General features: G+C 46.3%; 156 protein-coding genes and 1 other annotated feature (1 of these 157 running past the window's edge). Of the genes, 38 read left to right on the forward strand and 118 right to left on the reverse strand.

Annotated features, from left to right (window positions below):
- From PAEAM_RS30790 to PAEAM_RS30820, 7 genes are all read right to left on the reverse strand, one after another.
- Positions 1 to 34, reverse strand: partial view of a Tex family protein gene (locus PAEAM_RS30790; protein WP_036611182.1) — the 5' portion only. The gene continues 2,189 nt to the left of window position 1, outside the view; only the first 34 of its 2,223 coding nucleotides appear in the window; its start codon is at positions 32 to 34; the stop codon falls past the left edge of the window.
- A gap of 278 nt (positions 35 to 312) precedes the next feature.
- Positions 313 to 2,502, reverse strand: coding sequence for an alpha-galactosidase (locus tag PAEAM_RS30795; RefSeq protein ID WP_100529949.1), 2,190 nt, complete (start codon positions 2,500 to 2,502; stop codon positions 313 to 315).
- A 234-nt stretch (positions 2,503 to 2,736) separates the two neighbouring features.
- Positions 2,737 to 3,087, reverse strand: a complete 351-nt coding sequence (locus tag PAEAM_RS30800) for a type II toxin-antitoxin system PemK/MazF family toxin (protein WP_024630714.1) — start codon at positions 3,085 to 3,087, stop codon at positions 2,737 to 2,739.
- A 3-nt stretch (positions 3,088 to 3,090) separates the two neighbouring features.
- Complete coding sequence (locus PAEAM_RS30805; RefSeq protein WP_017690037.1) at positions 3,091 to 3,372, reverse strand: CopG family ribbon-helix-helix protein; 282 nt, start codon at positions 3,370 to 3,372, stop codon at positions 3,091 to 3,093.
- Positions 3,373 to 3,632: 260 nt separating this feature from the next.
- Positions 3,633 to 4,820: an alanine racemase gene (gene alr / locus PAEAM_RS30810; protein ID WP_100529950.1), complete on the reverse strand. Its 1,188-nt coding sequence runs from the start codon at positions 4,818 to 4,820 to the stop codon at positions 3,633 to 3,635.
- 394 nt (positions 4,821 to 5,214) lie between these two features.
- Complete coding sequence (locus PAEAM_RS30815; RefSeq protein ID WP_100529951.1) at positions 5,215 to 6,414, reverse strand: outer membrane lipoprotein-sorting protein; 1,200 nt, start codon at positions 6,412 to 6,414, stop codon at positions 5,215 to 5,217.
- Positions 6,415 to 6,578: 164 nt separating this feature from the next.
- A complete protein-coding gene (locus PAEAM_RS30820; protein ID WP_100529952.1) occupies positions 6,579 to 8,462 on the reverse strand; it encodes an ABC transporter substrate-binding protein in 1,884 nt (627 codons plus the stop codon).
- A gap of 93 nt (positions 8,463 to 8,555) precedes the next feature.
- Here PAEAM_RS30820 and PAEAM_RS30825 point away from each other — a divergent pair, with 93 nt between their 5' ends.
- The 4 genes from PAEAM_RS30825 (at position 8,556) to PAEAM_RS30840 (ending at position 13,250) form a co-directional block, all read left to right on the forward strand.
- On the forward strand, positions 8,556 to 9,836 hold the full coding sequence (locus tag PAEAM_RS30825) for an MDR family MFS transporter (RefSeq protein ID WP_165790117.1): 1,281 nt from the start codon (positions 8,556 to 8,558) through the stop codon (positions 9,834 to 9,836).
- Positions 9,837 to 10,010: 174 nt separating this feature from the next.
- Positions 10,011 to 10,220 (forward strand): helix-turn-helix transcriptional regulator, encoded by a 210-nt coding sequence (locus tag PAEAM_RS30830; RefSeq protein ID WP_017690042.1) that lies wholly within the window; start codon positions 10,011 to 10,013, stop codon positions 10,218 to 10,220.
- 1 nt (position 10,221) lies between these two features.
- Positions 10,222 to 10,992 (forward strand): DUF3169 family protein, encoded by a 771-nt coding sequence (locus PAEAM_RS30835; protein WP_100529954.1) that lies wholly within the window; start codon positions 10,222 to 10,224, stop codon positions 10,990 to 10,992.
- A 50-nt stretch (positions 10,993 to 11,042) separates the two neighbouring features.
- Positions 11,043 to 13,250, forward strand: a complete 2,208-nt coding sequence (locus PAEAM_RS30840) for a serine hydrolase domain-containing protein (RefSeq protein WP_100529955.1) — start codon at positions 11,043 to 11,045, stop codon at positions 13,248 to 13,250.
- A gap of 153 nt (positions 13,251 to 13,403) precedes the next feature.
- On the opposite strand, the gene PAEAM_RS30845 is transcribed toward PAEAM_RS30840, so the two are convergent.
- Positions 13,404 to 14,453: a hypothetical protein gene (locus PAEAM_RS30845; RefSeq protein WP_076327271.1), complete on the reverse strand. Its 1,050-nt coding sequence runs from the start codon at positions 14,451 to 14,453 to the stop codon at positions 13,404 to 13,406.
- Positions 14,453 to 16,288 carry an HSP90 family protein gene (locus PAEAM_RS30850; protein WP_100529956.1) on the reverse strand — a complete coding sequence of 612 codons (1,836 nt, stop codon included), beginning with the start codon at positions 16,286 to 16,288 and terminating at the stop codon, positions 14,453 to 14,455. The genes PAEAM_RS30845 and PAEAM_RS30850 overlap by 1 nt, the downstream gene beginning before the upstream one ends.
- Positions 16,289 to 16,733: 445 nt before the next feature.
- On the opposite strand from PAEAM_RS30850, the gene PAEAM_RS30855 reads away from it, so the two are divergent.
- The 3 genes from PAEAM_RS30855 to PAEAM_RS30865 all read left to right on the forward strand — a co-directional run bounded on the left by PAEAM_RS30855 (position 16,734) and on the right by PAEAM_RS30865 (position 19,397).
- Positions 16,734 to 17,639 (forward strand): ABC transporter ATP-binding protein, encoded by a 906-nt coding sequence (locus PAEAM_RS30855; RefSeq protein WP_100529957.1) that lies wholly within the window; start codon positions 16,734 to 16,736, stop codon positions 17,637 to 17,639.
- The gene (locus tag PAEAM_RS30860; protein WP_100529958.1) at positions 17,632 to 18,465 is read left to right on the forward strand and encodes an ABC transporter permease subunit; all 834 of its coding nucleotides are present in this window, start codon (positions 17,632 to 17,634) and stop codon (positions 18,463 to 18,465) included. Before PAEAM_RS30855 ends, PAEAM_RS30860 begins: the two co-directional genes overlap by 8 nt.
- A gap of 107 nt (positions 18,466 to 18,572) precedes the next feature.
- The gene (locus tag PAEAM_RS30865) at positions 18,573 to 19,397 is read left to right on the forward strand and encodes a MurR/RpiR family transcriptional regulator (protein WP_100529959.1); all 825 of its coding nucleotides are present in this window, start codon (positions 18,573 to 18,575) and stop codon (positions 19,395 to 19,397) included.
- A gap of 3 nt (positions 19,398 to 19,400) precedes the next feature.
- Here PAEAM_RS30865 and PAEAM_RS30870 read toward each other — a convergent pair whose 3' ends face one another.
- Positions 19,401 to 20,387 carry a Gfo/Idh/MocA family protein gene (locus PAEAM_RS30870; protein ID WP_100530032.1) on the reverse strand — a complete coding sequence of 329 codons (987 nt, stop codon included), beginning with the start codon at positions 20,385 to 20,387 and terminating at the stop codon, positions 19,401 to 19,403.
- Between the two features lie 278 nt (positions 20,388 to 20,665).
- Here PAEAM_RS30870 and PAEAM_RS30875 point away from each other — a divergent pair, with 278 nt between their 5' ends.
- Entirely contained in the window at positions 20,666 to 21,952 is a 1,287-nt protein-coding gene (locus PAEAM_RS30875; RefSeq protein WP_100529960.1) for a DUF5050 domain-containing protein, read from the forward strand.
- A 187-nt stretch (positions 21,953 to 22,139) separates the two neighbouring features.
- Positions 22,140 to 23,771: a helix-turn-helix domain-containing protein gene (locus PAEAM_RS30880; RefSeq protein WP_165790118.1), complete on the forward strand. Its 1,632-nt coding sequence runs from the start codon at positions 22,140 to 22,142 to the stop codon at positions 23,769 to 23,771.
- Positions 23,772 to 23,898: 127 nt separating this feature from the next.
- Here PAEAM_RS30880 and PAEAM_RS30885 read toward each other — a convergent pair whose 3' ends face one another.
- The gene (locus tag PAEAM_RS30885) at positions 23,899 to 24,474 is read right to left on the reverse strand and encodes a GbsR/MarR family transcriptional regulator (RefSeq protein ID WP_100529962.1); all 576 of its coding nucleotides are present in this window, start codon (positions 24,472 to 24,474) and stop codon (positions 23,899 to 23,901) included.
- Between the two features lie 501 nt (positions 24,475 to 24,975).
- On the opposite strand from PAEAM_RS30885, the gene PAEAM_RS30890 reads away from it, so the two are divergent.
- A complete protein-coding gene (locus tag PAEAM_RS30890; RefSeq protein WP_100529963.1) occupies positions 24,976 to 26,205 on the forward strand; it encodes a quaternary amine ABC transporter ATP-binding protein in 1,230 nt (409 codons plus the stop codon).
- A complete protein-coding gene (locus tag PAEAM_RS30895) occupies positions 26,171 to 28,759 on the forward strand; it encodes a glycine betaine ABC transporter substrate-binding protein (RefSeq protein WP_100529964.1) in 2,589 nt (862 codons plus the stop codon). Before PAEAM_RS30890 ends, PAEAM_RS30895 begins: the two co-directional genes overlap by 35 nt.
- A gap of 630 nt (positions 28,760 to 29,389) precedes the next feature.
- Here the strand turns inward: PAEAM_RS30895 and PAEAM_RS30900 are convergent.
- The 8 genes from PAEAM_RS30900 to rhaD form a co-directional block, all read right to left on the reverse strand.
- Positions 29,390 to 29,608, reverse strand: coding sequence for an immunity 17 family protein (locus PAEAM_RS30900; protein ID WP_100529965.1), 219 nt, complete (start codon positions 29,606 to 29,608; stop codon positions 29,390 to 29,392).
- Positions 29,609 to 29,903: 295 nt separating this feature from the next.
- Complete coding sequence (locus PAEAM_RS30905) at positions 29,904 to 35,069, reverse strand: S-layer homology domain-containing protein (RefSeq protein WP_165790119.1); 5,166 nt, start codon at positions 35,067 to 35,069, stop codon at positions 29,904 to 29,906.
- A gap of 571 nt (positions 35,070 to 35,640) precedes the next feature.
- Positions 35,641 to 36,795 carry a copper amine oxidase N-terminal domain-containing protein gene (locus tag PAEAM_RS30910; protein WP_100529967.1) on the reverse strand — a complete coding sequence of 385 codons (1,155 nt, stop codon included), beginning with the start codon at positions 36,793 to 36,795 and terminating at the stop codon, positions 35,641 to 35,643.
- Between the two features lie 186 nt (positions 36,796 to 36,981).
- Positions 36,982 to 38,340 carry an ABC transporter substrate-binding protein gene (locus PAEAM_RS30915; protein WP_100529968.1) on the reverse strand — a complete coding sequence of 453 codons (1,359 nt, stop codon included), beginning with the start codon at positions 38,338 to 38,340 and terminating at the stop codon, positions 36,982 to 36,984.
- 378 nt (positions 38,341 to 38,718) lie between these two features.
- Positions 38,719 to 39,540, reverse strand: a complete 822-nt coding sequence (locus tag PAEAM_RS30920; protein WP_036669010.1) for a carbohydrate ABC transporter permease — start codon at positions 39,538 to 39,540, stop codon at positions 38,719 to 38,721.
- Entirely contained in the window at positions 39,537 to 40,403 is an 867-nt protein-coding gene (locus PAEAM_RS30925) for a carbohydrate ABC transporter permease (RefSeq protein ID WP_481856156.1), read from the reverse strand. The genes PAEAM_RS30920 and PAEAM_RS30925 overlap by 4 nt, the downstream gene beginning before the upstream one ends.
- A 439-nt stretch (positions 40,404 to 40,842) precedes the next feature.
- Positions 40,843 to 42,660 carry an APC family permease gene (locus PAEAM_RS30930; protein WP_076216918.1) on the reverse strand — a complete coding sequence of 606 codons (1,818 nt, stop codon included), beginning with the start codon at positions 42,658 to 42,660 and terminating at the stop codon, positions 40,843 to 40,845.
- 278 nt (positions 42,661 to 42,938) lie between these two features.
- Positions 42,939 to 43,784 (reverse strand): rhamnulose-1-phosphate aldolase, encoded by an 846-nt coding sequence (gene rhaD / locus PAEAM_RS30935; protein ID WP_100529970.1) that lies wholly within the window; start codon positions 43,782 to 43,784, stop codon positions 42,939 to 42,941.
- A gap of 437 nt (positions 43,785 to 44,221) precedes the next feature.
- Between rhaD and PAEAM_RS30940 the strand changes: the two genes are divergently transcribed.
- Complete coding sequence (locus tag PAEAM_RS30940) at positions 44,222 to 44,572, forward strand: hypothetical protein (RefSeq protein ID WP_076251498.1); 351 nt, start codon at positions 44,222 to 44,224, stop codon at positions 44,570 to 44,572.
- Positions 44,573 to 44,625: 53 nt separating this feature from the next.
- On the opposite strand, the gene PAEAM_RS30945 is transcribed toward PAEAM_RS30940, so the two are convergent.
- The 6 genes from PAEAM_RS30945 to PAEAM_RS30970 all read right to left on the reverse strand — a co-directional run bounded on the left by PAEAM_RS30945 (position 44,626) and on the right by PAEAM_RS30970 (position 49,951).
- A complete protein-coding gene (locus PAEAM_RS30945; RefSeq protein WP_083684475.1) occupies positions 44,626 to 45,147 on the reverse strand; it encodes a GNAT family N-acetyltransferase in 522 nt (173 codons plus the stop codon).
- A gap of 183 nt (positions 45,148 to 45,330) precedes the next feature.
- Positions 45,331 to 45,618 (reverse strand): hypothetical protein, encoded by a 288-nt coding sequence (locus PAEAM_RS30950; protein WP_036611237.1) that lies wholly within the window; start codon positions 45,616 to 45,618, stop codon positions 45,331 to 45,333.
- A gap of 180 nt (positions 45,619 to 45,798) precedes the next feature.
- On the reverse strand, positions 45,799 to 46,287 hold the full coding sequence (locus PAEAM_RS30955) for a DinB family protein (RefSeq protein WP_100529971.1): 489 nt from the start codon (positions 46,285 to 46,287) through the stop codon (positions 45,799 to 45,801).
- 27 nt (positions 46,288 to 46,314) lie between these two features.
- On the reverse strand, positions 46,315 to 47,250 hold the full coding sequence (locus PAEAM_RS30960; protein WP_100529972.1) for a helix-turn-helix domain-containing protein: 936 nt from the start codon (positions 47,248 to 47,250) through the stop codon (positions 46,315 to 46,317).
- Positions 47,251 to 47,507: 257 nt separating this feature from the next.
- The gene (locus tag PAEAM_RS30965) at positions 47,508 to 48,674 is read right to left on the reverse strand and encodes a hypothetical protein (RefSeq protein ID WP_036668987.1); all 1,167 of its coding nucleotides are present in this window, start codon (positions 48,672 to 48,674) and stop codon (positions 47,508 to 47,510) included.
- A gap of 56 nt (positions 48,675 to 48,730) precedes the next feature.
- Positions 48,731 to 49,951, reverse strand: a complete 1,221-nt coding sequence (locus PAEAM_RS30970) for a metal-dependent hydrolase family protein (protein ID WP_076327284.1) — start codon at positions 49,949 to 49,951, stop codon at positions 48,731 to 48,733.
- 496 nt (positions 49,952 to 50,447) lie between these two features.
- On the opposite strand from PAEAM_RS30970, the gene PAEAM_RS30975 reads away from it, so the two are divergent.
- On the forward strand, positions 50,448 to 52,502 hold the full coding sequence (locus PAEAM_RS30975) for a helix-turn-helix domain-containing protein (protein WP_100529973.1): 2,055 nt from the start codon (positions 50,448 to 50,450) through the stop codon (positions 52,500 to 52,502).
- Positions 52,503 to 52,507: 5 nt separating this feature from the next.
- On the opposite strand, the gene PAEAM_RS30980 is transcribed toward PAEAM_RS30975, so the two are convergent.
- Entirely contained in the window at positions 52,508 to 53,374 is an 867-nt protein-coding gene (locus PAEAM_RS30980) for a helix-turn-helix transcriptional regulator (protein WP_243391512.1), read from the reverse strand.
- Positions 53,375 to 53,467: 93 nt separating this feature from the next.
- Here PAEAM_RS30980 and lacZ point away from each other — a divergent pair, with 93 nt between their 5' ends.
- Together lacZ and PAEAM_RS30990 are read left to right on the forward strand one after the other, a co-directional pair.
- A complete protein-coding gene (gene lacZ / locus PAEAM_RS30985; RefSeq protein ID WP_100529975.1) occupies positions 53,468 to 56,587 on the forward strand; it encodes a beta-galactosidase, LacZ type in 3,120 nt (1,039 codons plus the stop codon).
- A 94-nt stretch (positions 56,588 to 56,681) separates the two neighbouring features.
- Positions 56,682 to 57,425 carry a hypothetical protein gene (locus PAEAM_RS30990; RefSeq protein WP_100529976.1) on the forward strand — a complete coding sequence of 248 codons (744 nt, stop codon included), beginning with the start codon at positions 56,682 to 56,684 and terminating at the stop codon, positions 57,423 to 57,425.
- A gap of 117 nt (positions 57,426 to 57,542) precedes the next feature.
- On the opposite strand, the gene PAEAM_RS30995 is transcribed toward PAEAM_RS30990, so the two are convergent.
- From PAEAM_RS30995 to PAEAM_RS31045, 11 genes are all read right to left on the reverse strand, one after another.
- The gene (locus PAEAM_RS30995; RefSeq protein WP_100529977.1) at positions 57,543 to 57,890 is read right to left on the reverse strand and encodes a hypothetical protein; all 348 of its coding nucleotides are present in this window, start codon (positions 57,888 to 57,890) and stop codon (positions 57,543 to 57,545) included.
- 187 nt (positions 57,891 to 58,077) lie between these two features.
- Entirely contained in the window at positions 58,078 to 59,130 is a 1,053-nt protein-coding gene (locus PAEAM_RS31000; RefSeq protein ID WP_100529978.1) for a flavin-containing monooxygenase, read from the reverse strand.
- Positions 59,131 to 59,347: 217 nt separating this feature from the next.
- Entirely contained in the window at positions 59,348 to 59,584 is a 237-nt protein-coding gene (locus PAEAM_RS31005) for a hypothetical protein (RefSeq protein WP_100529979.1), read from the reverse strand.
- Between the two features lie 122 nt (positions 59,585 to 59,706).
- A complete protein-coding gene (locus tag PAEAM_RS31010) occupies positions 59,707 to 60,147 on the reverse strand; it encodes a hypothetical protein (protein WP_100529980.1) in 441 nt (146 codons plus the stop codon).
- Positions 60,148 to 60,351: 204 nt separating this feature from the next.
- The gene (groL, locus tag PAEAM_RS31015; RefSeq protein WP_017690076.1) at positions 60,352 to 61,986 is read right to left on the reverse strand and encodes a chaperonin GroEL; all 1,635 of its coding nucleotides are present in this window, start codon (positions 61,984 to 61,986) and stop codon (positions 60,352 to 60,354) included.
- A 73-nt stretch (positions 61,987 to 62,059) separates the two neighbouring features.
- Positions 62,060 to 62,341, reverse strand: coding sequence for a co-chaperone GroES (gene groES, locus PAEAM_RS31020; protein WP_017690077.1), 282 nt, complete (start codon positions 62,339 to 62,341; stop codon positions 62,060 to 62,062).
- 400 nt (positions 62,342 to 62,741) lie between these two features.
- Positions 62,742 to 63,524, reverse strand: coding sequence for a twin-arginine translocase subunit TatC (gene tatC / locus PAEAM_RS31025; protein WP_017690078.1), 783 nt, complete (start codon positions 63,522 to 63,524; stop codon positions 62,742 to 62,744).
- 78 nt (positions 63,525 to 63,602) lie between these two features.
- Positions 63,603 to 63,851 carry a twin-arginine translocase TatA/TatE family subunit gene (tatA, locus tag PAEAM_RS31030; RefSeq protein WP_036611264.1) on the reverse strand — a complete coding sequence of 83 codons (249 nt, stop codon included), beginning with the start codon at positions 63,849 to 63,851 and terminating at the stop codon, positions 63,603 to 63,605.
- Positions 63,852 to 64,059: 208 nt separating this feature from the next.
- Entirely contained in the window at positions 64,060 to 64,545 is a 486-nt protein-coding gene (locus tag PAEAM_RS31035; protein WP_017690080.1) for a MogA/MoaB family molybdenum cofactor biosynthesis protein, read from the reverse strand.
- Between the two features lie 37 nt (positions 64,546 to 64,582).
- A complete protein-coding gene (moaC, locus tag PAEAM_RS31040; RefSeq protein ID WP_279303110.1) occupies positions 64,583 to 65,086 on the reverse strand; it encodes a cyclic pyranopterin monophosphate synthase MoaC in 504 nt (167 codons plus the stop codon).
- Positions 65,087 to 65,101: 15 nt separating this feature from the next.
- Positions 65,102 to 65,740 carry a 5-formyltetrahydrofolate cyclo-ligase gene (locus tag PAEAM_RS31045; RefSeq protein ID WP_100529981.1) on the reverse strand — a complete coding sequence of 213 codons (639 nt, stop codon included), beginning with the start codon at positions 65,738 to 65,740 and terminating at the stop codon, positions 65,102 to 65,104.
- 279 nt (positions 65,741 to 66,019) lie between these two features.
- Between PAEAM_RS31045 and PAEAM_RS31050 the strand changes: the two genes are divergently transcribed.
- Positions 66,020 to 67,978: an ABC-F family ATP-binding cassette domain-containing protein gene (locus tag PAEAM_RS31050; protein WP_036611268.1), complete on the forward strand. Its 1,959-nt coding sequence runs from the start codon at positions 66,020 to 66,022 to the stop codon at positions 67,976 to 67,978.
- A 652-nt stretch (positions 67,979 to 68,630) separates the two neighbouring features.
- Here PAEAM_RS31050 and PAEAM_RS31055 read toward each other — a convergent pair.
- The 7 genes from PAEAM_RS31055 to PAEAM_RS31085 form a co-directional block, all read right to left on the reverse strand.
- Positions 68,631 to 70,190, reverse strand: a complete 1,560-nt coding sequence (locus PAEAM_RS31055; RefSeq protein ID WP_036668956.1) for a 2-isopropylmalate synthase — start codon at positions 70,188 to 70,190, stop codon at positions 68,631 to 68,633.
- A 334-nt stretch (positions 70,191 to 70,524) separates the two neighbouring features.
- Positions 70,525 to 70,863 (reverse strand) — a binding site (T-box leader).
- A gap of 516 nt (positions 70,864 to 71,379) precedes the next feature.
- The gene (gene tsaD / locus PAEAM_RS31060) at positions 71,380 to 72,435 is read right to left on the reverse strand and encodes a tRNA (adenosine(37)-N6)-threonylcarbamoyltransferase complex transferase subunit TsaD (RefSeq protein WP_017690086.1); all 1,056 of its coding nucleotides are present in this window, start codon (positions 72,433 to 72,435) and stop codon (positions 71,380 to 71,382) included.
- Positions 72,432 to 72,953 (reverse strand): ribosomal protein S18-alanine N-acetyltransferase, encoded by a 522-nt coding sequence (rimI, locus tag PAEAM_RS31065; protein WP_036668955.1) that lies wholly within the window; start codon positions 72,951 to 72,953, stop codon positions 72,432 to 72,434. The genes tsaD and rimI overlap by 4 nt, the downstream gene beginning before the upstream one ends.
- A gap of 17 nt (positions 72,954 to 72,970) precedes the next feature.
- Positions 72,971 to 73,819: a tRNA (adenosine(37)-N6)-threonylcarbamoyltransferase complex dimerization subunit type 1 TsaB gene (gene tsaB, locus PAEAM_RS31070; RefSeq protein WP_036611559.1), complete on the reverse strand. Its 849-nt coding sequence runs from the start codon at positions 73,817 to 73,819 to the stop codon at positions 72,971 to 72,973.
- Positions 73,820 to 73,821: 2 nt separating this feature from the next.
- Entirely contained in the window at positions 73,822 to 74,304 is a 483-nt protein-coding gene (gene tsaE, locus PAEAM_RS31075) for a tRNA (adenosine(37)-N6)-threonylcarbamoyltransferase complex ATPase subunit type 1 TsaE (protein WP_076319083.1), read from the reverse strand.
- 266 nt (positions 74,305 to 74,570) lie between these two features.
- Positions 74,571 to 74,747 carry an H-type small acid-soluble spore protein gene (locus tag PAEAM_RS31080; RefSeq protein ID WP_026081228.1) on the reverse strand — a complete coding sequence of 59 codons (177 nt, stop codon included), beginning with the start codon at positions 74,745 to 74,747 and terminating at the stop codon, positions 74,571 to 74,573.
- Positions 74,748 to 74,751: 4 nt separating this feature from the next.
- Positions 74,752 to 75,048, reverse strand: coding sequence for a hypothetical protein (locus PAEAM_RS31085; RefSeq protein WP_076209630.1), 297 nt, complete (start codon positions 75,046 to 75,048; stop codon positions 74,752 to 74,754).
- A gap of 256 nt (positions 75,049 to 75,304) precedes the next feature.
- On the opposite strand from PAEAM_RS31085, the gene ku reads away from it, so the two are divergent.
- The 5 genes from ku to ligD all read left to right on the forward strand — a co-directional run bounded on the left by ku (position 75,305) and on the right by ligD (position 80,612).
- Entirely contained in the window at positions 75,305 to 76,219 is a 915-nt protein-coding gene (gene ku / locus PAEAM_RS31090) for a non-homologous end joining protein Ku (protein ID WP_100529982.1), read from the forward strand.
- Positions 76,220 to 76,535: 316 nt separating this feature from the next.
- Positions 76,536 to 77,405 (forward strand): VOC family protein, encoded by an 870-nt coding sequence (locus PAEAM_RS31095; protein WP_100529983.1) that lies wholly within the window; start codon positions 76,536 to 76,538, stop codon positions 77,403 to 77,405.
- Between the two features lie 176 nt (positions 77,406 to 77,581).
- Positions 77,582 to 78,694, forward strand: a complete 1,113-nt coding sequence (locus tag PAEAM_RS31100) for a GerAB/ArcD/ProY family transporter (protein ID WP_165790120.1) — start codon at positions 77,582 to 77,584, stop codon at positions 78,692 to 78,694.
- 37 nt (positions 78,695 to 78,731) lie between these two features.
- Positions 78,732 to 79,682 carry an ATP-dependent DNA ligase gene (locus PAEAM_RS31105; protein WP_100529985.1) on the forward strand — a complete coding sequence of 317 codons (951 nt, stop codon included), beginning with the start codon at positions 78,732 to 78,734 and terminating at the stop codon, positions 79,680 to 79,682.
- 39 nt (positions 79,683 to 79,721) lie between these two features.
- Positions 79,722 to 80,612, forward strand: coding sequence for a non-homologous end-joining DNA ligase (ligD, locus tag PAEAM_RS31110; protein ID WP_100529986.1), 891 nt, complete (start codon positions 79,722 to 79,724; stop codon positions 80,610 to 80,612).
- 55 nt (positions 80,613 to 80,667) lie between these two features.
- Here the strand turns inward: ligD and PAEAM_RS31115 are convergent, their stop codons facing one another.
- Positions 80,668 to 81,579 (reverse strand): YitT family protein, encoded by a 912-nt coding sequence (locus tag PAEAM_RS31115; RefSeq protein ID WP_036668942.1) that lies wholly within the window; start codon positions 81,577 to 81,579, stop codon positions 80,668 to 80,670.
- 348 nt (positions 81,580 to 81,927) lie between these two features.
- Entirely contained in the window at positions 81,928 to 83,367 is a 1,440-nt protein-coding gene (gene cls, locus PAEAM_RS31120) for a cardiolipin synthase (RefSeq protein WP_036668941.1), read from the reverse strand.
- Between the two features lie 376 nt (positions 83,368 to 83,743).
- On the opposite strand from cls, the gene PAEAM_RS31125 reads away from it, so the two are divergent.
- Positions 83,744 to 85,102 carry a hemolysin family protein gene (locus tag PAEAM_RS31125; RefSeq protein WP_076209623.1) on the forward strand — a complete coding sequence of 453 codons (1,359 nt, stop codon included), beginning with the start codon at positions 83,744 to 83,746 and terminating at the stop codon, positions 85,100 to 85,102.
- 120 nt (positions 85,103 to 85,222) lie between these two features.
- Here PAEAM_RS31125 and PAEAM_RS31130 read toward each other — a convergent pair whose 3' ends face one another.
- From PAEAM_RS31130 to PAEAM_RS31265, 28 genes are all read right to left on the reverse strand, one after another.
- Positions 85,223 to 86,812, reverse strand: a complete 1,590-nt coding sequence (locus tag PAEAM_RS31130) for an alpha/beta hydrolase family protein (protein WP_100529987.1) — start codon at positions 86,810 to 86,812, stop codon at positions 85,223 to 85,225.
- Positions 86,813 to 86,870: 58 nt separating this feature from the next.
- Positions 86,871 to 87,653 (reverse strand): DUF1648 domain-containing protein, encoded by a 783-nt coding sequence (locus tag PAEAM_RS31135; RefSeq protein WP_165790121.1) that lies wholly within the window; start codon positions 87,651 to 87,653, stop codon positions 86,871 to 86,873.
- 341 nt (positions 87,654 to 87,994) lie between these two features.
- Positions 87,995 to 88,390, reverse strand: coding sequence for a GntR family transcriptional regulator (locus PAEAM_RS31140; protein ID WP_076319076.1), 396 nt, complete (start codon positions 88,388 to 88,390; stop codon positions 87,995 to 87,997).
- Between the two features lie 216 nt (positions 88,391 to 88,606).
- Entirely contained in the window at positions 88,607 to 89,680 is a 1,074-nt protein-coding gene (locus PAEAM_RS31145; protein ID WP_081745953.1) for an AI-2E family transporter, read from the reverse strand.
- Positions 89,681 to 89,857: 177 nt separating this feature from the next.
- On the reverse strand, positions 89,858 to 90,649 hold the full coding sequence (locus tag PAEAM_RS31150; protein ID WP_036611300.1) for an ABC transporter permease: 792 nt from the start codon (positions 90,647 to 90,649) through the stop codon (positions 89,858 to 89,860).
- Positions 90,642 to 91,550, reverse strand: a complete 909-nt coding sequence (locus PAEAM_RS31155) for an ABC transporter ATP-binding protein (protein ID WP_036668930.1) — start codon at positions 91,548 to 91,550, stop codon at positions 90,642 to 90,644. The genes PAEAM_RS31150 and PAEAM_RS31155 overlap by 8 nt, the downstream gene beginning before the upstream one ends.
- Before the next feature lie 32 nt (positions 91,551 to 91,582).
- Positions 91,583 to 91,834, reverse strand: a complete 252-nt coding sequence (locus tag PAEAM_RS31160; RefSeq protein ID WP_127551208.1) for a hypothetical protein — start codon at positions 91,832 to 91,834, stop codon at positions 91,583 to 91,585.
- A 251-nt stretch (positions 91,835 to 92,085) separates the two neighbouring features.
- Positions 92,086 to 92,607: a hypothetical protein gene (locus tag PAEAM_RS31165; protein WP_036668926.1), complete on the reverse strand. Its 522-nt coding sequence runs from the start codon at positions 92,605 to 92,607 to the stop codon at positions 92,086 to 92,088.
- An 82-nt stretch (positions 92,608 to 92,689) separates the two neighbouring features.
- Positions 92,690 to 93,274, reverse strand: a complete 585-nt coding sequence (locus tag PAEAM_RS31170) for a VanZ family protein (protein ID WP_047841975.1) — start codon at positions 93,272 to 93,274, stop codon at positions 92,690 to 92,692.
- 10 nt (positions 93,275 to 93,284) lie between these two features.
- Positions 93,285 to 95,426 (reverse strand): WD40/YVTN/BNR-like repeat-containing protein, encoded by a 2,142-nt coding sequence (locus PAEAM_RS31175; RefSeq protein ID WP_165790122.1) that lies wholly within the window; start codon positions 95,424 to 95,426, stop codon positions 93,285 to 93,287.
- Between the two features lie 39 nt (positions 95,427 to 95,465).
- Complete coding sequence (locus PAEAM_RS31180; RefSeq protein WP_047841973.1) at positions 95,466 to 96,386, reverse strand: LCP family glycopolymer transferase; 921 nt, start codon at positions 96,384 to 96,386, stop codon at positions 95,466 to 95,468.
- A 13-nt stretch (positions 96,387 to 96,399) separates the two neighbouring features.
- Complete coding sequence (locus PAEAM_RS31185) at positions 96,400 to 97,731, reverse strand: UDP-glucose dehydrogenase family protein (RefSeq protein WP_036611311.1); 1,332 nt, start codon at positions 97,729 to 97,731, stop codon at positions 96,400 to 96,402.
- A 32-nt stretch (positions 97,732 to 97,763) separates the two neighbouring features.
- Positions 97,764 to 99,146, reverse strand: coding sequence for a sugar phosphate nucleotidyltransferase (locus tag PAEAM_RS31190; protein ID WP_100529990.1), 1,383 nt, complete (start codon positions 99,144 to 99,146; stop codon positions 97,764 to 97,766).
- Positions 99,143 to 100,171: a polysaccharide pyruvyl transferase family protein gene (locus PAEAM_RS31195; RefSeq protein ID WP_036668919.1), complete on the reverse strand. Its 1,029-nt coding sequence runs from the start codon at positions 100,169 to 100,171 to the stop codon at positions 99,143 to 99,145. Before PAEAM_RS31195 ends, PAEAM_RS31190 begins: the two co-directional genes overlap by 4 nt.
- Positions 100,158 to 101,534: a lipopolysaccharide biosynthesis protein gene (locus tag PAEAM_RS31200; RefSeq protein WP_076251440.1), complete on the reverse strand. Its 1,377-nt coding sequence runs from the start codon at positions 101,532 to 101,534 to the stop codon at positions 100,158 to 100,160. Before PAEAM_RS31200 ends, PAEAM_RS31195 begins: the two co-directional genes overlap by 14 nt.
- A gap of 8 nt (positions 101,535 to 101,542) precedes the next feature.
- On the reverse strand, positions 101,543 to 102,448 hold the full coding sequence (locus tag PAEAM_RS31205; RefSeq protein WP_235431526.1) for a glycosyltransferase: 906 nt from the start codon (positions 102,446 to 102,448) through the stop codon (positions 101,543 to 101,545).
- A 43-nt stretch (positions 102,449 to 102,491) separates the two neighbouring features.
- Entirely contained in the window at positions 102,492 to 103,514 is a 1,023-nt protein-coding gene (locus PAEAM_RS31210; protein ID WP_076209611.1) for a glycosyltransferase, read from the reverse strand.
- A gap of 11 nt (positions 103,515 to 103,525) precedes the next feature.
- The gene (locus PAEAM_RS31215) at positions 103,526 to 104,470 is read right to left on the reverse strand and encodes a glycosyltransferase family 2 protein (RefSeq protein ID WP_100529991.1); all 945 of its coding nucleotides are present in this window, start codon (positions 104,468 to 104,470) and stop codon (positions 103,526 to 103,528) included.
- 21 nt (positions 104,471 to 104,491) lie between these two features.
- Positions 104,492 to 105,559 (reverse strand): glycosyltransferase family 4 protein, encoded by a 1,068-nt coding sequence (locus PAEAM_RS31220; RefSeq protein WP_100529992.1) that lies wholly within the window; start codon positions 105,557 to 105,559, stop codon positions 104,492 to 104,494.
- A gap of 38 nt (positions 105,560 to 105,597) precedes the next feature.
- Positions 105,598 to 106,077, reverse strand: a complete 480-nt coding sequence (gene pssE, locus PAEAM_RS31225; protein ID WP_100529993.1) for a PssE/Cps14G family polysaccharide biosynthesis glycosyltransferase — start codon at positions 106,075 to 106,077, stop codon at positions 105,598 to 105,600.
- Positions 106,074 to 106,532: a PssD/Cps14F family polysaccharide biosynthesis glycosyltransferase gene (gene pssD / locus PAEAM_RS31230; protein WP_036611329.1), complete on the reverse strand. Its 459-nt coding sequence runs from the start codon at positions 106,530 to 106,532 to the stop codon at positions 106,074 to 106,076. The genes pssE and pssD overlap by 4 nt, the downstream gene beginning before the upstream one ends.
- A complete protein-coding gene (locus tag PAEAM_RS31235) occupies positions 106,529 to 107,905 on the reverse strand; it encodes an O-antigen ligase family protein (RefSeq protein ID WP_100529994.1) in 1,377 nt (458 codons plus the stop codon). The genes pssD and PAEAM_RS31235 overlap by 4 nt, the downstream gene beginning before the upstream one ends.
- 34 nt (positions 107,906 to 107,939) lie before the next feature.
- Entirely contained in the window at positions 107,940 to 108,638 is a 699-nt protein-coding gene (locus PAEAM_RS31240; RefSeq protein WP_076319064.1) for a sugar transferase, read from the reverse strand.
- The gene (gene galU, locus PAEAM_RS31245) at positions 108,635 to 109,537 is read right to left on the reverse strand and encodes a UTP--glucose-1-phosphate uridylyltransferase GalU (protein ID WP_036611572.1); all 903 of its coding nucleotides are present in this window, start codon (positions 109,535 to 109,537) and stop codon (positions 108,635 to 108,637) included. The genes PAEAM_RS31240 and galU overlap by 4 nt, the downstream gene beginning before the upstream one ends.
- Before the next feature lie 187 nt (positions 109,538 to 109,724).
- A complete protein-coding gene (locus tag PAEAM_RS31250) occupies positions 109,725 to 110,402 on the reverse strand; it encodes a CpsD/CapB family tyrosine-protein kinase (RefSeq protein ID WP_036611333.1) in 678 nt (225 codons plus the stop codon).
- Positions 110,383 to 111,132, reverse strand: coding sequence for a YveK family protein (locus tag PAEAM_RS31255; RefSeq protein WP_036611336.1), 750 nt, complete (start codon positions 111,130 to 111,132; stop codon positions 110,383 to 110,385). The genes PAEAM_RS31250 and PAEAM_RS31255 overlap by 20 nt, the downstream gene beginning before the upstream one ends.
- Before the next feature lie 38 nt (positions 111,133 to 111,170).
- Complete coding sequence (locus PAEAM_RS31260; protein WP_036611338.1) at positions 111,171 to 111,929, reverse strand: tyrosine-protein phosphatase; 759 nt, start codon at positions 111,927 to 111,929, stop codon at positions 111,171 to 111,173.
- A 155-nt stretch (positions 111,930 to 112,084) separates the two neighbouring features.
- Entirely contained in the window at positions 112,085 to 112,489 is a 405-nt protein-coding gene (locus PAEAM_RS31265) for a hypothetical protein (protein ID WP_133120505.1), read from the reverse strand.
- A 378-nt stretch (positions 112,490 to 112,867) separates the two neighbouring features.
- Here PAEAM_RS31265 and PAEAM_RS31270 point away from each other — a divergent pair, with 378 nt between their 5' ends.
- Positions 112,868 to 113,236 carry a helix-turn-helix domain-containing protein gene (locus PAEAM_RS31270; protein WP_047841965.1) on the forward strand — a complete coding sequence of 123 codons (369 nt, stop codon included), beginning with the start codon at positions 112,868 to 112,870 and terminating at the stop codon, positions 113,234 to 113,236.
- 97 nt (positions 113,237 to 113,333) lie between these two features.
- On the opposite strand, the gene PAEAM_RS32080 is transcribed toward PAEAM_RS31270, so the two are convergent.
- From PAEAM_RS32080 to PAEAM_RS31290, 4 genes are all read right to left on the reverse strand, one after another.
- Positions 113,334 to 113,489 carry a hypothetical protein gene (locus tag PAEAM_RS32080; protein ID WP_017690128.1) on the reverse strand — a complete coding sequence of 52 codons (156 nt, stop codon included), beginning with the start codon at positions 113,487 to 113,489 and terminating at the stop codon, positions 113,334 to 113,336.
- Positions 113,490 to 113,719: 230 nt separating this feature from the next.
- Complete coding sequence (gltB, locus tag PAEAM_RS31280) at positions 113,720 to 118,318, reverse strand: glutamate synthase large subunit (protein WP_100529995.1); 4,599 nt, start codon at positions 118,316 to 118,318, stop codon at positions 113,720 to 113,722.
- A 671-nt stretch (positions 118,319 to 118,989) separates the two neighbouring features.
- Positions 118,990 to 121,272 (reverse strand): YhgE/Pip domain-containing protein, encoded by a 2,283-nt coding sequence (locus PAEAM_RS31285; RefSeq protein ID WP_100530033.1) that lies wholly within the window; start codon positions 121,270 to 121,272, stop codon positions 118,990 to 118,992.
- Between the two features lie 206 nt (positions 121,273 to 121,478).
- Positions 121,479 to 122,060, reverse strand: a complete 582-nt coding sequence (locus PAEAM_RS31290) for a TetR/AcrR family transcriptional regulator (protein ID WP_036611349.1) — start codon at positions 122,058 to 122,060, stop codon at positions 121,479 to 121,481.
- Positions 122,061 to 122,442: 382 nt separating this feature from the next.
- On the opposite strand from PAEAM_RS31290, the gene PAEAM_RS31295 reads away from it, so the two are divergent.
- Positions 122,443 to 123,657 (forward strand): UDP-N-acetylglucosamine--LPS N-acetylglucosamine transferase, encoded by a 1,215-nt coding sequence (locus tag PAEAM_RS31295; RefSeq protein ID WP_047841963.1) that lies wholly within the window; start codon positions 122,443 to 122,445, stop codon positions 123,655 to 123,657.
- 275 nt (positions 123,658 to 123,932) lie between these two features.
- On the opposite strand, the gene PAEAM_RS31300 is transcribed toward PAEAM_RS31295, so the two are convergent.
- Positions 123,933 to 124,790, reverse strand: coding sequence for a cell wall hydrolase (locus tag PAEAM_RS31300; RefSeq protein ID WP_091015454.1), 858 nt, complete (start codon positions 124,788 to 124,790; stop codon positions 123,933 to 123,935).
- Between the two features lie 130 nt (positions 124,791 to 124,920).
- Positions 124,921 to 125,523, reverse strand: a complete 603-nt coding sequence (gene thpR / locus PAEAM_RS31305; protein ID WP_100529996.1) for an RNA 2',3'-cyclic phosphodiesterase — start codon at positions 125,521 to 125,523, stop codon at positions 124,921 to 124,923.
- Positions 125,524 to 125,730: 207 nt separating this feature from the next.
- Between thpR and PAEAM_RS31310 the strand changes: the two genes are divergently transcribed.
- Complete coding sequence (locus tag PAEAM_RS31310) at positions 125,731 to 126,687, forward strand: D-2-hydroxyacid dehydrogenase (RefSeq protein ID WP_100529997.1); 957 nt, start codon at positions 125,731 to 125,733, stop codon at positions 126,685 to 126,687.
- A gap of 130 nt (positions 126,688 to 126,817) precedes the next feature.
- Here PAEAM_RS31310 and PAEAM_RS31315 read toward each other — a convergent pair whose 3' ends face one another.
- The 5 genes from PAEAM_RS31315 to htpG form a co-directional block, all read right to left on the reverse strand.
- Positions 126,818 to 127,795, reverse strand: coding sequence for a TRM11 family SAM-dependent methyltransferase (locus PAEAM_RS31315; protein WP_243391513.1), 978 nt, complete (start codon positions 127,793 to 127,795; stop codon positions 126,818 to 126,820).
- A 340-nt stretch (positions 127,796 to 128,135) separates the two neighbouring features.
- Positions 128,136 to 129,848, reverse strand: coding sequence for a methyl-accepting chemotaxis protein (locus PAEAM_RS31320; protein ID WP_100529998.1), 1,713 nt, complete (start codon positions 129,846 to 129,848; stop codon positions 128,136 to 128,138).
- 284 nt (positions 129,849 to 130,132) lie between these two features.
- Positions 130,133 to 131,158 (reverse strand): MsnO8 family LLM class oxidoreductase, encoded by a 1,026-nt coding sequence (locus tag PAEAM_RS31325; RefSeq protein ID WP_207765613.1) that lies wholly within the window; start codon positions 131,156 to 131,158, stop codon positions 130,133 to 130,135.
- 21 nt (positions 131,159 to 131,179) lie between these two features.
- Complete coding sequence (locus PAEAM_RS31330) at positions 131,180 to 132,595, reverse strand: deoxyguanosinetriphosphate triphosphohydrolase family protein (protein WP_036668883.1); 1,416 nt, start codon at positions 132,593 to 132,595, stop codon at positions 131,180 to 131,182.
- 665 nt (positions 132,596 to 133,260) lie between these two features.
- Positions 133,261 to 135,141 (reverse strand): molecular chaperone HtpG, encoded by a 1,881-nt coding sequence (gene htpG / locus PAEAM_RS31335; protein WP_100529999.1) that lies wholly within the window; start codon positions 135,139 to 135,141, stop codon positions 133,261 to 133,263.
- A 162-nt stretch (positions 135,142 to 135,303) separates the two neighbouring features.
- Here htpG and PAEAM_RS32085 point away from each other — a divergent pair, with 162 nt between their 5' ends.
- Positions 135,304 to 135,477 (forward strand): hypothetical protein, encoded by a 174-nt coding sequence (locus PAEAM_RS32085; protein ID WP_165790124.1) that lies wholly within the window; start codon positions 135,304 to 135,306, stop codon positions 135,475 to 135,477.
- Positions 135,478 to 136,474: 997 nt separating this feature from the next.
- On the opposite strand, the gene nikC is transcribed toward PAEAM_RS32085, so the two are convergent.
- The 19 genes from nikC to PAEAM_RS31425 form a co-directional block, all read right to left on the reverse strand.
- Positions 136,475 to 137,374 (reverse strand): nickel transporter permease, encoded by a 900-nt coding sequence (gene nikC, locus PAEAM_RS31340; protein WP_100530000.1) that lies wholly within the window; start codon positions 137,372 to 137,374, stop codon positions 136,475 to 136,477.
- A gap of 230 nt (positions 137,375 to 137,604) precedes the next feature.
- A complete protein-coding gene (locus PAEAM_RS31345) occupies positions 137,605 to 138,609 on the reverse strand; it encodes an ABC transporter permease (RefSeq protein ID WP_017690144.1) in 1,005 nt (334 codons plus the stop codon).
- A gap of 206 nt (positions 138,610 to 138,815) precedes the next feature.
- Entirely contained in the window at positions 138,816 to 140,462 is a 1,647-nt protein-coding gene (locus PAEAM_RS31350) for an ABC transporter substrate-binding protein (protein ID WP_100530036.1), read from the reverse strand.
- 934 nt (positions 140,463 to 141,396) lie between these two features.
- Entirely contained in the window at positions 141,397 to 142,344 is a 948-nt protein-coding gene (locus tag PAEAM_RS31355; protein WP_100530001.1) for a glycoside hydrolase family 25 protein, read from the reverse strand.
- A 372-nt stretch (positions 142,345 to 142,716) separates the two neighbouring features.
- Positions 142,717 to 143,214: a phage holin family protein gene (locus PAEAM_RS31360; protein ID WP_100530002.1), complete on the reverse strand. Its 498-nt coding sequence runs from the start codon at positions 143,212 to 143,214 to the stop codon at positions 142,717 to 142,719.
- Positions 143,215 to 143,647: 433 nt separating this feature from the next.
- Positions 143,648 to 145,084: a tail fiber protein gene (locus PAEAM_RS32140; RefSeq protein ID WP_100530003.1), complete on the reverse strand. Its 1,437-nt coding sequence runs from the start codon at positions 145,082 to 145,084 to the stop codon at positions 143,648 to 143,650.
- Complete coding sequence (locus tag PAEAM_RS31370) at positions 145,084 to 145,674, reverse strand: YmfQ family protein (protein WP_100530004.1); 591 nt, start codon at positions 145,672 to 145,674, stop codon at positions 145,084 to 145,086. The genes PAEAM_RS32140 and PAEAM_RS31370 overlap by 1 nt, the downstream gene beginning before the upstream one ends.
- Positions 145,675 to 145,811: 137 nt before the next feature.
- Positions 145,812 to 146,951, reverse strand: coding sequence for a baseplate J/gp47 family protein (locus PAEAM_RS31375; RefSeq protein ID WP_100530005.1), 1,140 nt, complete (start codon positions 146,949 to 146,951; stop codon positions 145,812 to 145,814).
- 4 nt (positions 146,952 to 146,955) lie between these two features.
- The gene (locus PAEAM_RS31380) at positions 146,956 to 147,411 is read right to left on the reverse strand and encodes a DUF2634 domain-containing protein (protein ID WP_100530006.1); all 456 of its coding nucleotides are present in this window, start codon (positions 147,409 to 147,411) and stop codon (positions 146,956 to 146,958) included.
- On the reverse strand, positions 147,404 to 147,814 hold the full coding sequence (locus tag PAEAM_RS31385) for a hypothetical protein (RefSeq protein WP_100530007.1): 411 nt from the start codon (positions 147,812 to 147,814) through the stop codon (positions 147,404 to 147,406). Before PAEAM_RS31385 ends, PAEAM_RS31380 begins: the two co-directional genes overlap by 8 nt.
- On the reverse strand, positions 147,807 to 148,793 hold the full coding sequence (locus tag PAEAM_RS31390; RefSeq protein WP_047841938.1) for an XkdQ/YqbQ family protein: 987 nt from the start codon (positions 148,791 to 148,793) through the stop codon (positions 147,807 to 147,809). The genes PAEAM_RS31385 and PAEAM_RS31390 overlap by 8 nt, the downstream gene beginning before the upstream one ends.
- Complete coding sequence (locus PAEAM_RS31395; RefSeq protein ID WP_100530037.1) at positions 148,790 to 149,422, reverse strand: LysM peptidoglycan-binding domain-containing protein; 633 nt, start codon at positions 149,420 to 149,422, stop codon at positions 148,790 to 148,792. The genes PAEAM_RS31390 and PAEAM_RS31395 overlap by 4 nt, the downstream gene beginning before the upstream one ends.
- A gap of 56 nt (positions 149,423 to 149,478) precedes the next feature.
- Positions 149,479 to 151,155, reverse strand: a complete 1,677-nt coding sequence (locus tag PAEAM_RS31400) for a hypothetical protein (RefSeq protein ID WP_100530008.1) — start codon at positions 151,153 to 151,155, stop codon at positions 149,479 to 149,481.
- A 24-nt stretch (positions 151,156 to 151,179) separates the two neighbouring features.
- Positions 151,180 to 151,302, reverse strand: a complete 123-nt coding sequence (locus PAEAM_RS32585) for a hypothetical protein (protein WP_255319811.1) — start codon at positions 151,300 to 151,302, stop codon at positions 151,180 to 151,182.
- A gap of 35 nt (positions 151,303 to 151,337) precedes the next feature.
- Positions 151,338 to 151,772 (reverse strand): phage tail assembly chaperone, encoded by a 435-nt coding sequence (locus tag PAEAM_RS31405; protein WP_100530009.1) that lies wholly within the window; start codon positions 151,770 to 151,772, stop codon positions 151,338 to 151,340.
- Between the two features lie 176 nt (positions 151,773 to 151,948).
- Entirely contained in the window at positions 151,949 to 152,356 is a 408-nt protein-coding gene (locus tag PAEAM_RS31410) for a phage tail tube protein (RefSeq protein ID WP_036611426.1), read from the reverse strand.
- 150 nt (positions 152,357 to 152,506) lie between these two features.
- Positions 152,507 to 153,964 (reverse strand): phage tail sheath subtilisin-like domain-containing protein, encoded by a 1,458-nt coding sequence (locus PAEAM_RS31415; RefSeq protein ID WP_100530010.1) that lies wholly within the window; start codon positions 153,962 to 153,964, stop codon positions 152,507 to 152,509.
- Positions 153,964 to 154,164, reverse strand: a complete 201-nt coding sequence (locus PAEAM_RS31420) for a YqzN/YkzM domain-containing protein (protein ID WP_017690177.1) — start codon at positions 154,162 to 154,164, stop codon at positions 153,964 to 153,966. Before PAEAM_RS31420 ends, PAEAM_RS31415 begins: the two co-directional genes overlap by 1 nt.
- Before the next feature lie 393 nt (positions 154,165 to 154,557).
- Positions 154,558 to 155,481, reverse strand: a complete 924-nt coding sequence (locus tag PAEAM_RS31425; RefSeq protein WP_133120506.1) for a hypothetical protein — start codon at positions 155,479 to 155,481, stop codon at positions 154,558 to 154,560.
- Positions 155,482 to 155,982: 501 nt separating this feature from the next.
- On the opposite strand from PAEAM_RS31425, the gene PAEAM_RS31430 reads away from it, so the two are divergent.
- Positions 155,983 to 157,005 (forward strand): hypothetical protein, encoded by a 1,023-nt coding sequence (locus tag PAEAM_RS31430; protein ID WP_100530012.1) that lies wholly within the window; start codon positions 155,983 to 155,985, stop codon positions 157,003 to 157,005.
- 165 nt (positions 157,006 to 157,170) lie between these two features.
- Here PAEAM_RS31430 and PAEAM_RS31435 read toward each other — a convergent pair whose 3' ends face one another.
- The 8 genes from PAEAM_RS31435 to PAEAM_RS31470 form a co-directional block, all read right to left on the reverse strand.
- Positions 157,171 to 159,027: a DUF4127 family protein gene (locus tag PAEAM_RS31435; RefSeq protein ID WP_100530013.1), complete on the reverse strand. Its 1,857-nt coding sequence runs from the start codon at positions 159,025 to 159,027 to the stop codon at positions 157,171 to 157,173.
- A 909-nt stretch (positions 159,028 to 159,936) separates the two neighbouring features.
- Entirely contained in the window at positions 159,937 to 160,887 is a 951-nt protein-coding gene (locus PAEAM_RS31440; RefSeq protein ID WP_100530014.1) for a hypothetical protein, read from the reverse strand.
- A gap of 302 nt (positions 160,888 to 161,189) precedes the next feature.
- Positions 161,190 to 161,825 (reverse strand): VOC family protein, encoded by a 636-nt coding sequence (locus PAEAM_RS31445; protein WP_100530015.1) that lies wholly within the window; start codon positions 161,823 to 161,825, stop codon positions 161,190 to 161,192.
- The gene (locus PAEAM_RS31450; protein WP_100530016.1) at positions 161,822 to 162,280 is read right to left on the reverse strand and encodes a VOC family protein; all 459 of its coding nucleotides are present in this window, start codon (positions 162,278 to 162,280) and stop codon (positions 161,822 to 161,824) included. The genes PAEAM_RS31445 and PAEAM_RS31450 overlap by 4 nt, the downstream gene beginning before the upstream one ends.
- Positions 162,281 to 162,327: 47 nt before the next feature.
- Complete coding sequence (locus tag PAEAM_RS31455; RefSeq protein WP_036611439.1) at positions 162,328 to 162,903, reverse strand: NADPH-dependent FMN reductase; 576 nt, start codon at positions 162,901 to 162,903, stop codon at positions 162,328 to 162,330.
- 187 nt (positions 162,904 to 163,090) lie between these two features.
- Complete coding sequence (locus tag PAEAM_RS31460; RefSeq protein ID WP_100530017.1) at positions 163,091 to 163,825, reverse strand: response regulator; 735 nt, start codon at positions 163,823 to 163,825, stop codon at positions 163,091 to 163,093.
- Positions 163,826 to 163,843: 18 nt separating this feature from the next.
- Complete coding sequence (locus tag PAEAM_RS31465) at positions 163,844 to 165,568, reverse strand: GAF domain-containing sensor histidine kinase (RefSeq protein WP_243391514.1); 1,725 nt, start codon at positions 165,566 to 165,568, stop codon at positions 163,844 to 163,846.
- Positions 165,569 to 165,610: 42 nt separating this feature from the next.
- Complete coding sequence (locus PAEAM_RS31470; RefSeq protein WP_100530019.1) at positions 165,611 to 166,093, reverse strand: ArpU family phage packaging/lysis transcriptional regulator; 483 nt, start codon at positions 166,091 to 166,093, stop codon at positions 165,611 to 165,613.
- 887 nt (positions 166,094 to 166,980) lie between these two features.
- Between PAEAM_RS31470 and PAEAM_RS31475 the strand changes: the two genes are divergently transcribed.
- The 3 genes from PAEAM_RS31475 to PAEAM_RS31485 all read left to right on the forward strand — a co-directional run bounded on the left by PAEAM_RS31475 (position 166,981) and on the right by PAEAM_RS31485 (position 169,855).
- A complete protein-coding gene (locus PAEAM_RS31475; RefSeq protein ID WP_082219000.1) occupies positions 166,981 to 167,424 on the forward strand; it encodes a helix-turn-helix domain-containing protein in 444 nt (147 codons plus the stop codon).
- Positions 167,425 to 167,466: 42 nt separating this feature from the next.
- The gene (locus PAEAM_RS31480) at positions 167,467 to 167,883 is read left to right on the forward strand and encodes an ImmA/IrrE family metallo-endopeptidase (RefSeq protein ID WP_036668810.1); all 417 of its coding nucleotides are present in this window, start codon (positions 167,467 to 167,469) and stop codon (positions 167,881 to 167,883) included.
- Between the two features lie 172 nt (positions 167,884 to 168,055).
- On the forward strand, positions 168,056 to 169,855 hold the full coding sequence (locus PAEAM_RS31485; protein WP_100530020.1) for a 5'-nucleotidase C-terminal domain-containing protein: 1,800 nt from the start codon (positions 168,056 to 168,058) through the stop codon (positions 169,853 to 169,855).
- Positions 169,856 to 170,456: 601 nt separating this feature from the next.
- Here PAEAM_RS31485 and PAEAM_RS31490 read toward each other — a convergent pair.
- The gene (locus PAEAM_RS31490; RefSeq protein ID WP_100530021.1) at positions 170,457 to 172,241 is read right to left on the reverse strand and encodes a proline--tRNA ligase; all 1,785 of its coding nucleotides are present in this window, start codon (positions 172,239 to 172,241) and stop codon (positions 170,457 to 170,459) included.
- 370 nt (positions 172,242 to 172,611) lie between these two features.
- Entirely contained in the window at positions 172,612 to 174,558 is a 1,947-nt protein-coding gene (locus tag PAEAM_RS31495; RefSeq protein ID WP_243391515.1) for an FAD-dependent oxidoreductase, read from the reverse strand.
- Between the two features lie 435 nt (positions 174,559 to 174,993).
- Here PAEAM_RS31495 and PAEAM_RS31500 point away from each other — a divergent pair, with 435 nt between their 5' ends.
- Positions 174,994 to 175,665 carry a 3'-5' exonuclease gene (locus PAEAM_RS31500; RefSeq protein WP_100530022.1) on the forward strand — a complete coding sequence of 224 codons (672 nt, stop codon included), beginning with the start codon at positions 174,994 to 174,996 and terminating at the stop codon, positions 175,663 to 175,665.
- A gap of 57 nt (positions 175,666 to 175,722) precedes the next feature.
- Here PAEAM_RS31500 and PAEAM_RS31505 read toward each other — a convergent pair whose 3' ends face one another.
- From PAEAM_RS31505 to PAEAM_RS32095, 3 genes are all read right to left on the reverse strand, one after another.
- Positions 175,723 to 176,694 carry a helix-turn-helix transcriptional regulator gene (locus PAEAM_RS31505; protein ID WP_165790125.1) on the reverse strand — a complete coding sequence of 324 codons (972 nt, stop codon included), beginning with the start codon at positions 176,692 to 176,694 and terminating at the stop codon, positions 175,723 to 175,725.
- Between the two features lie 151 nt (positions 176,695 to 176,845).
- Complete coding sequence (locus PAEAM_RS31510) at positions 176,846 to 177,550, reverse strand: hypothetical protein (RefSeq protein WP_017690195.1); 705 nt, start codon at positions 177,548 to 177,550, stop codon at positions 176,846 to 176,848.
- A gap of 207 nt (positions 177,551 to 177,757) precedes the next feature.
- Positions 177,758 to 177,925 (reverse strand): hypothetical protein, encoded by a 168-nt coding sequence (locus tag PAEAM_RS32095; RefSeq protein ID WP_165790126.1) that lies wholly within the window; start codon positions 177,923 to 177,925, stop codon positions 177,758 to 177,760.
- A gap of 330 nt (positions 177,926 to 178,255) precedes the next feature.
- On the opposite strand from PAEAM_RS32095, the gene PAEAM_RS31515 reads away from it, so the two are divergent.
- The 6 genes from PAEAM_RS31515 (at position 178,256) to queF (ending at position 182,383) form a co-directional block, all read left to right on the forward strand.
- Complete coding sequence (locus tag PAEAM_RS31515) at positions 178,256 to 178,711, forward strand: hypothetical protein (protein ID WP_100530024.1); 456 nt, start codon at positions 178,256 to 178,258, stop codon at positions 178,709 to 178,711.
- Positions 178,712 to 178,729: 18 nt separating this feature from the next.
- The gene (locus PAEAM_RS31520; protein ID WP_036611462.1) at positions 178,730 to 179,434 is read left to right on the forward strand and encodes an AIM24 family protein; all 705 of its coding nucleotides are present in this window, start codon (positions 178,730 to 178,732) and stop codon (positions 179,432 to 179,434) included.
- A 373-nt stretch (positions 179,435 to 179,807) separates the two neighbouring features.
- Positions 179,808 to 180,488: a 7-cyano-7-deazaguanine synthase QueC gene (gene queC / locus PAEAM_RS31525; RefSeq protein ID WP_100530039.1), complete on the forward strand. Its 681-nt coding sequence runs from the start codon at positions 179,808 to 179,810 to the stop codon at positions 180,486 to 180,488.
- Positions 180,485 to 180,976, forward strand: coding sequence for a 6-carboxytetrahydropterin synthase QueD (gene queD / locus PAEAM_RS31530; protein WP_100530025.1), 492 nt, complete (start codon positions 180,485 to 180,487; stop codon positions 180,974 to 180,976). The genes queC and queD overlap by 4 nt, the downstream gene beginning before the upstream one ends.
- A complete protein-coding gene (queE, locus tag PAEAM_RS31535; RefSeq protein ID WP_100530026.1) occupies positions 180,969 to 181,742 on the forward strand; it encodes a 7-carboxy-7-deazaguanine synthase QueE in 774 nt (257 codons plus the stop codon). Before queD ends, queE begins: the two co-directional genes overlap by 8 nt.
- A gap of 149 nt (positions 181,743 to 181,891) precedes the next feature.
- Positions 181,892 to 182,383, forward strand: coding sequence for a preQ(1) synthase (gene queF, locus PAEAM_RS31540; protein ID WP_076319044.1), 492 nt, complete (start codon positions 181,892 to 181,894; stop codon positions 182,381 to 182,383).
- Between the two features lie 153 nt (positions 182,384 to 182,536).
- Here queF and PAEAM_RS31545 read toward each other — a convergent pair whose 3' ends face one another.
- Positions 182,537 to 182,749: a hypothetical protein gene (locus PAEAM_RS31545; protein WP_100530027.1), complete on the reverse strand. Its 213-nt coding sequence runs from the start codon at positions 182,747 to 182,749 to the stop codon at positions 182,537 to 182,539.
- Positions 182,750 to 183,002: 253 nt separating this feature from the next.
- Here PAEAM_RS31545 and PAEAM_RS31550 point away from each other — a divergent pair, with 253 nt between their 5' ends.
- Positions 183,003 to 184,277, forward strand: coding sequence for an MFS transporter (locus tag PAEAM_RS31550; protein ID WP_047841924.1), 1,275 nt, complete (start codon positions 183,003 to 183,005; stop codon positions 184,275 to 184,277).
- Positions 184,278 to 184,490 lie beyond the last annotated feature (213 nt).

Raw genomic sequence — 184,490 nt, forward strand, 5'->3', positions numbered from 1 at the left:
CATTGGGTTCCAGAACCGTTTCCTGTTCAGACAAAATAAATCCCTCTTTCCTTCCTGAATCGTTCGTTACAATCATTTCAGGGCAGCTTTGCTGCTGTAATTACAGTATAGTTGAACCATTTGTTTCTTCCACTCTACCCTATATTATCACAGAATCACGTCCAGAATTCCATCAATCCGCAAGCATACAAGTTCTGACAGAATGATGTCATCCTCCAGCCTTCCCCATTACATCAAAAAAAGACCGAAAAACGTCATCACGACGCTCCCCGGTCCTTCCTTTTTTTTAAAAGCTTTAAATAAAATAGCAATCTAGACGCGCTCGAACCGGAACATTTCGCTCAGATAGTCTCCTGATGTGCTGCCTACCGAAATACCGCCATACATGAGGGCATCGCCGGTAAAGGTCTCCGATCCGCCTTTCAGACGGTAATCCGCATTAGGGTCCAATCCTTTCAGCTTCAGGCGCTGAAGTGGCGCATTGGGCTCAGAGAGCACACGGAAGTAGAATACAACAGCTTCGCTTCCGTCCGGTGCAATAAACATCCACGCCGTCTCATTGCCTTCAAACGGACTGAGCAAACGGCGGAATGTTCCATATTGAACCGTTCCACGAATCTCCTTGTACAGCTCAACCTGGGCTTTCACGATGTCGTTCTCTTCCTCCGTGAATTTTGTCAGGTCCAGCTCGTACCCGAAGTTGCCCGACATCGCAACATGTCCCCGAATCTCAAGAGAAGTGATCCGGTTGACCTGATGATTCGGTACCGCTGAGATATGCGATCCCATCGAACTTACCGGGTACACAAGACTCGTACCGTATTGAATCCGCAAGCGGGATATGGCATCCGTGTTATCACTTGTCCACGTCTGTGGCATGTAATACAGCATACCTGGATCGAAGCGGCCACCACCACCTGAACAGCTTTCGAACAGAATGTTCGGGAACGCCGAAGTGATTCGTTCCATAACATCATACAGTCCGAGCATGTAACGATGCGCTGTCTCACGCTGTCTATCTGCCGGAAGCAATGCAGAACCCACTTCCGTCATATTGCGGTTCATGTCCCATTTCACATAAGTGATTGGTGCAGAACCAAGTACGTCTGTTAACATGCGCACAATCTCATCACGTACATCCTGACGAGAGAAGTCGAGTACCAGTTGTTGACGTCCTTCTGTCCGGCGACGATCAGGCACATGCAGACACCAGTCCGGGTGCGCTCGGTACAGCTCACTGTCTGGTGAGATCATCTCAGGCTCAAACCACAATCCGAACTGCATATCCAGACCTGTTACGCGGTTAGCCAGATCATCCAATCCCTGTGGCAATTTCTTCTTATCTACAATCCAGTCGCCCAGCGAGGAGTTGTCACTGTCCCGATGTCCAAACCAGCCATCATCCAAGACAAACAGCTCAATACCCAGCTTCTGTCCGGCGCGAGCGATCTGCTCAATCTTGTCTGCATTGAATCCAAAGTAGGTTGCTTCCCAGTTATTGACCAGAACCGGACGTTCCGCATTACGGAACTTACCACGCGCAAGACGCTCCCGATACAATTCGTGGTAGGACTGTGACATGCCGTCCAAACCTGCAGCCGAGTAAACCATAACCGTCTCAGGTGTCTGGAACGTTTCTTGCGGCTCCAGCTTCCAGCTGAACTCGAACGGATTGATTCCGAGTGACACACGGGTGGTGTGGAACTGATCCACTTCAGCCTGTGCAGTGAAGCTGCCACTATAGACGAGACTGAATCCATAAACTTCACCTTGGTCTTCATCCGTGCCTGGTGTCATCAGTGCAATAAAAGGATTCTGCTGGTGACTGCTTGAACCGCGACGGCTCTCAATCCCTTGCAGGCCTGACGCAAGCGGTCTGCGAACAATATCACGTTCCCGTGTCCATGCACCTGACAACTGCAACAATTCATAATCCGCATGCGGGAAATCAACAGAAGAACTGAGCGCACGCACCACATTCACTGAGGTAGCGCTCTCATTAACGATACGCATCGAGCGTGTAATTGCATTAAATGCCGTAAAGGCTGTATAAGAAAGCTCGATTTTGATGCCTGCAACGCGGTCTTCCAACTCAATAACCAGCGTCTCTGCTTCTTCATCGGATTCAACATACGTCGCTGGCAGGCCGGTAAGCGCTGCCTTTCCTTTGATCAATCGATGACCTGTATACGTAAACTCCGAAACCGTCGAGCCATTCTCAAGTTCCAATTGGATAGCCGGATTACGGAAATCACTTGTGCCATACACGGGTAGTTCCACTGCCAATGTATCAAATGAAATTGTACGGTCCTCTGGTACCGGGTTCGGACTGAAAGATGCTCGTTCTGTCCGTACATGCAACCAGCTCAGATCGGTGTCGCGTAATTTTTTGCCATAATACAAATGCACCAAATATCCTGAAGGCAGTACCTGAAATACGTAACTGGCCTCGCGGGTCTGTAAATGAAATTGAAGTTTCTCTTGATTGATGTAAATGCTCATATGTCTCCTCCACCTCTATATATAGGTCTTTCGGTAAACGGTTTCTCAGGTTTCATTATAGCGAAAAGATCACCAATGTTCTACGCTTTCATCAAGCTTTAATCAAAAGAGCGCATAACAGCCCGAAGGATGTCATACGCTCTTTTGGTTACAGTCTGAATTCAGTGTGTTCCCTTACGGGAACATCCATTGCCAACGGACGGCAGGGCAGCGTACAAGACGCTGGTTGCTGCCTTAAAAATCGATTAAACCAAGGCTGATCTGTAAGGCTTCGTTGACCAATTTCATGGTCTCCTCGTCCAGATGGGTAATCTTGTCAGTCAGCCTCTGTTTATCAATCGTCCGTATTTGTTCGAGCAAAATAACCGAGTCCCGGTCAAAGCCGTGTGCCGCCGCGTCAATTTCAACATGCGTTGGCAGCTTTGCCTTCTGGATTTGGGCGGTGATAGCCGCCACAATACAAGTTGGACTAAACCGGTTGCCGATATCATTCTGGATCACCAGAACCGGCCTGACTCCACCTTGCTCGGAACCGACAACGGGAGAAAGATCCGCAAAAAAAACGTCACCACGTTTTACGATCAATGTCTACACCCCGCTAACTAAGCGGTCCAGAGTGCTGTCCGCATCTTCCTCCGCATGAAAGGCTTCGGATGCCATGGTCAGATTAATTTTTGCCATCTCCATGTACCCTCGCTGCATCGTTTCACGGATGTAACGTTTCTTACGCTCCGTTAAATACAGCTTCATAGCCTGCCTAATCAATTCGCTGCGGTTGGAATTCTCCAGCGCTACGATGCCATCCACTTCCTGCAAAAGATAATCAGGTAAACTGATCATGATCCGCTTGGTGTTCTGCAAGTTGGCCACCTTTCTTCCACCCCCACAAACCTTTCGCCATTGTGAACCAGTATTACGTTTTTCCAGAACTTTTATACAAAGGAATATATATGCCCCGAGTATATCAAGTATGCTGTACTCCATTATAAACACGGGGAACAATATTCGTACAGACCAAACATCTCAATTCAGGAATTAAATCCTTACCGTCATACATAATTCGAGATGCTCCGACAGTTTTCCTTCTGTTCTGAAAAAAAGTTTATTGGGAATGACGTCCAGTTTACCTGTCAGGATGTCAAAAGTGGATTGATTCTGGCGACTACTGCTCCCCCGCGGGTATATACCCGCGGAATGCGGTACGCCATCATGCAGATCACTTCATAAGCAATCGTACCGAGCTGGGATGCCACCTCGTCTGCGGTTATAACGCCACCAGACTGATGACCGATGAGGACAACCTCTTCGCCGACTTGAATTTCTTCCGCCTCTTCCGCGAAAGATTGTAACGACACCATACACTGATCCATGCAGATTGTACCGACGACAGGGACGCGGCGTCCGCGTACAAGCACTTCTGCTTTACCTGTCAGCATTCTGGAGAATCCGTCTGCATATCCGATCGGCAGGGTCGCTATTCGTTCGTAACCTTGCGTAAAATAACGGGTTCCGTAACTGATCCCCCAATGGGGTGGCAGTGTTTTGACCAGAACCGCTTTTGTCTTCAGCGTCAATACCGGGGACAGCTTCACCACCTGATGATTCACCTCAGCCGAAGGATACAGTCCGTACAGGCTTATTCCCACACGTACCATGTCATAGGACAATTCCGGTGTATCAATGGCAGCGGCGCTGTTCGCCGTATGTATAATCGGGATGGAACATCCCTGATCCCTGAGCGCATGAACTACGCTTTGGAACCGTCTATACTGCTCCAGTGTATAGGTTTTGTCTTCTTCATCTGCTCTGGCAAAATGGGTAAACATACCTTCCAGCATCACCTGATTGAGCGAAGCTACTTCCTGAATGAAAGCCAATGCCTCATCGCCAGGCAACAGACCTAATCGGCCCATGCCGCTGTCGATTTTAATATGAACCTTCAGTTGGTTAGCGAATGTGCTCGCATCCAGATGTCGAATGGCGTCAAGCACTTCCCTGCTGAACAGTGTGACGGTCACATCATGTTGCCATGCAACAGCGATCCCTTCAGGCGGCGTATAACCCAGTACCAGGATTGGAATCGTAATCCCATGTTGTCGCAGTTCTAGAGCTTCGTCAAGAAAAGCCACACTTAAGTAATCCACACCCACTCGTTCCAGTTCCCTAGCCGTCTCCACCGCTCCGTGTCCATAGGCATTGGCCTTCACACAGGCGAGGAATTTCATGCCCTGAGGCAATGCCTCGCGGAAAGCTTCTACGTTAGTACACAAATGATCCAAATTGATCTCCGCTTGGGTCGGCCGATATTGTCCTTGCACGTTAAGTCACCTTCTCTAATCATCTTAATCCGGCTCACGTCAGACTCCATCGTAATGCTCCAGCATGTGACTGTCAAATGAACCGAAGTTTCGCATCCAAAAACAGATGTAAGGTGCGCCTTTTGAAGAACAAATGCGAATACAGAAGAAGACCGATAAGCGAGATTAGCAGGGCAAAATTCCACTTTTCACCCAAGCAAAATCTGCTTATATCGATTATTTACCCGGTTCCCTCTGCGTAGAAGCGCAATTTGCTTTATTGAGTGTATCGGGTAAGAAAAACAACGCTAAATGAACACCTTTCTTACATCAAAGCAAAGCACCGGAGAACGGGTCTCCGATGCTTCTTAGCATTCCTTATGTTTATGCTACTATTCGTTCATTTGTTCAAAAATCATTTGCCTGACTCTTCCTGCATGGATGTTGCAATGCGTACCATTTCGTTATCAGGCAGATCGGCACTGGTGATCCGATATTCTATGCCATCTGTCGTCCATGTCAGTGTCTGCAGTGCATCTCCGCTGACCATGCCCAGTGTGAATCCCAGATCCAGTACACGGGATGGGGCAAGCGATACGGCTCGATCCTGCGGTCTGGCTTCGAATATCGTGTAATTATATGTTCCTTCATAACGAAGCATAACCGAATAGTCCCCCGCCTCTTCCAGAATCTGATCATCCTTGAGCTGCACACCTTCCGGCGCATAGGTCGGCTGAATTACTCCGAAGCTGTCTGCACCTTCCGGTTCTGCGAGTGTTGGCTCTTCGCCTTCCTGACCTGTTGCAGCACCTTCTGTACCTTGCTGCTCTGTGTCCCCACCTACACCCGACTGTCCATCAGTAACGGCTCCATCAGGTTCAGGCGCAGTCTGAGGATTGGCAGGTTCTTTACCGCCCTCATTACCGGTTTGTTCCACAGGAGTCACACCGGAGTCCGTTCCTGTTTTGCCGCCTTCTTCTGTAGCGGCTGTCATGTTACGTTGCATGTCAAAGGCATCTTTCTCAAACTCAGTCCCGAATTTGAAGGAGTCAAATTTCACATCGACTACAACATTGGCATTGGAGTCGGATACCTCCACCTGTTTAGGTGCGTAATCGCTTTTGTTCAGCCAGATCTTCTGTCTGACGAGTGCATGTGTATTATAATTGGCAGCTACATCAAATACATAGCTCTCCTTCTCATCCGCAAACTGACGGGTTGTATCCCCCGTAATGCTCCGAATCAATGTTTCATAGAGATATACCTGTCCTTGATTATCTGGCCAGTTGCTCTGAAAACGGAAGCTTTTGTTCTGGCTCGGTGTCAAAACAAACACACCTTCATCGTTACGCAGCACAATCTGTGTTACATCCTTTTTGGCATTCGTTAACGCAATACGATAATAGGAAGGCTTCTGATGCCATACCTCGACCTTGTACTGCTGCGGCGTATCTCCGGTATGCAGCGTCATCACGCCTGCCCCCTGGTAACTTTCCATCTCTCCTACGACTTCGTTCAGATCTTTGACCACAGCTGCCGCATCCTTCTTCCCGCAGGCGGCAAGCAAGACCGATAAGACCAATACCATGGCAAGCATCCATGATATTCGGCGCATGACATCATCCCCTTTAGCACATGTTTTCACTTCAGGATTGTGCTTGCAGCAGAACCCCTACTTGATTAGTACATGTTATGAGGGACTTGTTCGATATATGCGGACTAGTTTGACAAGCAATCGGTGAAGTCCGTTAATACGGCATTACTACGCTTGCATAAGTCCTACCACAACGGAATATACACCGGATAACTCGTATCCTCTTCAGCGGCCCCAGGGCTTCTCTTCACCCACAATCTGCGCAGATCAGGCAGACCATACCCCGCAAGACGATAATCTCTCAGCGAATCATGATGGGCGTGTTCTTCCTTGAAGCTGTATGTGGGCAGAAGCAATGCCTCCTGAATCAGTCGATCTTCTAGCCGAATCAATCTATTCAACCGCTCCGCAGGTTCCTGGATCATGACCACTCGTCCACATTCCTGCTCCAGTTCATGTCTCCAGTAATCATTCATCGCAATCAGGAATAACGTGTTCTGGAAGGTGTACATCGTCACGAGACTCAGCAAGACATTATCATTGAAGATTACTCCTGTATAGATCAGATCACAATCCCCAAACCCCTCTTGATAGACTGCGTGGACCGGATCTCCCGGCATAATGTTGATATGTAGGCCAATCTGTTTACATCTCTCTGCAAACCAGACCATATCCGTCTCCATCTTCTCTCCTTCTTCCACCCACAGACTTAAACTCTGCCCTTGATAAGAGCTATGACGCAATAATGCTGAGGCCCGCACCAGTGAGGTCTCCACGGAAAGGTCAGGTACAGGTGTGACCGAACCATCCGGTTGTTCCGATTGCTGTTTCCCTGGCTCCCCTTGATCTGAACCCACCTTTAAAGGTTGCTGTACTCGTCCTCGAATCAGACTATAAGCAGCCTGCGTGTTCGTGCTTCCGAGCGCTTGCGACAACTCCTGCGCATTCAATAGCTGTTGAACAGCCCGGCGAAAATTCACCTCATGCTGCGGCCCTTCCTTCTGCATATTAAACGTCATATACATGCCACCCTGCATCTCATGCTGCACGGCACGAGGCTCCGCATCCGGAAATATATTATGCTTGATGACGGACTCCACCCTCCCAGAATGGGGAAGTTGCCATATTTCAACGCGGTCAATATAGGCTCGGCCTCGGAAGTAGGAAGGGAATACTTCCAACACAAGCAGCTTGGAATCATGACGCGTCAACCGATAAGGTCCTGTTCCAATCGGATGGAGCGGATTCATCTCCACATCTCTCGGCAAGATCGATGCAGACATACTACTCATCAGATCCGGGAACATGAAGTTAGGCTTGTTTAACACAAAACGTACAGTCAATTCGTCCAACGTCTCTATGCGCTCAATAGATCCAAACAGAGGCCTGCACGGGTTACTATTGTCAGAGATAATACGATCAAAGGTAAACTTCACGTCCTCTGAATCCAATATTCTGCCATGATGAAAGGGTATACCTTTGTGCAGATAAAAGGTCCATTCGCTCCCCTCTGAATGACTCTCCCATGCCACAGCCAGACTCGGTTCACAGACCTGGTGTTCAGCATTATAACGAACCAAACGATCAAAAACCTCCGCAACAATAAAAACTTCTCCCCACATGGCCGTCTGCGTGGGATCCAATGTCTTAAAAGGGATATTCCGTGGAATCCGCAATGTATCCACTCGTCCTCTGTCCCCTCCATTCGAACGCAGACCAAATTGATGCTGCATTTGCTGCATAAGATGTTCTCTCATCGTAATTGGTAAGGTGGCGGCCAGTTCATAGGCGTCCTCCATCCTGTTCCCATCCAGGAGATGGTCAAATCGTTCACGCGCCACTTCAAGCAACGGGACACAAAATACCAGCATCGATTTTTTGCCTCTTCCGCGCTGCGGGTTCCACCTGACCCATCCGTTCTCCTTGAATTTGTTCATAATGAGGTTCATATTGCGCATGGTACAACATAAAAGATCGGCAAGTTCACCTACCGTTGTAAGTACTTCTTGTTCATCATGTACATGTGGAAAGTTTAATCGCAGTTGAATGTAATGTTCTGATACGTCCATATATACCCTACCTTCTGCTAAAATACGAAATCCATCAGGATGCTTCTACAGTTTTTCTTCAGGTTTTCCTCCATTATACTCAGTAACATCAACATGACCAGTGGGAAGGAAGAACAACGATTTATGAAATACGCCGATCTGCACCCGAACATCAGGATACGTATCATTACTGATTTTTTCACCGATCTGACCCAAAAGTCCATCATTCCATTCATGGCGATCTATCTGAGTATTCAGATTGGCGCAGGTTTGGCGGGGTTATTGCTGACGGTCAATATTGTGGCTTCCATGATTGTGGGATTGTGGGCAGGATATTGGTCTGACCGAATTGGACGAAAAAAATTAATGGTGATCGCACAAAGTCTCCAAGTCATGGCTCTACTCGGCTTGGCCATCGCCAATTCGCCGTGGATGGATTCAATCATCGTCACTTGCCTCATGTTTCTGCTCAGCAGTCTCAGTTCAGGGATCACCGTGCCGATTGCTAATGCTATGATTGTCGACGTGAGCAGTGAACATGAACGTCATTATGTATATGGGTTGCAATATTGGACAACAAACGTTGCTGTAACTTTTGGTGCACTGATGGGCGGGCTATTTTTCGAATCATTTCGTTTCCTATTGTTCAGTCTGGTATGCCTTGAAAGCCTAGCTACCCTGTTTATTTTGATCTTTATGATTCGTGAAACAATGGATAAACGTGCATTAGATTATGGCGATGCTCCCATCCAGAGGAACATATTGAAAACGTACGGGGCGGTCTTTCAGGACAAACGTTTCATGATATTTTTCACGGCTACTGTACTTGCAGTCTCCCTGGAATTTCAATTGGATAAATACATCGCTGTTCGTCTAAAAAATGAATTCACCGCCCAACTGCTCGGCTCAGATATCTCAGGTCTGCATATGTTCAGCCTGATCATGGTCATCAACACCGTAATGGTTTCCTTGGTTGCCATTCCATTCACCAGATGGATAGGTCGCTTCCAGTCCCGATCTATTATGACTGTTGGTATGCTCCTCTATACCGCAGGTTTCACCGTACTTGCTTTCAGCAACTGGGCCTGGTTACTCATCTCATCCGCTATATTGCTAACCATTGGAGAATTGATGTACGCCCCTGTTCGTCAGGTCATGCTCGCGGGCATGATTCCAGATTCGGACCGTGCTGCCTATATGGCTGCTGACGGGTTGAGTTACAACGCTGCTGCCCTTCTCGGCAGTCTCGGGTTAACCATTGGAGCCTTTCTGCCCTCCTATGCGATGGCTGGTCTGTATATCCTGATGGGGCTTGGAGCGCTAATCTTTTTCCGAATGTTACTTCGGAGGGCAGAGGAACAAAATCAACATCTGCCGTGTGCAGATGCATCTTGATTTCACTTTTCTGGCAACTTTTCCGACAACAAAATAATCATCCTAGGGAGCCCAACTGGCTCTCTTTTTCATGTCCATGATCAACGTTTAGAAGTAAATTATCTTTAACATTTTGTATATTATAGTTTACATTTAGTCAAATATCATGTACATTAGGTTCATGGAGGTGAGCAAGTGGAAGAATTACACAATCACGTTCGGGAGTTACGAGCCAGAGACCGGCTATCCCAAGCAGAACTGGCCAAACTCATTGGTGCATCCCGTCAAACCATTGCCCTGATTGAGCGTGGAGATTACTCTCCGTCGGTCGTTCTGGCACTAAAAATAGCACATGTATTTCGTGAACCTGTCGAAAAAATCTTTGAACTGAAAGGTGGAGATTAACATGAAAAATTCATCATCCTCGTCCATTAAAAAGCGGTTGCGTCTTCCCTTGTATGCAGCAGGTGGCGCTGTAGTTGGTTTTTTCGGATCTAGCGGAATCAGTAAACTCCCTTCTGACTTGAACTGGACGCTGTCCGTGTACTATGACTATGATCTTTTATTTGCAATCCTGGCGGCTCTTGTGGTAGTTATGACGGTGTGGAACATCTTCAGTCTCTCCCGCACGCCATCTGTCCCTCCCATGGAAGATGATGCTTATGGAGATTCCGATTCACTCATCTCTCCCGCAGAGCGCTTCCTTGGAAAAGCGATGATCCTCAGCGGATTCAGCGTTATTCTTACGTTTACCTGGGCAGCACTTGCCTTGTCCTTGTATGCATCCAACCGAACCATGCCGAATTCTCCAGAACTGTTCAACCTCTTGAATTTTGTTGCTTCATGTATCTCTATTATCATCGTTGTGGTCGTGCAAACTCTGACTGTAAAGCGATACAACCGTTATTATCCTGAGCGCACTCTGGATCTGAACTCGCGCAACATGAAGAAGGATCATTTTGAGAAGCTCGATGAAGGCGAGAAATGGATTGTCTATCGCGCAGCCTATCGTTCTTTTCAGATGATGAATGTAATTCTTGGTGTTGGAATGGTTTCTATGGTTCTATATTCGATGCTCTTTACCTTTGCTCCATTCCCGATTGTAATGCTCTCTGTGATCTGGATTGCCAACATTGGAATCTATTATCGTGAAACCTATCGTGCAAGTAATCAGTAATACATGAGTAGGTAACTATTTTGTAAATATTTTCATAAAGGAGTGTTTGCATGCATTTATCCAAACGAAAGACCCGTTTCAGGTTCACCTCCCTAACAGGAGCTTTTATGGCTGCGGTTCTGTCTCTCAGTCTGTGGGTACCCGCAGTCCAGGCGGAGACCGCGACTCCAGTAGCTGCTGAACAAGGAAAGACGAAAGCGCTGACAACCGAATCGGCTACAGCTTTTCTGGATTCTTTCTTCGATTCACCTGAGGCAAAACCCCATTATGTGGGAGCCTCCGTTGTTGTTGTGAAGGATGGCAAAGTTCTGGCGGAAAAAGGATATGGCTTCTCCGATGTGGAGAGTAAAACAGCGATCGATCCGAAAAATACGGCCTTCCGTGTAGCCTCTGTATCCAAAACGTTCACGTCAGCTGCTGTAATGCAGCTAGTGGAGCAAGGCAAGGTTGATCTGCAAGCTGATTTTCAGACCTATGTGAAAGGGCTCGAATTCGATAATCCTTTTGACAAACCTGTAACTGTGGAGAACCTGCTCACACACACGACCGGATTCGAGATTCGTGATCCGCAGCAGGAAGACATCCATACTGATTTCGACAAGTACATAGCGATGGAGGATTACGCTAAGCAACACATGCCTCCTGTCGTTCGCGAGCCTGGTAGCGCCTATATGTACGATAATTTCTCGTTTTTGCTGCTTGGCATGATTGTTGAGAATGTAAGCGGCGAGCCCTTTGAATCCTACATGCAACAACATATCTTCAAACCGCTAGGAATGGATAATAGCAGTTTCATGCTGGACAAAAAGTTCCAAAAGCAGCTGGCCACGGGCTATGATGCGGCACACAATCCGCTTGATCTTTACACCATCTCTCCAACACCAATGCCTCAAGGTGGCATGTTGTCTACCGCTGAGGACATCGGGAAGTTCATGATTGCGTTCCTGAATGATGGCGTGAAGGACAACAAGCGAATTTTCAAGGAATCCACGGTGAAAAGCATGGAACAGTACCGTTCTTCCATTCATCCACTGTTACCAAACACGACGTATGGATTCGAAGCTGCATTTCAGCTTCCCGGAGCAGGAAGTAGTCCAAAAGTTATTACAAAAGGAGGCGACCTGACCGGATTCAGCTCTTATCTCTTCCTTATTCCCGAGCAAAATACAGGCGTTTTCCTGACGTATAATCAAAATGGAGCACTTCGTAACCTGTTCTACCCTGCATTCATCCAGAGCTTCTTCCCGGAATATGCAGAGCCTGTACAGTTCAAGGAATACACGCCGCAATCCGCAGCTGAGCTGCAACGCTTCACCGGATTGTACGCAGATCTTCGACTTAGCACGATTGTAAGTTCCTTGAAAGGTGGCGGGGATAAGCCAGGACAACTGAGCATTAACGATGTATTCCTGGGTCAACGCAACCTGATTCAGGTGGAAGATAATCTCTTCAAAGATGAATTGACTGGTCAATTCACAGCATTCAAAGAATATGCAGATGGAACCACATACATGAAAGAACCTTACCTCAACCCTATGGGTTATGAGAAAAAAGGTCAAAAGCCTATGGGCTTCCGGGATGTTCGTGAGAACAGTCCTTATGCCGAAGCCATCTATGCCATACAATCTCTTGGATATTATGAGAATGATGGCAACAAGTCTTTCCAACCAAAAACAGGTGTGACACGAGCTGAATTTATTGAGAACACCCTTAAACTGAGTGGATTGAAGCCCAGCAAAACTACGCCTCCTGCTGGCACCGACTGGGCAGATCATGCAGCAGCCGGATATATTCAACTCGGATATGAGTTGGGTATGATTACTGGCACGGACGAACAGCAATTTAAGCCGGATCAAGTGATTATCCGACAGGAAGCCATGGTCATGATGTGGAGAATTATGCAACTGCAATATCCTAGCGAACTGTTCAATGATGTGAAACTTGCGGGGCACACAGATGCATGGGCTGTACCAGCCATTCAGATGATGGCGAAGCTTGGTATCCATGGACCCGAGGTGAAGGTAATGGAGGATGGTTCTGTTGATTTCCTTTCCCGCAAACCTCTGATTCGTCAGGAAGAGGCTGCGATCATGTATGCGCTGCTTACTCAACCAACAGATCAAATCGTCGCTGAACTGATGGCTGCTCAGCAGCCGCAAGCAGAACCTGCTGAAGAAGCCGAAGCTCCAGCGGAGGCATCTGAAACTGCACCGGTTCCAGTACCAGCGCCGGTCCCTTCTGTGACTTCAGCACAATAAAAATAAAATATCTTCATACCGATTAGATTGATCATGCTTATGATGCAAGAAAAAAACAGGCTTGTTCAGAAGGATACGATCCTTCTCGAACAAGCCTGTTTCGTTACTTTTCATAACTTATTATAGCGATCGGTTAATGAGTTATATCCGTCTCTATTCGATCAACGAAGATACATGGTGGTTCCCGTTGCGCTGATCAAACTTAGCTGCAGCGGTCTGAGCATGCTCCGCAAAGTAATCGGCCAGCTTGAGCAGGTCGCCTGGATCGCCTTCATATGGGAAGGATGCTGGCAGACGCAATCGGTATTCTGGAGATTCTTCCACCCAGCGGCGAAGCAACAATGCTGCTCTGGCATAAAACAACATTTTGGCGTAAGGATCTTCATGATCAGCAGCAAACACCAGTGTTTCCTCCAGCACATCAATACCTTTTGCCGGATTTGTACGTGTGAGATAATCCATCTGCTCCGCAAAACTCTGCACAAAATCGTTCTGGCCTTTAATCAGCCGATATCCCTTGGTCTGATGTTTATCTGCTTCCGCAGTCCGTCCCAACCGATATAGCGGCATCAAAATTTCAGACAAAGTCAGATGCGGAATCTCCGCACAGCTCATACGCCCTTTCAGGATAGGCTGTGCCGCCTCCAACACCTTCTCATCGTCTCCTTTTAACAAGAAATATCGCATAATCTCATCCTGCTCACAGGCTTCGCAGTCACTCATAAAGTCACGATCCATCGTTCTGAATCGATCATAACTACGTCCCGCTTCCTCCAGCTCCCCAAAATCCATAAAGATCCGGAACCGATAATACCAGTAGGAGCGTTCGCTGTAACCGTAGGACTTGAAGCGCCGTCCGAAATCCTCCAACAGCTCTAGGATCTTCTCGCGTGATATTTCCGGGAAGTCGGGCATTTTGCCCAATATCCATTTGTACGACCACATTAACGTTTCTTCATCATATTCTTCGGGCTGTTGGTCGAACTTGCCCAGTTGCCAGGAAAAAGCAATCAGTGCTTTCATCGGATAACCGCAGAATGTTGCTGTCTCCACAATCTCCGATCTTGCTTCATATGCCTCTTCCTCCATGCCGTTCACATCGGCAACTCTTGCCGCTTCCTCCAGCATACCAAGCTTAGCCGGACCATTGGGCAAACCATAGGCCTCGTCCATCAGTTCTTCAAAATCCATCTCTGTCTTCATCAGGCTTCCCCCTTACGGTCTGTATTTGCACGCAAACCCCAATCAATAAAACGAACAATGCCCTGATTTAACACTTCAAGCTCCTGCTTGCTCATGGCATAATGCCCCATCATCAGTGCATTGACGTATAACATTTCGATGGCAATCGGTGTCATCTGGTCATCCGGTGATGTCAGTACCCGCTGAATGATCGGATTACTCACGTTCAAATACAAAGTTGAGTACCCTGCTGAACTCATGCCAGAAGACAATGAACCCAGAACAGACGAGAACAATTCCGTGCTCTCCTCACTTGCTTTTTCAAGCGCACGAAGTGTTGAGGATTCCTGAGACAGCGTGAACAACACCGGCAGATCCGAAGGTTTAAACCCTTTCACCTCAGCCCGACAACGGAAGCGCTGTAAGGCAGAATCGGCCAGTCGCAACGCATCATAATACTGATTACGCTCAGCGGGTGGCACATCGGTGAAACTCATCGAGACCTGATCCGGCTGTAGCCGCTCCGTGTGTACGTTGTGCACGGTCATCGGCAGTGTCGCCATCAAATCGCTGTCATAAATATAACCACCGTTAATTACCAGCATCGATTGTGCGGAAGCTACATGATGAATCTGACGGTACTCATCAACAGAGGACGTGAAATACAATGTCTCTCCTTCATCAATTAACTCACCCAATTCACGGTGACCCCTCGTACTCTCAAATGGCAACCAGCGATGAATCATCGCGTAGAATGCTTGATCCTGCACAGCCAATGCCTTCATGGACAGAGCATGCAGACGAATCAGCTTCTGAAGCCGTTCCGTCTGGCTCTCAGCCATGTCGGCCAGTCCCTTGCGAAGTGCGTCTCCGAGTTCGGAGCGAACTTCCTCCAGCTTCTCATTTTCATAGAAATGTTCCCGTGATGCTGTCGGTTGAAGCTCATCTGTCCAGATCAGACATTTCACGAAGAAAGCCCACTCTGGCAAAATGTTCTCAGCCTTCTCCGAAATCAGCATTCGCTTCAGGTAAACCCGGTGAGAACGCTTGGCATTCAGATTAACTGCGTGTGGCAGTACAAAAGCAATACCTCCGGTACGGCCTGAAGCTGTCGTCAACGGAATGAAGTCTTGGAACTGCTCACCAAGCAGACGTTCACCAAATGCCAATACCTCCGATCTGCGTGAACGTGCGAGTGCAGGGTCCATCAACCAGATCGGGGTCTCGCTATTCACCACATGTTGCACGCCGCCATGATACAGCGTGACCGGATACGGCAATAATGCTCCGTAATAGAACAGAGCTTCTTTCACATAATCCGGTTCAAAGTAGTGCGCCGCGTCCGGTGTGCAACGCAGATATACTTTGGTCCCCGGGGACAGCTGTGTGTCCAATTGTCGAATCGTATAGGTGCCATCCGGCTTGCCCCGCCACTCCATCGAAGGGCCGCCCTTCGCGGATTGCGTCAGCATGACAATTTCGTGACTCACCATGAAACAGGATAACAACCCAATCCCGAAACGCCCGATAAACGAAGTCTCTCCATCCAGCAGCGCTTGCTGCCCCCTCTTCGAGGATTGTCCAATCATCGCTAGGAATTCATGGATGTCAGCTTCGGTCAAGCCGATTCCGTTGTCCTCCACCATCATGGTCAATTGCTCACCTGTTCCCGTCAGTTCAACACGAACTTCACCCTGATACCCTGGCTCCGCCTCCGTTCGTGCGGTAATCGCATCCGTCGCATTCTGCATCAGTTCGCGCAAGAACACTTTAGGACTGCTATATAGATGGTTGGATAAAATCTGGATCATCCCGCTCAGGTTCACTTGAAAACGATATTCATTGGATGCTGTCATGACTCACTCACCTTCCTCTACGTCCAAACACAATATGTACCCATACGATGTATTCATATGGATGTGTTAGACGAATTCATTATGTAATCGTTAGAAACAGACGTTCCCCGTGACAGGCACGCCAAAACATCACGTCAAGCCGGCCCTGGATAACCAAGACCGGCGTTATATGCATATTTCAGGCATTCATGAGACGTAAGGCCTTATCTTCCATTACCACGTTATGAATAGCAATGAAACGGATGTTCTACCCTAAAATAAGGATACATGTTACAAGGCAGAGTGAAAACAAACCTGAGACCCGATTTCAGACAGACTTCAGGGTAAATGTGCATCTTACATTCGGGACTATTGAAGGAGGAATAGATCTTTTTTGTCGTCCATTTGAACGATATCAGCCTACCACACGTATAATCTCCAAACTCAGATCGGACGGTGAATATACATGATCGAAGTACGCAACATATCCAAGCAATTCAAAGTGCATCAAGCACTGCATGATGTCAGTTTTACAGTTAAACAAGGCAGTGTCACCGGGTTGATTGGACCCAACGGTTCGGGCAAAACCACACTGATCCGTATCATGAATGGAGTCTTGGGCGCTTCCAGTGGACAGGTAACCATTAACGGATTGGACGCCGCTTGTGAGGCAGAGAAAGTACTGGCCATGTGTGGCACTCTTACCGAGCAAAGTGGATTATATGAAAATATGAGCGGGCGTGACAATCTGACTTTCTTCGCAGATGTTTTTGGCCTGAAGCATGCCAAGAAACGAATCGACGAGCTTGTAAATCTGTTCGAGTTGCAGGATTATCAGCATCGAAAAGTCGGCACCTATAGCACAGGCATGAAGAAACGCTTGGGCCTTGCACGAGTACTCTTGCACCGTCCTTCCATCCTGTTTCTGGATGAGCCCACCAATGGCCTGGATCCGGATGGAATTCAGATGGTGCTACGCATTATCCGTCAGTTAAATAAGGAAGAAAAGATGACAATCCTGGTCTCATCCCATGTGCTGTCCCAACTGTCAGCCGTCTGTGATCATTATATTTTCATGGAAAAGGGGCGCATCGTGGAGGAAGGCACGGAACAGGAGATTGTTAGCCGGTACCTGTCCACTCCGAAGCTCGAAGTAGAAGCCGACATGCCAGAAGGATGGCACACGGCAACCGACTTTACACCTGAAATAATCTCCGCACATCAAGCAGTATTTCAGCTTACATCGCGTGAAGATATTCCATTACTGCTAAGGCAATTAACGGAGCATGGTCAAGTCTATCAGGCCCGCATCACGGGCAGTGATCTGGAAAGTATCTATTTTGCCATAAGGGAGGCACACCACCATGAATAACCGCCAAGCCATACGTGCACTGGTACGTAAAGATATCCGGTCCGTCACAGCCAGCATTCAGCTCTGGTTGCCCATGTTGATCGTTCCACTGATTATTGGAATCATCATGCCCTCCGCCCTTCTGTGGGCGGCCTCCAGAATGGAACTTCGTTCTCTGGGCAACATCAGCTTTCTACTCGAATCATTGGATGCGTTAACCCATGGTGGACAGATTCCTCAGCTTGCTTCCATGCCTACAGATAATCATCGTATTGTCTATTACTTGGCCATGTATATGTTCGCTCCCTTGTTTCTCATCATTCCGGTAATGGCCTCCAGTATTCTGACGGCCAATAGTTTCGCTGGTGAGAAGGAACGTAAGACGCTGGAAGGATTGTTGTTCACACCGATAAGTATGGACACTCTTTTTAAAGGTAAAGTGCTAGCTGCCCTGATCCCTTCCATTCTATTATCCTGGGTTACTTTCCTGATCTATGGAATCATTGCCAATATTCTGATGTACCCCATGTTTGGAACGTTGATGTTTCCCAATCTGAACTGGATCATACTTGTCGTGTGGGTTGTTCCCGCTTGCAGTCTTATGGTCATTTTATTAAACGTCCTGATCTCGGCCAAGGTCCGTGGGTTCCAGGAAGCCTATCAGCTCGGCGGATTAATTGTCCTTCCCCTCATCGCCTTAGTCGCTGGACAAGCCAGTGGCATGCTGCTGATTGGTCCTTGGATGTTACTTATGATTGGAGCAGTGCTCCTGCTCATAAGTGTGGGTCTTCTTCGTCTGGTCACGTCGTGGAATAGTCGTCAGCAACTGGCGGAAAGTCAGATCTGAATGATGTGGAGTGTAGCGACGAAAATCAACAAACTACACTGTCGCTCCGCTATACAGATTGAGAAATAAATAAGTGCAGGTTATGATGTGGAGATATATGCTATGGGATGATTTATAGAGAGGAATGGAACAACTGTATGGAATCCAAACTACTTCAAAAATTAAAATATGCTTCACAATTAACGGCACAGGAGAAGCATATTGTGGACTATATCCTAAGCAATCCCGAAGTTGTATTTGATTCTACAGCCCATGAACTGGCTCAGCAGACCTATACAAGCTCATCCACCATTGTTCGCTTATGCAAAAAGCTGGGTACCAAGGGGTACCCAGACTTTCAGCTCAAGCTTGCTCTTGAATATCAACAGATACCTTCCGTGTTGCAGACGCAGGATCATGCAGTTGCAGAACAAGGCAACGTGCTGGCTGCCATCGACTCAGTTCCTTACCTGTATCAGCAGGCGCTAGATGATACGCGCAGGATGTTAAATGCTCCTGTTTTGCTACGAATCGCGAACTGGGTCAAAGAATCCGTACGCATTGATGTCTATGGCAGTGATATGAATTATTATCTGGCTCAACAGGCTTGTGCCAAGTGGAATGAACTCGGCATATCTGCGATTGCTCATAATAGTCCGAACATGCATTATTTGAACACGATGAATCCCAATAGCCTGACGCTGTCTTTTGTTATCTCACACACAGGTGAGAACCAATCCATGATTGAAGCCGCCAAAGTGCTCAGCGACAAACAGATGAAAGTCATCGCGGTCACGGGCAACAACCATTCAACTCTGTCCAGACATTGTGATGAAACGCTGCTGGCTTATGGATACAATGAACAATTACGACTGTCCAAAATGTCTGCGATGGTCTCTGTACTCTACATTTTCGACATGTTGTACATGGGAAGCATTAGCGACACGTATTAACGATTACCGTTGATCCGCTGCAAATACAATCCCGGCATCCTTACGTGCACTCATAAGTACACTCATTACAGACTGGCTGTGTTCGAGTAGTTCGTAACACCGTTTGTGATCACCACTTGCATGGATGTCCCTGAACGCTTCCCACTCATAGCACAGCCAATTCAATTTGGTCTGCGCATTATACGCCACAGCAGGCTCATTCCCGATCTGAAGCTTGATCTCCCGGCAACCGTTAGCTCCTCCTACAACCTGAAGATAACCTTTCTCGCCCTGAATAAGCACAAAGTTCATGCTGTTTGTGTCTTTGGCACCTACACATTCCGCAATAAACTCCGGATAGTGGAGAACCACTACACCTGACGTATCAATGCCGTTTGCATGCTTGTTCGCGGTATACGATACGGTAGTCGGACTGCCAAACAGATTCATGACCAGATGCAGATTATAAATATTGATATCCATCAGCGCACCACCAGAGAAATGTGGATTGAATACGTTCGGCGTTTCCCCTGCAAGCAGATCATTGTATTTGCGCGAGTATTGACTGTAGTTACACTGGATGAGTTTGATCGGACCAAGCTTTGGTAGTTGCTCCTGTATGACTTTAATATTGGGCAGATGAATGTTGGAGATGGCTTCAAACAGCAACAGATTCTTTTCTTTTGCAAGTGCAATCAGCGTTTCTGCTTCGTGAAGCGTGGACGTGAACGGTTTTTCGCAGACGACATGTTTGCCATGTTGAAGTGCCTGATAGGCCTGTTCGTAATGCATGCTGTTTGGTGAAGCAATATATACGAGATCTACATTTGTATCTGAAAATAGGGATTCCAGGTCCGTATAGATGGTATCGACCCCATACTTACCCGCAAGCTCCTGTGCTGTCTCTCTCTTCCGGGAGTACATCGCTGTACACGTAACATCTTCCAGTTCATTGATCGCAGATAAAATCGCATCCACAATGGACCCTGTACCAATCGTTGCTATATTCATCATATCGTTTCGCTCCTGTCGTTGGTTGTTTGTCAGTTGGCTCTCTTCGCTGCTCTGGTTGAGTGTTATGTTATCACGATCAAGTCAGGCGGAGAATGCTTTGGGACGGGATTGGCAGCATCATGCGCAATTCGATTTCAGGTTTGAATGACTATGAAATTCAATTTCATTCTCTTCTTTTTTTCATGTTTGAGATCTAACATATCTTCCATAGTTTACCGATATAACATAAGGAATTAACGACATACATATAGAAGAACGAAGGGGACGATGAACGAATGAAAACAGGGTATACATACGTACAACGCACCATCAGTACATTGCTGTTATTTACACTCATTGCAGCAGTGACATTGGGAGGCGGAACCGCAGCCCAGGCAGCTTCACTCAGCCAATCCACAGTGTATTATGAGTCCGACGGAGTTTTGTACAAAGTATCCGCGGATGGCAGCAATACAACAGAAGTATTAATTGATTTCCAAGGTGTGGACTTGCACGCGGCAGGCTCTTATCTCTACTACACACAGACTGCTTCTTCCACAACCTTGCTTCGGGTTCCGAATGACGGGTCCAGCGATGCGGCAGAGACATTTGCTACAGATGTACTCAGCTATTATACGGATAACGGATTCATCTATTATCTGGATGCTACAGGTACCATTTATCGCGCGAATGGCAATAGTGACGCTTCAGCTGTCACCAAGATTGCTGACAAAGCAGATACTGATTTTCCATTTCTCCTGGTAGCCAAAGGGCGTGCCTACTATAATGCGTTGGTTAATGGAAACACGTGGATCGTGTCCAAAACGTCCAACGGTGCTGGAGCTGTGCAGCGGATTGCCGCAGGCGCAGTGGAAGGACGTTATTTTACGAATCAAGCCAAAAACGAACTGCAACTGATGGTAAATACAGACCCCTACGAGGAGTTTTACTCCACCAATGCTGTTGTCCTGTATAAGGTGAACTACAATACTGGCAAAGCAACTGCGGTTAATCCCAAAGCCAAACTGGATGTGAATGCTGTATATTCCGGTGGTTGGGGAAACAATCTTTACGTGTATAACAAAGGAATCGTTCTCGACAGCAATAAGGATTACAATTATGCCAAAGGCAAAGCGTTTGCGTTAACAACTTCAGCCAAAACACTTCAGCTTCATAACAAAAGCGTTCGTGAAGTAAGTGCCTTAGGTACAGACAAGGTTGTCCTTATTGATGCAGACAAAAAGGCTTATGCCAAAACGGTCTCTGGCAACAAAGTGACCAAGTCTGCCAACCTGAACCTGAACAATGTAACGTATGTTGCGAATCAATTAACCAACGGCACATCTACGGCTGCATACATCTCGGGCAACAATGGACTCTATTCGGTTAATACAGCTCTCAAGGTAACGAAACTTACCGGGGACGAATGGGATGCATTCCATATCAGAGATGATGTTGCGGGCCTCTTCTACATCAATGCCAAAGATCAATATCGCTTGTATCACGTGCAAACGGGTGGAACAGGGAAAAAAGTTATGAGTGACGTTTTCCTCGACAATATTCTATTGGTGACACCGTACTAACATATCATGTTGATTCAGGCGTATAGCCCATTCAACGGACATGTCCATAACAAAAAGGATTACCATGCAGCCATAACGGCTCTTGGTAATCCTTTTTTGGTTGTCGAAAACTATTTTTCAAAAACATCTTCCATATGAGAATGATAATTGTTATCATTAAGAAAAATAAGACAAAAGGATGGTCCGTATGACTGAACAGTTTCCCTTCATTGCTGAAACCTCATCTCTACCGCTCCTCTCCTCCATGTGCCGTGTGCGTCGTGGGGAGAATTTCCGTGTGCAAGGCAAGACGGTGTCACGGCCCATGCTCTGTCTTATTTTGCAAGGAGACGGTGTTCTGGTCCTGAATGATACAGTCTACACGGCGCAAGCGGGCAGCTTGTTTGTACTGAAGCCAGGAACAACCATTGAGGCCGCTGCACGCTCGAATGTGACCGAATGTATATTACTAAGCATGGATACGGTTTGTTTGCAGCAAGTGCGCGGTGAATGGAAAATGACCTCATCACCCGCCTTCCCGCTGGATTGGGAGACAGGCAGGTTGCTGGTTCGTCATGAGCAGCAGGCTGTATTACGTTTGGAACAACTGTATGAAACCTATCGCGGTCTTCAACCGGATCACTTTATCAGCATACATAGCCAGCTGCATGAGCTGTTGCAATTTCTCTCAGAGAACAGGCTGGAAGCCAATCATGAGAAAGTGGACCCTGCCTTGGAACGCAGTATTATGTATATGCGACGTTACATGAGTGAAGGAATCAGCATGGATCAGCTTGCCAAGATTGCTGGACTCACACCCAGCTCCTATTCACGCAGTTTCAAGAAGGCCAAAGGCATGTCACCAACCGATTACCTGAATCGTTTACGTATAAACGAAGCCAAAAAACAGCTGACAGAGGAATCCTGTGTCCTCAAAGACGTCGCGGTATCTGTCGGGTATGGCAATGAATATTATTTTAGCCGCAAATTCAAACAAACCTTGGGGATTGCTCCCAGCGTATATATGAAAAGAGATCAACTTCGCGTAGCTACGGCATCCATTATGGGATTCCATGAGAACTTGGCCTCGCTTGGACTTCGCCCGGTAGCTGTGCTGGAAGGTGAAGGTGTGTTTGACCGAGAATCGGATGAATATGAACAAGAACGCCGATTAACCAGACAATTCGATCAACTTCGGCAGGCGAAGCCAGACTTGATCATCGGTGACTTTTACCACAAGCCCTATTACGATCGCCTGAAAAGTATTGCACCCACCATCATCTTGGAGTCCACTGATGACTGGAAAGAGAACCATATTCGCATAGCCGAACTAGTCGGACGTGAGAAACAAGCGTTGCTGAATTTCAAAGAACTTGAGTTTCGCAAGCTTGAAGCAAGCCTGAACCTGCAACCCTATTTCGGACAAAAACGGTTGGCTATGATGGAGGTTACGAATCAGTTCATTCGCTTACAAGGGACTGGTGAGCATCCGTTAAATCACTTGTTGTATGCTGAATTGGGACTCCAGCCTGCTCAGCTTGTATCTCCCGAAAGTTCCAGAAATGGATATGCAGCGGATAGTATCCCCGTGCTAGACACGGATTACCTGTTAATCCATCGTGCTTCGCTCCAGCCTGCCAGTGAAAAGCTGTTCCGACGCATGAAACAAACGGCATCGTGGAATCGATCCCCTGCTGTATTGTATGGTAACGTTCACGATATTTCGAACTGGCAACGGTTATGCTGGACCCCGGGTGGCCGGTTGCAGATTCTGAACGAACTGGAACAGATAACTCAGCAATCTGTAGTCTTTCCTCAGGCAGGTCTGATCGGGCATTAGATGTGAACATAGGTTGATACGATGGGCAAGATTATCTTTTACAGCGTGTTCTTTCATTATAATTCAGTAAGATATTGCACAGGCCAAAGGGCCCTCTCCTATAACGGAAAGGGCCCTTTGCATGTAATTATGAATGTTCCTTAATCTCTTCCTTCGGAACCAGCTTGTATATCTCTTCATTTTCCATGGTATCAATCAACCGATCCAACCATTTGTAATATGCTTCCGCTTGCAAAACTTTGTGTTTGTCTTCCATCAGAATGTGGATAAGTTCAGCGTCTGCCTGCTCATCCAGACCTTCGAATAACCGATTCAGTTCTTCAATTGATTTGCGTAGAATCTGAAGGTTACTCTCCACGGCTTTTCTCCATTTAATTGCAAAATAATCCGTAAACGTCTGATGCCAGTCATATTCCACTTCATATAGGTCTTTTCTGGAGCCCTTGCTCCACACTTTATTTACCATTTTCAAATCCAGCAGTGTTCGTACACCTGTACTCATACTCGTTTTGCTCATTTCCATTTCCCGTCCCATATCGTCAAGGGTCATTGGTTTGTCTGCAAAAAATAGCAATCCATATAAGTGTCCCGTCGACAGCGTAACGCCGTAAAGATCCATATTACGTCCAATGGCTTCAATGACGCGCTTACGAATCTTCAGCACGGTTGCCTGCTGTTCCTCTTGTAAATGGTCCAAGCCCATGCTTGCAACCTCCATTCTGAACATTCCACAGTCTTTGGCGAAATAATTGCAACACTTTAAAAGTCCTGCTTACATGGGAAAGCACTCGGCCGGACATCATATATGCCAGAGGGCTTTCATTCACCCAATGTATGAAAATGGGAACTTTACCAGGCTACAATTGCCTATGACTATCTTTTAACCAAAAAATTCAGCTTCAATTCAGCTCATTTTCTATTGTAGGAAAAGCAATGTCAAATGTAAAGCTGCCTTATTAGCCAGAATAAGGAGAATGACGGAGTATTTGGACGAAAAACTTTGTACAGTTTTTACTGTACAAACATTATGTACTGTTTATTCGGTTGATATACTGGTTAAGTATTGTTAGACTTAAAAACGTTACCCAGAAAGACGGGAAGCGAAGCAACAATTACCGGATTTCGTGGCTGGGCGCATAAGTGTATGGGCTTATGGATGCTGAAAGCCGTTCGAAGTGCACAACACATCAGAAGGGGTGAAAACATGACCATACTTGAAGTGAAAAACGTAAGTAAATTGTTTGGACCCCAAACCGAGCAAGGTCTGCAATTACTGGAGCAAGGTTGGGGTAAAGAAAAGTTGGCCAAAGAAAAACAGATAACGGTTGGTGTCAACCGGGTCAACATGGACATTAAGGAAGGCGAGATTTTCGTTATTATGGGACTGTCCGGGAGTGGTAAATCCACACTGGTTCGGATGTTCAATCGTCTGATTGAACCAACATCCGGAGAAATTCTGGTCCATGGTAAGGATCTACGCAAGATGAACAAAGAACAATTGCGCGAAGTGCGCCGGAAAACGATTAGCATGGTCTTCCAGAAGTTTGCGTTGTTCCCGCACCGTACCGTTCTTGATAATGTGGAGTATGGATTGGAAATACAAAAAGTAGATAAGGAAGTACGCCGGGAGAAGGCAAAAACCTCACTTGAGCTGGTTGGCCTTAAGGGCTGGGAAGACAAAATGCCAGATGAACTCAGTGGCGGGATGCAGCAACGTGTCGGCTTGGCGCGTGCACTTGCCAATGACCCGGAAGTACTACTGATGGATGAAGCCTTCAGTGCACTTGATCCATTGATTCGCCGTGATATGCAAGACGAGTTGATCGAGCTTCAGGATAAAATGAAAAAGACCATCATTTTCATTACCCATGACTTGGACGAAGCGCTGCGCATCGGCGATCGTATTGCCCTCATGAAAGACGGCGCAGTTGTGCAGATCGGTACACCGGAAGAAATCATGATTCAACCGGCCAACTCATATGTGGCCCGCTTCGTCGAAGACGTGGATCTGTCCAAGGTCCTCACTGCCGCTCACGTCATGCGTCGCCCTGAGACAATCACACTTGACCGCGGTCCTCGGGTAGCCCTCGAACTCATGCGCGAAAATGGTGTCTCTAATCTGTTTGTCATTGACCGTTCGAAGAAGCTACTTGGTGTCATTACTGCAGAAGATGCAACCCGTGCAATGCGCGAAAATAAAGTATTAAATGACATTCTGATCACGGACGGGCCGACAGTGTCGCCTGAGACCCTGATTCATGAATTGTTTGAGATTGTAAGTTCTGCCCATGTGCCGCTCGCTGTTGTTAGTGAGAATGGCCGTCTGCAAGGTGTTATCGTCCGCGGTGCCCTGCTGGGTGCACTTAGCGGTGAAGTTGCAGTAAAGGAGGAACTTGAGAATGATTCCCAAAATACCACTAGCATCGTGGATTGAATCCATCGTTGACTGGATGAGCTCCTCGCTCTCCGGATTGTTTAATGTAATCTCTATTGTTATTCAGGCAGTAGTTGGATTCTTCTCCGGGCTGTTCATGCTGCCCCATCCACTCCTGTTCATTGCCATATTGGGTGTTCTTGCGTTCCTCGTAGGACGACTCCCACTGACACTATTTACGGTTATCGGGTTCTTGCTCGTAGATAACTTGGGATACTGGTCCCAATCGATGGACACACTCGGCCTGGTTATCACTTCAGGATTGGTTTCGATCCTGCTTGGTGTACCTGTCGGAATCTGGCTCGCATACAGTAAAACTGCGGCGCGTATCATTACACCGCTGCTTGACTTCATGCAGACGATGCCTGCATTTGTCTACTTGCTGCCTGCAGTTACATTCTTTAGTCTAGGTGTCGTTCCAGGTGTTATCGCTTCTGTTATATTTGCGATTCCGCCAACGATTCGTCTGACTCACTTGGGGATCAGACAGGTATCTAGTGAATTGGTTGAAGCAGCTGATGCATTCGGCTCAACTTCCATGCAAAAGTTGTTCAAAGTACAGCTTCCACTCGCTTTGCCTACCGTGATGTCCGGTATTAACCAGACCATCATGCTGTCACTGTCCATGGTTGTTATTGCATCCATGATTGGTGCACAAGGTATTGGTGCGGAAGTCTATCGTGCTGTAACACAGCTTCAAATCGGTAAAGGTTTCGAAGCCGGTCTGGCCGTTGTTGTACTCGCGATTGTACTGGACCGTTTTACACAAAATGTATTTATGCCAGGTCGCAAAAAGACCTCACGCATTACAGCCAAGCAAAAAGCATGGATCACTGCTGCGGCAACATTCCTTGTGCTTGTAGCTGGTTTCTCACAATACTTCGTTGGTGGCACAACTTCGGCTGGCGGCAACAACTCAGCTGCCAATGCTGTAGGTCAAGAAGTGAACTATCAGATTATTGGTATCGATCCAGGGGCTGGTATCATGAAGTCTGCTGCAAAAGCGATCGAAGACTATAAATTGACTGACTGGACTCTGATTGAAGGCTCTGGTGCAGCCATGACGGCCACACTGGACAAAGCCATCAAAAATGAAGATCCAATCATTATTACAGGTTGGACTCCGCACTGGATGTTCAACAAATATGATCTGAAATATCTGGAAGATCCAGAAAAATCTTTCGGTGATGCTGAAGAAATTCACACCATCGCCCGTAAAGGTCTGAAAGAAGATCACCCTGTTGCGTTTGAATTCCTGTCCCGTTTCCAATGGACATCGGATGACATGGGTGAAATGATGACTGCTATCCAGGATGGCACATCCGCAGAAGAAGCTGCTAAAGCTTATGCTGAGAAACATGCCGATCAGATTGCTGAGTGGACCAAAGGTCTGACTCCAGTGAACGGTGATGCATTCAAACTCAGCTATGTGGCTTGGGATTCCGAAATCGCAAGTACAAACTTGCTGAAATATGTGATGGAAAACGAATTGGGTTATAAAGTTAACGCTCTGCAAGTCGAAGCCGGACCAATGTGGACGGGTGTTGCCTCAGGCGACGTAGATGCCTCTCCAGCAGCTTGGCTGCCATTGACACACGCAGACTACTGGGAACGTTACAAAGACCAGGTGGACGATCTGGGGGCTAATATGACAGGTGTACGTACAGGCCTCGTGGTTCCTAAGTACATGACTGAAGTAAACTCGATTGCAGATCTAGAGACCGGTGCCGCTTCTTCCACTCCATCGGCAAGTGCTAATGTGGGCGAAGAGGTTAATCACCAGATTGTTGGTATTGATCCAGGTGCAGGTCTGATGAAGGCCACAGCAAACGCCATTAAGCATTATGATTTGTCTAACTGGAATCTGATTGAAGGTTCTGGAGCAGCAATGACTGCATCATTGGACAAAGCTTATAAAAATGAAGAACCAATCATCGTTACGGGTTGGACTCCGCACTGGATGTTCAATCAGTATGATCTGAAGTATTTGGACGATCCCGACTTGATTTTTGGCGATGCAGAGGAAGTTCACACGGTTGGACGTAAGGGAATCAAAGAAGATCATCCCGTTGCCTATGAGTTCTTCTCTCGTTTTAATTGGACTGCGGATCAAATGAGTGAAATCATGGTAGACATTCAAAAGGGCGTTTCGCCTGAAGAAGCTGCCAAGACTTATGCAGAAAAACATCCGGACCAAATTGAAGAGTGGACCAAAGGGTTAACCCCTGTTAAAGGTGACAATTTACGTCTCGGTTATGTTGCATGGGACTCTGAAATTGCGAGTACCAACCTGATGAAGTATGTGCTGGAGACAGATCTCGGTTACACCGTCAAAGCACTACAAGTTGAAGCTGGCCCCATGTGGGCAGGCTTGGCAGCAGGTGATATCGATGCTTCTCCAGCCGTATGGCTCCCGCTTACACATGGGGACTACTGGAAGACATATGGAGACAAGATTGAAGATATCGCTGTCAGCATGACAGGAGTTAAACAAGGTTTGGTTGTTCCAACGTACATGGATATCAACTCTGTTGAAGACTTAAAAGATAATTAAACCAGATTGAGTTGTATAAACCTGAATTTGGTAAAAAGACCACCGAAATTTTTCGGTGGTCTTTTTGAGTGTAACTTTACTTAGGAACGGGAATGCCTTCTAGCCTAATGAAAGCCTGAATGTACCTGAAGTGCCGTTAAAGTGGATTTTTTCCCTTTCAATGAAAAGCTTCGCTCTGGATGGGATCAGGAGTCAGCTACTCACACACACGGTTGGAGCAGAGCAAATACAAGCGCTAACGAATCAGAGACGTCTTATTCAAGGATATGAAGCGATTCCAGAAATCTAAAGAACCTGAGACACGCTATATCAGAATAAAACAGTCGTTTGCAGTGTTTTTGTCAGAGATTCCAGTAAATAACGTGTCTGATGTTCCTTACTTTGTAAAAAGAAGAGCTGAAGGCGAAATAAGGCGTCCTGAGTTCCTTAGAAAATGGTCTCCCTTTCCCCAGGGTATAAAGGCTTGGGCTCAAGACATTTTAAAATGCTAATCTCCACACCCTAACTAACTTCGAAAATCTCAAGCATAAAGCTAAACGTACTAATCGTTACCTTCTACATTAAAGGTTGTGAAATTGAATTATGTACTCAAGCTCTGCAAATTCTTCTCTTTTCTTTTCTTTTCTATTCCTACACTTTACCAATCAGCAACAATAGTACACCAATGGCAATCATGACAACACCGAGAATACCATACACCACTCTTGCACCCTGCCGTCCAATGGTTTTCACAAAAATACCTGCTCTAAAACTCTTCATAAACCAGTCCCAATTGTTGATACCACCGAGCAAACTAAAAATTCCTGCCGCTATGGCAAATAGTGCGATTAAAACAGGTTGTTCTTGCATGTCGTCAACACTCCTTCAATATAATCCTGTCTACTATACCTTCGCTTGGTGAAAATTAACAGGCATTAATTGGGCGTATCTCAAAACTCGCTGAAGTGCATCTTTCACCGCCTTTTCGCCCCCTGCTGCGTCACTTTCCCTTGACGTGCCCCAGCACGCCTGCAGAAAACTTCCTTGCTTGGAACAAATATTCGGCAAAATCTACTTCCTTCGGAGTTTTCAGACACGCCCTAGTAAAAAAACAGCTTGCAGATGGAAGTCTGCAAGCTGTTCTAAACCGTCTGTATCATGCGTTTTATTGCTTTTGCAACTCGCTTGCTGACAATAACAAGGTTACCACTTCAGCACGTGTTGCTTCAGCGAGGGGGTTAAACTTATTTTTTCCTGTTCCCTTCACCAGTCCTGCATCATATGCAGCAGCGATATATGGAACGGCCCATGCAGGTACTTTATCTGCATCCGCGAAACTCAGTGCCGGATCGGACTCCACTGGAAGGCCGAGTGCTCTGACGAGCATAACCGTCATCTCTACCCGCGATACTTTACCCGATGAACGGAACGTATCATCCGTGTACCCACTAATGATGCCTTGATCCACTGCCTGAGCAATAAAGGATTGTGCCCATGCAGGTATCCCAGCAGCATCCTTAAACGTCAATGACTTGTTGCTGGCTGGAAGTTCAAATGCTCTTCCCAACATCACAATGAATTCGGCGCGTGTCGCTGGTGCATTCGGACGGAAATTACCATCCTGATATCCGTTCACAATTCCCCGGGAAATGGCCTGTCCAACGGCAGCAGTCGCCCAGTGATTTCCGATGTCCTTCAGGTCCACAACCGGTGTGGTTGGATTAGGACTTCCTCCATTACCCGGAACGGTTGGCGTAGTTGGGTCTGTAGGATTGGTTGGTGTAGTCGGTGTGGTTGGAGTTACAGGCGGGGTAGGTGTTGTAGAACCTCCACCACTGTTACCACTGCCCGGATTACTTCCATTATTGCCGCCACCATTACCAGGATTGCTTCCATTTCCTTCCCCCGGAAGTGGCGCTCCCTTCAAATCCATACTGCGTCCTTCCGTCTTTTGATCGACTGTACCTACACGGTCCAGATGTTCATGGAAGATTTCATAATCGACCAGATTCAATTCGTAGAATCGATTATCATCTTTCGCTATTCTCATAGCACGATAGAAGTCTCCACCATTAGCCATGAACGAATTGGTAGCGACGATATAATACCCGTTCGGATCGATATCCGAGTAGGTACCATCTGTATTCTTAATCTGAACTTTGATCACACGTTGACCGACTTGGGTCACGGTATTGGTCGTTGCATCAATTTTCTCGCCTGGTTTCGTGGAATCGTAGTAGAAACGCATACCCGCTACTTGCGGAAAACGCCCTTCTCCCGTTTCCACACCACTAACGCCATTTTCCAACGCGGCTGTGATTTCTTTGCCTGTCATTTTCAACGCAGACAGATTATTAGCGAACGGCATCACAGTCAGGAGATTGCCCAGCGTAATATCACCTGTCTGGAATGAAGCACGAATGCCACCACCGTTCTGGATCGCGACGTATCCTTTGACGTCGTTTTCCTGCACAATGGATTTCACTTTCTCCAGCATACCGTCTGTCATCAGGTTTCCTAAATTGGTTTCCTGTTTCCGCACAGTGCCACGTTCTCCATCCAGGAAGACATTTGTTTTACCGATAATCGTTTTCTTGAATTGTTCCAACTGAGGGGCATATTCTTTCAACTTGTTTGCAGCTTCCACATCATCAGCATAAATGAATTGGTTGACAGCATCTTTCGCATCCAGACTCAACAATTTGCCGTTCCACTTCTTCAATATACCCGCTTCATCAAACGTAACATCCAATTGACCAAGAGAAACGTCATATTCCCCGGTTTGCACAACCAATGTTGGCTCATCCAGGCTACCCACAACAATCGGTTCCTTCAGAATGGTGTGTGAATGACCACCTACCACAATATCTATCCCTTCTACGGCTTCAGCCAATTTGAGATCCTCTGAATAGCCAAGGTGAGTCAAAGCAATGATTTTATTGATACCTTCATTTTGCAGCATCTCTACAGTTGCTTGTGCACTTGCCTTATAATCTACAAACTTCAAGTCATCTCCCGGTGAAGAAAGAGATACTGTGTCCGGTGTCGTCAGTCCGAAAATACCGACCCGCTCACCATTCACTTCCGTAATAATCGCCGGATAAATCTCAGCTTTCTCACCCGGATCACCGATGTTATTGTTGTAAAAGCCACTCAAGCTCGCATCCTTTGAATAATCAATGTTGGCACTCACGAACGGGAACTCCGCTTTTTCAATAAATGCTTTCAGTACGCTTGGGCCTTTATCAAACTCATGGTTACCAAAGGTCATGGCATCATATCCGATCATGTTCATGAACTCCAGATCAGCCAGACCATTAAACAGATTAAAGTACAATGTACCAGAGAATACGTCCCCTGCATCCAGCACCAATGTATTATCATTGCGCGCTTCCTTAATTGCCGTTACTCGGCGCGGGATGTTATCCAGATGCGCATGCGTATCATTCGTGTGCAGTACGCGCAGGTTGAAGTCCCCTTCTTCCACTGGATCTCCAATACTCAATTGTGCAAGCAGTGGATCATGGTCGCTCACTCGTCCATCTGCTGTCTCAAAATCGGCATTCACATGTACCACTTCAATGGCTGCCGTCTCAGTCAGGTTTTTACTCACCAAAATGTGATCCAGTGTCTGAGAGTTTCCATCATAGATGTAGGAATATCGTTGATTTTCTGGCAGTTCGTTTACCAGATTGTCCAGTTCATTACCTTCGACAATGCTCAGGGTATTCGAGAATTGGAAGTCATTAAAATCACCGAGAACAGCGACATTGACCTCAGGGTCTTTGTTCAGTAACTCTTTCACAAACCCATTCACCAACGCAGCTTGCTTCGCACGTTGAACTTCACTGCTTCGAGTTGCAGGCTGTATACTTCCAAATGGTTTCAGGTCTCCACCTTTGGAATTGAAGTGGTTGGCAATCACCACTACACGTTCACCATTGAATTCGAATTCAGCGGCGAGTGGTTTGCGGGAGCTGGCGAACGCCTCGTCCCCTGGTGCAATACGACCCGGATTATTGGAGAGACTGCCGTCAGCTTTGACTGTGATCGCTGTCGTAGCATTTCCTTTTCCGATACCATTAGCCAACGATACACGGTTCGGCTGATAAAGGAACCCTACACGAATATTGGCACCAGGTGCCCCGCCATCCTTGTTATTTTCCGGAGAAATCTCACTATATCGATATGTTGGTCCGTTGTTCGTTTTGATTGCATCAATTAGCGTCTGAAAACTCTCATTGGACGCTGTTGTGCCCGTGTCGGCATCGCCATCGTTATCCTGAACTTCCATGATGCCAATGATGTCTGGCGTGTTCAGATTATCCACGATGATTTTACCGATTTTATTGGCTCGTGTTAAATCTTTTTTGCTGAAGTTCTCCACATTAAACGTAGCAATGGTCAGTTTATCTGCCGCTTGTTCAATGGAAGTAGTCGCTTGTTTCGTTTCTCCCGGGATAACTGCTGGTAAATTCCCTTCAGGACTCACCTTGAAATTTCCACTAGAGTAGGTCATTACTCCGACTACATTACCATCCAACTTATCGCCTGTTTTTACTGCTTTGGAAGGTTTCTTGCCGATAAATAGACGCTGCGGATTGAGATCACTCTCATTCATATCTTTCTTGTTATCGGTCAGAATAACACCACCGTTAGGTGTGCGAAGTGGATTATTCTCACCATTATCCACAACAACGGCCAGACCCGGTTGACTGGAGTAAGGACCTATAATTTCAGGCTTTTCCAGTTCAACACGCATGCCTTCCAAACTTTCAAAAAAGTCTATAGCATCCGTCTCGGGATTAAATTCTGCAAAAGAGTCTGAGTCAATGACGGTTGGAATTACACGTCCATTGACACCCAACTTCACAGGTGCAGGTAGATCTACCTTATCTATTACTTTTACAATGGCACTCGCCGTAATCTGCGTGGTGGTTAATTCGTTAACCGCCCCATATTCCGTAACTTTCCCAGATACCTTCACCTGATTGCCAACGATAACTCCATGACTTGGTTTATAAACCTGAATGGCTTCGGATGTCCGGTTATCATCGTCCATCTCGCCCGGAAGCTCTTGCATGTAAAAACTGCTTGTACTGACAGAGGTAACAATACCTTCAATATCCTTAACATCGTATCCGTTAAAAACAGAGGTATGTCCTGCGCCCTGAATATCATGGATACGCACGTTTTCTTTATCAGGAAGTATTTGATACGTAAAGGTGTACACTGCACTGGATTGTCCATTAAGAATGGCAACAGCCTTGATTACGATGTCTTGATCAATCACTATTGGACTACTATACACGGCGGAAGAAGAAGTAGGCTCTGTATTATCCGTCGTGTAATGTACAACTGCACTCTTGGCTGGAGAGGTTAATGTGACTTCATTGTTCCGGGGAATCCCGCCAGATGGAACACTTGCCATCACAGACAGGCTATTTTCTACAACATCTGCGGCTGTTCTAGGCAAAATCTCTAATCCGTAATTACTGTTGAATGTCAGAACACCCTGCACATATTCGTAGGTTTTGCCAACAGTTAGCGCGGTAGGAGAGTTTTTGGCATAAATCGTCATCTCAGCACCATGACTATCCGTAGCGTAAAACGTCGAACTACTGCCCCGTGTTACCTGAATATCTCTTACTTCGACAAACATTCCCTCATACTTTTCGCCCGGACCTTTGTTACTTTGGTCTGCTGGTCTGACAAAGTCTGTGGACACCATATTTTTGGGTCCGGGGAGTGTTACATTTTGCTCAGTGACCTTCATGTATCCTTCGGTAAAACCTGACTTATCCTTCTCGATCTGGACGAGTCCGCTGTAGTGGGTAATTGGACCATACACTTCAATGCGATCCCCCACATCAACCTGATTCTTCGCTCGGACTACAATGCCAGCTTCTTCGTCTTGAATATAATAATTCGTGAATTCTCCGGAGAGTTCACTGTACGTTACGACACCTGAAACGGCTACATTTGTATTTGGTGCAAGGACTCTCGCATCAGCAATGGATATGATTCCAGTCTCGTCTGCTTCCTGTAATTCTGAGTTATCCGTCTCAGCTGGTTCTTCACTTTCAGTTCCATCAAAATCACCATCTTCGTTAGTTGGTGACTCTGTCCCCTCCAGGTCTGACGATTCTTCAGTTGGGACAGTATTCGGTATGGAGGTCTCCTGATCACTTGTGTGCTGCTCTTCCGCTACTACACTTTCCTCATCAGCATATGCGGTGCTACTTAATCCACCTATTGGTGCCGCACCTGTAACGACAAGAACGAAAACCAGAAACCCTTGTGCCCAACGTTTCACTTGCTTGTTGTTCATTCGTCCTACCCCCATGTTTTCAACTTGGCAATCATTTGTTCAGCCAGCTTGTACATTAGTTCAAATATAAGATAACTGAATAACAGACTTGTGTAAACAATATTTCTTCGTTATGAAAGAAAATAGAACACTCATATCACATTTTCTAAACTAACCTCTATAATAATGAATAAATAGTACTAACTTTTAACTAAAAACACGTTATTAAGCCTATTAAAGTTATATAAATGTTAGATATACGATTACTTAACGTCAATTAAATTGACATTTATACTGAATATATATACGAATTCGACATTTAGTGACAGTACTCATTTCTTTAAATCCACTAAAACCTGAGTCTTGAGACATGCATTTTCACATGATAAAACGATATGTACGGATCACTTTAGTTCACCACATTAACTGAGTATAAAAGAGAACTGTTAAGCGCAAAATCAGTATGAGTTAATAGAATGTTAAAAAAAACCACAAGAACATCTCCATTTACTCTCAGAGACTTTCTTGTGGGATAATACAAAATATGAAAAATGATACTAATTTCACTTTTTCGAAATGTTACAGACGGTTTTCAATACACTTCTGTGTCTGGTGTCAAAGTAATATTACTTCCATAGGGTTCAATTAATCCTTGTTGCTCCAAGTATTGGTCAACGTATCGATCTGCATTCAGTGAAGTTGACCCGATCCAGTCTGAATATGTTTTTCCAAACATTTTATATAGTATGTCACTAGTATATTCATTACTTAATTCCCCAAAAACAGTATATAACTGTTTTACCGTATTTGTGTGTTTTTTCCCCTCTAAATCGGTCCATGTTACTTTTTTATTCAGATCTACCTTCCTTATATCCTTAGTATATATTTGTACATTTGACCCATTGATTTTGAAGTACACACGGATGCTTTTTTCGTAAGGATGACCCTTGAGAATGCTCCACCCTTTCATATCTCCAGTAGCTGGCACAGCATAAAGTTTCCCTTTTGTTGGAGTTGTTCCTGTTACACTGTTTTGTTTTTGAGGTTGTTCAATATTAATAGTCATTTTACCTTTACCAATGGATACTTGCATCTGCTTAGCTTTAGAGTTATAAGTCACAGTTCCATCCAGAGCATCTGAGAGAACTGAAGCAGGAAACAAAGTTACGCCATTTTGAACAAGCAGCGGGGACTTGAGAGTTAATGGCTCTCCATTTAACGTTGCTTTTGTTCCCGTTTTCGGGAGAGTTAGTTTGGTAGAACCAACTTTAATCTCGAAGGCGTCCTGTTGAGCAATGTAACTAACACTCCCTCCCAGTGCCTTGAATACCTCTTTCATCGGAACAAGAGTCACACCATTTTTTATGTATCCTCCATCAATTGCTTCATCCAAACTACCTGAAATAGTAACTGATCTTTCAACATTTTCGACTTTAACAGTAATTGTTGAAGAACCTACACCTATTACCTTTACCATCCCAGTGCTCAGCACTTGAAGTATATGAGGTTCACTGATCGTATAATCTGTTTTTGTAAGACCTGTATTTCTTCTGTAGTATGGATCGTTATCGCTATGTATTGAATTTTCGTCATCATACACAACAACTATATTAAGATTAATCTTAGAACCGACCGAAACTGTAGTATTAGGGATGAGTTCAATATTTTTAACTTTAAGTTCCTCTCCATAAACACTTGAGACAAACAACAACATAAATACCATCATTAGAAGCGTTACTCTTTTCATTCACTTGTACTCCTTCTTATTTTTAATATTGTCCATTACTTTTCATGAATCCATGTATTGGGATACCCCTTTCAGCTTCCTATTCTATTTCGGAATCATTAACAAAAAATGTTAGTCTTTCTTTTTAGTAAAACAAAAAAATTGAATGCAGCTTAATCACTGCATTCAACATGGATATGAATTAAATTATTTCTTCACCGTGCTGTTATATTGCGCAATCTTGTCTGTAATTTGTTTAGCTGCTGCATCCAATGCTTCCTGTGGTGTACCTTGTCCATTCAGGACCGTTTCAATCGCTCCTTCGACAAGTTGTCTGGCTTCAGGAAATACACCCATTAATGCCCCGGATGTTGCTGTCGAATCGGCGGAAGCGTGCAATTGATCGACTGCTGTCTGGAATTGCGGGTACTTCGCCATATTATCCTTTAATACTTGCTCATTGTAGGCTGCTGTCGTAATAGGGAAGTATCCTGTCGCAACACTCCAGTTCGCTTGTACCTCTGGTGTAGCCAAGTACTTGATGAATTCCCACGCCGCTTGCTGTTGCGCTTCCGATTTGTTATTCATGATGTACAAGCTCGCTCCACCCACTACAACGCCGCCTTCTTTGGCATCCGCTGGACGAGGCAGGAAGCCTGTTCCCAGTTCAAACTTGCCACCTGAACCTTCTACGATTTTACGCAGGCCAGCTGTGGAATCAAGAGTCATACCGATTTGCTGAGCGGTAAATGCTGCTGTTGTATCGTCTGTGCTACGTCCCAGATTGGAGAGGGTCTTCTCATCAATCATCTTTTTCCACCACGTTAAAGTCTTCACTCCAGCTTCGGAGTTCAGCAGAGACTCTGTAGCTGCTTCATTTCTTCCGTTTCCATTGTTTACATAATCTGCATTCTGGTTTGCAAAGAACTGTTCCATAAACCAGCCGTAGATCGCCATGGATGCACCTGGCTTACCGTCTTTCGCCAATGCTTTCGCCGCTTGCTCAAACTCTTCATACGTCTTCGGCGGGTTCTCCGGGTCCAGACCTGCTACTTTGAACATATCCTTGTTGTAGTACAGGATCGGGTTGGATGTGTTAAACGGCATGGCGTTCAATTTGCCATCGATGGTGTAGTATCTGATAATGTTTGGCTCCAGTTGGGACAGGTCGAACTGATCCTTGTCGATGAACTGCTGTACTGGCGTAATCATGCCCGAATCAATCATGAACTTGCTACCAATCTCATAGACCTGTATAATGTCTGGACCGCTGTCTGAGCCCATGGATGCTTTGAGTTTGTTCAGACTTTCATCGTACTTCCCTTGATAGATGGGCTTCACCTGAATGTCCGGATGGCTAGCGTTAAAATCGGAAGCGAGTTGGTTAATGGCTTTCTCCCCAGCGCCAGACATGGAATGCCACCACGTCAATTGTGTCCTTTCAGCTGCGGCAGTTTCTGCTTGAGCTCCACTTGCCGGGCTGCTTGTTTCAGCTTTTGTTCCGCAAGCGGAGATGACCAACATGAGTGCAGCCAGCATTAATGCAAATGTTCCTCTTTTTTTCAAACGAAATCGCTCTCCTTTTATATGGCTCGCTTACAATAAAATCTTGGGGATGAGGCGGTGTGGCCGTTACGGTTACGAATCGTTCTTTTGATCGCTGTTATCCCCGGATTTTTCTCATTCCCCCTCTCAAAGGGGAAAATCCGGGGATAAAGGCGAACGCTTCGCTTCTTCAGAATCGATTTCGTCCCCTCCACTACTACCGTCGTTCATTTCAACATCTTATTTGAAGCACGAGCCTCATTTTATTCGCTCCTGGTATCCAAACCTTGGACCTTGTACGAAGATACATGGTTTAATTCAAAACCTCTAAATTAAAATCTTTAGATCAAAACCTTCAGAGTTTCCACTTCAATTCAATAGTTGTAAAACTTTCATTGCCTACCCCTTCAGCGCTCCTGCGGCCATTCCGCGGACAAGCTGTTTCAACCCGAAGATCAATAACAGTAAGGATGGTAGAATGACCATGGCTGTTCCGGCAAATACCAGATTCCACGCTGTGGATTCCTGGAACTCCAGCATCGAGATTCCGATCTGTGCGGTTCTCATTTCCGGTGTGTTTGTCACCAGCAGCGGCCAGAGATACGAATTGTACATGCTAAGGAATGAATAGATTGCCAGTGTTCCAAGTGCCGGACGGGACAAAGGCAAGACATGCGATATGAAATAGCGAATATGACCACAACCGTCGATCCTCGCTGCCTCAAACAGTTCCTTGGGCAGTTGCATGAAGAACTGTCTTAGCAGGAATGTACCAAACGCCGTTGCCAGAAACGGCACCGTCAACCCCTGGTAACTATCCAGCCAGCCCCAGCTGCGAACTGTCAGGTAATTGGGGATCATCGTCACTTCCCATGGAATCATCATCGTTGCGACAAACATGCTGAAGATGACGTTTTTGCCTTTGAACTGCATTTTCGCAAACGCATAGGCTGCCATACTCGCTGTAATCAATTGACCAAGCGTTGTCAGTCCTGCGACAAGAAAGGTATTGCCGATAAATCGACCGATCGGAACAATATCAAATACTTCGCTAAAGTTGGACAGATCAATGGAATTTGGAATGATATGCGGCGGATAAGCACTCGCATCTTCCGGCGTCATGACGGCCATGAAAAAGGTGTACATCACCGGATACAGCACAAGCGCTGCACAGATCGTCAGTAATACATACAACAGCGTTTTCGTCCATGTCGCACTCATTGGTAATGCACTTTCCTTTCTACCCATCTGAACTGGATCAGGGTCAGCAACATAATCACCACAAACAGGATCAGTGCCTGTGCACTACCTGTACCAAAGCGGAAATTAACAAAGGCTTCCTGATAGATGGAATAGACAAAAACATTTGTACTGTCCATCGGGCCACCCCGGGTTAGAATGTTGATCTGACCGAACGATTGAAAAGCGCCAATGATCGATACGACCGTAACAAAAAATAACGTTGGTGACAGTAGCGGCATCGAGATTTTGCGAAAAGTAAGTACTGGACCTGCGCCGTCAATCTTGGCACTCTCGTAGATCTCATCCGGGATGCCTGCCAAACCACTGGATAGAATAATGTAGTTGAATCCAAGGTTCATCCAGATCGTCATGATGGAGATTGAGATCAATGCCCAATCCGGGCTGGTAAGCCAGGGAATTGGATCCATACCTACTTTGCCAAGCAGATAATTCAGCATGCCCAGGGTCGGATGGAATAGAAACTTCCAGATCACCGCTGACGAACCGACGGATAACACCACGGGCAGAGAGAATACAAATTGGAACACACGCATTCCCTTGAACCGGTTGTGGGTCAGTGCAGCCAGAATCAGAGCAGCCAGCATGCCCGTAGGCACTGTAAACAGTACAAATAGTAACGTCACTTTCATCCCTTGCATAAACAGTCCTGATTGGAACACGGCCTTGAAGTTATCCAGTCCTACATAAGCCGCAATCTGTCCCGTCGGATCTGTGGAATGCAGACTGAGGTACACGGACTTAAACATCGGGTAAAACAGAAACACTGCAAACAAAAGCAGCGATGGTGCCAGGAAACCATAGGCCAGCAGATTCTCCCGCATTCGCTGCACACGTAGCGAGGCTGTCCGGCGCGCACTCGTACCGGATACGCGCCGTTTGGCGGCGGGCAAGCTGATCCGGTTATCAAGCTCACTCATCGGATTTTCTTCCCCCTTGTTTCACGCATTCAGTGTGTGTGAAATGTTAGATCAACTTCAGCACCACGTTATCTAGTGTAAGAGTCAAATGTCACAGCAAAATTCATTCTGAATCAACGTAACGTTAATCATGGACAAGGGACTTTACGGAAATGTGCATCCATTCGAAAGCGGTATCTAGACCGGATTTCACGACAAAAAACCGCAAGAACTCCCCTGTTTGGAGATATCCCTGCGGTTTGATGTGTAAATGGAATATGAACGTTTGTCTATTAATAAAAGTGACTCATTTTACAATAATCTGTAAATATTCCAAACGGGTTAAAGCGATTAACCGTTCGAGTTAACGATTAAGATGATATGGCACCGTTGTGACAATCACGTCTTTGTAATTAATCAGATAAGCACGAATCATAAAGCTGGTCTGGTTGTGCAGTACATTTTGCCACCAGTGCTTGGTGATGAATTGTGGAATCAATACGGTGATGTGATCGGTCTCGGCCGTTTTCCACTCTACGGTATCAATGAATTTCTTGAGCGGCCCCATAATGCTACGGTATCTCGATTTGATCACGACCAGACGAACGCCTGGATTCCACTCTTCCCACTTCTGCTCCATCTTGCGTATCGCCTCATCATCAAATCCAATGTACAGCGCGACCACATGATCCGACATCGTCTGGGCGTAACTGATCGTATTCATAACGACCCGGGTAATGCCCGCAACAGGAATGACTATCGTATTGCCTTTTTTGGCTGGCTTATCAACCTGAATATCAATCCGTAGCTCATCTGCAATGTTGCAATAATGACGGTGAATACGCATGAACACATAAACAACGAGCGGCAAAAAGATAAAGATGACCCATGTCTGTGTGAACTTGGTGAAAATAAAGATCAGGGTAATCGATAATGTGGTCAGCATACCGACGGTATTGACCAGCAACTTCATCTGCCAGCCAGACGGCTTGACTTTGATCCAGCGAATCATCATACCGAGCTGTGACAGGGTAAATGGAATGAACACCCCTACCGCATAGAGCGGAATCAGGCTTTCCGTATTCCCTTTGAACCCGACCACCAGCAGCGCAGACATCACACTGAGGAAAATGATCCCGTTTGAGAAACCAAGGCGGTCTCCTCTGACCATAAATGCATGCGGCATGTATTTATCCTTTGCCATCATGAAGGATAACAGCGGAAAAGCCGAATAAGCTGTGTTGGCTGCGAGGAACAGGATCAGTGCCGTTACACCCTGGATGATAAAATACATCGTACCCCTGCCAAACGTCGCTTCAGCAATCTGGGAAATGACCGTTGCTTTGGGATCTGGCTTCACTCCGTACCCATAAGCCAGTAAGGTGATACCGATGAACATGGCTCCCAATATACAACCCATGAGCAGTAATGTACCCGCGGCATTTTTCTCAGCAGGCTGCTTGAAGTTCGGGATTGCGTTACTTACCGCTTCCACGCCAGTCAAGGCCGAACAACCGGAGCTAAATGCTTTTAATAACAGAAACATACTCACATGGGATAGACTAGTTCCGAATTCTGGTGCAGCTGCTTCCATCCCCCCGGCAAGAAATTTGATTCCGCCCGAGATAATCAGAACCGCAATCGAAAAGATAAACAGATAAATGGGGATCGCCAGCACAGACGCTGACTCTGTCACTCCCCGCAAATTCATAATGGTTAGAAAAACAATCATAATCAGAGCAATCACAACACTGTAGTCATGCAGCATAGGAAAAGCCGACGTAATCGCATCCGTCCCTGCGGACGAACTTACCGCAACGGTCAAAATATAATCGACCAGCAGAGATCCTCCGGCAATCAGACTGGATGTTGTACCCAGGTTATCCTTGGCTACGATATAAGCGCCGCCCCCTGTTGGATAAGCAAATATCGTCTGGCGATAGGAAAAAATTAAAATGACGAGTAATCCCAGCACGGCGATGGAAATCGGAACGGAGTACCACAGGGCGGCGAATCCGGCCGCAACGAGCACCAGCAAAATCTGTTCCGTACCGTAGGCAACGGACGATAGGGCATCCGAGGACAGGATGGCGAGTGCCTTCCATTTCCCCAATTTTTCTCCATCCAGTTCAGCCGATTTCATGGGCTTGCCTATTAAGATTCTCTTCATTTTGCCAAGCATGATCATAACTTCCTTCCGTCTCTCATCTGTGAAGCATTGTTATTATGCAAAATCGCAGAGCCGTTGACAATACGTCATTTCACCCGAATTTCGCCAGCGCGTGATAATGCATTCTACGATTCAATAATCGATAACAAAGCCATTCTTGTTCAGCAATTTGAACTTTTTTGAACCAAAATGACGATTGTTCGTCAAAAAAAAGGAAATGGCCTTTGGTTCAATGAACCAAAGACCACTTCCTTGATCTATGCGTTGACTATAAAACAATACAGCTTTCCTTAACTGCCTAGAATGCCGAGACGAGGGGTAACGCCAAACGCTTGCGCCAGTGTAGTCAACTGTTCATCCGTAATTCTCTGCCGGATCTCGTGACCAGCAACCAGCATATACACCTGGGCTGCCTTCTCGATGGTCTCAATCAGACCAAATGCCTCGTCAATCGTTGTTCCTGTTCCAAAGATGCCATGTTGTGGCCAGATGACCGCGTGGTATTCTTTCATTTTCTCAGCCGTTTCGCGGCCAATCTCATTCGATCCAGGGATCATCCATGGAATAATGCCAATCCCATCCGGGAATACAACCACACACTCCGTGCACATCTGCCAGAGGGTCTTAGTGAATTTTGCCTCATCCAATTCGTGGGTAAACGTCATAGCCAATACATGAGTGGCATGGTTGTGCATGACAACCCGGTGGTTGGGGTCCAATTTCAAACGTTCGATATGGCTCATAAAATGCGTAGGTAACTCACTTGTTGGCTTCGCCCCCGACTTCAATCCCCAGAGCACTTCCAGCTCCTGTCCATCCTGCGATACACGCAGCAACCCCAGATTACTCTCCGGATCAGCGAGTACATTTTTGAAATATTTGCCCGATGCGGTCACGATAAAATACTTGCCTGCCAGCTCCTGCACCGAAAATGCCGGTTTGATCTTGCGTATCACATGATGGATATCGATATATTGGGCTACTTCCTCTTCCTCCAGCAGATAGCTGACATTACCGCCATTACGCTCATCCCAGCCATTTTTCCACATATGTTGTGTAATCTCAGCCATCTCACGGACGAATGGGATATGGAAACCTGCAGCCTGCGTTGTTTCATTGGTAAGGGTCACGTTCATGATCAATCTCTCCTTATATTGAAAATAATATGGCTTGCCACGTACATAGTAAGTTCCTTTTTTCACATTCATTATACCTTTGTTTATCTTTGATAGTCAATAACAAACACAGAAATAACCTTTTATTTATATTTGTTTAGTTTTGTTTATTTGAAAATAAAACAAAAAAATACCCCACCGGCGCCCGGCGGGGTCAGTCACACATCTATTTAACACGAGAAGGGGTTTACAAGACTTATCTTACCTCTGCTACCTTAATAGAAGCTGAAAGTGAAATAAAAAAAGCATGAAAACATTTATCTCCTTGGGACAGAAGATTCAGTCCCTCCTTCTCATTCAGTACATATATCTCCTTGTCCAAACGCTTTTGTGGATTCTAACATATGCTATTCTAGCTTTTCTCAGAAAAAGTCATTCATAAAAAAGGAGTTGGACCTATGGCAGTCCTTTCTACAGGCCCGATCGAGAACAACCTCTCCGGTGGCAGCAGGCCTACACAACAGGTCACCATCAAAATGGTCAACACCGATTCCATCAATACGTCCAATGTACTCATTGAAGGTTATTTCCTGAATGGAACGAGGACCTTATATGTGCTGCAATCCGTTAATCTGACCCCCGGGCAAGTCTTCTCTCAAACCTACTATGCCAACCTGGATGGATACGAATATGTATTCACAACGGGTGGGGGCGCAGCTGCATTAACTGAAATTTCAGTGTGGGGAAAAGACAGCACTGGGCAAATCGTCACCGCACATCGTATTGTTTCGAATGAACTTGTTCTATAAAAAAGAGGAAACTAGATGCCCTCAATCCCTGTCCTTCATTGGTCGGGGGTTTCTTATTTTCGCAGCACATATGATGGATGCATCTTTCCTGTCGGTTCATAACGTTCATCACCAGTATACTCAAATCCCAGCTTAATCAAGATGTGACGTGACACTTCATTATCCGGATGATGCCCGGCAAACAGTGCCTTCACATTCATTGTGTCAAAGGCATAACCAATTACCGCCCGCGCCGCTTCCTGGGCATACCCTTTGCCCCAGTGATCCCGGGTTAGATGGAATCCCAGTTCATACATATCCTCTTCTGGAGAATACGGACGCAGGCCACAACAACCGACAAACACCTCCGACTCTTTCTCAAAAAGGGGCCAATATTGCACCCCCGCTTCCTTCTGCCTTTGAATCTCCTGTGTCAATCGCGCTTCTACTTCATCCTCGCTCAGAAATCCCTTGCTGCTAATCCATTTGGCAACCTCATGATCGCCCCACAATGCAAACGCCAGCGCACGATCTCCTTCGTTCCAAGTCGCACATTCCAACCGTTCCGTTTCAAATAAGATTGTTCTATTCATCATCCACTAACCTCCTGTATGCCAACACCAATCTGCGTGCAGCTTATACCTTAAATTAATCGAATGAACGTCAGGGTAAACAAGCCACTTAATTAATTTAAATCTATGTATATCCATAAAAAAGAAAAACCCCTGCCGACAAGATGTCCGACAGAGGCCATTCAATTCAATTCCAGTTCACATCAATTACAAATCTGCTACGGCGAATTGAATTGTTCCGGAAGCTGCGCCTCCAAGGTTAGCTAACAAGGCAAACACCAGAACTCCACCTGCAGAAATGGTAAGGCTGCTGTTTACAGGAACAACGTAAGTGACTACTGGTGCATTAACACGTGTGATCACGAGAGATACCGGAAAAGGTCCAAAGTTGTTCACTGTAGCGCTGGCATTTGTGCCTCCAGCCAAATTTTCGTAGTAGGACTTGCCTACTCCGGCAGGAAGGTTGTAATTTTGTATCGGTAAAAGGATGGCCATTGAAATCACCTCCTTTTTGCTTTGATACGGTATTCTATGCTTGAAATCTATTAAAGCAACGGTGAATTACCAGGGTCATAATGTCCAATTTTGATAGACTTCATAGATTGATAGACGAATGTACGCAAAAAAGCCCCACCGGACCATCCGGTGGAGCCAATTAAGCTTACTTTACTTTAATTACGCATACAGCATGAAAAAGTTCAGTTCATGGCCCTGCTGCTTGAGATAGTTATACAGCTGCGAACGGTGATGGAATACATGCGTTACCGTTTCAATCTGCCATTGAACCTGCAAGTGACCATGTTCCATATAAAAAGCTTTTGTTGAACGATTCAAAAAGTCGTCTTCGCTCAATCCCGTGATATAGGCTTTGTAGGATTCGAAATTGCTCCATAATGTTGCTTCAAGCTTCTCGATATCCTGGGTCCCCGACAGGCTATTCTCTACCAGCCCAACCTCAGCTTCACCTTTTTCCTGCATAATGGCAAGATCCGATGCGGTAATCTGGATAAAATGATGCACTAGCTCCACCAATGAACGCATATTCTCCTGTGGACGATACGACCAATCCTCCGAACCGATCAAGCGAATTAACGAAGCCCCCGTCCGTACGCCTGTTTCCAATTCATTTAACAAGTGATCCCGAATCTGCAATGTTCCATTCATATATGATGTCTCCCTTATCTTTTATTCTCACGACTTCAGTATAACCGAAGGTGCTACAGATCTATTGTACAAATCGGACAACATTCTGCCATGCTCCCTAGCTGCCGTCAACGGAGTCTCTCCATAAAACTTGCGAAATTGCCGAATTAGATGGGCTTGGTCAAAAAATCCATGATTCTGGGCAAGCATTGCCCAGTCTGCCGTGTTCCCCTGATGAATATCACTCAGCACACGATGAAAACGAACCACCTCACTGAATCGCTTGGGGCTGATTCCTACCCATTCCGAGAACTTGCGATGCAACTGCCGCTCACTGATCACTTCACGCATCGCCAGCTCTTGGACACTCATACGTCCCCCATCTATAAAGATGCGGTGCAGCACGTTTTTCATCAAATTGTTCTCCGATGTGCTTGCCTGCACGGGCAACGGACTCAAGTACGCATTCATAACCTCTACTCGCTCTGCAAAATGATTCGTTTCGGCCATCCGTTCCTGAAGCTCGTTCAGCTTCTCCGGCCAACATTCCTGAAGGGCAATTCGCTTATCTGTAAACCACTCCAGAGGCATGCCATGGAAGACATGCGCTCCACCCGGGAAGAACCGGACACCAAAGGTGTAGTCTCCAGCAGGAGGACCATCATCGGATGGTTCAGGTACAGCGAATGGCTGTGTATAATTGCCACAGTAAGCATAGGAGTGCTTTGAACAGACCGGGTCGTATGCAATCAGCATGTCCGTGCAACCATCCGGTAATACCCTTGCAGGTACCGTTGTCATCGATCGCTCTGGACCTTCTCTCTTAGCAACATCCGCATGTGTGTTCGGAAGAGATCCTGATTCCCAATAACAGGCCACATAAGCCATCAGACTGGCAGCAGGTATTTTCTCAACATAATAACTGTTAGGGTACGTTCCATTCATCTGAATAGGCTTAAACAACGGGTGCAAGCTGTGATCCACAATTCCATCCTCCGGTCACTAGAGTTGGTTACACATTATGTATTCATCTATCATACCACCAACCGAAGAAATGAAGAAAAAAAAGTGCCCTACCGGAGGACAATCCGATAGGGCCAGTCACACATCTATTTAACACGAGAAGGGGTTTACAAGACTTATTTTACCTTCCCAACCTTAATGGAAACTGAAATTGGGATGAAAAGAACATCAATTTTTCTTATAGTGCATGTTCAAAAAGAACGTTTTTGAACAACCTCTTAAAGTGTCTTGATCAGTATGGACGCAATTAACACGGATGCTGTTGTGACCGTTGTGAATCCACCTACCAGCATCGGCGTTAAAATCTCATCGAGGATGGCTTTGCGTTCATTTTCATCACGTCCAACTGAACGGCTTACTTCCTCACAGATAATGTAGTCCCCCGGAAAACCGAATAGTGCAGTCAGTGCCACAGGCAGACCTTTAAGCGGGTCCCATTTGAACAGCTTGGAGCCAACAAATCCACCGATCAGCACCCCGATTACACCGATTGCGATAATGAACAACACTGGAATAATGGAACTAACCACCGCATCAAAAGTGATCGACTCCATACTTGTCATAACGACTACGATCAGACCTATCATGGCAATTCCCGATGTACTTGCTTTATCCAGAATACGAGATGGGAACAGTCCGATCAGATGTCCCAGAACCCCGAGCAACAGAGCCCAGATACTGTAGCTAAGTCCGGTTACATTGCCTAGATAAATGGAGAGACTACCCATAATGAACAAGAGCAACAGCAGAATAGGTGCGGTCTGGAATCGCTGCGGAAGGAATGTTTTAGCATTCGCTTCTTTAATGTTCACGTGGCCTTCCCCTGCAACCTTGTTCTCAAAAGCGCCCTGCTTCTGCAGTTTTAACGCATATCTGCGCAACATATTGGTTGCAATCGGCATCCCCACGAGGGAATGAATACCCAGAATAACAGCCGGAATTGTAATCAGATGACCCAGATTCATCTCCTGCAACTTCGTGGTTGTGATCAGATAAGAGATAATGCCACCAACAACCGGACTTGATCCGGCAACAGCCGTAGGATAACCATAGAACGGTGATACGATTAACAGGATAAGACCTGTCGCCGTGAGTGATGCGAACAATGAGATCAGTATTGCTTTATATTGGGAACGTATTAATTTCAGCGGTATTAATGTCCCCATGTGTACAATCAGCGGAGCCACCATGAGAGCCCCGAACGCCGTCAGAGCAGAGCTGGATACCACTCCTTTAGGAAATAACCCCGCCCAGTTCAGCAGCAAATATCCGATCAGAATAACAAGCAAGGAAGGAATTCGCGCTTTGGACCAGATCGAAACCAGTTCCCCTATAGCTAAAATAACAAGCAATACTGTGGCGATATATATCGGTTGACTAAACATGGTGGCTTCTCCCCATTCTCTATGTTGTCAGTTCAGTACACGTAGAACCATCTTTCTTATTTCAAGCGCTCACCTGATAAATAGACCTGTTCGATATTCTCTATGTTTTCGAGCAGTCCAATATCCGTCAACGGATTCACATTCAATACCAGCAGATCAGCAGCTTTGCCAGGCTCAATCGTACCGATCTCCGCTTCCATCTGCATCGCTCTCGCCGCATCTCTTGTTGCGGCTACGATCGCTTCCATCGGCGTAAATCCAACATCTTCAACAAGCAATCGAAGTTCGAGTGCATTCCCCCCATGCTCAACAGGTGCACACGTGCAGAAGTCTGTCCCTACTGCAATGGTTACGCCTGCCTTACGTGCGATAATCATGTTCTCAATATGCTCCTGATATACACTTTTGGCTTTGCGGATGCCAAATTCGGGAACACCGTATTTATGCCCTTCTTTGATGATCCGATGTACAATCGCCAGCGTTGGAACCAGAACCGCCTTTTGATCCAGCATCATGCCAATGCCTTCTTCATCAATGTAGATCCCGTGTTCAATGGTGCGTACGCCCGCTTCCAACGCATTTTTGATCCCCTGTGTACCTTGCGCATGTGCAGCCACATAAGACTGTACCGCTTCCGCTTCATACACGATCGCCTTCAGCTCATCCATGCGGAATTGCGACCAGCGAGGGTCATCTTTCTCCGAAAGTACACCGCCTGTGGAACACACTTTAATGAAATCCGCCCCTTCACGGAACTGCGTGCGTGTTGCCTTAATGACTTCCGGAACGCCGTCACATACGGTGAAGATATTCAGTTCCGTTGGGATCATATGGATATCTGCATGCCCACCCGTCTGAGAGAGCATATGACGGGAAGTTTTAATCCGCGGCCCCTTCACCACACCTTCCTTGATCAGATCGCGAATGTATACAGCAACATGGCTACCGACATCCCTGACGGTTGTGAATCCTGCGTTGATCAGCTTCGGCAGATCCTGAAGTGCTCTTCCCATCTGAAGTTCATTGGCTTCCAGCGCCACCGCAGCCATATTCAGATTTTTGGCCCCGTGTACATGGACATGGGCATCGATTAATCCTGGCATCACCGTTTTGCCTGTTACATCAACAAGCTCGGCATGTTCCGGAATTGGAACGGTTGCTTTTGCACCCGCTGCTATGAATTTCCCGTTCTCAACCAGGACCACACTATCGGAAACAGGTTCTCCACCTTGTCCATCAATCAACAATGCACCTACAAAAGCAGTAATTTGACTCATCTGTACTCCACCTCATTTTCAGACTTGGTTGTAAGTTCAACTAAAGAATATTTACACTGACCACTCCGATGACAGAATAACCTTCCGATCGCTGTTATCCCCAGATTTTTTTTGATTCCCTTCTCCAAAGGGAAAATCCGGGGATAGCCTATGCTTCCGAAGTAGCTTTCTTGCGAAAGCTTTTAGGCGAACGCTTTGCTTCTTCACGTTATTTCTGTCCTCTCCGTGCTCGTGTAAAAAGTTAAGTTGAACTTAAATATTACGTATATCTGTTCGATTTACAGCTCTACTGTTTTACTACGATGAAATTGTATCGTGTTAAAGTTAATGACATTATATAAGTTGCAAATGTATAATGTCATTGTTGATAGCAACAGCATTCTAATATTAATTATGGTGATATACACAATACAAAATATAAATCACACAGCATAGTGAAGATCATGTTATATATGTAAGCATTTTGCCATGTGAACACAAAAGGAGTACGTTTGCTATGATTCATGAAGCGGTTCGCTCATTTATGGTTCAAGTCTTTGGGTCTGTTCCGTACGGAATCTGGATCAAGGATGAATATGATTTCCAGTGGAATAACTGGCTGCGTGAAGGAGAGTTACCTGAATATACAGATCAAGAACAGATTGAGTCATCCTGGAAGATTCTCAGGTATACGTTTGTTTTTTTGTCCAGCATCAACATTCGTGTGGTTATCGATACCCAGAAGCAACTTACCCTGCTACAGAGTGAACGTCTGGAGTCTTTGATTCGGGAAGGACTGCTGAAGCAGCAGATTGAGAAGGAACGTGCACACAATGATCGATGGTTGACCGGACTGCGGGAGCTGACCTGTTCCCTGGAGCTGAACGATTTGTTACTCAAAATCATGGAGAATGCGCTCCATGTCATCCCCTCCCTTTCCTGCGGGCTGTTCATGATGGTTGATCCGGACTCTGGCAAGATGATTCCTAGAGCCAAAGTCGGTTTTCAGGATAGTGTGTACCAATATCAGGGTGAGCTGGATGAGGGCATTACGGGAAAAGTATACGAGGAAGGCATTGGCCGAATGTATAGCACACCGGATGATGCCTTTAAAGATATGGGCAATGTTAGTCAGGTGAATGCAGATATCATTGTAAGTTCACTGCCTGACGGGATTATGGCAAAAGGACTTATCGCCGTTCCCGTGACAATGAATACTCACAAAATCGGTGTAATGCTGGTATACCAATTTGAACAAAACAGACGATTTGCCCCACATGATCTGAATGTGATGCAGGGATTTGCGGATCAGGCAGCCATTGCCATCTCCAACGCCACCATGTATTCAGAACTGCTGGAAACGAACCGATATCTCGTTAGCCGCAATGAAATTCATAATCAATTCACGGCACTTTCCATTGAACATGTGAGCCTCGGACATATCATTGAGACGGTTGGGTCGATGCTGAAACTTCCCACCTATTATGTGGACATGGCGAGAAATGACTGGTACCCGCTCATCCCGGAAAGTGTCTTGCTAAGTGAGCTCGATATCTATACCGCTCTGGACAGTCAGTTTAACCCCATCACCTTATCCGGTGGAACGGATCATAGCGATTATTACCTCTATCCCATTGTGAACGGATCTCTGGTGCTTGGCTGTTTTGCCATCCAATTAGATCATCCGTTAGGTCAGTTGGATCATGTGATTTTGGAACAAGGCGGAGCTATTGTGATGCTGGAGATGGTGAATACCTACTCACTCACCGAGATGTCCTATCGGAAAAACCATGATTTCTTCAGCGATCTCGTGCAATATAGAGAACCACAGCAGTTGGAGGCACGACTTTCCAGCTTTCAGTTGCCAGCCCATCAGTCCTTGTTCGTCGCTCAATTGCAGCTCTATGGGGAACATCCCGATATGAAAACAACTGAAAATTGGGTGCACAAGTTGATCGGATTTATCGAAAAGGAGCTGGGCACCCGCGAACATCTATTGTTCAGTGCACATCACAAAATTACGATTTTGGCTGCGGCACCCGAGCCCAAAGTCAGACACTGGATCATCAGCAGGCTGGAAACGGCTGTGGAGAAATGGACCACCTCCAAGACTCCTGCCCTATCTATCGGCATCGGTGGACTGTATCAAGGGCTTGAGTATGTGTCCAAAAGCAATGACGAGGCTACACGCTCATTGTCCTTTTTGCTGAAACAAAACAAAGCGGGCCTGATGCTCTACGAAGAAATCGGGATCAATCGGTTGTTTCTGAACCAGGAACCTTCCGATATCGAGAACTACATTCACGAAATTCTGTCCCCTCTTCAACAGCAAAAATCAGGAGAGCTTGAACTCACACTCAAAACCTACATTGCCGCGAATCGATCTGTGCAAGCCACAGCCGAACGTCTGCATATTCATACCAATACGTTGTACCTGCGCCTGCGCAAAATAGAGGAGATTCTAGGTGTTGATCTGAACGATTCCGAGGGTTGGATGAAGGTGTATCTGGCATGTCATTTAAGTGAAGTGTACTCTGTTGCTCCTACCGCAAGTGGAGCACTAAAATTGTAACTCCATCAATTCAGTCCGTGCAGTTTGCGAAAACGCTCTGGACTCATGCCTGTATGCCTTTTGAACATCGCACAGAAATAACTGGCATTCTCGTAACCCACCCGATCAGCAACTTCATATATTCGAAGCTCTCTCTCACTGAACATGAGTTGTTTGCTTCGATTGATCCGTTCTTGGTTCACGTAAAATACAGGTCTGGTGTGGAGTGCCCTCTGAAACAGCCTGCACAAATATTGGGGAGATACCACAGCCACATCGGCCAGCTCCTTCAGCGACAGTGAACGATCCAGATGCTCTGTGATATAACGCAGCACAGGCTTCAAGCGCTCCAGTTCATCATTATAATTGGCGGATGCGATGAGCAGTGGCTTCAGATCCAGCAGCAGGGCATATAATTGTTTGGAGCATTCCACGTCGTAATCTGCGTAATCCGTAGTATCCCCATTCTCTCCTCTAACCAGAAGTTGCTCCAGGCCATGCAGCAGCGTGGCTGTCCTGAGTCTGCATACGCGTGAACCGGTAATCCCCGCATAAGATAATAACTGGCTAGCCTCTCTCCCCTGAAACGAGACCCAAGCCAGTTCCCAACGGTCACTGATGGGCATATATCGATGCGGAACATCGGGATACAGAAAGAAAACGTCACCCGGTCCGACGATATACTCGTCCTCTTGTATAATCAGTCTCCCCTGACCATGAATAATCTGGTGGATCTGATAATCCGGGAATCCCTCTGGACGCTCGGTTTCATATTGGTGTTCCCAGTAACCAACCGTGGTCATATAGATCGGCAGACGAGCAGCTTCTTCTGTTTTACCAAAAAAAATCCGGGTATCCATCCAGTACACCACTTTCTCCATCGTTAGTTTCATATTGTGATATATATGGGCAATATTCTTTATTCTCTAAGTCATCATTCAATTCTATAATGACAATATTATAACATTTCAGAAGGAGTTGCTGTTATGCGAAAGAAACTGGTACACACCCCTCCGGCAAATGGATACCCGGAATGGAACAATAATCCCGAGACTTTTCAAGTAAACCGTCTACCCGCACATGCTTCTATGGTAGCGTTTCCATCTATAACAGAAGCATTGTCCAATGATTCCAGCGCATCGCCATGGTACGAATCACTGAATGGTCCGTGGAAGTTTGCCTTTGCGGAGACACCAGAGCAACGGATTACATCCTTTTATGAGAACAACTATGATGCCAGTGACTGGGACGAGATCGCCGTTCCTTCCAACTGGCAGCTACAAGGGTACGATTATCCCCACTATACAAATATGACGTATCCGTGGGTCGAGCGTGAGCCTGAATTGAAGCCACCATTTGCACCAACAACTTATAATCCGGTGGGTTCGTACATCCGCACGTTTACTGTTCCTGCTGACTGGAAAGGTCGGCCTGTCCTGCTGCACTTTGAGGGCGTTGAATCTGCCTTTTATGTATGGGTGAACGGGGAGCTGGTCGGTTATAGCGAAGACACGTTCACACCCGCAGAATTCGATATCACTTCGTATCTAACGGAAGGTGAGAACAAGCTCGCTGTGGAGGTATATCGCTGGTGTGATGCAAGCTGGCTGGAGAATCAGGATTTCTGGCGGTTAAGCGGCATCTTCCGTGGTGTATATTTGCATTCACCTTCACCGGTTCAGATCGCCGATTTCTTTGTTCGTACTGAACTGGATGACGCATATCAGGATGCCGAGCTACTGCTGGACCTGAAGTTATTTAATCATAATGAAGCGCAGACCCATACCGGATTGTCCGTTCTGGCGCAGCTCTATGATGCACAACAGCAGGCTGTACTGAAGCAGCCACTTACTGCGGCCGTTACTTTCCAGGGCGAGGATGAACTTTCATTCCAGTTGTCAGCAGAGGTTATGAAGCCGCTACTATGGAGCGCTGAGTCCCCTAACCTGTATACACTTGTGCTGTCCATTCAGGACGAATCAGGCGAAACACTGGAAGCAGTCCGTAGCCGGATCGGATTTCGTAAGTTTGAACTGAAGGACGGCCTGATGCAAATCAATGGCAAACGCATTGTATTCAAAGGCGTCAATCGTCATGAATTTTCCCCGGATAAGGGTCGAGCGATTGGACGGGAAGACATGATTCGTGACATCGAGTTGATGAAGTCCTATAACGTTAACGCGGTGCGTACATCCCATTATCCAAATCAGTCTCTCTGGTACGAACTGTGTGATGAATATGGCCTTTATGTCATTGACGAAACGAATCTAGAAACTCACGGTACCTGGGAATATGGGCAAAAGGAAATGAACGAGAACAATATTCCCGCGAGCAAGCCGGAATGGCGTAATAACGTAATAGATCGCTGTAACTCGATGTTCCAGCGGGATAAAAACCATGCGTCCGTCATCATCTGGTCCCTTGGCAATGAATCCTTCGGCGGCGATAACTTCATTGCCATGTACGATTATCTGAAACAAGTCGATCCAACTCGTCTCGTTCATTATGAAGGTACCTTCCATTATCGCCCTTCTGATTCGGCAAGTGATATTGAATCGACAATGTATATCAGTCCACAAGATGTGGAGCAATACGCGCGCATGAAAGGTCCGAAGAAACCTTATATTATCTGCGAATACAGCCATGCCATGGGTAATTCTTGTGGAGGTCTGCATCTGTATTGGGAGTTGTTCGATAAATATGATGTGTTGCAGGGTGCATTCATCTGGGACTGGGTTGATCAGTCCATTCGTACCACTACGGCAGACGGTGTAGAATATTTTGCTTATGGTGGCGATTTCGGTGAATCTCCTCATGATGGCAATTTCTGCGGGAACGGATTGATTCTGGCGGATAAGACGGTTACACCGAAGCTGGAAGAAGTGAAGAAATGTTATCAGAACGTTCGTATGGAAACCGTTGATGTCAAAGACGGCCTGCTGCGCATCAAAAACCAGTTCCTGTTCACGGATCTGAGCGAATATTCGCTCGTATGGACAGTAACTCACGATGGCAAATCTGTAGAGAACGGTACGTTGGATATCGCGGTACCTCCTGGCGAATCGGTTGAAGTCCGAATCCCTTATACGCCATCTTCCGATCTGTTCCAGGAAGCGGTGCTGACTGTATCTCTGGTTACCAAAGTGGCAACCAAATGGGCAGGAGTAGGTCATGAGATTGCCTGGGATCAGTTCGTGGTATCTCCGAGATTGCGTCCAATCCAACCGATACGTCAAGGACAAGACAATGCGCCGCAGGTACAGGATCTGCAAGATGAATTGAAAGTGACTACAGGCCAAGTCACGTTGAGCTTCAATCCAGCCACTGGCGCGTTAACATCCTATCAGATTAACAATCAGGAGCAATTGCTCGCACCTGTCCGGCCGAATTTCTGGAGAGCCATGACAGACAATGATATGGGGAACCACCTGAATGAGCGTTCTGCCTTCTGGAGAGATGCTCACGCTACCAGCAGATTAATTCGCTTTGAGCACCATGCAGACGAACAAGGTTTTCTTGTAACGACCGATTATACGTGGGATCAACATCCGGGATGTACGCTGTCCATCACATACCGAATTGATGCGGATGGTGTATTGGAAATCAGTCAAACCCTTATTCCAGGCATAGGCTTACCTGATCTACCGGAATTCGGTATGCTGTTACAACTGAATAACCGCTTGGATACAATCTCTTGGTACGGCAGAGGCCCGCATGATAATTATGCAGACCGTCTGACCAGTGCACGTCTCGGTTATTACACAGGTGCGGTTCGAGATCAATTTGTTCCATATCTGAAGCCACAAGAGTGTGGTAACAAAACGGATGTACGCTTTGCAGAAATTACGTCAGCGGATGGTCAGCTTGGCCTTCATGTTGAAGCCACTATACCCTTTGAAATTAATGCGTTGCCGTGGACACCGGAAGAACTGGAAGCAAACGACCATGTGTACAAATTACCTCAGAGCACACAGACTGTCGCCCGCATCAATTACAAACAAATGGGTGTTGGCGGAGATGACAGCTGGAGCGCACGTACCCATGTCGAATACACCTTGCCAGCCAACCGCGCGTATCACTTCACCTTTACGGTAAGACCTGTATAACATCAAGCAAGCACTGCTGGCAGCATGCCGGCAGTGCTTTTTTTGTTGGGGCAGTGAATAGTGGGAGTTTGAACTTTGTCATGGGAACATTATAATGAATGAGGTGCAAGAAAGATTTGTACCAGCTATTACTCTATTACGAGGTGAGAATTTGCAATATCTGTTTACCACTCTCTTCATTTTTGGCTTGATCGCTTTCTTGGGATTTGTTGTTGGGATGATCTTGTCTATTCGCAAAGGCAATAGGTTGCCGATCAGATATATTTTTCTAACGACAGCCTGTTTTGCGATTGCTTCAATAGGTTTGTATGGGATGCTGAATTTATCTTCGAACTCTACTCAGTCTGAAATAGATCAGACCCCTTCATCCCAGATTAAACTTTCTGGCCTCCACATGACTACCGAGGAATTTAAAAACAAGTTTAATGGCGCCGTAGGCAAATACCGACTGAATGGTTTGAGTATTACCCGCTTGATTATGAAAGAGTCTTCTGAGCAGGGCACTGGCACTTTCGAGTATGTATTCAATGACGAATTACGCTTGGTTGGTGCAGTGAATGCAGATGAGAGCATACAGGAAGTCAGGTTGTACGGAACTGGTGATACGCGTAAACCAACAGGTGGAATTTTTTTGACTGCTATCGCCACACTCATTCTCACAACCAATAGTGAGTACACGTATAACGATGCACAAGATGTCATCCAGGATATCAGTCTATTGGATCGTGATGTGAATCAGTCTGATTTTGATGGAGCGACTATTCGCAACGGATTAGAATATCGCTTCAGCGTTCAGGATTCTGAGCACTCTACTTTTGAAATAACTGTTGCGAAATAAGATGCGATTGTGCAAAAAGGCCGCTCCATGAAAGAGCGGCCTAACGTGTGATATGTACTAATGAATGATTCAGTAATTGCCACCAAACCAATGATGAACACCTCCCGCATGCGAGAGTTACTCAAAAGTTACAATCTCGCTCTGATTGTTCCAACTCATTTTAAAGGTAATCGGGTCTTTCGTTTTCTCCGCCTCAGTAACCGTTCCCGACATACTGAACGGTACCCCTTGTTCCTCAAGCGCTTTCCCCTGCTGGTCTATATTATTGCCGGTAAGGTCAAACACAAAATCCTTTATACGCTTTTCATCACCTATATAAGTAATACTATAGCTCCCTGTTGATCTCTGTAGAGAAACATCCCAGTTATCGCTCTTTCCGTGTAGTCTATCATCCGCACCACAAGCTGAGACAATAGATACAAGCACTATAACACAAAGAATCATTGGCAGTTTAAATAATTTCATAATATCCCTCCTTTTAGGAATATACCCAAAAATGTGAGTTATGATATTCGCTAATCATTCCTGATATCTAATCTATATAAGTTGAACTAAAGTTATTTACACAGACACTACGATGACAGAATAACCTTCCAATCGCTGTTATCCCCAGAATTTTTTGATTCCTTTTCTTTATATAGTTTAATGTGTCTTACCTTTGAATGATATGATTAACGATTTTCTGAGCATCGTATTTAACCCATCCCAACAGTGCTGAACCCCGTGAGGTTTGCCAAGGTAGCCCTACAAAGTACAGTCCAGCAACCGGTGATACGCCTCTCTCGTGTATAATTACACCTTGGGCATCAAAAGCAGTATTGATATCGATCCAACTATCATTTCGCTTAAACCCAGTCGCCCAAATAATATTGTCTACTGTTGTCTCACTACCATCCTCATATAGGATGCGGTCATCTATTGCATTAATGGCACGTGGGCGCAGGTTAACTTTTCCCTGGGTCATCAATTCTTTTAACTCATAGCCATATACGTACTCAGGCTGATTTCTCAACCATTTTCCAACCATACGATCTGCACTTGCACGTAATATTCCGAGCTTTTCAAAATACCAGAATATACTTCGTCTCATAATATGCAAAGGCTTAAAGGTAATATCTCGAGCTATGGATATGTATACGGTTTGTTGTTCATCTGATGTCAACTCTACGGCGATTTGGGCACCTGAATTGCCTCCGCCTACAACTACTGTTGTTCCAGGAAGCAATTGAGAGATATTTTTATACTCTGATGAGTGAAGCTGAATCACATGCTCGGATAATGCTTTCGCAAAATGAGGAACATTTTTGGTCTGGAAAGGTCCCGTCGCAACGATAATATTGCGTGCTTCAATCATTCCATCATTGGTTTCAGCATAGTACACCTCATCTTGCTTTGAGAGACGGGAGATTACACAGTTTAACTTTATAGGAAGATGCATTTGCTCGGCGTAACTTTCAAAATAATCTGCAATTTCATCTTTGCTCGGCAGACTGTTTTCATTTCCACTAAGCGGCATTCCCGGTAAGCCATCATACATTCGTGGGGTGAAAAGACGCAAGGAATCGTACCGTTTACGCCAAGATTCCCCGACAGTTGAAGCAGCGTCAACGATTAAAAAGGTTAACTCCGACCTCTGAAGATAGTAACCTGCTGCCAAACCTGCTTGCCCAGCTCCGATAACCAATACATCGTACATATGTATCATCCCCAATATCGTTTTATGTATTAATATATGAGCACTTGTTCATATGTTTATTTTACTTAACAACTATCTGTTTAGCAATAGAAAAACATCACTACTTCCTTTTACAAGATCAGCCATTAAAAAGACTCCCTCACGGGAGCCTTTTAATCATTTCAATGCAAGTTTCTTATAGCTTCTCATGTATGCTACGTGCTAAGTATGATAGGTTGGTTGAATTCTACCTGGTGTATCTATCGATGTCATCGTTCGCATACTGATGCTCTCTTCTATGGTAATCTTCATGCTGACGAACGTCGTTCTTTAATTTCGCTAAGAAACCCCACCCCATAAAGGCAAGTATAAGCACAGTAATCAGTGCATAAGCAAAGCTATATAAATTCATAAAAAAGTTAATAAATATTGCAGCGAGCATCAAGCCTAGAATCCATAATGTCCACTTCGTACCCTTTCTCAAATCATTTCCTCCTCAAGTCGTTACTGATAAGCTCTCTATGTATCACAGTACATACGTAATCATAGAAACAAGGTTTCACTCTCAGGGCTTCAAATCTACATTTAGAGCGAATTACCGAATCTTTAATTAACATCAGTTCCAAGAGAAACATCCAATATGCCCGACATCCCTTGCGCAGAAGAGGTACTTACATAATACGAACCCGTCGACAATGCTTTGTCACTATAATATGTATGCTCTTTTCCATCTGCTGGAACACTGCCAGACGTTATCGCGGTTCCACTAGTAGATCCTTCATTGATCGTGAACGTGAAATGTTTCGAACCCGTGTTTTTAAAACTCACTTTCACATAACTAAACCCTGTTGGAATATCAAACTGATGCGTATTTGTAGTGCCTGCGAAATCCTCATTATTAATTACTGTGAATGTAGTTAATGGAGTATCACTAGCTTCATTTACTTTTACAAATTTTCGTTCTGAATTAGAAGTGAAATTATAAATTAAGATAATAACAGCAATAGAAACCAAAACTGCTAATATCATTTTTCTAATATGTTTCATGATATATGCCCTCCATATCTCTTGATACTAACTTTGATTATACAAATACTCAACAACACAAAAACCACTCCTTAATAATTTCTAAGAAGTGGTTTTTGATTCATTTATAATTTGTAACAGTGACTGCTTCACAAATTCTTATCACATCGTAACGAGAATTCACTCTGCCAGGCACGTGATGCTTTAAAGGTTTGTACACCTTTATTACATCATGCCGCCCATTCCACCCATACCGCCCATGTCAGGCATTCCGCCACCAGCACCTGCTGGTTCTGGTTTGTCAGCGATAACTGCTTCAGTAGTCAGGAACATTGCTGCTACGGAAGCCGCGTTTTGCAATGCATAACGAGTTACTTTCGCAGGGTCAACGATACCAGCTTCGATCATGTTAACCCACTCGCCAGTTGCAGCGTTGAAGCCTACGCCAGTTTGTTCTTTTTTCAGACGTTCCACGATTACGGAACCTTCTTCGCCAGCGTTAGCTGCGATTGTGCGGATTGGTGCTTCCAGAGCGCGCAGGACGATGTTTACGCCTGTTTGCTCGTCACCGGACAGAGCTACAGCTGCAACCGCGCTATATACGTTCATGAGCGCTGTACCACCACCGGATACGATACCTTCTTCAACCGCAGCGCGAGTTGCGTTCAGGGCATCTTCGATGCGAAGTTTGCGTTCTTTCAATTCTGTTTCAGTAGCCGCACCAACTTTGATTACTGCTACACCGCCGGACAATTTAGCCAGACGCTCTTGCAGTTTCTCTTTGTCGAACTCGGAAGTTGTTTCTTCCAATTGTGTACGGATTTGGCTAACACGTGCATCGATATCGGATTTGTTACCAGCACCGTCAACGATGATTGTGTTTTCTTTTGTTACGCGGATTTGACGAGCTGTACCCAGTTGTTCCACAACAGCGGATTTCAGGTCCAGACCCAGTTCTTCCGTGATCAATTGGCCACCAGTGAGGGCAGCGATGTCTTGCAGCATTGCTTTACGACGGTCACCGAATCCTGGAGCTTTAACAGCTACAGCATTGAATGTACCACGCAATTTGTTCACAACCAGCATAGCCAGTGCTTCGCCTTCGATATCTTCAGCGATCAATACCAGCGGTTTGCCTTGTTGAACGATTTTCTCAAGCAATGGCAAGATATCTTGCGTGCTGGAGATTTTTTTGTCTGTGATCAAGATGTACGGATTGTCCAAAACAGCTTCCATTTTGTCCGTATCAGTGATCATGTAAGGAGAGATGTATCCACGGTCGAATTGCATACCTTCAACCACTTCAAGCTCTGTAGCGAATCCTTTGGATTCTTCTACTGTGATTACGCCATCTTTACCTACTTTTTCCATAGCTTCAGCGATCAGTTCGCCTACTTCTTCGTCAGCTGCAGAGATTGCTGCAACTTGTGCAATGGATTGTTTGGAATCGATTGGTTTGGAGATGGATTGCAATTCAGCAACCGCAGCTTTAACCGCTTTGTCGATCCCTTTACGGATACCGATTGGGCTAGCGCCTGCAGTTACGTTTTTCAGACCTTCTGTGATCAGCGCTTGCGCCAATACAGTTGCTGTTGTAGTACCGTCACCGGCAACATCGTTGGTTTTCGTTGCTACTTCTTTAACCAGTTGTGCACCCATGTTCTCGAATGCATCTTCCAGTTCGATTTCTTTAGCAATGGTTACACCATCGTTAGTGATGAGTGGGCTTCCGAATTTTTTCTCCAGAACCACGTTACGGCCTTTAGGACCGAGTGTTACTTTTACTGCATTAGCCAATGCGTCCACACCACGAAGCATGGAGCGACGAGCGTCTTCACTGAATTTAATGTCTTTAGCCATGTTAAGAAAACCTCCCTAGTTTTTGTTGGAAAATGGTAGTGCTATATGGTTCGGTTATCCGATTAAATTTGAATTAGTCGAGAATCGCGTGAATATCGCTCTCTTTCATAATCAAATATTCTTTACCTTCGAATTTGATTTCTGTACCGGCATATTTGGAGAAAATAACGCGATCTCCTTCTTTCACTTCCAGAGCTACACGTACGCCGTCTTTCAATACTCCAGCACCAACTGCAATGATTCTACCCTCTTGCGGTTTTTCTTTGGCGGAGTCCGGGAGTACAATCCCGAAAGAAGTTGTTTGTTCTTGCTCCAGTGGTTCTACCAATACGCGTTCACCTAAAGGTCTGATCATGAAAAATAGCCTCCTTTTGAAATTATATAACGTTACATTGTAGGTTGTAGCCATATGTATTAGCACTCGACAGTGTTCAGTGCTAACAACCAACTTTATGATACTCAACTTGAAGCATGATTTCAAGTCCTTTTGACGAATTCCTGCGAGAATTTACGTTGAATTTACACAAACATAGCCAAATTACACCCGCTGTGCCTGGTTCTATGTTGCAATTCACTAATCTTATTCTACGAAATTGTTTAACCCTTCTGCAACGTTAACAGACACTCCCTTCCCCATTGTATCCATTGTTGAACATAATATGCCTGCTTGTCCTGTCGTGATGGTCGGCAGTCTACAGAAATAGCCCGGATAAGAACATACCGTCTTTTCCGGGCACATTACAGCTTATACTCATTCAGCCCGCATGTTTCTTATCCTCGGCACGAACGTAGCGGGATTCGATCTCTTCATCGGCTGCAAGCTGCTTGCGATATACGATTGCGGATAATAACACACTGATCTCATATAACAGGAGCAAAGGAATCATCACCAGCAGATCGGAAATAAAGTCTGGAGGTGTGATGACCACTGCAATGAAGATCAGAACAAAATAAGAGACTCTGCGCATCTTGCGAAGACGAATTGGATTCAGAATCCGCAGTCCTGTCAGAAACATAATAAGTAAAGGAAGTTCAAATAACAGGGACACAGGTAGCACAATGCCAAACAGGAAGCTGAAATACTGTTTCATCCCGTAGGTCTCCACAAGCCCCATCTTCTCCGTAATCGCTGTTGTGAAGGCGAGTGCCATGGGAAAAATAACATAATACGAGAAAGCCATACCTGTCAGAAATAAAAGAAACACATAGGGCACATACTTCAGCGTTGCTTTTCGCTCGCGCGGCTTTAGCCCTGGACTAACAAACTTCCAGATCTGATACACCGTAAACGGCAGTGTAATAATAAGTGAGAACAACCCTGCAATCTTCATATAGATGCCAATCCCGTCCCAGAACGAGAAGGCATGTAATACAAAACCTTTTGCCGACTCTGCCTTGGTCAGATATTGGTATACCGGGTCCGCCACAAAAAATCCTGCAATCAGTCCCAGCACAAAAATACTTAATACGTAGATCAGCCGCTTCCGCAGCTCGCTCAGATGTTCCGTAATCGACATTTCTTCCATTTGCTGCGTCATGCCTGCCCCCCATTATTGCCAGCTTAAAATACAAAACCCTTCCGGCAGGAAGGGATTTCTCTTTCATTGCCGTCAAGATTATTCCGGCAGGCGTTTATCAGCAGGCTTGTCTGCAGGTGTGCTCTCAGCCGCCAGCGGTTTCGCCTTCTCCTGCTCTTTGCGATTGGACGAGTCATCCTCAGAGATAATCTCGCGAGCGCCCTCTTTGAATTCACGGAAGGTACGCCCAACTGCACGTCCCAGTTCCGGAAGTTTGTTGGGTCCAAACAACAACAATGCAATCACGGCCAGCAAAATAAAACCCGTAGGTCCAATGGAACTTAACATTGATATTCCTCCTCGTCTCAAGCTTCGAAGATGCGCATACTCGGCCAGATGTTCATAGATGTCTCTGCTGCGTTCTTAATTTAAGCCCATCATACCATAGATGTAACCACTTACATAACCCGCAAAATTCACAAATAAGAGATGTCACTAGAACAGTCTAACAACGGTCATGGCTAATCGGATATCTTGCCCCAAAGTCCGTGCTCAATTATTGCTTGAACTGACCCGTAACCATCAGCAGCGCTTCCGGAAGCTGATCCATAATGGCAGCCAGATGTTCATGCACACCCTTTGGTGTACCTGGCAGATTCACAATCAGCGTGCGTCCACGAATGCCACATACCCCGCGGAACAGCATTGCAGAACGGTTTTTGCTCATTACACTGTACCGCATGGCCTCTGCCATCCCGGGAACTTCCCGCTCAATTACGCGCCGGGTCGCTTCCGGAGTAATATCACGAATGGCCAGCTCCGTGCCACCGGTAGTCAGCACCAGATCGGCGTGAAAATAATCCGTCATCTCAATCAAAGCCGCAATAATCTCATCGGGTTCATCCGGAACGATACGGTACTCCACGATTTGACCACCCAGCTCTTCTTCCACCAGCTCCCGAATGACTTGTGCACTCGTATCCTCACGTTCCCCGCGGGCTCCTTTGTCACTGGCTGTCAGGATTGCTGTTCTCCACACCATAAAGATCACCCTTCTCCTCTATGAAAATAAATATTGCCTATCGGCTGTAATCACCGTTTTTGCCACCACTCTTGGAATTCAGCATGGTTGGACCGATAATCATATCTTTTTGCATCGCCTTGCACATGTCATAGACCGTCAGTGCCGCAGCCGAAGCCGCCGTGAGTGCCTCCATCTCAACACCCGTTTTGCCTTCGGTTTTGACAGTAACTTCAATGTGTAATTCATCCACTCCGTTATCATGAAAACGAATATCCACACCCGTCAGTGCCAGCGGATGGCACATCGGAATCCAGTCCGACGTTTTCTTCGCGCCTTGAATCCCGGCAATCTGAGCTACAGCCAGAACATCACCTTTGCCGATTCGGCCCTCCCGAATCGCTTCCAGTGTATCTGGATTCATCGTCACTTTGGTTACGGCCACAGCCGTACGTACGGTAATTTCCTTACCTGAAATATCAACCATCCGGGCCCGCCCCTGTTCATTAAAATGGGTCAATTTACCACCGGAAACCTGGCCGTCGTTCACTTCTGAACTCAATCACATCACAACCCTTTATTCGATATGTAATATACCTTCGGTTGTTATCAACAGATCAATCCGCAGATCGAGCAGGTCCATCGGGATCTCCTCCTGTAGCTGACCCGGCAAAACCATCGCAGCCATCAATGGTTTCTTGCTCGTCATCGCACATGTTGCTGCAAGCGTCTCGGCAAAACGATCATAATAACCGCCACCATAACCAATGCGCCCGCCATGTAGATCATAACCAAGCCCAGGTACCAGAACGAGATCGATATCCGGCCAATCTTCAGGTGAAAGAACTTCACAGGAATCCTTGGGTTCCGGTATCCCCCATATGCCTGGCTCCAGATCTTGTTCTCCGGTCACCCGCCGTAGCTCCATTCGAGGTGGATTCGCCAACACTTTTGGTGCAAACATCACATCTCCATGATTCCAGCCCTCTTGAAACCAAAAAGCTGTGGATGCTTCGCTTCCATAGGACAAATAACTGAATATAACGAGTGGTCTGTTCACGACCTTACTCTTGGCCTGTCTAAGGCGCTCCATCTCCCGCTTCACTCCAGCGTTAATCTTAGTCATCGCCTGCTGATGCATGCTTGCATCCATCAGATCACGGCTCTGTCTCAGTCTGGATCGAAGCTGACTTTTCAGTTCCGCATGATCCTGCATATCCTTGAATAACCTCCTGTTGATAGGGAAGGTAGAAAAAAGCTCTCATTAAAAACAATTTATATGTTATGACCAGTTGTCATCTTGTTGAAATGGTTAAAATGATTCATTTTCTGCAAAATCCTCATGTAATAACATGCCTTCTTTCAGTTTATCATTGATTGATCAAAAAGACTACATGCCCCATGCGTTCCCAATCGGTGCAATTGCTCTGTATTTCATGTAAACTGGGATATAGTTGTCATATCAAGAACTGGACCTATGGAGGAACTTAATTTTATGCTGCTGCAAGTATCCGGAATTATCAAACGTTTTGGTGTCGATCCAATCCTGGACGGCGTGAACTTACAAATATTAGAACGCGAGCGCATCGGCCTCGTTGGTGTAAACGGTGCAGGGAAATCCACTTTGCTCAAAATTGTAGCCGGTGAAATGTCCTATGACGGAGGACAGATTTTCAAGTCCAAAGAAACGACGCTCGGTTACCTCGCTCAGAACAGCGGGCTGCAATCCGACCGTAACATCTGGGAAGAAATGATGAACGTCTTCGCTCACCTGACACAGGCTGAAGCTGATTTGCGTCAGATGGAACGTGATATTGCCGACCCTGCCCAGATGGAAGACGAGAAAAAGTATGCTGACCTGCTGGAACGTTATGCGAAACGCTCCGACTGGTTCAAGGACCATGGCGGTTATGAGATGGAAACCCGCATTCGCAGCGTACTGCACGGGATGGGATTCGGCGAATTTTCGCCAGACACCCCCATTGCTACTCTGAGTGGCGGGCAGAAGACACGTCTTGCGCTAGCTCGTATTTTGCTTCAGGCACCCGATCTGCTCATGCTGGACGAGCCTACCAACTATCTCGATATCGCCACCCTTACTTGGTTGGAAGATTATCTGAGAGGTTATTCAGGCGCACTGCTCGTGGTATCCCATGACCGGTACTTCCTTGATCGACTCGTAACAACCATCGTTGAGATCGAACGTCATCGCTCCAAAAAATATACGGGCAATTACAGCCGTTATATGGAGCTCAAAGCTGCCGAGTATGAGACTCAGATGAAACAATATGAGAAACAACAGGGTGAAATCTCCAAGATGGAAGATTTTGTTCAGAAAAACATTGTACGTGCCTCGACAACCAAACGGGCGCAAAGTCGCCGCAAGGCTCTCGACAAAATGGAGCGGCTTGATAAACCGATGGGAGATCTGAAAAAAGCCCATTTTTCCTTCGAAACCGCCGTTATGTCAGGCAAGGAAGTGCTTCGAGTGGATCAGCTGTCTGTCGCTTATGACGAGGCTTCTCCATTGTTCCGCAACGTATCCTTCGATCTGCGACGCGGGGAAACGGTTGCTCTGATTGGACCAAACGGTATTGGTAAATCCACCATGCTGAAGTGTCTTACGGGAAGTTTACGTCCGGTAACCGGAGAGATCCAATGGGGAACAAAAGTGCAGATCGGCTATTACGATCAGGAACAGACTGGGCTCAATCCATCCAACACGGTTCTGGAAGAACTGTGGAGTGCCTATCCCGGGATGGAAGAAGCACGCATTCGGACCGTACTGGGGAACTTTTTGTTCAGCGGTGACGATGTGCTCAAGAAAATCTCCTCCCTCAGCGGCGGTGAGAAGGCACGTGTGTCTCTCTCCAAGCTGATGCTGAAGGAAGCCAACATGCTCATTCTCGATGAGCCTACGAACCATCTCGACCTGTTTGCCAAAGAAGTGCTGGAAGCGGCATTAATGGATTATGAAGGCACCCTGCTGTTCATCTCCCATGACCGGTACTTCCTCAACAAAATGGCTGAACGCATTGTTGAACTTCATCCAGGCGGCACAGAGCAATATCTCGGTAATTACGATGATTATGTGGAGAAAAAACAGGAGCTTGAGGACATCGCACGTGAAGCTGCTGAGGCACGTCAGGCTTCGTCCAAGAACTCGTCCAAATCCGATCTGAACACAGCCACAACCGAAAAATCCGGAGCGGCTTCATTCGAAGCGGAAAAACAGGCGAAGCGTGAAGAGCGCAACCGACAACGCAAGCAGGAAGCTCTGGAACAACAGATTGCGGAGTTGGAAACAAAGATTACCGAACTTGAGGCACAGATGGCTCTGCCTGAAATCTATCAGGATTATATGAAGCTGCAAGAACTCCAGCAACAATCGGAGGAACACAAAGCAGAACTCACCAAGGCATACGAGGACTGGGAAGAACTAGCTATGGAATAGTACGAATAGTACAGACTCAGAACATGGCTTGATCGGCTCCATGCAAGTATAGTTATACCACCGGCTGATTCCTTATTGGGATCAGCTTTTTGTTTGTTGAGGATGCGTATAGAAGCTATGCACCTTATGTTCTTTATGTTCCTTGAGATTGAACTCTAACATACGGAGGTTAGGGGAGCTGTTTTGACTTTTGTCAAATTTACTCGAATGAAGAGAAATATTTTTATCCCCCTGTCCCTCACACTTATCCACAAGAAAGCAAGATAGCAAGCACATTAATAAGCTTAATTATACAGCGGTAGAATAGCCTTTTTCACACAAAAACCATATTTATCCACCAAGTTATCCACTTTATCCACAACTTTGTGGATAGTAAGGAGTCATTCTATCCCCTAAACCCTTTTCGTTTCGAAAACTATGCTGGTTTGGCTTTGGGATAGTTACCCACAAATTACACTGGATATGTGGATAACTATAGTCACACCTTGACAAATGCATCCTTCCACTCCTCAATATACCTCCATAATAAGACAAAAGCAGACCTTTGTCGTTCAAGGCCTGCCCGTCATTTATTTACTATATGCCATGCATATTTATATCGAATTGCAATTGCTACTATTGCCGCTGTAGATGCGATCTGGCAATAGATGTTTTACGCATGTGCTTCTTGTTCATGATGTTCGGAAGACTCGGCCTTCAGCCCAGCAGCATTACAAGCCGCTACATACGCCAAACCGGCAGCCATGACGATATCATTATGTGTTGCTGTTCCCCGGAACTCACGTCCTGCACGCTCCACGGTAACTACAGCTTCTGCACTTGCACCCTCTCCACCACTCAAGGCATGCATCTCCATATCTACAAATGCAATATCATCGGAAATGCTCTGACCAATCGCACGGATGGTTGCATCCACGGGTCCACCGCCAACAGCGGAGTAAGATTGTTCTCCAGCGCTTGTGCGAATGCGAACGGCGGCCATTCGATCCGTCATACTGCCCGCTGTCACCTGCAATTCAACCAGTTCATAGTCCTGTGCAGGAATATTCATAGTCTGGCTAACCATCTGTAATAACTGGTCGTCACTGACCACTTTTTGCTGGTCTGCGGTTTCTTTGAACACCTCATACAATTGCTCCATCTGTTGCTCATCCGGCTCAAAACCGTATTTGCGAACCCGATCCTTCAGGGCGTGACGACCGGAGTGTTTGCCCAAAATAATCATGCTGCGTGGGATACCCAGCGCTTCCGGGTCCATAATCTCATAGGTGCTCCGATTCTTCAGCAGACCATCCTGATGGATGCCGGATTCATGCTGGAATGCATTACGTCCCACCACTGGTTTGTTGTACGCAATCGGGAAGTGCATCGCACGGCTAATCTGACGTGAAGTCTCATACAGCTGATTCAGCTTAATGTTCGTCGTTGCACCAATTGCGTCTCCCCGAGTCTCCAACGCCATAATCAGCTCTTCCAGTGCACAGTTCCCCGTCCGTTCTCCGATACCATTGATGGTCACTTCAATCTGGGTAGCTCCATTGGCAATCGCAGCCAAACTATTGGCTACGGCCAGGCCCAGATCATTGTGACAGTGAGCACTATAACGAACCTGATCGCCACCTCTTGCACCCTCACGCACCCGGCGGAACATCTCACCATACTCATGTGGCAGGGCATATCCGACCGTATCCGGCAGATTAATAATGCTCGCTCCAGCTTCAATGGCGACTTCAACCATTTCAATCAGATCGTCCATCTTGGTACGAGCAGCGTCCATGGCTGTGAACTCTACAATGTCCGTGAACTGACGTGCATAAGATACCATCTCACGAGCGGTAGCCACTACTTCACTGCGCGGACGGCGCAGTTGATGCTCAATATGAATATCCGAAGAAGAGATAAACAGGTGAATTCGGCGCCGTGCTGCATCCGCTGTTGCTTGAACAGCTGCATCGATATCACCTTTGACCGCACGCGCGAATCCACAGATCTCCACGTTCTGCAACTGTCTCGAAATCGCCTGAACCGCCGCGAACTCACCTGGACTGGAGATCGGAAATCCAGGCTCAATGACGTCGATACCCAGAGAAGCCAGTTGGTGTGCCAGTTCAATCTTTTGCTCGGGCTGCAGACTTGCTCCCGGTGCCTGTTCTCCATCACGCAGCGTTGTATCAAAAATTTCAATCATGCGTTTGTTATTAGTTGTTGTCATATCCATCAACCTCCATCAAATTTTTATAAATATTTTCGTTACGATCCACGCGCCACAGAACACCCGCGGATCGCCGTCCCTGTTGTTATATGTTTTGTTTGTAAACGCGTATGTTGTTTGTAGCTTAGTCCTGGGTGATCACTAATACCTGTTGAATGTTTAGTGCCTATACTTGTTGTTCAATGTTCATTACTGGTTCGTTGTATATCCTGCTTACCTTCATGACAGAGTGTACGTCGACTTACACCCTGACCTTCTGATTCTCAATCTCCATATGGTTCTTCCCCTGCCCACCCTGCTGCCGGCAGCAAACACAAATAACCCGCCATCTCATATAAGAGACGGCGGGTTATTATCCCCTCCGCGGTACCACTCTCGCTTGATGGGCCAGGCTTGCGCCGGACTCCATCCACCTCGTCGTCTCCGAAATCCGCTGGATGTGCGTGCACGCACGACACCACTGGAATTCGGAGAAACACCCTATAACGGGGGTTAACCGTTGCTGTGTAACACATGTTGTTGTCCATCAGGACAACTGGGCGATTGATATCGTCCCCACGCTTCCACAACTCCGTTCCCGGGCGAGATTCGAAGGATTCCAGCCACTGCGTCGCACCACCCCGCAGCTCTCTGAGCGCTTTCTCGTTCTACTGCTCCCGTTCATCACATTTATAATATGACCTAATTTCATTCATCCTTATTTTGAAAATCAAAAAAGCCTGCCACCTCATGCAATAATGCAAGAGACGACAGGCTGTTCACCTTCGCGGTACCACTCTTGTTGACTTCCTTCCTGTTCATTCAAGACAACCCCTGAATGCTTTCGCATATCCGGATCACTTGAAGCAGCCTGAAAGCCCCCTCAGTTATCGTCAGTTGATCCTTGTAATAACGGTCCTACCGACAACGGCCCATTCACGGAGGCAACCCGTAACCATGTACTTTGGGCCATGATCGGCCTTCGGATTCTCCCAGGGAGTCACCGTGTTCCATCGTTCCGCTTCCAGGTGAGTTTCAGGTTTCCTTCGACTGCGTTGCACCATACCGCAGCTCTCTAAGACCGGGAATGACCTTACTATTCCTGTTCATCGCGTTTATCAGTTCAGGAATCTGAATTCCTGTTTAAATTTGTAACTAAATATACATTCTTTACATCCCTGCTGTCAACTCTTAATCTCAAACTGCCTGCCTATACGGACTGAACGGACCATTCCTCAAGGGAAAGTCCCGGATCTGCCTTCGCATCAAATTCAGCAATTTCTCCCCGCTGCCATTTCAGATACGCAGCCGCTCCAATCATGGCCGCATTATCTGTACAATATTCCATTGGCGGGATTAACAGTTCAAGCCCTTCCTTCGTGCATCGCTCCTGTAATGCCGAGCGTAACCCCCGGTTAGCTGCAACACCACCGCATAATAACAGTTGACGTGAACCATACTCACGAACTGCTCTAACGGCCTTCTCAACCAACACTTCAACAACAGCTTCCTGGAAACCACGTGCAACCGCAGACGGCTCCAAGGTTTCTCCGCGCATTTTGGCTTGGTTTAGCACATTCAGTACAGCAGACTTCAGACCACTGAGACTGAAATCGTACGAACCTGCTTCCAGCCATACCCGTGGTAATGGCACTACATCCTCCGCTTCAGACGCCATCCGGTCCACATGCGGGCCTCCCGGATAAGGACAACCCAGTGCCCGTGCTACTTTGTCATACGCTTCGCCTACGGCATCATCACGTGTACGACCAATCAGTTTGAACTTACCCTCGGATTCCATATGCACGAGTTCTGTATGTCCACCAGATACAACCAGTGCCATCGCTGGATATTGCAGTTCATGAGTAAGTCGGTTGGCATAGATATGCCCCGCAATATGATGTGTGCCAATGAGCGGTTTGCCCAGTGCCATCGCCATCGTTTTGGCCGCAACGATACCCACCAGTAGTGCTCCGACCAGCCCCGGACCTTGCGTCACGGCGATAGCACTTAGATCACGTGGACGAATGCCGGACTGTTCGATCGCCTGTTCCAGCATCAACGTAATGACTTCAACGTGTTTGCGTGAAGCCACTTCAGGTACAACACCACCAAATGCCTTATGGGTCTCGATCTGACTTGAGATCAGATTGGACAGCACTTCCCGTCCATCTTTGACTACTGCTACCGATGTTTCATCACAGCTTGTCTCCACCGCTAAAATATAGGATGGTGCAGAATTTATTTTTTCATTAAGTTCGTTCATGAATCCAGTACGCTTCCTTCCTCTTCGCCGCTCCGGCCTGCAGACGGCAAGTTCGCCCACATAATCATCGCATCTTCCCCATTATCGGAGTAATACCCTTTACGAAGACCCGCCGATTCAAACCCTTTTTTCTGATATAAACGCTGAGCAATGCTGTTCGAGACTCTGACCTCCAGCGTCATTCGTTCCATCCCGAGATAAGCCGCTGTGCTCATTAATTCATCCAGTAACTTTTCGCCAAGCTTGCGTCCACGGTACGCGCCTCTGACTGCAATATTGGTAATATGGGCTTCATCCATGATTGTCCACATACCTGCATAGCCGATGGCTTTTCCTTCTAATTCCATCACCATATATTTAGCAAAATGATTGTGTGTCAATTCATTTTGAAATGCTTCTTCCGTCCAGGGCAGGGTAAAGGCCTCATGTTCAATCTCCATCACATCGGGAATATCCGCGAGTGTCATGAACCTGAACTGAAGCGTTGCTTCCTGCTTATTATTCGCCACATTGTCCATCTGCTTCCCCTCCCCCTTCAGCCTTTGCGCAGCAGATTGGCTTCCGCTTCAGACAACTGGGTGTAGTTTGGCACCAGCGCATGCACGTCATCACGCTGACCTGCAAGCAGCGCGGCGGCGCCAAGGCGCCCAACCCAGCGGCCTTCCAGCTCATAAGGTACGAGCTGGAGCGCCGTTCCTGCGGGGCAGCGAAGCTCCGCCGCTGCCGCAGCATGAGGGCCCGTCTCGCCGACGATCCAGACGGCTACGGGCCGCTCTTCCGGCGCCGCCTCCGCCATGCGCGCGGCGAGAGCTTCCAGCCATCCGTCCATCTTGCGGATGGCATCAGGCGCCAGACGCCGGGGCGCATCGCTCCCGGCGGAGGCAAACAGCGCGGTGCACGCTTGACCGCGCCGTGCATCCACAAGCGGAACGATCCAGTGGACAGGGGCAGCACCTGTGCTGCCCTGGTCCGCGGATGGCGTTCCGCCAGCCCCTGCTGCGGCATCCTCTGCCGCAGCTTCCGCCTTGGCGGCAAGGCCGCTGTGCCAGCCGCCCCAGGCGATGGCCTGAAGGCTGGACACCCCGGCTACGGGGATGTCCCACGCCCAGGCCAGTGTCTTCGCCGCGGTCACCGCAATGCGGATGCCCGTGTACGAGCCTGGGCCAACGCCAACGGCAATGCCGTCAAGTTGGCCAGGCTGTGTGTTGCTGGCGGCGAGCAGCTGCTCCATCACCGGTACGACGTGTACCGAATGGTTACGCTCAGCCCGTTCATTGCGTTCTTCCAGAAGCGCATGATCTTCCATCATCGCAGCTGCCATCACTGCGGTGGATGTATCCAACGCCAAAAACCGCTGACGCGGCTCTTTTTGTAAATCTTCCATCATCATTTGACTCCATTCTGTCTGAACTGTCGGCACATGGCTGCATAAGTCTCGCCGTACCCATCCAGCGTAATCGTTCGATCTTCCAGGCCCGTTGTGTCAATCTGCACATGCAAATGCTCTTGCGGCAGCAATTCGGGAATGATACTCGACCACTCCACCAGACTGACTCCGGCTCCATAGAAATATTCATCAAGTCCAAGCTCATCCGCTTCTTCCAGCGATATGCGATATACATCCATGTGATATAAAGGCAAACGCCCTTCGTACTCCTTAATTAGTGTGAATGTGGGACTGCTTACCACATCACGTACACCCAAATGCCAGGCAAATTTCTGTGAAAATGCCGTTTTTCCCGCGCCCAGATCACCATCCAAAGCAATCACCATGCCGGCGTTTGCCTGTCTGGCGAGTGCGGAAGCGAGTGCTTCTGTATCTGCAATGCCATGGGATTGATACACCCACTGCTCGTGCGTCTGATTCAATATTCGCCCCACCTTTGGCGGTCCAGCCGCCTGAGTTCACTTTGAACCTTATTATATCGGTCCCTTTCTTCCCCCGCAACATCCAAGGAGGCAAGCGGAAATATAACATGCATTATTAGACGTGTCTCAAAACTTGCTTCCTTCGAAGTTTCAGACTCCTATTAGGAAAAACCAAAAACCGGCACCTCTCGGTACCGGCCGTGTTATGCATATATTTCTGCGTTTATTCATTCTCTAATTCCTCTATAACGATATGCTACTTGTATCTACTCCTCCAAGCGATCCACACGAACCGTCTGGGTATTTCCCGGTCTGCTGCCAACCTGAACGGTTGCCATACCATTGGCTTCATCCACATTCTCGATCCAGACTGGATCTCCCTCCAGCGTAACGGCAATGGTATCCTTCGAATCATAGATCGCTTTGGCGCGCTTTGCATCCATCATCTTATTCATACTCCCCTTCCGGATCATCATGTGATTCTCGAACCATGCTATCTGTTGTACTTTCACCAATATAACCGTTATCTTCCGTAACCTGTCCCCCGCCTAACCCTTCATTCACCATCCGGTCAATGTCGAGCATGAACGACTCCCGATCAAGGGGCAATTCTTCCGAAGTGACCGCTTCCCAGTTTACAGCTGTAGCAGGTGTATAGAATTCTTCAGCACTTTCCGCTTTGGCAAGAGGATACGGAGAAAATGCATGCTTGTGAGCTTCTTCCTCATCACGTCTGTTCTTCAATATTGCACCTCCCGGCATATGTGCTGCGAGAATAACTACTTTACTTATCCCATGCTCATCTTCCTGTTGGAATCCGAAGCATGTTTCTGTTATCATCCCCGAGTCTCGCCGAACCATACGAATTCGTTCGTCTACAAGACGATTATCCCTCGCGCCAGATGCCCATACTATTAAATATAAATCCGTGTTCAAAAAGTCCGGTGATTCGTAATCAAAAGCGGAAATTTTTGAACAACCTTTTGAAAGGAGCCGATCTATGCATACCGTCTGGAAAGGCGCAATCAGTTTTGGGCTTGTGCATGTCCCTGTCAAAATGTTTTCGGCTACCGAAGACAAAGACATCTCGATGCGCTATATCCATAAAGTCTGCGGCAGCCCGCTCGCTTATGTTCGTCAATGTCCCTCCTGTGAAGTGGACGTGAAGTGGGAAGAGATCACCAAAGGTTATGAATATGAAAAAGGAAAGTTTGTTCTCTTCGAGAAAGATGAATTGGAAGCGTTAAATGATTCCACCAGTAAAACCATTACCATACTGGATTTTGTCGACTTGACTGAGATTGATCCGATCTATTTCCAGAAAACATATTACCTATCGCCCGATCAGGCGGGTGGAAATGCCTACCAACTGTTGATGAACGCCATGCGGGATACCGGCAAAATTGGCATCGCCAAAATCTCCATCCGCTCGAAAAGCAGTCTAGCTGCCATACGTGTGCTGGAAGATTGCCTCTCCATGGAGACGATTTTCTATCCGGACGAGATTCGTCCTGTCTCCCAGGTGCCCAACTTGCCGGAAGTGCAGAACGTGAATGAAAAGGAACTCACGATGGCAAAGTTGCTGATTGATCAATTGTCCACACCTTTTGAACCCGGTAAATATACCGATGACTATCGCAGCAAACTGCTGGACCTCATCCAGCACAAAGTGGCAGGCGAAGAAATCAAGATTGCTCCAGCCAAGCCTGAAGCCAATGTGATGGATTTAATGGCTGCCTTGCAGGCAAGTATCGAGGCCGTGAAGCCTATTCCGGCTGACCCTGGGACAACAACGGCCAAGCCTAAGAAACGCGCACCGCGAAAAACGCCTGCTCAAGCGGTTGCCGGAGGAGAATCCGATGCACCTGCTGCACCACCCAAAAGAAAAAAGGCAACACCCAAACCAAAAGTTTGAATGTCGCTAAGGCAAGACCGATTCCGTTATATGCATGTGTAATGCGTTCAACTCAAGTCCGGCTTTACAGTCGGATTTTTTTGTTTTACAGAACTATAGAAGCAATTCTAGTCAATAAAACTCCAGCTATAATTGCAAAATACGATTGACGAAAGCTGATTTATATTTTATATTAACTTATGAAAAGTAACTTATTTATGAATATACAGTCACGCTGTAATTCTGCTTCAACAGTATGCAATTTAATAATCCGTTTTCAACGCATATACACAATCAAACGAGAACCCATATTATCTATGATCAGGAGGAAACAATCATGAATACAACATATCAAATCCCTGCCACAACCCATCTGGGTGAAGTGAGTCTCCGAATTATGAACCTAGACCGTTCAATTAAGTTCTATACCGATGTGGTTGGATTAAAATTGCTGGAGCGTAGTGGCAAAGTGGCCACGTTGACAGCCGACGGAAAACAGTCCCTGCTGCGATTGGAAGAGCTCACGGATGGAATTACCCTGCCGGAACGCTCACACGCTGGCTTGTATCATTTCGCCATCCTGCTGCCTGACCGCAAGTCCCTGGGTCTTGCTCTTCGTAATCTGGCTGCATCCGGTATCGATATCGGCCAAGGCGATCACTTGGTCAGCGAAGCTTTCTATATCTCCGATCCCGATCAGAACGGGATTGAGATCTATGCGGACCGTGCACGTGATACGTGGAAACGGGATAGCGACAATAACTACGTAATGGCAAGTGATCCTGTTGATGTAGAAAGCTTGTTTGCCATCTCGGAGAATGAACCTTGGCAAGGTCTGCCTGCTGGCACCGTTATTGGTCATGTACATTTCCACGTCCGCAGCCTGGAAGAAGCCCGCAACTATTACACCGGTATACTCGGTTTTGATATCGTGGGTAACTTCGCCAACATGTCAGCACTATTTGTATCCGCAGGCGGTTATCATCATCATCTGGGACTTAATATCTGGGCAGGAGTGAATGCACCCTTCAATCCAGATAACGCTACAGGAATTGACTACTTCACCATTGTGTACGCCACAAACGAACAATTGGATCAGGCACTTGAACAATTGCGTCAATCCGGTGCAGTCGTTACACAAGTAGAGGGTACCTGGTTTACGGTAGACCCACAGAATATTCGTATACGTCTGACAACTGCGGACTGAATTTGTTTAGGCGTTACAATATGTTTGCTTAACCTCATTTAATAAGCCCGGGTAACTGATTTCTCTACATCACAGAGAGATCAGTTACCCGGGCTTTTTGAGTTGGCTTTTATAAAACTGGCACAATTGGTGCATTCTAACCAATACATAGACAAGATATGTTAAGGAGATACCTCATGATCGAAAAGGGACGTTTGACTGTTAGACAGCTCGCTTCACTCATGTTCCTGTGCACAATTGGGGAGCAGATTCTGGTCTTCCCTTCCATGATCACATCCTACGCTCATCAGGATGCCTGGTTATCAGCCTTGTTGGGTGTCGCAGGGGGCCTTGGCATACTCTTCATTATGCTTGTTGCCTACAAACTGCATCCCCGGTTGAATCTGATTCAAAATGCCCTTCGAACACTGGGACCCTGGATCGGGACCTTGTTTGGCTCTTTTTATCTCTTTTATTTCCTGATCAGTACCTCAACGTTCATTAGGGAGATTGGCGATTTTATGTCTACCCAGATCTTGCCGGAATCTCCATTACTGATTCTGCATTTGGTTTTTATGTGTGCGCTTGTCTGGGGGCTTCTGTCGGGTCTGGAGAGCATTGGTAAAACTGCTGAGGTCTTTCTTCCTCTGATCGTGTTGTTTCTGCTTATTCTGACGGTGTGTCTAATCCCCCATGTACGTTTGGCCAACATCCAACCTGTGCTGGCACAAGGCTTTCTTGATCCACTCAAAGGGTTTGTCGCTGTACTCACGTATCCTTATTGCGAGCTGTGCATTTTCATGATGCTCTTTCCCTACACGAAAAAGGAGCCCCATCTGGAGAAGGACATTCTGTTAGCAGGGATGATTGGCGGATTGTTACTCACACTGACGCTGAGTATGTGTCTGCTCGTTATGGGACCATGGATGACCCAGCATCACTGGTTCGCTTCTTTCAACCTTTCACAGAAGATCAATATCGGAAACTTTATGCAACGCATCGAAGCCTTCATAGCATCGGTCTGGATTATTGCTGTTTTCTTCAAAGCCGCTCTGTTCTTCTACGGTTTTGTCCTGGGCGTCGCTCACCTGTTTCGCTTGTCCAGTCACCGTTCTCTGATCCTGCCGGGTGCCATGCTTATTCTCGCCATGTCTATTCTAATCTCTCCGAACGAGACCTTTTATCTCAAGGTCGTTATTCCCTATTGGATTGATTGGGATCTGACCTGTGGCGTAGCACTCCCGTTACTGCTCATTCTGGTGCATCATATGAAGTCCCGCTTTCAAAAATATAGTAAAATTCCGAATTAACCTGCGCTAATTGGTTGATACGAGAGAGGAGTTCCCCATGTTCAAACCGTTGATTCCGTTCGAACCCATATCCAGAGATACTTTGCCCACAGGGCCGCAATGGATTGCCCAAGTCAAGTGGGATGGAGTCCGCATGCTTGCCTATGAGGACGGGCATGAGCTGCGCCTGGTGAATCGCAGATTACATGATCGAACCGCACAGTATCCCGAGCTGGTAACACCACGCAATCTATGTTCAGGCTCCTCTTATATCTTGGATGGAGAAGTTATTGCGCTGGACCCGGACACCGGAAAACCTTCGTTTTATCACGTTCTGCGGCGGGATCGGATGAGCAGACCCGAAGGTATCACCCAAGCCATACATCAGATTCCGGTCACATATATGGTATTTGATATCCTGTTCTATGAGGGGAAATGGGTGACGGATCAGCCTTTGGCAGATCGACAGCGCCTGTTGCACGAGGTCCTTAACACCGTTCCCCATGTTCAGGAGGTCACCAATACACTTGATGCCGCTTCCCTGCTTACGGTCATGAGACAACATCAGATGGAAGGCATTGTCTGCAAAGATCTCACCAGCAGTTATGGCATACAGGGCAAAGACCAGCGCTGGCAGAAGGTCAAAATCATGCATGACGTATATGCCATGATCGGGGGAGTCACGTACCGGAGCGGTATTGTGAATGCCGTCGCGGTCGGTGTATATGATGGGCCTGATTTTGTCTATATTGGTCATGTCGGGACTGGCAAGCTGAACTCCAATACGTGGCGGGAACTCACACATCAAGTCGAACCTCTGATCAGGCAGGACAGACCGTTCCATAATGTACCCGAGCGCAGTGCAGAGACCACCTGGGTGGAACCGCGAATAGGAGTCAAAGTGCAATATATGGAGTTGACTCATCATAACACTCTACGCCACCCCAGTATTCAAACCTTCGCGGATGTAACCCGTGAGGATTGTCTGGCGAACCAGCTTCTTCAATGAGCAGTCCAAGATTGATTACACGTATAGGAGGTGTTCCATATGGCCCCCAAGATCCAAGGAACCATAATAATAGACGGCACTGAGCTGACGGTCACCAACCCGGACAAGCTGTTGTGGCCTGATGCGGGTGTCACCAAAGCCATCTATCTGCAAAAGCTGGCCGCTCTGGCTCCTTATCTGCTCACGTATACGAGCAATCGACTTCTCACCACGATAAGATATCCCCACGGCGCTGGAGGAACATTTTTCTATCAAAAGAATGCCCCTGAGCCTGTACCAGATTATGTGCACACTGAAGTTCACGACGGCATCCGCTATGTGGTCATGAATGGACTTCCCGAATTGTTATGGCTTGGTAATCTGGCTGCACTTGAATTTCATCCTTCTCTGCATACTGTGGGAAGCCATCTGCCCAGTGAATGGATGATTGATCTGGACCCCTCTCAGGAACATGAACCCCGGATCATGCAAGCTGCACTCATCGTTGGCGAAACCCTGACTTCCCTTGGTCTGAGGTCCATTCCCAAAACTTCGGGCGCAACAGGAGTTCAGATCATCGTTCCCATTGTGCAGGGGGTAACCTTTGATGAATTGAGAGAGGTTGGTTATTTTGTAGGCAAATATGTCACTCAGAAGCACCCGGATCTGTTCACACTGGAACGACTCAAAAAGGACCGTGGAGACCGCATTTATTTTGACTATCTCCAGCATTATGGAGGCAAGACCCTTGCCGCTCCCTATACACCACGTGCCAAATCTGGCGCCACTGTCTCTACACCCCTTACCTGGGATGAGGTTCGAAGAAACGTCTCCATCCAGGATTATCATCTGATGAACATTATTGAACGCTTGAACCAAACCGGTGATTTAATCGCAGCTGTAGAACCCCAACCGGTAGAGCTCATTCTCAAACATTTGAAGAAAAAATAGCCGACTCCCTCATCACAAGGGTGTCGGCTATTATCATTCATGTATATATCAATCGCTAATGGATACCTTTTTTCTTGAAACGTCCGCCCTTCACGTCATGAATGTTACCGATAGCCACAAAGGCTTGCGGGTCCCAATCTTCAACGATGGTCTTCAGCTTCGCTTCTTCCAAACGGGTAATCACGACAAAAATGATCTTTTTCTCGTCCCCGCTGAATCCACCCTCTCCATCCAGGAAAGTTACACCACGACCAAGACGGTCTGTCAGGGCTGAACCGATATCACGATATTTCTCACTAATGATCCAGACCGATTTGGACTGGTCAAGTCCTTCATTCACAATATCAATCATCTTCATCGCAATATAATATGCAATCATGGAATACAGGGCATTCGGCCAGCCGAATACAAATCCTGCACCTGCAAAAATAAACACGTTAATGAACAATACGATCTGTCCTACAGACAAAGGTGACTTCTCACTAAGCAAGATCGCCACAATCTCCGTACCATCCAGTGAACCGCCAGACCGAATGACAAGTCCAACACCCACACCCAGGATCAATCCGCCAAATACAGCTCCGAGCAAAGGCTCCCCTGGTGTTAATGCAGGCACATGGTGCAATAATGATGTCCCGATGGACATGACCACGATCCCCAGCAGTGTGGATAACGCAAATGTTTTACCAATCTGCTTGTAACCAAGAATCAGGAAAGGCAAGTTAAGCAAGGTCAGGAATACTCCGAGTGGCAGATGTGTAAGTTCTGACACCATAATTGAAATCCCCGTAATCCCACCATCAATAACACCATTCGGTACGAGAAACACTTCAAGCGATACAGCCATTAGTGCAGCACCGATCAGAATCATCACAATACGTTGCAGCAGCTTTAATGTAAACACCGAGCTTTTGACCCCGCGGTCAGCTTGCTTGGCTGTTAGTTCTTTCACCGTTACATTGGACATGGTATCCCCCCCGTTAAATCAGTGTGTGAATCCATTTTATAAATCATTTAAATACTCAGGGTGAATCTACATATGGAGAACAGCAAACTGCGTTCTATATGTACCCTGGCTATACAGCGCAAGCATCTAAAGGCGATATAAAATGGATTCAAAATGTTATTCATCCCGGTTTGCACTTTCAATAGAGAGCAAAAGGGAGCCTGTTTTCCCGCAGACTCCCCTCCTTCGCCAAGACATGATTTATATATCTATTATATCATAAAAGATCAAATTTGCGCAAAATACTTAGCAAAAAGAAGATAAATTCACAAAAAGTGAACTTATCTTCAGAAATCTGCCCTAAATCGGCTAAAGAAGCGGAGAAAGCATCCGAGAAAGCATTTCTGCGCCTTTTTGCCGTCGTGAACGCTTCTGAAATACCTCCCCATCGATCTGACTGCATTCCCCGAGATCACGTTCAAAGTCAGTGATCAAACGACGAATCGGAGAGGACTCGAACAGGACAGCCGTCAACTCAAAATTGCAAAAAAAACTGCGCATATCCATATTGGCCGTGCCTACCGTTGCAAGCAACTCATCCACAATCATGACTTTGGCATGTACAAAACCTTTGCGATATTGGAAGAACTCAACACCTGCTCGCAGAAGTTCCTCTACATATGAAAGGGATGCCAAATGAACAAGCTTTGAATCGGATTGATATGGAATGATAATTTTCACATCAACGCCACTGACAGCAGCTGTTTTGAGTGCCTCATACAGGGCAGGATCAGGGATAAAATAAGGTGTGGTAATGTATATCCGTTCACAAGCTACCGAAATGGCCCCAAAACACATTTCCTGAATGGCATCCCAGTCCTGATCCGGCCCACTGGCCAGAATCTGAATTCGTTCTTCCCCGCTACAGATATGGGGTGGAAATAATTCTGCAAGCTGGGGTTCGGTAATTCGCTCACCGGAAGCTAATTTCCAGTCGTTCAGGAACGTACTTTGCAGGAAGTACACGGCATCTCCCTCGATCTGCACATGTGTATCCCGCCAGAAACCCACCTCTGGATATTGTCCAAGATAATCATCGCCTACATTAATACCACCCACGAAACCTACCTGTCCATCCACAACAACAATTTTACGGTGATTCCGGTAGTTGACTCTTCGGTCAATCGTGGCAATCAGTGGCGGTAGAAAATAATGAAACTCCACACCTGCATCCTGCAGTTTGCGGATAAAACTCCAGCTCATCTTGTGACTGCCGAGACCGTCACATATAAACCGAACCTTCACGCCCTCCTGTGCCTTGCGAATCATGACATCCTGAAACTTCGTGCTGATCACATCATCACGGAAAATGTAAAATTCCACATGCAGATGGTGCTTCGCTTTTTCCATTTCCCTCAGCATTGCCGCAAATGCCTCTTCACCATTCGTGAGCACCGTACTGTGGTTACACCCCGTAATCGGGCTCTCCGACAGATGGGATAACAGGTTAAACAATCGATGCTGGTGACTGAAACGATCGCCAGGCATCTGTTCGACATCTCCAATGATGTGGGCTTGTTCCCAGATCGTTTCCTTCATTTCACGGAAGATGCGCGATCCACCCTTGCGGAGTTTTTTTCGTTTGTTATAATCCTGCGCCACGAAATAGTACACTACAAAACCGATCAAAGGCACACAGAACAAAATAAACAGCCAAGCCACAGCTTTAGCCGGATTACGAAATTCCAGCAAAAGAATCGTGGCTGCCTGGAAAATAAATACGAGTAATATAATGACCAGCCAGAACATTCGGCTTCCTCCTCAAGTGGCAAGCTTCATGACCTTGCCTTTCTCTCACCTACACATCTTTGACGATTATGTATACAGCTAATCATAGATACCCAATGTACCCCCTATTCGTAACGTTTGCTTAGATAAAACTTTACATAACCAGACGGAATACTTGATTCTGGAAATTCAAATTTCTACTTTGTTCATTGTATATTCTGACTGTGTTACCTTCTACATATCAGTTTAATGATGGAGCAGATTCGCATTGTGACGCCAATCTGCTTATTCCACCTTCCAGACTCTTCCTCATTTCTTTGTCTGGAGGTGGTCTTCTTACGTAAAATTAGATATAATAATCGTTAAAAACTTATTACCTAAAGGAGAAGAGCAGTGAATGGAAAGTGAGAGGTATGCGTTAAATTTAGTAATGGTTGCTTTTTTGATAGGACTTTCGGCGTTTTTTGTTGCAGTGGAATTCGCTCTGGTGCGGGTTCGACCGAGCCGGATCGACCAAATGATTGCAGAAGGAAACAAGCGTGCGCTGGCTGTTAAACAAGCCGTTGCCAATCTGGACGGATATTTGTCTGCCTGCCAGCTTGGAATCACGATCACATCTCTGGGACTGGGCTGGCTGGGTGAACCGACGGTAGAGAAGATTCTCCACCCTGTGTTTGAAAGCTTGCAAATTCCTGAGGCGGTTTCTTCATTCTTATCGTTTGTAATCGCGTTTGCTTCCATCACGTATCTGCATGTTGTGGTTGGTGAACTCGCTCCAAAAACGATTGCAATCCGGAAAGCCGAAACTGTTGCACTGCTGACGTCTACACCTATCATCTGGTTTAACCGAATTATGTATCCTTTTATCTGGCTGTTAAACGGCTCAGCGAACCAACTGGTGAAACTGTTCGGGATCAAACCTGCTTCTGAACATGAAGATGCACACTCCGAAGAAGAGTTGCAGATCATCATTAATGAAAGCTTTGAAAGTGGTAAAATCAACCAAGCCGAATTCGGTTATGTAAGCCGGATCTTTGCTTTTGATGAGATGTTAGCCAAAGAAATCATGGTACCCCGGACCGATATGGTCTGCCTTTATGTGAATAGAACAAACGAGGAAAACCTGGAGATCATTCGTGAAGAACAATATACACGTTTTCCAGTAGTGAATGAGAGTAAAGACGATATCATCGGTATCATTAATACGAAACAATTCTTCCTGGAACTATACGGAAACGATGAACCTGTTGATCTATCCTCCCTGATTCAGCCTGTATCGGCTGTTCACGAAACAACTCCTGTGAAGGACTTGCTCAAGAAAATGCAGAAGGATGGCGTACATATCGCCGTACTTGTCGACGAATATGGGGGAACTTCCGGAATTGTAACCATCGAGGATGTACTTGAGCAGATTGTTGGTGAGATTCGCGACGAGTTCGACGCAGACGAAGTGGAAGATATTCAAGTCATCAATGAGAACTATGTCATTATGGATGGCAAGGTTTCCTTATCGAAGGTGAACGACATGTTTATGTCCAGCCTGGATGCAGATGAGTGGGACACCATTGGTGGATGGCTCTACAGCCATCGTCCCGAGATGAACGAACAGGAAGAATATGAGTTCGAGAATCTAATCTTTGTTTTGCTGGAAAAAGACAAGAATCGGTTCTACAAAGTGGCCGTTGTTCCCAAGGAACCACTGACCATGTCTGATTATACAGATGAAGACGAGAAAGAGTCCAATTGGTCTAAATAAAGCAAATTTATAAATAAGAAGAGGAGCACTTGCCTATATTGGTAAGTGCTCCTCTTTTTATATCTCGCCCCATGTGTCACTTCCCATTGTTATCACTCAACCAAGATTGGAAATCCCGTTTTAGTTTGATTTTAATACCCATTTCGCAATATCATCGATAATGGCTTTGGAGACATTAGATGGCTCAGCGTACTCTTGACCGATCGAAAGTCCATCATAGCTGGATAAAAGATGATTTACCTTTGGATAGCTATTGTACGTTACATTGGAATGACCTTGGAGAGACGATTTCCAGGTTTGGAATTGATTCATAGACACTTGCACATCGTTTTCGCCTTGTATAACAAGCATAGGTGTATTTTGTGTTTTAGCCAGTTCCGCAGGCACATAATCTCTCTGCTCAAACCACCAATAAGCAGGTTGAAGTGGAAACGCCTCAGGAAGATGATCTACAGAATATTTTGGATCTTTAACCATCGCAGCTACATTTTTATAAAAATCAGCTTGCCCTTGAATGACATCCGTGTCTAAACCAAGCTGCTTCATCCGCTCTACCAATTCGTCCTGCTGCTCGGTAAGCACATCCACAAAGCTACTACTTGGTGCAGCCAGTAGAATACTTCCTGCAATATCATGTTGTTTATCCTCAGCAATGATTAACGGCATTGCAAACCCGCCTTGACTATGTCCAGCTACAAAAATCGCTGTAGAATCAATATGTGTATTCTTTTTAAGCAATTCCACTGCATCGTTTACCTGATCTACGCTCTCTTGTTTTAATGTGAATTTAGGCTGTGAAGCCACCTTATAGGTATGCTCATACGTGACCTTATCGTATCTTAATACAGCAACTCCTTGTGAAGCCAAACCTACCGCAAGATCGCGAAACGGCTTTGCACCACCAATGGCAGCATCTTGATTGTTAGGCCCAGATCCGTGTACCAGAATGACAACCGGGAAAGGTCCCTCTCCCTTGGGCAAAGTTAATGTCCCGGGCAAAGCTAAATCACCCTGACCAACCGTAATGTCTTGTTCTGTATAGGTAGATGGGTCGTCGTAGCTTGGTTTTTGATACACATCTGGCGTAGCGGCGGCAATATGCAAATCATCCACAAGTCCGTTATGATTCATTCTGACCGTAATATTTAAACTAGTCAGTTCTGTCTTAAAAGTATAGGTAACATTGCGATGCACTGTGTTATTTTCTACATGCTTAGCTATGGCTTCACTTGTAATTTTGCCATTTTGTCCTTCTAAAGCTCCCCACAGCTGACTCAACAACGTGGGTGACAACACTCCACTCACAGAGGTATGAACATACTTGGCAGCCTCCTTGCCATCGCCCTCACTAATAAGGGAAATGAATATATCCTCAGGTGCTGCCTTCAGCGTCTCGGAAAGAAATGCCCCATCCATATAGGTAGTTCCTTTCGTTAACTGAACAGGATTGTCTAAGGATATGGCTTGCCCATTCACCATCGCCTGTTTCTCTCCTACCTTAACTACAATCGTAAGCTCACTTTTTCGTATTGTGATTTCTCCTGTCTTTTGTTGCCAAGATACCTCTGCCCCATTCTTTTCTGCAATCTCACGAATAGGAACAAGATTTTCACTACCAGCGGATTTTTCAGCAGCTTCTGAGATGGATGTTACCGGAAGGATGAGACCTACGAAAGTAAGAGAAAGTAATAGCTTTTTCCAATTGTTCATTGTAATAACTCCTCCTAATAATTAATTTCATCTATTATATGCATAGCATTATGAGCATTTATTGGCTCAGGACTATGCTTATAACAACAATAGCAATGATGAATAACAACAGGACCCAAGATAGTGGACGAGCGAAGTTAATTGTCCAGCCTATTCCATAACGCTTTTCTATGGTTAAAGAAGGATCATTGGCATTGAAGTAAATAAACCCAAGCTTCCAATGATCATCGTCATTCACAGGCTGCTCCTTAGATCGTTCGTGATCCTCTTGTTGATTACGAATTTTGCCACCGCCTTGTCTGCCTGTGAGAGACAGCCATACAACACCTAACACGATCACCACAGGAGTGATGAAGCTAATAGCTGTTAACAAGACCAGATTAGGGACGAACATATTGATCTGAATAAAGGCAAATAAGATGGTAAGAAGTAATCCTGTTACAAGCGTAAATAGGGACCATTTACGGCGGAATTGAATATTTTCAGTAGCAAATTGGCCCGGATTAGACGTAGTAAGCTGTTGTTTACTTGATTTAATACTCCAGTTAACCAACATCATAAGTGCAATGATTCCTAGCTGTACAAGATTAATAGCCAGTACCGAGAGGTAAGTTTTAGGCACACTGGAAGTGACATGGCCTTGAAGATCATATTTTATTGGAATGACGTTAGGTAGTGCCTTATAATTCAGGATCGAAATGATCGCAATGGCAACAATAATAGCAATGTGAATGAGAAACCAATAGTTGGAATAGGTGAGTTTATTTTGGCGAAAGGTGGTATCGATTTTAACTCTTTGAGGTGCTTCTACAGTTGTAAGTGTTCCTTTTATCTTTTTCATCTTGAAATAAAATAAGATGTGTAGCGCTGTCCAGTACACAATAAATATCATTGTGCTAACACCGGTAATCATTGCGGTAGCATCTTCATTAGCAGATCGGAGAAAATACAGACAGACAAGTATAACCATCCCGTTTCCGATCAGACTTACTGTAGCAAACGTACTTCTTAGCTTACGTAAGATGGGTGTGTAGTAATTATATTGACTTACCGTAACCCCGAAGCTAATGGTTTCCCTTGTCAGATATGGTGTAAAAGATAGAAGTAAGGCTAATGGAGCAAAGATTAAAATGATAGGTAATATACTAAATAGCTGCATACATAACACACTCCCTTGATTCTTTACTCTTTGTTGTGACCCATCTTCACATCATCATACATTTGGTCTAACACCGCAGATAATTCTTCTTTGGTCATTCCTCGACAGATCGCTTCCGCAATAATCGGTCTTAATTCTCTTTGCTGCTTTTTCAAAAAATCATCCGTTAAACCAGGCATTCCATCAGGGTTCACTACAACTCCCTTTTGTCTATGAACTAGAATGTATCCATCTTGCTTGAGTAGTGTATAAGCCTTATTGACGGTGTGAAGGTTAACACCGATATCTGCGGCCAAATTCCGAACCGAAGGTAACGCCTCACCTAGCTGTAACTCACCACCAGCAATGCCTTCAATAATTTGATAAACAAGTTGCGAATAGATGGGAAGTTCGGATTGCATATCCAGTTGAATAATCAAGGGTTCACCTTCTTTTGTTATCTGTTATATATCAAGTATAACAGATATAACATGAGTGAACAATATGTATGAAAAAAAGCCGCCTACCAATGGCGAGGGCAAACTTGCTTGCCCCTTCGCCATTGATATGCGGCTTATCCTGATGAGCTTATCGATGTGATTCAATAACAAACATTAGTAGTGGCACACATGATAGCGTTGTATTTCAAATTCCATTTAAGTTTCAGTCTTATCTTCGACAATCCGATAATGGATTTTGCGAACTATAATTTTCAGAATCATATATAGGGGAATCACGATGATCATACCCAAGATATTTCCCAGGTCAGCACCCACGAGCAAAAGGATAACGGTAGTCAGTGGATGAATATCGAGCTGTTTGCCATAGACATAAGGTGAGATCAGGTTATCCTGAATTTGCTGTGCGATTACAATGATGACCAGTGACCAGATCGCCATCGAAGGTGATTCGATAAACGCAACAATGACAACCGGAATAGCTGCCAGCAAAGCACCCACATAAGGGATGAAGTTCAGAATAATCGATACAACCGTCAGCAGCAATGCGTAAGGCAAACCTAAGATGAGAAAACCGATGTACATCAGAATCCCCAAGGCTACATTAACAATAACCCGGCCAACAATATAGTTACTTAGTGCTTCATCAATCTCATGGACGGTTTCTTCCCCATCCTTCCGATAATGTCTTGGCAACAATAAGGTCAGATTCGTTCCAAACTTGCTGCCTTCCTTGAGCATGTAATACAACATGATCGGGAACGTTGCCAGAATAATAACCAGATTTGATACCACGGAGAATAACCCGGAGACATAATTGGTTACCTGAGTGATCCCTTGACTCAGAACATCGGATAAACGTGAGAATAGATTGGAATCATCAGGCAGGTATCTGGATACAACATTGCTCTTTTCAAGTGCATTCAACTGATCGCTGAGTGAAGTAACCAACGCTGGAGCATTCTCTACGAAATTCATCAATTGTTCACGCAGGGAAGGCCATACAAGCACACTAAAACCTGCAAGTATTAGTGCAATTACGACATAAATAATCAGAACTGACAATGCACGTTTGATCTTATGCCTTTCCATATAATCGACAAGCGGGCGCAGCAGATAATAGAAGAAACCAGCAATCAGCAGCGGAATGATGATGATGTGAATCAGTGAGGTCAGGGGGCTGAAAATAAAGTTCACTTTTTCCCCCAGATACACGATGAGCAGCAGCAGAATAATCGCTGTACATATGCGGTAGAACTTGTTATTTATCAAGAAACGTGATCCCTCCATGCGCTGCTCTGCCAAAGTGACTGCGGCGTTCATATGTATATCTAGTCATTTACTTATGATACTAAGTACCCTTAAATGACAGTCATGCCACAGGCGATGCTGAATATACACTTATTTTCTTTCCAAAACAAACATTGGAGCAAAAAAAAGAAGCAGGCGTTAGCCTGCCACATCTCTTTTGCTGAATACAACCCAGGAAATCACCATGAAAATAACGTAATACACCGCCAGAACTGCAATGGAGAAACCCAGTGTCATTCCTGCACTCGGACCACCCATTAGCGCAAAATCCGCCCCGGAGGTCATGTATTTGCTAAGATCCATGTTGTTGAATAGAACATACTTGGCCCACTCATAACGGACCGGATTGAATATGAGTGAGAAGATACTCTGTGAGAACATAATGAACAGAGATAATCCAATCGCAAGTGCACCTGAACGAAATACAGAGGACACCATAAAGGCAATCGCAAGCGTAATGAACAGATCAACGTACAAATATCCCCATAACGTCAGAGCATTCGTAGCCGGACTACCGCTTCCTCCCGGAGCATCATGCGAGAAAAGGATATAAGACGTTAGCATGGCCATCGCGATGATCAGCAATGTACTGACAATACTGAAGCCAACGACGGTCAGATATTTGGAAGCAAGAACTTTGCTTCGTGACCATGGACGGATCAGCAACAGCTTAATGGTTCCCCAGGTAAATTCGCCCGCAACCGATTCCGCTGCAATCACGACACAAAAGATCGTGTTCAGGAAAAACGTAATCTGGATGGTCGTTACAGCCGCTTCCCAGTACAAAACTTCATTGGACCCCATGCCTTCTCGCAGTAACACTGGCATTAATAGCGAGATCAGCGCCAGAATCGATAACATGATCCAGGTACGGGGACGACGGAAAATTTTCATATTCTCGTTCAATATCAGATTACCAAAACTACCCAATGCCTCCACCCCCAGTGACTTGCAAAAATTGTTCTTCCAGGGTGTGAGTCACGTTACGAATACCGTATACCTGAAACCCTTCGCTAACTAGCTTGGCATTGATATCCGGAATCTGCTCACGAGACACTCGCACCACCAGGACATTGCCCTGTACGATAGCACCCTGAATCAGATCCGCAGCGCGGTCAGCATCATTCAACTCAAAAGCAACTTCGATTAATGCATCCGAACCGGCTTCAGCCCGAAGGTTTCTTACATCAATCAACTTGCCGTTCTGGATGATGGCTACGGTATCACACATCAGCTCCATCTCCGACAATAAATGACTGGATACAAAGACCGTAATGCCTTCCTCTTGGGTGAGCTGACGCAAATAATCTCTCAGTTCCCGTATACCCTGTGGGTCCAAACCATTGGTCGGCTCATCCAGTACAAGCAGCTTCGGTTTATGTAATATCGCTTGCGCGACCCCCAGACGCTGGCGCATGCCAAGTGAATAGGTTTTGACCTTATCGTGAATACGGGCTGTGAGCCCCACACGCTCAATTGTTTCCGCAATACGTTCCTTCGTAACTCCCGGCGACATGCGGGCAAAGTGAACGAGATTTTGGTACCCGGTCAGAAACTTGTACATTTCCGGATTTTCCACAATAGCTCCTACCTGGGCTACCGCCTGCTCAAATTCATTTTTCACACTGTGTCCCGAGATGAAAATATCACCTTTACTGATGGACATCAGTCCAACCATCATTCGAATCGTCGTTGTTTTTCCCGCGCCATTAGGTCCTAAAAAACCAAAAACCTGCCCCGGAGAAATATCCAGAGTCAGGTCGCTGACCAATGATCGGGAGGATATGATCTTGCTGACGCCCTGAATCCGGACGACCGGCTCCTGCTGCATTCAATCCCCTCCTTCATGGACGAGCACATCATTCATGCCCGTTTCTCATATGCACATAGTGTATCATAATCTTTAGTATATTGTCCCGCAAACTGGGATTTCCCCTGACGTTTCGCTTCAACTACACACGCTTCACAGCATCCAAGCGGCATTTCACTCCGGTAGAATCCGGTGCGAAATACGTGATTGCCTCCATTGCCCTCTTCCTTCATTTCGACAGAGCTTCTAGTGACCGACACAATCATCCCACAACTGACACAGTAAAAGCGGCCCGTTTCGATCAATGATATTCCTTCCCCTCACAAGGAGCTTAGAAGTCCTTGTTATTTGTCGTTAGACGCTGAAAATTGATACATTTTGTATCTATCTCGTAATTTACTTGACACCGGGACTAATGTCAAGGCTTTAAAGCTATAAAAACAAGAAAAACACAAAAAAAGCTCCAAAAATGCGACAAAAGTCTCGCATTTATGGAGCCTCATGTTAGGTAAATGATACAATTCGGTTCAATGTATGGGTTAATACTATTTCCTGATCAGTCACTATTGTCGACCTGCGAGGTATCCTCGTTTTTCTGATTTGGATAATACCAAAGTAAGGTCCACTCATCGCCATCCTCTACCAGATAACAGGTCTGCACAATATCGAATTGGCCAAAGGTACCTGTGTACTTCTGGGTGACCCGGATTCTGTAGGCTTCAGAAAATGGCTTAACGCCATCAATCACGGTTACATCGAACTCGCGCTCTGGTTTCTCCATCTCCAGCTCAAACGTTTCCACGCCAAAATGCTGCATAAATATATGTGCTCTGTTCTGTACGTAAGCACTCTTGGGAAACCGCTCTTTCATCAGGGGATGAAAGAGTTCCCACGAACTGCCGAAGTCACCTGTCTGCTCATATTTGTAAAACTCTTCGGCAACAGCAGCAGCTTCATCCGATGTATCTGCCTGAAACAAATACGGAATGGTTCTGGCAATCAACCACAGCAATAATACAATGATCGCGATGAAGCCGATCTTTTTGAGCAAAGCATTCCGGTTCCTTCTTCGCAGCATGTCCAGTCCTCCTTGTCCTACTCCATACTTATGATGGATAGCAGACAAGTAGAAGTTGCGATACATCTAATTTCCTGGGAAATCACTCGCTGTGAATGGAAGTACGCTTTCCTTTTCTGATCCTTCGGATCATGGACTGAAGTGCTGCATATATGGCAATCCCACAGCAGCCGCCGAGCAAGTCTACTCCAACATCACGTATCGAGCTTGTCCGATCCGGGCTGAACTGCTGAATATACTCATCAATGGAGGCTATAACAAACACCACAGCCAGAGCAGAAACGATACTGGTCACAAGGGAGGTTCTTCTGTACCGCATCCCGCCGTACACAAGCACGGCGAGCACAGCGTATACAAATAAGTGCGCACTCTTGCGAAAGATGAACTCTGCAAAATCATACGGCCGCTGCTTCAGCGAATACTCATACTCCCCGTAAGTGAATTGCACATCAGGAAGTGTAAAACCGATGTGCAATTTTTGAGACCATTTATGAAGCCAAGGCTGAATGTCTTGCTGTTGAGAGGATTGCGTGGACATGGACCAGATGACCAGAATCCAGATCACAATCAACAGCAGAGCAATGAGAAATCCGTACGTTCTTCGTACATGCTTTTGTCTCGTGCGCCCGGAGCCCTCCTCCATCATTTTGATCTTCACCACTTTCATATCTCTATCGTTATTCTATTGATCCAACATACATGCCTCTGCCATTTGTACCTACATATACCTGACCATAGATTTGACGGTCTGCCGCCATAATTTGCGGTTCATTGCCCAGCCCGATTCCATTACCTAAAGGACCTATATTGTTCCAGGTTACCCCCATATCATCGGAACGGAAGAATCCATGCACGTTATTTACGGTGCCATATACATAGACAGCCGGAACCAATCTGCCGGGCTGAGCTTTACCAAAGGCAAATAATTTGGAATTCTGCACACCCTGGATCTTGGAAAATGTATTTCCCGAGTTCGTTGATGCATATAATCCATCGGTTCCCAGACTCACCCATACATTATTCGCCACGCCAGGTGCAGCCTCGACTTTAATGAAGCTTGTATTGATATCCGTATTAATCGGAAGGCGAACCGTATTCGCTTTGGACCAGTTGGCACCTGCATCCGTAGACCGATACAGATAACCAGCAGCATACATATAAAATTTATATCCATTGATGCGATCCGCAGCCAGTGGATGATTATAGGCAAAGACCATATTCCCCCCGATGGCCTGAAAAGGGGCACCATTCATATTTTGCCATGTTGCGCCACGATTCGTGCTTCTGACCGGATTACCGGTCTGGGGGTAATAAACAATTACATTCGGATTGATGGCCGAGTAGGCGACCCTCCCCAGTTTGGAGCCAGCCGGAACATTCATTGGAGTTACCGTAACTCCGTTATTGGAAGAGACAAATAAACGTGTGGTGGTACCATACCAGTCACTGCTTCCCAGAAATATCATGTAATTCGGATTTGCCTCGTGATAGTCAATACTCACAATTTCTCGCATACCTGCGAGCGGGATTTTATTAAGAGGAACATCGGTTACATTTTCATGTCTAAATCCGACTTGATCCGTTAAACCACTAAAGAATGAAACACCCTGAGGTGGTGTGGATGCCGTGAGTGCGACGACTTCTTCATGACCATCGGTAATGGCTTCCCAAGTACTCGCTGTATTGCCAGTCAATCCAGTGGTACCATTGATATTTTCCGTCTTGTACACGCCAAACCAGTCTGTAGCGTATACGGTGCCCGGATTATGTGGATCAAACTTGATACTGGATGTGGCTGAGAAAAACATGTTGGGTGTCCACCAGGACGGTTTGGATACCAGCGTTTTGCTCACTGTTGTCCAACTCTGTCCGCCATTAACGGAACGATACAGTGGCAGATTATCTCCGCCTGTTCGAACGGCTGCCAGGATGTGATTATCATTATTGGGATCAATCGTGATTCCATAATAAGATGAGTAACTGGAGCTGGGTGTTATATTTGTCCACTGCACACCATTGAACTTGTAGACGCCCTGATTATCCGTGGTCACATACAACGTCCCGTTCTTCGCCACAGTCATACGTGCAGGATATTCGGGACTTCTCCCGGTAAGTTGCCAAGTGGTCTGCCCATTGCTTCTTGGTGCTTTGCTGTACACACCAATGCCGCGAACCCCCGCATACACAACTTGACCTTGCTTTGTCACGGGATTCAATCCATAAGCTACACTCCGAATTCCCTCACCGGACAGTCCGCTAGGTACATCCCATACCTTGCTCCATGTGGCTGCACCATCACTGGAAGTGTACAATCCATCATATCGTGTACCCACATGCAGGTAATTGGAGTTCGTGGGATTAACCGCGATGCTCTCTCCCATGGCTCGATGGATATTTCCATTTGATTCATTCCGAAGATTAAGTCCGGTTCGAGTCCAGGTCTCTCCCCGATCTGTGGATTTCAGAATATCACTCGGCCCCACGTTACCGTACTTCCCAGCAGCGATATACACGACATTAGGGTTTTGCTGATCCAGCGCAATTCCATCCACGCCGTACAGATTGCTGTCCTCATCTCCAAAATGATCCAGTAGTGGAACCCAATCTCCTGAAGCTGTATCCAACCGATATACTCCTCCAACGTCAGTTCGAGCGTAAACCAGATCAGGCTCAGTCGGATGGATAACCACCCCTGTAACGTACCCCCCACCACCAATAGGTATATTCTTCCATTGATAGTTTTGAGCTGATTGAACATAATTTGTACTTGCCGGTATCATGAGCATATACATTAGTAGCACAATCAGGGACAATTTCATTAGCCTGGAGATACGCATCTGGTTCACCGCCCTATCCGATCATTTTGAATGTTCTTCAATCATCTGATGTATCCTGTCTCGTTCCGATTGTTCCACGATATAGTAATACACTCCGTCTATTTTCTTGCCCGTGCCTTTAATCTCAACGGATTCAATATGATCCAGTACCGAACGATAATTGGAGAACATCTGCTTCATCTCATCAAAGGTAACGTCGGTTCTGACGTGAGCACTGACTTCGTCCAGCAATGTCTCCAGTTGCAATACGTTGGATACCTGGACCGTATTCTTCAGCACTTGTTTGATGATCTCCCGCTGGCGGTCATTCCGCCCGAGATCTCCCTTCGGATCATCATAACGCATCCGCGAAAATCCCAAAGCAGCTTCACCATCCAGATGAATATTCCCTTGCTCGAACCGGTAACCCTCATAGTCAAATGCAAACGGGTTATTCACATTCACTCCACCCACCATGTCGATGACTTGTGCAAAGCCCTCCATATTCACTTTCATGTAGTAATGTATGGGAACGTTGAGCAATTGTTCCACGGTCTGCACAGACATGTTAACGCCCCCAAAAGCATAGGCATGGTTGATCTTATCCTCCGTGCCATGACCAACAATATTCGTTCTGGTATCTCGGGGAATGTTAAACATAAGTGCGGATTTTTTCGCAGGATTAACACTTAATACAATCATGGTGTCGGAGCGCCCCCGATCATTGGAACGTTCATCCACACCCAGAATCAAAGCATTAAAAGGTTCTTCATTCTCCATGTCCACAGGGAAATCTCCCCCACCCCGCTGGTCTACAATAGATACCTGCTTGATGGGTTCCCGGGGTTCATACATTTGATCCGCCGCTGATTTAACATGCGAATACAGATACACAGAATATCCAATCATGACAACTGCAACAAGGGAAATGGCACCTAATGTTATTTTGATCCCGCGTCTCATGTTATGGCCTCCGTTAGATGACTGCCGTTTTTCTTCCATCAATATTGGTTAGACCTGGACGACCAACGGAGTAGTATTGGAAGGACGTATCTTTAATCTGATCTTCTCCGTAGATGTTTCTTCCATCAATCAGGATGGGTTGATTCATATGCGCTGCCAAATCAGTCAGATTAACCTCCATGAACTCTTTCCATTCCGTCAGAACACAGAGTGCATCAGCACCTTCCGCCGCTTTCATGGCACGCTCTTCCCACGTAATGGATGGGGAATCCACCTCTTTGCGGAAGTTCTCGGTAGCGATGGGGTCATATGCCCGAATCACCGCTCCCTGCTCAAGCAAACGTTGAATGATCTCAATCGCCGGAGCATCACGAACGTCATCGGTATCTGGTTTGAAAGCGAGCCCCCAGATGGCAATCTCCTTCCCTTCGAGTGAGCCTAGTGCATCTTCCAGTTTACGAATGATGTTGAAGCGTTGATCTTTGTTCACTTCCACCACGGACTTCAGCAGTTTGAAGTCATAATCCACATTACCTGCAATTTGAATCAGAGCTTGTGTATCCTTAGGGAAACAGGAACCTCCGTAACCAATGCCTGCCTTGAGAAAGGAGGCACCGATTCGTCTGTCATAGCCCATGCCTTCGGCAACGCGACTGACATCTGCTCCTACTTTTTCACAGATGTTAGAGATTTCGTTGATAAATGAGATCTTGGTTGCCAGGAAAGCGTTGGATGCATATTTAATCATTTCCGCCGAGCGAATATCCGTAACAATAATCTGATCGGTTAATGGCTGATGCAGCTCTTTCAACGTGGCGACTGCCCGCTCACTATGTGTCCCAATGACTATCCGGTCAGGATAGAGCGTATCCTGGACAGCGGTACCTTCTCGCAGGAACTCCGGTACCGATGCCATGTCGAATGGATGATTCGTCAAACTGCTGATCCATTCCTGAATACGATCATTAGTTCCGACAGGAACAGTGCTTTTAGTCATTATTATTTTATAATTATCCATATAAGAACCTATTTCTCGCGCGACAAGCTCAATAAAGCTCAGATTTGCTTCGCCATTAGGCAGGGATGGCGTACCCACCGCGATAATGATGATATCCGAACGACTGATAGCATCCTGAATGTTGGTGGTGAAGGACAGCCTTCCTGCTTTCATATTGGCATTCATGATATCCTTCAGACCCGGTTCATAGATCGGAACATGACCGTCCATTAACATATTCACTTTTTCCACATTGTTGTCGACACAGATCACGTTATTTCCCAGTTCCGAAAAACATACGCCCGATACCAAACCCACATACCCTGTGCCAATCACCGTAATATTCATTCCATAATCTCCCCCATGTCCTAATGTGTTGGTTACGCGTGCTTCACATATGTCTGAACAATGTCCTGCCATTCGGTAGACACTCTAACGATATCTTCCTCAATCAGCTGACTGCCGATCTGTACTTCAATGATCTCCAGTTCCGTAACGGCTCTGACGGAATGAAGCATACTCCGGTCAATGATCACCGTATCTCCTTGCCCGATCATTCGGCTCTGCCCATTCAGAATCAATTCCCCCGTTCCCGATACAACCGTCCATACCTCATTGCGAAGCAAATGGTATTGATAACTCAGGTTTTTCCCGGCACTGATGCAGATTCGTTTGGTGAGAACCTCGCCGCCAGCTTCGTTTCTTGTGTAATCCAGAACCCGGTAGCAACCCCACCTGCGCTCCTCATACATGGGGCGTTGATCCTCGTTCTTCAAGATTTCCTTGATCCGTGGGCTTGCTTCTTTGTCACTGACGAGAATGCCATCCGGACTCACGGCGACCACCACATCCGACAATCCCAATATGGCAACCGGAATGTTCAATTCATTGACCAGGTGCGTATTCAAGGAATCTCCCGTAATCCACCCTTTTCCTACAACCGAGCTTCCCATCTCTTCCGTGAGTGTGTTCCACGTGCCTAGATCTTTCCAGAAGCCGTTATACGGAATAGCAATAATCTGATTGGCTCTCTCGACAACCTGGTAATCAAAACTGATCTTGTTCAATCTTCCGTATTGCTTCAGCATCTCGTCATACTGGATCGGCAGTTCCATCTCAATGAGCAGATTAATCAAATAACCCAGCTTAAAAGCAAAAACCCCGCAATTCCATAATGCGGCCTGCTCAATCATGAGGACCGCATCGGATTCGCAGGGTTTCTCCTGGAACTTCGCTACATTCACGTATTCATTGTTATTTTCACTGGAAGATTGGGATTGCGGAATGATGTATCCGTACTTCTCTGACGGGTACGTCGGCACAACTCCCATCAAGGCCAGATCAGCACCAGACTTATCAAGCATCTCTGGTAAGGTTGCCAGCACTTCGAAGAATTCTTTCTCAACAAAGGGATCTACAGGCAACACTGCAATTGTCTCATTCAGACTCACACTCTCTACGGAATACAGATAGGAGGCAGCGAGTGCAATCGCAGGAAACGTATCTCTGCGCTCAGGCTCCACAACCAGTCTCACATCGTCTCCCAGCTGAGAAGTCAGAATCTCCACCTGTGGCAAACTGGTCGCAATAAGTGCCTGTGATGCAAGTCCGGCATGATTCAGCTGTCGCCATACCCGCTGTACCATGGATTCCGGATTTCCCTCTGGCCCATGAAGAACTTTAAGAAATTGCTTGGATCTGGAATCGTTGGATAACGGCCAGAGACGCTTGCCAGAACCGCCGGATAACAGAATACTTCTCATAGGGCTGCACCATCCGACAACACAACCGTACTTGCTCCCTTGCCGGTCTCGGTTGGCTTGTTATATGTGCTGGTCTGATTGGACTCCAGTCTGCCTGCCGGATTGCTCTTGGTCCAAGCTGCATAATAATTCGAGTTCTTGCCGTATGAATTATCCAGCAGGATGTTCGGTTGATCCAGGAGACAGGCCAGAATATGTCCATGCAGACGGGATGTCGTGATGGTCTGGTATTGATTGAATTCCTTAATGGCCGTATGTACCATCCGATCAGAGTATTTGTACCACAACCAGCGGGCGAAAGAGCTGCCTTTCCCTGACTTTAACCGGGACGTAATCATGCGAATGATCTTCCGGTCTACCCGGTTGTACAATGTCTCCCAGTCTTTAAACGTGGCCTTAGGTCCACTGACGGATTCGTAATGCACCTGATTCTGAGTTTTCTCAATGTCTTTACGAAAGAAATACAACATCTCTGCGGTAGGCTTGCTCTTCGACTTAAGAGGCCACAACTGATGCGCCATATCCGGAGATAGATACACATTGGTTTGTTGAAATTCTTTACTGGCTATCTCATAAGATAAGGTATCCCGGACAAAAAAGTGTACATCCTTATGACGATTGAATACTTGGGCTGTCTTTTTCAATTCAATATCACTCTTGTAAAACATCGTCTGTGGCAGAATGACAATCCGGTGATTCGGATGTTGGGCAATCATTCGTTCTCTCAATTTCTGATGGGCAGGGTACAGATCACCAAAGTTACCTCCCCCGTGCAACACAATCGTGATACCTTCCGGTACCTTGAGGGACAAAGGGCAGTCCAGAATGCTGTATCTGGCACGTACATGAATATCATTGTCCCGGAAGAAAGCCTCAGTACCTTTCATAATCAACAAGTCGCCACCATTGCTATGCACCGGGTAATCCAAATAATAGATTTCAGTACGCGGTGGAATGACCTTCAAAATCTGACGTAAATGTCCCTTCAACTCTTCCATTGGATGAATATTGTTAGTGCCCAGCATCTCCATCTCCTCCTTGGGTGACTCTTCTTCTTTTTTTGTTTAACCGTTCATAGAGAAACGTCAGATCTTCCTTGTCATAGAACATGGCGGCAAACTTCACCTTAAATACAATCTTCATCGCAGCCACAGTAACCACCATTCGTACAATGGACCCGATCAATAAGGCAATCGCAATTCCGTTGAGCCCCCACAGCGGGGTGAATACAAAGAACAAAGCCACCGTCACCGAGAGTGCAATGAGCTGTCTGATCATCACAAGTCCAGGCCGACCCAGTGCATTAAATGCGGATGCCAGAATCCAGGAGCCACCACCAATGATGCATTCCACAGCCAAAATATAAAACGCTACGCTCGCTTCCAAAAATTCGGAGCCAAACAGAAGACCCATCAGGTAGTTCCCCACAAACATGGTGGGTATTACAATGATCATCATGACCATGAGCGAGATGCGGAAGGCTCTGCCGACCGTTCGAATAATCTGCTCTTGAGGTAATCCGGTCACTTTTGGGAAAACAACATTGCTAATGGCCGTCTGAACCGCATTGTAGATTCGGGATAACGCAAATACGACGGAATACAGTCCAAAATCACGCGGGGTGAGCAAAGCCAAAATAATGATTTTATCAAACTGGGTATACAGCGTTCCTAACAATTCAACCCCGTACACCTTGCTACCATAACCAAAAAGCTTCTTGGCTGAACTCTGGTCCACCCGATCCTTGAACCATCTCAGTCTCAATTCATTACGGTTGGCATAGATAGCCCACGCTACCACTGAGAAGCTGGTTACAAAATAGATCGCAGCCGCGAGCTGAATGCTCAGCATCCCCAGGCCCCATAACACAAAAAGCCCGCCTACATTAAACAGGGGGATCATTAACCGGATACCATTATATACAGCGAATTTCTCCCGACTCTGCGAGAGCGCTGATATGAGATTGATGACAATAAGTACAGGAACGGTTGCAATCGTATACCATCTGGATATCTGCACGACCTCCGGCGGAAAGCTGGAGAGCCAGAAAGGTAATCCAAACCAGGCCACAATACCAATGATGATGCACACCGGAACTTGAAAAAGAAAGCTTAACCGAACATACTGTGCACTCTTCTCGGTTGCGCTCTGTTTGATGTTATAAATGATAGAAGTCGGTAGTCCGAATCCGACCAATCCGGTTAAGAGCGCAGGCCAGAATAGAATGGCCGAAAACGCACCCTTTCCCTCTACCCCGAACATGCGTGACGTCAAAATGGAAGACAACATCGTCAGTGTCATGACCAGCAGATTGGTTCCACTTGTCTGAAATATGGCACTCATTAAGCCGTTTCCTCTGAATACTTTGCGAAGTGCAACTTGCGCCATAGCGATCCTCATCCCTTACTGTTTTGACGAAGCGACCCAACAATCATGCCGTTTCGATAACATACCTTGGCAAGCTGACGTGTGAACCGATCTGCATTATAAATGTAGATCAGTGAGGTTGTGATCCCTTGTGCAAGCTTGATGCCATGTTTGGCCGTACGCACAACACCACGATCCTGATCACGAATGGCATCACTCACACCTTGCCAATAGATTCGGCGCAGAAACCAGTTCTTTGTCGTTCGCTCTTTGGCTACTTTATGTTGTACCGCGCCATACGGCGTGTAATATACCTTGAACTTTGTCCGTATTCTTGCAATTAACTCACTCTCTTCACTGGAGAGGAGGTTGTTCCCCACTCTTCCAAGATCTTCACGGAAGGGAGCCAGTTGATCAAAGACAGATAAACGAAAAGCCACATTGGCACCAAATGGAATATAGGGACTTTTCATTTCAGTGACTTCATCTGCAAAATCCAGAATGGTGAACAGCGACCTGTTCTCCGGTGGAATCCACATTGGCTCAGGCACTTCCCAGATCGGATCAATCTTGCCACCGACACAACCGATATTTTCATTCATCTCAAACACACTAACGATCTGGTGAATCCAGTCCCTGCAAGCAAAGGCATCATCGTCAAGGAACAGGATATACTCGCCACGTGCCTCGTGAATGGCCCGGTTACGGGCTACAGACAAGCCTTGCTTTTCTTCCAACACATACCGGATCGAATGGTTCTCATGCTGCAAGATGGTTTGAAGCACGACTTCCCGTGTGTTGTCTTTTGAATTGTTATCAATGAGTATGATCTCATAGTCGCTGCTTGCGTAATTCTGTTGTATTGCACTTCGTATGGCCTCTACCGCATCCTGTGCACGGTTATACGTACAGATCGCGACGGTTACCTTCATCATTTCATCCCCATATTTTTCAATTAGGTCCACCCGTTCATCTGCACTAACTGGAGTACAGGGTAAGTGTCCTTTGGGCAATCACTGGCCAATCCAGCCGCTCCAACGCTTTGACAAAACCACTGCCTTCCTGAAACTCCGATTGTTTTAACCGGATCATATTCATCGCTTTAAGCAATCCATCCGGATCGGAAGGTTCGTAGAGGACCGCACAATCTTCGGGCAGATATTCCTCCAACAATCCAATCCGTGGTGCCACCACCGGTTTACAGAAGGTCAATGCCAGAATCGCACTGCCTGAAGTGGCAATTTGCTTGTATGGAAGAATGATCGAATCAACTGCATCAAAATAATCCGAATATTCATCATCTTCGATGAAATGAAAATGAGTATGAATATGTCCACTCTTGAGAAATTCATCTCCAAGGTCATAATCCTTTACCTTTTTGCCGGCAATCAACAGATGGGCTTGTTCGGAATCCAGATCCTTGAATGCCTCCAGCAAATCATCCACGCCCTTGTACGGCGACACCTGACCGAAGAACGCATACACATAACTATCCTCCGGGATGCCAAACCGGGAGCGGATATTCACCCCTTTTCCCTGATACACTCCCTTGTAATGTCCATGTGGTATAACCTCGATCCTGCTGGAATCAATCCCAAACGTCGAACAGATTTCCGAGATCAAGGGTTTACCCATGACAATCAGCTTGGAGCAATTTTGGACCAGTATTTTTCTCATCCAATAATCGAACCGCGTCTTGCCGCTGTTGTGTGGCCAGATGTTGTGCACCGTCCAGAACAATTTGGCCCCGCGCAAGCGTGCAAAACAAATCATCAATACATATAGAATCGATTTGATCACTGTTGTCAGCACGGATGAACCTCTGTAATAGAAGCTGGGCCAATGAAAATGCAGCACATCATTTTTTTTCAGTTTGATTAGATCTCTTTTGGTAAACTGTTTCACTTCCCATCCCTTGTTCTCAATGGAATCGGATAACAGCTCATTGAATTTATTGTTTTCAATCATCTTGGGCAGCATATACACCGTCGGATTTTCCATCCAGGCACCTCTTACTTTAGTTTCATTCGCACAGGTTCCTCTGTATACGTACCAACTGCGCGCCTTGCATGAAATCTCATTAGAAATCCTTGCAGCATAATTTTGGTATTACGCTTGAGCAGCACCCAATCTTTCCACCAAGGGTACAGCGACAGTGCTTTTTTCAAATAAACGTTATTGCGAAGTGTATTTCTCGACCATTCGAGCATTCGATAATGGTGTAACTGACGGCGCTTCTGTTCCTTGGACATGTCATTGTAGTATTTCAAAATAATCTTGCGTTGGCCCTTGTACTTGGCCGTTGTAGAGGTTGAAATTCGTGGACCACTGTGGATGTTGATATCCACCAGCGGTTCTTTCACATTCACGGCGATGTAGCCTCGTTTCAATATACGCAGATAAAAATCATAATCCTGAGCGGATGTCAGATTTTCATCAAATCGAACTTCACGGGCCAGTGAGGTAAGTACCATGATTTTGGACGTTTCCCCAATCCAGTTGAATGTAAGCAGATCCTCATACCGAATAACATCACGAGGTTCCACCGACAATTTCCGTTTGACCACCTGATGTTGCTCATTTGTGTATGCTAGATACTTGCTGCAAAAGGTGAATGATTCCTTTGTTCGTTCCAGCACTTCCGCCTGGGTTTTTATTTTGTCAGGCATCCATTCATCATCATCATCCAGGAAGGCAATGTACTTGCCATTGGCTTGGGATATCCCTACATTCCGTGCATGGTTGGCTCCTTTGGGATATGGAACTCGGATGTACCGAATCCGTGAATCTTCCCGGGTCCAAGCCTGACAGATCTCTGGCGTCTGATCTTCTGAACCATCATCCACAATGAAAATCTCCAGATACGGATGTGTTTGTTCACGTACACTTCTCAACGCATTTTTCAATAACTCGGCCCGGTTATGGGTCGTAATGATGCAAGATACCAAGGGGTTCATTTCATCACCTTTTCCTGTTCACTAGGATACCTTCACTTGAAGTGCATCATATATTCCTGATAATCTGCCCACGAGAAGATTCATATCGAACTTATCCGATATAATCTCTCTGTTATGTGAACCCATTCTTGCTCTAACCTCTTCATCCGTGATGAGATATTCCAGCGCTGATGTCAGCCCGTGCACATCTCCCGGCTCGATTAACAGCCCATTATGACCGGATGTAATCACTTCGGGGATGCCTCCGACGGTGGTCGATATAATGGGCAAGCCACAATTCATTGCTTCAAGTATGGCCATAGGTAATCCCTCATGATAAGAAGGCAGGACCAGTAGATCCGCTTCCCGCATCAGCTTTTCCTTTTGCTCTCCGTTAATCCAGCCGAGTACATTGACACGATCCTCTATTCCATACTGCTGCACGATTGCTTTGACTTCTTCGACTTCGCCATCCCCTGCCAGATTAAAAGTAGCTGTAACGCCTAGCGCCTTCAATTGCTGAATGGACTGAAGCAGATCGTAGACTCCTTTTCGCTCACCCAGTCTGCCCATGAACAGAGCATTAACGGCTGTTTGTTGTTCTCTTACAAACGATTCTTTGACAAAGACCCCGTTATAAAGAACCTCAATCGCTGTCTCCGGAACAATCGTAGCAAAGTATTCTTTCCACGTCTGGGACAAGACAATCAACTTGTCTGCCTGATTCAGAATGTAATGACAATACTTGCGCTGCAGAGCAAATTGATTGTAGAAATCATCAAAGCTGGCCGCATGTATATGCAGAATGACTGACTTTCGAAACAACTTTCGTGCGGTTAGCAGAAATAGAGACTTCCGATAAAAGCTCCCATTGTTCGCCATATGAATATGCACGATATCCGGCTTGAACGTGTACAACTTCATCCAGAATTGCATGAATCCCCGTATAAAAATAAGCAGCCGTGAGAACACGCTGCCCGTGATATACGTTTCGACCCGCTGCATGGCATACATTTCCGAGATGGAGGAATCCTCAATGTTTTTGATGACACTCACAATTCCGCCCATATCCTTCAAGGATGATCCAACAACCAATACTTTTGGTTTCATGATAGACTCCTTTTTTTCATGGTTAATCTTCATACCTCTTACAGACTATTCACGTAATTTTTAATGGATGAGATCAGATCAGACTGTTTTCTCACATAAGGCTGGAACGTCAGCTCCTCTATACAAGGAACCAACTTTTGCAATTCAGCCCGACTCTCCGCGACGGCCACATAGCCGTTATCTTGAAAAACTTTGGAGATTTCAAGCTGATGGTCATCCACATGTTCGCCCCATTCTTTCCGGCGTGGAATGACAATAACGGGCTTGCCGCGTTCAAGACAATTTGTAATGGAGCCAACACCCGCATGAGAAATAATGCATCTGCTGCGCTCCACATATTCATTCATCTCTTCCTGCGTGAGGAAAGGAATTACAGTGAAATTTCGCGGCTGATACTCGGTATATCCGGATTGGGCAACAACCTCTTCTTCAATAATTCCTGCCTCAATCGCCTCATCAATAAGCTCAAACATCCGATTGAAGGGAAAGCGCTGCGTTCCAACGATAGCAAATATCAAAATAAAGCCCCCCTGTACTTCGCATTGGGATAGCTATCCTGCAACGTTTCCCATTGGATGAAGAACTCATCCGAGATTTTGTACATCAATCTCCCGGTTGCGCTGGAGGAATAGATTTTGGCATAACTTTCGATGTAGATCAGCTTGGCGCCGAAGATTTTACCGATAAGGCAAAAAGGATATGTGGCTCCCGCCCCTGTTGTAATGATCACCTTTGGACGCTCACGCAGATATAGAAAGAACGATTTGATAATATTAGCCACAAAGATTAGCAAGAACATCGCATTTTTACGCTCTTGCTGCATCAAGAAGTATACTTTGCCCTGTGCCGAATCGACTTTTCTGCTTTTATTTTTCTCGGTAATCAAGAAATAATCATGTTCTTCAACCGCAGGAATAATTTTGGTTAATTCATCAAAATGACCGCCAGTAGAACTGATCAAACAGACCTTCATGTTCTAATCTCCTTTGAAAAGGATACGTCCTTGGCTCGCTGTATCTGTATATCCACTTCTGCTTCAGCCCCTGACTTGGAATGGACTCCATTTCCCGTAGCATATAACGCGTTCAGGAAGATACAGAATGGAGCAATCAGATGAACCGTGGACAGGGTATTGTCAAAAAAGGAATAGGTCAGGAAACCGATAATCATACCAGCAAAATACAACCGGATCATGCCGCCCAATCGGAAGTAAACAGCCCGAAACACCAGCAGCAGCGATAGAAACAACAGGATGGCTCCAACTAACCCGCCATCGTAATAAAAACGAATGTATTCATTATGCGGAACGACGAATCCAGAAAAAATACTTCCATCATTCGCTACGAGAGTTGAGCCGAGTCCACGTCCAAATATCGGATACTCATTTGCTTTGCCAATAAAATAATTCCAGGCTACATCCCTTCCCGACAAGCCTTTGCTCTCTGATCTCATCTCATAATTGTCCCACTGCGCAATCACCATATAGGCCACAGCGACAACAAACATAATGAGAGGAATAATCGCACTGACTCTGCCTTTGATGAAGGCTTTCAGTTGATCAAAAAGATAGACCAAAATAATCGGAATAAGCGCAATAAGTGGCCCCCTTGTTCCCGTCTGGACCAGAATGACCAGATGTGTCAAGGTAAGCATGTAATACAGAACAACCTGATGGCCTTGCTTGATCTGAATCAGACAGACGCAGATGGAGATAAAACACAACATGGCCAGATGCGCGGCGATGTTGGCACCCTGTAACCGGGTTACTCCCGACATCTCCAGGTTAGTAATGGACAATATGCCGACGAGTTGCAGAATATAACCACCAGCAAGACTGAACAGCGGCAACCATGCGAGTACACGTATAATTCGTTGACTGATCTCTCTTGAAAAATGGGGCATCAGCAACAAAAAAGGAACAATGACTCCTAGAAAGGCCTTGAATGGATCGAGCGGACTAACCTTACTGGGCAGATCAGATAGAAAATAACTCTCCACAAATAAAAAACCAATTGCCAGTGCAGGATATATCAGATCTTTTCGAATACCAAAGCGTAAAAAAAGAGAGACGACAAAACCAAGAATCGCCAGCTTGTAGAAGGACAGCGAATCCAGTCCTGCCAGATGAATGCTAAATATTTTATCAATGGACAATGAAAAACTTACAATGAGAATCATAAAAATCCAGCTGGGCTGTTTAATATAAACGCCCAGCAGAATCACAACTATGAGTGCAACAACCGAGACTAGCGGAAGATAGATTGCTGCGAAGACAATTACCAGCGAAAAAAGAATGATATTAAACGACTTCATATTTAATGCAGCAAGTATACCGGTCTTTTGCATATCTGCTATGCCACCTCAAAGCCAGAATCGTGTTTCAAAACGCATCCTTCGAACCTACCAGCACTTTGAACGTTCTGAAGATAATTTTGATATCCACCATCATGCTGCGCTCACGGGCATACGTCAGATCCAGCTCTACCATTTCTTCAAAACCAACACTATTTCGACCGCTGACTTGCCATAATCCCGTACATCCCGGGATCATCTGAAGACGTTGTCTGTCATAGGAAGTGTAGTTCTGCACTTCTCTGGGCAGAGCCGGTCTGGGTCCAACGAGACTCATCTCTCCTCTGAACACGTTCCACAACTGTGGCAGCTCATCCAGACTGGTTTTCCGAATGAACTTGCCAATCCGGGTAATGCGGGGATCATTTTTCATTTTGAACATATTCCCGTTCACTTCATTCTGATCAATCAGCTGTTCCAGCAGATCTTCTGCATTCGCAACCATCGACCTGAATTTGTACATATGAAACTCTTTCCCATTCTGTCCTACTCGTACCTGACGAAAAAAAACAGACCCCTGCGGGGCCTCGATTTTGATCAGTAATCCGATGACCGCAAACAAGGGGCACAAAATGATCAAACCTATGAAAGAACCCAGCAAATCGAGCATTCTTTTCATAAATAGATACACTTTATCCGCATTTTGTCCTGACATCGTTGATGCATTGTACCCCAGACTTGGGTCCATAACAATCTCCGCTTCCTTCGTTTGGGGAGATGGACTCATTCAAACTCCCCCCCGGCTACATGTTCTACCGACTCTTTTTCCAGAATCTGTTGCAGAGCTTGCAGCATTGGAATTCTAAGTTCCTGTTTTTGCAGAGCGAAGTCGATGGTTGTCAAAATGAATCCCAATTTCTCGCCCACGTCATAACGTACTCCCTCGAAATCGTAAGCATACACTCCTTGTGTCTCATTTAAGCGCTGAATCGCATCTGTTAATTGAATCTCTCCCCCTTGACCAATCTCTTGTTGCTCCAGATGTTCGAAAATCTCTGGACTCAGTACGTATCTCCCCATAATCGCCAGGTTGGAAGGCGCTGTGCCTTGGGCAGGTTTCTCTACGAACCTGAGAACCTCTGTCAAACGGCCATCCGATTGAAGCGGGTCCACAATGCCGTATCTGTCTGTTTGTTCAGCAAGTACGGTTTGTACGCCAACAATGGAATGTTGAACCTGATCATATTGATCAATCAATTGTTTGGTGCATGGAACTTCCGATACGACGATGTCATCTCCGAGCAACACGGCAAAAGGTTCGTCACCGATAAAGTTACGTGCACACCAGACAGCATGACCAAGTCCTTTGGCCTCTTTTTGTCTTATGTAGTGGATATCCACGTTAGAAGATTTGCGGACCTCTTCAAGCAAGCCCAGTTTCCCTTTTTCCAGCAAGTTATGTTCCAATTCAAAAGCGTTGTCGAAATGATCTTCAATTGCCCGCTTCCCTTTACCCGTTACGATGATGATGTCTTCAATTCCAGAGGCAATGGCTTCCTCAACGATATACTGTATGGTTGGTTTGTCCACAATAGGGAGCATTTCTTTGGGCATCGCTTTTGTGGCTGGCAAAAATCGTGTACCTAGTCCAGCTGCAGGAATGATTGCTTTTCTCACTTTTTTCATAAATACCACCCTATCCTCTTTTTTTTTAGTTTGATAAAAGTTGAACCAGGGCATCTAACCCGTCCTCACGTCATACCTTCGACGATTAACGTCTAAGGTTCATTGAACCCACAGCATGACCGAGTGCCTACAGTGATAAAGGTGCAGTAGACATTACCTGTTTACTTGGGAGCATTGGATGGAAGGTTTACTTCTCTCCGTAGCCCACCGGAACTGCAGCGTTTTTGATATTGTTCAGGATTGCGCCCAGAATTCGTGCATTCACATGCTCCAGAGCAGCCTTGGTCTTCTTCACCAGTTCCTTCTTGACCTTGCCCGAGTTCACGACCAGTAGCACACCATCACACAGCGAACTCACAATGAGTGCATCCGTTACCGCGAGCACCGGCGGTGTATCAAACATGATGACATCATATTGATCCTCTAACTTCTCAATCAGCCTTTTCATCCGGTTGGAACCAATCATCTCGGAAGGGTTCGGCGGAATTGGGCCAGAAGTGAATAATTGGAGATTGTCGATATAACTCTCTCTAAGCACATCTTCCACACTGTACTGATTAGACAGCACACTACTAAGACCGATATGATTCGGTACGGAAAACACCTGGTGCAAGGAAGGATTACGCAGATCCGCATCGATCAGCAGAACTTTTTTCCCTTCCTGGGCATAGGTTACCGCCAGGTTGCTAATGGTTGTGGTCTTGCCTTCGCCGGATTCAGCGGAAGCCACCATGATTTTTTTGATATGACTGTCGATTGAGGAGAACTGGATGTTCGTCCGTAATTTACGGTATCCCTCCGAGATCTGAGATTTGGAGTTAAAATAGGTCACCAGACTGTTATTTTCATTGGTTAGCCGCGACATATTTGCCATCCCCCACTTTCTGTTGAGATACGTAATTTTTCGTATTTTTCAGATCGTCTTTTTTCATTTTGGATATCACGGTAAGCACAGGCAGGCCCAGCTCTTTTTCAAGTTCAGTTTCGGATTTGAATGTGTCATCCAGATAATCCATCAGGAATACAAGTGCAATGGCGAGCACAAGACCTGCGAACAGACTGACAATGATGCTTAATGTGGTTTTCATATTGATTGGAGATGCGTTACTATCCACTTTTGCTTCACTGAGGATAGCCACATTATCGATTTTCATGATTAGGGGGATTTGAGATTGGAACACGTTGGAGATGGCATTGACCGTTTTTGCGGCTTTTTCGTAGGTAGTTCCTTGTACAGTTATGCTCATCACTTGGGATTCGCTGGCTGTAGAGACGGAGGTGCTATTCATGAGCTGTGCAGAGGTTAAGCCTAGGTCCGGATACGTGGTAGCGACTTTATCCATAATGGCGGAAGATTTAATAATTTCTCTGTATGAGTTAATGAGTTTGATATTGGTTTGAATCATGCTGAAGTCCATCATCGCTTGGCCTTGAACGTTAGAGGTCTGGTTCACGATCAGTTTGGAACTTGCCTCATAGATGGGCTGGGTGAAGAAAATGCTTTTGACCCCTGCACCCACACCGGCTATCAAAGCAATTGCAACAATCAACCACAGTTTCTTTTGTAAGAGTCGAAAATATCCTTTCAGTTCCACTTTCATTCCTCCTATACGTTGTGATCTATCCTATGTAACTACCAGATGGACAGTAGCCATTTGCGAGGTTTCCAGCGTTCTGTGACCAGACACGAATTCGATAGAATGTGCGACGCATTCTCTGCCAGCCTCTTAACGGCTTCAGCTCCAAATCGACGCTCAATGGCCCGCTCTCCTTCACTTATGGCAAATGTCCTTTTGCACGTATCATGTGCATCTGATGAAATGAAATGAAACCCGTTTTCTTTGCAAAAATGAAAACACCACTGCCGAACTTTCCGTCCGAAAAGCCCAGTGAAAGATTGAGCGGTAAGCTGACATAGTCCGCCTTGACTCAAGTAATCAGCCAACAACTTTGGCTTCTTCAAAATGACACGATTACGTTCCGGATGAGCAATAATAGGGGTAATTCCCGCTATTCGTAATTCATGCAGTATCCTGGGGAACTGTGAGGGAATATGACCAAAGGGTAGTTCCAGCAACATGTAACGACTTCCGGCGAGTGTGCAGCACTTTCCTGCATATAAGTCTCCAATCAGGTTGTCATGCACCCTGATCTCCTGTCCGGGACGGATCTCCAGGCGAATGTTGCGTTTGCGAAGTTCTGCATGAAGCAGGTTCACGGCCTGATTGACCACCATCGGTTCATTGTTGTATTGCCCGTTCAGGTGATGCGGAGTAGCAATAATGGAGGTAATTCCTGAGGCTGCCGCCTTCTCAGCCATCGCAACGGACTGCTCCATTCGAACAGGACCATCATCTAGGCCGGATAATATGTGGCAGTGCATTTCAACCATATCCAAACTTCCTGAAATAGTATGAGCCCCCTCGCCCCTTTATTCATTGCGCAAATGCTTTTGGTGTTAAAGAACTAATGCATAACGCTATGAAATATAGTAAAATGGCGTTAAGTACATGTTTTGTTCAGAAAATGTTAAGAATCGACTTGGAATTATATGGTGAAATCAATGTAATGATAGGGTTCTTGCAGAGCCTTTTGTTCTGTTGCCTTTTCATACTGAAAACGGGAAACCGTGGGAAACTGAACTTCAGTAAGCATTGTGTTTAACTGTCCAGTTATATATAGTTTCTGTTCGTGCTGAATATGCAAGTTTGAATGATACATTGTGAGCTCTCCGAAGGGCTGTTTCCATTGCAACCTTGCGTGAAGTCGTACACATACATGATGATCTTCAACATCCAAACCAATGAGCATTTCTGATGATACCGGCAAGTTCAGGTCGCTCAGGAAGGTGATTGCTTGAGTGTCCATTCCAAGTAACAGAACAGGGCGTCTTTTGCGGTCTACCATTTTCCCGTGAAACTCCTGAATGTACATATGGACATTTAATTTCATATCAGCCCATTCCTGAATTATTGAATACATGGTTTCATTCCTTTAGAATGGATTAGCCTACATGGACTGCCTCCACTTCCTTCTCACAGGTATATGGTCCAGGCAACCAGGAGATACTTAAAATATTCCAAATGATACATTTTGTAACTCCATACGTCCAATTTACGATACAATACGTATCATGTCAAGCGGTATTTGGACATGGTTCTTTTGATTTACGACAATTTGAGATGTCCTTAGACAGACCTATTTACAAATGGAAATGGGTTAAAGGAAACACATGAGGAGTTACTCTTTTGCAGGAAAGCTGCCCTGATCAAACACTTGGCTCAGGATTGTTTCAATATATATTTGATGTCGTTCAGGGGGAAATAGCTTATGAGCTACGGAAATCGCATTGCGGAATTACGGGAACAGCGGGGACTTACTCAAGAAGAACTTGCGAGCTCCATTCATATTACAAGAGCTGCTCTCTCCCACTACGAGAAGAATCGACGTAAACCGGATTTCGAAGTGTTAACGAGACTTGCTGACATCTTTGATGTGTCTATTGATTATCTTATAGGACGTACAAAGCAAAGTGATGTCGTGATGGATGAAGACGTACGTGAATTCGTGGATACCTTGGAGTTATCGGACAAAGAAGTGTTAGAACGCTTTGATCTGATGATTGATGGGAAGTCTTTAACAGAAGAAGAGGCACGTCGTTTTATTGCATTTGTCCGAATGGAACGCAGCATGGACTAAACCCGAAAAGAGGACCCAGTTCCCGAGAGATAACCTCTCTGGCTTCTGGGCTTTTTTTGTGTCTTAATTCATTTTCATTCCATGCTTGTCTATTGTGTCAAGGACGCTTGTTGTTGACGGAGGATACGAAATGGTTCCAACGCTCCGGGTCGATTCCGCATTGCAGTAACACCTTCATGATGTCCATCTGGGTTGCTTCGACTTGTTTACCTGTCGGCCTACGATCGTCCCTGTTTGGATGCTTCATATTCATTCCGCTAACCTCTCTTATCTTTATACTTTCCCTGCCCTCCAAAACTAGCCTTATTATACTTGAGAAAGTTCCTCGATGTTGTCGTCTCATGGCGATAACGTTTTTTGATGGGGTTCTAATTTTGTCGAAAGCAAAATAGGAGCAATATGGTGCCGGAATGGCAACCATATTGCTCCTATTATTCTTAATACAACCTGTTCATGCACTTATAACTTTGAACAAGGAAGTTATTAACCTCCAGCACGTGCAAGTTCACGCATATTCGCTTCAAACGCTGCAAGCAGCGCTGCTTCTCCAGTCAAACCTGTTGCCTGAATCCGTTCGATCTGTTCTGTCATACGTTTGAAGTCCTTCGGAATAACCCGAACGAACTGATTCAGCGCATATTGCCAGTTATCCAGAACGCGCTGACCGACAGCACTTCCTGTGTTGGCAACATGACGTTGAATCATGCCTCGCAGATCTGCACTTTCGGCCACATCTTCGATACGCTCCAAAAGAACCATTTCCAGATTACAACGTTTCAGGAATGTGCCTTCCGGATCATACACATAGGCAATACCTCCGGACATCCCTGCTGCAAAGTTACGACCTGTATCGCCCAGTACAACGACACGTCCACCTGTCATATACTCACAACCATGGTCGCCTACACCTTCAACAACTACTTTGGCGCCCGAGTTACGTACAGCAAATCGCTCACCCGCAATACCACGGATATACGCTTCACCGCTTGTTGCTCCGTAGAGAGCCGTATTACCGATAATGATGTTATCTTCCGCCTCAAACGTTGCTTTCGGAGAAGGCATCACGATCAGTTTACCTCCGGACAATCCTTTACCTACGTAGTCATTGGAATCACCTTCAACGGTCAAGGTCATACCTTTAGGTACAAAGGCCCCAAAGCTTTGTCCGGCAGAGCCGACAAATTTGAATTTAACCGTATCTTCCGGCAATCCTGCGAGTCCATATTTGCGTGTGATCTCACTACCCAAAATGGTACCTACTGCACGGTTAACGTTTGTAATTGGAAGCACCGCTTCAACCGGTTGCCCGGATTCAATAGCAGACTGTGCCAGTGGCAGCAATTGTTGCATATCCAGCGTTTCTTCCAATTGGTGATTCTGATGCTGTGTGCGGTAACGTGCAGAGCCTTCCGGCATTTCAGGCACGTGCAGCAATACAGACAGATCCACACCTTTTTTCTTCCAGTGATCTACGGCTTCTACCGTTTCGAGGCAATCTGTACGTCCGACCATCTCCTGAATAGTACGGAAACCAAGATCAGCCATGATCTCACGCACATCTTCAGCAACAAATCGCATGAAGTTAACCACATGAGCTGGATCACCCATATAATTTTTACGCAATTCCGGATTCTGTGTCGCTACACCAACCGGACAGGTATCCATCTGACAGACACGCATCATGATACAGCCAAGTGCAACGAGCGGTGCTGTAGAGAATCCATACTCTTCTGCTCCAAGCAAGGCAGCAATCGCCAAGTCACGGCCGTTAAGCATTTTGCCGTCTGTTTCGAGGACAACACGATCACGCAGATTGTTCAGCATCAACGTTTGATGTGTCTCTGCAAGACCTAGTTCCCAAGGCATACCTGCGTGGCGAATCGAACCTTGCGGTGATGCACCTGTACCACCGTCATAACCGCTGACAAGGATAATATCGGCACGGCCTTTGGCTACACCAGCTGCGATGGTACCCACGCCCACTTCCGATACCAGCTTCACGTTAATCTCAGCACGCGGATTGGCATTTTTCAAGTCATAGATCAGCTCTGCCAGATCCTCGATCGAGTAGATATCATGATGCGGTGGTGGCGAGATCAGACCTACACCCGGTGTAGATCCACGAACTTCAGCAACCCAAGGATACACTTTACGTCCTGGCAGCTGTCCGCCTTCACCTGGTTTAGCTCCCTGAGCCATTTTAATCTGAATCTCGTCGGCATTAACCAAGTAGTTGGATGTAACACCAAAACGTCCGGATGCTACCTGTTTAATCGCACTACGACGGGAATCCCCGTTGCTATCTTTAATGAAGCGAGCCGGGTCTTCTCCACCTTCACCGGTATTGGATTTACCTCCAACACGGTTCATAGCGATGGCAAGATCTTCATGCGCTTCTTTACTGATCGAACCGAAGGACATTGCACCTGTTTTGAAACGACGCATGATATCTTCTACGGATTCAACTTCTTCGAGTGGAATGGAAGCTCCAACCGGTTTCAGCTTCAACATGGAGCGAATGGTCAACAATTGATCATTCTCACCTTGTACAAGTTTGGAATATTTTTTATACAGCTTGTAATCCCCAGTGCGTACTGCATGTTGCAGGGTATGAATGGTTTGCGGATTGAACAGATGCTCTTCTCCGTCGTTACGCCATTGATAATCCCCACCGGAATCCAATACTTTATCGTTACCGTCTTTTTCCGTAAAGGCACGGTTATGATGTGTCAACGCTTCGGCTGCCACTTCTTCCAACCCAATTCCACCGATACGGGAAGGTGTCCAGGTAAAGTAACGGTCAACGAAATCTGATTTCAGACCTACCGCTTCGAATATTTGAGCTCCCCGATACGATTGAATCGTAGAAATCCCCATTTTGGACAACACTTTAGTAACGCCTTTGGTAGCTGCTTTAATGTAGTTTTTCACTGCTTTCTCATGCGAGATACCACGAAGCAATCCTTGCTGAATCATGTCATCCAGAGTTTCAAAGGCCAGATAAGGGTTCACCGCACTTACACCATAACCCAGCAGCAACGCGTAGTGGTGAATATCACGCGGTTCTGCCGATTCAAGCATAATGCTGACTTTGGTTCTGGTTCCCTGGCGAATCAGATGGTGATGCAGACCTGCTACAGCAAGCAATGCAGGAATAGCAGCATTCTCTGCATCCACACCGCGGTCAGACAGGATCAGAATGTTATGACCTTTGTCGATGACACGATCTGCAGCTTCGAAGAGCAAATCCATCGCTTTGCGAAGTCCTTCTGCCCCTTCCGCAGCGGTGAAGAAGATTGGAATCGTCATGGAGCGGAAGCCTGGGCGACGCACATGGCGAATCTTCGCAAAGTCTTCATTAGACAATACCGGTGTATCCAGACGGATCTGGCGACAACTCTCCGGTTCAGGGTTCAGCAAGTTGCGCTCAGGACCAATGGTTGTTGCCGTAGACGTTACAATCTCTTCACGGATTGCATCGATTGGCGGGTTAGTTACCTGGGCGAACATCTGTTTAAAGTAGTTGTACAGACGCTGCGGACGATCGGACAGCACAGCCAGTGGTGCATCATAACCCATCGAACCCGTAGCTTCCATACCTGTTGTTGCCATCGGCTCCAGGATTTTACGTAGTTCTTCAAATGTATAACCATAAGCGAGCTGAAGCTGGGTCACGTTATCATGTTTTGGATCAGGAAGTTCCGGTGCGTCCGGCAACTCGCTCAGATCCATCAAATGCTCATCAAGCCAATCCTGATACGGATTCTCGGCTGCAATGATTGCTTTTACTTCCTCATCCGCGATGATGCGGCCTTCTTGTGTATCCACAAGCAACATCCGACCTGGACGCAGACGATCTTTGTACAGGATCTCTTCCGGCGCAATATCAAGTACCCCAACTTCGGAGGACAGGATAATACGGTCATCCTTGGTTACATAATAACGAGCTGGACGCAATCCATTACGGTCAAGTGTTGCACCAATTTGCAAACCATCTGTAAAGGCCATTGCTGCTGGTCCATCCCAAGGCTCCATCATCGTGCTGTGATACTCATAAAATGCCTTTTTGGCAGGGTCCATTCCCTCATCCGTGCTCCAAGGTTCAGGAACCATCATCATGGCCACGTGTGGCAGAGAACGGCCGCTCAGATACAGGAACTCCAGTGTGTTATCAAACATAGCTGTATCCGAACCGTCCGGATTGATGACTGGTTTCACTTTCGCAATGTCGTTACCAAACAACTCGCTCTCAAACAAGGACTGTCTAGCATGCATCCAGTTCACGTTACCACGCATCGTGTTGATCTCACCGTTGTGGATCATGAAGCGATACGGGTGGGCACGTTCCCAGCTTGGGAAGGTGTTGGTACTGAAACGGGAATGCACAAGTCCAATGGCCGATTCCACGAGTTCTTCCTGCAGATCCAGATAGAACCCGCCAACTTGTTCAGTTGTCAGCATGCCTTTATATACAATTTTGCGACAAGACATGCTCGGAAGGTAGAACGAACCACCTTCTGCTTCATCTGCCGAATAACGAATAGCCAGCTCAGCACGTCTGCGAATAACATACAGCTTACGCTCGAATCCAAGCTCATCCTTCACATCTGCGGATCTTCCAATGAACACCTGACGTACATAAGGTTTCGCTGCAAGCGCAGAACGGCCAAGCATTTCATCAAAAGTAGGAACATCCCTGAAACCCAGGAACGTCTGACCTTCTTCTTCAATAATCTTCTTAAGGCTCTCTTCATGCGCACTGCGAATGGCAGGGTCCTGGGAAAGGAACAACATCCCTACGCCATAGAATCCCTGTTCAGGCAATGCAAAACCAAGGCGTTTCGCTTCCTCTGCAAAAAAGCGATGTGGAATCTGAATCAGGATACCTGCTCCGTCACCGGAATTCGGCTCACTTCCCTGTCCTCCACGGTGTTCCATGTTACTAAGCATGGTCAGTGCCTGACTAACGATATCGTGTGAAGGTACTCCTTTGATGTTGGCAACAAAACCCATTCCGCATGCGTCTTTTTCGAACTGCGGGTCATACAGACCCTGTTTTGGAGGTAATCCGATGTGTCTCATGGAACGCAACCTTTCTATAATGAAGTATTTCGGAAAGATCAAGAACATAGGCAACAGGCAACAATGAAACGGGAGGAGCTGGCCTTTCGCTTGCGATAGAGCCTGCTAGATAGAAGAGGTGACAGCATGAGACTGTCAAAAATAATGCCTGCTATTGGGCAGAAGCCATTAAATGAGATGAGCTGATCCGGACGATCCGGCAAACAGCCTGTATAAATCAACACGCAGCCGCTGGCACGGCTACTGAAATGGAGCGACGTTTTTTTGATATAGTTCTATTATTTTAACACCGACCTAACATCAGCGCAATTTAAACTTTTCAATACCTCTGATAAGAAATGTTTTGCAGTACAGCTTTACAGTAGTGACGTTTAAATTCATCTCTTTTTCGAATAATTATACACTTTTTAAGCCAGAGTACAACTGAATTAAATTGCTGACAGAAGAAAATCGTTCCATGTGCCGCCTACGTTTATCCATAATTCCACTAAATTTTCACTGCTTAAGCCAGCGAAACTTTACTTCTCTATGCATTTGTATACAAAATAGCCTGCAACCCCTTTTTGGGGTCACAGGCTATTTGCACTATTTGACTACTATATTGCATAATTTCACTACAAGAAAATAAAGTTTTTTTCAATAATATGACCCTGCTGAAGATCAGGTTCGACTTATGCCGTCACAACTTGACCAGAATCAGCCTGTTCGACTTTTTTTTTCGGACGTCTGCCATTCCAGAGGAAGTAAGCAAGCGTCAGCAGAATGGATACACCTGCATAGATGCTAAGAATACCTGCCTGATGCCACATCACATCCAGATTACCACTCGATACCACGGCTTTAAAGCCCATAATGCTGTGTGTCATTGGCAACCAAGGGCTAAATGCCTGAAGCCACGATGGTATCAGTTCTACCGGGAAGGTCCCTGCACTAGCCGCAAGCTGGAAGACCAGCAGCAGAATGACAACATAACGTCCAGGCAGATCCAGCCAGGTTACAAGTGCCTGAACAATCAACATGAAGGTCAGCCCCGTAATAATGGTAAACAGGTAGAACAGCCCTACGCTGTGCGTCTCCAGTCCAAGACCATATAACATGAAACTTGCCACGATAACCGATTGGAAAATACTCACGGACCCAAATACCAGTGTCCGGCTGACAAAACGATTCCAGCCTGTTGCACCAGGTACGGACGTTTCCCGCATTTTCAATACAATCGTGGAAATCAACGATCCCACAAATAGACCGATCGACAGGAAGAACGGTGTCAATCCTGTACCATAATTACTCACGTTCTCTGCTGTATTCTCCGAGGAGTTTACCGGTTCAGCGAACATGTTCACTACATCATCCGTTTTCTTAACTTCGGATGTTTTCTGTGCGGCATCATTCAGCTTGGTTTCCAATTCACTCGAGCCATCTTTTAGCTCAGTAAGGCCGTCAGCCAGTTTGCCCGCGCCATCACCCAATTGCTTGGAACCATCGGTTAGTGAACTAACGCCACCACTGAGTTTACCTACACCCGTTTGCAAAGCTGTTGTTCCTGAGCCCAGCTGCTTGGCACCATCTGCAAGCAATGTACCGCCACTTGCAGCATCACCCAATTTGCCGCTGAACTGCTTCAGACCATCGGAGAGTTTCGCTCCTCCTTGACTAAGCTGCCCTGCACCAGCCAGCAATTGTTTCTGACCATCCACCAGCTGGTTCGCACCAGCAAGAAGTTGCTCCTGACCTCCATGAAGCTCGGTTGCACCCGCAGCCAGTTGCTGGTTGCCCTGATGCAGCTGATCTGCACCTTGTGCCAGCTTCTGCTCGCTCTCATGCAGTTGTGCACTGCCATCAGCAACAGCTTCACTTGCTGCAAGCAGCTTCTGTACATCCGCATTTTCAGCCAGTTCGGGGTTCGATGCAGCAAGCTGTTTCAATCCGGCGGCTACACCCTGTGCACCATCAGCAACCTTGGAGCTGCCATCTACAGCCGATTGCAGGCCTGTTGCCAGAGTGCCACTGCCCTGAACAGCACTTTGCAGACCATCCGACAGCTTCGCACTGCCCTGTTCTGATGATTTCAGACCAGCCTGCAACTTACTTGTGCCATCCAGTGAAGACTGGAGTCCAGTTTCCAACTTGGCGCTACCATCCTTCAACTGATCTGCTCCGCTCTGAAGCTGGCTCGAAGCAGCTGCCTGAAGCTGTTGCAGACCGGATACAAGATTTGATGTTCCACTTTCAAGTTTGGTTGCCCCTGTGTGCAGCGCGTTAACACCATCACTTAATGGAGAAAGTCCTTCCTGAAGTTCAAGCGTTCCGGATGCAAGCTTCGCCAGGTTATCCTTGAGCTTAACAGCACCATCATCCAGTTTGCCTGCGCCGGTATTCAGTTCACCCGCCCCATCTCCTGCTTCAGCCAAGCCATCCGATACTTCGGAGAACTTGTCGAGCAATGTTTCTGCATAGGATTCCGTTACTTTGGCTGAGACTTTTGCTTTCAGGTCCTTAATAGCGGTCTTACCGATCTGTGCACCAACAAAACTGTAATTGCCATTCGGTTCATAGATCAGATCAGCCGGCTCCGGCTTGTCATCCAGCAATGTTGTTGCCTGAGATGAGAAGTTCTCCGGAATCGTAATTTGCATATAATATTTGTCATTACTCATGCCTTCTTTGGCTTGACTGGCACTGACAAAATCCCATTTAAAATCGGCATTTTTCTTCAGCTCATCCACCAGATCACTACCTACATGGAGGGATTTGCCCTCCAGCTCAGCACCTTTATCCAGATTAACAACGGCAACCGGCATCTCATCCACATGACCATACGGGTCCCAATAGGCTGCCAGATAGATGCCACTATACAGGATCGGTATAAACATAATTGCAATAACAGGGATCAACACCTTCGGGTTTCTCACGGCCGATCCCACATCCTTGAAAAACACGGATAAAGATTTCATGTCATTTTCTCCCCTTAATCTCTCTGCTCCATGAGCAGGAATAACCATAATGAAATACAATGTCGCATTCCAGAAAACATACTGAAACACGAAGTGACCACTTTCCTCAAACGGTCACTTTAGGACAAAAAAACAACCTGTCTTCCGACAAGCCTCCCTGCTTGATACGCGTGAAAATCCTTATATTATAGTAGATTAAATTCGGATTACGTTACAGCAGCAATTCCTTCCATTAAGAAAAGGCGAAAGTAAGTCTTAATTTCCTCTTTGCTCAGCGGTTGATGTTGTTTGCTCCAGTCTGAGGTGAGTGCAATATACAGGCGAATCATCATAAATGCGACGACTTGCGGATCACAATCTCGAATCTCTCCATTGTCTTTTGCTTTCTCAAGCTCCTTAGCCAGAAAGTCGGAGATTACTTTCTCCACCTTGTCCAAGCCTTCCTTGGCCTGCAGTGTTCCAAAGTCCTTCAGCTCCTGAGATAACTTAACGAGCAGATCGTGATCACGACGAAACTCTAACAAGGCATCCAGTACCCGAAACAGATTATCGAAAAATGCACTTTCCTGATGTACTTCACGATGCGCGATGTTCTTCATTTCCTGAATCACTTCTACCAGGATCTGATCAAACAATTGTTCCTTATTGGTGAAAAACGTATAGATCGTTCCTTTGCCAACGTTCGCAATCTTGGCGACCTGATCCATCGTCGTTGCTTTGTATCCAAACATGGCAAACGACTGGGCTGCTGCATGAATAACCTGCTGTCTCCTGTCAATCGGAGCCATCTAATCCCTCCTTTAATCACATTCATTGTTCAATCGCTCTACATAAATGACCAGAAATACAATTCAGTCATTCGGTCAAAAACTACAATACCACCTTCGAAAACAGATTGCAACCCTAACATTTTAAAAATTGTGTTAATATTTTTTAACCTAAATGCAGTGGAAACTCCTTCTGTCGTCGTCTATAGTGTAAGATGACTCAGATAATACGTGTATATAATGAAGTTTAAGTTGTCTCATTGTATGATATATGGTGTAAATATTCATAGAAGAAACATGATTTTGTGCTTCAATGTATATTCATGTAGTAACGCATTCCATAGCTAGAATAAACAATGAATATCTTCATTTTGAATTAAAACTTATGAATAAAGGTGAACTCATGCGAAAACCAAGAGTGCTCTTATTATCGGAAGGTTTCGGTACCGGTCACACTCAGGCCGCTCATGCGCTGGCACATGGCATCAAAAAAGTCAGTCCACATGTTCACAGTCGTGTCATTGAACTAGGCAAATTTTTGAACCCAACGGTAGCTCCACTAATTTTCTCTGCATATCGAAAGACACTATCGGTTCAACCCAAACTGGTCAGCCTGTTGTACCGCACACAGTACAATAAATCATTAAATGGTTTTACCAAGCTGGCGTTGCACCGAATTTTCTATACACAGACGGCACAGGTCGTATCCCAACTGAAACCCGATGCGGTGATCTGTACCCATCCTTTTCCGAATGCTGTCATCTCCCGGCTCAAACGCCAGGGTCTGAATATCCCGCTCTATACGGTCGTGACGGATTATGACGTGCACGGAACATGGATTAATCCGGAAGTGAACAAATATCTGGTCTCTACCCCTCAGGTCAAAGCATTGCTTGAAATCCGGGGTGTAGATCCCTCCCATATTCAGATCACGGGAATCCCTGTGCATCCAGACTTCTGGGAAGCTGGAGATAAAGTGAAGCTACGGGAAGAGATGGGGCTTCAGAACATGCCTACAGCGCTACTTATGGGTGGTGGATGGGGACTTTCGTTTGATGAGGATCATATGAAAGCTCTCACGTCTTGGGCAGATCGTGTTCAATTGGTCTTCTGTCTAGGAAGCAATGAAAAAATGATCGCAAAAATGAAGGAAATGCCTTGCTTCCAGCACCCGAATATTCGTATTCTGGGATATACACGGGAAGTAAGCAAACTGATGGATGTATCCGATGTGCTGATTACGAAGCCAGGTGGCATGACATGCACTGAAGCGTTGGCCAAGGGTCTACCGATGTTGTTCATTCCTCCGATTGCAGGTCAAGAGGAAGAGAACTGTGAATACTTTGTACAAGCCGGATACGGCCACGTCATTCACTCTGCCGACGTGATCACCAATCGTTTCAGACAACTAGTGGAGCAGGCATCTACTCAAACTGAAAGCCCGCTGAACGTAGCGCATCATTCAGGTAACCATTCGGTCTATGATCCGAAGTGCTGTGCTCAAGCTGTTCATGACTTATTGTTTCCGACGACAGCCGAAGTCACAACAACCTCCTTGGAGCGCTTCACAGCCGGAATTACTGCCACGTCCTTGTCAGGTACCAGAATACCATTCTGACGCCTCTACGGACCTATAGAACAGCTCTCACGAGGTGTTATAGGGGACAAGACAATTGCTCACGATATGCAAAGAAGGTTCCCTTCCGAATTTTTGGAAGGGAACCTTCTTTTATTTTCACTAATTCCACCGTATGATTTGGCAGAAAAAAGGGTAATTTAGAGTATAACGATATTTTTTAATAACGAAATAAAACTACGATTCAGGCTTTTTCAAGGGCCGTGTGAAGCACACACAGTTAACTACCCTGCCTGTTTGCAGAATTTACGGGTCGATTACTTGTAAAAAGTATGATGACCGATCGTTTTTACTTTTTTCTGCGAGCGAGCAACTGTCAGATCGTCGGCAAGCGTCAATGATAAAAAATAATACGTATCATCGGCAACTTCCTTCTTCCCATTCAACGCAGCATTCACTGCTTTGATGCTGTCCTCGTTGGGAACCACACGTTTCATACGTCCGTTCGCTACAGGACTAAACTGGGATTTCTGATAGATGACCTTGTAAATGGTATCGGGAAAATTGGCTGACCGCAGCCGGTTTAAGACAACATTGGCAACTGCCACTTTGCCTTCGTACGGTTCACCTTCCGCTTCTGCCATGACGATTTTTTGCAGCAGATGCAGTTCTTTATCGGACACACTGTATGACCAGGTTGCAAGTTTCGAGTCTTCCTGGTTCAGAAGTTTGGTCCGTGTAAAGTATAGTTTTTGGGGGGGAGTTGTTACAGCAGCGACTTCTTTGGCACGTTTCACTTTGGCCAATTTCAGTGCAGCTTCTTTTTTGGCTTTGGCCGCAGCTACCGCTCTAGCTTTGTTCTTGGCCTTGGCTTCTTGCAATTCCTGCTCTTCTTGAGCAGTCGTAAGCCAGTTCTTCGCTGGCAGAGATTCAGTCCACGCTACGGTTTGGGCAGACAGATTAGAGGACAGACTTGTCCCATCTTCCATCATGCGCCTCTCTTCTTGCGTAGATGTTTGGTTATTTTGCCCAGAAGCCGCAAGTTCGGTCATCTGTTTACTATCACTAGCTTCATTCCACTTCCCCGTCGCCTGAACGACATTTACCCCCACTATACATACAAGCAGCACTGATAACATCGGTGCTACCCAACGATTTTTGCTTATAATGTTCATTCGAAGATTCCTCCTGTCGAAACAATTCCCTTAACTAAGTAACCCAAAAAAAAGAATTTGAATAACGATGGCTAATATTACATAGGGATAAACGTTATGTCAATGTGATTTTATGGCATAAAAATGATTATCAGGAAAAAGTGAACGTATCCACGACCTCATACATTGGCAATTGTCCCAGCCTTGTCACATAAAGTACAATGTCCTCCACCATCCATGAATTAACACCTGTGGAATGTTCCGGAAGCACTCCAGATATCCCTTTATTTTCATTACCTGGAAGCTGTCCCAGATATTTTCTGGCAATGGTAATGTGGGGAGCATAAGGTCTTAATTCAGCTTCATACCCCAGGGGCGAAGTCGCCTGCACGATTTGTTTTTGCAATGAAAACAAGTGCTCTATCTCTCCGCTAACACCCTTCCAAAGTACCTTAGGTGCTTCTTCAAGTCCAAATGTACCCCAGTCGGAAAGCTGAAGTTCAAACGGCTGTAATCCGCTTGTTGCTGAGCGCAATGCTTTTCGCAGGTGCCCGATGTCACTAACTAACGTATCCCCCAGAAATTGCAAGGTTATATGATAATCTCTATGATCTGTCCATTTACGAAAATCTAGCTTGTTCTGTACAAGCCTCGAATCCATCTGAAGAGACTGCTGAACAGCAACAGGAAGACGAATGGCTACAAACAATCTTTCCCGTCGGGATGAATGATCCTGATGTGATTGGTTATTCATTGCATACACCTCTCTAAAGTTCGCTCTATTATTTCATAACTATAGATATCGTTTCAAGTTGGGTAAGTATAGAGTGACACAAATATAACCATTTGCAAATAAGGCTAGATTCCTGCATTTCCCACCTTAATGCACATCCAACACCAAATCTGATACACTTTAATCATCAAACTCATCAAACTATTTATCTCAGGAGGACCACACATTATGGGTAAAATTGTATGTTTTCCATCTCTATCCGAAGAACAGCAACAACGAATTCAGAATACTGCACCAGGATACACCCTGAAATTCGGAAAAGCCAAGGAATTGGACCCCGCTGAGTTGAAAGAAGCTGAGATTATTCTCGGCTGGTCCCCACTCGTCACAGAACATGCATTGAAACAGGATAGCCTGTTGAAGTGGGTTCAGGTCTGGTCTGCTGGTGTGGACAATCTCCCCTTCGCAGATTTGCAACAAAAGAACATTCAGGTCACCAGTGCAAATGGAGTTCACGCGATTCCTATCACCGAAATTATTCTGGGCATGATGTTATCCCACAGTCGCTGGCTGAGACAAGCTATGCTGCATCAACAGCAGGCCGAATGGAAAGTTCCTGCCAAACCACTGCCGGAACTGCATGGCAAAACAGCGGTCATCGTTGGTGTAGGTGAGATCGGTACGGAAACAGCCCGTATTCTTAAAGCACTCGGCATGCGGACAATCGGAGTTCGCCGCTCAGGTAAGGATGTCCCCAATGTGGACCAAATGTACGACATGACCGGTTTACATGAAGCCTTGAGCCAGGGCGATTATGTAATTAACATTTTACCGCTAACTGATGAAACCAAAAATATATATGATCAAACTGCATTTGAGCAGTTCCGATCCGGTGCCTGCTTCGTCAATGTGGGCCGTGGCCCCAGTGTGAAAACGGAAGCGTTGCTGAATGCACTCCAAAACGGTCAAGTTGCTTTCGCTGCACTGGACGTATTCGAAGAAGAACCTCTTCCTGCAGACCACCCGCTTTGGAGCATGGATAACGTGTTAATTACGCCCCATATCGCAGGAAGTACAGAGCAATACGCGGATCGAGCAGTCGATATTTTCGTCAAAAATCTGGAAGCTTACGTCGCTGGCGATACCCTGCCGGTGAACCTTGTGGATTATAGTCATAAATATTAACACAAACACCCGTTCCCATGCAATATTGTGCAAATCAGATCAACGATACCAATTGATATGTACGCAATAAAAAACGCTACCTCTGGGAAATCTAAATTCCCTTAGAGGTAGCGTTTTTGTTTTTTTACGCTTACATACACAGCCAAATATGACGTATAAACGTGCCTTTTTGTACTGTTCGGTACTCTTTTACAGTCCATCCCGCTTCCAACAAGTGCTCTTCTACCCACTCTGTGGAAACAATCACTGCCCGTTTTGCCAATCTGCGCAAACTCTCCAGCATGGCTCGTTGCTCAGCATCTGGAAGTACAGAGCAGAGGTTATAGGGCATGTCCAGAATTGCTGCATCATACAAACCTTGCAGTTCATTCATATTCCCCAGTGTGATTCGATCTGAATCATATCCATAATGCGGCAGATTGATTCGCGCACCTCGGACAGCCAGAGGATTGAGATCGTTACCTTTTGCATCAATTCCCATGGATAAAGCCTCAATCACAACCGTTCCCATACCACAGCATGGATCAAGCAACCGATGGTTTTCTACTCTCGGAACAGCAATGTTAACCAGCGCTCTCGCGAGCGTGATGCCAAATCCAGTTGAGTAATTTTGCGGCTTCTGCCGGTGAATCTGCCATGATCGATCCGCTTCTGTCCACTGGCCCAAGATCCATTTTTCTCCTGTTCGGATTAGGCCGAAAGTCACCTTAGGTTTTTTCATCTGTGCCTTGCCTTTAATGCACATGCCAACTTCTTTTTCCAGTTGACGAGACTGTGCATAATCAGGGGCTTGATCCCCTTCTTTTAGACAAACTACCTTGAATGTCTCATCTGGCAACAGGTGAATATTTTTGGCAAAAGGAAGCAGATCCATCACAGTCCCCCCTTCGCCGATCACGTCTAGTCTGCCGTGGATAAAAGGACTGCGTCCAGGTGGAATACATCGTTCAGACCACACATACGACCCCATATCCATACGGATCTCCGAACTCGGTTCAAGCAGCGTAGTCAGCTCCAGCATGCATAATCCTTGCTCGTTCTCGTGGCAAGCAAAGGTGTAGAGGTGTTTCCCAGAAGTAGCGTACATACCAAGTGTTTCATCAGGCAAAATTCCCCTCTCCTTCCTTCATTAATCATGTTTCTTCTATATAAATAGTAAGCTCATTGAAGACATATCAAATACGACTCATACGTTTGCTTTCAGGTAGTCATTGTATACAATGTTAGGCTCCTAGACAACTATCCATTTCCTTGCACGTATCTATTTGGAAGAAAAAAAATAAGGTGTTCCCATGTTGAGGAACGCCTTACTTTATTTTGAGATTATAACATTGGAAATCTAATCGTCCTTGCCAGTAAACGTTATAGGCCAACAGCTCATATATCATACTGATTTCTCACCATTAGCCGCCTGCGTGATTCCAGCTTCTTCTATTATAAGAGCAAGGTTATATTTTTAATTTTTCAATGGATGTAAGCAAATCTTCGGATAATTCTTTCAGACTTTGAATGTTGCCGCTAATCGTTTCCATAGAACTTACTTGCTCTTCCGCCGATGCAGAAACTTCTTCCACACTCGCTGCCGATTGTTCCGAAACAGCGGAAATCTGCTGACTGAAATCATTCATTCGTCCGCTTGCTTCCTGCATGCCTGCGAGACCATCTGTCATAGTGCCGATGACACCAACCATGCCTTCCACCGATTCATTAATTGTACGGAAGAGTTGACCTGAAGTAAGCACATGTTCCTGACCCAGTTCGGTCTCCTGAACGTTCGTACGTAATTCCGCAACCACCCCTTGTGACTCCTGCTGAATATCCTCGGTAATCGCCGTGATCTCTTCAACCGAAGTCTGCACAGCCTCAGATAACTTCCTCACTTCTGATGCCACTACGGCGAATCCGCGTCCACTCTCTCCCGCACGCGCTGCCTCAATGGAGGCATTTAATGCCAGCAGATTGGTTTGGCGTGCAATGTCATGAATGACTTGAACCAGCTTGGAAATATCTTCATTTTTACGATTCAACCGTTCCATTTTGTCCATGGAAGCCGAGACCGAGCCGGAAATCTGTTGCATCTGCTGCACCGACTGTTCCATCACCTTGCGACCATTCAGCCCTTGTTCCAGTACAAGATCCGACATGACGCGTAGCTGGCTACCTTGTTCCGTATGACTCTGAATGTGATCATTCAACACTTCAACCGTACGAGCTGATTCCACGGCTGTCTCTGCCTGGCTCTCTGCGGCCTTGGCTGACTCTTCCATGGTCACAGCAATCTGGCGACTACCAATCTTAACCTCTTCTGAGGATATTGCCAGTTCCCCACTTTGTAGATTAACAGCTTCCGCAATTCGTCTGACGCTCAGAACCATGGAAGTCAGGTTACCTTTCATGTCATTCACCGCTTTGGCCAGAACACCAACTTCATCCTCATGTTTGGTATGTATGTCCTGAACATTCAATTGGCCTTCTGCAATCAGTTTCACCGCACTAATGACACGTAGCAGTGGTTTCACGACCTGTGAACGAATAATCGGAATGCTGATCGCTGTAATGGCAATCATGACAAGAACACCGATAATGATGATTAATCTACCATCCTGTACCGATCTGATCGTTTGGGCCGCCGCAAGATTCGACTGTTCCTGATTGTATTCCACGAGATAATCAAGATCGACTTGCATGGTGTCAAAGGAATCAGCACCTTTATCAGCTACTTCCTTCGCCAGCTGTGTCTGACCCTCATCACTCAGCTTGATCGATTGCGTATTAATCTTGAGATACGCTTCCCATTTGTTCTTGAACGCATTCCAGTGTTCGAGCTCTTCCGCAGACTTCTCCTGCTGATCATAGATTTTAATCGCCTGCGTCGTTTCACGAATATACTTGGTACGCTCTTCTGACAAAAATGCCTTGTCTGTTTCATCCGCGTCAAAGTGACGATAACTCAGTGACAGGACATGCTCTGTGGTATAATTTAACCGGTTAATTTGCTGGATTGATGGCATCCAATTGTTCGTAATTTCGTTAGTGTTGGTTTCAATTGAATTCATCCGGGTGACAATCGTGACACTCAAAATAATTAAACAGAGGATTAACAAGTAGAACGCGATGCTGATACGCAGACCGATACTCTTGATCTTGAATCTGCTGAACATATGATTTCCCCCTTGACCTCTTCGGTCATCCCGAATTCAGGTGCTTATGTCATTGTTTTCCCTTCTTTTGACCTCTTGTCAAAAGAACTTCTCTATATTATATCGATAGGAAAATAGACGTAAAGTATTATAACATTATTTTGTCATTAAGATGCTTGATTTTGTAAAAGATTGTTGAATCTTGACAAAGTCCAAACCGAAGAGCTGCAGCATACGGTAAAGTCCCGATCTGCAGCTCTTCGGTTTGTTCGGATTTCAACGGCTAACATCATAAAATGATCAGCCTAGTTCAGTATTGCCGTCTTATGCTCAGCCAGCAATCGATATGAATCCAACCTGCGCTCATAATCTGGTCCTGCCGTAACCAGAAGCAACCTCTCCGTATCCAGCCTGCGACTCACCTGTTGCAATCGCGCCCATACCTGTTCAGGTGTACCTGCATAGTGCCGTACCGATTCATTTTGATCACTAACGGCCTCATCATTCGTGTCAGAGCCCGCGATACCGCTTGAATTCAGCTCGGTTGAACGTTCTTTCCCATCTAACTTGCGCCTCTCCGCCATATCAAGGCTCCAGTCCAAAGCATCCGTCTCTGACTCGGCACACAATACGCTGACTGCCACCATAACCTCAGGCTCCTTCATCGTTGCACTAGGCATAAATCCTTCTCGGTATCGCCTTACAGCCTCTGTACCATCGGCATCACTCATGAATTGACCAAAGACATATCCCATGCCAAACCGTGCCGCATATTCTGCACTCTTCACGTTAGTTCCCAACATCCAGAGAGATAACGGAAGCTTGGGAATCGGACGAGCTGTCACGGGATGATCCTCGTACATGTAGCGGTCTTCGAGCAGTTCTGTGAGTGCTGCGAGTGATTCAGGCAGCTTGGACACATGCTGCAAGTAATTGCCACTGAGTGCCATCGTGGCATGAGGTCCACCGCCAGGAGCACGTCCGAGCCCAAGCTCAATGCGCCCCGGATAGAGCGCAGCCAGCAGGCGGAATGACTCCGCAACCTTGAGTGGGCTGTAGTGTGGCAACAAGACCGCACCAGAGCCAAGTTGGATCGTTGTTGTCCTTGCTCCGATGTGCGATAACAGTACTTCGGGAGAGGCCGATGCCAGTTCAGCCATATCATGATGCTCTGACGTCCAGTATCGGGCGTATCCCCAAGCCTCGGCATGTTGCGCAAGTGTCACCGATTGTTGAAGCGCCTGTTCCGCTGTGGCATCGTTTAGCCTTGGAACAAGGTCAAGTACGCCCAGACTGAACGTCTCACTCATTCGCTTAGCCACGCGTCTCATCTCCCTTTATATCGGTTAATTTTAATCCAAATCGTAGATCGAACCCACCTTCAGACCATATAGTTCATTATATATTTTCTCGGCAAATGCATCCGTCATTCCTGCGATGTAATCGATCACCATGTGTTCCCAAGTCCAGATCGGCTGGGCTTTGGCTTGATCCTTCTCATACCGCTGCAGCCAGTCGGATGGAATAATGGATTTGGACGTTTCAGGATCCAGGAATGCATCCCATAATCGCTTAATCATCCACTCACTGCGCTTCTGTAGCCGCTGCACACGCAGGTCACGAATCATGGTTACCCAGGCAAAACTCTTGAGCACACTCACCGTACGCAGCATGTCGAGGTCTTCAGCCCCTTCACGGACAAAGGTTACCTTCTTCCAGTCACCGTCGTCAATAACGCCCAGACTGCCTACAAAAAAGCTCACCCAGTAGGCTTTCACCTCACGGCGGGTACGCGAGTAATCATGCTCGCAGAACGGCATCTTTTCATTCCAGATGCGCAGGAACGAAGCGAGGACCTCTTCTACCTTTTGCCCAATCGCTTCTCGGGTCCATCCGTTCCAGAACAGATCCTCCAGCGTTGTAATTTTATCCACAATCAGTCGATTCACATGCGGATCTTGCAGGAAATGCTCATGTACTTCAATTTTGCCTGCTTTGATGCCATCCTCCAAGTCATGTGAGGAGTACGCAATATCGTCGCAAAGGTCCATCAGCTGTGCTTCCAGCGTCTTCTTGCCCGCCGGTACGTTCCAGCGATCACGGATCTCCCGAATATATTGCCACTCATGATGATACATGCCTTTTTTGCTCTCTGTCCCAGGGTACGGATACTTGTTTATCCCTAGTAATACCGCATCAGACAGATTCAGTCCATCGATATCTTCACGTTTCTCCAAGTGCATAATGAGACGGAAGTTGTGCGCATTGCCTTCAAAATGCTCGTATTTCCGTTTTAACTCGGCACGGACTTCAGACTCGACCTTGGGAACTTTGGCGTTGCGGCTTTTTTTCATGATTTTCTTAGCCTCGGTGTTGATGAGGTCATCCAGAATACCATCTAATACTTCTTCACCTTTATGTCCAAACGGCGGGTGACCAAAATCATGTGCGATTGCAGCGCACTCCACCACTTCTGAATCAATAATAAGGCCGGGGTTGTCCGCGCGGTCCCAGTCTACCTCTGGAAAACGGCGAATCAGACTTCGGGCAGCCTCTCTTGCAATCTGTGCCACCTCTAGGGAATGGGTCAAACGAGTACGATAATAATCACCCGTTCCTGCGCCAAACACCTGCGATTTGCCCTGTAACCGACGGAAGGTCGGTGAATGAATGAGTCTCGAATAGTCCCGCTCATACGCTGCACGAGATCCATCCAATTTGGTTAATTCAGGATATTGTCTATGTTCTCTCAGATCGTTCCATTGCATGGGGATCACTCCTAGCCGACTGTCTCTATTTTGAGTGATTATACACAACATCTGTGGTTTCGAAAAGTAAAACCTGTCTGCGATTGTCATCTCTTCTTACATCAACTTGTGATGAACAGTCATCTTCTCTTATTATACCCTGCCAGACTATCATCCGTGCATCTAAATGACAATGATTCATATTGAACTCACACTATCGTGACTTATGACAAAAAAAAGTGACTTATACAGTTTGCGTGGCCGTTCCGGTGACGGATCGTTCTTATGATCGCTGTTGTCTCCAGGTTTTCTGAATTCCCTTTACTAGGGAAAAACCCGGAGACAAAGGCGAACGCTTCGCTTCTTCAGAATCGATTCCGTCCCCTTCACTACTTTTGCGTCCTTAAAATACATAATGGTATTCATCATCCAGCTCGCTAAAATCGAGTGAAAATCAAGTTCAATTTAGAAAATATCATCATTTGTTTCAATGATAGTATGCCTCCCCTGCACCCTCCCCGTTGTGGGTAAAAAACAAAAACCGACAGGACGGAAATGCCCTGTCGGATGAATATGGTGGATGCAGCGTTGCGATTTAGCTACTAAACTTAATGTTCGCAGTCTACTCTTGAAGCTACATGAACTTTTGCATCAAGGATATTATCGCACCCTTGTACGAAGGATTTTCACACCATAACCTTACAGATATCGTTGGTGAATTCTACTGGATCTTGAATTGGCAATCCCTCGATCAGCAAAGCCTGGTGGTACAAGAGGCTAGTGTAGAGGTTCAGTTTTTCCTGATCTTGCGCGAAAGCGTCTTTCAACGATTTGAATACATCGTGATTTACGTTGATTTCCAGTACTTTGTCGGCTTGTACGTTTTCGCTGTTCGGCATAGCTTTCAGGATTTTCTCCATCTCAATTGTCAGCTCACCTTCGGTGGACAAACATACCGGGTGGCTTCTGAGGCGTTTGGAAGCTTTAACCGCTTTGACTTTACCTACCAATTGAGCTTGCATCGCTTCAAACAACTCTTTGTTGTCGTTGTCCTGTGCGTCCGTTTCTTCTTTGTCTGCGCTATCTTCGATGCCCAGGTCACCACTGGAGATGGATTTGAATTCTTTCTCCTTGTAGTTCGTGATCATCTTGATTGCAAACTCGTCGATGTCATCGGTAAAGTACAATACTTCGTACCCTTTTTCAAGAACACCCTCGATCTGCGGCAGCTTCTCAATACGGCTAATGGACTCACCAGATGCATAATAGATGTACTTCTGATCTTCCGGCATTCTGGAGACGTATTCGTCCAGGCTCACGAGTTTGCTCTCTTTGGAAGACGTGAACAACAGCAGATCCTGCAATGTATCCTTGTTCACACCATAATCGCTGTATACACCATATTTCAACTGACGCCCAAACGCTTGGTAGAACTTCTCGTAGTTCTCACGCTCGTCCTTCAACAGGCTTTGTAGTTGGCTCTTGATTTTGTTCTTAATGTTCTTCGCGATCAGGCTAAGCTGACGGTCATGTTGCAACATCTCACGCGAAATGTTCAGGGACAGGTCTTCCGAATCCACCATACCTTTAACAAATCCAAAGTAATCTGGCAACAGATCCCCGCATTTATCCATGATCAATACACCGTTGGAGTAGAGTTCAAGGCCTTTTTCATACTCTTTCGTGTAGTAGTCAAACGGAGTGCTCTCCGGGATAAACAGGATTGCATTATATACCACAGCGCCATCTGCGCTGATATGCAGATGTTTGAGCGGTTTGTCAAAACCGTAGCGTTTTTCCATATAGAAGTTATTGTAGTCTTCTTCGGTCAATTCGCTTTTATTTTTACGCCAGATCGGCACCATGCTGTTCACGGTTTGTTCTTCTTGGTATTCCTCGAACTCGTTCTCCGTGCCCTCTTTCGGACGTTGACCCGTTACATCCATCTTGATCGGGTAGCGAATGAAGTCGGAGTATTTCTTGATGATGGATCTCAGGCGGTACTCTTCCAAAAATTCGTCATACGAATCTTCTTCGGTATTTTCTTTGATCGTCAGGACGATCTCTGTACCTACTGAATCTTTCTCAGCTGGTGTGATCGTGTAACCATCCGCGCCTTCGGACTCCCATTTCCAAGCCTCGTCGCTGCCCAGCGTTTTACTCGTTACGGTCAGCTTGTCCGCCACCATGAATGCCGAGTAGAAACCAACCCCGAATTGTCCAATGATGTTGTGGCCGTCTTTTGCTTCATTTTCTTTCTTGAACGCCAGGGAACCACTCTTCGCGATAACCCCCAGATTATTCTCTAGCTCTTCCTGCGTCATACCAATACCGGTATCTGTCAGTGTGAGCGTGCGGTTTTCTTTGTCAATCGTAAGCTTGATGAAGTAGTCCTCTTTGTTGAAAACGAGCGAATCGTCGGTAAGTGCTCTGTAATATATTTTGTCAATGGCGTCACTGGAGTTGGAGATCAATTCTCTCAAAAAGATTTCTCTTTGGGTGTAGATGGAGTTGATCATCATATCCAGCAAACGTTTGGATTCTGCCTGGAATTCTTTTTTAGCCATGAATGGTTGGACTCCTTTCAAATTGGGATATCGAATGATTTGATTGAAAATATAAAGTAAATCCTTGAGTTTTTCATACAAAACTTACGGATGCCAGAAAATCATTTGAGGCTTAAAAGCTTGATCATCAGATCCAATAGATTGGCTAATCTTCAAAAATGCATGACGTTCTGCAATGTAGCCGTTACGGTTACGAATCGTTTCGGATCGCTGTTATCCCCATATTTCTTTGATTCCCTTTTGAAAAGGGAGAAATCCGGTGATAAAGGCGAACGCTTCGCTTCCTCCAAATCGATTTCGTCCCCTGCACTACTTTTGCATCTGATCAGCGACTAATTTTTTAGGATAGAGAATATCAATGAAGTGATATCTCCTAGACGTGGAATGCAGCTTAAAGTCTGTTGCATACCTTGGCTTCGCATGTTCTACTCAGGTTCAATATCTATTTTCAAAACAGAATCATTCCATATGTAAGCTTATAGTAAAAACATCATCTGTTAGCACTCTAATGATCGGAGTGCTAAACCCTTCCTTTTATATAACATATGGGAAAATTGGGTGTCAATACGTAGGCGGTTATTTTAACTAAAAGATCGAATAACTCTTTAACTTTTGCACATCACCAATCATTTTACCGTAATCCCGCAGGTAAAACAAAAGCCGACCCGAACCAGAGTTCGAACCGGCATGGTCAAAGATTGTGATGTGTCTGTTGCTGTAGTAGATAGCGTTAAAACATATCCATCTAATGTACCTTGGAGTATCCTCGGCCTTACTGTGTTGAGACTGATGTATGTTGTATGGGTACTTTGGTAGGTATGTTGGTACTTTGGTATGTTGGTATCTTGGTATTGTGGTTGCTTGAATGTCTTGAGCAGCATGACAGTCACGCGCTAACGAATCTCAGAGGCGTTAATTAGCCTTTTTGGGATGACTTCATAATTTAACGAATCGTAGACACGCTATTGCTTAATTTATGCAAATCTATCGAGCACATTCAAAAGTTTTTAACATAATAACGCGTGTGAGGTTCGTTAGACTGGGAAATTGGCTGGAAATCGTAAAATAAGGGCTCCCGGGTTCGTTAGAGATGATGCAGAAGTTAGCGTTACAGCTACAAATAGGAGTATGGCTAAAAATTAGCACATGCGGTTAGTTTTAGAGTTAGCGATGGCGCGTATGCTGCGTTACAGAAAAAATTAGGTTTGCAGAGCTAGGGTTGCAAGTCAAGATTACAGTTTGAGTTACAGTTTGAGTTCGAGCTTGGGTTACTAGTTACGGTTTGAGTTTGAGTTTGAGTTTGAGTTTGAGTTTGAGTTTGAGTTTGAAAATTCTACTTTTTGGCCATTTTCGGATCAAGGGTGTCACGCAGACCGTCGCCCATGAGGTTGAAGCCGAGAACGGTCAACATGATGGAAACGCCCGGGAAGATCAGTGTCCACGGTGCTTTTTGTATAAACTGACGGGAGTCTGACAGCATTTTACCCCATTCCGGGTCGGGTGGTTGTGCACCCATGCCTAGAAATCCGAGTGCAGCAGCTTCGATGATCGCAGTCCCAATTCCGAGTGTACCTTGCACGATCAGAGGAGTAAGGCTGTTGGGCAAGATGTGGCGAAACAAGATTCGACCATTGCCCGCTCCAAGTGTCCGTGCCGACGTAATGAATTCCTCCTGTCTCAAGCTGAGTACCCGTGAACGCACCAATCTTCCGTAGGTCGGGATGTTCACGATGGCGATGGCGAGCAGTGCATTTTGCAAAGACGGGCCCAATATCGCCACAATGGCGATGGCCAGCAAAATCCCCGGAAAGGCGAGCAAGATATCAAATAAACGCGAGATAAGCATGTCCGCCCATCTTCCATAAAATCCGGCAATGAGACCAAGCAGCGTACCCGCGATAATGGAACCAATGACGGAGAAAAAGCCCACCCACAAGGAAATACGCGCCCCATGCAGCACTCTGGAAAACACGTCACGCCCCAGATCATCAGTACCAAACCAATGCTCTGCCGAAGGGGCCTGAAGCCGATCCACCAGCACCTGTTCCTTGTAATCGTAAGGTGCGATGTATGGCGCAAGGAAGGCCAACAGGATAAAAAATACGATAATAATCAGACCTGCAAGCGCAAGCCGATTTCTCCGAAACGTTCTCCACGCTTCCCGCCATGGACCGGATGTGCTCGCCGACGCAGCGTCAATGGATGGTCCGGTATTGGTCGATAATTTGGCCATGCGGCGTCTCCTTTCTTGAACATGAATATAGCAAAAGATCAACGAATTCTATTACACTCAAGCACTACGATTGCAGTACCATCTTCTGATCGCTGTTATCCCCAGATTTTATTGATCCACCTTTTTAAAGGTGGATCAATGGTGGTAAATGCGCGGCCTATGCTTCCGATGTAGCTTTCTTTCAGAAAATTTTTAGCTTCGCTTCTGCAGATTGGTTCTTGATGAATTCCCTATTTATAACTAATTCGAGGATCAAACACGGCGTAGAGTAAGTCCACAATTAGATTGATCACCACGAAAAAGAACGCCACGATCAGAATGCCACTCTGGATCACTGGATAGTCCCGCGAACTAATTGCTTCATATATATAACGTCCCACGCCCGGCCAGGCAAAGATCGTTTCGGTCAACACCGCACCCCCGAGCAACGATCCGGTCTGGATGCCGATAACCGTAAGCACGGGTATAAACGCATTTTTGAGCGCATGTCCATATACGACAAAAAACGGACCCAGTCCCTTCGCCTTTGCTGTACGAATGTAATCGGAACTCATCACTTCCAGCATGCTGGAACGCGTCATCCGGGCAATAACTGCCATCGGAATCGTTCCCAGTGCAACACTTGGCAGAATCAAATGTTTCGTTACGGTCCACAACTGATTCCATTGTCCAGCAATCATCGTATCCAGCACATACAAGCCCGTAATGGCTTCCACCGGATCACGTGCATTCATGCGCCCAATGGATGGCAGCCACTGTAACTTGTTCGCAAACAGCCATTGTTCCATCAGACCGAGCCAGAAGATCGGCATGGATACACCCACCAAAGCAATGACCATACAGCAATAATCAAACCAGGAGTTGTGCTTCCATGCACTGACAATACCGGCATTCACCCCAATAATGACAGCAAACAACATACTTGCCATCGTTAATTCAAGGGTTGCTGTCAGATAAGGCACAATTTCCTGGGCAATAGGCACCTTGGTGCGGATGGATGTTCCAAGGTCGCCTTTGAGCAAATCGCCCAAGTAGGCGAAATATTGCTGGAACCAGGGTTTATCCAGACCGAGTTGGTCACGGAGGGCCTGCTTGGATTGTTCGGTTGCCTTTTGCCCAAGTATGGTCTCGGCCGGGTCACCCGGGATGGCGTGGATGATGGAAAAGACAATCAGGGTCATGCCCAGCAGTACGGGCAGCAACACAAGCACACGTTTGACAATATAGCTGTTCAATCCTGTTCACCTGCCTTCGACATATCGTGCAAAATAAAAAGCGCCGGCAAAAACGCATGCTTTGGATAGTTACGTCCGGATGTGGGTTCTGCCAAGCATTTCGTCTCACCAGCGCTTTGAAAGAAAGAATTAAACGTAATCACTCCGAACTGTAGTGCCATCTTCAGATCGCAGTTATTCTGAAATTGATAAGTTCAGCTTACAGCTTACTCGAAATAAGCACCGGCATAGGATTCTGTGCCCAGTGGAGAAGGGACGAAACCTTTCAGGTTGGCTTTACCTGCCAGAATTGGCGTCGTGTGTACCAGAGGAATCCACGGTGCATCTTCCTTGATAATGACCTGTGCCTGTTTGTAAAGTTCCGCACGTTTGTCTTGATCGGTTTCTGTCTGTGCACCCGTCAGCAATGTGTGTAATTCTTCGTTTACATAATAACTGCGGTTGTTGCTTGGAATGGCATCTTTATCCAGCAGTGTATACAGGAAGTTATCTGGGTCACCATTGTCACCTGTCCAGCCGAGCATGTAAATGTCGTCCTTCTCCCCGGCCTTTGTATCTTCGAGATACGTTGCCCACTCCGGTGATTCGATGGTGACGGTCACTCCGATTTTCTCAAAATCGGCCTGGATCGCTTCCGCTACCTTCTTGCCATCAGGCATATACGGGCGGGATACCGGCATCGCATAGAAGGTTACCGGATCATGCAATCCGTCAGGGAAGCCAGCTTCGGCCAGTAAAGCTTTTGCTTTTTCCAGATCATATGGGTAATCCTCAATGGTATCGTTGTATCCCCACAGCGTTGGCGGCATCGGGTTCACAGCAGGTTCAGCTTGTCCAGCAAAGAATGCATCAATAAGGGCCTGCTTGTTCACCGCATGGTTGAGGGCTTGTCTGACTTTGACATTATCAAATGGTTTCTTCTTAAAATTAAAGCCGATATACGCCACGTTGAACGGTGGACGCTCGATCTTCTGTAACTCGCTGTTACCCTCAAGAATGGACAGATCGTCCGGGTTCAGGTCTTCCATGACATCAATCTCGCCGTTTTGCAGGGCATTGAAGCGAGCGGTATTATCCGGAATGGAACGCACGATTACTTTGTTCAGCTTTGGCAGTCCTTCTTTCCAATAATCCGCGTTTTTCTCCAGGGTGATGGAGTCGTTACGCTTCCACTCTTTGAATACAAATGGGCCGGTGCCCACAGGCTCGCTCTTAAAGTTTTCTTTTTTCTCCTGAATCGCGGTTGGGCTGGCAATGCCAAATGGCGTCATCGCAATATTTTGCAGGAAAGGCGCTTGTGGCTGGTTCAATGTGAACTCCACCGTAGTTTCGTCCGTCGCCTTCACTTCCTTGATCACACGTCCATCCTCTGGACCAAACATGGAATCGTAATAATCGAAGGAATCTCCCTCGAATTTATATTCACTCGCCGGATCACCCCAGCGGTTGAAGTTGAACACAACAGCCTCTGCGTTGAAGTCAGTTCCATCATGGAATTTCACACCGGACTTCAGCTTAAACACATACTTGAGCCCATCCGCCGAAATCTCCCAGCTCTCCGCTAGTCCAGGAATGACTTCTGTTCCGCCTTCCTTGTAGTCCAGCAATGAATCAAACACCTGATGCCCAATCTTCAGTGACTCCCCATCGGTTACAATCGCCGGGTCGAGTGCTACGGAATCTCCACCACGCCCCATAATCATCGTATCCTGCGCTACCGTTTCGGTTGGAGGGTCGGTTCCTTCCGCCGGAGCAGGCGTATTCTCTCCACTCTCGTTACTGGAGCAACCGGACAACACCAATACGGTACTTAAGGCCATCGTTAGAACACCGGACATCCATTTTTTTCTCATTCGCATACGTACAACACCCTTCCCTGTCTCATAATGTGTGTGATGCTGGCATGAAAGATCTCCAATGTTGGCAATCGGTTTGGTGCTATGTATCATATAAAAGGCTTTAAATGCCTGCGATACCTGAATTAATGTTCTGGGAAAAGTACGGCATGTGTATAAAATGTAAAAACAGCATGGGACACGTATGGAATACAGGTAAATATCAGATCGTGCATATGGATTTAGGACGTCGTTTGATTACTTTTATAGAAAAGGAGACCGTTCAACAACGTATCCTGTGAGATGAATCTATGATATTGAATAAGATTGTTGCGTTTTATTTGAACTTAGGTCAATAAGAAACAGCAAGTGGGTATGGACTGGTAAGAGCAAGTTTAAGTTGGTAGATTAAAAATACTGATGGGCATATGGATACTACGCTGCTGGCTACGCAATAAAGTCTGTTCCTTGGGCGTATCGTGTTGAGCATGGAGTGTAGAGACCGGATCAGGTATCGTTATCGTTCGTTAGCAATACGGATGAAAGAAACTCAACATAGGCTAGGTTGTTTGATGAATCGTGTAAGTTGTTTAAATCGGTGGCTTTCTCTTGCAGATTGGATGTGTAAAATGTATGAACGAGTCATCTTGAGATGTTGGATTGTACAACAGGGAGACATTACAATAACTTCATATGTTATGGTTTTGTCATGATGAGGAGGATTGTGTAAATAAACTGTGGTGAAAAACAATTTCGTGTAACTTACTTTACATCACATTAATCAATTAGACAAGAGATTTACAGACATAAGTCTTCAACTTTATTATATGCGTTAATATTACTTACAGAAAACACAAAAAAGGAACACAGTTCGACAAAAAACGTCCCGTGTCCCTTCTCCACTCAATCCACTTTCAGATCAAATCAACATTTTAATTTGCTAAGAATCAGCTCACTTTTTAAACAAACCTCTGCGATGCATCACGGTAATAAAACGGTAAAAATCATAACTCGCCCCATTATCGATGCTGAACAATAGATTTTTGGTGTCATATGCCAGAGCCGCATCCACAGCTGCTTTCGCCCATACTGGAACTTCCATTTGCTGACGCGCCTGCAGTTTGTCGACCTGGGATTTGAGCGCATCAAACGCTGCTTTCTCTTCGGCTGTCATCGGTTCGCCCCCTTTCGGTGGTTCGGTTGGTGGATTCGGATGACTTGGATTCGTTGGATTGGATGGCTCCGGGGGTTTCGGAGTGGCTGCTGCGTATCTTGCTCTGAGCTGTGCCGCTGTTCCCTCGAATTCATTCATATCCACGTTGCCACTAATACCATTCACCTTGCCCGAATCCGTATACTGCCAGAACGTCCAACGCTTCCATGCCGGCTGGTCTTCCGGTACACGGGTGTTGCTGTAACGTGCGATCCACAGATCGTATGAGCTGAGTGATGTATCAAAATTCCCGGCAAATGAATTGCCCGTGTATATAATCGGTTTTACACCTGTCAGACGTTGTAATTCGGTTAAAAAAGCTTTGGCAACCGTATTCATCTGCGCTTTGCTCAGGTTGCCGGGATTGTTCTCGTAGTCCATGACGGGTGGCAGTTGTAGCGCCTTGGCGCCTCCAACTTTGTTAAGTGTATTGGCATAATGAGCCGCTTCTGCCTTGGCACCATCGGTAGATGTCGCACGGAAGAAATGGTACGTTCCAACCAGCATGCCCGCCGCCAGTGCACCTGTTACATTTTTCTGGTAATTCGGATCGGTATATGTCTGTCCCTCGGTTGCCTTGATGAACACAAATGTCATGCCACTTGCCTTCACCTTCGCCCAGTCAATATTGCCCTGATACCGGGAGACGTCAATGCCCTGTGTGTTGCCCGAACTTCTCGTTTGCATGTTTCTCACACCCTTTATGCGGCAAATTGCCGTTTGTATATAGTTAATGCCAGGAGGCTTGGCATTGCTTGTGTGCGTGTCCCTTGTTGATGGTAAAAGGTACTTTAAGTTGGTTATCTACCAACCCTTTTAGGAATACGTACCAAGTCGGTACATGACCGTTCCAGATCCGGATCGTTCTTCCGATCGCTGTTGTCTCCAAATTTTTATGCTCCATTATTTAAAGGTTAAAATTTAGAGACAAAGGCGACCGCTACCGCTTCTTCAGAATCGATTCCGTAGCTTTCACTACTTGTAACAAATGGTACATACTTTTGAATCGGTAGTGCCCTATCCCTTGCCACAAGGCGTATTGGAATGAATGCTGAATCCTTACTTCGTATCGTCTCTAATCTGTTGATCCACGTCCTCATGATCTGACGGTGCAATAGATTCTCTGGAATGAGGAGTGTAGCTACCGGGAATCCCACCGTCCCCTCCCTTGCCTTTGAGCACTTCAATGGCCTGCCGGATCGCAGGCGGAATGGGTGCTCCCAGTTTGCCCCCATTCTCAATAATAGATAACAGCTCATTCGCGATATAAAAAAAGGCGACCGTATCCCTGAACAAATGTCCGTCTCCCAGAACACCGTCCACCAGATGAGCCACCGATACCATTGCAAATATAAATACCTTTCGCGCGATGCCGAACATCCCGACATTGCTTTCGAGCTTGCCACTCGCCCCCGCCGCTGCGATACCCGTTAGGTAGTCGAGGATGACGAATACGAGTAGTACCCCGAGCACGCCTGACCAACCACCGAAGAAGTAGGTTGCTGAGCTGCTTAGCAGAGCGATAAAAGACTTCCATATGGTTTCCCATTTTTCCATGGTTTCACCTCCTAAAAAGGTTTGCGAGCTTTCGTTCACTTCCTTCACTTCCTAAAAAAATCACTTTTGAACATGCTACGTCCCTCAAATTCTATTGGTGCAGTACCACAACACTTGATTTATTTCACACAAGTATAATCTTCCTTGTGATATAGAGCACTTACCCCACTCGACCAGTTCGCACCTTCCAGTAATCCTACCTTTATGTTCATAGTGTTTAGTTATCCGTTTTCCCGCCATGTACCACTGCAATAATACTCGTGATAATCATTAAAATTTGTGCGATCGCAATGAGTGTACGTTTATAACCGATACTTGTCCACAACGTCATACCCTTCGCTATTGCTCCCCTTTGGTATACAGCTTTGTAAGGGTTACACCATGTCCCCTACTACTCATTTTAATACTCTCTATCTTATCATTAAGAGTTGGCTTACCCTGAAACAATGGAGGTCAATGTAACTTTATAGTACACCTCCCTAGATTGAGCCCATGTATTATCGTACACAGCGTATACAAGTTTAATGGGGCCTTGTGTATTGAAATTACTAGGGGCGAAAGGCCCCTGGGTATAATAAGCACCATCGGTTGATACCCTCAAATAAGTAGAAATAGATCGGGCTACTAAATCAATTTGGCAAAATAAAACACTCATAATAAAATAAAGACCTGTGTTGTTGCCATGCGGAGTGTGTATGGGCCATAAAACACCCTGATTATCGCGAAGGGAAAACGCAACTGAAATAGCACCATAGTTGCATTGAGATAGCATGTTACCTGCCGAATTAGTAAAAAGGCTAATAACTTTTGTTCCTGCTGCAAAAGTTGCTATATCTGACCCTACTTGTCCCGAAAAACCAGCGGGTACGTTTATATAATTACCGCGTACATCTGGCGAAAACTTTGCATATTGCCCTTGTTCTATTGCGTTTATTTTTGCCATCAACGTTACCCATGTGTCACTTGTGGATGCATTGCCACCCTTGGCGTTAATGGCACCCACAATGCCGTTTTTAGCATCAACGCCAGATTGAAAAAGCGCAAGGTCGTCAGCTTCAGCGGTGTACGGTACATCCACCGCACCCGCTGAAAACTTAATCCTTGAAATAGCTTTAACACTCCCGGGAACCCCGGATGCTCCACCCGCTACAACCAGACGAAGTTTTACCGATGTTACACCGGAAGGAATAGTTACTGTTTTCGACTTCCGATGCCAATTGGAATTAGCGTCGGCGACAAGCGAATTGATTGTTATATCATCACTGGCATTTTTAACTTCAATAAGCAAAATGCCCGTTGTCATTCCTAATGTATAAAACATTGCTTGTAAGTTGTATGTCCCAGCGATGACATTGGTTGGGTTAGAATCAAGAACTGCATAACTGTTAGCCGCCACAGCTCCTGTTACTTGAAAATACTTCAGCGTTCTAAAGTTAGTACCAGCGGTCACAGACCATGGAGCTGACCCATAGTCACTCCACCCGTAAAGCCCTAAGTTTGCGGACGAATTCTGAACAAGATTGGACGAATCCAAGCTGATAATTGGCGCTACCGCCGCATTAGCTTTTGTTGTCGCATCTGTAGACGCTGCATTGATCGCCGCCACCCTCGCATCCCTTACGGCCTTCTCCGTCGCCGCCACCGCCTCAGACGTACCATCCGTCTTACTAGACAACTGGACCTTCCCCTTCTGCGTCAAAGACGCATCGGGAATATCCATCTGACTCACCGCTTCACGAAGCGTATCCAAATCCGCCTGCGTCGCAACACCAGCATCAATCTTTTCAAAAATTCCATTAATACTCTCCCGGGTCACATTCTCGTTCCCCAAAGGTAGAGGTAACTTCAATCGATCCGTTTCTTGTGGCATTACGCCCACACCTCCAGTTCATTCCACGTCAAGGACGCGGCGTCCAGTTCATCCCATGTTTTCTGCTTCTTGTCCAGATCATCCCACACCAGATAGCGATACTCATACTCCACGGCCATATGGGCCGGTTTTAATTCCTCAATTGCCCGTTTAAGATCATCAATATTGGGCGGGATGCCCATCGTATCCACAAAGCTCACCGTAAAACTCCACGCTTCCGGCCGAAAAGTTACATCCACCTTGCCCCCGGCATAAGCCTCAGCCACATTCGCAACCAGTCTCCCCGAAAACTTCCCGGCACCACGCAGCTTCGATTCCACCACCGCACGGCGCTGCTCTACGGGTTTGAGACGATCCGTCTCAATGCCAAGCTCCTGCTCCCAGAAGTCCAACCCCCACGTCGCTGTACGGACAAAAAACTGCTCCAATGTCTCATCCAGCGCCTGATACAGCAGATCCATCTCGGTGCCTTTGGCCTGCATATCGGCCTGCATTACACGAGAAGTCTCATAATACTTGGGCAAATACGAGAACAACTCCAGCCCTTTCTCACTCGTCAGTCCAACATCTACAATAGAAGGAGCACTCATGCCCTGTTCCCTCCCTTCCTTGCACATCAACTTGGAGTGTCTCGCTCACCAGTTCCAATCCGGATCCGCGTACTTCTCCCGATCTTCTTAAGTCTCCGCACTCCCCAATTACATCCTGATCAACCGTCTGCCCAACACTACTCATGCACATCCACCGTCCCCAGCACGGCCACCTGACTCGCAGTCATCTCAATATTCTGGTCACTCACACCATTCACGGTAAGCTCCGAATAGTCGATAATAGGCGGAATGTCCAGCAGGATCGCGGCAATGCGAGTGTAACGAACGAGTGGATCGGCAAAAGCCAACTGTTTCAAGTACGCGGTCACCCCGCGTTCGATCAATGCCCGTACATCGGCCAGTGTCGCATCACTTGCCAGCGTCAGCTTCACCTGAATGTTCATCGGCACTTCCTCTGCTGGCATGACAGTCACCACTGGCCCCGCCGGTGCAACGCCTTCACCCTGTCCATCCTGCGTCGGGTCCACGTACTTCTGCACAGCCGCTACCAAATCGGTACCCGCAGCGCGCTTTTCCGTGTCCAGCAAATACAATCCCACCGTGCCCGGCCCCTGCCATAACGGAATGACACGCGTTGCACCAACACCTGGCACTTCACTGGCCCATTGCACATATTGCGACTTGTTGCCGCTTGTCCCTTGGTTGCGGACTTTGGCATAAAAACGTTCCAGCAGCGCCGTATCAGCCTCAATATCTGCACCGCTTTTGATCACCTCAATGTTCGTGACAGAAGTCACGCCATTTACAGGTGTAGACAACACAGTTACCGTGCCCGCAGGCACATTGCTCTCTTTTCCGGCAACAAGCGCTCGCACGCCTACCACACCGGAGCCCTCAGCATCCAGTTCCACACGTCCTACCGTCTCATATTCGAGCGAAGCTTCAGCAGATACTTCATCCGCGAGCGTAGCTACGACCGTTCCAGCAGGCACCACTTTCCCCGGCGTACCCGCGAATCTCACAGCACCCTGAGCTGCCACAGCAGCTCTCCGCGTAATACCGTGCTCTCCCGCCCGCAGATCCAGCTCTTCCGAACGAAAATTCGGATCACTGCTCGCAGCCGTACTTGCAAACCCCCGCCGCAGTAATTCCTGCGCCCACAACGCCGCCTCAGACAGCATAAACGCTACCGGAGCTTCCGCATCCCACAGGAACGAACCCTCCGACTTATCCAGATCCGCGGGCAGACGATCCAGCATACGCTGCATAATCTGTTCCTCCGTCTGGTCCTCCAAATAACGCGGAATCTCAGCCATCCCGTCAGATCACCTCACTTTCCAGAATAAACATCTCTTCCTGCACACTCGCCACCCGACACGAGAACATGCACTGCTCCCGGTTCCAATCAAACGTAAACTGGTCTACTGAATCCGTGCGTGGATCAGCCAGCAACGTCTCCGTCACCATCCGGCTAATCTCACTTTCCATCACTCCCCGGCTGTCACCCTGCCCCACCAGATCCTCCAGCTCCGTACCATAGTTTCTAGAATAGATCACATGTCTGTAACGTGGCGTTTTCACGGCCTTAATGCACCACTGCACCCAGGCTTCGTGTGCACCCGCCGCAGCTACTTTGCCACTCGGGGTCAATACAAAATCCCCTGCATCGTAATCAAATCGCCAGCTCCGTCCAAAGCGTGCCTCTTCCGAAGCCGCCCCCGACAGATCGTCCTCATCTCCCCAGACCACGCCCGTTTCCGGGAACAAACTAGGCATGTGCACTCACCACCTTACACAGCACCACAATGTCGTTACCGCCATTCACGCGCATCGCCAGCACACGATCTCCCGCTTTCAGACCTTTGCCAAGAGACAACACCGTTTCTTCCACTTCCTCTTTTTGCAAAAGAAACCGTCCCGTGCCCGTCGTTCCGCCATTTGCCACGTCAGGTATACCGGAGATCGCGCCAGCAGCCTCGCGCTCCGGCAGTCCAAGCGTGCCCGGCAACTCGGCCACGAGGTAATCCTGCACTTCGTGCTTGAAATCATCCAGCTTCACGCCGGTTGAGGTCATCGTACCCAGTACTGCTCCCAGCCCGCTCACTGCCTGACGGGAATGCGTGCTCATCGCGCCCCGCATGACGTCGGCAAAATGCCCATACGGATCATCTTTATTCAAGGTAATGCCTCCTTTTCACCAGCTCAGCCGTCCCCAACTCTAACGTCATCGTTCCAGGTCCGGCAGACAGATCACGGCTGACCGACATGACGATCAGCTTCAGTCCTTTTAACAACACTGCATCCCCGGCGCGAATCGTATTCACATCCGGTGCGGATATTGTAAAAGTCTCCTGAATACCCGTCAGATGACTTTTCGCCAGTTTTTTCGCGGCAGTTGTCGATTTCACCTGATCGTCCTCTACCAGCTTTTGCAATGTGCCCAGTTCTTCCACACCATTCTGCTCAATCGCCAGCACTTTGGAAGGAACTTCTTTGCCACTCGGTGACTCCGAGGCTGCCATGACTTTAACTTTGGTAACCGCCCCTTCGAGCGTACGCATCTGGGTCAGATCAATTAGTCGATCAAGTTCATACACCTTTGCATTACTTCCAACCTGGAAGAGCTGCAACCCACCGGGCGTCATCCGTGGATGGTACATTTCCCCGCCGGACTTCGCCGTTTCTTTCAGATCGGCAAACATCATCGAGAAGATCGTCTGTGACCGATACACGGCTTTTCCCAGCTTTGTCTTGGTTTCTGGCAATGTAGCGTATGGAATCTTCCACTCTTTGGCGTAGGTTTTGAGTCGTTGCGTAGCGGTCTGATCCTTAGGCAACAGGAACTCGTCCTCTGATTTTTCCAGATATATCATTCGGTCGTACACCGTGAGAGATAGCCGCTTAGTGCCGCTGTTCGAGCTTTCCACCTCCCAGATGACCGCAGGATGCAGCAGATGAACCATGGATTTTTCGCCAAAAGGAACCCCGCTAATCCGCACCGCCATGCCCGGTGAGATCGAAGGCAGACCGGAAGATGCAGACACCGCCAGCCGGATGTTGGCCTGATAGGCAATCTGGTCAAGCGAGTCCTTCAGCGTAATTGTCTCCACCAACTTGGTGATGTCGTATTTGTCGTCGACAATGACCTTGTAGGTCATGGCATCACCAGCTTTTGCCCGGGCTTGATCCGGTTTGGATCACTCCCGATGACCTTTGCGTTGAGCTTGTAGATCTCGTTCCATTTGGAACTGCTACCCAGCTCAAGCTTTGCTATTTTGGACAGGGAGTCGCCAGATTTGACGGTGTAGGTCTTGCTGGTTTTTTTCAAATCGGTACGAGAACCTGACTTGCTCGCGGATGCCGCAGAGCCCACCTTCTCCACCTTGGAATCCCGCCATGTGCGTAGGGTCAGGTCGAAATAAATATCCCCTGTCTCCCCCCCACGAAAGCTCGAATTAAGCGAAACAATAAAAACAGGCACGTTCACGCCCGTCTCTGAAATGATGAAACGCAGCGGCTTTTTGGAGATGAGAAAAGTGTTCAACACATTCATCGCCACGCGTGGATCCAGAAAATATTTTTCATCCATGCAATAGGACGGATCATATCGTTTCGGAAAAAAAGAAGAGAAGGTGATCTCCTTCACCTTCTCCCCTTGTGCAAAATCAAACTCGCCATGCTCCAACATATTGACCGTTTCATATCCCTTAGATCTGGAAATATTAACTTCTTCAGGGTTTACCGGAAATTGAAATGGAGTATTGCCATCCTTCAACGTAAATGACATTTTGTTAGGACCAACTTTATCTTCAAGTACAGACATATCTGCGGCCTCCTTTCTGCTTAGGCCATAATTGTTTTGCGATTTTGCATCGCGCGGCGGAACTCATCAGAGATACGTTGCCCCACCTGATGAGAAACTGCGTCATAATCAATAGCGTTCTCCCGAACGGTCACTTGTACCGTACCCGGTGCAATATTCACAGCAATCTGGTTCGTCGTTTCCGTTTTGAAATCCTTAAGGTAACCTGCCAGACTGCTCATCTGTTCTTCGGAAATACGCACTGTGAGCGGCGAAGCTTTCTCATTGGGTTGACCCGCGTTATTCATTGCTACCGCTTGGGATTGCATCACACTTGTTCCCATAAGACCCGCAGCCGTCGGTGAACCAAATCGATTGTTCATGTAGGCTTCTGGACCGGTGATCGATAGAACTGCCGACCTGTATGGAGGCGGCATCTGAGGTGCTATCGGTGGAGGGGGTGGTGTCTGCGTTGCTACAGGTGTTGAGGGTGACGTTATGACCGCTGCGGCTGGGGCGGTCTGCTCTTCCTTTTTAGAACCGAAACCAAAAAAACCTGCAACCCCATTGAACAAATTCGTCGTTTTCTCCGCCACGTAACTCGCTCCCTCAGAAGCAAATTTTGCTACTTTTGAGATGTCTTCCGCGTTGTTTTTTAGGAATCCACCTACCTTGTCACCCAGCCAACCGCCTGCCTTTTCACCCAGCCAACCGCCTATTGAACCGCCCAGCATGTTCCCAACCACCGGAATTGGAATTACACTGCCAAGTACGGTACCAATAGCTGTTCCTACTGCATTACCAGCAACCGAACCAACCGCACGAGCACGATCCTCAGGTGGGGCGCTTGCAAGTTCTTTAATATTGTTATACATACGGAGTGGTGCGAACAATTTTCCCGCTCCTTTAACGAGGTTGCCACCAAGCTTGCTTATGATGCCAGACCCACCACTGCCACCTGCCCCACTTCCGCTTCCACCTCCACCAAAGAGACCTTTTACATCGCCCCACAATCCATCGAATCCACCGATCAAATCGGACCCTGCGGACGAGAAATCATTCACAAACTTTGCCCCACGTTTTGTAACCTTGAACGCCTTTTTCAATTTATTCCCCGGTGTGGCAGGTGTTGTGATTTCTTTCCATAGCTTCTTCCCACTATTTCTTGCATCAAAGACTTTCCCCACACCAGATGAGATTGATTTCCCACGATCAAACATACCTTTCATCTTCTGCAAAAAAGTTTTAGGTTTCGCTTCGGCCGCTGGTGCCGCTCCAATATTGATAGAGTCTAGCTTGGTACTCAGCATATTAATAGATTGGGTATTTGTATTCAAAGCATCGATCAGTGGCTGTGAATTCACATTAACGGATACTCCTGAAATCTGGTGGCTGACTTTGAGCTGCACACTAGCTGTAGCATTCAACATCTTAGATCGGATTTGCTTCATTTTTCTCAACAAACCATTCAATGCCGGAGTAGCACGGTCAACCAGATCAACCGTCGGTGTGATTCGCAGCCTGCTGATTCGCACAGCCATACTATAAATATGCTCCAACCTGCGTCCAGTCGTTCTCAGCTCATTATTCACCTTGATCAGACTCTGATAACGAACTCTGCCCAGACGTTCCGTGGAACGCTGAATCTGATCCAGATAACGAAGGGTTGTCCGCATTTCCGCATTGGATTTGGACAAACCTACAATCATTTCTGCCATTTTTTCACCTCCTGCCTTATATCGTTATCGATTCATTTGCGAAGTTATCGCTGACATTTCCTCTTCCGAGAACGCAATCAACAGCGAGCGCTCCCCGCGTGGCAAAGACCAGAACTCTCCGGGCCGGAGATGATGACGTACCCACATGTGATACAGGAACGTGGTCATTCCGCCGGAGTGAATCAGTTTTTTAGGTCTTCAATCTCCACACCAAAGCCGGACAGCTCCAGCACTTTATCACCTACGGCATCCAATTCACCAGCGAGCAACATACGACGTACCGCCTGTTCGCCACAGGACAACTTCATGCGGCCGGTAATACGGGTGTCACCCCAGCCGGACAATTCCAGGCTGCGGACTTTTAATTTCACGGTTGCTTCAGAAATGAGCAGCGCGTTAAATGTTTCGGTGTCCACCTTTTCCTCGGTGCGGCCTTTGGTCGTTTTACGAATCGTACAGCGTTCGCGAATGTGATCCACTTTGGAGGACGTCAGTCCACGCAAGGTCAACAACAGATCCAGACGCTGAATGCGCACATTCTCCTCTGGCAAACGTTCTGCTGCTTCAAACAACTGATCCAAAATCTGTTCTTCGGACATATTTTCATTCATACTCATCGGGCGTTATCTCCTTCTTATTTCACAAATGGGTTTATCTATGCCAGCTTCCAAGCCTGTAGAGACAACAAAGAGACCGAGATCATCTCGGCCCGCATTGGTGTCTATACTATATGAAGTAACTATGCAACCACGCTGGAGCAAACTAGCACAATCACACGTGCCTATTCCAATCTTTAGTTCGCCACAATCGGATTCAGCAATTCAAATCCTTCAAACGTAAAGCCCGTTTCCTCCGGTACTTCTTCGCCGGCTGTCCAGTTGGCAAGCTGGATTTTGTCCACCATGCAACCTCTCAGCAATACACTCTCATGTCCATACGATTCTGGGTCGTTCAGCTTGGAAATAATCTCGAATTTGGTGAAGCCGCGCTGGATCATATCGGAAGTGACTTTGTAGCCCGTCATCGTGCCTGTTCCTTTTTTCGCGCCGTTTTTGTGCACCTTCCAGTCGTTACCGACCAGGTTCAGCTCACGCTTTTCAATCTCCACACTCGCTTCCAACTTGTTAATGTTTGTCTGCCACACACCATCGATATGCAACTGACCATGGGTACCGAGAATTACTCTTGACGCATCCAACATATATTTTCCTCCTTGGGTTCATTGAACTAATAAATATTACACGGTATAACTCCGCAGTCAGAACAATCTTCCGATCGCTGTTATCGTGTAAACCATCAGTTCAACGTGTAGTAATTATTCTATAAAACAGTTCTTTCCTTCCATACAACCTTATTGCACGTAAAATGTACCAAACAACTGCTCCATTACATCCGTCAGCTTTACATTCCATTGCAGGAATACCTGATCCGCTTCCGGTTTGAGAACTGGTGCAGCACCATAATACGCCGGATCAAGAATGACATCATAACCGTCAGCTTCAATAACATTGCTCTGTGCGAGCAGCGCCAAATAGGCCTTCATGGCACTAATCAGTGCCTGACGACCCTCTTCGGTATTGTTCACTTTACCGATATACGTATCTTCCGCGGAGCGCTGCAAATCCGTGTTGATAGCGTCCAACACACGAATGGAACGGATTTTTTTCCACGCATTATTCTGTCCAGCGGCTGGCGTTACCAGTGTGTTTACACCGCGAAGTGCTTTCACCTGACGTCCATCATGGAAGAAAATAAATACGCCATTCTGTACCGCCTGCTCCTGTTCTGCACGCGTCCAGCGACGTGTCACATCATCGAATGGAGTAGCTGCATAGGTTGTGGATTGGTTCAGACGTTGTCCGGCAATCAGTCCCGCAACATAGGCGGACGTTTCCGCCGAGCTGTAGAATGCATCTCCAAGGCGAACGCCTGTACCGACATTAATCACACCTTCATGGTTGAGCGCAAGCGAACGTGCTGCCGCTTTTTGTGCTGCTGAAGCAGAAGTGTCGTCCGCTGCGGAACCGCCAAATACAGCCACCACCGGTTTACCTTCACTACGTACACGTTTCACCCATGCCGCAAAACTCGCAAGCAGAGGTGCATCTGCCGCCTGATCCAAAGCCAAGACGTCGAATTGCTCCCCTTCCAGCGCACCCTGTACAGCAATGTACTCTGCATTGGTCAGGTCATCGTTGCCACTTACGCCGCCTTTGAATGCCGCACCCGCAATTGTTGCAACTGCACCATCGCCAATCGCTTGCGCCGTTACCCAGACATTTTGTTCATCCGCGTTAATCTCTTTTGCCAGAGAAGCTGCTGTAATATCCGCTGTCAGGAGGGCATACAACATCCGGTTGCCTTCAAAAAGGCGCACTTCATGCTTCGTATTATCAATCACACCTGGCTGGATGGTGACGTAGAATCTATTTGCACGATCTCCCGGATACTTCGCATCCAGTTGCAGAACATTGGCATCACTGCTGTCCTTCAAAGTAAGCGTAGCTGCTTTGGCCGCAGCACTTGCTACCCGATAAGCGAGCAACTTCTTCGGCCCACCCAACAGGGCGAGCTTCAAGGACGTATAAGCCGTACCGTTGTCCAGCACATTCGACGCATAGATACGTTCAATCGCCGCTTCGCTCCCTACTTCAACAAAAGTCCCAACAGGACCCCAGTTGGCCTTGATTGGTACCACGACCGTTCCCCGCGTACCTGCTTGAATGGCCGAAGATGCTGCCGCCTGAAAATTCATATATAATCCCGGAAGGACCGGACGATTTGTTTGCTCCCAATTTCCGCCTGCCATTATCCCTTCACCTTCGCTTTCATAAATTGGTTAATTCGTTCCTGCGTTTCTTCAATGGAAAACGTCTCTTGCGCCGCTTCGTACAGCGCACCGTACAGCACCTCTGCCTTAACGGCAAAGAGGGCTTCTGCATGATTCATCAGTTCTGCCCGTGTATACCGCGGGGCTGTCTGTTTGCTTTTTTTCACTGAACTTGCCATTGCCATCTCACCTCATTTGTTGGACTACTAATTTCGTAAAACGATGATCTTTAAGCTTGATCTATGAATTTTTGATCCTATGAATATGAAGCTATAATGTTGAAGCTACATCTATCATTTCAAAGCTATAATCTGGAACCACTCTTAAAAGTGCATGTTCAAAAAGATCGGTTTTCAGTACCGAGAAGATGGGATGAAGTTAGAAATGGAGTAGCAGAGCGTAGGGAAAACTACGTGAGCAACTACAATGTTTCCAAAGGAAACATACTTCGTAAGCTTATGCTTATTCGACTGAATTCCATATTCGATGCTGATGATGCCGTTAGGCATCCTTTGTAATCAAAAGCGGGCTTTTTGAACAACCTCTAATAGAAGGTTCCTCTCGACTAACATTTACTCCATACCTTTGCTATGGTGAATCTCACGAATGAAAGGTACATTCGTACCCGGACGACGAATCCGCTGTTGCAACGTCAGGCGAATCTGACCATTCAGATATGCATCCGTCTGCAGATCTGCCGTGATCTCATCCACCGTCACATACCGTGTGTTACCTTCGTGCTCTTCGCCACCCGTTTCAGTGACGGCAAGACGAGATTGCACTGCAAGTTGCTCTACCAACCGAGTAACGGTCTGGCGTGTTAGCACCGAATGATCGGTGAGCACATGCCCAATCCACTGCTGTCGAACCTCCAATGCCGAAGTCCCCGCCACAGACGTGTTGCATCCAGCCAATCGCCATAACACAGACGGCTTCTCGTACCCACCAGGCCAGATATCCCCATATACCGACCAGTCCGGGCCAAGTTCCTGCTGTGTCCAGTCTTGAAGCGCAGCTAACCACGCGTCCCCTGTTTCAGCGAGGACAGCTCCCGAGTCTTCGGGAACATACACTCCGAACCGTAGACTTCGCGTAAACATTCCAGACCCTGCATCCACCCGGTCACTATCTGAAGAACCCAAATAGATACAAGTGAAGGCCTCACCTGCTTCATCCACCAGTCTTACCTGGTGCAATCCTTCGATTAGATCAGCTGACCAAGCTTCCACTTGTTCAGCGCCGCCATCTTCTGGACGAGCGTATGGGGAGATTTTGATGATCCGTCGGTATCCCGCCCAGGCAGACTTCGGCACTTCTTCGGCAAACGCAACGACTGCACAAGGCCCGGCCAACATTTCGCCTGACGCAGGTACATCCAGCACACGACCGTTCCAATCTGGAACAAGTACCGCAAGCTTCTGTTTCAGCGTTCTTTTAATGAGCGTACTCATTTTACTGGTGCTCATGGCAGTGCTAATTTCATTTCTCATAGACACATTCATTTCGCCCCCTTTGGCTGCAAGTTTGAGATCTGCCCACACGATGCAGCGACAGTGCAGCAGCAGTAGACTCCCCCTTTTAACTCAGAGTCTGTATTGCTATCGAACCAGTAACGGGACTACATTCACCGCATCAAAAAGACCGGCCACCTGGCCGGTCTGTACATTAGCGTATGTGCTTTCGGTGTGTCCCTTGTTATTGATCCGATAATACAATCTTACACCCTTTCATTCCTAGCGCGGATGGTGTTCCGTACGACTTCGGTGCGATTAAGGGAGACGTTCGGGTGGAAAAAAGACGACACCTGTTCTAATTTCCCAACACAGCAATCACTTTTATATCGATATCAAAACAATGTTATTTATTTACATTTTATTGCAGGTGTAATATCCTTCGTATATAGGCTGTACGTAATTAGACGAAGTGTGAAGCATTAAGAAAGGCGTTTGTGGTGCGCTAAAAGTTAACTATCCCATGTAGAGAGTGAGATATTGATCATGAAAAAAGAACTTATTATGCATTCACCTGTAATTCAAGGTTATCCGATTCATGCTAATATGCACTCTATTCTTCCCAATCACCCTTCCTACCATGAATGGTTATTTACGAATCACATGCAACTAAGGTTTGATTTCTACCAACCGGATACTTTCCACTTGGAGTTCTACCAGCCATTAATGAGAGAGTACCATCCGTTGTTAAATATTCACAGTATGCAAAAAGAAATGATCCAATTGCTCAAGTTAAATGTTACCGATTTCTTCATAGAGTCAATTAATAATGGTAACTACATTTATGTTCTTATCGATAAACAACATATTAAAGCCTATAGAACTGAAGAAAGTGCACCTCATGATTTATTCATATACGGTTATGATCGGGATAATCAAGAATTTAATATCGCAGATTTTTTTCCTGACCCGTTGCCCAATTATAAGAAAACAAAGGGATCCTTTTATGAGATTGAGCAAGCAGTCAATGAACATATCAACTATAAAGAGGACTGTTGGGATAATGTATTTGGTATACAACTTATCTCCATGAATTCGTTCAAGTCCTATCGTTTCAATTTGGAGTTTTTCAAAATCTCACTGAAACATTATCTTAATTCTACGAATAGTGCTGCATACTTTGAAGTCATTGAAGGCATTCCAGCAGAAGAGCAATGTCTGCACGGCAGTCTGGACCCTGTATTTGGTATCCACATTTATAGCAAATTAATTGAATCTGTTCGTGCCGATCATCAATATATAAGAGCATTACATATGTTATCTGAGCATAAGACGTTAATGACCAAGCGAATTCATTATTTACATAAACTTGGATTAATTGATGGCAGTCTGTTTTACAACCTATTTGAGGATATTGAACTAAAGGCTCGTTCTCTTCGAAACAATACGCTTAAACAAATGATAATCAACGAACACTCACTCAATATACCCAAACTGACTTCAATGATTGAAGAGCTTTCGAATAAGGAGTACATTGCACTTGATAAGTTAGCTGGTGCAATAGGGTAGCGTTGCAAGTTAAACGTAATGTTAAGGGGATCGTAATGATCACCTGATCCGATCCCCTTAACTGATTCCGATCCATTCCACACCATACCTTCTTCCAGTGCTGGCCTAAGCCAACGTTTAAAGGAAGCGGTCATGGCTTATAGGCTGCATATCTGAGGCAATCTTTTACACAATATTAAAATTAACCTGCGGGTTCAACGTAATCTCAAATGCACGCCCCCAGATGAAATCGGGATTCGCATATTCCAGCAGCGCACTGCCATACGTCGCATAGGACAATTCGTCATTACAGATCTGCTTAATCGCCACATTGCCTGTCTGGAAGGCTGTTTTATTCGCAAGCGCCGTGGTATAAGTCTGCATCAAATCACGGAGCAATGTTTGCAAATGGGCATAGTCTTCCTCTGAGTTGAACAGCAACATATTTTGATCCGAAAGGGTAGCCACGTTGGTATACAACGCATGGGCTCGGGAATACGTGCGGATGTCCGCAATCGCTACTGCTTTGTAGTAGTAATCCTTCAGGAAACGCTTAAACAACAACGAGCCATGCGCGTTCATCGCATCTCGCAACTTATGCTCATGCTTCTCTGTTGTGATCAATGCGTACCTCGACTGCCCCATACCTACAGCAATACCGATCTTGTTACCTGGTGTATTCCATGCACTATAACCCAGAACCCGTCCGGTATATGGACTGTTTAGCAATGCTTCGGCAACATCGACATTGGCTGGTCCTTTACCCACAAAATCAATCAATACCGAAGGCAGACCTTGCTCACTATTCAGCGTCAATTGCTCCAACGCAGCCTGCACCTGATCCAGAGCCGTAATGGCAATAATCTCAATGTCGATGCCCGTGTTCTCTCCGGAATTACCCGGGTGACCCTTCGTCATACGATCCAGTTCGGAGGTCATGTCAAACGGGACAACTTGATCGGCTGCTACAGCCACTAGCTGTTCATTTTCCAAGCCAGCACCTACATCCGTCACCACCTCCGGTTCAGGATATGCCGAATCCGCTACAAGCACACCACCTACAATATCCACATGACGAACCACATTCTCGTGTACATCCATGTATTCATACGTGTTAATGATGGTATTGCCGTGAGGACCAAAATATTTCACTGCGTAACGTGTCCTCGCCCCGCCTCGGAACAACTGGTTCGCCATGCGAGCAACCAAAGCGTGCCCCAGACCATCTGCATCCGGCAAGACGATAGCACGATCCGGATTTTGTCCATTGGTTCCACCCAGCCATTCATTGATCCGCGCTTCTACATATTTGATTTCATTGATCTGAACACCCTGCGTGTTAGCATCGTCGACTCCAACTGCAAGGAAATCGATATAACCTGTGCGAGCCAGCTGATCCAAAATGTACAGATTTGTTTTGAATTTATGCTTTCTTGTATTGTAATACTGTTCTTTATCAAAATAGGTCGTTGTCCCATATTCCACTCCATCCGGGGACAGGTTATAACCTTCGATAATATCCTCAAACTCAGTGTATGTCTGACGTGGCTGCTGCATCAATGCACGGGACTCATTATATGCATCAAGCGCCAAGCCATCTGCAAACGAGGTCGTAGCCAAACGCATGATGGTGTCCATTACAAATACGGGTTTGCGTGGATATTTCTGCTTGATCACGCGGATCACATCCAGCAAACGCGTCGTCTCATCATCGTATTCTGGATAGGCGCCTCCTCCATCTTCACGGAGCTGACGACTGCCAATCAGACCGCCATAAGCGAGCATATCGGATGAGATAATGAATCCGTCGACCTTGGCAGCATGTTTCAGAATAAAGTCGTGAATCTTGGACGGTTTGCCATAAACCGGCGTTGAGGTGCCGAGCAGCGTTGTGCCATCTACGGTTTTCTCCGAGTCCAGACGATTCTTAATATCACTCAGGTTCGGTGTAACGATATGGATACCGGCTGCTTTCCCTTGCACAATCACATCATCCAGATTCGCTGGACGATCATCGAGTGGAACATACAATACTGTTTTCATATCACGTAGCCTCCTGTTATCTGTTTAGTCTTTAATACCCGATCAGGGCAAGGATGCAATCACCGAATTAAAAAACCGGCCCCATGGCCGGCTGTACTTTAGCGTATGAGCTGTCGGTGTGTCTTCCTTGCTGCTGATCCGATAATACCATTTTACTGCCTTTTCCCACTCGCGCTGATGGTAATCGGGATGAAATACGCATGAATGTAGTCGTGTCCGGGGCGGACAATTGTCGGTTTTAATCTGGATAAAACTAATGTGTGCATTTCAATTCAAACAAGCTATACGATAATGGATTTTAGAATGATGGGTGCCCGTGTCCAAAAAGCTTGAAGTCCCAGCCCGCTAATTCCGGCGAATGGATAGATGATTTTCTAAAGAACACAGGACGTCTTATTTGGCATTCAGGTTCTCTTTTTAAATTATAAGGAACATCAGACACCCTATTTTCTAAAAAACCTTACATTAACGCTGAAAATGGCTGTTTATTCCAATACAGCGTGTCTCAGGTTCCTCAGATTTCTGTAGACGCTTCAAATCCTTGAATAAGACGCCTCCGATTCGTTAGCTCTCACTCCTCTAGGCTTTGCCCCAACCGCAAACCGGAGGGAAGACCTCGAATCCGTCTGGAGCAGAGCTCTGCATGAGAAGGGAGACAATCCGCCTTTTACGATATTACGAGCGTTTATCGCACATGAAGGACATGGGCTCGTAAATGAAGGGTGCGTTCTCGAACATGCAGACTCCGGACACATTCGGATCCGCTTCGGCTTTTAGTAGCTTGGAATATTAACGCTAGAACACCAAAAAGCACCTGCCAGCTTTGGCAAGTGCTCTTCATTTTGATTCTATATCGTTGGTTCCATATCCTTCGTTCTATATCGTTTGTTCCATATTGTTGGCTCTATCTCACGCGATGATATAACGAAAATTCTCCCATGTTTCCGGTATAGGTTCCCCGTTCTTGGCATGATGATAGAAACTGAACGGGAATTTAAATACATGACCTCCGTTCCAGTCACGGGAACGTCTGTCGGTGAGCCAATATTCCAGTTCATGAGGGAGCGCCACTGATCGTTCCGCTCGTTCCAGTGGCAGCAGGTCTACGGGTGATTGCAATGTCGGCATCTCCTGTTCAACATCCACATCTCGGCTTAAGCGTAGTGCCTTCACCATGGTAAGGAAAGGCGGAATGCCTTTGTGGAATAATGCCGGATAACCCAATTCATATAATATGTTAAGCGCATGTCCATAGGTGAGCATATGACCGATTAGATCATGATGCGCTTCCGCGTGATAGATAGTCTGAAACGCCCCAAGCTCATCCAGAATCAGACGTGACAACTGAACTGGATTTTCAATCTCGGGGAAACCATCGCTTTTCTCAGGCTTCAGACTGCGAATTTCTTTCATCGTTGTGTTCATCCAGGATCTTCCCGGGATTGTTCGATCGAATGAATCGATCAGTTCAACCAGCCGACCAATATCCTCCGCAGTACCCCATCCATCCAGTTCGCGAATAGCTTTCAGACTGATTGCCCCGTAGATGGCCTGGTGTCCAACCCAGTGCAGTTCTCCAATCGTTCGATCCAATGCGTCCGTAATACACGCCTCGGCATCTTCCCTGGGCATCATCTCACCAATCGGAGAGGTCTGACCAGGGCTGATTCCATGCTGGCGAAGCATGGCTTTTGCTTCGGCGGTAACACTGCCGGCGGCAAGGGCAGTGAGACGATTTTCCCGCAACCAAAAATATGCCGCAATCGCACCCGCCCCATAATGGGCGTGCCACAGATCTCCTGTACGTTCCCGACTGGAAACGATAATCGCTAGTCCATCTTCCAACAAACGTCGATCCAAGCTTGCCACCACCCTTCATCATCTGTAAGCCTGACAGAACAACCTTCCAATCACTGTTATCCCCAGATTTTTTTTCGATCCCCTTTCCTAAGGGAAAATCCGGTGATAAATGTGAGATTATGCTTACGAAGTAGCTTTCTTTCAGAAAGCTTTCAGCTTCGCTTTTTCAGGTTTTTTCTGTCCTCTCCGTTATCGTGTAAATTTAGTTCAACTTATATATCCTAATTAATAAATAAAGCGTTTACTTCTATAACATGATGGAAATGCTCCACATATGCCCGTTTTGCCCCGGAATACAAAGTTTAGCCAATTCGAAGCTTGCCCACCCCACGGATGGATACTTCCAGCGGATAGATCTGTGCTTTTTGCTTGGAGAAAAACCACGTCCGATCCTTCTTCACCACAATAAACAGACCGTGCACATCTCCTACAGGAGCAAAGGTATCACTAACCTCACCCCATCGCGTGAGTCCAATCTGCTGAAGCTCATTCACCGTAGACAGAACATCCTCCGTCACCAGTCCAACTTCACACACCTGTAATATATCTTGAGTCGAGAAGTCATGGTCACTCTCGTTCTGAATACGATGATGAGCAATCAGCTCGATAATATTGCCTGCTGGATCTTCGAAATAGAGAGAATGAGAGTCCCAGTTAGTAGAGTACGTCTCATCCCGATCTCCTTCTCTGCTTAAAACAACACGTGATGCAGCCCACTGCTTCGCTTCCTTGAACCGATTCGTCGGAATCGACCAGGCCACATGATAAAAGGGCTCACGATCTGTTTCACACGGTTTGAAAATCATCTTTGTCCTTCCAACCTGCAGGTTGAAGGCCTGATCCGTCGCATTGGACACCTCCATTCCCAACGTATCACGATAAAAATGCTTGAGGTCCTCCATCCGTGTTGTATATAACTGTAATTCTTCAATCATCATACGGTCTTCTCCTGCATCTCCTCCCACTGACTCCACGGCACCATGCCGAGTTCAGGCTTCGCTTCATCCGGGAGCATGGCGATGAATTCAAGCAAATGACCATCTGGATCGTTAAAATATACAGATACCGCAGGCATCCAGCCGAAGACGTACAGTTCACCGATATCATCATTCAGGAAGTTCTGTGTCTTGATCCCTTTGTTCTCCAAGTGAGCCACCGCGTGTTTCATATCCTCCAGAGATACATGAAAAGCAAAGTGCTGACGTTTCACCTCGGAAGATTCCTTTTGCCACAATCCCAGCATGGCATTGCCTTTTCCACCAATCCAGTAGAAGGAGTTCCCACGTTCTTTCTGCCCGTAGGCATGAGATAAACCCAGGACCGTTTCATAGAAATGATGGGATCTCTCCAGATCCGTCACGTTTAGATGTGTTTCAAATATGCCTGTAATCATAATGCTCAACCTCTTTTCCTTTTCCGATTTTTCATCTTCCTTGGTTCTCAACTCATGGTAGAATTCCGCGCATTTGTTAACGTCTGGGCCAGATTTAAAAACGATCCAATAACCCGCTGCACCCGGTCCTCTATATCCTGACTGCCTTCGTACTCTTCATATCCGTCAAATGTCGCTTCGAATCGTCTGCGCTGCGCACCACCAATGGATATCCACTCTTGGGCATTGATGCCATGCAGATTGCGAACAATCGCTTGCAGTTGTAAAAGCGAACTTACCCCCACCGCTCCGCCAGAGGAGCTGATGGACAGGACGGGCTTGCCGCTGAAATGAGCCTGACTCAGGTGATCCAGTGCATTTTTGAGCACACCGCTAATACTGCCGTGATACTCTGGTGTTGACAAGATGATTGCATCAGCCGCGAGCATACGTGTATTCAAATCTGCCAGATGTTCATGATCCGCTTGTTTTTCATCTGGCGCGTAGAATGGAAGTGGTGTCTGATACAGATCAAACAGGCTGGCCTGATGTCCCTGACCTCGAATAATCTCCACAGCATACTCTCCCAGACGTGTACTGGTTGCATTGTTCCGATTGCTTCCTGCCAAAATAACAATATTCATTCATGTCACTCTCCTTGGTTTTTAATAATTCAAACTCTCATGTTTCAACCGATCTGTTATTTCTACTCTTATCTTACCTTTCTTTTGCATCCAAATCGTCAGCAGATAGACTTAACTTGAAATACCAAAAAACTCAACCTTTAGGTTGAGTTTATACGACTTAAGTATGAAGATATGTCGGAAATGGTCAGACGACCCAACCGTTTCTTACGGCGTGAAGAGCCGCTTGCGTCCGATCCGCCAGACCCAGTTTGTCGAGCAGATGACTAACATGGGTTTTGACCGTTTTTTCGGTAATGACCAATTGAACCGCAATTTCCTTGTTGCTCAGCCCTTGAGCAATCAGTCCCAAAACCTCTTGTTCACGGCGAGTGAGCATATCCAGACCACCTAGGGATGCTTCAGTGGATTTCTTCGTCTGCTTAAGCTCTTGGAATTGACTATCTGCTGACCGATCTGTCGGTATATACTGTGGTTGCTGTTCATTTATAGACCAATCGGATGAAGCCATCACATGCATCAATTGACCTGCTGCGGCGGGATGCAATTCTACCTGACCTGCATGCACATTGCGAATGGCCACAGCCAGATCCTCCGGTTCAATATCTTTGAGCAGATACCCCTTCACCCCTGCACGCACAGCAGGAACCACATGATCCTGATCGGAAAACGATGTGAGTACAATAATTCGCGTTGCTGGCATTAATGTGCGCAGTCGTCTGGCTGTTTCGATTCCGTCCATGACCGGCATATGCAGATCCATTAATACCACGTCAGGTTTTAACGCTTCCGCCTGCGATAGTGCTTCCTGCCCGTTCGATGCTTCGCCCACAACCTTCATGTCTTGCTGTGTGGTCAAAAAAACGTGCAAACCTCTTCTCACCATCGCATGATCATCTGCGAGCAAAATCGTAATCGGCATCTCTTCTTCCCCCTGACTTTATACAGATTCGAACGGAAGTGGAATGACTGCCGTTACTGTTGTTCCCTTGCGGGGAGAACTCACTACTTCTAAGCTGCCCCCGAGCGATTGAGCCCGTTCCTTCATAATGGACAGGCCAAGCGAGCTTCCAGACGAGGCTTTTGGCCTTTCCGTACCACCTTTTCCCTGATCTGTGACGGTGAGCACCACTTCATGATCACTTAACTTGAGGGTGACCTCAGCAGAAGGAACATCCGCGTGTTTCCGTACATTATTCAGCGCTTCCTGTCCGATTCGCCACAATGCTTCTTCTATATTACGCGGTAAAGACCGCATTCCCGTCCGATTCATCACCACTTGAAGACCCTGGCTGGTGCCGTATTCCTGTAGCGCATGGAGCAGCCCTGCTTCCAGTCCCGCGGGACGGAGCTGCATAATCAATGCGCGCATTTCCTTGAGCGCCTCCTGAGACAAAGCCCGAATATCCTTCATCGCTTCCGTTGCCGGGTGCAGCTGCTCAGAGCCGGATAACATACTTTCCGCGCCTTTAGCAGTTAACGATAGTGAAAATAAAATCTGATTAACCGAATCATGCAGATCGCGAGCCAAACGGTTTCTCTCTTCCATTCGTGCAAGTTCGCGGCGATTCTCCGCCAGCTTCAGACTCTCCCATGAGGCCGCAATATGTTCGGCCAATGCCTCCAGCACTTCACGGTCCGCCTGCGCAGGACCTGATGTTCCTATTCCGATCACCAGAATTCCCGTTTCCCCTGGCGTATGGTATAGAAGGGGAGCAGCAATTCCCGAGGCAATGGAATTCGTAGTCTGGTCAGGCTTGCACAGGGTAAATATTTCAGCGATCTCTGTCCCAGACAGAGATGTTACACGATGACTATTGATTACATGGTTAATGTGGCTCGTCACTTCGGAAGATAACGGAGTACTTGATAACGTTCGAACCGTATCATTTGCATAGGCTGCCTGCAAAACGAACATTCCGCTTTTCTGCTGAATGATTGTAGCAAAAGGCCAATCATAATGCTGCCCAAGCAGCTGTACAACTTTTAAACAAAAAGCCTCAGAATTGGTGCATTCGTTCACTGCAAGACCCAAGGCCGTGCTGAACTCCCCCAGCTTGGCATACAGATCAGCTCGTCGCTGCTCCGTGCGATACAATCTCATCCGCTCTACCGCACTACCAATCTGGTACGCCACGCCCTGTAACAGCGCCAGTTCACTGTCGCTGAAATGTTCCTTGGCTGGCGCAGCCACGTTGAGCAGGCCAAGCATCTTCTCACCTGACCTTAACGGGACGGTTGCATGGTGGGTAATATCATGGGTATCTCCCCATTGGAATTCCACCGCATCCTCCAGCCGTTTACAGTTAATGATGTTAACCGCATGATTGAGTTGACCATCCTTAAAGCGGTTCACACACCAGCAGGTACCCGTTCGCATGGGCTCCTTATCTTTACGCAGTAATGCCGGGGGCAGATTGTAATCCGAAACACAGGTGTATTCTCCACGTTCATTAATCAGAAACATCCAGCCTGCCGTTAATCCGGTCAACTCCAGTAATTTGCCGACCACGGTATCCAGCATTAAGTTCAGATCATTGGACGTATTGAGCGTTTCCGCGATTGTCTTCAACGTGATCATTTCCTGCATTCCGACTTCTTCCGACATCGCAGACTTCTCTCCTTTGGCTGTACCAACTGTGGTTTGTTCAACTATTGTAACCAATCCACCTTGGATATTAAAGGATCAACTTCTTCAATCGCTCACTCAGCCCAGCTTCTGTCGCTCTTTGCGGGACACAGACAAAGGCTCCATATTAATCAGACCTCGATCTGACAGAGCCAGTGCCATTTTATAGAAAGCACGTGTACGAATCTTCGTATACGTATCCTTGCTGACAGGCGGATCAAACACATGGTTATACACTTTATAGTCAAACACATCATCGTCTTTCAGATATCGTTCACAGACGAGTACACGTTCCTTTTCACTCAGCCGGGATACAACAAAATCAATCGTATCGCAATATGCCTGACGCGCGCGGTGCAAGTCCACATTGTAGATTGCCGTTCTCGCCGTGGAATCCCCCGTCACATTGGTTGCACCGTGGAAACGCTCGGCGTAACTTGCCGTCACCATAACCTCTCGTTCTTCAAATGCAATGGTTTTATAGATTCGGTATTTTTCCAGCGCAGCTTCAACAGCTGTTTGCGTTTTGCGTCGGTCCAATTCGGGTAGCATCAATTCCATATTTATCTTCCTCCTTTAGTATTCTTTATAAAATAAATTTCTAATAGTTTCGCATGATCACTCCGATGACAGAACAACCTTCCGATGTAGCTTTCTTCAGGTTATTTCTGTCCTCTACGTTTCCGTTCAACTTATATAGGTAAACATGCAACCACTTCATCTTTAACACTTTCATTTCTCAACTCATATCACTCATTCAATGGTTCACATGAAATTGTTTTGCAATCGTAAACGATGACAAAACGCTCTTATTCATAGAGTTGTCCAGTTCTCCAAAAAAGTAACGACAATTCTTCAATTTTCTCTGTTGCCTTTTGGAATCAATCCAAATCACTATATTTCGCGGATTTCCATTGTTCGGAAGGTACTCCCCCAAACTCTAACCTGTATCAAGTTTACATTTTGTTCGTATAGTGTTCGTATTTCTATTTGAGGATACCACTTTCTGGAGATCGGAGTAAACCTTCATTTTGGTTCGTTTTGACGATAAAATAAAACCTTCGCTCTCATTTCCTATGCCTTTTGGCATAATTGTTTCATATCTCTTTACCTAATGGTATATATACGTTATAGTACTGTTTAATTAATGAACTTCCGTATAAGTCATTTGATTTTTATAAAGAAGCCACCGAGATTTTTAGGGAAGGGACTTAGGTGTGTATCACGCGCATACGCAGTGAAGGAGACGGAATCGATTCTGAAGAAGCGAAGCGTTCGCCTTTATCCCCGGATTTCTCCCTTTAGAGAGGGAAATAGGAAATCTGGGGATAACAGCGATCAAAAGAACGATCCGAATCCGAAACGGGCATTGAACGCACACCTACCTCCCCCATCCAACTGTCTTCTTTATAACTCAAGCACTTGTACGAATCGAAGGAGTTGGCATAATTGTGGAGCACGCTTTTGGTCCTTATATGAAACAACTGCGCGAGCAACAGGGATACAGCATCAATCAGCTCGCCGAAGCAGCCGGAATAAGCAACTCACAGATTTCACGTATTGAGAACGGGGTCCGGGGTGTGCCAAAACCAGCGACCATCCGCAAGATTTCAGATGCACTCTCGGTGCCCTATACAGAGATGATGAAGCAGGCCGGTTATATTGAACCAGGGAGTGCTGCTGAACTTCAGGACGTACCGGAATGGGCTACATACAAAGACCGTCGTGATTTCAAAAAGATGCTGGAGGATGATGATGATCTGATGTTTGACGGTATTCCACTCGATGAAGAGGACAAGAAACGAATCAAGGATGTGCTGACAGGTCTGTTCTGGGAAGCCAAACAGATGAACAAACGCAAAAAGACAGACGAATCGGACAATCGCCCATGAGGCACGACCCACTGAATTTAATGAGGCAGCAGGTGAGATCATATGGATGACATCGTAACAAAGCTGATTCGAAAACACCGGACCAACTGCCCGTTCAGCATTGCCCGCGCGGTTGGAATACAGATTCGTTTCACCAATTTGGGGAAGTCCACCAAGGGAATGTACTTTCGTAAGCTCCGGCGCAGGTTTATCGTCATACACAATGATTTGCCGCCGGAGTGGCAACGGTTCGTGTGCGCCCATGAGCTTGGACACGACCGACTTCATAAAGGGATTAATCGATTCTTTCTGGAGGAACATTCCTATTTTGCTCCAGGCAAGCTGGAAAGACAGGCTAACCGTTTTGCCATTCAATTGCTGACCTCCGGAGTGATGCCTGAACCGGATGAATCTTTGGAGAAATTTTGTTTACGTACCGGACTGCCGCGTGAAGCGCAGCATTTTTTTTACACTCTTTAAGAACATATGTTCTTTCCGAAGATTATATTTTCCAACAGCAGATTTACATGTCACTTTCAGGTTACTTATTTTTACGTAATTCGCGAGATTTCCTAATAATAGTCTGTTAAAATACTATTTGAGCTGTGTAAATGCTCAAGTAGATTATTATTTTGGGAGGTTTCGGAATCATATGAAAATCTGGAAGAATTACGTTTCACTTCTGCTAACGGTCTGTTTGCTGTTTGGCAGTGTAGGTATTGCCGCAGCTGCAACGGATACCACTCCGGGCACAGGTAAACACATTACCATTCTACATACGAATGATACGCATGCCCGTGCAGTTGAATCTTCACCTGCTATGGGTTTTGCCAAAGTAGCTGGAATCGCTGACAAATATCGTAGCGAAAACCCGAACACACTCTTGCTCGATGCTGGAGATGCTGTGCATGGTACAACATTTGCCACTCTTGTGAATGGTGAGAGCATCGTGAAAGTCATGAATGAAATGGGATACCAAGCCATCGTACCGGGTAACCACGAATTCAACTATGGTTCAGATCGCCTGATCGAACTGGCGGACATGATGAACTTCCCCATGCTGAGTGCCAACGTGAAGAAAAAAGACGGAACACGTCTCTTCGATCCTTATCTCATTAAAGAAGTAGATGGCGTGAAGATTGGTATCATCGCTTTGACTACACCGGAAACGTTGTACAAAACGAATCCAAAAAACGTAGAAGGTCTTGATATTACAGATCCATCTGCAGAAGCCAAAGTTCTGGTGAACGAAATCCGCAGCAAAGTAGATGTTGTTGTTGTTCTGGGACATCTTGGACAAGACGCGTCCAGCACGGATACTAGCTTTAAAGTTGTTAAAGAAGTTCCTGGCATAGACGTATTCATCGATGGTCACAGCCACACTGTACTGCAAGATGGCCTTGTATCCGATAATGGAACATTGATTGCAAGTGCAGGAGAATACACTAACTACGTAGGTGTCATCGATCTGTGGGTAGATGGTGGTAAAGTAACGAAGAAACAAGCAACATTGATTGATGAAACGGAAGCAAAAGACATCAAACCAAATGAGAAAGTCGCGACTCTCGTGAACTCCATTCAAAAAGAACAAGAACCTATTTTGAAAGAAGAAGTAGCCAATACAGCTATTCTGCTGGATGGTAAACGTGAACAGGTACGTGCAGGTGAAACTAACCTGGGTGACCTGCTTGCAGATGCCATTCGTGATGTCAGCAAAGCCGATATTGCATTGACTAACGGTGGTGGTATCCGTGCTTCCATCGAAAAAGGGATCGTAACCAAAGGTGATATCATCACAGTGCTTCCTTTTGGTAATCAAGTGGTAACCCTTGAAGTGAAAGGGTCCGATATTCTGGCAGCCCTTGAAGTCGGTGTAGCTTCCTACCCGGAACCAAGCGGTGGATTCCCGCAAGTATCTGGTATCAAGTTCAAAATTGATACTTCCGCTGCAGAAGGTAGCCGTGTACATTCCGTAACCGTTGGCGATAAAGCCCTTGATCCGGAAGCAACATACACGCTGGCAACCAATGATTTCACTGCTGTTGGCGGTGACGAATACACCATGTTCACCAAATATGCTACAACAGGTATGTACGGCGCGTTGGATGAAGCGTTGATCAACTACATGCAAAAGCTTGGCGCTGTAGACATCAAAACAGATGGTCGGATCAGTGAAGCGGTAAAACCTGCAGTAGAGCCGGAAACTCCGGCAACCGAAACACCAGCTCCAACCAAACCAAAACCAGAAACACCAAAACCGGAAAAACCGTCCAAACCAACACCAAGCAAACCAGCTCCAGCCAAACTGCATGTTGTGAAATCCGGAGATTCCCTGTACTCTATCTCCAAACAATACGGCACAACGTGGCAGGCATTGCAAAAGCTGAACAATATCAAAAATCCACACTGGATTTATCCAGGTCAACAATTGAAATTGCCTGCAGCTTCTTAAGCTCAGCAAAGTAAAGTGCATATAGGCATGATTGCTTATATGGTGCAACAACATTACGAATCTATCTTGTCATAACCAAAAGGGTGTCCCCAAAGCCAGATTACTGGTTGAGGGGACACCCTTTTGTATCTCCGTTCTTAAACATCAATCCACATCAGATACTTGAACATTTCCTGTGGACATATCCTGCTGATCCTGACAATCATCTGAGGTAAAAATAAACCCCAGCCTGGCCTTTAAGGGCCAACTTTATCATGTGCCTTCGACACCGAACTATATAAAAAATCTCCGGAATTACCGTATTCATGCGCTTATTGTACATTTAATTTCGACATCTCTGTCTTCTCAACATTGCATACTTGCACATAAATCTGTCTGAGTATGATCATCTTCAAATCCTTAATCATAAAATCATCTGTATACTAAATATATATGTCCAAATTTAGTTATTTCGTATGATATCACTCATAAAACCCTACCAAATTGCACGCCTTTAGCCCTCTTTTTCATGCTCACATTGGAACTCCAGCAATCAAAATCATCTACCGCATCATATTCGGTACTATTATATGAACTCATATAATTAACGAATCCCCTGAATTTAGGAAGTGAGCTGTTCCTTCACATAACGTACAGCTTCCTGTGCAGTCAAACCGATTCGTTTCGATTCACCTGATGCTGCAAGTGCGTGTGATCCCAGTTCGACCTGTCCTTCGGCTGCTCCTCGGCCAATAACGATCTGCACAGGCAATCCGATCAGCTCCGCATCCTTGAATTTCACACCCGGACGTTCATCCCGATCATCAACCAGTACAGAGTAACCGCCATCGATCAATTGTTGTTCCAGTTCGAGAGTGAGCTGACGCTGCTGCTCATCCTTCCAACTTACTGTAATCAGATGCACATCATATGGCGCCACAGCGGCCGGCCAACGAATGCCCTCATCTCCTGCATACTGCTCAGCTATAGCGGCCATCAGGCGGGATACGCCAATGCCATAACATCCCATGACTGGCGCGCACTGGCGACCATTACGATCCAGGAATGAAGCGCCCATGGCATCACTGTATTTCGTTCCCAATTTGAAAATGTGTCCAACCTCAATGCCTTTGGTAAAAACAAGTGGTGATCCACATGTTGGACAAGCATCCCCTTCCGCAGCAAAGCGGATTCGTTCTACTCGCTCCAATGCAAAATCAATGCCTGGGCGTACGCCGGAAACATGCACATCCACTTCATTGGCTCCTGTAATTGCACTCTTCATCACTGCCACGTCAGCGTCCACCACCATCGGCAGATTTAGTCCAATCGGACCCAGGAATCCTACCTTCAGATTTGGATGTGCCGCAATGGCTGCATCGTCTGCAAGGATCAGTTCCTCTGCCCCCAACACCTGTTTCAATGCGATGTCATTCAGTTCATGATCTCCACGCACAAGCGCAGCGACGAGCTGACCATCCGCCACATAAAGCAGCGTTTTGATCATATGTTCAGCACCTTTGCCCACAAAAGTGGTTAACTCTGCGATCGTACGAACGCCAGGTGTCGAGATACGTACTACGGTTTCCACTCCTGAATGTTGATCCGTTTGAAGCGCGGAGTCTGCATTCGCAGAATCAGCTGGAACTTCCAAGCTTCCTTCTTTTTTCTCCATATCTCCAGAAGTCTGATAACCCGCTTTCTCCAGATTCGCAGCATATCCACAATGTTTGCAGGTTACAATTGTGTCCTCACCCACATCAGCAAGAGCCATGAACTCATGTGTTTCTCCTTGACCGCCAATCGTTCCTGCGTCCGCCTCAACACGGATATAGTCCAGACCACAACGCTCTAGAATGCGACTATACGCCGTGTTCATCGCCTGATAAGTCCGATCAAGCTCTTCCCAGTCCGAAGCAAAAGAGTACGCATCCTTCATGATGAACTCACGACCGCGCAGCAATCCAAATCGAGGACGGCGCTCATCCCGGAACTTGGTTCCGATCTGGTACAGCGTGAATGGCAGCTTACGATACGAACTCACCTCGTCCCGCGCTAAAGCGGTTACGACTTCCTCATGTGTTGGTCCAAGAGCAAATTCCCGTGCATGACGATCCTTCAGACGCATCAATTCGGGACCATACTGTGTGTATCTTCCGGATTCTTCCCACAACTCCGCAGGCTGCATAATCGGCAGCAACACTTCCTGACATCCAGCACGATCCATCTCTTCACGAACGATCCGTTCAACATTTAACAATATACGCCGTCCAAGGGGCAGGTAACTGTATATCCCTGCTGCCAGTTGGCGAATCATGCCGGAACGCAGTAACCAGCGATGTCCCGCTGCATCTGCCTCCGCTGGCGCTTCACGTAATGTTGGGACAAGCATTTCACTTTGACGCATCATAACACACTCCTAATCTTCCTTTTTTTGTTATCAAATACGGCGCGTAAACAGCAAAAAGACACATCCGTCAAGGGACGAATGTGTCGTGGTACCACCCTTATTTAACTGCAAATTAATCCGTTCGCAACCTATGCGATCTGTAACATGCAGTCCTACGGGGCATAACGGGCCCTGCCGGCGGAGGTTGCAACCCTGTATGGGCATTCTCTTCCGCAGCTCGCGAGGTAGGAATTTATGAAGCAGCTACAGGAACCTTGCACCACACTGTTCCCTCTCTGTTGAAGCTGGCTTGCACAATCATGTCCTCGTTATAACGCTGTTATCATTTTTGACCACATTAGTTCATTTACAAGTAATTGTCAACCAATTAGTCGAATACAACTCCAGAATAATACTCCACTACATCACGAATGAGCATAAACGCATCCCCATTTGTAAGATTGTTCTTGTCAGCAATGCCAGCAAGCGTGTCGGCACTTATAAAGTTTTGTGTTTGCAAATGAGCAAGTGCCTGTTCAAGTGAAGTTTCCGTTTCTGAAGATCCCATTGCCAGACATAACATATACGCAGCCTGATCCAACGTTAAAGGTAGGGTTACGGCATTCTCCATATTTGCTAGAGCTTGGTCAGCACTACCTGTGTAGGCTTCTGGAAACATCGCTTGCATTCTTTTCAATTTACTTAAAAATCGTTCTGGATTCATTCCTTTATCCAGTTCCCAACCATCGTTATTATAATTGCCTGAAGTCATATACATACTCGCTGCAGCCAGCAATCCCTTGTAATCCTTATGCTCCATATAATCAGGCTGTTCGAAACGATGTACTTTCAGATCCATCCCCTGATTCTCCAGCATCTTACGTAATTCAGATGCTCGCTCTTCGGAAGTTGAGAGTTCGCGGAAGGACTCCTTATGGATATATGCCAGCTTGACCGCCGCTCCTGCTGCTTCTCCCTCTGCCATTCCCAGTGGGACAACTCTTGCACTACCGTGTGGGATTGTATCAAAACTTGCTGCACGTCCAACGACGAGCAAACCATCAACCTTTAGCGGTACAAGCGAGCGAAAGGGTACACCATATTGAATCGGACTCAACATAATCGTGCCGGGATTTCCAACACTCGTGCTCTGAATATCAATATCGTATGAGCCGTATCCAATGGCATCCCAATGATCACGATTTTCCATGACATCAGCTAATGTTAATCGGTACTCGCCATAGATATGACGTGATTCTCTCACGTAAAGCTCGTCTGCTGTTCCAGCATATTTTAGCCCTGCAAATTCATCATAATTTTTCTTCAGAAAATCAACAATTAGTGGGGCTTCTTTACGCCCGATTTCCAGACCTTTTTTCACAGATATCGGATCTAACGGATCTACCCCAAAGATTTGCATCGTATTAATCAAGATTGTATCATCATTTTGTCTTCCGATATTCAGACTGCGAATCTTAATATGTTGTGGATTGGAGGATTCATATTTTCTAGCATCACCGTACCCCCAAGCACTCATCTTATCAACCCCGGTTCCCTCTCTTTCCCTAAACTTTTGCCATACCTCATCAGTAACACCGCTTAACTTGAATACAAGCGTAGAGACCATTTTGGATTTACCATCTCCAATATCTTGTCTACCTATGGAGTATGGAACTCCTGCAGCGGCTGCAATATCCGCATCTTGCGTTGCATCAATGATGGAGCGGGTTGAAATCTGAACAGTTGTTCCATCTTCTTTAGTTATGCTCATACCCGTTATTGTCGTGTGATCTCCCGTAGATTGTTCAGTAAGGGGGACTAATTCCTTAACATTCATCAACAGGTCAATATTAGGTTCAGAACGAACCATCCGATAGAAAATGTTAGCCGCTGTATTGGTATCAAATGAACTACCCTCGATCTGGTCGAACCATTCCTGGAAGATACCTTTGTTCAAAAAGTCAGGCTGCCGCAAACTACTCAATAACTGCGGTTGTTCAGGGGAATAATTTAGATCCAGCGTATTAAGACCTCCCTCGGTCAACAATCCTCCCAACATGTTGCGATCTCTTGCTTCCACCAGCAATACACGCATCCCATTACGAGCAGCTGATAAGGCAGCAATAATACCTTCCGGATCCGTTCCAGCTACAATAACGTTATAGGAATCTTTCAGGTTTAGTGTAGATTGCACGTCCTCCAAAGGCTGCCATACATAATTATTATTAAATTTATAATTCTTGTTCCAAATATAGAATGCACCATATGCAGCGCTCATTAAAACAATAAACACACTGGCTATAATTGCTGTTATTTTCAATTTTCTACTAATCAAAGAAACAAACCTCCATATGTACTTTAAATTCAATAATACTAACTCGTGAAGTAGTTTTCCTATGTTATACCAACAACCGACTAACTTTTTCTCCTTTCCTACAAGAGTATGCTATAAATAATAAAAAACTCCCCAACACTTCAAACCGTGTTAGGAAGTTTTGATAATAAGACGGAAAATTCTACTTTTATGTTGCCATAAATACTAACAAAACATAGGAAAGTCCCTAACTTTCCTCATTATAACGACCACTTTTGGCGAAGTAAAGACTTACCAAAACCGGAAATGCATCAGAAAGATCATTAAACACTCAGACTGTTCGTTCATCCTGACTACAATGAATTCTCTGGCGATGGCTGACATGGCAGCACGTTCCCTGTAATATAGAGAAATAGAAATCTATCACAGGTATTAATCGATAAAGGAGCTTGTCCTATGCCATATATCATATATGATCTTGAATTCACGGTAAGCCGCAATACTCGCTATTCTTCTGAAATTATTGATATCGGTGCCGTCAAAGTTACGGAAAGTGCGGATGGATTGGTCGTAATGGATACGTTCCATACGTATGTTCGTCCTTCCAATAAGTCTGTTCTGTCCACTGACACGATTCAGTTTACAGGTATCACCCAGAAAGATATTGATGCAGCCCCCCTTTTTCCGGCAGCACTGAATCAATTCATCGCCTGGATGGGAAGTGACCCCTATTACATGTGTTCCTGGGGACCCGATGACCGCAGCAAACTGATCTCTCATTGTCGCACCCATCAACTTGATGTGGCCTGGATCACTAATCATAACGATCTCCAGCAACAATGGTCCCGCACCATTCGTAAAGAGGGAAAGTTCCGTCAACTCGGACTCGCTCAGGCTCTTGAAATCTGTGGCATCGAATTCGATGGTACCCAGCACCGTGCCTTGGATGATGCCATCAATACAGCCAAGGTGTTTATGCATCAATTTGACCGATTCACTCTGGAAAACAACTGTGCAGCCGATGATGAGGGCATTACATCCAAGGTCGTCTATTCCAGCTCCACAGAAGATGAAGAAAAAGACTCTCCATTTGGCAATCTGGCAGGCCTTTTCAAAACCAAAGAGTAACCGTCCACAGCACAATACTTAATCATGTTTCGGCTTAGGATAGGTGGTATTCTAATCTCAACTTTTATTGTACATTTGTTGCCAATAGTTTAGGCGTTCTTTCATCTTGATGCGGTAGATTTCCGGTTCGAGAATTTCCGCATCAGGTCCATATTTAGATATCCATACGAGAAATTCGTCAACATCACTTAATATGGCTTCAAATAACAGGCTACCTTCCGGTTCAATGGTTAGGATGGGTCGCATAAAAAATTGCTCCTGCATCACACGCTCCACAGCATGGGGTGCAAATCGAATTTTGAACGCAGTCCACTCCGTACTTCCCTCGTATGCCCAAGGAATGCGGAAGTGCGATTGCATGAGATAATCCTCTTTGCGAAACGTGCGTGGCAATATCCGTATCTTTTGCAGCCGGCTCACCTGAAATATTCGAAGTTTCTCCGACAGGTGACAATACCCTAACAGCTCAAATCTGTATTCACGAGGGATAAGACAGTAAGGATCTATACGTACGATCCCTTTTTTACCTTGAGACAGATACTCCCCTTCAATGGTGTTCTGTGAAATGCCAGCCTGAAGCAGGGTAATCATGGATTGATTCTGCGAATCGTTGTTTTCATTTTGCCATGCGGGCAATCCCGCTTTGAACAATCCACTAATTTGCTCCGACCATTCCACTCGTTCTGTTTTGTTTTTCTGACTCGCAGCAACCACTTTCTCATAAGCGCTCTCAAAAGCAGGTTTCAGCAAAGGACGAATATTCTCCATAACTTCAGCAAGATGCATGAAGGCTTGGGCTTCTTCATCAGACCAATTTAGCGGATACATGGCAAATTGGCTGATAAACATATACCCTTGCCCGTGTCCCATATTGGCGATCGGGATATGCATTGCACTGAGGGCCTCCATGTCGCGGTATATCGTCCTTTCCGTCGTCTCGCATCGCTGGGCGAGCTCACGTGCCAGTATACCCGGCTTGGCCTGCACCAGTGTGATAATGCGCATTAATCGGATTAGTCGGTCTGTCATTTTGCCGGACCCTCCACGATGTTGTTTCAATAAATTTGATACAACTCCATCCATTGTTTAATATGATATTGATACATACATTCGACCTTCTCCTAAACTTCACCTTCAAATATGTAGACTCTCTCTATACCGTCACCATCTGAAATCAACCCTATTCTCCTAATATCTTTTTTTCACGATCATGATATCCCGTTGTAAACGTTATCTCATAGTGATAACGTAGTTTTTCAACGATCTCGGCTTCCGCGTAATAGTCCAAATCTTGCTTCCGCGCAGCTTCAATTAACAACGCATCAGCATGGCGACGCAACATATTACTTCCCTCCTGAACCCGGCCTCTTTCGTAGGCGCGCAGGGCTTGTTTGATCAGGGGCACGGTTTCACTTAATTTGATCGTCTTCTCCACCTTGGGATCTTCCGGCTGTCGCAACATGCCCAGATGACTGGTGTACTGAATATACAACTGTTCTCTTCGTAACAACACACGTTGACTTTGCTTCAACTTCCTTGTGCTCCAGTAGGCTGAACATACGGCAGCTTTTCCTGATACACGGGGTCCCATGACGAATTCAAGCAAAATTTGTTTACTTTCTCCCTTGTACATATCCCCAAGCCTCAATAACCAGCCAATATCCGTTTCCTTGGAACGACATCCATAGATGCCTTTTAGCTGTACTCCATATTCCGGTTTGAGCAAAAGTTCCAAATCTCTTGATACAATTTTGGGTGCTATTTTCCTAAGTCTTTTGGCAGGGGCACCGTTACGCCACTCTACCATCATATATACGGGGTCGGCTCCCCCTGTCGGTATGGCCTCTTTATTCCACGAATAAGATACTTCAAAGACTGAGTTCACTGGTAGTCTCTCCCCCGATTTATATGTATTATCTTCTAAGTTATCAGGGTGAATGGACACTATATTGTCACGGAACACATGTTCTCATTAAATTTTTCCAATATATTAGTTTTATATCCCTAAATCCGTCTCAATACGACAATAAACGACGAAAAAACCTGGCACTAGGCCAAGCTTATCAATCACTTATCTATGACAAGTCCCAAATTAAACAGTAGGATGATCGTTTCCCATTTTGTGTAAATATTGTACACCATCTACTTCGTTTACCGGTGCATAGGTGACACTGTCAATGACCAGCTTACGCCCTACTGGCTCTCCATTAACAGTGATCATGATTGTTTTGGTTGATGTGTTCTGATCTGCTGTATACATATGTTTCTACTCCTTCATGTTCACGATCTTATATTCAATCGGATATATTGGTATCGTTCATTAAATTGCGCATTTGTGAATAGCATGCACCCGGAACTGAAGTAAAAGATCTGTTAAACGGTCCGGTGTGCTTGCCTATCGTTCTATTACCCGGCAGATTTGTAAGTTAAACAGCCTTGTTCCTAAATCATTTTAAATATTTCGGGTAATAACACGATATCATCTTGAACCCATCGTCCCGGTTTTGACGTATAATGTAAGAGCCGTATTTCAACAATAGACGACGAATTCGGCGCTTGATCTATCTAACCGAAGAAAGAGGTGTTAACGATGCCAAAATCCATTCAGGGTTATTTCATTCGGGTGTTATTCACCACATGCATTCTATTTACCGTTTCGATCGTTTCGACAGTAAGTGCTGCCAGTGCCAATATTTTTACGGATATATACAGTGGATGGGAGCGAGTCTCCGAATTGCCCGGAGAAGTGAACGCTCTGCAGGAAAGTTATAAGCAAACGATGGAGCAATTAAATCAAACGTCTGCTCAGTTGGGACAAGCCCAGGCCAATGTCGAAGCATTTAAGACCCAGAACGAACAACTGCTGGCTCAGAACCAGAAACTCACTGAAATGGTAAGTAAATTACAGGACGACCAGAATGCCAAAGCAGCTACCACCAAACGAATTCAGACGACGATCATCACTGTCGTTTCGCTCATATTGGGTTACTTTGTTCTGATTCGTGTGATGCGCTGGGGAATGCGTCGCCGTTCCGGCCGAGTATAAAAGAACAGGAGCAACTGCATGAACATACACCTGAACAATGCTGAAGCAAGCGGAGCAGGACAAGTCGTCACATTTTCACTGATTAAAGATGACCGCCTTCATATTTTGCATCCGCAGCAAATTGTGGCCTTCCGCGGTCCAAGTGGGAGTCGCAATGACAAATTCATGAATATCACGGGCATATATCGCAAAAAAAAGCTGATTAAATCCGAAATCACCGGACCCTGCCAATTTGTGGCTGCCCTGCCTCCCGGATTCACGATGAAGGAAGTGGAGCTCACGGAGGACAGTGATCTGCTCTACGACTTCCGCCACCTGTTCTTCTACTCGGATGGTGTAACCATGCATACCAAAATCCAGAAAATCAAAAACATGCTGATCACCCGTGATGCAGTGAAAATGAAATTTTCCGGCAAAGGCAAAATCGGATTGCTCACTCAAGGTCAGGTCTGCCAACAGGAACTTCATCCAACAGCGCCACTCTATGTGGATGCTGGCAGTATTATTGCCTATCCTGAAAATGCACATCTGGAACTCACCGTATATGGTAACAACCTTGCCAGTCAGCATATGAATTATCATTGGAAGATGACAGGACATGGATCTGTACTCTTTCAGGCTGGACGTGAGAATCACCGCTTGGAACAGGATCTTAACGATGAGGGACTGTTCAAACGAATTCTGAAAGAAGTGATCCCTTTCGGCAATGTATTGATCAAATAAGCTGTTAGTTGATGGAGCCGACCAATTAGCTGCCACTATGCTCCAGTGGGGTGGTCACCACACCGTTTCATGTTATAATGGTTCAGACAATTAAAGAAGAAAATCCATGCCTGTGGCATGGGAGAGGTTCGCGAACTCCCTCTATAAGACTTGACCATGTGATGGTCAGTATAAGTCTTGCGTACACGTTGCGGTCACCATGCAATCATGTACGTAAAAAACTAAGGACACTTACTCTTGCCTGCTTTTTTGAAGCGGTTATCGAGAAGGTGTGTTTTTTGATGGATGCCAGTTCATGAACTTCTCTGTTCTTCCGACACTCTATGCCTATGTGCATGGTTTGATCTCAAGAAGATAGAGAGGTTTTTTTATGTTGAACGAAGAAAAAGCAGTCGTTGTATTCAGCGGCGGTCAGGATAGTACCACGTGTCTGTTCTGGGCCAAACAACAGTTTGCCGAAGTAGAGGTCGTTACGTTTGATTATGGTCAGCGCCACAAGTTAGAGATTGAATGTGCAACAGAGATCGCACGTGATCTGGGCGTACAGCAAACGGTACTCGATATGAGCCTGTTAAATCAGCTTGCCCCCAATGCGCTCACTCGCACGGATGTGGAGATTACGCATGAAGAAGGTGAACTGCCGAGTACATTTGTAGATGGACGGAATCTGCTGTTCCTCAGTTTTGCAGCCATTATGGCCAAGCAAAAAGGAGCACGTCACCTGGTTACAGGTGTATGCGAGACGGATTTCAGCGGATACCCGGATTGCCGGGATTCATTTGTGAAATCGATGAATGTGACACTTAACCTGTCGATGGACTATCCATTTGTCATTCATACCCCGCTCATGTGGCTGGACAAAGCCCAAACGTGGAAGATGGCCGATGATCTCGGTGCTTTTGATTATGTCCGCGAGCGTACCTTGACCTGTTATAACGGCGTGATCGGCGATGGATGCGGAGAATGCCCCGCTTGCAAGCTGCGCAAAGCCGGACTGGATCGTTATGTACAGCAACGTACTGCTGCTGAATCGGCGGGAGTGGATATACGATGAGAGAGCCGGGAACATTCCGTATTGTAGAGCATCTGCAACGCATCGGAGAAGATATTCTCCCCACCCAGCTGCGCTATCACCGCAAACGTGTGCTTGTAAGCAAAGAATTCACCTTTGACGCAGCACATCACCTGCATTGTTATGAAGGCAAGTGCAAGAACCTGCACGGTCATACGTATAAAGTTATTTTTGGCATCAGCGGTTATCCGGGTGAAACCGGGCTGACGGTTGATTTTGGACATATCAAAGATATATGGAAAACTCAGATTGAGGGATATCTGGATCATCAGTACCTCAACGAAACACTTCCTTTAATGAATACAACGGCTGAAAATATGGTCGTTTGGCTGTTTGAACAGATGGAACATGCGCTCCAGACGGAGCCCTATGCTGGGCTGACCGATGGTGGGCGGACGGAGTTTGTCCGACTCTTCGAGACACCCACCAGTTACGCGGAAGCGAGACGGGAGTGGATGATCCATGAGTAGTGTGACACACCAGGTGAATGAGACGGGATCTCGCAAAGAGGCTCGTATTCCCGTGATGGAGATTTTTGGTCCGACTGTTCAAGGCGAAGGCATGGTCATCGGGCAAAAAACGATGTTTGTTCGCACCGCGGGCTGCGATTATCGCTGCTCCTGGTGCGACTCGGCCTTTACCTGGGACGGCAGTGGCAAGGACCTGATTCGAATGATTACGCCAGAGGATGTATGGGAAGAATTGCGCCGCGTTGGCGGCACCCGTTTCTCCCATGTTACCATCTCCGGCGGTAATCCCGCCCTGCTCGCTTCGCTGGGCGGGTTGGTTGTCCTGCTGCGGGAGAACAGCATCCGCACCGCGGTGGAGACACAAGGCTCCCGCTGGCAGCCTTGGCTGACGGACATTGACGAAGTCACCGTCTCGCCTAAGCCACCCAGCTCCGGCATGGACACCGATTGGGCCGTGCTGGATGATCTGATCGAACGGCTGGCCGCTGGCCCGGTAGAACGAAGTCACAGTCTGAAGATCGTGATCTTCGATGAGACAGACCTGGACTATGCTCGCCGTGTGCATGCGCGGTATCCGGGCACGGATTTATTTTTACAAACCGGGAACCCGGATGTGACTTCCGCCGATACGCCAGATCTGGCGTCCTCACTGCTTGCTCGTTATGAGTGGCTGATCGACCAAGTTAGTGCCTCCGATGACCTGAATGATGTTCGTGTTCTTCCGCAGCTACATACGTTGGTATGGGGCAACAAACGCGGCGTTTAATGGGCAGTATGGGTGAAATGGGCGGCATGATGTACAGATGAGGATGAAATTCACTCAGATAATAAAGAGAATTAATCAGGCAAAATTGCCTATTCATATATACCGCGAGGCTTCGGGCTTTGGCGGAAACAAGGAGCGTTTACGAACCGATGAGACAACCTGATGAGATGCAAGATGTGACGTTGCTGGGCAACCAGAATGTAAAATATACGTTTGAATATGATCCGGGCATCCTGGAGAGCTTTGATAACAAACATCCGTACCGCGATTATTTTGTGAAATTCAACTGCCCGGAGTTCACTAGCCTGTGCCCGATTACGGGTCAGCCGGATTTTGCAACGATTTATATCAGCTACATTCCGGATGTGAAAATGGTCGAGAGTAAATCTCTCAAGCTGTACCTGTTCAGCTTCCGTAACCATGGTGATTTCCACGAGGACTGCGTGAACATCATCATGAACGACCTGATCAAGCTGATGGACCCCCGCTACATCGAAGTATGGGGCAAATTCACACCGCGCGGCGGCATCTCCATTGACCCGTATACGAACTATGGTAAGCCTGGAACGAAATACGAGCAGATGGCCGACCACCGCATGATGAACCATGATATGTACCCGGAGACGATTGATAATCGTTAAACTGGCGGGTAAATAAACTCTGCTATAACTAAAATAAATTATAGGACACAGAAAAGCCGAACTCTTCAAAACCTGAAGAGATCCGGCTTTTTCTTTGGTTAGTATACACCTGTATGAGACTAAGTGTCTCAACGCAATTGGATCGCAGCGCATTCAAGTAGACTGATCTTCCTTTAGTGCTTTGATTTTTTTAATGTAATGTCTCAACATCAGCACACCAATCGATTGAAAAATGATAAATATGACGATGGCAGCGGATAGAGATTTCGGTGCAACATAGACAGCCTGAAACGTTATTACAGCCATATATATAATGGTCATCACCAACTCACGTTTGGTAGAAGCATAAGGTGATATCTTTTTCACATCCATCCCTCCTCTGGTCTTTTCACACATAAATATGGGTCTTCTTACAGTAGATGCTAAAGTAATACGTTTATTTTGTAAATGTAATGCTATTAATAAACACCTCAGAAATAGAGTTGAATTCATCAACGTTTTCCCTTGTTCCCCTTGTCGGTCCAATCAATCTATCCTATTATGTAACAATATGCTTACACGCATATATTACAACATCAGGCGCTGATCCCTCGTGACCGCGACCAAAGGAGAATTGTACATGTCTACACAAACCTCATTAACCAAGGACGCCACAGCGCGTTCGAAAGCCCCACCCGGATCGGATGCCCAAAGCACCGTTTACCGGATACTCATTGCCATCAGTTTGGTTCATCTCTTCAATGATTCGATCCAGTCGGTTATTCCAGCCATTTTTCCGATTCTGAAAGATTCTATGCATCTCACGTATACTCAGATCGGATGGATCTCATTTGCTATTAACTTTACCGCATCCATTATGCAGCCTGTCGTAGGCTGGTTTGCTGATAAAAAACCGACACCATCTATCCTGCCCATTGGCATGGGCTTTACATTTACCGGCATGTTGCTGTTGGCTTTCGCTGACAGTTATATGGCTGTCCTGATCTCCGTTATCTTTGTCGGTCTGGGTTCCGCCGCTTTCCATCCGGAAGGTTCACGGGTATCGCATATGGCTGCTGGTCAGCGCCGCGGGCTGGCACAATCCATCTTCCAGGTCGGTGGTAATGCTGGGCAATCCCTTGCCCCATTGCTTACACGCTGGATCTTTATCCCGTTTGGACTGTTCGGTGCCATTGGATTTACTGGCATTGCTGCCATGGGGATTGCAGTTCAGATCTACATCGCCCGTTGGTATGGACGTATGCTGCAATCGGGAGGATACCTGCGTAGACAGGCTGCTGCCCGTCGTGCACCCAATCCTGCTTTACGTAAAAAGATTACTGCCGCCATCACGCTATTGATCTTGCTCGTCTTTGTTCGTTCCTGGTATATCGCTTCCATTGGCAGCTTCTATGCGTTTAATCTGAAAGATACTTTTGGATTGTCCACAGAAGACGCGCAGATCTATATCTTCTTGTTCCTGGCTGCTGGAGCACTTGGCACGTTCTTCGGAGGCCCCTTGGCGGATCGATTCGGCAAACGTAACCTGATCTTCCTGTCCATGGCTGGAGCTGCTCCACTGGCTCTGTTGCTGCCCTATGCGAATCTGTTCTGGACAGGCGTACTGCTAACCATTATTGGTTTTATCATGTTATCCAGCTTCTCGGTTACGGTTGTATACGCGCAAATGCTGATTCCGGGCAAAATCGGAACGGTCTCGGGCCTGATCACAGGTCTGGCATTTGGTATGGGAGGCTTGGGCGCACTCGTGCTGGGGAACTGGATTGACGTCTTCGGCGTATCACCGGTAATGCAGATGTGCAGCTTTCTGCCACTGCTGGGGATTTTCACATTCCTGCTTCCATCCGATAAATTACTCAATATCTGGGCGAAAGAAAACGGTAGTGAAGAGTAAAAAATACATCAACAGGTGTGCACTTTTTATTCTATATTAGATCCAATCCTTACGTGGCAGCATCGCCCTTATAAGACGTTATTTTGCGCTAGCTATGATGAACGTAACCGCAAAAAATAGCCCTCCATATTGCTGCACATCGTAGGTTAAAATGGACAGTAAGAAGACCACCATTTCAGAGCTACACAGCAAAGGAGAGCTATCCCTATGAAG

Source organism: Paenibacillus sp. GM1FR (assembly GCF_002803315.1).
Classification (GTDB): Bacteria; Bacillota; Bacilli; order Paenibacillales; family Paenibacillaceae; genus Paenibacillus; species Paenibacillus amylolyticus.

Bases quoted from the DNA above. Each gene is read 5' to 3' on its own strand.
- PAEAM_RS32095 (WP_165790126.1), bottom strand. From the start codon at position 177,925: ATGTATACAGCAGATCAGAACACATCAACCAAAACAATCATGATCACT.
- PAEAM_RS30795 (WP_100529949.1), bottom strand. From the start codon at position 2,502: ATGAGCATTTACATCAATCAAGAGAAACTTCAATTTCATTTACAGACC.
- cls (WP_036668941.1), bottom strand. From the start codon at position 83,367: ATGTTCTGGCTGGTCATTATATTACTCGTATTTATTTTCCAGGCAGCC.
- PAEAM_RS30930 (WP_076216918.1), bottom strand. From the start codon at position 42,660: ATGCTTGGCAAAATGAAGAGAATCTTAATAGGCAAGCCCATGAAATCG.
- PAEAM_RS31100 (WP_165790120.1), top strand. From the start codon at position 77,582: ATGATCGAAAAGGGACGTTTGACTGTTAGACAGCTCGCTTCACTCATG.
- PAEAM_RS30920 (WP_036669010.1), bottom strand. From the start codon at position 39,540: ATGAGTGCGACATGGACGAAAACGCTGTTGTATGTATTACTGACGATC.
- PAEAM_RS31505 (WP_165790125.1), bottom strand. From the start codon at position 176,694: ATGACAGACCGACTAATCCGATTAATGCGCATTATCACACTGGTGCAG.
- PAEAM_RS30865 (WP_100529959.1), top strand. From the start codon at position 18,573: ATGATTTATAGAGAGGAATGGAACAACTGTATGGAATCCAAACTACTT.
- PAEAM_RS30950 (WP_036611237.1), bottom strand. From the start codon at position 45,618: ATGGCCATCCTTTTACCGATACAAAATTACAACCTTCCTGCCGGAGTA.
- PAEAM_RS31550 (WP_047841924.1), top strand. From the start codon at position 183,003: ATGTCTACACAAACCTCATTAACCAAGGACGCCACAGCGCGTTCGAAA.
- PAEAM_RS31215 (WP_100529991.1), bottom strand. From the start codon at position 104,470: ATGAACCCCTTGGTATCTTGCATCATTACGACCCATAACCGGGCCGAG.
- PAEAM_RS31050 (WP_036611268.1), top strand. From the start codon at position 66,020: ATGCTGCTGCAAGTATCCGGAATTATCAAACGTTTTGGTGTCGATCCA.
- PAEAM_RS30925 (WP_481856156.1), bottom strand. From the start codon at position 40,403: ATGCGGGAGAATCTGCTGGCCTATGGTTTCCTGGCACCATCGCTGCTT.
- PAEAM_RS31270 (WP_047841965.1), top strand. From the start codon at position 112,868: ATGAGCTACGGAAATCGCATTGCGGAATTACGGGAACAGCGGGGACTT.
- PAEAM_RS31175 (WP_165790122.1), bottom strand. From the start codon at position 95,426: ATGAAATTGTCCCTGATTGTGCTACTAATGTATATGCTCATGATACCG.
- PAEAM_RS31195 (WP_036668919.1), bottom strand. From the start codon at position 100,171: ATGCTGGGCACTAACAATATTCATCCAATGGAAGAGTTGAAGGGACAT.
- PAEAM_RS30995 (WP_100529977.1), bottom strand. From the start codon at position 57,890: ATGAAATTATTTAAACTGCCAATGATTCTTTGTGTTATAGTGCTTGTA.
- PAEAM_RS31155 (WP_036668930.1), bottom strand. From the start codon at position 91,550: ATGCAGCAGGAGCCGGTCGTCCGGATTCAGGGCGTCAGCAAGATCATA.
- PAEAM_RS31300 (WP_091015454.1), bottom strand. From the start codon at position 124,790: ATGAACATTATAAGCAAAAATCGTTGGGTAGCACCGATGTTATCAGTG.
- PAEAM_RS31055 (WP_036668956.1), bottom strand. From the start codon at position 70,190: ATGACAACAACTAATAACAAACGCATGATTGAAATTTTTGATACAACG.
- PAEAM_RS30820 (WP_100529952.1), bottom strand. From the start codon at position 8,462: ATGGACGTATCAGAACATTACATTCAACTGCGATTAAACTTTCCACAT.
- PAEAM_RS30990 (WP_100529976.1), top strand. From the start codon at position 56,682: ATGAATGAGGTGCAAGAAAGATTTGTACCAGCTATTACTCTATTACGA.
- PAEAM_RS31210 (WP_076209611.1), bottom strand. From the start codon at position 103,514: ATGGAAAATCCGACGGTGTATATGCTGCCCAAGATGATTGAAAACAAT.
- PAEAM_RS30895 (WP_100529964.1), top strand. From the start codon at position 26,171: ATGATTCCCAAAATACCACTAGCATCGTGGATTGAATCCATCGTTGAC.
- PAEAM_RS31415 (WP_100530010.1), bottom strand. From the start codon at position 153,964: ATGGCAGGCGGAAATTGGGAGCAAACAAATCGTCCGGTCCTTCCGGGA.
- PAEAM_RS31235 (WP_100529994.1), bottom strand. From the start codon at position 107,905: ATGCAAAAGACCGGTATACTTGCTGCATTAAATATGAAGTCGTTTAAT.
- PAEAM_RS31310 (WP_100529997.1), top strand. From the start codon at position 125,731: ATGGGTAAAATTGTATGTTTTCCATCTCTATCCGAAGAACAGCAACAA.
- groES (WP_017690077.1), bottom strand. From the start codon at position 62,341: ATGATCAGACCTTTAGGTGAACGCGTATTGGTAGAACCACTGGAGCAA.
- PAEAM_RS30890 (WP_100529963.1), top strand. From the start codon at position 24,976: ATGACCATACTTGAAGTGAAAAACGTAAGTAAATTGTTTGGACCCCAA.
- PAEAM_RS30940 (WP_076251498.1), top strand. From the start codon at position 44,222: ATGGCAGTCCTTTCTACAGGCCCGATCGAGAACAACCTCTCCGGTGGC.
- PAEAM_RS31125 (WP_076209623.1), top strand. From the start codon at position 83,744: ATGGAAAGTGAGAGGTATGCGTTAAATTTAGTAATGGTTGCTTTTTTG.
- PAEAM_RS31295 (WP_047841963.1), top strand. From the start codon at position 122,443: ATGCGAAAACCAAGAGTGCTCTTATTATCGGAAGGTTTCGGTACCGGT.
- ligD (WP_100529986.1), top strand. From the start codon at position 79,722: ATGGCCCCCAAGATCCAAGGAACCATAATAATAGACGGCACTGAGCTG.
- PAEAM_RS31320 (WP_100529998.1), bottom strand. From the start codon at position 129,848: ATGTTCAGCAGATTCAAGATCAAGAGTATCGGTCTGCGTATCAGCATC.
- PAEAM_RS31165 (WP_036668926.1), bottom strand. From the start codon at position 92,607: ATGCTGCGAAGAAGGAACCGGAATGCTTTGCTCAAAAAGATCGGCTTC.
- PAEAM_RS31485 (WP_100530020.1), top strand. From the start codon at position 168,056: ATGAAAATCTGGAAGAATTACGTTTCACTTCTGCTAACGGTCTGTTTG.
- PAEAM_RS31260 (WP_036611338.1), bottom strand. From the start codon at position 111,929: ATGGTTGAAATGCACTGCCACATATTATCCGGCCTAGATGATGGTCCT.
- PAEAM_RS31410 (WP_036611426.1), bottom strand. From the start codon at position 152,356: ATGTTGGATGCGTCAAGAGTAATTCTCGGTACCCATGGTCAGTTGCAT.
- PAEAM_RS30970 (WP_076327284.1), bottom strand. From the start codon at position 49,951: ATGAGTCAAATTACTGCTTTTGTAGGTGCATTGTTGATTGATGGACAA.
- PAEAM_RS31200 (WP_076251440.1), bottom strand. From the start codon at position 101,534: ATGGCGCAAGTTGCACTTCGCAAAGTATTCAGAGGAAACGGCTTAATG.
- PAEAM_RS31395 (WP_100530037.1), bottom strand. From the start codon at position 149,422: ATGTCATTTACGTTGAAGGATGGCAATACTCCATTTCAATTTCCGGTA.
- PAEAM_RS30845 (WP_076327271.1), bottom strand. From the start codon at position 14,453: ATGAAGACAGAGATGGATTTTGAAGAACTGATGGACGAGGCCTATGGT.
- ku (WP_100529982.1), top strand. From the start codon at position 75,305: ATGCATACCGTCTGGAAAGGCGCAATCAGTTTTGGGCTTGTGCATGTC.
- PAEAM_RS32085 (WP_165790124.1), top strand. From the start codon at position 135,304: ATGACGTTCTGCAATGTAGCCGTTACGGTTACGAATCGTTTCGGATCG.
- PAEAM_RS30905 (WP_165790119.1), bottom strand. From the start codon at position 35,069: ATGAACAACAAGCAAGTGAAACGTTGGGCACAAGGGTTTCTGGTTTTC.
- PAEAM_RS30900 (WP_100529965.1), bottom strand. From the start codon at position 29,608: ATGCAAGAACAACCTGTTTTAATCGCACTATTTGCCATAGCGGCAGGA.
- PAEAM_RS31095 (WP_100529983.1), top strand. From the start codon at position 76,536: ATGAATACAACATATCAAATCCCTGCCACAACCCATCTGGGTGAAGTG.
- PAEAM_RS31455 (WP_036611439.1), bottom strand. From the start codon at position 162,903: ATGAATATTGTTATTTTGGCAGGAAGCAATCGGAACAATGCAACCAGT.
- PAEAM_RS31355 (WP_100530001.1), bottom strand. From the start codon at position 142,344: ATGCAAACGAGAAGTTCGGGCAACACACAGGGCATTGACGTCTCCCGG.
- tsaB (WP_036611559.1), bottom strand. From the start codon at position 73,819: ATGGAAGATTTACAAAAAGAGCCGCGTCAGCGGTTTTTGGCGTTGGAT.
- tatA (WP_036611264.1), bottom strand. From the start codon at position 63,851: ATGTTAAGTTCCATTGGACCTACGGGTTTTATTTTGCTGGCCGTGATT.
- PAEAM_RS31170 (WP_047841975.1), bottom strand. From the start codon at position 93,274: ATGAAAGTGGTGAAGATCAAAATGATGGAGGAGGGCTCCGGGCGCACG.
- gltB (WP_100529995.1), bottom strand. From the start codon at position 118,318: ATGAGACACATCGGATTACCTCCAAAACAGGGTCTGTATGACCCGCAG.
- PAEAM_RS31515 (WP_100530024.1), top strand. From the start codon at position 178,256: ATGCCAAAATCCATTCAGGGTTATTTCATTCGGGTGTTATTCACCACA.
- PAEAM_RS31325 (WP_207765613.1), bottom strand. From the start codon at position 131,158: ATGAGACGCGTGGCTAAGCGAATGAGTGAGACGTTCAGTCTGGGCGTA.
- PAEAM_RS31400 (WP_100530008.1), bottom strand. From the start codon at position 151,155: ATGGCAGAAATGATTGTAGGTTTGTCCAAATCCAATGCGGAAATGCGG.
- PAEAM_RS30855 (WP_100529957.1), top strand. From the start codon at position 16,734: ATGATCGAAGTACGCAACATATCCAAGCAATTCAAAGTGCATCAAGCA.
- PAEAM_RS31290 (WP_036611349.1), bottom strand. From the start codon at position 122,060: ATGGCTCCGATTGACAGGAGACAGCAGGTTATTCATGCAGCAGCCCAG.
- queE (WP_100530026.1), top strand. From the start codon at position 180,969: ATGAGTAGTGTGACACACCAGGTGAATGAGACGGGATCTCGCAAAGAG.
- PAEAM_RS30840 (WP_100529955.1), top strand. From the start codon at position 11,043: ATGCATTTATCCAAACGAAAGACCCGTTTCAGGTTCACCTCCCTAACA.
- PAEAM_RS31360 (WP_100530002.1), bottom strand. From the start codon at position 143,214: ATGGAAAAATGGGAAACCATATGGAAGTCTTTTATCGCTCTGCTAAGC.
- queD (WP_100530025.1), top strand. From the start codon at position 180,485: ATGAGAGAGCCGGGAACATTCCGTATTGTAGAGCATCTGCAACGCATC.
- PAEAM_RS31240 (WP_076319064.1), bottom strand. From the start codon at position 108,638: ATGAGTCCATCTCCCCAAACGAAGGAAGCGGAGATTGTTATGGACCCA.
- PAEAM_RS30880 (WP_165790118.1), top strand. From the start codon at position 22,140: ATGACTGAACAGTTTCCCTTCATTGCTGAAACCTCATCTCTACCGCTC.
- PAEAM_RS30965 (WP_036668987.1), bottom strand. From the start codon at position 48,674: ATGTTTAGTCAACCGATATATATCGCCACAGTATTGCTTGTTATTTTA.
- nikC (WP_100530000.1), bottom strand. From the start codon at position 137,374: ATGGCCAAATTATCGACCAATACCGGACCATCCATTGACGCTGCGTCG.
- PAEAM_RS30945 (WP_083684475.1), bottom strand. From the start codon at position 45,147: ATGATGAATAGAACAATCTTATTTGAAACGGAACGGTTGGAATGTGCG.
- PAEAM_RS31130 (WP_100529987.1), bottom strand. From the start codon at position 86,812: ATGAACAATTGGAAAAAGCTATTACTTTCTCTTACTTTCGTAGGTCTC.
- PAEAM_RS30875 (WP_100529960.1), top strand. From the start codon at position 20,666: ATGAAAACAGGGTATACATACGTACAACGCACCATCAGTACATTGCTG.
- PAEAM_RS31045 (WP_100529981.1), bottom strand. From the start codon at position 65,740: ATGCAGGATCATGCGGAACTGAAAAGTCAGCTTCGATCCAGACTGAGA.
- queF (WP_076319044.1), top strand. From the start codon at position 181,892: ATGAGACAACCTGATGAGATGCAAGATGTGACGTTGCTGGGCAACCAG.
- PAEAM_RS31115 (WP_036668942.1), bottom strand. From the start codon at position 81,579: ATGTCCAATGTAACGGTGAAAGAACTAACAGCCAAGCAAGCTGACCGC.
- PAEAM_RS32140 (WP_100530003.1), bottom strand. From the start codon at position 145,084: ATGCCACAAGAAACGGATCGATTGAAGTTACCTCTACCTTTGGGGAAC.
- PAEAM_RS31205 (WP_235431526.1), bottom strand. From the start codon at position 102,448: ATGATGAAGGTAACCGTCGCGATCTGTACGTATAACCGTGCACAGGAT.
- groL (WP_017690076.1), bottom strand. From the start codon at position 61,986: ATGGCTAAAGACATTAAATTCAGTGAAGACGCTCGTCGCTCCATGCTT.
- PAEAM_RS31000 (WP_100529978.1), bottom strand. From the start codon at position 59,130: ATGATACATATGTACGATGTATTGGTTATCGGAGCTGGGCAAGCAGGT.
- PAEAM_RS31480 (WP_036668810.1), top strand. From the start codon at position 167,467: ATGGATGACATCGTAACAAAGCTGATTCGAAAACACCGGACCAACTGC.
- PAEAM_RS31330 (WP_036668883.1), bottom strand. From the start codon at position 132,595: ATGCAATGGAACGATCTGAGAGAACATAGACAATATCCTGAATTAACC.
- PAEAM_RS31010 (WP_100529980.1), bottom strand. From the start codon at position 60,147: ATGAAACATATTAGAAAAATGATATTAGCAGTTTTGGTTTCTATTGCT.
- pssD (WP_036611329.1), bottom strand. From the start codon at position 106,532: ATGAAGGTCTGTTTGATCAGTTCTACTGGCGGTCATTTTGATGAATTA.
- PAEAM_RS31450 (WP_100530016.1), bottom strand. From the start codon at position 162,280: ATGATTACAGGCATATTTGAAACACATCTAAACGTGACGGATCTGGAG.
- PAEAM_RS30850 (WP_100529956.1), bottom strand. From the start codon at position 16,288: ATGACAGCATCCAATGAATATCGTTTTCAAGTGAACCTGAGCGGGATG.
- PAEAM_RS30885 (WP_100529962.1), bottom strand. From the start codon at position 24,474: ATGGGCTTGGACCATTTACAAGAGGAACAGCAGGCAACCGTGCTGAAG.
- rimI (WP_036668955.1), bottom strand. From the start codon at position 72,953: ATGGACAATGTGGCGAATAATAAGCAGGAAGCAACGCTTCAGTTCAGG.
- PAEAM_RS31080 (WP_026081228.1), bottom strand. From the start codon at position 74,747: ATGGATGCAAAGCGCGCCAAAGCGATCTATGATTCGAAGGATACCATT.
- PAEAM_RS30860 (WP_100529958.1), top strand. From the start codon at position 17,632: ATGAATAACCGCCAAGCCATACGTGCACTGGTACGTAAAGATATCCGG.
- PAEAM_RS31430 (WP_100530012.1), top strand. From the start codon at position 155,983: ATGAAAAAAGAACTTATTATGCATTCACCTGTAATTCAAGGTTATCCG.
- PAEAM_RS31185 (WP_036611311.1), bottom strand. From the start codon at position 97,731: ATGAATATTACGGTGATTGGCACAGGGTATGTGGGTTTGGTATCGGGC.
- PAEAM_RS31490 (WP_100530021.1), bottom strand. From the start codon at position 172,241: ATGCGTCAAAGTGAAATGCTTGTCCCAACATTACGTGAAGCGCCAGCG.
- PAEAM_RS30955 (WP_100529971.1), bottom strand. From the start codon at position 46,287: ATGAATGGAACATTGCAGATTCGGGATCACTTGTTAAATGAATTGGAA.
- PAEAM_RS31380 (WP_100530006.1), bottom strand. From the start codon at position 147,411: ATGCCTAGTTTGTTCCCGGAAACGGGCGTGGTCTGGGGAGATGAGGAC.
- PAEAM_RS31035 (WP_017690080.1), bottom strand. From the start codon at position 64,545: ATGGTGTGGAGAACAGCAATCCTGACAGCCAGTGACAAAGGAGCCCGC.
- PAEAM_RS31350 (WP_100530036.1), bottom strand. From the start codon at position 140,462: ATGAGAAAAAAATGGATGTCCGGTGTTCTAACGATGGCCTTAAGTACC.
- PAEAM_RS30835 (WP_100529954.1), top strand. From the start codon at position 10,222: ATGAAAAATTCATCATCCTCGTCCATTAAAAAGCGGTTGCGTCTTCCC.
- PAEAM_RS31470 (WP_100530019.1), bottom strand. From the start codon at position 166,093: ATGGAATTGATGCTACCCGAATTGGACCGACGCAAAACGCAAACAGCT.
- PAEAM_RS32080 (WP_017690128.1), bottom strand. From the start codon at position 113,489: ATGAATATGAAGCATCCAAACAGGGACGATCGTAGGCCGACAGGTAAA.
- PAEAM_RS31265 (WP_133120505.1), bottom strand. From the start codon at position 112,489: ATGAAATTAAATGTCCATATGTACATTCAGGAGTTTCACGGGAAAATG.
- PAEAM_RS31370 (WP_100530004.1), bottom strand. From the start codon at position 145,674: ATGAGTGCTCCTTCTATTGTAGATGTTGGACTGACGAGTGAGAAAGGG.
- PAEAM_RS31180 (WP_047841973.1), bottom strand. From the start codon at position 96,386: ATGAGACGCGGGATCAAAATAACATTAGGTGCCATTTCCCTTGTTGCA.
- thpR (WP_100529996.1), bottom strand. From the start codon at position 125,523: ATGAATAACCAATCACATCAGGATCATTCATCCCGACGGGAAAGATTG.
- PAEAM_RS30980 (WP_243391512.1), bottom strand. From the start codon at position 53,374: ATGAAACTAACGATGGAGAAAGTGGTGTACTGGATGGATACCCGGATT.
- PAEAM_RS31520 (WP_036611462.1), top strand. From the start codon at position 178,730: ATGAACATACACCTGAACAATGCTGAAGCAAGCGGAGCAGGACAAGTC.
- PAEAM_RS31420 (WP_017690177.1), bottom strand. From the start codon at position 154,164: ATGGCAAGTTCAGTGAAAAAAAGCAAACAGACAGCCCCGCGGTATACA.
- rhaD (WP_100529970.1), bottom strand. From the start codon at position 43,784: ATGAACGTGACCCTTACCAATGAAACAACGCAGGCTGCAGGTTTCCAT.
- PAEAM_RS31285 (WP_100530033.1), bottom strand. From the start codon at position 121,272: ATGAAATCTTTATCCGTGTTTTTCAAGGATGTGGGATCGGCCGTGAGA.
- PAEAM_RS31405 (WP_100530009.1), bottom strand. From the start codon at position 151,772: ATGAGTATGAATGAAAATATGTCCGAAGAACAGATTTTGGATCAGTTG.
- PAEAM_RS31460 (WP_100530017.1), bottom strand. From the start codon at position 163,825: ATGCCGATTACGATTTTGCTCGCAGATGATCATGCGATGGTGAGAAGA.
- PAEAM_RS31250 (WP_036611333.1), bottom strand. From the start codon at position 110,402: ATGTCGCGGCTAACCAATGAAAATAACAGTCTGGTGACCTATTTTAAC.
- tsaD (WP_017690086.1), bottom strand. From the start codon at position 72,435: ATGAACGAACTTAATGAAAAAATAAATTCTGCACCATCCTATATTTTA.
- PAEAM_RS32585 (WP_255319811.1), bottom strand. From the start codon at position 151,302: ATGTGGGTACGTCATCATCTCCGGCCCGGAGAGTTCTGGTCTTTGCCA.
- PAEAM_RS31390 (WP_047841938.1), bottom strand. From the start codon at position 148,793: ATGACCTACAAGGTCATTGTCGACGACAAATACGACATCACCAAGTTG.
- PAEAM_RS30975 (WP_100529973.1), top strand. From the start codon at position 50,448: ATGATTCATGAAGCGGTTCGCTCATTTATGGTTCAAGTCTTTGGGTCT.
- PAEAM_RS31445 (WP_100530015.1), bottom strand. From the start codon at position 161,825: ATGATGATTGAAGAATTACAGTTATATACAACACGGATGGAGGACCTC.
- lacZ (WP_100529975.1), top strand. From the start codon at position 53,468: ATGCGAAAGAAACTGGTACACACCCCTCCGGCAAATGGATACCCGGAA.
- PAEAM_RS30815 (WP_100529951.1), bottom strand. From the start codon at position 6,414: ATGCGCCGAATATCATGGATGCTTGCCATGGTATTGGTCTTATCGGTC.
- PAEAM_RS31190 (WP_100529990.1), bottom strand. From the start codon at position 99,146: ATGAGAAGTATTCTGTTATCCGGCGGTTCTGGCAAGCGTCTCTGGCCG.
- PAEAM_RS31135 (WP_165790121.1), bottom strand. From the start codon at position 87,653: ATGAAAAAGATAAAAGGAACACTTACAACTGTAGAAGCACCTCAAAGA.
- PAEAM_RS31500 (WP_100530022.1), top strand. From the start codon at position 174,994: ATGCCATATATCATATATGATCTTGAATTCACGGTAAGCCGCAATACT.
- htpG (WP_100529999.1), bottom strand. From the start codon at position 135,141: ATGGCTAAAAAAGAATTCCAGGCAGAATCCAAACGTTTGCTGGATATG.
- galU (WP_036611572.1), bottom strand. From the start codon at position 109,537: ATGAAAAAAGTGAGAAAAGCAATCATTCCTGCAGCTGGACTAGGTACA.
- tatC (WP_017690078.1), bottom strand. From the start codon at position 63,524: ATGACGCAGCAAATGGAAGAAATGTCGATTACGGAACATCTGAGCGAG.
- PAEAM_RS31375 (WP_100530005.1), bottom strand. From the start codon at position 146,951: ATGGCTGAGATTCCGCGTTATTTGGAGGACCAGACGGAGGAACAGATT.
- PAEAM_RS31105 (WP_100529985.1), top strand. From the start codon at position 78,732: ATGTTCAAACCGTTGATTCCGTTCGAACCCATATCCAGAGATACTTTG.
- PAEAM_RS30825 (WP_165790117.1), top strand. From the start codon at position 8,556: ATGACCAGTGGGAAGGAAGAACAACGATTTATGAAATACGCCGATCTG.
- PAEAM_RS30870 (WP_100530032.1), bottom strand. From the start codon at position 20,387: ATGAATATAGCAACGATTGGTACAGGGTCCATTGTGGATGCGATTTTA.
- PAEAM_RS30910 (WP_100529967.1), bottom strand. From the start codon at position 36,795: ATGAAAAGAGTAACGCTTCTAATGATGGTATTTATGTTGTTGTTTGTC.
- PAEAM_RS31220 (WP_100529992.1), bottom strand. From the start codon at position 105,559: ATGAAACCAAAAGTATTGGTTGTTGGATCATCCTTGAAGGATATGGGC.
- PAEAM_RS31435 (WP_100530013.1), bottom strand. From the start codon at position 159,027: ATGAAAACAGTATTGTATGTTCCACTCGATGATCGTCCAGCGAATCTG.